Raw genomic sequence first — 219758 nt, 5'->3', positions numbered from 1 at the left:
AGCCAGCTGCGGGCCTTCTTCATCGTGTCGCAATTCTTGATCCCGTAGATGGTGATGGCCATGCCGGTTCGATCTCCCTGTTTCGGCAGGGAGATATCATGGCGGATGAGCGCTGCAAACGCCGTCTGGCGCTTATCCCTCAAGCTCTTCGATGAGCGCCGGCAGGTCGGCCACGGTCTCGATGATGTAATCGGCACCGGCGGCGATCAGCTTCTCGCCGATCCGCCTGTGCAGGTCGGCGCGTGCCTCCGGCGACAACGCATCCAGCTCTTCGGGCGTCAGGCCCGCCTCGTTGCCGGAGAGCGTCACACCGACGGTCACGCAGCCGGCAGCGGCACCTTCGGCAATGCCGGGTTCGGTATCGTCCACCTTCAGCACGGCGCAGGCCGGATAGACCATCAGGTCGAGAAAGCACTTATACATGCCGATCGGCGTCGGCCGGCCGAGCGGCAGATCGTCGGCACAGATCAGATTGTCGGGTGTATAACCCTGTTCGGCAGCGAGCGGCAGGACCCGCTCCATGATCGAGCGCGTATAGCCGGTGGTCGAGCCGATCTTCATCCGCCGTTCGCGCAGATATTCGATGGTTTTGATCGCGCCCGGCACCAGCGTGCAATAGTCGGCCACGACGGCTTCGTTCAGCGGCACGAAAAGCTCGTAGACGCGGTCGACGGCCGCCTCGTCGGCAGCTGTCCCCTGCGCGGCCTGCCAGCGGGCGGCGATATGCGGCTCGGCCAGCATCGCTGCGATATGCGCGCGCTTGGGAAGCCCCATCGGCCTGCGGGCATCGGCGATCGTCACCTCGACGCCGACCTTGCCGAAGGTTTCCACAAAGGCGCCCATCGGTGCAAAGGAACCGAAATCGATGACTGTGCCGGCCCAGTCGAAGACCACTGCCTTGAACTGCATCATGCTGCGCTCCCGTAAAGATCTTCGATGGTCTCCTCGCCGATGCCGAAGGCGGTCGAGGCGCCGCAGCCTGCGGTGACGATGACGATGCGCAGCGCGTCGGAAGGCCTGTCGGTAAACCGCCAGCGGTCCGGGGCAGACGCATAGGTGCCGACCCAGCGCTCGGTGATGAAGCGCCCCGGAAGATTGAGCACGGCGTCCATTTCGTCGAGCGTCAGCCGGTCCACCCGTTCCAGGCCGAAAGGATCGGGCGTTTCGCAGTAGTGATGGCTGTCGCCCACGATCAGCGAGCCGTCTTCCGACTGCGTGACGATCAGATGGATGCCGTTTTCCCGTTCCGGCTTGAATTCGCGGTCGAGCCGCGCCTTCAGCGCCGTCGCTTCCGGCAGTTCGGCATAACCGAGATAGCGCCCAAGCCCGAGATCGGACATGACGGCGGTGCTGAGCGAAACGCGCTGGGCCGGGACCACACGCATCATCTGCAGCTTACAGCGGGTGACGTTGTAGGCGGCGATCCGGTCCGCAAACAGGCTCTTGAAATCGTCGCCGGGGCAGACGACCATCGTCTCCGCCTCGATCACTCCGGTCGAGGTTTCCACGCGCGGCGGCTCCACGGCGCGCACGGCTGTCGAGCGGCGGAAGTCGATGCCGTATTTGACTTCGAGATAGCGGGCGAGCAGGGGAATGGCCGTGCGGGATTCGACCCGCAATTCGTGCGGACTGTAGAGCGTGAAGCGCCCCGCCTCCGGCCGCAGGGCCGGCACGAGCCGCCGCGCTTCGTCGAGCGTCAGCCTTTCGCAGCCCTCGCCCATCTCCGTGCGCAGGAAGGCATCGATCACGGCTTCGGATTCGTCGAGCCTTGCGGCCAGCAGCAGCCCGCGCTGCAGGACGTCGATGCCGGCGTCGTCGACGATTTCGGCCCAGATATCGCGGGCCTGACGCGCCTTCTCCCAGCAGTCGCCGGCCTGCTGGCCGGTCACCGTCACAAAGCCGAAATTGCGTACCGATGCACCGTTTGCCTGCGCGTCGCGGTCAACCACGACGACCCGCTTGCCGCGCTTTGCCGCCGCCAGCGCATGCGCCAGCCCGACGATCCCCGCGCCGACGATCGCAATGTCGTAATGCGGCATGAAAGCTCCTTCGCAACATGTCTGCAACGGCTTGGCGGATTTTCTTGAAGCCCGTGTGACAGTTGCGCGCAGCCTTACATCAGCATGTGGAAAAGAACGCCGCTTCAGTCTTCCAGCGTGCCGGCCTTTCGCGCTGCCTTGCTCGGCCGGTCGGCGGCAATTTTCATCAGGTCGCCACGCCGGCGCACCAGCCGGTCGGAGATGCGCGTCAGCAGCAGCCCGTCCTGCGGCGCGCGGATGTCGATGTCGCCCTCGACAAAGCCGGGCCGGGTGACGATCGTCGCCAGAAGCTCTCCTTCCTGGACGCGTTCACCGATAGTGCGATGGAACAGCACGGTGCCGCCCTCAGGCGCGCGCAGGATCTCGACATTGTCGAGCGGCACGGCCGGCCCGGAAAAGGTGGCGGCCGCGGCGGCTTCGCCGGTGACGACGCCACGCCCGATCAGGAATTGCAGCAGGCCCCGGGCATCTTTCTCGGCCGTGCCGGAATAGACATCGCGCCATCCGCGCAGCTCCACCGTGACCGAGAGCTTGCCCGGAAGCTTCGCCTTGCGCTCGCCCGGCGCCTCGTATTTCCAGGCAAAGCCGACGGCTTCCTCGAAGGCGGAGCTCTCGCCGTCCGAAAGCAGTACCGCCTGCATGTCGAGCGCGCCGGCAAGGTCCGCCGCTTCCGGCCAGAAGGCTTCGTCGATATAGGCATATTGCAGTGATTCATCGTCGCAATGCAGGTCGAGCACCAGATCGGCGCCGAGCGCCATATGGATCAGCTCCCGCTTCAGGCGATCGGTAGCCGGATACTTATCAAGTTCGTCAACCAGCTCCGGCCGGTCGAGGACGGAGATCAGCGGAAAGTCGCGGTTGAAGTTGGTCCGCGAGCCGAGATCGAACCTGCCTTGCAGCTCACCGAAATGCGACTGCGCCGCCCCGATCGGGTTGGCCTGAGGTACGAGCGTGATGTCGCCGGCGATGCGCCCCGCGCTTTCGGCCTGCCGCAGCATCCCGCAGAGGAAATGCGCCAGTGCCGTTCCCGGCAGTTCGTTGGCGTGCAGCGCCGCCTGGATATAGACCTTGGGCGCCGCAGGATCGCTTCCCTTGAAACGGATGACCGGCAACCGCCATTCGATACCGGGCGTATCGCCTGGGATGATGATCTCTGAAACGTCCACTGTCTTGCTCCGCATTGAGGCATTGGGGTCGGAGTCTTATGCGAATCTTCGCCCGCCGCGCAAGCGCAGCTCAGGCAAGCAGCGGCCAACGGCCGACCACGTTATGCTCGCCCTTTCCGTAGACGCTGTGAATCAGCAGGAATTCCCGGACGCTCCAGCTGACCGGCCGGTCGAGCTTTTCGGGCAGAACGGTCTTGCGATCGTAAAGCAGCGTCATGTGCGGCGTCAGATGACCGCCGAGATTATAGGGCAATCCCGCCTCGCACAGGCCCTCCTGTATCTGGCGGCGAAGATCCAGCAGCGCCTCGTTTTCCTGCCTGCCGCAGATGACAAAGGCCTGCGGTTCGCCTGGATGGCGGAAGCTCATGACCTCGTCGAGCACAAGTTCGAACGGTCGTGCGCGCACCGTCGCCGCCACCTGTTCGGCGCCGAACACGATATCCTGCGGCAGCCTGCGGTAAGCGCCGATACCGTTCAGCGTGACGTGCAGCAGTTCGCGCGGTCGCGAAGGTGCAGACAGTGAATGGGCGTGGCGATAGGTCTGGGCGATCTCCAGCGCTTCGGATGCCGCCTCGCTGGTTGGCCGAAGCATGAAGAACAGCCTGTCGTGACGTTTGCCGATGGGGCCGGAATTCTCTCGGGAATCTGAACCATTCGGGTCGAGCGGAAAATGAGGCATCTGAACTACGGACTACATCGTTCGCCTCCTTGTCGTACAAGGAGGAACTTATCAGGGCCATTCGTTCCGTCAAGAACAAAACGGGAACATTTGCCGCAAAAAAATCAAAGAGAAACGGCTGCCGAAAAGCAGCCGTTTGCGAATGTCGGATGAACCAGAATGCCTCAGGCGGCGTCCTTGACCGGCTCGGCCGTCTTCTTGGGCGACTTGGCGCGCGCTGCCTTCGGCGGCACGAGGCGGAGAACGTCGTCTGCCAGCAGGCGGGCATTGTCCTGCGCCTTGTCGAGATTGCTGACGCGTCCCGGGTCCATCGTATAGAGGCTGCCGCCGGAAACGAACATGTCGCGATAGGCGGCCCGTTCGACCAGTGCGGTATCGACCACATTCACCTGCTGCATTGCCAGCAGGCCCTTGACGGCAAGCAATGCGCGCGTGGTGATGATCGAGCTGATCCGGGTAAGCACAACCGAGTGCGGAATGCGGATATCGTGCTGGGCAGCAAGCTGCTTCATGATATCGAGCACCTGTGCGCCGCCGACGGCATCCATGGCGCAGCCCTGCACCGGAACCATCACGTGATCGGAAAAGCCGATGGCCTTGGCCATGAGCGGGCTCATGCCGGCCGGCAGGTCGACGATGATGTAGCCGCCGCGCTTCTTGAGGTCCTTGATCTGCTGTTCGATCGTGTCCTCGGTGACATTGGAGATGACAGCGAATTCGGCCGCGTCACCGGTCAGCTGGCGCCAGCGCGTGGCCCATTGCTGCGGGTCTGCGTCGAGAACGGAAACGCGATGGCCACGGCGAGCCAGTTCTGTGGCAAGAACGAGGGCGACCGTCGTCTTGCCGGCCCCTCCTTTCGTATTCGCAAATGTAAGTGTTGGCATCGATTACCTCGGGTTGAAGGTTGCGGCGGTCATCCCTGGGAGAGGCGCGTCTCGGGCTTTAAGGAACAGCGGCTTTCGCAGTGATGAGACGAAAAGGTCAGGCAGCAACCTTGCGTGGCGCTGTTTTATCATGCTGTCCGAGGTTGATTTTTTCTGGGGCGATCGAAGAGGGCGCGCGCCAACCGCTGCGCGCTCGCCGTCGCGCTGCCCGAATGCTGAGCCGCCGTGGCAGCCGCTCTCGATGATATGGCCCTGGCCGCCATGCCGATGAAACAGCCGGACGGCCGGCAAAGGTCGCCCGCAGCTTGCCTTCCGTGCCTCGGACGAGCCTTGTTACGCCGGCGACACGGAGTTCGTCATGACGGTGACTTGCCCGTCACTCCCACTCGATCGTGCCGGGCGGCTTGCTCGTTACGTCATAAACGACGCGGTTGATGCCGCGGACTTCGTTGATGATGCGGGTGGCGGCGCGGCCGAGGAATTCCATGTCGTAGTGATAGAAATCCGCCGTCATGCCGTCGACCGACGTGACCGCGCGCAATGCGCAGACGAACTCGTAGGTGCGGCCGTCGCCCATGACGCCGACGGTCTGGACGGGCAGCAGCACGGCGAAAGCCTGCCAGATCGCGTCGTAGAGGCCGGCCTTGCGGATTTCGTCGAGATAGATCGCATCGGCTTCGCGCAGGATCTCGAGCTTCTCGCGGGTAATGCCGCCGGGGCAGCGGATGGCAAGGCCCGGACCCGGGAAGGGGTGGCGGCCGATGAAGCTGTCGGGCAGGCCGAGCTCCTTGCCGAGCACGCGCACTTCGTCCTTGAAGAGTTCGCGCAGCGGCTCGACGAGCTGCATCTTCATGCGCTCCGGCAGGCCGCCGACATTATGGTGCGACTTGATGGTGACGGAAGGGCCGCCGGTGAAGGAGACCGACTCGATCACGTCGGGATAGAGCGTGCCCTGGCCGAGGAAATCGGCGCCGCCGAGTTTCCTGGCCTCCTCCTCGAAGGTTTCGATGAACAGGCGGCCAATGATCTTGCGCTTGGTTTCCGGGTCGGAAACGCCTTCGAGCTCGCCGATGAAGCGATCCGAGGCATCGACGTGGATCAGGTGCAGATTGTAGTGCTCGCGGAACATGGCGACGACACCGGCCGCCTCGTCCTTGCGCATCAGGCCGTGGTCGACGAGGATGCAGGTCAGCTGGTCGCCGACGGCCTCATGGATGAGCAGGGCTGCGACCGACGAATCCACGCCGCCGGACAGCGCGCAGATGACGCGCTTGTCGCCGACCTGGCGGCGAATGTCTTCAACCGCCTTCTGACGGTAGGCCGACATCGTCCAGTCGCCCTTGATGCCGGCGATATTGTGGATGAAATTTGCAATCAGCTTGGCGCCGTCGGGCGTATGCACGACCTCGGGGTGAAACTGCACGCCGTAATATTTGCGCTTTTCGTCGGCGATGAAAGCGTAGGGCGCGTTGGAGGAGGTCGCAATAACCTCGAAGCCCTCGGGCAGTTTCGTCACCCGGTCGCCATGGCTCATCCAGACCTGATGGCGCGATCCCTTGGACCACAGGCCTTCGAAGAGAGCGCAGTCCTCGTCGACCTCAAGGAAGGCGCGGCCGAATTCGCGGTGATGGCCGCTTTCCACCATGCCGCCAAGCTGCATGCACATCGTCTGCTGGCCATAACAAATGCCGAACACCGGAAGGCCGCTGTCGAAGATGATCTGCGGCGCCCGCGGCGAGCCTTCGTCGACCGTCGAAGCCGGGCTGCCGGACAGGATCACGGCTTTCGGCTGGAGGCGCTTGAAGCCCTCTTCGGCGGACTGGAAGGGAACGATCTCGCAATAGACCCCGGCTTCACGCACGCGTCGCGCGATGAGCTGGGTCACCTGGCTGCCGAAATCGACGATGAGAACGCTGTCGGGATGTGCTGTCTGGGTCATGGCGAGCCTTTAATGAAAAGCGCCTCTTCTTGCAATGCGGGAAATCGGCCGCGGCCGGGTTTTATTGTCCCGATTGTCCCTCTTTTCAGCGCCTAGAACCAGAAAACACCGTCTTCCAGGGCGGTAAACAGGCTGTCGACGGCATAGGAAAGCTTGCGGTCGACGATATGCAGATATTCGGTCCAGCCGGAAATATGCTGCAGCTCGACTGCGCCGTCCGAAATGCCGCGAAGGCCGATCAGCGGCAGTTTATAGCCCTGGCAGGCGCGCAGCACCGCATAGGTTTCCATATCCACCATGTCGGCGGCGATACTGGCATAGGCCGCACCCGAGACCACATTGCCGCCGGTCGAAAGCGTGGCTTCGGGAATGCCGGGAATGCGCAGCGGCAGCTCCAGTTCGGCCGGCAGGCCGAGGAAGGGCGTCTTGCCTTTCTCGAAGCCGAGCGGCGAGGCGTCCATGTCGCGATAGGAGACCGACGTGACCTGATAGACCTCGGTCTGCTGCAGGCGTGCCGAACCGGCCGAACCGAGCGAGACGACGAGATCGGGCAGTTCGTCGGAAGCGTCGAGACGGGAAAGCGACTTGGTGATCGCGATTGCCGCTTCGACCGGGCCGACGCCCGTCATCAGCGGCTCGATGCGCGAACGCAGGAACGGGCCATATTCCGCCTCTGCGGCCATGACGAACAGGATGGACTTGCCTGCGACGGACTTCAGTTCGAATTTCATCCCGTAATTCCCTCTCTTCCGCGAATGACCATCATCGTTCCGGTCATGGATGCGATGAGCTTGGCCGGCCCGTCGCTGATCGCATAAGCTCGCCCGTCGGCGACGATGATGTTGGAGCCGGGCTTGGTGATCTCGCCCCTGAAGAGGAAGCGCTCGCCGCGCCCCGGCGACATGAGGTTGACCTTGAACTCGATCGTCAGGATCGAGGCTTCGGCGTCGATAACGCTGTAGGCGGCAAAACCGCAGGCCGAATCGAGCGCTGCGGAAATGATGCCCGCGTGCAAAATGCCGTGCTGCTGTGTCAGTTTGACGTCGAAGGGAAGCTCGATTTCCACCATGCCGTGCTCGACGCGCGTCAACTCCGCGCCGATGGTGTGCATGGCCGCCTGTCGTGCAAAGTTCTGGCGGATCCGCTCCCGGAAATCGCCTCTGTCGGTATCGTTCATCGCAGCCCTCTCGCGACCGCGAAAGTGGCATGGCCGGCCGGATTCGACAAGGTTGCAATCCGGCTCACGATGATTTTGTCTTCACCGCCATCAGGGCGCAATCTATTCGCGATGGACCGATTCTGCCCTGTGAGCTGCGCCGATCGTTTCGCGAACGGCCTGCAGCACTTCGTCGGCCAGCGACGGGTCCGATTTGATCACGGCGCGCGAGACGGCGAGCGCGCCGATCTGCCCAACGACGGCGGCAATCGCAAGCCGCCGCCTTTCGGGCGCTGGGACGGTATCCGAAAGCGATCCCTCGAGCGTCGCGGTCATGTCCTCGAAGGCCTTCGCGAAGCTCTCGCTGACGGCGCAGCCCTGCCGGCCGACTTCGCTTGCCGATGCGGTCATCGGGCAACCCGTCTCCACCTTGTCGCGCATGTCGGGCGAGATCAGTCCCTCGACATAGTCCTGGAATGACGGGTCACGCCCGCCGGCCCACTCTCGCGTATCGGCCATGTTGCCTTCGAACCCGTACGTGAAGGCTTCGGCCGCCAAGGCGTCCTTGGAAGGGAAATGTGCGTAGAGCGCGCCGTGGGTCAGCCCGGCCTCCCTGGCGATATCGGCCACTCCGACGCCATCGATGCCGCGCTTGCGGAACAGCCGGCTGGCCGCCTGCAGCAAGGCGCCACGGTTCTCCGCCGCCTTTTCCTTGGAAACACGCATGTCTGATCTCCGGATACGGTCATGAAAATTTTTAATTGCGCTTACAATCAAAGTCAATTAAAAGCTCGCAACGTATTAATTGCGACCGAAATTAAAAAGGAACGGAAGGACACACACCATGCGTTACAAGCTTTTTGGCAAACATACGGGCCTGCGCGTCTCCGAACTGGTGCTGGGGGCCGGTAATTTCGGCACGCGCTGGGGGCATGGCGGCGAACCCGACGAAGCCCGCCGTATCTTCGATATCTACGCGGAGGCCGGCGGCAATTTCATCGACACGGCCAATGGCTATCAGTTCGGCCAGTCGGAAGAGATCCTCGGCGATTTGCTGGCCGGAAAGCGCGATGACTTCGTGCTGGCGACGAAATTCACGATGCAGACCGATCCTGGCTCCGGCATTCTGGCAACGGGCAACAGCCGCAAGTCGATGATTTCGTCCGTGGAGGCCAGCCTGAAGCGACTGAAGACCGATCGCATCGATCTCCTTTGGGCGCATATGTCCGATGGCGTGACCCCTGTCGACGAGCTCGTTCGCGGCTTTGACGATCTCGTCCGCGCCGGCAAGATCCTCTATGCGGGCCTTTCCGATTTCCCGGCATGGCGCGTGGCCCGCGCAGCAACCATCGCCGAATTGCGCGGCGTGGCCCCCATTGCCGGTATCCAGGTCGAGCACAGCCTCGTCGAACGCTCCACCGAGCAGGAACTGCTTCCGGCGGGCCAGGCGCTCGGCCTTGGCGTCGTGGCTTGGTCGCCGCTTGGCGGCGGCATGCTGACCGGCAAATACCGGCAGGGTGAAAAGGGCCGCGCGGAGGGCCTCGGCGGACGCGTATTCCAGGCGGAAAATTCTGCGCAGCGCACCGCCATCCTCGATACCCTGATCGCCGTTGCGGCGGAGGTCGAGGCCACGCCGGCGGAAATCGCCATTGCCTGGGTCGCAGCCAAGGGGTCGCTGCCGATCATCGGGCCGCGCACCGTCGAGCAGCTTAAAAACAATCTCTCGGCTGTGAACGTGAGGCTGTCGTCCGAGCAGATTTCCCGCCTCGACACGGTAAGCGCACTCCCGCCGGTCTTCCCCTACACGCTGCTGGGCAATCCTGAAAATCGGGATGGTTTCACCGGCGGCAAGCTCGACCTGTTCGACGCTCCGGCGCAAGTCGTGGCCTGATATCCCGGCCTCTGCTCACGGGCGCGGCAGCCGGATCTGTCCGGCGCGCGCCCCTCTTGAACATGCCCTGAAACTTCTTCTGGTTAAGGCTCTGCGGGACTATGATCGATCAAACCTGAGAGCGGACGGATGAAGGCATTTTCTCCATCGATGAGCAATTACGAGACCTGGCTGGCACACGAGCTGCAGGGCGAACTCGTACAGGAGGATATTGGCGAGAAGCACCGGAAGATGCGCGAGAATTCGTTCGCCTTCCTGCGGGCCACCTACTGGCGCTGGGCGGAGATCGTCTACGAGGTCAGGCCGGAGCTTGCCGGCATGCCGCAGGTGTTGTCGATCGGCGATACCCATCTGGAGAATTTCGGCACCTGGCGGGATATCGAGGGGCGGCTCGTCTGGGGCGCCAACGATTTCGACGACGCGGCGATCATGCCCTACGGGCTGGATCTCGTCCGGCTGGTGGCCAGCGCCATCCTGGCTCTGCCGGACGACGGGACTTCCGGCAGGGCGATCGCTGAGCTCGTTCTGGCCGGATATGTGCGCGGCCTTGAGCATCCGAACCCCGTCGTGCTGGAGCGCGACCATCCCTGGCTGCGCGACAAACTGCTGCTTTCGGAAGACGAGCGGAAGGAATTCTGGAAGAAATGGGAGAGCCGCAAGCCCGGCAAAAAGCCGGCTCCCGGCCGTTTTGTCGAGGCCCTGAAAAACGCCCTGCCGAAGGGCTCGGGAAACGTAACACCCGTGCCGGTGACGAAGGGGACGGGAAGTCTCGGCCGGCCGCGTTTCGCCGCCTATGTGCCGGAGTGGCGCGGCGGCCCCGTGCTGCGTGAAGCCAAGGCGCTTGTGCCCTCGGCCTGGTCACTGGCAAGGTCAGGAGATCACGTCATCAGAACCGGTATCATCGCCGCCGGGCGGATGCGCAGCCCCGATCCCCATTTTGCGGTGGTCGGCCGCATTCTCGTTCGCAGACTTTCGCCCAACAGCCGCAAGATCGAGATCAAGACCGATGCGAAGACCCTGTTGAACGGCGCAATGCTCGAGCTGATGGGTTTCGAGATCGCCAATTGCCATTCGGATGACGCGGCAAACGCTGCGACGATCCGCAGCGATCTTCGCTCCCGCGATGAGGGTTGGCTCCATGCGGCGGCCCGGGCAGCCGCCGAAGCCACCGAACGGGAGTGGAAGACCTACCGAGCCGGCGCCGGCTGAGCGATCCGCACGATATGCTGGTCCCAGGCGACATCGCTGTGAGCCGACTGGAATTCGCCATCGTAGGATGAAACGGCAAAACCGCCGGGAGCGGGCGCAATGCCGGCCGCATCCCGAACGCTGTCCTCGCGCAGCACCTTTCCCGTTTTTGCGTCGATGGTGACGGACGCACCGCCGATCGGCGACGTGACGCCGACCAGGCCTTCCTTCCGGTTGACCGCGATTGCCCCGACATAGTTGGCAAGCCGTCGCGTCGTCTCCTCGGGCAGGTCGACGAAAGCGAGATCCTCGCCCCTCGCAAAATGGCCGATGAGCGGCGGCAGGTCCTTGCGGTGGCCTTCATACTGGCAGGCAAACCAGATGCGGCCGCTGGCATCGACATCCACATGGCGTGTCGAGACGGACGACCATTGCGGCGGCAGCGTGTGTTTTTCGATCAGCGTGCCGCTTGCCGCATCGATAAGCGCCAGTGACGGCTGCATATTGCCGAGATTAAGCTTGGTGCGGCCGAAATCCGGATGGGTCTCGATACCGCCATTGGCGACGATGAGCATGCGCCCGTCGTCGGAAACCGTCATGTCGTGCGGGCCGACGCCAAAGGTTTCGTATTCGCCGATACGTGCGAAACGGTTCGTCGCATCATAGAGGCCGATCATGCCCCTGTTATTGTCGAAATCGTTCTCGCTCGCATAGAGCAGCCGCCCGTCCGGCGAGAAGGCGCCATGGCCGTAGAAATGCCGGCCCTCCGGCGAAGTGATGACGACGGGCTCGCCCTTGTTCCAGGGATCGAAGATCATCGCGAACGTGCCGGGCCGACGGGCGAAGGCCACCGTACGGCCGGTCGCAATGCTATAGGCCATGCCATGGGCGCGGGCGGGCAGCGCCACCTGGTCGACGATCTCGCCCCGTTCTGTGACGGTCGCCACCGCAAAGGACCCGTCGGCCCTGCGGATGCCGGAAGCATAGACGGCATCGGCCCGGCCAAGGGCCAGCAGCGCCTGGGGCTTCAGAGCCGCCAGAAAGCCGATGCCGGCGGCCTTGACGAAGCCGCGCCGGTCGATGGCGCCGCTGTGCCACATCGCCTCAATCCCCGTCCGAGAAGGAGAAGCCGGCCGAAAGGCCGATGGCCGCGCCATACTGGTCGCTGATCGTGGTGATGAGGTCGCGGCTTTCGGTCAGCAGCGTATCCAGCTTGGCCTTTTCCGCATCGCTGACGGCGACTTCGATATCGGGGGTCAGCTTGGAGACGCTGTCGATGATCGTCTTCAGCTTGGTGTCGATCGAATCGGCAACCGCCTTCTTCTCGGGCGGCAACAACTCGGCCATGCCGGCCTTCTGCCAGAGCGTACGGATCCCCTCGAGGTTCGCGGCCATCGATTTCCAGGTATTCTTCGAACGCCAGTAGATCGCCATGCGCGGGCGCGCGGGCGTATCCTTGCCCTTGTAGAACTGCTCCAGCCGCTGGTCCCGGACATTCTCCGCGCCGTGGACGAGAATGCCGAGCAGCGCCGTGACGGCTTCCTTGTTGTCCATGAAATCGTCGCTCTGCGGGCCGGGATGTTTCCAGCTTGCCTGCACGCCGTCAGGCTTCTCCCAGGCGGCGACGACTTCGCCGGCCTCGCGCTGGATATTGCCGGCGACCGCCTGGCCGTAGAGGCAGCGGAAGCCGCCCTTCTGCTTGATGAGATCGTCGGAACCGTTGCCGTAAAGCACATATTCCAGCGCGGTCAGGCCCTGCAGGGCGACACTCTTGCCGGCGATGGCATCAACGGTCGCGTCCTTCGGATCGGCCTTGGCGATCAGCGCCTGAACCTGCTTGAGGCCGACGCCCTTGCGGTCGGGATAAAAGAGGATGTGCTCGAAGAGATTGTCCTGGATGACAGGGCCGGTCTGCACGATCTCGATGGTCGACCAGTAGCGGATCGTATCGTCAAAGGCGGATTTGGCGCGGTCGAGCGTCTGCTGCGTGCCCGACGCGCAGAGGTCGTTCATTGCCGTGGTCAGGCGCGCGGAAGACTGCTGCATATTGCGGTAGCCGGGGCGGATAACCTCGTCGACGGCCCGCTGCATGACGGAGGGCACGGCATCCTCGTTGAGGCCCGAAGCGGGCGGTGCTGCGCTCTGGGCGGCAGCCGATGTGGCAAAGCCGGTCAAGGCGAGGCAAAGCAGGGTGTGCCAGGGGCGCATCAGAGTGACTCCAGGAATGTAATCAGGGCCTCTCTATCGTCTTTTGACAGCGAGGAGAATGCGTTACGGGCCTTTTCAGCTTCGCCGCCATGCCAGAGGATTGCTTCGGTGAGGTTTCTGGCACGGCCGTCATGCAGGAAGAAGCTGTGTCCGCTGACAGTCCGGGTCAGTCCTATACCCCATAGCGGCGGCGTGCGCCATTCACGTCCGCTTGCAAGTCCGACCTGCTGCCCGTCGGCCAGACCGTCCCCCATGTCGTGCAGCAGGAAGTCGGAATAAGGCCAGATGAGCTGGAAGGATTGCGCCTTTTCAGCGGTGTCGCGACGGGTAACGAATTTCGGGACGTGGCAGGAGATGCAGCCGGCATCGTAGAAAAGCTGCTTGCCGCGCAGCGTGGCGGCGAAGCTTGCCTTGCGGCGCGCCGGTACGGCGAGGTTCTCCGAATAGAAGGTGACGAGATCGAGCACCGGGCCGGGCGCTTCCTCGTTGCCGAGGCGCTTCTGCACGCCATCGGGCATGGCGAGGCATTTTGCCTCAGCCGCGGTGCAGTCGCCATGTGCATCGGGCGCGTCGGGCGTCGAAATGCCGATATCGTTGGAAAAGGCGTCTGCGCTCTGGTCGCGCACCGTGGCGTTCTGCGCCTTCCAGCCGAAACGGCCGAGCGCGATCCGGCCGCTGCGGTGATCGCGCACGATCGCCGCCTTTCCGGAAATGCCGTCGTGGTCGTGATCGTCAGGGTCGGCATGGGCGAGAATATCGGCCTCCGGGATCGCCTGGATCAGCCCGAGCCCGATCATCGCGGGCGCAACCCGCGCCGAGATGGTCGTACCGGGATCGAGCGGACCGTAGGCAAGATTCCTGGCGGAATAGCTCGGCCTGCGAAGGCTCGCCGTTTCGCCGCCATTGAGCGTCACCGTCTCTTCGCTGTAGGTGACGGCAACCTTGCCCTCCGCGGCAAGCCCGGGAACGGCAAGATCCTGAAGCTGATGGCCGTAGACAGGGTCGGGGAAAGTAACGATGTCGGCGTCCGCGAGCGCCTTTTCCTCCTCGGGCGTCTTCGCCGCACGGGCCAGGCGCAGGAACATCGAAGTGGCGCTCGGTCCGCCTTCCGGCGGCTTGCCGCGGCCATCGTTGAGATGGCAGCTCATGCAGGAGCGTGCGTTGAAAAGCGGCCCAAGACCGTCCGATGCCTGCGTGGAGGACGGCGCCGAAACCCAGAGCTTGCGGAACAGCGCATTGCCGAGCCGGAAGTTCTGTTCTTCCTCGAAGGGGATATTGGCGGAGATATGCGAGAAACTGTCTTCCGTGACCGGATCGATGGAGGTCGCAGCTCCCGCCTGCATGGCCTCATAGGGCTCGGCCTTGCTGAAATCATGCGTCGGCCTGACAATGTCGGTGACGCGCTTCAGGTCGGCGTCGGAAAGATCGGTCCGTCTGGTCGCAAGATCGAATGTGCCGGCAAGGGCGACAGGAAGCCCGGCCAGCAAAGCGCAGAAGGTCGCGCTGACAAGAAGACGACGGGCCGGGTTATGCGACATTTCAAGGGTCCGGGCCGCTCCGGGTTCGGAACGGCCCGCCTTTTTGCTTATTTGAAGACGGCGTTAGGATTATCCAGGCTGTCGGAACCTTCAAGCTCGACGGTGCCGAGGTCAAGTGCCGCAATAACGCGCTGGATCGACTTCGTCTGGTCGATGAGGCCGTCGATGGCGGCCTGGACGACGGCGTTGCCTTCCTTGTTGCCCTCGCCGATCATCTGGTCGTATTTCTCGACCGTTTCGCCGCGCTTGGCCATGGCGTGCATGGCGTCCAGCGTCGCGTTGAGCTTGCCGGTCATCTCGGCATCGAGCGCCTTGTCCTTGGCGGCAACGAGATCGTGCAGCGACGGGCCGGTCATCTTGGTGCCGTCGACGCGGGTATATTCGCCCGTATAGGCGGCGGCGATGCCGATCGCGTCGTTCAGATGCGAGTTGTAGGTATTGTCGGAGAAGCAATCATGCTCTTCTTCCGGATCGTGCAGCAGCAGGCCGAGCTTCATGCGCTCGCCGGCCAGTTCGCCGTAAGAGAGCGAGCCCATGCCGGTCAGGATGGCAACGAGGCCAGCCTTCGGATCGGCCTCGACATGCTTGGTCGCTTCGCCGCCCGGCGCCCAGTCGTCGGTCATTTCCTGCAGGTCGGAAACCAGCAGCGTGGAGGCGGACTTCAGATATTCGGCGCGGCGGTCGCAATTGCCGTGCGTGCAGTTCTTCAGGTCGTAGTCGCTGGCAGGGCGTTCGCCCGCGCCCGGTCCCGTGCCATGCAGGTCCTGGCCCCAGAGCAGGAATTCGATCGCGTGGTAGCCGGTCGCGACATTGGCTTCGATGCCGCCGGCCTCGGCCAGCGTGCCCGAGAGGAATTCCGGCGTCAGCTTGGACGCATCCACGTCCTTGCCGTCGATCTTGATCGTCTTGTTGGCAATGACATTGGCGACATAGAGCGAATTCTCGTCGCTTTCCGTGCCGTAGGAGGGATCGACGTAATCGATCAGGCCTTCATCGAGCGGCCATGCGTTGACCTTGCCTTCCCAGTCGTCGACGATCGGGTTGCCGAAACGGTAGACTTCCGTCTGCTGGTAGGGAACGCGTGCCTTGATCCAGGCATCCTTTGCAGCCTGCAGCGTCGCATCGTTCGGCGTCTTCAGGAAGGCGTCGATGGCTGCGTCGAGCGCCTTGGCTGTCGTCAGCGAGTCCTCGTATTTGGCATGGGCGATTTCGGCATAGTGCTTCACGACAGCGGCTGCGTCGGTTTGCGCATGTGCGGGAAGGGCGAGCAGGGCGGCGGGGGCGATCGCCAGCGCGGCTGCGCGGAACGTGCGGTTGAGCTTCATAATCCTCTCCTGTGACGGATTTCCGTCTGAATCCGGCAACCGTCTCTTCGCGCAAAAGCAAACTGGTGTCAAACACTCTAGTTTGGAATGGTTTTAAGGATGGATTTCCAAGATCAACCCTGCCGTTTAAACGGCGTTTGCCCGTAGATTCAGGATGAGCGGCTGCGTTATTTACTCGCACCGCCTGCCGCGGCGCAAGAACACTGTATAGTTCAGCCGTTCCTCTTGAGGCGGCAGAAGAAGAAGCCGTCCGTATCCGTCGAGGCCGGCGTCAGCGTGATCGTCTTGCCATCGGAGGAACGCGGGCGCGCCCCCTCTTTGCCGAACAGGCTGTCCCAGGCGGGCAGGGCGCTGACGATCTCGAAATCGCTATTGCCGGCAGCAAAGCGCCGCACCTGTTCCTCGTTCTCCTGCGGCAGCACGGAGCAGGTGACGTAGATCAGTTCGCCGCCGGGGCGCACGAAGCGGCTTGCCTGCTTCAGCGCATCCTGCTGCTGGGCCGTGCGCTCGTCGAGGTTCTTGGCGGTCAGCCGCCATTTCGTGTCGGGCCGGCGGCGCCATGTGCCGGTGCCGGTGCAGGGCGCATCGACCAGAACCTTGTCGCAGCGGTCGCGCAGGTTCGACAAGCCCCTGGCATCGTCATGGACCTGGACGTTGCGCGTGCCGGCGCGCTTCAGCCGCTCGATGATCGGCGCAAGCCGTTTGCGATCGGCGTCAAAGGCGTGAACCTGGCCCTTGTTGTGCATGGCGGCAGCCATGGCGAGTGTCTTGCCACCGCCGCCGGCACAGTAATCCAGCACCTGCTCGCCGTCCTTCGGCAGCACGAGGTCGGCAACAATCTGCGACCCCTCGTCCTGAACTTCGAACCAGCCCTTCTGGAACGAAAGCTCGGCCGTGACGTTGGGAAGGCGCGAGGCACCTTCGCCGGCGGGAATCCGGATGCCGTAGCGTGCGATTTTCGCCTCGTTCGCGCCTGCGCGTTCGAGCGCCTTGACGGCCTTTTCGCGGGTGGCCTTCAGGATGTTGGCGCGCAGGTCGAGCGTCGGACGCCCGGCAAGCGCCTGCGCCTCGGAAAGCCAGTTTTCGCCGAAAGCCTGTTCGAAGGAGGATTGCACCCATTCCGGAATATCGCCCTGCACATGCAGGGGTGCATCGGAGAGAGAGCGGCTTGAGAACGCTGCGAGCGCTTCGGCCGAAAGCGGCGTCGGCGCAAACTTGTCGTCGGCAAGTTCCGCAGCCAGCGATTGGGGTGTGAAGCCCCACTGGCGGAACATGACGGCATGGGCGATGGCGACGGCGCTGTCGTCGTCCATGAGATAGGCATGGGAGAGCCGCATGCGCAGCGCGTCGTAGACGATGTTGCCGATTGCCGCCCGGTCGCCGGAACCGGCGAAGCGGTGGGCAAGGCCCCAGTCCTTCAGCGCATCGGCGACAGGCCTTTTGCGGGTATCGATATCAGCCAGAACCGAAATCGCCCCTTCGAGGCGGCCGCCCAAACGCATTCAAACTTCTCCTGTTGCCTTGGCTGGTGAGCGATCCGCACAAAACGAGCCCCCAGAAGCCTGGCTGGCCGGGCGGATTGTTCACAAGTCTCAACCGCGTGGTACCCGCGATTGACGGCAAGAGCAAGCGCCGCATCCGGCGCAGCGATTTCGCCGAAGACGTGGCCTCAGCTGACGACTTCGTAGCAGACCTTCGCAGTGCCCGAGGACACCATGCCGATATTCTGCGCGGCAGCGCGCGACAGATCCAGCACGCGACCGCGGATAAACGGACCGCGATCGTTGATGCGGACGACGACGCTGCGGCCGTTGTTGCGGTTGGTGACCTTCACCTTGGTGCCGAATGCCAGAGAGCGGTGTGCGGCAGTATAGATGGCCGGGTTCATGCGTTCCCCGGAAGCAGTTTTGGAGCGAAGTGCGTACCACGAAGCACCGCCACATCCGTTAGCAGCAAAGCCTTCCGCCGGCAGGGTGAAAGAACAGGCTGAAATCGCTGCGACAGTGATTAGAGAACGGCAGATTTTCCTCAAAACGGATTGTCCCTCAACTATTGAACTCACGCCTTTGCGGGCGGCGGGGCTTAAATCCGGCCAAAAGTGGCGAAAAAGTGCCGAGAGAGATCACGGAATGTTACGGAGTGTAATATTTGTGATTCCGATAACATTGCGGTAGCAGGACACCGCTCTGCTGATATGTGGAAAAAACATAATGAAATCAGCTAAAATCAGAACGATTTTTTCGGGAAAACGGTAAGCATTTGATGGCCGTTTCAGATCACAAAAATTTTTTGCTCCACCTGCCATATTTGACGCCATATTTGCGCAAATTTAGAGGCCGTTAACCATAATGCGGAGCGAAAATCGGCTCGCGAAAATTAGAAAGTAGGAATTTTCTACTCTTTACGGGTTATAGCCTTCCCACCCGGACGGAGGGGTTTGTTCAACCCTTCCAGCGGCCGTTTTGCCAGAGTTGCGCGAGCGACATCGGGTAGTTGGGGAAGGCGAAACGGAAGCCCGCGGCCTTCAGTTTGGCATTCGAAACCCGCTTGTTTTCGCCATAGAAGGAACGGGCCATCGGTGTCATCTCGGCCGTCTCGAAGGCCTGTTCCGGCGGGGGCTCCACACCCATCAGCCGGGCCGCTTCGACGATGACGTCCTGCGGCGGACCGGGCTGATCGTCGGTGACGTTATAGATGCCGCCAAGCCCGTGTTCCGACAGGAAGCGCGCCGACGCGCCGATATCCTCCACGCGGATGCGGTTGAAGACCTGGTCCTTCTTGATGATGCGCCGCGCCGTCCCGCGATCCAGATTGACGAAGGCGTTACGCCCCGGACCGTAAATGCCGGAGAGACGCAATATGGCGGTCGGCACGCCGCGCGCGGCCCCCAGTGCCAGCCAGCCCTCCTCGGCTTCCAGCCGCTCCTTCGAGCGGCCGGAGACGGGCACGCAGGGCGTCTCTTCCGTCACCGAAGCGCCCTTGTGATCGCCATAGACGCCGACCGTCGAGAGATAGCCGATCCATTGCAGCTTTGGCAGAAGCGCCGCGCCATCCTGGCCAAGCAGCGCCAGCAGCGGATCGGCGTCGCGCGGCGCGATCGACTGTACGAGATGGGTGACATCCGCCATGGCTGCCCGCAGCCGATCGCTCAAGGTCGCGCCATCGAAGAGGAAGGCGTCGATCCCGGCTTTCCGCAATTCTTCGGCTTTCTCCTCGGAGCGCGTCGTGCCGGAAATGCGCGCGCCACGCTCGCCGAACGCCCTGGCGATGGCGCTACCGGAATAACCGCAGCCAAAGATCATCACATGCATCACCGAACTCCCGTCAATCGCCATTCCTTCAGGACGTCTTCGTCCGACTCACGTTCCCTTTGTGCGGCAAAGGCTTCGAATTCGCCAGCCTCCATGAGCCGCGACAGCGCCCAGACCGCCATGCCGCGAACGACGGGCGAGGCATCGGCCGCAAGCAGGCGACATCGCTCTATGAGGTTCCGTTCGCCGGAATTGCCGGCGGCGATCAGCACGTTGCGGATGAAGCGGTCCCGGCCGATCCGCTTGACCGGCGAGCCGCTGAAGAAGGTCCGGAAGGTCGGATCGTCGAGCGTCAGAAGGAAGGCGATGGAGGGCTCCTTCAGGTCCTCACGCGCCTTCAGCTTCATTTCCGAGGCTTCGCTTGCGAACTTGTTCCACGGGCAGGCGGCAAGGCAATCGTCGCAGCCATAGATGCGGTTGCCGATCAGTGGCCGGAATTCGGGATCGATCGGCCCCTTGTGCTCGATGGTCAGATAGGAAATGCAGCGGCGCGCATCGATTTGATAGGGTGCCGGAAAGGCAGCGGTCGGGCAGGCGTCGAGGCACGCCCGGCAGGAGCCGCAATGATCCGTCTCCGGCATGTCCATATTGAGATCGGCAGTCGTGAACATCGAGCCGAGGAACAGCCAGGAACCGTGCTCGCGGCTCAGGAGATTGGTATGTTTGCCCTGCCAGCCGAGGCCGGCCGCTGCTGCAAGCGGCTTTTCCATGACCGGTGCGGTATCGACGAAGACCTTCACATCGGCGCCCGCCCTGGCGGCGAAACGTGTGGCGATCTCCTTCAGCCTGCCCTTGATGAGATCGTGATAGTCGCGGTTGCGGGCATAGACGGAAATCGCCGCCTTGTCCTTCTTGTCGAGAATGCCGCGCGGATCTTCGTCCGGCCCGTAATTGAGGCCGAAGACGACGATGGAGCGCACGTCGCTCCAGAGCGTTCGCGGATCGCCGCGCCGCTCGCGCGTCTCCGCCATCCATTCCATCGTGCCGTGCCGGCCGGCATCGATGAACTGGCCGAGCCGTTCCCTGGCTTCCGGAATCGCATCCGGACGGGTGATGCGGCAGAGATCGAAACCGAGCGCGCGCGATTCCGCCTTCAGGAAGCCGGTCAAATTGTCGCGGCGCTTGCGCTCCTTCATATCGTCGGTTTTCGTGTCGGGCATGAAAAGCCCTCGTCAGAAATCCAGATCGGCGTAATGGGAAACCGGCGTCAGGCCGCGCACACGCTCGGTCAGGAGCGGGCGGAACGAGGGACGCGATTTCAGCCGCTGGTACCAGTCCTTGGCGAGCGGCGATTCCGACCAGTCGATTTCGCCGAGATAGTCGAGGATCGAGATGGAGGCAGCCGCCGCAAGGTCGGCGTAGCTCATCCGCTCGCCGGCAAGCCACTGGCGCGAACCGGCCAGCCAGGTGAGGTAACGCATATGCTGGCGGATATTGGCGCGCGCCGTGCGCAATATCTTGGAATCCGGCGCGCCGCCGCCCTGATCCGCCGTCATCTGCAGCTTGTAGACGCGTTCGCGCGCCAAGGGCTTGGTGACGTCGTTTTCCATCTTCTGCATGAACCATTCCGTCAGGCGGCGGATCTCCGCCCGCTGGAAGGGGTCTTCGGCAAGCAGCCGGCGGTCACGCTTCAAGACGCCGTGCGTCTCGTCGAGATATTCGGAAATGACGGTTGCACCGCAGAGCGCCCGCATGCTGTCGTCGACATAGACCGGCAGCGTGCCGGCCGGATTGAGCGCCAGGAAGTCGCGGCGCTTCTCCCAGGTCTGTTCCTCGATCAGTTCCGCCTGATAGCCGTATTCCGCCAGGATGAGCCTGACGAAGCGGGATGCGGACGACATGGGATGATGATAAAGCGTGGGCATCGATACTCGGTGTGTTGATTGCTGTGCATGGGCTTAAGGGCGCGCCACTTATACCGCCCTAGTCATGACTCATGAGTTGAAGCTATAGGAGCTTGGCCCCGCCAATACAAGCGAATCGGGCCACACTGCCTGACAAGGGACAAAACATGGCTGCCTGAATCATCGCAACCCCCGCTCGCCTTTTCTTGCCTCCCGCACTGGCGAATGATGATTGTGCAGTGCAATATAAGCCTGAACGCCTTTCAGTCCGACCGAACCCCAAACCGGAGACACTTTATGGACTACGTAAGCTCTATAATTCTGGGCATAATAGAAGGGATTACCGAGTTCCTGCCGATTTCGAGTACCGGCCACCTCATTATTGCCGAGCAATGGCTCGGTGCGCGTAGCGACACGTTCAACATCGTCATCCAGGCCGGCGCCATCCTGGCCGTCACGATCATTTACTGGCGTCGCCTGCTCGATCTGTTGCTCGGCTGGCGCGATCCGCAGAACCGCGATTATGCCTTCAAGCTGATCGTCGCCTTTCTGATCACGGCGATCCTTGGCCTTGTCGTCAAGAAGCTCGGGTTCGAACTGCCTGAAAACGCCACGCCTGTCGCCTGGGCGCTTATCATCGGCGGCTTCTGGATGATCTTTGCCGAATGGGCCGCTGCCCGCCGCCCGCCGAGCGCGCATATTACCTGGCTCGTCGCCATTCTGGTGGGGATTGCCCAGGTCGTTGCCGGCGTCTTTCCGGGAACCTCCCGCTCCGGCGCCACCATCTTCGTCGCCATGCTGGCCGGCACGGGCAACCGCGCTGCCGCAACCGAATTCGCCTTCCTCGTCGGCATTCCGACCATGTATGCGGCCAGCGCCTTTTCGCTTTTGGAGACCTTCAAGGACGGCGGCGCGGCAAACGAGGACTGGACTGCCCTCGGCATTGCCTTCGTCGTTTCCACGATTGTCGCTTTCGTCGCTGTCAAATGGCTGCTCGCCTATATCAGGAGCAACCGTTTCACGGTGTTTGCGATCTATCGCATCATCCTGGGTGTTGTTCTGCTCGGCATGGCAATGGCCGGCATGATTGCCTGAATCGGCGTCCCCCGCGAGCGATCGCATATGCGCCGCCCGCACCGGGATAAAAACCAAAGCCGGTTCGAAGGAACCGGCTTTGCTGTTAATGGGTAATGGAAGCTGTCGAGCAGGGATCGACGCCGTAAGCCGGCGAGCAACCGCCCTTCACCGCTGCGACGGAGCCCGGCGCAATGAAGGAGCCTGCGAGGATTACCAGTGCCGCACACGCAAAAAGAAGCGCGATTGACTTACCCATCAGAAATAGCCTTTCACAGTGATTGCCGCACGCCTGCGAGGCGCTTTGAGTCTGTCTGAAGACGCGCGGGGGTGTTTAGTCAGTGGAATGGCAAATAGCAATAAACGTTCCTGCTAAATTTGATGTTAATTCCACTAAATTTCCTATGCGTCTTTTATGCAACGTCTCACAATATGAAACGGGTCATAACACGCCAGGCTTGCGCCAGATTTGCACCTGATGGAACAAGAAAACGCCGCCCGCGAAGTGTCGCGAGCGGCGCTTGAACTGTCGGCTATCGATTGTCAGGCAGCCTTGCCGGAGCCGGTATACTGGCCGTGCGGGCGGTATTGCACGAGATAGGAGTCGAGCACCGACGTCGCCATGGTGGGCGTGATGCCAAGGCCCTTGAGTGTGCGGCCCTCGGCTTCGGCTTCCCTCGAAACGACGTTGTCCTGCTTCAGGAGCTTGACCTGATCCGGGGTGATCGGCGGCGTGACGAACGGTACGAGCGAGGCGATGCTGCCGATCAGCGATGCGATGCCGAAGGGCAGCGAAACGAGCGGATTCTTGCGGGCCGTGACCTTCAGCATGGTCTCGAGACATTCGCGGAAGGTCAGGACTTCGGGGCCGCCGAGTTCGTAGATCTTGCCCGTTTCGACCTTGCCGTCCACGGCCCGCGCAACGGCCTCGGCGATGTCTTCGACATAGACCGGCTGAAACTTCGTCTTGCCGCCGCCGACGAGCGGCAGGATCGGGAACATGCGCGCCATGTCGGCGAACTTGTTGAAGAAACTGTCTTCCGGACCGAAGACGACGGACGGGCGGAAGATCACCGCGTCCGGCTTGATCGACAGGATGGCGGCTTCCGCGCGGCCCTTGGTGCGGCCATAGCTGGACGGCGAGCTGGAATTTGCGCCGATGGCGGAGAGGTGGGTCAGCGTTGCGCCGGCGTTGCGGGCAGCTTCGGCCACTGCGCGGCCGCCGAATTCCTGCACGGCGTCGAACGTGTTGCGGCCGCTCTCGAAGAGGATGCCGACGCAGTTGATGACGTGGTCCGAACCTTCGACGGCGCGGTCGATGGAGTTGCGGTAGCGCAGGTTCGCCTGGACAAACGAGATCTGGCCGACATTGCCGAGCGGCTGCAGAAAGCCGGCGAGATCGGGGCGGCGCACCGCAACGCGGATGCGATAACCGCGCTTGGCGAGCACCCGCACGACATGTCTGCCGATGAAGCCGGACCCTCCGAACACGGTGACGAGCGGGGGCAGGTTGGCAAGGGTCATGGCAGGCTCCTCGAAAGGCTTTGGAATGCTGTGATTGTTCTCGTCTTAGCCGAATACCGCCGCGACGAAAAGGGCCATCGCGCCGCAGTTTTCACCCGTTCGAAACTGGCTCAGACGCCTTCGACCACGACCATTTCCGCATCGGCAACTTCCTGGCGGATTTTGGCGGCGGCCTGGTATTCCGGCGAATTATAGCAGTCGATGGCATGCTGCATCGAGGGAAATTCGATGACGACATTGCGGGCGCGCGCCTTGCCTTCGAGCTCGGTGATCGCGCCGCCGCGGGCGAGGAAGTTCGCGCCATATTTTTCGAAGGCGGGCTTGGCGGTTGCGACATAGTCCTTGTAGCGCTCGAGGTCGCGTACATCGACGCGGGCGATCCAATATGCCTTGGCCATTCTTGTCTCCTTCAGCGGATCTGTCAGCGGTTTGCCGGCCAGAGCGCGGCGACCATTTCATTGAGGATTGCCCGCGCCGCTTCCCGCGGCTCCGGCGCCTTGACGATCGGGCGGGCGACGACGAGATGGGTGGAGCCGGCTTTCAGCGCATCGGAAGGCGTCATCACCCGCTTCTGGTCGCCCTTCTCCGCGCCCGCCGGACGGATGCCGGGCGTGACGATGGCCATATCAGGGCCGATAATTTCGCGGACAGCGGCCGATTCCTCGGCCGAGCAGACGATGCCGCCCATGCCGGCCGCCCGCGCCTGTTCGGCCCGGCGTGCAACCAGCGTTTTCGGATCGAGCTGATAGCCGGCCTCGACAAGGTCTTCGGCATCCATCGAGGTCAGTACGGTCACGCCGAGCAGGCAGAGCCCGGAGCCCTTCGCCGCCTCGACCGCCGCCTTCATCGCTTTCGGATAGGCATGCAGCGTCAGCATAGACATGCCCATCTTGGCGATGTTCTCGACGCCGGATGCGACCGTGTTGTCGATATCGAGCAGCTTCATGTCGAGGAAGATCTTCTTGCCGCTGGCGGCAAGCTCACGGGCAAATTCCAGCCCGCCGGCAAAGACGAGCTGGTAGCCGATCTTGTAGAAGAGAATGTCGTCGCCGAGCGTGGAAACCAGTCTTTCCGCTTCGCCAATCGTTGGAACATCCAGCCCGACGATCAACCGCTCGCGTGCGTCCATCTCAAATCATCCCCGCCAGTCTTCGATGGGTGTCCAGTCGCATGATAAACGCCGGTCCGCAAGACCGAAAGCATAGAGATTGCCGCCGCCGCCCGGCTGGTCGCGATCGCGCGCGATCGGCGCGCCCATCAGATGGCACTTGAGCAAGGTCCCGACGCCGCCGTGGCCGACAAAGGCGATCGGCGCATTCCGGTCATGCGAGGAAAGGATGGTCTCGACCGCGGAGACGATGCGGGCCTGTGCGTCGGCGGCCCGCTCCCAGCCCCTGAAGCTCTCCTGCGGATGGGCGAAAAACCAGTTGGCCGCCTCTTCGAACTTGTCCGGCGGCAGGAAGCCCGTGGCGGAGCGGTCGTTCTCATGCATGCCGTGCACGATCTCGATTTTCGTGCCCGATGCCGCGGCCAGGATTTCCGCCGTCTCGATCGCCTTCGTCTCGTCGCTGCAGACGATGCGGGCAAGCCGCCTGGCCCAGTCGCCGGAAGCGGCCTTGCGGGCGCGTTCCGCGCCGAGGTCGGAAAGCCCCCATTTGGGAACGGGAACCTCAGGGTCGATCTTGACCTGAGGATGCGTAATATAAAGTCCAAACATTTATGCGCGCCTATAGATCCAGAGTTGGGCTGGAGGAATATTGCGCACGATGAAATCAAAATGATGAATGCTGTAGCGATCGGCATTGGCGACGATCGGCGAGACCGGCCCGTAGGAGATCTGCACCATCGGCCGGCCGGCCGGCATGCGGTCGAGCAGGCTTTCCAGGAGCGCGATGCGCGCCTGCATGGGGAAGTTCAGCAGCGGTATGCCTGAAATGACGCTGTCGAACTTCTGGTCCTTCAGCGATCCCAACGTTTTGTCGAGATCGAAGGCGTCGCCGTTGATGAAGGTGACGCCGGGATAAAGCTGCACCAGGTGCTGGTAAAAGTCCGTCGAATATTCGATGGCGACGAGCTTTTCCGGCTTCACGCCATGCGCAAGGATCGCCTTTGTGATTGCGCCCGTGCCGGGACCGAGTTCGAGCACCGGCAGGCCCGATTGCGGATTTGCGACACTCGCCATCTTGCGGGCGGTGATCGAGGATGTCGGAACGATGGAGCCGACGGTCTTCGGCCCCTGCATCATGCCCTTGAAGAAGCGGATCTCCTCGTCAAATTTCCTGCCGAGCCGTTCCTTGAGCCGCAATGCCATGCCATCCTCCCATGCCTGCCGTTCAACTCTCCCTTAATTGCAGGAGGATCAAACAAAAACAAGGGGAGATGTCGCGATCAGGAAAGTTTCAGGCAGGAAAACGACGCGCGTTTACACGCGCATCGGCATCAGGACATAGAGAGCGTCGTCACCGGCCGTGTCGCGCACGAGTGTCGGCGAACCGGCATCGGCAAGCAGGAAGATCGCCTCGTCGCCGGAAAGCTGCGCGGTGATGTCGAGCAGGTACTTGGCGTTGAAGCCGATTTCCATCGGATCCGTATCGTAGCCGACGGCGACTTCTTCCGTGGCGCTGCCGGAGTCCGGATTGTTGACGGTCAGCAGCAGCTGGCCGTCGGAGAGCGCGAGCTTCACGGCGCGGCCGCGCTCGGACGAAATGGTGGAGACGCGGTCGACGGCCTGGGCGAAGCTCGTGCAGTCGACGCGCATTTCCTTGTCGTTATTGGACGGGATGACGCGCTGATAATCCGGGAAGGTGCCGTCGATCAGCTTCGAGGTCATGACGATGGAGCCGATCGTAAGGCGGATCTTGGCGTCGGAGACTTCGACGGTGACGATGGCGTCAGGCGTATCAACGAGCTTCTGCAGTTCGCCGACCGTCTTGCGCGGAATGATGATGCCCGGCATGCCTTCCGAGCCCGAAGGCGCATCCACGTCGGCGCGGGCGAGGCGATGCCCGTCGGTCGCAACGGCCCGCAGCTTCAAGTCGCCCTTGCTTTCGATCGTGTGGAAGAAGATGCCGTTGAGATAGTAGCGGGTTTCTTCGGTCGAGATGGCAAACTGCGTGCGGTCGATCAGCATCTTCAGGTCGCTTGCCGTCAGTTTGAAGGAATGCGTGAAGGTACCGGCGGTCAGGTCCGGGAAATCGGATTCCGGCAGGCACTGCAGCGAGAATTTCGAGCGGCCCGACTGCACGTTCATCGAGCCGCCGTCCTGCGTAGTGGCGAGCAGCACCTCGGCGCCGTCGGGAAGCTTGCGCACGATATCGTAAAGAAGATGGGCCGGAACGGTGGTGGCGCCCGCCTGCTCGACATTGGCAGGCGTCGCTTCGGTAATTTCCAGGTCGAGGTCGGTCGCCTTCATGTCGAGGTTCTGCCCGTCGGCCTTCAGGAGCACGTTGGACAGGATCGGGATGGTGTTGCGGCGTTCGACCACGCGGTGGACGTGGTTCAGCGACTTCAAAAGGTTTGACCGCTCAATAGTAATACGCATGGGATGCTACCGCTTTCGACCTTTACTACCGGGGCGCAGGAAGCGCCGCGTCACTGCTTTCCCCTTCGGCAAAGGGGAGTGGACGGGCAAAATGGCAGAACTTTGCCAGCGAATGCAAGAGGCATGGCGGTCCAGGGGCCTGCAAATGCCGTTTTGTAATGCAATGCTCACAGAAATCGCGGCCCCTTGTCGAAGCGGCGCCGCTCGCCCATAAAGGGAAGAGGCCGGCGGGACGAAAGCGAGTGACATGACGCAAGAGACGACAGCGGAAACCGGCGCCCGGCGCGGCTTCCGTCTGCACAATATCGCGGTGCCGGCGCGCCCGCTGGAGGCGGCCCTCTATCTCGTCGCCACGCCGATCGGCAATCTCGGCGACATCACGCTTCGGGCGCTGGAAACGCTCGCCGGTGCCGACGTCCTGGCCTGCGAGGACACCCGCGTCACCCGCGTCCTGCTCGACCGCTACGGCATCCAGAACCGCCCTTTCGCCTATCATGAACACAATGCCGACGAGGCCGGTCCGCGTCTGCTGCTGGCGCTGGAGGCCGGCAAGTCGGTGGCGCTCGTTTCCGACGCCGGCACGCCGCTCGTTTCCGACCCCGGCTATCGGCTGGCGCAGCAGGCAATCGAGGCAGGGTATCGTGTCGTCCCCATTCCCGGCGCCTCCGCGCCGCTTGCCGCCCTTGTCGGTTCCGGTCTGCCGAACGACGCCTTCCTCTTTGCCGGTTTCCTGCCGACCAAGGACAAGGCGCGTCGCGACCGCCTCGCGGAATTCGCCAATGTGCCGGCCACGCTGCTCTTCTTTGAATCGCCGCATCGTATCGGCGCAACGCTTCTGGCCGCAGCCGAAGTGCTCGGCGGCCGCCAGGCGTCGGTCTGCCGGGAACTGACGAAGACCTACGAGGAATTCCGCCGCGGCACGCTTGCCGAACTCGCCGCCCATTACGAAGAGCGTGACAATGTGAAGGGCGAAATCGTGCTCGTCATCGGCCCGCCGAAGGACGAGCCGGCGAGCGAGACCGACGTCGAGGCGGTTCTCGCCGATCTTTCAAAAGCCCTGCCGACCGCCAGGGCGGCGACGGAGGCCGCCCGCCTGACCGGTCTGCCGCGCAAGGTGCTCTATCAGAAACTTCTCGACATGAAGGCCGCGGATGGCTGACGGCGAGGCCACGCTCCGCAGGAAAAAGGCGCTGCGCCGTGGCTCGGCGGCGGAATATATCGCCGCCCTTTTCCTGATGCTGAAGGGCTACCGCATCCTCGCCCTGCGCTACAGGACGAAACTCGGCGAGATCGATATCATCGCCCGCAAGGGCGATCTTGCCGTCTTCGTCGAGGTCAAGGCGCGCGCGGATGAAATGGGCGCGGTGGATGCCGTCTCCTACACGTCTCAAAATCGGATCCGGGCGGCGAGCGATCTTTGGCTCGCGCGCCAGCGTGACTATGCTCTTCTGTCGCAACGCTATGATATCATTGCGATATTGCCGGGAAAACTGCCGCGCCATTTCCCGAATGCCTTTTAGGGGTCGCGAAATTCCGCACGCGTCTGGAGGCTCGCGCGCAAGGCTTCGTTAAAATTTTAGCGTCTGCTTGAACGGGCTTTTATGACTCTTTTGTTATCCACGCCTCAGCTAGGGGTAGCAAACTGGGGGATAGAGATGGCCTGGAAGATGATGCTCGCAAGCGCTGTCGCAATGGCTGCGCGATCCGTGCCTTATGCTGCGCTGAAACCGACAGGTCAAACGTTCGTCGCGCACGCCAGCGACGACATGGTGCTGAAGTCGACGCCCATCAACCCGGACTGGATCATCAGCGGCAATCCGCAGGCGCGCACGGCAGAACATTCCCGCGGCCACGACGAGGCAGCGCTCACGGCGATCTGGGATTGCACGGCAGGCGAATTCCGCTGGCGTTTCGGCTGGGACGAGACGGTCATGATCCTCGAAGGCGAGGTGCACGTTACGACCGAGGACGGCCTTGAGCGCACGCTGCAGGCAGGCGATGTCGCCTTCTTTGCCGGCGGCACCTGGGCGAACTGGCGGGTGGACAATTACGTCCGCAAGGTTGCCTTCCTGCGCAAGCCCTTCCCGAAGCCGCTCGCCATCGCCTACCGCCTGCGCAACCTCTTGCGCAGCAACGGCAGCAACGGCAGCGCCGGCATCGCCGCCTGAAAATAGCGCCCGCGCAGATGCCGGAAGCCATTGATTGCCGTTGCGTTTGAGGCCTGACCGACCTACATCTGGGCGGCATCAGCTCAAGGGACGGAAATGGCCAAGATCAAGAACGTAGCGGTCCAGATGGACCATGTCTCCGGCATCAATATCGCGGGCGATTCGACCTTCGCCATGAGCCTCGAAGCGCAGGCGCGCGGCTACAGGCTCTTCCATTACACACCTGAGCGCCTGAGCTTTCGCGACGGCACGCTCTATGCGTCCGTGGAGCCGATGGTGCTGCGCGACGTCAAGGGCGACCATTTTGAGCTCGGCGCGCCGGAGCGCATCGACCTCTCGACGATGGATGTCGTCCTCTTGCGCCAGGACCCGCCCTTCGACATGGCCTACATCACCTCGACTCATCTTCTGGAACGCATCCATCCGAAGACGCTCGTCGTCAACGATCCGGCCTGGGTGCGCAACTCGCCGGAGAAGATCTTCGTCACCGAATTTTCCGACCTGATGCCGAAGACGCTGATCACCAAGGACCCCGGCGAAATCCGCCGCTTTCGCGACGAGATGGGCGATATCATCCTGAAACCGCTCTACGGCAACGGCGGCGCCGGCGTCTTCCATTCCACCAGGGACGACCGCAACCTGTCGTCGCTGCTCGAAATGTTCGGCCAGCTTTTCCGCGAACCTTTCATCGCCCAGCAATATTTGCCCGACGTGCGCAAGGGCGACAAGCGCATCATCCTCGTCGACGGGGAGTTTGCCGGCGCCATCAATCGCGTCCCGGCCGAGCATGACAGCCGCTCCAACATGCATGTCGGCGGCCGTGCCGAGCCGACCGAACTGACGGCGCGCGAAAAGGAAATCTGCGAGCGCATCGGTCCGGCCCTGCGTGAACGCGGCTTCCTGCTTGTCGGCATCGACGTGATCGGCGATTACATGACCGAGATCAACGTCACTTCGCCGACCGGCATCCGCGAGGTGAAGAAGTTCGGCGGCGCGGATATCGCAAGCCTGCTGTGGGATGCGATCGAGCGCAAACGCGGCTAGGACAGGTCCGGCAAGCGTCCGTAGCGCTTGGCCGAAACAGGGAGAGAGCATTTGCGCGGTCCGGGGATCGAAGAAAATGCTCAGCCTGTTCCGCCTTTGATCGCCTTCGTTCCGACTTTGCAACCGGCCGCAATTCGATTGCAGCGGAAGGCTGAATCTGTTCGCTTATCGTTCTTGTTTTATTCCGCATTCCGTGCAAGATTGTGACCGCCTTCATAGGCGGGGCATGAAGATTACGAGGCAGGGGCATGGTCGCGCGCGTCAGCACGGTTGCATTTCAGGGGATTGAAGGTGTCCCGGTGGAGGTCCAGGTCATGGTCGCCCCCGGCAAAATGGGGATGCAGATCGTCGGCCTTCCGGACAAGGCGGTTGCGGAGAGCCGCGAGCGGGTGCAGGCGGCCTTGCACGCCTCGGGGCTGGCGCTGCCTGCAAAACGTGTGACGGTCAACCTTGCGCCTGCCGACCTTCCCAAAGAGGGCAGCCACTTCGATCTTCCCATCGCGCTCGGGCTGATGGCGGCGCTCGGCGCCATTCCGGCGGATGCCCTGGCCGACTACGTCGTCGTCGGCGAACTCAATCTCGACGGCACGATCGCCGCCATCGCCGGCGCCCTGCCGGCCGCTATCGGCGCCAATGCCACCGGAAAAGGGCTGATCTGCCCGGCCGAAAGCGGCGCGGAAGCCGCCTGGGCGGGATCCGAGGTCGATATCCTGGCGCCGCGCAGCCTGATCGCGCTGGCCAATCATTTCCGTGGCACGCAGATCCTGTCGCGCCCGGAACCGTCCATCCGTCCCAACGCCGCAAACCTTCCCGATCTCGCTGAAATCAAGGGGCAGGAAAGCGCCAAACGGGCGCTGGAAGTGGCCGCTGCCGGCGGCCACAACCTGTTGATGGTCGGGCCGCCCGGTTCCGGCAAGTCGATGCTGGCATCAAGGCTGCCTTCCATCCTGCCGCCGCTCTCGGCGGCCGAACTGCTGGAAGTTTCGATGATCCATTCGATTGCCGGTCAGCTCTCGGGCGGCAAGCTCTCGGACCGCCGGCCTTTCCGCACGCCGCATCATTCGGCGACCATGGCAGCCCTCATCGGCGGCGGCCTGCGCGCCCGCCCGGGCGAAGCTTCGCTTGCCCATCACGGCGTGCTTTTTCTTGACGAGTTTCCCGAATTTACCCCGCAGGTGCTCGATGCCTTGCGCCAGCCGCTGGAAAGCGGCGAATGTGTCATCGCGCGCGCCAACCACCGGGTTTCCTATCCGGCGAGGATCCAGCTTGTCGCGGCGATGAACCCGTGCCGCTGCGGCATGGCGGGCGAACCCGGCCACACCTGCGCCCGCGGCCCGCGCTGCATGAGCGATTATCAGGCCCGCATTTCCGGACCGCTGATGGACCGCATCGATATCCGCATCGATGTGCCGGCCGTTTCCGCCGCCGACCTCATCCGGCCGACGGCGGCCGAGGCGAGCGCCGATGTCGCCCGCGCCCGTGCGATCCAGCGCGAGCGTTACGCTTCGGCAGGTGCTGCGGCTGTTTCCACCAATGCCGGATGCTCCACCTCGATGATCGAGAAATTCGCCGAGCCGGATGCGGCAGGATTGCAGTTGCTGCGCGATGCCGCAGACAAGATGAAGTTCTCGGCGCGTGGCTATCACCGCGTCCTGAAAGTCGCCCGTACGCTCGCCGATCTCGATGGCAAGGATACGGTTGGCCGTATTCATCTGGCAGAAGCGATCTCCTATCGTGTTGCCGGCGAAAGGCTGCCGGCAGCGGCGTGATATAGGCGAATAGAGAGTGGCGAATAGCGAATAGAAAAGGCTTGCCCGACACCGACGGGACATCCACCTTTCGCTATTCGCTATTCGCTATTCGCTATTCGCTATTCGCTATTCGCTATTCGCTATTCGCTATTCGCTATTCGCTATTCGCTATTCGCTATTCGCTATTCGCTATTCGCTATTCGCTATTCGCTATTCGCTTAGCTTCCCAACCCCTCAAACAACGCCGTCGAGAGATACCGTTCCGCAAAGGACGGAATAATGACGACGATGGTCTTGCCGGCATTTTCCGGGCGGCGACCCACTTCGATTGCGGCCGTCAGCGCAGCGCCAGAGGAAATGCCGACCGGCACGCCTTCGAGCCTGGCGACCAGCCGGGCCTGCTGGAAGGCCTCGTCATTGCTGACGGTGACGACCTCGTCATAGATGCTGGTGTCGAGGATCTTCGGCGCAAAGCCGGCGCCGATACCCTGGATCTTGTGCGGGCCGGGCGTGCCGCCCGACAGGACCGGCGAGTCGGCCGGCTCGACGGCAACGACCCGAATATCCGGCTTGCGGCTCTTCAGCACCTGGCCGACGCCGGTGATCGTGCCGCCCGTGCCGATGCCGGCAACGAAAATATCGACCTTGCCGTCCGTGTCGTTCCAGATTTCCTCGGCCGTCGTCTTGCGGTGGATTTCCGGATTGGCCGGGTTTTCGAACTGCTGCGGGATGACGGCGTCGGGAAGCGAGGCGGCAAGTTCTTCGGCCTTGGCGATCGCGCCCTTCATGCCCTTGGCGCCTTCCGTCAGCACCAGTTCGGCGCCGAGCAGCGCCAGCATCTTCCGGCGCTCGACGGACATCGTCTCGGGCATGGTGAGGATCAGCCTGTAGCCCTTGGCGGCAGCCGCGAAGGCAAGCGCAATGCCCGTATTGCCCGATGTCGGTTCGATCAGCACGGTCTTGCCGGGCGAGATCTTGCCCTGCGTCTCCAGGCTCTCGATCATCGCGACGCCGATACGGTCCTTCACCGAGGCGATCGGATTGAAGAACTCCAGCTTGGCGAGGATGTTGGCGACCGCGCCCTTCTCCTTGGCAAGCTTGTCGAGGCGAACGAGCGGCGTGTCGCCGATTGTATCGGTAATGGAGGAATAGATGCGGCCGCGGCCCGGTTTGTGCGACATGGTGCTCTCCCTTTGAAATCCATTCTGAAATCTGTGGAAACAATAGGGTCAAACCGGCGGTGAGACCAGAGTGGCTTCATCCGCCCACCGCTCGAGCCAGAGAAAAAATCCTTTGAAAACCGTCCGTTGCCGAATGTTTATTTCAGGCTGCGCGCGTGGCGATGAAGGCGGCCGTGCCCGCCAGGATACTGGCGGCGACCCGGTTCAGCGCCTGCAGGGCGCGCGGTTGCTTCAGCATCGTGCGGGCGCGCGAGGCAAGCAGCATATAGGGAATGAGCACGATCATCAGCACCGCGAAGGTGACGGCGAGCAGCATCAGATATTCGCGCATGCCGATGCTGTTGAGATCGATCAGCGTCGGCACCAGAGCCACGTAAAAGAGCATGGTCTTCGGATCGCCGAGCGTCACCAGCAGGCCGGACAGGAAGGACATGCCGGCACTGCCCGATTTCCTCGCGGAGATATCCTGCGGCAGCAGGCCGGCGGTCCAGAGCTTCCAGGCGATGTAACCGAGATAAAGCGCGCCGGCGATCTTGATGACGAGGAAGATCTCGGTGAAGGTCTGCGCCACGAAGGCGAGGCCCAGGATGACGGCGGTAAGGTAGGTCATGTCGCCGAGCACGAGGCCGAGGCCCATGAAGAAAGTCTCGCGGAAGTTCGAGCCGAGCGCACGCGCGACGATCGCCGTGATCCCCGGTCCGGGAATGGCGGCGGCGATGAACAGGGCGCCGGCATAGGCGATCAGGGCGGTAAGGCTCATCTTCAGTTCCAAGCGGTTGCCTGGCCTTCCTATAGGCGCTTGCCGCAGCCTGCATCAATCGCCTGACGCTGATCCGTCCATAACCATAAAGAATAGGTCGGTTGAACGATGATCTACTTGGAAAGCGATGTTGCCTTGCTATTTTCCCCTTACACGCGGCCGCAGACACGGCCCGCCGCCGCTTCCCCCAGGCCGTCGGCGCAAACGATTTTCATCACCAAGGAGAGAATGCATGTCGCCTACCTCAGCCGAAGCCCGCAGACGTTCGCCGCTCAAGACACCCTCCGACCTGCCGACCAATGCGATCACCGACATCTCGGCCGCGCTGACGGCATTGCTTGCCGATGTTTTTGCGCTCTATGTGAAGACCAAGAACTTCCACTGGCACATGTCCGGCCCGCATTTTCGCGACTACCATCTGTTGCTTGACGAGCAGGCGGAGCAGATCTTCGACATGACGGACGAGGTTGCCGAGCGTGCCCGCAAGATCGGCGGCACGACGCTGCGTTCGATCGGCCAGATCGCCCGCCAGCAGCGCATTCCGGACAATGACGCCGATTATGTCACGCCCGAGGACATGCTGTCGGAGCTGCGCGAAGACAATCTCCACCTCGTCTCCATCCTGCGCGAGGTGCATGCAGTCTGCGACGAGCACAATGACGTCGCGACCGCCAGCCTGATCGAGAACTGGATCGACCAAAGCGAACGCCGCACCTGGTTCCTGTTCGAAACGACGCGCCAGGCCAAGTAACGTTCAGCCTCTCGCCGCCGGCAGGCGCATCAGTCTTGCCGGCGACCAGCCGAGATTCATGCCGGCGGCGGCAAGCAGAATGATTGCCGCCCCGGCAATCTGCATCGGCTGCAGCGCGTGGCCGAAAGCGAGGCGATCGACCAGGATGGCGGCAACGGGGTAGATGAAGGAGAGCGCGCCCGTCAGATGCGTCGGCAGCTTCTGGATCGCGCCATAGAGCAGCACATACATCAGCCCGGTATGGATGACGCCGACGGCGATCAGGATCAGCCACGAGCCCGTATCGGCCGGAAGAGCCGTAAAATCGGTCATGGGCGCCAGCATGAGGATGCCGGTCGAAACCTGGATCAGCGCGATCAGGTGCGGTGGCGTGCCGCGCAGCCATTTGGCAGCCAGCGCGGCCAGCGCATAGAAGAAGGCGGCGCCGAGCGCCAACAGAATGCCGAGACCGTAACTGCCGGAGACGGCATCGGCCTGCGGTTTCGCCTCGACGATCGCCGCCATGCCGGCAAAGGAAAGCCCAAGCCAGAAGAGCTTTGTGCCGGTGATCTTCTCGCCGAGAAAGAGTGCGCCGAGCGCAAGCAGCATGAAAGGCTGGGTATTGTAGACGGTCGTCGCGATCGAGATCGACGCATGCGAATAGGAAGCGAACAGCAGAAGCCAGTTGGCAACAATGGCGATGCCGCCGAGGACAGCGATAGCGAGCGAACGCAGGCTGATGATACCGGGCCTGAGCAGGCCGAGCGCCGTGCAGACCACAAGCAGGGTCAGCGCGCCGAAGAAGCAGCGCCAGAAGACCACGCCGCTGACCGGCTGGCCTGACATCACGACGAACCAGCCGATCGTTCCCGAGATCAGCATTGCTGCCGTCATCTCCGCCGTGCCTCTTCTGATTTCACTCTGCATCGCGCTCTCCATCCGTTAGCGGGAAATTGTATTGCGGCAGCGCAGCAATATCTATAGAATAAGAAAGGGAACGGCTGGATAAACCTAATCTTGTTAGGAGTTTTTGCCATGTTGGCTAACGAGATGCAGGCAGTCGACGATATTGACCGCGCAATGATAGAGGCATTGGCGGGAAATTCTCGTATTTCCCTAAAAGAGCTCGCCCAGGCAGTCGGGCTTTCCTCGCCGAGCGCGGCGGAGCGTCTGCGCCGGCTCGAGGATCGCGGCGTCGTGACGCTTTTCACCATCGATCTCGATCCGGCGGCGATCGGCTACCCGCTTCAGGCGATCGTGCGGGTGCGCCCGCTGCCCGGTCAGCTCCACATCGTCGAGCGCATTATTCAGGATACGCCGGAGTTCATTGAATGCGACAAGGTCACGGGGGACGATTGTTTCATCGCCCGCCTCGTCGTTCGCTCCATGGCGGAACTGGACAACATCCTCGACAAGGTCGCCGAGAGGGCGGAGACCAATACGTCGATGATCAAGTCCTCGCCGGTCAAGCGCCGCCTGCCGCCATTGATCCGGAAAAGATAGTCTCAGAAATCCGCCCAGGCATCGGCCGCTGAAATAATCCGGTCGAAAATGAGGCCGGCCGGCTCGGTGGCGTTCATACGCCAGTCGAACCGAAGCCGCCGGCGCCGCGTTCGGTTTCGGTCGTCTCCAGGGCTTCTGTGATCCGGGCCTGAACGAAGGGCGCAATCACCATCTGCGCGATACGCATGCCGCGCGTGATGGTGAAATCCTCCTCGCCGTGATTGACGAGGATAACCTTCACTTCGCCGCGATAGTCGCAGTCGACGGTGCCGGGTGCATTGAGGCAGGTGACGCCGTTCTTGGCGGCAAGGCCGGAGCGCGGACGCACCTGGCCTTCGAAACCCTCGGGGATTTCGAAGACGAAGCCGGTCGGAACGAGCGCGCGTTTGCCGGGCGCCAGCATCAGCGGCTTGTCCGCGTCGATCGCCGCGCGCAGATCCATGCCGGCGGCACCGCGCGTTTCATAGGCGGGCAGATCGAGGCCTTCGCCGTTCGGCAGGCGGATCAGATTGAGGCTCGGGCGGGTGTCGGTGTGAATGGTCATGGCGCATTACTTCGTGCCCAAAGCCGCAAGGTCAATTGCAATGGCGCGCTTTAATCGCTAGATACGCGGCAATTCCACAGGATTCACATCATGGCCGAAAGTCTCGCCGAGGCGGTCTCCCGCCGCCGCACATTCGCTATTATCGCGCACCCGGACGCGGGTAAGACGACGCTCACCGAAAAGCTGCTGCTGTTCGGCGGCGCCATCCAGCTCGCCGGTGAAGTGAAGGCGAAGAAGGACCGCATGCAGACCCGCTCGGACTGGATGAAGATCGAGCGCGAACGCGGCATCTCGGTCGTCACCTCGGTCATGACCTTCGAATATGAAGGCAATGTCTTCAACATTCTCGACACGCCCGGTCACGAAGACTTCGCCGACGATACCTACCGCACGCTGACGGCGGTGGATGCCGCCGTCATGGTCATCGACGCCGCCAAGGGTATCGAGCCGCGCACGCTGAAATTGTTCGAAGTCTGCCGCATGCGCGACATTCCGATCATCACCTTCATCAACAAGATGGACCGCGAAAGCCGCGACCCCTTCGAAATCCTCGATGAAGTCGAGGAGAAGCTGGCGCTGGACACGGCCCCGGTCACGTGGCCGATCGGCCGCTCGAAGACCTTTTGCGGCTCCTATCACCTGAAGGAAAATACGGTTCGGGGCTCCGATACCGAAGTTGCCGTCACGCCGGTCAACGGCCCGCAGAGCGTGGCCGACCGCCTGCCGGAAAACGAGCGCGACGCCTTCATCGAAGAGGTGGAACTGGCCATCGAAGCCTGCCGTCCCTTCGATCGGGAATCGTTCCTCGAAGGCCATATGACTCCGGTTTTCTTCGGCTCTGCGCTGCGCAATTTCGGCGTTCGCGACCTCATCAATGCGCTCGGCGCCTTTGCGCCGCCGCCGCGCGACCAGGTGGCCGATGTCAGAACCGTACATGCCGCCGAAGACAAGATGACCGCCTTCGTCTTCAAGATCCAGGCGAACATGGATCCCAACCATCGCGACCGCATCGCCTTTGCCCGCATCTGCTCGGGCAAGCTGGAGCGCGGCATGAAGGCCCGCCTTGCGCGCACCGGCAAGCAGCTTGGCCTGACCGCCCCGCAGTTCTTCTTCGCCTCGCAGCGCCAGCTGGCCGATACCGCCTTTGCCGGCGACGTGGTCGGCATTCCGAACCACGGCACGCTGCGCATCGGCGATACGCTGACGGAAGGTGAAAGCCTCGTTTTCCAGGGTGTGCCGAACTTCTCGCCGGAAATCCTGCGCCGCGTGCGCCTGGAAGATGCCATGAAGGCCAAGAAGCTGAAGGAAGCCCTGCAGCAGATGGCGGAAGAAGGCGTGGTCCAGCTCTTCCAGCCGGAAGACGGTTCGCCCGCCATCGTCGGCGTCGTCGGTGCGCTGCAGCTCGACGTCCTGAAGGAGCGGTTGATGGCCGAATACGGCCTGCCCGTTTCCTTCGAAATGTCCCGCTTCTCCGTCTGCCGCTGGGTCTCCTCCGACCAGGCTGCGGAACTTGACAAGTTCCTGACCGTCAAGCGTGGCGATATCGCCCGCGATCTCGACGGCGACCCGGTCTTCCTGGCCCAGGACGGTTTCTCGCTGCGTTACGAGGCGGAGCGTTATCCGGCCATCAAGATGGCGGCGATCAAGGAATATCACGCCGCCAAGGCGGCCTGATCATCCTGCCAGCCGTTCGGCCAGAAATTCGACGACCGCGCGCACGGAAGGCAACTGCCCGCGCCGGTGCGGCATGAGGATCGTCGTGGTGACGCTGCCGGCCGTCCAGTCGGGCAGCAGCCGCACCAGCCTTCCGTCCTTCAGGGCGTCGTTGCAGACCGATGTCGGCAGAATGGTCATGCCCATGCCGGCCGCGGCCGCTTTCAGCAGAACCATCGGCTCGTCTGCCGCCGCGACGGGGCGAGGCGCCACCACGGCCTCGGCGCCGTCCTGCGAGACAAGGCGCCATCGCTCGTCGGACAGGCTCGGCATGACCGCCCTGTGGTCGGCGATATCCTCGACCCGCTCGGGCTTCCCATATTGCGCTATATAGTCCGGCGAAGCGACGAGCAGGAACGGATGAACCGCGATCCGGCGCTGCACGAGCGTCGAATCTGTAAGCGGGAAACGGTGGCTGCGCAGCGCAAGATCGAAGCCTTCCTGGACGATATCGACGAAACGGTCCGTCACATGCAGCGACACCTTGAGTTTTGGATAGCGCACTGTCAGTTCGGCCAGATGCTCGGCGAGCATGAATTGCGCCGTCGGCACGGCTGCCGTCAGCCGGACGGTGCCGCTCGGCTCTCCCAGCCGGTTGCGCACGATACTCTCGGCCATTTCCGCTTCGATGATCGAGGCCTGCGCGTGGTCGAAGACGTCCTTGCCGATCTCCGTCAGGGCAAAGCTGCGTGACGTGCGCTGGATCAGCCGCACGCCAAGCCTCTTTTCAAGTTCCGCCACCCGCTTGCTGACCGTCGATTTCGGAATGCCGAGGCGGCGGCCTGCCTCCGTGAAGCTGCCGCCTTCCACCGCCTGCACGAAGAGATGGAGGTCGTTGAGGTTGAAGACGGTCACGTTCGGCTTCCATATTTGTGGACTTTGAGGTGCATTATTGCTGTCTATCACCAGATCGTCCACGAAATCATATTGGCCGGGTCAACAAATTCTTGATGCAAGGACCCCCGACAATGTCACTCACACTCTTTTACGGCGTGCCGGAAGGCTGCTCCTTCGGTTCCATCGTCGCGCTGGAATGGTCCGGTCTGCCGTACCGTCTCTGCCGCGTTCAGATGCCCGAGGTCGTCTCCGGTGAAGATTACCGGCATATCAACGTGGTCGGCGAAACGCCGTCGTTATTGCTGCCCGATGGCCGGCTGATCAGCGAAAGCATGGCGATCCTGAACTGCATCGGCGCACGCTTGATCGACAAGGGCCTGGGCTTTGCGCAGGGCACGGCGGAGTTCGACCGTCTGAACCAGATGCTCGCCTATCTGAACACCAGCTTCTTCAATGCCTTCAGTGCGCTCTGGCATACGGCCGAGCATGAACTGGAACCCACCGAAAAGCAGGTTCTCGTGGCCTATGGCAAGGCCAAGGTGGAGAAGGCCCATCACATGCTGGAGCGTCTGCTTGCCGGCCGCAAATGGCTGCTGGGGGACGGGCCGGGCATCGCCGATGCCTATTTCACCGGTATCGCCCGCTGGAACGAATTCCACAAAGCCGTCGATATCGGGCTCTTTCCTGCCGTGAACGAACTCTATCAGCGCATGCAGCAGGAACCCGCCGTTCGCTTCGCGCATGCGATCGAACATCAGGAAAAGGCGGAAAGTATCGGGCGCTTCCTCGGCGAAATCGATCTGGATGAAGCCCTCGGCCTGCTGCGCCGGGCCGCTTGATGGTGTCGTGCCGCCCTGCCCGGTCGGGGCGGCATCTCATCCGGCGTGAAGGGGGGCGAAAACCGATGTGGCGCTCTCGACCTATCTCGATCGACCGGTCCAGGCCGAGATGACGACGGACTGGCCGGAAAACCCGCCACCGGCCTGAGAGCCGAAGCGCTGTATTCCAACTGCTATAACGTCGTGCCATAGTGCCGTTCCTGAAGGGAGAGCAGCCGATGGTGAGAGAAAACGAGATCCGCGAAAACGAGGTCGCCCTCGAAAATCCGCCCGATCACAGCGATGCCGGCCTCGTTTTCATCGGCCGCATTTTCACACCCTGGACGTCGCGCATGGAAACGCCGCGTCAGGGGCGGCATGACGGGCCGCTGTGCCGCATCGAAATCTTTGATCCCTGGGTGCCGGCCCTGCAGGGCGTTGCAGCTTTCGAGCGCCTGGAGGTGCTCTATTGGCTGCACCAGTCGCGGCGTGATCTGCTCTTGCAGAGCCCGGCCCGCAACGGCAAGACGCATGGCACCTTTTCGCTGCGCTCGCCGGTTCGGCCCAATCCGATCGGCACGTCCATCGTCAAGCTGGAAGCGGTCGAGGGCAGCGCGGTGCTGGTGCGCGGCCTGGATTGCCTCGACGGCACGCCGCTCCTCGACCTGAAACCGGACCGGGCGCTCTTCACGCCCATCGCCCCGCCGCAGCCGGGCGATTTCCAGACTGGCGATATGTCCATGCCATGAGGCTCAGTCGACGGCCACCATCACGTCGGAAGCCTTGACGACCGCATAGGCTTCGGCGCCGGCCTTGAGGCCGAGTTCGTCCACGGCCTCGTTGGTGATCGAGGCGGTGACGATGGCGCCGTTGCCGATGTCGATGCGGACATGGGCTGTCGTCGCGCCCTTCACCACATCCACGACTCTGCCCTTCAGGCGGTTGCGTGCACTGATCTTCATGGAAATCCTCCGTTTGCGTATCGGCGAGATTATCCGCCGGCGGGCGCGTCCGTCAAACCTTCAGGCGGCGAGATCGTTGAGGAAGTCGTCGCACCAGCGCGAGACGTCGTGCGCCAGAAGATGGTTCATCATCCGCCGCCAGCGCTCGCGACGCTCCTCGAGCGGCATATTGAGGCCGCGCGCCAGCGCATTGGACGTGCCGACAATGTCGTAGGGATTGACGAGCAGGGCGCCGTTCAGTTCGCGCGCCGCTCCGGCAAAGCGGGAAAGGACCAGCACGCCCGGATCATCGGGATTCTGCGCGGCGACATATTCCTTGGCGACAAGGTTCATGCCGTCGCGCAGCGGCGTCACGAGCCCCACCTTGGCGAGCCGATAGAGGCCGGCCAGCACAGGCCGGCTGACGGAGCGGTTGATATAGCGGATCGGCACCCAGTCGACCGTGCCGAGCGCGCCGTTCACGCGGCCGGCCTGTTCGGCGACCATGCGCTGCATCGCCTCGTATTCGGGAACTTCGGAACGGGATTTCGGCGTGATCTGCAGATAGGTGACTTTGCGCTGATGCGCCGGGTTGTTGGTGACGAAATGTTCGAACGCGTCGATGCGCTGGGTAATGCCCTTGGAATAGTCCAGCCGGTCGACGCCGATGATGAGGCTGCGGTTTTCGATGCTCTGCTGTGCCTTCAGCACCATGCTGTGGCTGCCGGCCCTCCGGGCGAATTCCGCAAACGCGGCCGTCTCGATGGCGATCGGATAGGCTCCGCCGCGGAACCTGCGCTCACCGGCCGTGAAACGCCCTTCGCCGGCCATGTCGCCCATCCCCTCGCGTCGCAGGCAGCCCGCGAAATTTTCCAGGTCGTGATCGGTCTGGAAGCCGACGAGATCGTAGGCGGCGAGCCCGCGCATGATCTCCTCGTGGACAGGCATGGCGAAGAGTACGTCGGCCGGCGGCCAGGGAATATGCAGGAAAAAGCCGATCCTGTTCTTCAGCCCCATCTGCCGAAGCTCGGCGGCAAGCGGGATCAGGTGATAGTCGTGCACCCAGATGATGTCGTCAGGCTTGACCAGCGGCGCCAGCCGATGGGCGAAGAAGCGGTTGACGCGGAAATAGCCGGCCATCTCCGTGCGCCCATATTCCGCAAGATCCAGCCGGTAGTGGCAGATCGGCCAGAGCATGCGGTTGGCGAAGCCGAAGTAATATTCGTCGACATCCCTGGATGTCAGGTCGGTCAGCGCATAGGTGATGTTGCCGCGTTCTTCGATCGCAAGCGGGCCGGGCTCTCCGTCGTCATCCACCTTGCCCGACCAGCCCATCCAGACGCCACCGCGCTTCTCAAGGGCTGCCTCCAGCGCCACGGCAAGCCCGCCGGCAGATGCAGCCCCTTTCTTCTCCGGAACAGGCACCCGGTTTGAAACGACGACGAGGCGGCTCATGGCAAATTCCTTTCACTGAAATAATGGCAGCAACGCAATCAGCCGGCAAAACGTGCGACGATTTCGCGGACCGCAGCCGCCGAAGACAGAAAGCCGCGCGCGGCGGTTTCGCGCGAAGGGGCGCCGACGCGGATCGAATAGCCGCCAAGCCGGTTCGCCGTGCCGAACATCGCCTCATCGGTCAGGTCGTCGCCGATGGCGATCGGGCGGCGGCCGAAAAAGGGCGGGTTTTCGAGAAAGCGTTCCAGCGCGTCCCCCTTGTTGGCTCCGGCAGGCCGGATTTCGAGAACCATCTTGCCGTGCTGCAGCGTCCATTCCGGCCCTGCGCGATCCGCCAAACGCTGCATCAGTTCGATCAGTTCCGCCTGTCGCGCCGGCGCAAGCCGGAAATGGGCGGCGACGGCTGCGTCCTTGTCCTCGATGAGAATGCCGGCCCAGCCTGCCGTTTTTGCCCGCAGCTCGGTTTTCAGCCTCTCGAACTCGCCCGTCGGCTCCACCCTGGAGATGCTGCCGTCAGGGCTGCGCCGCTCGGCCCCGTGCAGTCCGGCGGTCGGAAACTGGAAAGGCGCGAAGAGGCGGTCGGCATAGGAAAGTCCGCGCCCCGTCACCAGAGCCAGCGCGCCACCGAGCCTGCGCGAGAGCGCGTCAAGCTGTGCAGGCAGCGATGGCGGCACGATGATCTCGTCCGGCGTCGGCGCAAGATCGAGGAGCGTGCCGTCTATATCGAGGAAGAGGGCACCGTTCGGAAGATAAGAAGAGAGCGTGGAGAAGGTCTCGTCCTGTCGGGAAGCGCTGCCGGATAGCGGAGCTTCTGATAGCCGATTGCTGTTCGTCATGCCGGGGAAACTAGGTCAGCACGCTCCTCCGGCAACCCTTCGTCGCGTTCAATCCGCCGGCGTGCCGGCCGGATGCCCGGCATAAAAGGCCTTCGCATCCGCCGTGAAAGCGGCGCGCTGGCCGGCGGTCGTGTAGAACATATGCCCGCCGCGGTAGAGCTTCAGCGACACGCGATTTTCCGCAAGGGACGGCGGCAGGTGATCGACCACATAGCGGCTGACGCCGTAAGGCGTCACGAGATCGCTGTAGCCATGTGCGATCAGCAGGTGGAAGGACGGGTTGGAGGCGAGCATCTGCCTGATGTCGTCGGTGGCGCTCGCCTGGAAACGCGAACCGCCGCCACGGCCGCTGCCCCATTCCCAGCGACGGCTGACATCGTTTTCGAGCAGCGTATAGGTCATCTCCGTCTTGAACCCGAGCTCGTTGCGGGCATAGTCGGCAAAAGCGCCGCCATAGGCGCGGGTAAAGCCGTCAAGGATCGCATCGTCGCCCCGGTCGTAATCGGATTCCGGATAGGGGTCGGGCGTCGCGAAGGCGGCATCGTAAGGGCTCATCACCTTGCCCGCCTCGTTGCCGGAATGTTTGGCATAGGCATCGCCGAGAAAACCGCGATTGCGGGTGACGATATCCTGCGGGATGCCCGTCAGAGCGGAGACCTTGGCGTAGAAGGCCGTTGCCGCATCGCCCGCCGGTGCGGGGCCGGCAAGCGTCGTCAGATATTCGCCAAGTGCGAAACGCTCGGCATCGCGCTGGCCGGATTCGCTGAAGCTCTTGCGCCGGTCGGCTTCGGCGGCTGCCAATGAGGGCAATTCCAATGCGGCACCGAGGGCGAACTGGTCGGCATTGAACATCAGCTGACCTTCAAGCAGCGGCGAAAGCATGACGGTGCCGGCGATGATGATGCCCTGGCTCTGCTGCAGCGCCGAGGCGACCTTGGCGGCGCGAAAGCCGCCATAGCTTTCGCCAAGCAGGTATTTCGGCGAATTGGCGCGGTTGTTGTGGGCGACATAGAGGGCGATCGCCTTCGCCATCGTCTGTGCGTCGGAGCCGACATTGTAATAGTTCGAGGCGTCGTCCGCCTTCACGGTACGGCTCCAGCCGGTGCCGATCGGGTCGATCAGCACGAGGTCGGTAAAATCGAGCCAGCTATGCGGGTTGTCGACAAGCTTCGCATTGGCGCCGTCGCGTCCGTCCGGCCCGAAATCCAGAACTTTGGGACCGACGAGGCCGAGATGCAGAAAGGCCGAGGCAGCCCCCGGTCCGCCATTGAAAGCGAAGGTGATCGGTCGGTCCGGCCCCGCATCCCTGGCAATGTAGGCGGTATAGAAGATCGCAGCGTTCTGCCCGCCATCCTGTCCGAAGAGGTCGAGCGTGCCCGCGGTCGCCGTGTAGGCGATCCTCCGGCCCTCCGCCGTCGTCAACTCATGCGCGGTCACGGAATCTGCAGGCAGCAGCTTGAGTACCCCCTCGCGCACGGCGCTCTGCTGGGCGGGGGCGCGGCGTTCCGCGGCCTCCTGCGCGAAGGCCAGGCCCGGCGCGAGTGCGGCAGTCAGCGAAGCAATGAAAAGCAGGGATCGCAAGCGCAAGTCAATCTCCTCCGGCGGGTCGGAATGCGGCTGAGATAGGGTAGCAGCCGCCTGCCTTCGATGGAGATCAAGAGATGGTGATGCGCAAGTGAGCCCGGCTCATTCGCCCTTCTCGATGGTGCGGGCGTTCACGTACAGGGCACGGCCGGCCCGCCAGCCGTTGAAGGCCGCGCCAAGTCCGAGCGCGACGAAAAGCACCGCGCACCAGGCGAAACTGCCCGTCCAGCCGCGGATCAGGCCGACGATGAACGGGCCGATGGCGGCGAGCAGGTAGCCCACGCATTGCGCCATGCCGGAAAGATGAGCGGCGACATGCGGATCGCGCGAACGCAGCACGATGGTCGTCATCGCCGCGGCAATCAGCCCGCCCTGACCGATACCCTGCAGCACGGCCCAGAGCCAGACCGTGGAAAGGGGTGCAAAGAGCAGACCGAGAAGCGCGATGACGGCGACGGCGCAGAGCGTGGCGTTGATGAGGCGCTGATCCCTGCCGCGTACCGCGACATGCGGCACGACGAGACAGGCGGCGGCCTGCACCATGACGGAGACCGAAACGATGCCGCCGGCCACGACGCCGTCGAGACCGCGTTCGCGCAGGATCGGCACCAGCCAGCCAAAGACACAATAGGCAAGCGCCGATTGCAGGCCCATGAACAGCGTGACCTGCCAGGCGAGCCTGTCGCGCCACAGGCCCTCGACACGGAAGCCGCTGTGCCGCGCCTGTTGGCTGCTTGCAAAGACCTGCGGCAGCCAGACCAGCCCGACAACGAGGGCAGGCAGCGCCCAGACGGCGAGTGCGCCTTCCAGCGAGCCGCCGAGCGCATGTTCGATCGGCAGTGTCAGGCCGGCGGCGCCGGCAGCGCCCGCGCAGAGCGCCATCGTGTAGAGGCCGGTCATCAGAGCCGCGTTCGCGGCGAAGTCGCGCTTCACCAGTCCGGGCAGCAACACGTTGCCGACGGCGATCGCAGCACCGGCAAGCGCCGTGCCGAAAAACAGCAGCGGGATGAAGGAAAGGCCGCGCAGCGCCGTGCCGAGCGTCAAGAGCAGGAGCACGCCCAGCAGCGTCCGCTCGGAACCGATGCGCTGGGCGAGCCGCGGAGCAAGCGGCGAGAAGGCGCCGAGGCAAACGACGGGCAGGGTGGTCAGCAGACTGGCGCCGAGCGGTGACAGGCCGAGTTCGGCCCGGATCTCCGGCAGCAGGGCGGAAGCGCTGGAAAACACCGGCCGCAGGTTGAAGGCGATCAGCACGAGGCTTGCACCGAGCAGGAAGCGCGCGGCAGCGCCCTGCTTCCGCGGCGGCAGAGGTAAAGGCACGCTGTCGATTTCGGCATCGATCATCGTCTCGTCGATCGCGTCGAACGAGTGCGTGGCATCCTGTATGGGTATCGTCATGAAAGAAGCATCCGGTCGAGAGCGGAAAGGATGGGTGCCATGAAGCCGCGCACCGCAGCATCGGCCTTTTCGGGGCTGCCGGTCTCGATGGCGTCGACGATCGCCTGATGCGCCTGCATGTCAGGCTCGGGAATCGCCTTGTCGAGTGTGGCGGCAATGGTTTGTGCGATCGAGACGGAGAAGAAATCGTAGATCTCGATCATCGCCCGGTTGCCGGAGGCGGCGATGACCGCCTTGTGGAAGGCAAGGTCGCGTTCGATGAAGCCTGCCGGGTCGCCGCCTTCGTAATTGCCGCGTTCGGCAAGCAAGGCGCGAAGTTTGGCGATGGTGTCCGGCGTTTTGCGGACGGCCGCAAGCCGCGCGCCTTCGACATCGAGCGCGCAGCGCGCCTCGAACTGATCTCTGAGGCTGGCGCGGCGCGCCATGGTGAGCGGCCGGCTGCTGTCGGCGGTCGAAAGCACATAGGTGCCCGAGCCCTGCCGCGTTTCCAGCAGGCCCTGCGCGACGAGAACGCGCACGGCCTCGCGCACCGTGCCGCGGCTGACCGAGAGCATGGCCGAAAGCGTGGCCTCGTTCGGCAGCTTCTCGCCGATGGCCCAGCGCTTGGCCAGGATTTCGCTGCGGATCGCCTCGATGGCCGTGTCGGCGAGATTGGTTTTGCTGAGGGGTTGCATGGCTCTATTCATAAAGTCATCGGATGACTTTATGAATAGAGCCATTTCTGCCGATCGTCAACGCGTGAAGGCGGCATTAAAAAAGGGCCGCTCTCGCGACCCTTTCCATGAGGTTTGGCCTGTAACCGGCCGGACCGTCTGATGCGGTCCCAGGAAGGTGGGGTTTAGAGCGAGGGCTGCCTCGCTTTCATCACCACTTCCATGCCCGTTACGAGGTCCGAAAACTCATTAGACATTGGATCACCTTCCTTTCGTTACGTTGATAATGATCTAAAGGTAGGCCGTTTCCCCTGAGATGCAAGAAAAAATCGCATGGCTGTTTTTTAGCCGGCGTCTGACCAAATCGTTCAATTGCCTGGTTTTCTGCCGCGGTGATCACGCAAATCCCTATCGTTTTTGCGGAAAGTGATCTTGAGCATCGTCAAGAATTCGTCATCTTCGCCTTGCAAATCGGGTGGCTGTTAAGTCGTTATTAGCCGTAGCGTCAGACAATCGAAGACGTTTTCAGCATTCCTGCCGCAGCAGGCGGCGGGCCGGAGCAAGAGCATGTGTCGCTGGGCAGCCTATCGCGGAGAACCCCTCTACCTGGAGGAGCTGGTATCCTCGCCCGCCCATTCCCTGATCGAGCAGTCCCATTGCGCCACCCGCGCCAAGACGGCAACGAACGGCGACGGCTTCGGCATCGCCTGGTATGGCGACCGGCCGGAACCCGGCCGCTACCGCGATATTCTGCCGGCCTGGTCCGATTGCAACCTCAAGAGCTTGGCGCGACAGATCCGCTCGCCGCTCTTCCTCGCCCATGTGCGGGCCGCGACCGGCGGCGGTACGCGGCGTGACAATTGCCATCCTTTCACGCATGAAACCTGGTCCTTCATGCACAACGGACAGATTTCCGGCTTCGAGCGCCTGCGCCGGCCGATGGAGTCCATGCTCGGCGACGACCTGTTCAACGCCCGCAGCGGCACGACGGATTCCGAGCTCATGTTCCTGCTCGCCCTCCAGTTCGGCCTGCGGGACGCACCGATTGCCGCGATCGCCGAGACGATTGCCTTCGTCGAAGGTCTGGCGGAGAAAATTCTCGGTTCCGTGCTGCTGCGTTTCACGGCCGCCTTCTCGGACGGCAAGTCCCTCTATGCGATCCGCTATGCCACCGACCGCCGGGCGCCGACGCTCTATGCCTCGCCGTTGGCCAAGGGATATTGCCTCGTTTCCGAGCCGCTGAACGATGATGGCGATGCCTGGCAGGAAATCCCTGACGGCAGTGCGGTGACTGTCAGCGCCGACGGCCTCGAGATTGCCGCGTTCCAGCCGGAAAAACGTCCGGCCGCGAGGCCGGAGCCAGTTTCTATCCTCGCATAAGCTGCTCGGCGATCAGCGCCGCCAGTCGCTCGGCGACCTCGTCCTTGGAAAGATCGGGCCACTGCTCGATGCCGTCGCGGCGGATGAGCTTCACGCTGTTGCGCGTGCCCCCCATGATGCCGGTTGATGGCGAGACGTCATTGGCAACGATGAGGTCGGCGCCCTTGCGCTCCAGTTTCACCCTGGCATTGGCCTCGACGTCCTGCGTCTCCGCCGCAAAGCCGATCACCAGCGTCGGCCGCGTCGTGTGATGGCCGACGGTCTTGAGGATATCGGGGTTCTCCGTCAGCGCCAGTGTCGGGATGGATTCGCCGGGATGCTTCTTGATTTTCTGGTCGGCAGCCGAGGCGACACGCCAGTCGGCGACCGCTGCCACCATCACCGCGACATCGGCGGGAAGGGCGGCCAGTACGGCGTCGCGCATCTCTTCGGCCCGTTCGACATGCACCATCCTGACGCCGACGGGATCGGGGATCGTTACCGGACCGGACACCAGCGTCACATTGGCGCCAAGCCGCGCAAGGGCGCTCGCAATGGCGTGTCCCTGCCGGCCGGAGGAGCGGTTGGCAATGTAGCGCACCGGATCGATCGGCTCATGGGTCGGGCCTGACGTGACGATTGCCCGCTTGCCGGCAAGCGGCTTCGGGCCGTCGTCGAGCAGCGCTTCGGCCGCCGCCACAATGTCGATCGGTTCGGCCATGCGGCCGGTGCCGGCTTCGCCGCTTTCCGCCATCTCGCCGGCCATGGGGCCGATGAAGCGGATGCCATCGCGTCGCAACGTTTCGACATTGCGTTTCGTTGCCGGATGCGCCCACATTTTCGGGTTCATCGCGGGGGCGGCAAGCACCGTGCGGTCCGTGGCGAGCAGTACGGTGGAAGCCAGGTCGTCGGCAAGGCCATGCGCCATCTTCGCCATCAGGTCGGCGGTAGCCGGCGCGATCAGCACCAGATCGCAATCCCGTGCCAGCCGGATATGGCCGACATCCTGCTCGTCCTGCCGGGAGAAGAGATCCGTGAAGACGTGCTCGGCCGCAAGGGCGCCGACGGTAAGCGGAGTGACGAATTCCTGCGCCCCCTTTGTCATGACCGGGCGCACGGAAGCACCGCGTTCGCGCAGGCGGCGGATCAGATCGAGGCTCTTATAGGCCGCGATGCCGCCCGAGATGAGGAGGAGGATGCGTTTGCCGCTGAGAGCCATGGTCTTTCCCGTCGCTTCTTCTGACCGAGAAGGACCCTAAGCCTTTGGCGGAAAACATGCAATCGCCGGCATTCAGGTCGCCTTGACCCGCCTCGGCGTGAAGATCGCGATCGCCATGCCGACGCCGGCCAGCTGCAGGATCGCACCGCCGGCTTCGGGCACGGTCGGCATGCGCTGCTCGAACAGGAAGCCGTAGAAAAGGCCGAAGACGGTCTCCGCCACGATAAGCTGAGCGGCGAGCGCCAGCGGCAGAAGGCGCGCGGCAATCATCCAGGAGAGCGTGGCAAGCCAGGAGCCGGCAATACCCATCACCGCCACCCAGAGGACGAAATGAAAGGTCTCTTCGCCGGTGAAGCTGATATTTTCCCAGATCGAGGTGAAGGGCAGGAGGATGACGGCGCCGATGCCGGCGCCGATCCCCTGCAGGGCAGTCCAGTGCATGGCGCTCGGAGCCTCCGCAGACTGCATGACGGCCGCGCTGATGAGGCCGTAGACAACCCACAGCGCCAGCCCGATCAGCGCGGCGGCGATGCCGAGCAGGATGCCGGTCTGGTCGCCGGCGGGCGTGGTGGCGAAGATCGAGACATTCACCCAGCCGATGCCGGCGGCAATCAGGATCAGCGGCAGCGCCAGCGCGCTCCATCCGATCGAGCGGTCCTTGAAATTGGCGATGATGGCAAGCAGCACCGGCATCGTGCCGATGACGAGCGGCGGAATGGCCGTGCCCGCATAGCGCACGGCATAGGAAATGCTCATGAAATAACCGACATAGCCGAAGCCGCCGAGGGCGATGCCGGTCAGGAGCAGCGAGCGCCGCAAGCCCACCGGGCGGAAGCGCGGATTGACCATCAGGATCAGGCTGACGGCGGCAAAGAGCCCGTAGCGCGCGACCGTCAGATCGATCGTCGTATAGGGCACGACGACGCGCGGGGCGACGAAGCTGAGCCCCCACAGCGCGCAGGTGGCGAGACCGCAGAGGATGCCGATCAGCATGTGATGCTCCGAAGAGATGAGCCGCGCTCCGGCAGGAAGGGGATGGGAGCGGCTGCGAAAGGATGTTGCCTAGCCCGATATGCCCTATCGGCCGCCGACACAAGGGCCTCTCTGCGACATGGCCGGGGCGGCTTTGGAATAAAGAGTGCTATTGTTGCCTTGAGATCATCAATCAAGTGACCAAAGCGCACTTCAGTCAAAGATACCGCGGCGACATAGTGGGGCCGATCAACAAAGGAGTTGCCTCAATGTTTGCTGTAACCGGAGTGACGGGCCAGGTCGGCGCGGCCGTTGCCGATCATCTGCTGAAGGATGGTGCCGAGGTCCGTGCCGTCGTCAGAAATCCTGAAAAGGCCGCCGGCTGGAAAGCGCGTGGCTGCGAGATCGCCGTCGCCGACATGTTCGACGCCGCATCGCTGACCGCCGCCTTCACGGACGCGGATGCCGTCTTCCTCGTCATCCCGCCGCTTTTCGACCCGACGCCCGGCTTTCCTGAAGTGAAGGACATGCTGGCGACGCTGAAGACCGCGCTCGAGACGGCACGGCCTGGAAAACTGGTCTGCCTGTCGACGGTCGGCGCCCAGGCGAGCCAGCCGAACCTCCTGAGCCAGCTCGGCATCGTCGAGAAAGAGCTTGCCGCTCTTTCTATCCCGGTGGCTTTCCTGCGCGCCGCCTGGTTCATGGAGAACGCTGCCTGGGATGTGGCGCCGGCGCGCGAAAGCGGTGTGATACCGAGTTTCCTGCAGCCGCTCGACCGCGCCGTGCCGATGGTTGCCGTTGACGATATCGGCGCGCTCGGCGCGCAGATGCTGCGCAAGGACTGGCAGGGGGTACGCGCGGTCGAGCTGGAAGCGCCGGAGCGCATCAGTCCGGCCATGATTGCCGCCGCCTTCGCCAGGGCGCTCGGCACGGAGGTGAAAGCCGAGGTCGTGCCGCGGGAACGTTGGGAAGAGCTGTTCCGTGCCCAGGGCATGAAGAACCCGCAACCCCGCATGCGCATGCTCGACGGTTTCAACGAAGGCTGGATCGAATTCGAGGGCGGTCGCGAGAAATCGCTGAAAGGCACGACGACAATCGAGACGGCAATCCGCCGCCTCGTTGCGGGCGCGTGAATGCGAGGGCCGCGGTCAGTGAGCGGCGGCCCTACGCGCGTAGCTTCAGGTGCGCGTGATCGAAATGCCGCCGTCGACCAGTAAGGCCGTGCCCGTGACGAAGCTTGCATCGTCGGATGCGAGATAGAGCACGGAGCGCGCAAGTTCTTCCGGGGTCGCGACACGCTTCAGCGCATGCAGGTTCGTGATGAAGGCCTGCTTGTCCGGCGTGTCGTTCATTTCGCGATACATGTCCGTATCGACGGCACCCGGCAGGACGGCATTGACGCGGATGTTCTGCGGACCGTATTCGGCCGCGAGCGCTTGGGTGAGCCCGATGAGACCGGACTTGCTGGCGGCATAGGCGGCCACGCCCGGGAAGGAAAAACTGTAGCCGACAAAGGTCGAGGTGAAGATCACCGAGCCGCTGCCATGCCTGGCCATCTCGGCGATCTGATGTTTGGCGGCAAGGAAGGAGGCCGTCAGGTTGATCGCCAGCGTGTCGGCAAAACCCGTTTCCGAAACGTCCGTGCTCGGGCCAGCCTCGCCGATCGTGCCGGCATTGTTGAAGGCGATGTCGAGCTTGCCGTAATGTTCAACGGCGGCCGCGACCAGCGCCTTGTGATAGTCTTCCGAGCGGACGTCGCCGGCAACGGCAACGGCATCACCGCCGGCAGCCCTGATTTCGGCGACCAGGCTATCGAGTTCGGCCTGGCGGCGGGCGCCGACGACGACCTTGGCGCCTTCGGCGGCGAAAAGCCTGGCGGTCACGCGACCGATGCCCGAGCTTGCGCCGGTGACGATTGCGACCTTGTTGGACAGACGGTTCATTGTTTCATCTCCTCGATCTGGGTTGGATCGGCCTTGCCGGCCGGTTTCGATGAGGGGGAAGATGGCATTGTTCTTTCGTTCGGATTAGTGTCCTGATTGCGGAGCTCGAATTCGGAAAAGCCGAACGATGATGAAGCCAGGCCATGATGAAGATTGAGGGGATTGCGGCTTTCGTCGCCGTGGTGAAGGCCGGTTCGGTCAGCGAGGCCGCCCGGCGGCTGCGGCTGTCGAAATCCGTCGTCAGCGAAAGGCTGGCGGAGCTGGAAAAGACGCTGGGTGCCATGCTCGTCCATCGCACCACGCGCAAGCTTACGCTGACGGAGGATGGAGCCGCCTTTCTGGAGCGCGCCGGGCGCATCGTCCGCGAGATGGAGGATGCGCAGGCCGATATGGCCGAGCGTCGCGGCACGCTCTCCGGTCCGTTGCGTATCGCCGCTCCCGTTACCTTTGGCCGCCTGCATCTCGGCCCCGCCCTCTATCCGTTTTTGAAGGCGCATCCGCAAATCGCGCTGACGCTCGATATGGATGACCGGCGTGTCGATCCGGCCTCGGACGGTTACGATGCCATCATCCGCCATGGCGCCATTGCCGATACTCGGCTTGTTGCCTGGAAGCTTGCCCGCAGCCGGCGGCTGCTCGTGGCGTCGCCCGACTATATCGAGCGGCACGGCAAACCCGGCTCCCTGTCCGATCTCAACGGTCATCGCGGCATCTTCTATACCAATCGCGGTGTCGCCGACTGGCGCTTCCAGGCGCAGGAGGGCACGGTCATCATCCGGGCGAAGCTGGGTCTCGGTATCAACAACGGCGACATGCTGCATGACGCGGCGATCGAAGGCCTCGGCATCGCGCTTCTGCCGACCTTCATCGCCGGTCCCGCCATTCGCGACGGCCGCCTCGTCGAGATCGATGTCGGCGCCAGGCCGGAGCCCGAATTCATCTACATGGCCCATCCCGAAGGCCGAAATCCTTCCGCCAAGCTGCGCGCCATCGCCGACCATCTGAAAAAGACGTTCGGCGACCCGCCCTATTGGGATCCGGAGGGTTAGTTCAGAAGATCCATGAGATTCTCGGTCACGGGAGAGCGCTGGCTGCGCAGCACGGCAAGCGCCAGACGCGCCACCGCCGGCGGTCCCTGGATCGGCCGGTAGGCGACGCCGGCGAGCTTGATCTGCGAAATCGAGGCCGGCACGATCGAGACGCCGAGATCGGCGGCGACGAGATTGACGACCGAGGAGATCTGCGGCGCCTCCTGCGCGACCGTCAGCTCGAAGCCCGCCTCGCGGCAGGCGCGCACCACGTCGTCATAGAGGCTGAGGCCGACGAGACGCGGGAAGAGGATGAAAGGTTCCTTCGCCAGCGAGGCGAGTGGCAGCGTCTTCTGCCTTGCCAGCGCATGGCTGGCCGGAAGCGCAACCACCATCGGCTCGTCGGGCAGGCGCTTCAGCCTGATGCCATCGGGATCGTCAAGGCCGGGCCGCATGAAGGTCGCGTCCAGCTCCCCGCGCTCCAGCTTCTGCACCAGCCCGAGCGTATTCATCTCCGTCAGCGACAACAGCACATCCGGCCAGCGGGCCTGAAAGCGGCGGATCGTCGTACTGACGATCGGGTTGAAGGCGGAAGAGGCTGTAAAGCCGAGCGACAGCCGGCCGGTCTCTCCGCGATTGGCGCTCTGCGCCGCCAGCCGCGCCTTCTCCGCCGCCGCAAGCGACGCTTTCGCTTCAGGCAGGAAGGCCGCGCCGGCTGCCGTCAGCTCCGCCCCGTGCGGCACGCGATGGAAAAGCATCGCTCCGATTTCTGTCTCCAGATCACGGATCTGCTGGCTGAGCGGCGGCTGGCCGATGCCGAGGCGCGCGGCCGCCCGCGTGAAATTGCCTTCTTCGGCCACCGCCAGAAAATATCGCAGATGCCGCAGCTCCATCGCCATCTCCAAAACCTATCAGGATCGCCAGTTTCATATATTGGACAAATGGAGCCGTCCTGACTAGATCGGAGGCAGGAAGGAATTGAAAATGTCCGACTCCGCGATCCAGGACGTTGCCGGCCTGCCGGCGACCGACAAAAGACAGCCCGAAGACTATCTGACGCGCGGCAGTGGCGCCTATCGGCGCGCCAGCCTCGCCCTCTTCCTTTCAGGTTTTGCCACCTTCTCGCTGCTCTATTGCGTGCAGCCGCTCCTGCCGATCTTTTCACGGGAGTTCGCCGTCAGTCCCGCCGAAAGTTCGCTGGCTTTGTCGCTCTCTACCGGTTTTCTGGCGATCGCCATCGTCTGCGCCGCCGCCGTTTCGGAAGGGCTCGGCCGCCGCAGCCTCATGTCGATCTCGCTGGTCGGTGCGGCCGTATTGACGATTGCCACCGCCTTTGCGCCGAATTGGCATCTGCTGCTGGTCATTCGCGCGCTGCAGGGCTTCGTGCTCGGCGGCGTTCCGGCCGTCGCCATGGCCTATCTCGCGGAGGAAATCGACCCGCGCGGCCTCGGCGCCACGATGGGCCTCTATGTCGGGGGCACGGCCTTCGGCGGCATGTCAGGCCGGGTTCTGACGGGCATCTTCGCCGAATATCTCTCCTGGCGGCCGGCTTTGTTCCTGATCGGCGCCATCGGTCTTGCGGCCGCGATCGGTTTTATCGCGCTCCTGCCGCCGTCGCGCAACTTCGCCCGCCGCGCCGGCTTCGATCCGCGGTTTCACCTGAAGGCATGGATGGGGCATCTCGGCAACCCGGCGCTGCCCTTCATCTTCGCCATCGCCTTTTTTGCGATGGGCTCCTTCGTGACGATCTATAATTATGCCGGCTTCCGCCTCGTGGCGCCCCCTTACGAACTGAACCAGACCGAACTCGGCCTGATCTTCACCGTCTACCTGTTCGGCATCGGCGCTTCCTCGGTTGGCGGCCTTCTGGGAGACCGGCTCGGCCATTTCACCGTGCTCCTCGCCGGCATCGTCATCACCGCCACAGGCGGCGCGCTGACGCTCTTTGCCTCGCTGCCGCTCATCATCCTCGGTATCGTCGTGCTGACCAGCGGCTTCTTCATGACGCATTCGGTGGCAAGCGGCCTCGTCGGCAGGCTCGCGCACGGCACCAAGGGGCACGCCTCCTCGCTCTATATGCTCGCCTATTATATCGGCTCCAGCGTCATGGGCTCCGCCGGCGGCTGGTTCTGGGCGATGGAGGGGTGGTCGGCGGTGGTGATCTTCACGCTGGCCATGATGACGCTCGCTCTCCTGTCCGCGTTGACCGCGCGCCGCCTCGCCCGCCGCCCTTGACTTCTCGCCTCCGTCGATTAATTTAACCGATGAGTTAAATAAGAGCCGGAGGACCGTCGTGAAAAAGACCTACCATGGAAGCTGCCATTGCGGCGCCGTTGCCTACGAGGCCGGGCTTGATCTTTCGGCGGGCACATTCAAGTGCAACTGCTCCATCTGCCGCAAGAAACGCAGCTGGCTCGCGGTCGTCCAGCCGCAGGATTTCAGGCTGCTGTCGGGCAGGGACGGGTTGCGCGAATATCTGTTCGGCTCCGGCTCCATCCATCATCTTTTCTGCGAGAGCTGCGGCGTGGCTTCCTTTGCACGCAACGACAACGAGACGATCGGCCCCTTCATCGCCGTCGCCGTCAATTGCCTCGACGACGCCAGCGCGGAGGAGCTTGCCGCAGCTCCCGTCGCCTATTCTGACGGCATGCATGATCGGTATGACGCCGCACCTGCCGAAACGCGGCATCTGTGACGGCGGCCCTCAGCCAAGCCGGATATAGGGCACGTCCTTCTTCGCCACCTCGTCCAGCGCCTCGTCATAACCGGCGTCGGCATAACGCATGACGCCGAGCGCCGTATCGTTGGTCAGCGCATGGTCGAGCCGTTCGTCGGCGGCCTCAGAGCCATCGGCAACGACGGTGACGCCGCAGCTCGTCATGTAGCCGGCATAACCGCCGCCGCCGGAATGGACGACCACGAGATCGGCCATCGAGGAGCAGAGCATCATCGCATCGAGGAGCGGCCAGTCGGCAATGGCGTCGGAACCGTCCTTCATGCGCTCCGTCATGATGTTCGGATGCGCCATCGCGCCGGCATCGAGATGGTCGCGCGAAAAAGCGACCGGACCCTTGAGCTCGCCATTGGCGACCAGTTCGTTGACCCGCCGCGCCAGCGCCGTGCGCTCGCCATGGCCGAGCCAGGCAATGCGCGCCGGCAGCCCCTCGAAGGGAATATGCTCGCGCGCCAGCCGGATCCAGTTGGTGATGATCTTGTTGTCGGGGAACATGTCCATGAGCAGGTCGTCGATGCGGGCGATATCGCTCTCCTCGCCCGAGAGCGCCATCCACCGGAACGGGCCGATGGCGCGGGCAAAGAGCGGGCGCAGATAGGCTTCGGTGAAAATCGGAATGTCGAAGGCATTGGCAACGCCGCCCTCGCGGGCCTGGGTGCGGATGAGATTGCCGTTGTCGAAGACCTCGGAGCCCCGTTTCTGGAATTCCAGCATCGCGGTAACATGCTCGACGATCGAGGCGCGGCTGGCAGCCATCAGCTGGCCCTGGCCGTCGTCGCGCAGGCCCTTCACCTGATCGATGCTCATGCCCTTCGGCACATAGCCATAGACGAGGTCATGCGCCGAGGTCTGGTCGGTGACGACATCGGGCACGATGCCGCGCCGGACAATTTCCGGATAGACCTCGGCCGCATTGCCGACGAGACCGACGGAGAGCGCCCGCTTTTCCTTGACCGCGGCATCGATCATCGCCAATGCGCTGTCGAGGTCAGGCGCGATCTCCTGCAGGTAGCCGATCTGCTGGCGTTTGCGCGCGCGTTCCGGATCGATATCGACGCAAAGGATCGCCGCACCCGCCATCCGTCCCGCCAGCGGCTGCGCCCCACCCATGCCGCCGAGCCCCGCCGTCAGCACGAAACGGCCGGAGAGATCGCCGCCGAACCGACGCTCGGCAATGCGCATGAAGATCTCATAGGTGCCCTGGATGACACCCTGGCTGCCGATATATTGCCAGGCGCCGGCCGTCAGTCCGCCCCAGCAGATCAGGCCCTTGCGCTGCAGCTCGTAGAACACTTCGGCCTTCGCCCATTGCCCGACGATATTGCAGTTCGCCATGATGACGAGCGGTGCCTTGGCATGGGTCTTCACGAGACCGATCGGCTTGCCGGACTGGATGATGAGCGTCTGGTCCTCGTCCATTTCGGTCAACGCCGTGACGATGCCGCGATGCGCCGCCCAGTTGCGCGCCGCCTTGCCGAGGGCGGCGTAGACGACGAGATTGTCGGGGTCCTCGCCGACCGAGAGCACGTTTTCCAGAAGCCGCAGCAGCGCTTCCTGCCGCCAGCCCCTGGCGCGCAGCTCCGGCCCGCCGGGAATGGGAAATTTCGGATGGCGTGGATTGGCCTTGGGCATCTTGGGTTCCTCGTCGTTTTGTCATCGGCGCAGGCGCACCGGTTCATTCACTTGGCCGGCATCGGTCCCACATAGGCGAGTGCGGCATCGATGAGCCGCCGCCGCAGGGCATCGTCGCCATAGACATCGGCATTGGCCCGCACCCAGCCATGCATGATCCGCTCGCCCGACAGCATCTGGATCACGCCCGGCGGCGCCAGCGCCCAGCCGTCATTGCCCTTGCCGAGACGCAGCAGCATGCCGTCATGGCGTGCGCAGCAGAGCAGGTTGCCGTTGAGCATGAAGGCCCAGCCGCCGAACATGGATTTTTCGCCGAGGCCCGGCCGGTCGCCGAGTTCCTCGCGCATCAGCTCTTCCAGGCCGCGATCGCGCGCCATGGTTCAGGCCCTCGCCTCCAGTGCATAGCGTGCTATCTCGATGCCCATTGCCTTTTCGACAGGTGGATAGACGGTCGGATCGAGCACGCTGGCCGAGAGCGGTATGATCTGCTTCGGCACGTGCAGGATGAAGACATGCATGCCGCCCTTGAGCTGGCCGACGGACAGCGGCTCTCCCTCTTCGGAAAGCGTGGTGATGACGGCCGGGAAGGTCGCGACCCGCGTGCCGTCGGCATCGTCGACCGCCATATATTCGTTCATCACATGCAGGGTGACGGCCTTGTCGCCGGCGCCGACAGTGATCGTGCCGATATCGAAAGCTTCCTTGGTATAGACCACATCCTTCTTCGTGATCGTACCTTCGGCCAGGATATGGCCGCCTGTCGTCTTGCAGATCGCGTCGATAACGGCCGATCCGCCTCTTTTCTCGGCTTCGATGATCGCCTCGCCGAGCTTCAGGGCCATCGAAATGCCGCCGAGCGCGGCGTTCCTGCGGACATAGGAGGCGCGCAGCGGATTGCGGCAGCTGGCAATGAAGCCGCCGGACTGGTCGGCCGCTGCCCGCAGCACCGGCGAGATCTTCGCCGTCGCACCCTTCACGACCAGCTCGATATAGCGGTTCTCGGCGCGATTGCCGCCGACCGCCGTCTGGATCATCTGTTCCGGCGAACCGGCCATGCCGATCGAGCCCATGTCGCCGGTCGGATGGGCGCGGATATCGCCGACCGCATCGACCACCTTGGTGCCGAGGATCGCCGAAGGCAGCCAGCCGTTCAGCGTCGAGGACTTGCCGTTCTGGCCGATGATGAGGCCGGAGAGCCTGTCGCCGAGCGCCTCCTGCAGCAGCTGCACGGCCTTCACATAGTCGATGCCCTGCATTTCCCAGGGTGTGGTGGAGGCCGGCGCGCCGATCGCCGCCGCTGTCGCGATCCAGTCGTCGTCGCCAAGCTCATCGATGGAGACGAGCTCCGGCTTGCCGACATTGACGGCGGCATAGCCGAGCATACGGCCGTGATCGGCCCAGCCGCCGCCGCCGGCGGCATAGACGGAGCCGCCCTTGACGGCGGCTTCCACGTCCTTCTCAACCAGTATGCGTCCCATCGCCCTTCTCCTTCCTCTGCATGATCCCGAAAAGTGTGCAGCGCTTTTCGGAGGAGTTCATGCGGCCAACCTAAACTCTCTTGTCCATCTCGCGCACCGCCTCGAAAAGCACGGCGGCGCCGAGCGCTATGTCGTCATTCTCGGCCCATTCATCCGGCGAATGGCTGCGGCCTTCCTTGCAGGGCACGAAGATCATCGCGGCCGGCGCCACGCGGGCGATCCAGGCGGTATCGTGGCCGGCGCCGGACGCCATGAAACGGTGTTTGGCGCCGACCGCCTCGCAGGCCCGCTCCAGCGTCTGGAGCAGTCCCTTGTCGCTCGGTGTCGGGAAATTGTCGGAGATGCGGTTCAACGGCGCGATCGTCACGCCGAAGGCCAGGGCGAGCATTTCCGCGTGTCCATCCAGCCAATGGCAGAAGGCTTCCATATCGGCGCGGATTTCGGCACGTCCGTCGACCAGCAGCACGACACGCGACGGCACGACATTGGCCGCGTTCGGCTCGATGCGGAACTCGCCGACCGTGGCCGCAAAATGGCCGGGCGTCTTGGCAAGCTCGCTTGCGGCATTGCGGATATCGAGCACCAGCTGCGAAGCGGCGACCAGCGCATCGGAGCGTGAATCCATCGGTGTGGTGCCGGCATGATCGGCGCGGCCCTCGATCGTGATTTCGATACGGGTAATGCCCGATATCGCGGTGACGATGCCGATATCCTTGCGCTCGTTTTCAAGCACCGGACCCTGCTCGATATGCAGTTCCAGAAAACCGGCAATATCGGGCCTGTTATCGTGCACCAGCACACCCGGCGATCCGCCGACCTCCGATATCGCTTCGCCAAGCTCGCGGCCGTCGACGGTGCGGGAGAGCCATGCCTGCGGCAATTGTCCCGTCATGCCGCGGCTGCCGATGCAGGAAACGCCGAAAATGCTGACCTCCTCGGCCAGGAAATCGACGATTTCCAGATCGTGGTCGAGGTGGATTTCCTGTTCGCGCAGCGACCGCGCAACTTCGAGGGCCGCGGCAATGCCGGCAATGCCGTCGAAGCGTCCGCCGTCGGGCACCGTGTCGGAATGCGAGCCGAGCATGATGATGCCGCTGCCCGGTTTTGCGCCCGCGCGCCGGCCGATCAGATTGCCCGACGCATCGATGCGGGTCTCCAGGCCGATCGCCTGCATGCGCGCCTCCAGATAGGCGCGGCCTTCGAGGAAGAGCGGCGAAAACGCCCGCCGCGTCCAGGGATGGCCGGGCTCGGTAATGGCCGAGAGCGCTTCGATATCGGCGGATATCCGGCCGGGATTGACGGGCAGGTTGCGGCTCATGCCAGCACCTGTCGCGCAAGCGGGCGCACGAAGCGGCCGGCGCCGGGCGCGGCCAGCACTCGTGCCCCTTCGGTGATCTTGTCTCCGCGCAGCCAGACGGCCGAAACCGTCCAAGGCAGGCGGATGCCGTTATAGGGGCTCCAGCCGACGACATTGTTGCCGCTGGCCGAAGCGTCATAGACCGTCTCCTTCGGCTCCAGCACGACGATATCGGCATCCTTGCCGGGTGTGAGCGCGCCCTTGATATGGTCGAGGCGGAAATGCTTAGCCGGATTGTCCGCCATCAGCTTCGCCGCCCAGGTCAGCGGAATGCCACGTTCCAGGGCGCCTTTGACGAAAAGCGGCACCATGACTTCGAGACCGGGTACGCCCGATGCATTGGCCAGCATGTCCGGATTGGTCTTGCGGTTTTCCGACCAGCTGACGTGATCGGTCGAGACCAGCCAGACATTGCCTTCCGCAACCTTGCGCCACAGCGTCTCGACTTCGGCGCGCGGGCGCACCGGCGGATTGATCTTCGCCTTGCCGCCAAGGCGTTTCACATCGTTTTCCTCGTCGAGCGTCAGGTAATGGATGCAGCATTCGACGGTCGCTTCGAAGCCGTCGCGGCGGTAGGCCCGTGCGATGTCGTAGCCGCGCCCGAGCGAGCAATGCACCACATGGGACGGGCAGCCGGTATTGGCGCCGGTTTCGAAGATCGTGTGCATGGCAAGCAGTTCGGTGATCGGCGGGCGCGACAGGCCGTGGGCGCGCCAATCGGTTACGCCGCTCGCCTTCACCTGCTCCATATAGGTGCGGACCGCCTCGTCATCCTCGTTGTGCACGCCGGCCGTCAGTCCTGTCGGCGCAATCGCCGCAAAGCAGGCGTCGAGCAGGGCGGGCGGGATGCGCGGGAAGCGCTTGGGGTCGGTCCCGAAGGTCGAGAATTTGAAGGCGGCCACACCTGCCTCCACCATTTCGGCGATGCGCGCCGCGCCTTCCTGGGGATCGACGGTGCCGTAGAGCGCAAAATCGACCCGCGCCTGCGGGCCGGCATGATCGACCTTCCGCTTCACGGCTGCGGCCGAGCAGACGAGATTGCCTTCGTCATAGGGCATATCGACGATGGTGGTGACACCGCCGGCAGCGGCCGAGCGCGTGGACCAGATGAAATCCTCTTGGTCCTTCTGCGAAAGCGAATGAACCTGCGCATCGATCGCGCCCGGCAGGATCAGCGCCTTGCCGAGCAGATGCCGTTCCCTGGCCGCCGGCGGCGCACCGATGCCGATCTCCGCGATCTTTCCGTCACGAACGGCGACGTAGCCGCCTTCGACGATACGCTCCGGCAGCACCACCGTGCCCTGCAGGACGAGATCGAAATCCATGCCGCTTCTCCCTCGGTAAGTCAGAAACTCAGATGACGACGCTTTCCTGCGTCAGCCGATCCTCGACGCGCTCCAGCGAACCGAGCGCGAAGAAATCGTCGAAGGAGGCGATCGGCACCTGCTCGATCAGCCTGGAGAGAAACTCATCCGAGCCGAGTTCCTCCTCGATTGCCTCAACCTCGGCCGAAAGCGGCCGGTCGACCGTGTAGAAGGCCGCATGCTTGCGAACGACCGCATAGAGCATGCCGGCCACACCCTTCGGCGTATCGCCGATAATATCGATCGCCTGTGCCGAAAGCAGGGCCTCAAGGGCCGCCAGTCGCTTCAGCGCCCGCATCTGCCGGTCGAACCGTTCGATGACGAGCGGCAGGAAGGCCGCCTCGTCCTCAAGGCCGGCCGCAACGACCAGCGACTGCGCCGAAACCGGGTTCGACATGGAGAGCACGCGTGAGAAGATCTCGCCGGCAAGCTTGATGATCGGGCCGAAGCCGGTGGCGATGCGGCCGGGCGGCACAAGGTTGACCGGCAGATCGCGCCGCTGGCCGTTGCCGAGCAGGACGCAGCGGTTGAAGGCATTGCGTGCCGCATGCGCCATGCACAGCGCCGCCGATTCCAGCAGGATCGTCACGTCGAGGGGCAGCGAGCCGCCTGACGTCATCACGCGGCCCTCGACGACGACGGGATTGTCGTCGGAGCGGCCGGTGGCGGCCAGGATCTTGTGGCCGGTGGACAGCAGGTTCTCGATGACGGCGCCGAAGACCTGGGCGATCATGCGCAGGCTGAGCGCATCCTGAACGTGGGTGGCGACCGGCCATTCCCATTCGTCCGACGCGTTGCAGAGCCAGGAGCCGATCAGCGCTTCGCGCGCCGTACCGACATGGCGCACGGCCCGCCAGGGATCGCGCGATGCGCCAAGCGCGCCGGAGGCCATCATGCCGGTTGCCAGCAGCACGCGGATCGAGGCGGCGGCATTGCGCGTCGTCTCGGCGGCGGCGGCAAAGCTCACGGCGTTGACGCTGAGCGAGGCGAGGCTGTCGCGCGGCGCCATCTTCACCGGTTCCATGCCGGCCGCCCGGAAAGCCTCCGCCGCCTGCATCCGCTCGCCGCGATAGATCGCCTCGCCGACACCGGTCAGAACGGCGCCGATCTGGCCCATTAGGCCGATATCGGCGCAGCCGATGGAACCGGTGCGCCGCACGACCGGAATAAGATCCGCCTTCAGCATGCGCATATAGGCGTCGATCAGATCCGGCGTGCAGCCGACCTGGCCGGTCAGCGCCGTGTTGACGCGCATCGCCATCGCATTGCGCACGACATTGCAGGAAAAGGGCGTGCCGGTGCCGAAATGATGCGCACGCACGAGGCCGAGGTTGAAAGCGTCGAGATCTTCAGGCGACCATTCGACATCCTTCATGGCGCCGACACCGGTGGTCGAGCCGTAAACCGGCATGCCGGCTTCGATGGCATCTTCGACGATCGTGCGCGCGATCTTCACACGCTGCATGCCGATTTCGGAGGCTGAGATCCCGACCTTGCCGGAGCCGATCCGGACCATCTCGGCAAAGCTTAAGGGCTGGCCGCTAAGTTCGATTCCGGGACGTTCGTGCTTCATGTGCTCATCTCCATGGAGGCGAGACTAAGCGAGCCTCACGTCTGGCGGGATATCCCAAATGCCGAACACATCATGCTTTTGGTGCGTCTCGTCAGCTCACTACCCAGGCAATATAGAGAAGGGTGAGCGCGATGATCCAGAGGGCCACTTTGGCCGAGCGGTTGTGGCGTGCTTCCGACTTGCCGATCGCTTCCGCCGTCTGCTCGTCGAAGCGCAGCCCGTGTTCGCTCATATGCACAAGCTGATGGTGGAACCTCTCCGTCTGGGCGGCGATTTCGGGCGCTGCCTCGGCAAGTTTCACCGCCGCTTTCAGCCCGTCCTTGAGATCGGTGACGATGCGTTTGGGGCCGAGATTGTTCTTGATCCAGTCGCCGACGACGGGCTCGGACGCCTTCCACATGTTGAAGCGCGGATTGAGCATGCGCGAGACGCCTTCGACGACGACCATGGTCTTCTGCAGCATCACAAGCTCGGGCCGCGTCTGCATGTCGAAGAGTTCGGTCACTTCGAACAGCAGCGTCAAGAGCTTGCCCATGGAAATCGTCTCGGCCGGCTGCCCGTGGATCGGCTCGCCGATCGCCCGGATCGCCTGGGCAAAGCTCTCGGTATTGTGGTGGCCGGGCACATAACCCGCCTCGAAATGCACCTCCGCCACCCGGATATAGTCACGGGTGATGAAGCCGTAGAGGATCTCGGCAAGGAAGCGCCGTTCCTTCTTTCCAAGACGCCCGACGATGCCCATGTCGACAGCGACGATCATGCCCTCGGCGTCGACGAAGAGATTGCCCGGATGCATGTCCGCATGGAAGAAGCCGTCGCGCAGCGTGTGGCGCAGAAACGACTGTATCAGCGTATCGGCAAGCTGGTTGAGGTCGTGGCCGGCGGCGCGCAGGCCCTCGACGTCTGACATTTTGACGCCGTCGATCCACTCCATGGTGATGACGTCGCGGCCGGTGCGCTCCCAGTCCACTTTCGGCACGCGGAAGCCGGGGTCCTTTTCGGTATTCTCGGCAATCTCCGAAAGTGCCGCGGCCTCCAGGCGCAGGTCCATCTCCACCTTGGTCGTCTGCTCCAGCGTCCTCGTCACCTCGACCGGCCGCAGGCGCCGGCTCGCCGGCATGAAGCGTTCCTGCATATGGGCAACGAGATACATCGCCTCGATATCATGGGCAAAGCGCGCCCGCACACCCGGCCGCACGACCTTGACGGCAACCCTCTTGCGTCCCTGCGGCGTATCGACCTCGGCCGGATGCACCTGCGCGATGGAAGCTGCCGCAATCGGATCGCCGAAGCTTGCATAGAGATCCGTGATCGGCCGCCCGAGCGATCCCTCGATATTGGCCTTGGCGGCGGCAGCCGGAAAGAAGGCCATCCGGTCCTGAAGCTGCGACAGGTCGTCGGCGAATTCGACGCCGACGACGTCGGGGCGTGTCGCCAGGAACTGACCGATCTTCACATAGGATGGCCCCAGCCGCTCGACGGCCTTCGCCAGCCGGTCGCTGCGCTTCTGATGTTTGCTGCGATTGCGCGCAAAGATGCCGACGAAGGATTTTGCAAGACTGACGGAGGGCGGCAGCCCTTCTGAAGGCAGCGCCGAAATGACGCCTTCGCGCACCAGGATCCAGCCGACCCTCACGAGCCTGAAATATGCCCCGAAAGCACTCATGCGGATCAGAGCTTCCAGCCGGAATGCAGCGCCGCTATGCCGCCGGTATAGTTGGTGTAGCTGACGCGCGAGAAGCCGGCGGTGCGGATCATCGCCGCGAAATTCTCCTGGTTCGGGAATTTGCGGATCGATTCCACGAGATACTGGTAGGGCTCGGCATCGCCGGTGATCGCCTTGCCGAACTTCGGAATGGCGTTGAAGGACCAGGCATCGTAGACCTTGTCGAGAAGCGGCAGCTCCACTTCCGAAAATTCCAGAACGAGCAGCCGGCCGCCGCGCTTCAGCACACGGTAGGCTTCCGACAGCGCGACCTCGATCCGCGGCACGTTGCGGATGCCGAAGGCGATCGTATAGGCGTCGAAACTGCCGGCCTCGAAAGGAAGGTCCTCGGCATTCGCCTCGACGAAAGTGAGATTGTCCGAAAGCTTCTTCTTGCTGGCCCGCTCTGCGCCGACGGCGAGCATCGAGCCGTTGATATCAAGTACCGTCGCATGCGCCTGGCGGTTGGAGGCTTCGACGATGCGGAAGGCGATATCGCCCGTGCCGCCGGCAACGTCGAGCACCTTGTAGCCCGGCTCCTTGCGCGGGTTCAGTGCTGCGATCATCGCGTCTTTCCAGGCGCGGTGCATGCCCATGGACATGACGTCGTTCATGATGTCGTAGCGCTTGGCGACCTTGTGGAAGACCTCGTTGACGAGGCCCTGCTTCTCACCGGTCGGCACCTCGCGGAAGCCGTAGGACGTTTCCATGCCGCCATCGGCGGAAGTCCGGCTGTCTGACATCAAGCTACTCCGTTCACATCAAGAATTCGGCGCGGCGACCATAGCGAAAGCAAGGGCGCGGCGCTATCTGTGGACCGCGGTCCGCCCGCGGCACGTTGGCGCTATAGCGCACATCGCGGGCGGTTGAAACACGTTAGATATAGATGGGTTAAGATGCCGGAATTGCCAGAAGTCGAAACGGTGAAGCGCGGCCTGACGCCGGCAATGGAGGGCGCACGCATCGAAAGGCTGGAATTGCGCCGCGGCGACCTGCGTTTTCCTTTCCCGCAGGATTTCGAGCGCCAGGTTTCCGGCCACACCATCATCGGCCTCGGGCGGCGGGCCAAGTACCTGCTGATCGATCTGGACAGCGGCAAGACGATCATTTCCCATCTCGGCATGTCCGGCTCCTTCCGGATCGAGCAGGGAGCGCTTGCGGCCGCGCCCGGCGATTTTCACCACCAGCGGTCCAAGGACGAGAAGCACGATCACGCCGTCTTCCACCTGGACGGGGAGGGCGGCCCGCGCCGCGTCATCTACAATGACCCGCGCCGCTTCGGTTTCATGGATATTGCCGAGCGGTCCGAACTCGACGTCAACCCCTTTCTGTTCGGCCTGGGACCGGAGCCGACCGGCAACGAGCTTTCGGCCGCCTATCTGGCGGCGCGCTTCGACGGCAAGGCGCAGCCGCTGAAGAGCGCGCTGCTGGACCAGAAAAACATCGCCGGTCTCGGCAATATCTATGTCTGCGAAGCCTTGTGGCGGGCGCATCTTTCGCCCGCGCGCGCAGCCGGCACGCTGGTGACGAAGGCCGGCAGGCCGAAGGAGGCGTTGAACCTGCTTGTCACCTCGATCCGCGATGTCATCGCCGATGCGATCGCTGCCGGCGGATCGTCGCTGCGCGACCATATCCAGACCGATGGCTCGCTCGGCTACTTCCAGCATTCCTTTTCCGTCTACGATCGCGAAGGTCTAGCTTGCCGCACGCCGGGTTGCGGCGGTACGGTCTCGCGCATCGTGCAGGCTGGCCGGTCCACCTTCTATTGCGCCGCCTGCCAGAAATAGGAGAGCGCCATGGCCTATGAAACCCTTCTCGTCGAAACCCGCGGCAATGTCGGCCTCATCACGCTGAACCGGCCGCAGGCGCTGAATGCGCTGAATTCGACCGTGCTCAAGGAATTGAAGCAGGCCTATGCGGCCTTTCACGAAGATGAAGCGATCGGCGCGATCGTGCTGACCGGTTCAGAGCGCGCCTTTGCTGCCGGCGCCGACATCAAGGAAATGCAGCCGCTCGATTTCGCCGAAGTCTATAAGAGCGATTTCATCAGCGGCTGGGACGAGATCGCCAAGGCCCGCAAGCCCGTTATCGCCGCCGTCAGCGGCTTCGCGCTCGGCGGCGGATGCGAGCTTGCCATGCTCTGCGATTTCATCATCGCCTCGGAGACCGCGAAATTCGGCCAGCCGGAAATCACGCTTGGCGTCATTCCCGGCATTGGCGGCTCGCAGCGCCTGACGCGGGCGGTCGGCAAGGCCAAGGCGATGGACCTGATCCTGACCGGCCGGATGATGGATGCGGCGGAGGCCGAACGCGCGGGACTCGTTTCGCGTGTGGTGGCGCCGGACCGGCTGCTCGACGAGGCGCTGGAAGCAGCAACCAGGATTGCATCGCTGTCGCGCCCCTCGGTCCTGATGGCGAAGGAAGCGGTCAGCCGCGCCTTCGAGACGACGCTGGAGGAAGGCCTGCGTTTCGAGCGCCGGCTCTTCCAGAGCCTGTTTGCGACCGAAGACCAGAAAGAGGGCATGGCCGCCTTCATCGAGAAGCGCAAACCGGCCTTCAGGAACAGGTGAGCGGGCGGCATCCGGAAAGGGTCTTTTCCTTGAAAATGCGCGTTGACGTGGCGCGGCTTTAGCGTTATATGCCCGCCCACGGTTCGGAAAGCCGCTCAGGTTTTCCGCTAATGCTCCCGTATTGCTGAATTGAGTGGCCGCAGGGCCAGCGCGGCAATGGCGGAGTTTTGTTCGAATTCTTGAGAGAGGCATCCATGGCCAATACAACTTCGGCGAAAAAGGCGACCCGCAAGATCGCACGCCGCACCGCAGTCAACAAGGCTCGCCGTTCGCGCGTTCGTACCTACGTTCGCCAGGTCGAAGAGGCACTCGCCGCCGGCGATGCCGCCAAGGCAAAGGAAGCCTTCATCGCCGCCGAGCCGGAACTGGCACGCGCCGCAAGCAAGGGCGTCCTGCACGCCAATACGGCATCCCGCAAGGTCTCGCGCCTGGCTGCCCGTGTGAAGGCTCTTTCGGCGTCCGCCAACGCATAAATATCTCATTAACGAATTGCTCGTTATGATTAGCCCGGTAATTTTACCGGGCTTTTTCGATTCCGCCGCCTGCCCAGGATATGGTTAATCGGGCGACGTTTTCGTGTCAGAGGCATGACAGGAAAAATTGTTTTAAAACAATAGGTTACGCAAGGATCTTTTTGAAGCTTGCGACTCTGGTCACGCAGCCTGCGGCCTCAATTGAGTCAAGAAGATTTTTTCTTTTTTCTTTTTATGCGTGTCCAAAATAGCCCAGTCGGGGAATCTCCTTGATTCAAAAGCGATTCTTTTTTGACGCTGGTGTGACGCCCAAAAAGGGCCGCCGGAGTCAATGGCCGCTTCTTAATTTTGCGTAAAATTCATCGTTGATCTTGGCTTTTGATCCTGCCTAAATGGCTTCCAGCAAAGGGCGCGGACATCATCTGCAGAAGTCAGTCCAAACTGCCACGTCGGCAGGATGATGGCTCTGTGTCGTTTGTTACGGAGCGTACAGCATCCGTTTTCTCACGCACTTGACGGCATTGTACCGTGACGTGGCTGTCACGGGAAGGGACGTTTTGTGCTCTCCGAAGCCACACGTATTGCGCGAGGCCAGGAGAAGGGCAGGGGGAAGTGTAACATTGCGTTCGGGCTTGCGGGCGAAAAACGAGGATCGGCCGCCAGCCTGACATGGAGAGTTTATGACGGTAGTCGCATGAGCGCGGCCACCGCAGGCTCTTCGTGTCGGTCCCGATTGAGGGACAGCGTTTGAGTGAACCGGCATGCGGGCGGCTCATGAGGATGCCGTTGGCAGTGTGTCAAAGCGGGGAATGATCGGGCGGCTGTCAGCGAATGACCGCCCGAGGAAATGAAAGGCGGCATTATGCAGATGAATTCGATGACGACGGGTGCACTGGATAACGGGGAAGCTGCATCGCAGTCTTTCGGTTCCATTCACCTGAGCGCAACGGAAGATAAGGGCGAGATGAAGCATGGCGTTCTCTTCGATCGCGTCAGTGCGCGTCTGAAGGCACAAGTCGGTCCCGACGTCTATGCAAGCTGGTTTGCGCGGCTCAAGCTTCATTCGGTTTCTAAGAGTGTCGTTCGTCTCACCGTTCCCACGACCTTTCTGAAGTCGTGGATCAACAATCGCTATCTCGATCTCATTGTCGGCCTGTTCCAGGCGGAAGATCCCGAAATCCTGAAGGTCGAGATCCTGGTGCGCACGGCAACGCGCACCGGCGCGAAGGCACTGGACGAGGCGGTCGCCGTCGAGCCGGTCGCCCAGCCCACCCAGCTTCGCCGCCCGGCATCGGCCCAGCCGGCGGGGCAGATCGTTCAGCAGGCGGTTTCGACCGCCTCCGCGGCCCGTCCGGCGAGCGCAGGTTCGCCGCTCTTCGGCTCTCCGCTGGATTCCCGCTTCACCTTCGACACTTTCGTTGAGGGCAGCTCCAACCGCGTGGCGCTCGCCGCCGCAAAGACCATTGCGGAAGCCGGTCAGGGCGCCGTGCGCTTCAACCCTCTCTTCGTCCACGCGACCGTCGGCCTCGGCAAGACCCATTTGCTGCAGGCGATCGCGAATGCCGCCGTGCAGAACCCGCGTGGCCTGCGCGTCGTTTATCTGACGGCCGAATACTTCATGTGGCGTTTCGCGACCGCGATCCGCGACAATGATGCGCTGACGCTGAAGGACTCGCTGCGCAACATCGACCTTCTGATCATCGACGACATGCAGTTCCTGCAGGGCAAGATGATCCAGCACGAGTTCTGCCACCTGCTGAACATGCTGCTCGACAGCGCCAAGCAGGTCGTCGTCGCAGCCGACCGCGCGCCGTGGGAGCTGGAATCCCTCGACCCGCGCGTCCGTTCGCGTCTGCAGGGCGGCGTGGCGATCGAGCTTGACGCTCCCGATTACGAGATGCGTCTCGAAATCCTCAAGCGCCGTCTGGCGGCTGCCCGTCTGGAAGATCCGTCGCTGGAAATTCCGGCCGAGCTGCTGCAGCATGTCGCCCGCAACATCACGGCGAGCGGCCGCGAACTGGAAGGCGCCTTCAACCAGCTGATCTTCCGCCGTTCCTTCGAGCCGAACCTCTCGATCGAGCGCGTGGATGAGCTTCTGGCCCATCTCGTCGGCTCCGGCGAGCCGCGCCGCGTACGCATCGAGGACATCCAGCGCATCGTCGCGCGTCACTACAACGTGTCGCGCCAGGAGCTGGTTTCGAACCGCCGCACGCGCGTCATCGTCAAGCCTCGCCAGATCGCCATGTATCTGTCGAAGACGCTGACGCCGCGCTCCTTCCCGGAAATCGGCCGCCGCTTCGGCGGACGCGACCATACGACGGTCCTGCACGCTGTGCGCAAGATCGAGGAGCTGATCGCGGGAGATACAAAGCTTTCCCATGAGATCGAGCTTCTGAAGCGCCTCATCAACGAATAAGCGGTGCACAGTCACCGTGTTCCGGCAGCCGGGAGCGATCCCGGCTGTTTTCTTTTATAAGCGTTTTATTCCAGAGCCTTTCCTGGTTGGATTGCAGCATTCTGCCGGAGCAGGTTTGTGTCAGGGCAAAGGCTGACGGAGAAGGGCATACCCCAAGGTACGTCCGAGCCGATCGCCTTTGATCCTGGCGCAAAGATGCCCGGCCCCGGCTGGTCTGCAAGCAAACCACCGGGGTTGGCTGAAACGGGCCGCCTGATCGACCGGCCGGCTTGGCCGTAGATCTGGGCTACGACGCGCGCCGGCCGGTCGACCATCCGACTCCGTTTGAGCCAACAGAATGCTTCAATCCAACCAGGAAAGGCTCTATACAGCCTCCACGTGAGAAAAATGCGTCGGCGAGGAACGCCGGCGTTCGGGAGGACAGCAATGAGTTTCAAACGGATTGCCGTGATCGGCCTGGGCAAGGTCGGGCGGCTGGCGGCAACGCTTTTGCACGAGGGCGGCTTCGAGGTCGTCGGTGTCGATGCGCAACTGCCCGCGGGCGACCTGCCCTTCAAATGCCGGGCCGGCGATATCACCGACGTCAGCGTCATCGGCGAACTGCTGTCGAGCGTCGAGGCGGTCCTGTCCTGCCTGCCCTATCATCTGAATATCGAGCTGGCCCGCGCCGCGCACCTGGCCGGCATCCATTATTTCGATCTGACCGAGGATGTGCCGACCACCAATTTCATCATCGAGCTTTCCAGGACCGCCCGCGGCCTGATGGCGCCGCAATGCGGTCTCGCACCTGGCTTCGTCGGCATCGTCGGTGCCAGCCTCGCCGATGGTTTCGACCGCTGCCGCTCGATCCGCATGCGCGTCGGCGCCTTGCCGCAGAACCCGACCGGACTTCTGGGCTATGCCTTCAATTGGTCGCCGGAGGGCGTGGTCAATGAATATCTGAATGACTGCGAGGTCATCGAGGGCGGTGTGCGCAAGCTGGTCTCGCCGATGGAATGGCATGAGACGATCTATGTCGGCGGCGTCAAGCTGGAGGCCTTCACGACGTCGGGCGGCCTCGGCACCATGTGCGATACCATGCTCGGCAAGGTCGACAACCTCGACTACAAGACCATGCGTTACCCCGGCCACATGGAGCTGATGAATTTCTTCTTCCATGAGCTTCTGATGCGCGACCGCCGCCAGCTTGCCGGCGAGATCCTGACCAATGCCAAGCCGCCGGTCGACGACGATGTCGTTTATGTGCATGTCGCGGCAGAAGGCACCGTCAACGGCTCCTTGCGCCGGAAGGAGTTCGTGCGCGCCTATTATCCGATCGAAATCGCCGGCGCCCGGCGCACGGCGATCGCCTGGACCACTTCGGCATCGGTGGTTGCGGTCATAGAAATGGTCCGCGACGGTCTGCTGCCCTCGGATGGCTTCCTGCATCAGGAACACATTCCGCTGGACATGTTCCTGAAGACGCCGACGGGCAGCCTGTTCAAGGCCGGGGCCACGAGCAGGGACTGACGCGATTCCGGCGAAAGACGAAGCGGCGTTGCGTCTCAAGCCGCACAGGACAAGAGAGGCGTCAGCTTTTCGCTTCCGAAAGCAGCCAGCGCCGGAAGCCGGCGACCGCCGGCCGAGGCCAGCCAGAGCTGCCGGTCGCGCCGCCGGACGTCGTGGATGAGCCGATATCCGGCAAGCCGATCAGGCGAAGGATCGGTGCCGAGCGTCGCTGCGATCGCCGGCGCCACCAATCTGACGCTGGTGACTTTCCTGATTCCCGTCGGCGCGATCCTGCTCGGCGCCGCCGCCTCGGCGGGCAATTGCAGCTCAGGCATCTGATCGGCACGGGATTGATCGCGGTCGGAAGGCTCGTCAATTTCAGAAAAAGGTGCGCGGCCTGATCTCGCTCAGCAGGCGAGGTCTGCGACGACGGAATCGAGGATCAGCATGCCTGCCGGCGTGCAGCGCAGGCGGGAATTGCCGATCCGCTCGATGAAACCGTGCTCCAGTAAAAATTGTTCGCGCTTCGGATCGGGATCGCGGCCGGAAAGCTGCTGCCAGCGGGCCAGATCGACGCCTTCCTTCAGGCGCAGCCCCATCAGCAGCAGCTCATCGGCCTGCTCGTCGAAACCGAGGCGTTCCTGCTCGATGATACCGTGCCCGTCGCGCTCGACGAGGTCCAGCCACGTTTCCGGCTTGCGCTCCGTCGCGGTCGCGATCTTGTCTGCGCCGCGCGTCAGGCGTCCGTGCGCGCCGGGGCCGATGCCGGCATAGTCGCCATAGCGCCAGTAGGTGAGGTTGTGGCGGCTCTCCGCACCCGGCCGCGCGTGGTTGGATACTTCATAGGCTGGCAGCCCTTCGCGCCCGGTGATCTCCTGTGTCGCCTCATAGAGTGCGGCGGACTGGTCGCCGTCGGGTACGATCAGTTTTCCGGCCTTGTGGAGGCCGTAGAAGGGCGTGCCTTCCTCGATGGTGAGCTGGTAGAGCGAAAGATGGTCGACGGCATAGGAGATCGCCACCTTCAGTTCGCGCTCCCATTCTTCCACCGTCTGGTTCGGCCTGGCATAGATCAGGTCGAAGGACATGCGCGGGAAGATGTCGCGCGCCAGCCGGATCGCCTTCAGCGCGTCGGCAACGTCATGCAGCCGGCCGAGGAACTTGAGATCGCGGTCGTTCAGCGCCTGCACGCCGAGCGAGACGCGGTTGACACCGGCGGCGCGATAGCCGCGGAAGCGTTCGGCCTCGACGCTGGAGGGGTTGGCCTCCATGGTGATCTCGATACCATCGGGCACATGCCAGTGCCGCGAAATGCCGTTCATGATCGCATCGACCGTTTCCGGCTTCATCAGCGAAGGCGTGCCGCCCCCGAGGAAGATGCTGCTCACCGTCTTCGGCCCGCTCATCTGGCGGGCGTTCGCGGTCTCCTTGAGGAACGCGGCGACATAGCGCTCCTGATCGACCGGTTGATGCCGGACATGGCTGTTGAAATCGCAATAGGGACACTTCGCCGCGCAGAAAGGCCAATGCACATAGACCCCGAAACCGGGTTCGCCGGTATCGGGCAGAAGTTTTGCATCGCGCGTCAGCGCAGGCGAATTGATCATATTCAACGCGTGGCCCTATGCTTCCAGGCAGGTTTCGACAAAGAGCTTGAAGGCGCGCGCGCGGTGCGACAGGGCCTGCGGCTTGCCGATAGTCCAGCCGTGCTTCTCTTCAGCACTCATCTCGCCGAAAGTCACGTCATAACCTTCCGGCTGGAAGACCGGATCGTAACCGAAACCCTGCGTCCCGCGGGGCGGCCAGACGACCGCACCTTCCACTTCGCCGCGGAAAAGCTCGGTATGGCCATCCGGCCAGGCAAGGCAGAGCACGCTGACGAACCGGGCGGTGCGCTGCTGGGGCTTCGCCGCGCCGGCCTTCTCCAGCGCCTTCTCGACCTTTTCCATCGCCATGTTGAAATCGCGCGTGCCGTTGCCGGTTTCCGCCCAGTCGGCCGTGTAGACGCCCGGATCGCCTCCGAGGGCGTCGACGACAAGGCCGGAATCGTCGGAAAGCGCCGGCAGGCCGGAGGCCTTGGCTGAGGCGAGCGCCTTGATCGTGGCATTTTCCTCGAAGGTCGTTCCGGTTTCCTTGGGCTCGATGAAATTGAGTTCGGCGGCCGATTTTGCCGTAAAGCCGAGCGGCCCGATCAGATCCTGGATTTCGCGGATCTTGCCCTGATTGTGACTGGCGACGACGATGGTTTTGGTTTCGAGCTTACGCATAAAATATCCTTACTTCATGCCCCAGATTCTGGCTTCCGCGCATTCCAGGCTGTTGCCGTCGGGATCGCGGAAATAAATCGATCGGCCGCCCTGCGGCCAGTGAACCTCGGATTCGACGGCGATACCGGCAGCTTTCAGCTTTTGCGCCATCGCATCGAGATTGTCACCCGAAACCCTGAAGCAGGCATGGCCCTTTCCGGTCGTGCCGTGCGGCGGAACCTGCAGGCTATCAGGCGCCGGCGGCTTCACCGTTTCCTGCGGGTTGAAGATCAGGAGCACGCCCGGTCCGCAGCGGAAGAACACATGGCGGTTGCCCGAGCGCGCGATCTTCTCAAGGCCGAGCACAGCCCCATAGAAGGTTTCGGCCGCGTCGAGATCGGTTGCGTAGAGCGCCGTTTCGAGAATGCCTTCGATGGGTTGCGCCATTGCCCGCCCCTTGTCCGGCCTTGCCCCCGGAAGCAGGGACAAGGAAATTCACTGGCCAAGCCCGAATGGAAGTCTCAGGCGATCGCCTGCTTCTGCAGGTCCACCAGTTCGCCAATGCCTGCCTTGGCAAGGCCCATCAGCGAGGAGAATTCCTCCTCGGTGAACGGCGTGCCTTCCGCAGTGCCCTGGATTTCCACGATTCCGCCGGCGCCCGTCATGACGAAGTTGGCATCGGTCTCGGCCGAGGAATCCTCCAGATAGTCGAGGTCGATGACCGGCTGATTGGCGAAGATGCCGCAGGAGATCGCCGCGACATGATCCTTGAGCACGCGGTCGGCCTTGATCATGTTGCGCGTTTCCATCCAGCGCAGGCAGTCGTAAAGCGCAATCCAGCCGCCGGTGATCGAGGCCGTGCGCGTGCCGCCATCGGCCTGGATGACATCGCAGTCGAGCGTAATCTGGCGTTCGCCGAGCGCGGCAAGATCGACCACGGCGCGCAGCGAGCGGCCGATGAGGCGCTGGATTTCCTGCGTGCGGCCGCCCTGCTTGCCGGCAGCCGCCTCGCGCTTCATGCGCTCGCCCGTGGCGCGCGGCAGCATTCCGTATTCGGCCGTGACCCAGCCTTTGCCGGTGTTGCGCAGCCATGGCGGGGTCTTGTCTTCAAGGCTTGCCGTGCAGAGCACGTGCGTGTCGCCGAATTTCACCAGGCAGGAGCCTTCCGCATGCTTGGAGAAATTGCGCTCGAAGGAGACCTTGCGCATCTGGTCGGTTTTTCTGCCTGAGGGCCGCATTCTCTTCTCCTGAAACATGATGCCGAAAAGCGTGAGCGGTTTCCGGCCAATATCATGCATGTATTGTATCGTCGCCCGCTTCTACGATTGGCTGCGTGCATTTGCAAATTCCCTTTTGCCACGGGGGGCAGATTGGCTATATTTCCGGTATATCATTCAGTGCGGGTGCAAAAAGTTCATGAGCTACAGGTCGACATCAATCTCGGATGCTGTAGCTGCGCTGGATGAACGGTCGAAGGAAATCTTCCGGCGCATCGTCGAAGGCTATCTGGAGCATGGCGAGCCCCTCGGCTCCCGCAACCTGTCACGCCTCCTGCCCATGTCCCTTTCGCCCGCCTCCGTTCGCAACGTCATGAGCGATCTGGAAGAGCTCGGCCTCATCTATTCTCCGCATGTCAGCGCCGGCCGCCTGCCGACCCAGATCGGGTTGCGCTTCTTCGTCGACGCCTTCATGCAGGTCGGCGACCTCTCGGCGGAGGAACGCGCCAGCATCGATCGCCAGGTGCGGGCCGGAAGCCGCGACAATCCGGTGGAATCGATGATGAACGAGGCAAGCCGCATGCTCTCGGGCATTTCCCGCGGTGCCGGCCTCGTCATCACCTCCAAGAGCGACCCGGTTCTCAAACATGTCGAGTTCATCCGCCTGGAACCGACGAAGGCGCTGGCCGTCCTTGTCGGCGATCACGATCAGGTGGAAAACCGCATCATCGAACTGCCCGCAGGCGTCAGCTCTTCGCAGCTCACCGAGGCCGCCAATTTCCTCAATGCGCATATGGCCGGGCAGACGCTGCCGGAATTCCGCCTGCAATTGAGCCGGCTGAAGGATGAAGTTCGCCACGAGCTCGATGCGCTCTCGCGCGATCTGGTGGAGCGTGGCGTTGCCGTATGGGCCGGCAGCCCGGACGAGACCAAGCCGGCACAGCTCATCATCCGCGGCCGCGCAAACCTTCTGGAGGGCGTGGGCGGCGCCGAAGATCTCGACCGGCTGCGCCTGCTGTTCGACGACCTCGAAAAGAAGGACAGCCTGATCGAGCTCCTGAACCTGGCTGAAAGCGGACCGGGCGTGCGCATCTTCATCGGCTCGGAGAACAAGCTGTTCTCGCTGTCGGGCTCTTCGTTGATCGTCGCGCCCTATCGCGATGAGGATGACCGTATCGTTGGCGCGGTCGGCGTCATAGGCCCGACCCGGCTCAATTATTCCCGGATCGTCCCGATGGTGGATTATACCGCCCAGCTCGTTTCGCGCCTTTCGCGCAGTACCCTCTGAAATACTTCGCAAAACCGCTCGAATTTTCGCTTCTTCGTCACGCAGACTTGATTTTTTCCGGCCAAACATCGATATCGGGCGCATCTGAGAAGACACCAACCGGAGACCGTCATGACCGATGAAACGACGCAGAACGGACCTGACGCAACTGTGGCGCAAGCCGCAGCCGACGCTGCCGCAAACGTCGAAAATGAAGCCGTGAAGGAAGCTGCTGCAAGCGAGCCCGATCCGCTTGAGCTTCTGAAGGCCGAAAATGCAGAACTGCGCGACCGCTACCTGCGCCTCGCCGCCGAAATGGACAACCTGCGCCGCCGCACCGAGCGTGAGGTCAAGGACGCCAAGTCCTATTCCGTCGCCGGCTTCGCCCGCGACATGCTGGCCGTCTCGGACAATCTGCGCCGCGCGATCGATGCTATTCCGCCCGAAGCCAAGGCTGCGGCCGATGCCGGCCTGACGACGCTGATCGAAGGTGTCGAGATGACCGAGCGCTCCATGCTGTCGGCGCTCGAGCGCCACGGCGTTCGCAAGCTGGAGCCGGTCGGTCAGAAATTCGATCCGAACTTCCATCAGGCGATGTTCGAGGTGCCCAATACCGAAGTGCCGAACAACACTGTCGTCCAGGTCGTGCAGGCCGGTTTCACCATCGGCGAGCGCGTGCTGCGCCCGGCCATGGTCGGCGTCGCCAAGGGCGGCCCGAAACTCGTCGAGGCCGAGGCCAATTCGGTGCTGGACGAGAAGGACGCCTGAGACGGCACGGACGACAATGATTGAAAAAGGCCGCGGGAGCGGCCTTTTTCATGCGGTCTGCATGGTCCGGCGGATCATATCCGCGCGAAGCGCTCGATCAGCAGGTCGAAGAAGCCGTCCGCATCGACATGGCGCATCACCTTCGCATTGCGCTTGCGGTCGGTCACATGCCACCAGTCGACCACCGTCATGCCGACGGTGAGTTCGGATTTCACCTCGATCTCCACGTTGCAGTCCCGCCCCTTGAAGAGTTCGGGTTTCAAAAGATAGGCGACCGTCGTCGGGTCGTGCAGCGGACCGCCGTCCGAGCCGTATTTTTCGATGTCGAAGCGCTCGAAGAATTCCAGCATCTCCACCATCGCCTTGGCCGGCGCGGTGCCGAGATCGGCCATGCGCTTCACGCGGTCTTTCCGGGTCAGGAGCTGGTGCGTCACGTCGAGCGGCATCATGACAACGGGGACGCCCGAGCGGAACACGATATCGGCGGCTTCCGGATCGACGTAGATATTGAATTCGGCGGCCGGGGTGATGTTGCCGCCCTCGAAGAAGCCCCCGCCCATCATGACGAGTTCGCGGATGCGCGCCACGATATCGGGCGCCTTCTGGAAGGCCAGGCCGATATTGGTCAACGGTCCCAGCGTGCAGAGTGTAACCGTGCCTTCCGGCTCGCGTCGCAGCGTTTCGATGATGAAGTCGACCGAATGCTGCGCCTGCAGCGGCATCGTCGGCTCAGGAAGGGTCGGGCCATCGAGACCTGTCTTGCCATGCACATGCTCGGCAGTGACCAGCGCACGGGCGATCGGCCGGTCGGCTCCGGCAAAGATCTTCACATCGGTCCGCCCGCAAAGCTCGCAGATGATGCGCGCATTGCGGCTTGTCAGAGACAGCGGCACGTTCCCGGCGACAGTGGTGATGCCCAAGACTTCAAGCTCTTGCGGACTGCCGAAAGCCAGCATGATCGCGGCGGCATCGTCCTGGCCGGGGTCTGTATCGATAATGATCTTTCTCGGTTCTGCCATCCCGATCGTTCCATCCTCTGGTGCGCGTCGCTCTCGCATGCACCTTCTTATTGTCTTCATGCTCCCGTCGCAAATCAGCACATCGCGTCGGGGCACGTTTTGATGCGGGGCCTTGCTTCCTTTGTCAAGGAAGCTGCCTCGCCGGTGTTTACCCTAAAATGCCGGGGGGCTGTGACCGAGGACCATTGTGCCTTGCAGCAGGCAACGGTCGTCCCCATATTAGCGGTACCCGGATGCTGCATGTAAGGTCCGGAGAGGTCGCTTGCATCAAGGACTTTGGAAGATGAGCCGCATCACCCCTTTCGCCAGCCCGCTGCTTCTGGGCTTCGATGCCATGGAAAAGACGCTCGAGCGGATTTCCAAGGCGAGCGACGGTTATCCGCCCTATAATATCGAACGTATCGCCGCGGGCCACGACGCGCCCGAGCGGCTTCGCATCACGCTTGCCGTCGCCGGTTTCAGCGAAGAAGAGCTCGATGTGTCAACCGAGGAGAACCAGCTTCTCATCCGCGGCCGCCAGGTCGATCACGGCGAGCGCGACTACCTCTACCGCGGCATCGCCGCCAGACAGTTCCAGCGCACATTCGTTCTCGCCGACGGCATGCAGGTTCTGGGCGCAAGCCTCAAGAACGGCCTGCTCTCGGTTGATCTAATTCGCCCGGAACCGGCGCGCATGGTCAAGAAAATTAACATTTCGGTTTCACAGTAGCACAACGGTTTGTTGAACCGTTGGTCCCTTCTCTCGGAGGAACAGGAATGTTGATGAAAGAAGCCACGTCGCGTTTGACCAAGTCCGAACTTGCCGGAATCGGCAATGGCGAGGTCGCCTATATCCGCAAAATACGCACCGAAGAGGTTGCCAAGTGCTTCCCCGAGGCTCCGGATATCGATCCGAGCGTTGATCTCTGGGCATTGTTCGGCGCCGACGGTACGCCGATCCTGTTGACGGACAATCGCTCCAGCACCTTCTTCAAGGCCGCTGAAGACGAGCTGAAAACGGTCAGCCTGCATTGATCGAAACCGGCCTGCCGGGCACGGCCGGCCGCCGGAATGCGTGTGTGAAGATCGTAATGGGCAATGCAAGGGACTGATGTCGGTCCCTTGCCCATACGTCAGCTGCCTTGCGGCATTTCCCTATTCCCGAAAAACTCCATGCAACGGCAACCCTGTCGAAGGGTCAGACGCGCGTGAAAGTGAGATAGGCCGAGGAGCGCCCTTCGCGGCGGGCCTTGGCTTCGTAGCGGGTGCTCGGCCAGCCCTCATAGGGCGTCAGCCAGTCGGCGGCATTCTGTGCCGTCCATTCGAAGCCGCCGTGATCGCGGCACTTCAGCAGGGTCCAGTTCACATAGGTGTCGATATCGGAGGCGAAGCAGAAGAGCCCGCCCGGCTTCAGCACCCGGTGAAAACGGTCGAGATTGGTCTTGGAGACGAAGCGCCGCTTCCAGTGCTTCCGTTTCGGCCATGGATCCGGATAGAGCAGGTCGATCTGGTCGAGGCAGTGATCGGGAAGCCAGTCGAGAAGCTGCGTGGCGTCGTCATTATAGACGCGCACGTTGCGCGCACCGGTCTCGTCGACGCGTGCGAGCAGCTTCTGCATGGAATTGATGAAGGGCTCGACGCCGATAAAGCCTGTCGAAGGCGCCTCCAGCGCGCGGTGGATGAGATGCTCGCCGCCGCCGAAGCCGATCTCCAGCCGCATCTTTTCGACCGGATCGGGGAAAAGCGCCTTCAGCGGCTCCGGGGGAGCCGCCGAGAGATCGACGATGAATGCCGGAAGCAGGGTGGCGAGCCTTTCGGCCTGCTGCTCGCGCAGGGCCTTTCCCTTGCGGCGACCGAAAAAGGCTTCGGTCGCCCGGCCCCGGCGTTCCATATCCGTCATGCAGCAGCCTTGGTCTTGACGGCGTCCTTGAGCGCCTTCACGAGGTCCGTACGCTCCCAGGAGAACGAGCCGTCACGGCCTGCCTTGCGGCCGAAATGGCCGTAGGCCGAGGTCTTGGCATAGATCGGCTTGTTGAGGTCGAGGTGGCGACGGATGCCCGACGGCGACAGGTCCATGTTCTGGCGGATCGCGGCTTCGACCTGGTCCTCGGAAACACCCTTGCCGGTGCCGTGCAGGTCGACATAGATCGACAGCGGCTGGGCAACGCCGATAGCGTAGGAAAGCTGGATCGTGCAGCGGTCGGCAAGGCCGGCGGCGACGACGTTCTTGGCGAGATAGCGGGCAGCATAGGCAGCCGAACGGTCGACTTTCGTCGTGTCCTTGCCGGAGAATGCGCCGCCGCCATGCGGAGCCGCGCCGCCATAGGTATCGACGATGATCTTGCGGCCGGTAAGACCGGCGTCACCGTCCGGGCCGCCGATGACGAACTTGCCGGTGGGGTTGATGTACCACTTGCAATCGTCGGCGATCTTCAGGTCGCCGAGCGCTTCGCGGATATAGGGTTCGACGACGCTGCGAACCTTCTTCGAATCCCAGCTGTCGTCGAGATGCTGGGTGGAAAGAACGATCGAGGTGGCTTCGGCCGGCTTGCCGTCGACATAGCGGACCGTCACCTGGCTCTTGGCGTCGGGGCCGAGCTTGGCGACTTCGCCTTCGCCCCGCTTGCGGGCGGCGGCGAGCAGCTGCAGGATCTTGTGGGAATAGTAGATCGGCGCCGGCATGAGGTCAGGCGTTTCCTTGCAGGCGTAGCCGAACATGATGCCCTGGTCGCCGGCACCTTCGTCGCCCTGCTGGTCGGCGGCGCTGTCCACGCCCTGGGCGATGTCGGCCGACTGCGAATGCAGGAGCACGTCGATCTTGGCCTTCTTCCAGTGGAAGCCGTCCTGCTCGTAGCCGATATCCTTGATGGCGCGGCGAGCGGCGGCCTTGAACTTCGACGGGTTGATGACGTCCTTGCCGTCCTTGTCCTTCTTCATCAGGCTCGGCGGCAGGCGAACTTCGCCGGCAATGACGACGCGGTTGGTCGTCGCGAGGGTTTCGCAGGCAATGCGCACGCCCCACGGATTGATGCCGGTCTTTGCTGCTTCGCGGTAGACCAGATCGACGATCTCGTCGGAGATGCGGTCACACACCTTATCCGGGTGACCTTCGGCAACAGATTCACTGGTAAAGAGATAGTTCGCGCGCATTCCGGGATTCCCCTCAAAGAACAAAAGCAGCCTAGTAGGTACTCAGTTCGCGCCCGAATGACAAGCACAGAAGGACATAAATATATCTTTATATCTGCGGTGAAATGACAAATTTTGCCCCAAAAACGCAAAAAGGCGGCCTTTTGAGCCGCCTTAAGCTTTCGGAGCGTGGGGGACGCTCAGTCGGAGTCGGCTTCCGCCGCCAGTGCCTTCACCAGTTCGACGACCTTGCGGCGAACTTTGGGATCGGTGATCTTCACAAAGGCGCGGTTGAGCTGGAGTCCTTCGGAGGAAGAAAGGAAATCGACGACATAGTTCGAACTCGAGGCTTCCGACATGCCGGTCAAGGCACCGGAATGTTCGCCTGGAGCGTCTTCGAAGAAGAAGGAAACGGGGACGTTGAGGATGCTTGAAATGTTCTGGAGGCGGCTGGCTCCAACGCGGTTGGTACCCTTCTCGTATTTCTGGATCTGCTGAAAGGTGATGCCGAGGCTTTCGCCGAGCTTCTCCTGACTCATACCCAACATGGTACGGCGAAGTCGAATGCGGCTACCGACATGGATGTCGATAGGATTCGGCTTCTTCTTATTTTCAATCATGGTCGTGCCCTAGCAAAGAAAAATTCAACTCTGTTCTAACCGGCATGCCCTGACCTCATTCCGTAACGCTACGTTGCAAGTCGCGAGAACCCACGTTGAAGCATACGTTACTAACGCCGATTGCTACCACTATGCAATTTTAGGGGTTTTTGGTCAATTCAACCTGAAAATAAAACCCCTGCGTGAAATTAGCGCTATAATCACCAGCAACGTTTCAGTCAACCAGAAGTAAGCCTGGCGGGGATATGGGCTTCCTTTGCTTTTTTCAAATCCATCGAGAGTTGTATCAATAAAGCCAATTTCGTCCAATTTAAGACCTGAAACGATTTCGCCGCGCGCGTCTACAACCGCAGAAATTCCGCTATTCGCGTCGCGAATCAGCGGCAGACCGGTTTCAACCGCGCGTACGCGCGCCTGCTGAAAATGCTGGTAGGGACCCGGCGTCGAGCCGAACCAGCTGTCATTCGTGATGTTGAGGATGGCGTTTGCCTGGCCGATGTCGCCGGTCATCTCGTCCGGGAAAATGATCTCGTAGCAGACGAGCGGATAGAATTTCAGCCCGTTCGGAAGCTCGAGCAGATGACGGCTGGCGGCAGCCGAAAAGCCGCCTGGCATTTCGACCACGTTCTGGATTCCGAGCTCGTTGAGCATGTCTTCGAAGGGAAGATACTCGCCGAAGGGAACGAGATGCACCTTGTCGGAGGCGGCGACGATCTGCCCCCGCCCGTCGATCACATAGATCGAATTGTAGTAGCGGGTGGGATAGCCGGGGCCGAGTTCTTCAGCGCGCACGGCACCCGCGATCAGGATCTGGTTGTCGTCGAGCGTATCGGCAATCCGCGTCAGCGCATCCTTGTTGTCGGTGAGGATGAAGGGGATCGCGGTTTCCGGCCAGACGATGATATCGGGCTTCCTGCCGCCGTCCCTGGGAGGTTCGGTCGAAAGCTTGAGATGCGTCTCGAAGATCGCTTCGCGATCCGCATCATTGTCCATCTTGGCGGTCTGGTCGATTGACGGCTGGACGAGGCGAACCACGGGCCGTTTGTCCTCGGGCAGGGCCTCGGGCTTCGGCGCGAGATAGAGGATATAGGCGCCGTAGCCGAGATGCGCCGCAAATAGCACTGCCGCGAGGCTGATGCCGAGTTTCGCGCCCTGCCGGGTTCCGATGAGGGCAGGGGCGGCAAAGACGAAGACCGAAAGAGCCGTCACCCCCATCGTGCCGATCACATGCGCGGACTGCATCATGACAGGCACGGGCATCATGGCATAACCGATGGCGTTCCACGGAAAGCCAGTGAAGATGAAGCTGCGTGTCCACTCCAGCAGGCCGAAGCTCGCGGCAAGCGCTGCGATCCGTCCCATGCCGTCGGACCAGAAGATGCGGGCAAGCGCCGCGGCCAGGCCGTAGAATATGGCGAGGCAGGCCGGAAGCCCGAGGATCGCGAGCGGCAAAGCCCAGGCAAATTCCTCCGAATCGATCAGCAGCGCATGCCCAAGCCACCAGAGCCCGGCAACGAAATAGCCGAAGCCGAACAGCCAGCCCGTGGCAAATGCCGGCCAGAGCCTGCCGGGAAGGCTGCTTTCCGGCGAGGCGGCCGCCCCGTCGATCAGCCAGACGAGCAGCGTGAAGGAAACGAACATCGCGGCGAAGAAGCCGAAGGGTGGCAGCGCCAGGACGCCAAAGGCGCCCGCCGCGATCGCAAGCGCTACCCGTTTGAAACCCCAGACGAGGATAATCCTGTCCGCAAGCCGCTCCATGCGCACTCCCATCAAAGCCGCGAATCAATCCAATCGCAGTCTTTCAAAAAAGCGCGGGCTTGTCGTCTTGCAGCATCGGCCCGAAAATCGAAATCGACTTTTGGAAAAGCTGATGCGGCAATTCGAGAGCTGGAACGTCGTGCGCGCACGGCAGTCTCGGAAAGGTTCAGTTCGCGGTCGATTCCGCCGGCCGGTCGTCGCCTCCCTCGCCGACGGGCGGCCCGTCACCGTCCGCCTTGGCGCGGCGGCGGATTGCCTGGCGCTTGCGGGTGATGCGCAGCCGTTTGATGCGGCGCGGATCGGCGTCGAGGATATGAAACTCGAAATCCGGCAGGGCCTGGACCACTTCGCCGCGCACGGGAATACGCCCCAGTGCCGAGAAGATCAGCCCGCCCAGCGTATCGACTTCGTCGATCTGCTCGCTGATGTCGAAATCCGGGCCGATGGCTTCGGCAATTTCCTCAAGCTCGACACGGGCGTCGGCAACGAAAACGTCTTCCGAAACGCGCTTGAACATGACTTCTTCATCGTCATGCTCGTCGTCGATATCGCCGATTACCATCTCCACAATGTCTTCATGCGAAGCAAGGCCGTCCGTGCCGCCATATTCGTCGATGACCAGCGCCATCTGCGTGCGGTTCACCTGCATGCGGCGCAGAAGATCGGATGCCAGCATGGACGGCGGCACGAAGAGGATCTGCCGGATGATGCCGGTTTCGGCGAGCGTCTTCTGCAGATCGACGCGTCCGAGGTCGAAATTCGGCTTGGCCGAGCGCGGCGCCTTCTGGATATTTTCCGGAGACACCTCGATGGTCGGTGCGCCCGCGGCGGGCTTTGTGCCGCTGCGGCGCTTGTTGCGCGCCTGCTTGGCGACATAGGAAAGAAGGTCGCGGATATGCACCATGCCGCGCGGATCGTCGAGCGTTTCGGCATAGACCGGCATGCGCGAGCGGCCGCTTTCCTCGAAGAGGATCATCAGTTCGCCGATCGTGATGTTCTGGTCGACCGCCTCGATATCGGCGCGCGGCACCATCACGTCTGCAACGCGCACTTCGCGGAAGCGCAGGATGTTGTGGAGCATCGCCCGCTCGTCGGGCGAAAAGGCATCGGCTGCCGCCGGGTCGGTCATCAGCGCGTCGGCTATGTCTTCGCGCAGACGCGAGCCTTGTTGCGGTCTCAATATGCGCGCGGCGCGTGACCAGAAGGATTGCGGTCGGTGTCGACTACTGCCACCCTCGTCGGAAGAGGAGGATTGGTCGGAGTCCTTGGCGTCTGACGCCGGCTTCGTTGAAAAGTCGCTCATGGTTCCATTTTAAGGTCTTGACCCTCGTAGGGGTCAGATAGGCCGAGTACTGCCAGAATGCGAGTCTCCAGCCCCTCCATAATTTCGGCCTCGTCATTATTAATATGGTCGTAGCCGAGCAGATGCAAGAAACCATGTACCATAAGATGGGTCAGATGGTCGTCAAAGCTCTTTTCGAGCTCTTGCGCCTCGCGTTCCACCGTCTCCCTGGCGATGATGATGTCGCCGAGCATCGGGCCGGGCATTTTGCCGGGTTTGACCGGAAAGGCCGGAAAGGACAGCACGTTGGTCGGCTTGTCCTTGCCGCGCCATTCCGCGTTGATGTCCTGAATGGAGGCATCGTCGGTAAAAACCAGCGAAACTTCCGGCGGCATCTTCGGGAAGGGCTGATCTTCCTCTTCCCGCAGGTAGACGGCAGCCGCACCCAGCACGCGTTCGCCAAGGGCATGCAAGACGTCCTCGGCGGGCCAGCCCGCGTCCTCGATGCTGATCTGTATGTCGAGCTCGGCCATCAGTCCTGCCGGCTGGCCTCTTCGTCTGCCGCTGCATAGGTCGCGTCGTAAGCCTTGACGATGCGACCGACGAGCGGATGGCGCACGACGTCGACATCCTTGAAGCGCACCATCGAGATGCCCTCGACGTCGTTCAGGAGATGCAGTGCCTCGACGAGACCGGATTTGACGCCGCGCGGCAGGTCGATCTGGCTCGGGTCGCCGGTGATGATCATGCGCGAATTCTCGCCGAGGCGCGTGAGAAACATCTTCATCTGCATCGACGTGGTGTTCTGCGCCTCGTCGAGGATGACAGCGGCATTGGCAAGCGTACGGCCGCGCATGAAGGCGAGCGGCGCGATTTCGATGACGCCGGCGGTGATCGCCCGCTCGACCTTGTCGCCGGGGATCATGTCGTAGAGCGCGTCGTAAAGCGGGCGCAGGTAAGGATCGACCTTTTCCTTCATGTCGCCGGGCAGGAAGCCGAGGCGCTCCCCGGCTTCGACGGCCGGGCGCGACAGGATGATCTTCTCGACCGCGCCGCGCTCCAGAAGCTGGGCGGCGTGGGCGACGGCGAGATAGGTCTTGCCGGTACCGGCCGGGCCGACGCCGAACACCATCTCCGAGCGCTCGAGCGCCCGCATATAGGCATCCTGTGTCGGCGTACGCGCGATGATCGTCTTTTTGCGCGTTGAAATCTGCGCCATCGTCAACTTGGCTTTTTTCTCCATCGTCGGCAGCGTGAGCTGGTCGTCGGCGGCAACCGCCATGCGAATTGCGCCTTCCACGTCTGAACGCTCCACACTGCCGCCTTTCTGGAGTTTTTCATAGAGGTAATCGAGTGTGCGCCGCGCCTGGTTGGTGGCCAGCACGTCGCCGGTGATGACGACGGAGTTGCCGCGCGCACGCGCATCGATATGGAGCCGCTGTTCCAGAAGCTTCAGATTCTGATCGAACTGTCCGAAAAGTTCGCTGGCGAACCGGTTGTTCTCGAACGTCAGGACGAAGTGATTGGCGTCGCTCGCTATGCGTGGGTGGCGCGGTGAAGAAGAAACCAATTCCTGTCCGTTCAAGCGGTCGAGCTCCCTGGGTTAGACCTCAGCCTCTGCGCGTTCGGCAAACAGGCTGTTGGTTCCGGTTCCTGTGATTCGCACTTTAATAATGTCACCGATTTGCGATGCTTTTGCATCAACATTCACGGACTGGAGCCACGGCGACCGGCCGATGAGCTGGCCCGGCATGCGGCCCGGCTTTTCCAGGAGAAGATCGATTTCCTTGCCGACGCAGGACTCGTTGAATTCCTGCGTCTGCTTGAGAAGCAGCGCCTGCAGGCGTTCCAGCCGTTCTGCCTTGATGTCTTCCGGCACCTGGTCCTTCAATTCCGCACCGGGCGTGCCCGGCCGCGTCGAATATTTGAACGAGAAGGCCTGCGCGTACCGCACCTCCTCAACGAGTTTTAGTGTATCCTCAAATTCGCGGTCTGTCTCCCCCGGAAAGCCGGTAATGAAGTCGCCGGAAAGGGCGATATCGGGACGGGCCTTGCGGATGCGCTCGATCAGCGAAAGATATTCGCCGGCCGTGTGACGCCGGTTCATGGCCTTGAGGATGCGATCCGATCCGGCCTGGACCGGCAGGTGCAGATAAGGCATCAGCGTGCGAAGGTCGCGATGCGCCTCGATCAGCCGGTCGTCCATGTCGCGCGGATGGCTCGTCGTATAACGAAGCCGCGCAAGGCCGGGTATCTCGGCAAGCCGGTAGAGCAGGTCGCCAAGGCTCCACTCCTCGCCCTTCGGGCCGGCGCCGTGCCAGGCATTGACGTTCTGGCCGAGCAGCGTGATTTCGCGGACACCGGCGGCAACGAGCTTCATCGCCTCCTCGACGATCTGCGAGACGGGCCGCGAGACTTCCGAGCCGCGCGTATAGGGCACGACGCAGAACGTGCAGAACTTGTCGCAGCCTTCCTGCACGGTCAGGAACGAGGTCACGCCACGGGCACGGATCTTCGGCGCCTCGGCGATCGGCAGGTGCTCGAACTTGTCTTCGAGCGCATATTCCGTATCGACGACCCGATGGCCTTCCTTGGCGCGGCGCAGCGCATCCGGCAGGCGGTGATAGGTCTGCGGGCCGATGACGACATCGACCGCCGGCGCACGGCGCAGGATTTCCTCGCCTTCGGCCTGCGCCACGCAGCCGGTGACACCGATCATCATCTCGCGACCGTCGGCGGCTTTGCGCTTTTTCATCTCGCGCAGGCGCCCGAGCGCGGAATAGACCTTTTCGGCCGCCTTCTCGCGGATATGGCAGGTATTGAGCAGGACGAGATCGGCCTCTTCCATGTCCTCGGTCGGCTCGTAGCCGTCGCGGGCAAGAGCATCGCTCATGCGCGTCGAGTCATAGACGTTCATCTGGCAGCCATAGGTCTTGATGAAAACCTTGCGGCTGTTGGAGCCATCGCGGAGAGAAGCCTCCGGGGCCTGAAGAAGGGCGCTGTCCTGGGTCATGGCGCGCTATTTAGTGGTTTTTGGCGCCAGAGAAAAGGGACTCTCCGCTCAGCCGATATCGCGGCCGCGCAGGCTGCTGTTCAGAAGGTTGCGAATACGGGCCGAAATCGTCGAACTGACCGCCTTGCGGTTGGTCTTCTCGCCATATTCCACAGCTTCGCCGAAGGAGACTTCGGCGTCGATCGCGCCGCATTTCAGGATATCGATCAGATGCGGCAGAAGTTCGAGATCGCCGGGCCAGGCCGCAAGCGGGCGGTGGTAGCGGCCCATGGCGATGCCGTGGACCCGCGTGTAGGCGATCGCCACCGGCTGAACCATGACAGCGCCGGTCGGCGAATGCGGCACGGCCATGGCGGCCGCGCCGAAGAGCGACGATTTGACCTCCAGCAGCCGGTTGCCGTCGGACGTCGTGCCCTCGGGGAACAGGACGACGATCTCGCCGTCGGCCATGCGGCCGGCAATCTCGCTTGCCTGGTCGCCGGTGCGGCGCTTTTCCTCGCGCACCACGAACACGCTCTTCTGCAGCTTGGCGAGCGTGCCGAAGATCGGCCAGTCGCGCACCTCGATCTTGGCAATGAAGGCGACGTCGGCCACCGCCGACATGACCATGATGTCCATCCATGAGGAATGGTTGGAACAAAGCATCAGCGGCCGGCGGTTCTCGAGCCTGCCGCGCACGCGGATGCGGATGCCGAGGCAGTAGCAGATGATGCGATGCCAGTGGCGGGGCAGGGTGCGACGCAGCTTCCAGTCAAACGTGAGCGCAAGCACCTGCAGCGGCATGAGCAGGATGCTGGTGACGACGATGACGAAAAAGGCGAAGGCGATGCGCAGCCAGACGATCAAATGCGGCGCTCCCGGACTGCCATAATATCAGATTTCGTCTTTCTTCAGCGGGATGCCGTAGAGTTCGAGCCGGTGATCCACGAGCTTGAAGCCGTGCTCCCTGGCGATCCGCTCCTGCAGCGCTTCGATTTCCGGCGAACGGAACTCGATGACGACGCCGCTCTTCAGGTCGATCAGATGGTCGTGATGCTCTTCGGGCACCGTCTCGTACCGGGAGCGGCCGTCGCGGAAATCGTGCCGGGCGATAATGCCGGCATCCTCGAACAGTTTCACGGTCCGATAGACCGTCGAAATCGAGATCTTGGCGTCGACCTTGACGGAGCGGCGGTAGAGTTCCTCGACATCGGGATGGTCTTCGGAGTCCTCGAGGATACGCGCAATCACCCGGCGCTGCTCGGTCATGCGCATGCCGCGTTCAGCGCAAAGCTCCTCAAGGGTCTTGGCTACCTCAGTCATGGCTGCCTTCTCGTTATTCCTGCCGGGAAGGGAACTACCGAAGAACGCGCTTCATGACAAGCGCCGTGGAGGTAGCCCCGTTGGCATCCTTATAATAGCCCTTGCGCTCGCCGGCCTGCTCGAAGCCGAGTTTGCGGTAGAGGCCGAGGGCGGCCGTATTGCCGTTGTCGACTTCCAGGAACATGCTCTCGCCGCCGCGCAGGCGCGCTTCGCGCATGGCGGCCTGCATCAGCCGCCAGCCGAGGCCCGAGCGCGCGACCTTCGCCTGCACGGCAATCGTCAGGATTTCCGCCTCGCCGGCGACCTGACGGGCCAGGATGAAGCCCGGCAGGGTCTTTTTCAGAATAGCGTTGGTCTGGCGGGCAACGAAGCCGAAGACCGTATTCTGGGAAAGCAGGCTGTGGAATTCGCCGTCGCCCCACGGGCGCGCGAAGCGCTCTCCGTGCAGGATGGAAACGTCGAGGCAATCCTCCGGTTCCATCGCGACGATTTCAAATTCCGGTTTCAGCGTCAGATAGGCTTCCAGCATCGTCATACTCTTGCAATCGCATACCCGGCCTGCGGTTTGGCATCGGGTCCGCGCAGATAAAGGGGCTTGGGCTTTCCGGCATCCGGATTTGCGGCGGCACCGAGACGTGCCACGACGGAGATCGGGAAGGCGTTGGCGTGTTCGCCGCTCGCGGCGGGCTTCAGGATCGGCGTTGCCGAGCCGGTGATTTCGCCGTCGAAATCCGCCGCAAAAGCCTGCGCGTCGGCGGTGCTGACGGCACGCGCCTCATCCAGCGCCGTGCCGTCGGCCGCGAAAGACTGGAGGTAGATCTCGTCCCGCTTGGCATCCATCGCCGCCAGAACGGCGCGGCTAGGCGTCTTTGCGCGCTGGGCGGCCGCCATGACCTCGAGCGTGGAAATGCCGACAGCGGGAATACCGAGGGAGAGGGCAAAGCCACGCGCGGCGGCAACGCCGACGCGGATGCCGGTGAAAGAGCCGGGGCCGACGGTGACGGCAAGGCGGTCGACATCCGATAGCGTGACACCGGCCCGATCCAGCGCGCGGTCCACGATTCCCATCAGATGTTCAGCATGCCCCTTGCCGATCATGTCCGATGCCTCCCCCAGCACCGTATTCCTGCCGCTATCATAAATGGCGGCAGCGCAATCCACACCTGCCGTGTCGAGCGCCAGAACGATCATGCCATCAATTTCCGAATAAACTATTGTCGCCTATTCATAAATCCGCCCGGCCGAACGCGAGATGAACGGCCCGGCGCCGCAGAGATTCTTAAGCGGCAATCACTTCCTGCACTTCCGGAACGAAATGGCGCAGCAGGTTCTGGACGCCGTGCTTCAGCGTTGCCGTCGAAGACGGGCATCCGGAGCAGGAACCCTTCATGTTGAGGTAGACCTTGCCGTCCTTGAAGCCGCGGAAGGTAATGTCGCCGCCATCCTGGGCAACGGCCGGGCGCACGCGGGTCTCCAAAAGTTCCTTGATGGTCAGCACGATCGATTCGTCGCCTTCGTCGAAGAACTCGTCGCCGGCATCGACATCTTCCGAGAGGATCGAGGCGTCGCCCATGACCGGCTTGCCGGACATGAAATGCTCCATGATCGAGCCGAGAATAGCCGGCTTCAGATGCTGCCATTCGGCATTGTCCTTGGAGACGGAGATGAAGTCGTAACCGAAATAGACGCCGGTCACGCCGGGGATTTCAAACAGGCGGGCAGCGAGCGGCGAAGCCTGGGCTTCGTCGGCATTGCGGAATTCGGCCGTGCCGTTTTCCATCACCACCTTGCCGGGAAGGAACTTCTGCGTGGCGGGGTTCGGCGTGGCTTCGGTCTGAATGAACATCTCGCTCTCCATGCGGCGGGCGTCAGCCTCTGCCGTCTTTAGAATTCTTCAAAAGAAAATAAGCCCATTCTCCGGCCGATTCAAGAGATTGATACTCAAGAAATGGCCTAACAGAGGGCGTCGATTTCCTCATTCGTCAGCGTGTCGGGAAGCACGGTGACGGGAATCGGAAAGGCGGCCGCGCGTCCGGCAATGGAAGAAACCAGCGGTCCCGGCCCCTCCTTGGCCGAGCTTGCGGCAAGCACGAGGATGGCAACGTCCCGGTCCTCCTCGATGACGGCATTGATCTGCTCGGCCGAATTGCCTTCGCGGATGACGATCTCGGGTTCGATGCCGATCGTCTCGCGCACGATCTGGGCCGCCTTGGCGACGCTGGCTTCCGCCTCCTCGCGAGCCTCCGCCCGCATGATCTCCTCGACGCCGAGCCATTGCTGGAAATCGCCCTCGGGGATCACATAGAGAAGGATAAGTCCGCCATTGGAATTCTTCGCACGCCGCCCGGCATAGTGGACGGCGCGTTGGCATTCGGGTGTCCCGTCGATCACTGCCATGAATTTGCGGCGATGACCTTCGAGCCGTGAGAGTCGCTTCGATACCATGGCGCGGACTCTGACACCCGCAACGGAAAATTTGCAAGCCCCCGTTTTGCACGGGAGCCAAAGCCTGATGCGTCGTTTCGAGAAGATAGAGCGCCATGCGTCCATCTGGACGCGTGGCGCTCTGACCTGTCGATGGGTCTCTAGTAGAGGAAGCCGATGATCTCGCGCAGTTCGCGCATCGTCACCTCGGCCCGCGCCCTCGCGCGCTCGTTGCCGCTGCGCAGGATCGCGTCGATATGGCTCGTATCGTTCATCAGGCGGCGCATTTCGCCGGTGATCGGCGAGAGCACCTGAACGGCGAGATCGACCAGAGCCGGCTTGAAGACGGAGAACTGCTGGCCGCCGAATTCCGAGAGCACCTGCTCCTTCGTCTTGTCGGCAAGCGCCGCATAGATCGAAACGAGGTTTTCGGCCTCCGGCCGGCTTTCCAGGCCTGCCACTTCGCTCGGCAGGCCGTCGGGATCGGTCTTGGCCTTGCGGATCTTCTTGGAGATCGCGTCCTCGTCATCCATCAGGTTGATGCGCGAAAGATCCGACGGATCGGACTTCGACATCTTCTTGGTGCCGTCGCGCAGCGACATGACGCGCGGCGCCGGCCCGCCGATCAGCGGTTCGACCATCGGGAAATAGGCATGCACCGGCTCGTCGCCGACGGTGATGTCGATCCCGTAATTCGTCCTGCGGATATGCGAGGCATAATCGAGGTTGAACTTCATCGCGATGTCGCGCGTCAGCTCGAGGTGCTGCTTCTGGTCTTCGCCGACAGGCACATGCGTGGCGCGGTAGACGAGAATATCGGCAGCCATCAGGCTCGGATAGGCGTAGAGGCCGAGCGAAGCCTGCTCGCGGTCCTTGCCGGCCTTGTCCTTGAACTGCGTCATGCGGTTCATCCAGCCGATACGGGCGACACAGTTGAAGATCCAGGCGAGTTCGGCGTGCTGCGGCACGGCGGACTGATTGAAGACGATATGCTTTTCGGCATCGATGCCGGAGGCGATGAAGGCGGCGGCGATCGAGCGCGTCTGCGACAGCATGTCCTCGTGGACGAGCTGCGCCGTCAGCGCATGCAGGTCGACGACGCAGTAGATGCAGTCGTTGCCGTCCTGGAGCTGCACGAAGCGGCGGATCGCGCCAAGATAGTTGCCGAGATGCAGGTTGCCCGTCGGCTGAACGCCGGAAAATACGAGCTTCTTGAATTCGCCCATGATGTGTCCTCGATTAGGCTGGTGGAGGGCCTCAGGGCCGAAGGCCCATGTTGCTAACGCGGGCGCTTATGCACGGGCGCACGGCCGCAATCAAGAGGCCGCGGGTGCCGCATGTTGAATGAGATCGAAGGTGTTGCCGTAAGGATCCGCAAAGACCGCAACGGTGCCGTAAACTTCGCGCCGGGGCTCCTCAAGAAAACGCACGCCGGCGGCAAGCATGGCGGCATGGTCGCGCGAAAAATCGTCGGTCTTGAGAAAGAAGCCGACACGCCCGCCCGTCTGCTTGCCGATGGCAGCGCGCTGCGCCTCATTGGCCGCCTGCGCCAGCAGAAAGGCCGCCCCATCCCCGCCTCTGGGCTTGACGACGACCCAGCGCTTGCCTTCCGGCTGCACTTCGTCCTGTAGGCATTCGAAGCCGAGCGCCTCACAATAAAAGGCTTTGGCGCGGTCATAGTCGTCGACGACGAGGGTGACGAGGAACAGGGATTGCGTCATAAAACCTCCGCGAAAGCAAGTTTATTCCGGTTTACTGTGGGTGTATGCCCTATTTTACGTCAAACTGATCAGCTGGTTTAGCTAAAATTGAGTATAAAATTTCACAGAAAAGCTTTCTTTGAACTGAAAATCCTTCGACTGGCGTGACGGCCGCATTGAGCCGTCGGGTAACCGATCGGAGGGACCATGCAGAACGCCAGTTTGCTCGCTGTGGCAGGCCTTTTTGCCCTACAATCAGCAACCACCGCCGTCGGTCAAGATGGCCGACGGCAGATCAACAACCTTCCAAAACACGAGACGCGCCTTGCCTATACGGTCCAGACCGTCAGCGTTCGCGCCGGCTGCTTCCCGGCGCGATTGCGGGCGGTCCTGTCGCATATTGCGGCAAAGACCGGACGACTGCCGATGATAACATCCGGCTTCCGGCCGCATCCCCGCCGCCATGGCTCCATGCATGGAAAATGCCTGGCGGCGGATATCCGGGTTCCCGGCGTGCCGGAACGGACGATCGTTGCCGCGGCCAAGACCGCGCCCGGCATCGGCGGGATCGGCACCTATTGCAACGGCATTGTCCATGTCGATGTCGGTCCGCAGCGACGATGGGTGGATTGCTGAAACGATCCCGGCAAAATGCGCAGCGGCTTTGCGTGAAAAGGGCGTTACGCGTCCTTCGCGGGTGCCGGCTTGCGGTTGAGGTTACGACGGATCATGCCGAGATCGGCGCCGCCGATGAGGAAGGCGGTTGCGAAATAGACGACCATCGAGATCGCAATCAGCAGGCCGATCGTGCCGACCTTGGTCAGCAGCGGTGCGCCCGAGGCAAGCCAGGGCGCCCAGTGCTGCTTGAGATAGATGATGACCGCCCCCATCACCGCCGAGGCGACGACCAGCAGCGCGGCGCGTCTGGCGAGCGCCCATTCCCATGTCAGATGGCCGCGACGCAGCAGCGTGGTGAAGAGCAGCACGGTGCTGATCCAGCCGGCCGTGGCTTCCGCCACCGCAATGCCGGGCGCGCCCATATAGGGAAAGAGCGTCAGCGCGGTGGCGCAGTTGGCGGCAACCGCGATTGCCGAAAAGCGCATCGGCGTCTTGGTGTCCTCACGCGCGTAAAAGCCAGGCTGCAGCGCCTTGATCAGTACGAAAGCCGGCAGGCCGATGCCGTAAATGGCCAGGATCGAACCGACGATGACAGTGTTTTCCTGATGGAAGGCGCCGCGCTCGTAGAGCACGCGGATGATCTCGTCCGACAGGATCCAGAGCGCGAAGGCGGCGGGGATCGTCAGGAACAGCACGAACTCGATCGAGCGATTCTGCAGGAAGGCCGCCTCGCGCAATGCGCCGCCCTTGAGCGCGCGGGCAAGCTCGGGCAGCAGCACGACGCCGACGGCAACACCGACGACGCCGAGCGGCAGCTGGTAGATGCGGTCGGCATATTGCAGGGCGGCAATGGCGCCGTCGCGGGAGGAGGCGATCGCCTGGCCGATGAGCTGGTTGATCTGCGTGATGCCGCCGGTGACGGCAGCCGGAACCGCAAGGATCAGCAGCCGCTTGACGTTCGGCGTCATCTTCGGAAAGCGGAAGCCGATGCTCATGCCGGCATGAAGAACCCCGAGATAGACGACGGCAAGCTGCAGGATACCGGCGACCAGCACGCCCCAGGAAAGATACCAGGCCGTCGCCAGCGGTTCGGCGCCGGTATAAAGCGCGTAGAACAGCGCGCCGATCATCACGACGTTGAGAAAGACGGGTGCGACGGCTGCGGCGAAGAAGTGATGCAGCGAGTTCAGCATGCCGCTCATCATCGCCGTCAGCGACATGCACATGAGATAGGGGAACATCACCGCCGCCATGCGAATGGTGATGCCGAACTTCTCGGGATCGTCGGCAAAGCCCGGCGCGATGACGAAGCGCACCAAGAGCGGCATGCTGAATTCCATCACGATGGTGATGAGCAGCAAGACGGAAAACAGAACGCCGAACACTTCCTCCGAAAAGCGCTTGGCGCCGTCTGTGCCGTTCGCCTCGATCTCCTTGGCAAAAAGCGGCACGAAGGCGGCGTTGAAGGCGCCTTCGGCAAAGAGCCGGCGGAAGAGGTTCGGGAAACGGAAGGCGGCATAGAAGACGTCGGCCATCGGTCCGGTGCCGAGTGCCGCAGCCATCAGCGTTTCGCGGGCAAAACCGAAGATGCGGCTTCCAAGCGTGGCGCCGCCGACCGTGGCGAATTTCTTGACGAGGCTCATACGGGGGAACCGGCTTTCCTTTCGGCTGATGTCGCAGCAGGGGCGATGATGCCCGACGGCATGCGCTCGCGCAGTTCGTCCTGCTCTTCCGCCATGACCGCCTTCATGCGGGCGGTGATATTGGCACGCTTGCTGTCGCCGGAAATCTTCTGGCCGACGAGATCGGTGACATAGAACGTATCGATGACCTTCTCACCGAAGGTGGTGATGCGGGCGGACTGAATGTCGAGCGACAGGTCGGAAAGCACCGCCGTCATTTCGGAGAGCAGACCCGGCCGGTCGAGGCATTCCACCTCGATGACCGTGAACTTGTTCGACAGGCTGTTGGTGATCGTGACCGACGGCGGAATGATGAAGGCCTTGCTCTTCTTGCGGTTCTTCGCGCGGGTCGCGATCACCTCGGGCAGCCGCTTGCGGCCGGACAGCACGTCCTCGATCATCCTGCCGATCGTGGCGGCGCGACGAAGCTCGTCCTCGTCGTTCGGAAATTCACGGCTGACATGGATCGTATCGAGCGCGCGGCCATCCGACGTCGTGAAGATCTGTGCATCGACGATGTTGGCGCCGGCCGCCGCACATGCGCCGGCAATGACGGCGAGAAGGCGAGGGTGGTCGGGCGACAGGACGGTGATTTCGGTAATGGCGTGAAAGCTGTCGGTGCGCACCGAGGTTGCCAGCGCCTGGCCGGCCTTGTCCGCCTGCCGGATGAAATGCGCGTGGCGGACCTGGTCTTCCAGCGGCACGGAAAGCAGGTAAGGCTGGTAGTGCAGCTTCGTGTAGGTGCGCCGGTCCTTCTGCGGCCAGTCGGAGAGTGCTGCATACAGCGCCTCGGCGGCAGCCTGGGCGCGCTCCTTGCGCGACACTTCGGAGAAGCCGCCGGCAAGCAGCAGTTCCGTCTCGTAATAAAGTGTGCGCAGCAACTGGCCCTTCCAGCCGTTCCAGACGCCCGGCCCGACGGCGCGGATGTCGCAGATCGTCAGGATCAGCAGCATCTTCAGCCGGTCGAGCGATTGAACGCGGTCGGCAAAGTCGGTGATCGTCTTGCGGTCCGTCAGGTCGCGGGTCTGGGCGACCATCGACATGGTCAGGTGCTCCTCGATCAGCCAGACGACGATTTCGGTCTGTTTTTGCGACAGGCCGAAACGGGCGCAGAGCTTGCGGGCGACGCGTGCGCCGGCGATCGAATGGTCTTCCTGCCGGCCCTTGGCGATATCGTGCAGCAATACCGCGACATAGAGAGCCTCGCGGTCCTCGATATGCGGCATCAGCTTGTTGGAAAGCGGATGCAGTTCCTCCGCCTTGCCCTTGTCGATTTCCGAGAGAACGTCGATGGCGCGGATCAGATGCTCGTCGACCGTATAGTGATGATACATGTTGAACTGCATCATCGCGACGATCTTGCCGAATTCGGGAATGAAGCGGCCAAGCACGCCGGCTTCGTTCATGCGCCGCAGGATCAGCGCCGGGTCGCGCTTGGAGGTCAGGATCGACAGGAAAAGCCGGTTGGCTTCGTCATTGTCGCGCAGGTCGTTGTTGATGAGGCCGAGCGAGCGCGTCACCCGCTTCAGCGCGTCGGGATGGAATTCCAGCCCGTTGATGTCGGCCACATGAAACAGCCTGATAATGCTGACCGGATCGCGCTTGAAGACATCGGGATTGGCGAGCGCGATACGGCCGCGATCTTCGACGAATTCGACGCTGCCGGGGATCTTGCGGCTGCGATGCGTGAAACGGCTGATGACGCCCGTCAGGCCGGGAATCGATTTCGCCTGCTGGTCCTCCAGTGCGGCGCAGAGGATGCGGGTGAGATCGCCGACATCCTTGGCGACCAGGAAATAGTGCTTCATGAAGCGTTCGACGGCCGAAAGGCCTGGGCGCGAATGGTAGCCGAGCGCCTCGGCGATCTCGCGCTGGATATCGAAGGAAAGGCGCTCCTCGGCCTTCCCGGTCAGGAAATGCATGTGGCAGCGCACGGCCCAGAGAAAGTCGTCGGCCTTTTCGAGAAGCCGGTATTCCTGCTTCGACAGCACGCCGAGCGGCACCAGATCGGCCGGGTCGCGGACGTGATAGTAATATTTCGAAATCCAGAAGAGCGTATGCAGGTCGCGAAGACCGCCCTTGCCTTCCTTGACGTTCGGTTCGACAAGGTAACGCGTGTCGCCGGCCTTGCGGTGGCGCTCGTCGCGTTCGGCAAGCTTGGCCGCGATGAATTCCGGCCCGGTGCCGGTGACGATTTCCTTGTCGAAGCGGGCTTCCAGCTCCGTTTCCAAAGATTTCAGGCCGCAGATGTAGCGCATTTCCAGGATGGCGGTGCGGATCGTCATGTCGGATTTGGAAAGCGCGATGCATTCCTCGACGGTCCGCGTCGCGTGACCGACCTTGAAGCCCATGTCCCACAGCATATAGAGCATGAACTCGACGGCCTTGTGAGCCTCTTCCGTCGGCCTCGGCAGGAAAAGGAAGAGCAGGTCGATATCGGAGCCCGGCGCCAGCGTGTCGCGCCCGTAGCCCCCGACGGCAGTGACGGCGAACCTGTCCTTCTGCTTCGGGAAGACGTGGGCGGTGGCGAAACGATAGAGAACGGCGATGATCTGGTCCTGAAGCCAGGAAATGCGGTGCGCGCAGTCAAGCCCGCCGCCTTGCGCGTCCAGCAGGTCGCGCGCTTTCCGGCGGCCTTCGACGCTTGCCTTCTTCAGAACGGCCAGAAGATCGCCGCGCAGCACGTCGGGGCGATTGCGGTTGGCTTCGGCGATGGCGTCGCACTGCCCCTGCAGCAGTTCCACATCGAGGATTTCGGAGAAATCGATGCCGTGTGTCGCCATCGGCTGGCCTGTTTCCTGTCCGGACCGGGCCGCCTGCTCGTGGCGCACCTCTGTTTTCATCTGCATGCGCTATAGCCTCTTTGCCCGCCTGATGACCCAGGCGTTCATATTGCATGAACCTTTAAATTTGGCGAAATGGTGTTGGCAAGCCGCTCGCGAGAGACGCTTTGCCGCAAGTTCTCAGGCAGAGGCCTGCGTCAGAAGCGTATCGAGGACCTGCCGCGTCTCGCTCATGATCCCGTTCAGCGTCGCCCTGTCGCATTCGCGGTATCCGGCGTCAATGATAGCACCGCTGAGCTCTCCGATCTTCAGGCACGAGCCGGTAATCTTGGCCATGCCGATCGGCGTATTCCAGCCGCGCGCCTCCAGATTGCCGTCCGACTGTTTCATGATCTCGAGCATCGAGACGATGACGGAGAGGCGTTGCGTTTCCTGAAGCAGTTTTTCCATGAACACGGGGTTGCTGCTCCTACTTCATCTTCTTCTTGAGATCGTAAAGCGCATCAAGCGCCTCGCGCGGCGTCATATCGTCGAGGCTCATCGCCTTCAGGGCTTCCTCGACCTTGGACGGCCCGCGGGATGTTTCTTCGCGGCGCACCGCGACCTGGAACAGCGGCAGATCGTCGATCAGCTGGCTTGCCGGGTTCTTGCGATCGGCGTCTTCAAGGCGCGTGAGCACATCGCGGGCGCGGGCCACCACCGAGGCCGGCAGGCCGGCAAGCCGCGCCACCTGGATGCCGTAGGACCGGTCGGCGGCGCCGGGTCCGACCTCGTGCAGGAAAATGACGTCCCCGTCCCATTCCTTCACCCGCATCGTCGCATTCGATAGCCGCGCAAGTTTTTCCGAAAGCACGGTCAGCTCGTGGAAATGTGTCGCGAAGAGCCCGCGGCAGCGGTTGGCCTCGTGCAGGTGCTCGACGGCCGCCCAGGCGATGGAAAGACCGTCGAACGTCGCCGTGCCACGACCGATCTCGTCCAGGATGACGAGGGAACGATCGGTCGCCTGATTGAGGATCGCTGCGGTTTCGACCATCTCCACCATGAAGGTGGACCGCCCGCGTGCCAGATCGTCCGATGCGCCGACGCGCGAGAACAGCCGGTCGACGATGCCGATATGCGCCGATGTTGCCGGCACGAAGGAGCCCATCTGGGCAAGGATGGCGATCAGCGCGTTCTGGCGCAGGAAAGTCGATTTGCCGCCCATATTGGGGCCGGTCAGCAGCCAGATCGCCCCGTCCTTGCCGTCGGAGACGGGCGAAAGGTCGCAATTGTTGGCGACGAAGGGACCGATGGACTGGCGTCGCAGCGCCTGCTCGACGACAGGGTGGCGTCCGCCCTCGATCGCAAACATCTTCGACCCGTCGACCAGCGGCCGGCAATAGGCCTGCTCTTCGGCAAGACGTGCCAGGCCTGCCGCCACGTCGATGACGGCGAGCGCGCGCGCGCCGGCCTTGATGGCCTCGGCCTCGGCAACGATCGCTTCCCTCATCCGGTCAAAGGCTTCGAGCTCGATCTGCAGCGCCCGGTCGGCGGCGTTGGCGATCCGGCTTTCGAGGTCGGCAAGCTCCGTCGTGGTGAAACGCATTGCATTTGCCATCGTCTGGCGATGGATGAAGCGGGCCTTGGCCTCGGCCGTATCGGTCATCGGCCCCGCATTGCCGGCGGTGACTTCGATGAAGTAGCCGAGGATATTGTTGTGCTTGATCTTCAGCGACTTGATGCCGGTCTCTTCGGCATATTGCAGCTGCAGGCCGGCAATGACGCGGCGCGACTGGTCGCGCAGTGCGCGCACCTCGTCGAGGTCGGCATTGGCTCCGTCGCGCAGGAAACCGCCATCGCGTTTCAGGAGCGGCAATTCCTCGGCAAGGTTTTCCGCAAGCAGGGCTTCGAGTTCGGAAGGGAGCGCCTGCAGCCCCGTGCGTGCCTGTTCCAGCTCCGCCGGCAGCATCGCGCCCGCCAGAAGATCCGCCATATGCGCGGCAGCGCCAAGTCCCTGGCGGATCGCCCAGAGGTCGCGCGGGCCGCCGCGGTCAAGCGCCAGGCGGGAGAGCGCCCGCGGCATGTCCGGCACATGTTTCAGCACGTCGCGCAACTCGCCGCAGAGCGACGGCTCCTGCATCAGGAAGCCGATCGAATCCAACCGCTCGTTGACGCGGGCGGGATCGGTGAGCGGCGACATCAGCCGCTCGGCAAGCAGCCGCGCCCCGCCGCCGGTGGTCGTCCGGTCGATCGCCCTCAAAAGAGCGCCGTTGCGATCGCCGGACAGCGTGCGCACGAGTTCCAGATTGGCGCGTGTCGCCGGATCGATGAACAGCGTGGAGGCGCCGCTCTCCCGTTCCGGCCGGCCAAGCGGCGGCCGCTCGGCAATCTGCGTCTTCTCCACATAGGCGATGGCCGCCGCCGCTGCCGCCAGCTCGGCGCGCGAAAAACTTCCGAAACCGTCGAGCGTGGAAACGTCGAAATAGCGGGCGATGCGGGTTTCTGCGGTCGCGCTGTCGAAAAGTACAGCCGGCTGTGGAACGGCGGTGCGGCCGAGCACGTCGAAGACCGGTTTCAACTCGCCGTCATAAAACAGCGTATCCGGCACGATGAGTTCGCGCGGATCGATGCGCAGGATATCGGCAAGCAGCCGCGAGGCGTCGGTTTCCGCCAGCCGGAAGACGCCGGTGGAAATATCGATCCAGGCGAGCGCCAGCGCCGGTTCCGAAGAGCCGCGGATGCGCGAAAGCGTCATCAGGTAGTTCGATTCCGAAGGCGAAAGCAGCTTCTCCTCGGTAATGGTGCCCGGCGTGACGAGGCGAATGACGTCGCGCTTGACGACGGATTTCGATCCGCGTTTCTTGGCTTCCGCCGGGTCTTCCACCTGTTCGCAGACGGCAACGCGATAGCCGAGCGCGATCAGCTTCTGCAGGTAATCGTCGGCCGCGTGAACAGGCACGCCGCACATGGCAATATCCTGTCCCATATGCTGGCCGCGCCTGGTGAGCGTGATGCCGAGCGCGCGCGAAGCCTCAAGCGCATCCTCGAAGAACAGCTCGTAAAAATCGCCCATGCGATAGAAGAGCAGCGAATCCGGATTGTTCGCCTTGATCTCGATATATTGTTCCATCATCGGCGTTGCCGAGGCGCGGCTTTCCTCAGTCGCGAGCTCGGCTGCCGAGAAGGCTTCGTTTCTGCTGTCTATTCGTGCGTTCACGGAGGTGCAGTTTTTCCCAAAAAAACAGGTGCCAACCCTATCCGCGCGCCGCTATAGATGACAACAGCAATTGGGGAAGAGGAAAACGTCACCCACAGACGTTTGGAGGAGGCATGTCCCGCATGGAGAAGAAAGAACGGCCGGCGACGTCTGTTACCGATACGGAAGCGCTCGAATTTCACGCGATGGGTCGGCCCGGCAAGCTGGAGATCAACCCGACCAAGCCGATGGCGACCCAGCGCGACCTCTCGCTGGCCTATTCGCCGGGTGTCGCGGTGCCGGTCAAGGCCATCGCCACCGATCCGGCCACGGCCTACGACTATACGACCCGGGGCAACATGGTTGCCGTCATCTCCAACGGCACGGCCATTCTCGGTCTCGGCAATCTCGGCGCGCTGGCCTCCAAGCCGGTCATGGAGGGCAAGTCGGTCCTCTTCAAGCGTTTCGCCGATGTCGATTCCATCGACCTTGAAGTCGATACGGAAAATGTCGACGAGTTCATCAACTGCGTGCGCTTCCTTGGCCCGTCCTTCGGCGGCATCAATCTGGAAGACATCAAGGCGCCGGACTGTTTCGTCATCGAAAGCCGCCTGCGCGAGCTGATGGATATCCCGGTCTTCCATGACGACCAGCACGGGACCGCGATCATCGCCGCCGCCGGCCTCATCAACGCGCTGGAACTGACCGGCCGCGATCTCAAGACCACCAAGCTCGTCTGCAACGGCGCGGGTGCGGCCGCCATCGCCTGCGTCGAGCTTATCAAGTCGATGGGTTTTGCGCCCGAAAACATCATCCTCTGCGATACCAAGGGCGTCATCTACCAGGGCCGCACCGAGGGCATGAACCAGTGGAAATCGGCCCATGCGGCAAAGACCGATACGCGTACGCTGGAAGAGGCCATGAAGGGGGCCGACGTCGTTTTCGGCCTGTCGCAGAAGGGCGCCTTCTCCGAGGAGATGATCCGTTCCATGGCCGAGCGGCCGATCATCTTCGCCATGGCCAATCCCGATCCGGAAATCACGCCCGAAGAAGTGGCCCGCATCCGGGACGATGCCATCATGGCGACCGGCCGTTCGGACTATCCGAACCAGGTCAACAACGTGCTCGGCTTTCCCTATATTTTCCGCGGCGCGCTCGACGTCCGCGCCACGACCATCAACGACGCGATGAAGATCGCCGCCGTCAAGGCGCTGGCAAGCCTGGCGCGCGAAGACGTGCCTGACGATGTCGCGGCCGCCTACCAGGGCAACCGTCCGCGTTTCGGCGCCCAATATATCATTCCGGTTCCCTTCGATCCGCGCCTGATCTCCGCCATTCCCGCCGCCGTCGCCGAAGCGGCGATCGAAAGCGGCGTCGCCCGCAAGATCATCACCGACATGGCCGGCTACAAGCGCGAACTGTCGGCCCGCCGCGATCCGATCGCCTCCACGCTTGCGAGCCTCTACGAGCGCGTGCGCCGTCATCCGAAACGCGTCGTCTTCGCCGAGGCCGAAGAGGAACAGGTGCTGCGCGCCGCCATGTCCTACGCCAACCAGCAGCTCGGCACCGCCGTCCTGCTCGGCCGCGAGGATCTGATCCGCGCAACGGCGGAGCGCGCCGGCATCGACCTCAACCGTCCGGGCCTCGAAATCGTCAACGCGCGTATCTCCAATCGCGTCGATGCCTATATCGACTATCTCTATGCGCGCCTGCAGCGCAAAGGCTACCTGCACCGCGACGTGCAGCGCCTGATCCATAACGACCGCAACCATTTCGCGGCCACCATGGTGGCGCTCGGCGATGCCGACGGCATGGTGACAGGCATTACCCGCAACTATTCGACCGCGCTCGAGGACGTGCGCCGCTGCATCGACGAAAAGCCCGGCCATCGCGTCATCGGCGTGTCGATTGCGCTTTGCCGTGGCCGCACGGTCTTTGTTGCCGATACGGCCGTTCACGATATGCCGACGGCCGAGGAGCTTGCCGATATTGCCGAGGAGGCGGCCGGCCTTGCGCGCCGCATGGGCTATCAGCCGCGCGTTGCGATGCTTGCCTATTCCACCTTCGGCCATCCCTCCGGCGAGCGCTCCGAGCGTGTCCGCGAAGCCGTAAAAATCCTCGACAAGCGCCGCGTCGATTTCGAATATGACGGCGAAATGGCTGCCGACGTCGCCCTGAACCGCAAGGCGATGGAGCAATATCCCTTCTGCCGCCTGTCCGGCCCGGCAAACGTCCTCGTCATGCCGGCATTCCACTCGGCATCGATCTCGACCAAGATGTTGCAGGAACTCGGCGGCTCCACGGTCATCGGCCCCATCCTCGTCGGTCTCGACAAGGCGGTGCAGATCACCTCGATGGGCGCCAAGGACAGCGATATCGTCAATATGGCTGCGATTGCGGCCTATTCTGCCGGTTCCTGATCGATAAATGAGGGGGCGGACCGAGATGTGGTCCGCCTCCTAAATCTCCAAATCGGATTGCTGGCTATTCGACGTCCTCGCGCATGAGGCGTCAGCCATATCAGCTTGCGAACCGTCCTGCGTCCGCACCGTAGTAGTTGAGGTAACGGTCGGAAATGCTCGATATCGGCAGCACGATCAGCACGTCGGTCGTGTTGAAAGCCTGGTCGACGACGGCGCTGGAGCCGACCATCGCGCCGAGGCGCAGATAGCCCTTGATGAGCGGCGGCAAGGCCATCAGCGCCTTCTTCGGATTGACGCCTTCGGCCGGCATCAGGTCCATGTCGCGCGCCAGATGCGGCAGGGCGCCGACGGCCCATTCGTCCTTGGCGAGCACGCTGTGATAGAGGAAGGAAAGTGCCAGCGCATGGCTTTCCGGCTGAACGCCGGGGAAGGAGGCGCAGCCGAACATCGCGCTCATGCCGTGCTTCAGCGCATAGGCCCAATTGCCCTGCCAGAGCAGTTCGACGATGCGTTTGGTGCGGTATTCCGGCAGCACGCAGGAGCGGCCGAGTTCCATGAAGCGTTTGTCGGGATGGCGGGCGATCAGGTCGTCGATTGCAAATTCAGAAGCCGAGTAAAAACCGCCATTGGCCATGGCCACGTCCTGGCGGAGCAGGCGATAGGTGCCGACGATCTGGTCTTCCGCATCGCCTTCGATCGAGCGGTCGAGAACGAGAAGATGGTCGCAGAAGGCGTCATAGGCATCGAAGTCCCGCTCGCGGCGCATGGCGTCCGCCGGCAGCTGAGCCTTCATTTCCTCGACGAAAACGCGGTAGCGCACGGCCTGCGCGGCGTCGATCTCACGCGCGCTGCGGGCAAGGCGAGTTTCCAGATTGCCGATGCGGCCGAGAACGTCGCCTTCCTTCGGCGCGGCAGCCGTCGATGGCCGAGCGGCCTCGGCAGCGGCGTCACAATTGAGGATGTCAACAGACATGGCGATTCTCCCGTCTCCGGCCTATCACACGCCATAAAACACTTATGTACGACAGGAAAGTGACATAGCAAATTTGTGCACGCAAGAAACGTGCCGATTTTTCCAGCTTCAGCGTGCCTGAGCCCGGCGGGCTGAAAGAGCAACAACCGCCTGTACTTCGGTGAGCAGCCTGACCGGATCCACCGGTTTCACCATGACGCGATTGGCGCCGTTGAGCAAGACCTGTCGCCGCGATTCGTCGCTCTTGTCCGCGGTCAGAACGATGACCGGGACCGGCTGAAGATCGAGCCGTCGTTCGTGTCCGCGAAGGCGTCCGAGCATGTCGCTGCCGTTGCCGCCGGGCATGGACAGGTCGCTGATGATGATGTCAGGCCGGTCGTCGCCGAGCGCGCTGTCGAGCAGAGATTCGAAATCCTCGACATGCCGGACCGAATGACCGCCCTTTTCCAGCATGACGCGCACCAGCATGGCATTGATGGGGTCGTCCTCGCCGAGCAGGATGGAGAGCCCGTCGCCTGTCGCGGCGCGTTCCGCAACCGAAAGGCCGATACCCGGCTGATTGTCGTTCAGCGCGTCGCGCTTTTCCATGCCGCGCATGCGCCCGCGCAGCACGTCGATCAGCGACTGCTCGCGCAGCGGCCGGATCAGCCACGCATCGAAGAGATCGAGCGAATAGGAGTTGCGCTCTTCCGGGTTGACGAGCAGCACCTTGCGCAGCCCGAGTGCGGCGATCTCCGTGCGGTCGGCGATGTGCAGCGAGAATTCCTCGGACATGCGGTGATCGACGATGATATCGGTCGGCCGGTCGCCGCTGCGGGCGAGCGACAGCAGGCTTTCGCGGGCCGCCTCGCCGGTGGCGACGAGATGGCAGCGCCCGCCGAGCGTGGTGATCGTCTCGGCAATCGCCGTGCGTGCCGCGCCTGCCGGAGCGAGCAGCACGATGCTGTTGCCGGCCAGCAAGGCGTTGCGCGTGGCCGTATCCTCTTCGGCAAATTCGACGGGGAAGCGGATGGTGAACTGGCTGCCCTTGCCTTTCTCGCTGGCAACGCTCAGCGAGCCGCCGAATTCACGCATGATGCGCGCCGAAATCGCCAGGCCGAGGCCGGTACCGTTGCTCTTCTGGGCAAGCGAGCCGCCCTGTTCGAATTCTCCGAATATGCGCGCCTGCTCCTCCGCCGTCATGCCAGGCCCGGTATCGGTCACTGATATCAAAAGTTCGCCTGCGGCTCTGGAGATGCGGATGAAGACGCCGCCGACCTGCGTGAACTTGACGGCATTGCCGATGACGTTGAAAAGCACCTGCCGCAGCCGTGCCGGATCGAAGCTCATCAGCTCCGGCACGTCGCAGGATACCGTCGCGCCGATCTCGATGCCCTTCTCGTGAGCGCGATGAGCCAGCATTTCCACGACGCTCTCGACGAGCTTGCGCAAGGATTCCGAGCGCGGCCGCAGCTGGAAGCGGCCGACCTCGATGGTCGAGAAATCGAGCAGATCCTCCACCAGCTGCGTCAGCGCATGGCCGGATTGACGGATGCTGGTCAGATAGTTCTGCTGCTCCTGCGTCAGCTTCGTTTCCGAGATCAGATGCGCCATGCCGAGAATCCCGGACAGAGGCGTGCGGATTTCATGGCTGACCGTGGCGAGCAGCCGCGACTTGGCAGCGCTGTTATATTCGGCCTTCTGCCGGGCTTCCTCCCGGCTTTCGGCGGCAAGCCGCTCTTCGGTCACATCGCGCGCAATGCTCTGCAGCAGCAAACGCCCGTTTGCCGGATCGCGGGTCACGACGTCGTGCCAGAGGAAGATGCGCTGTCCGGCCGGTGTCGAAATCTCCACGTCGTAACGGTGCGGCTGCGGGCCGGGGCGGAAAGCAAGGCCGATCTCCTCGCAGGTCTGGCCTTCGGGCTTGGCGCGTCCGGTCAGCTGGCGGAAGGTCTCGTTGGCGCCGATGATGCGCCGGTCCATCATGCGGGTGACGACGATATCCCCGAGCACGTCATGGACCGTGCCGAGCAGCCCGGTCGCATCGACACGTTCGGGCGTTCGGGGACCGCGCCCGCCGGCCCTGCTTGCGCCGCGGAAAACAACGCCGACAAGACCTGCGATGGCCGCGATCAGGATGAGGCCGAGGCCGGTCATCAGCGGACCGCCCCAATAGGAAAGCAGCAGCAGCAGGATCGCCGCAAGAAGGCCCGATCCGCCGAGCCAGTGGAAGAGCGGGGGATGCTGGAAACGAAAGGCTGCCGGTGACGACAGTTCACCCGCCGCCCGGCCGCGATAGGCCCTGACGGCGGCGCCGCCGAATGCGGCGGACAATCGTTCCTGCAACTGCGCCAAACTTTGCATGCAGTTCAGCTAACATATTGCCCGTTCCGAATGTTTTCAGGAATCCGCTAAAAGTTTAGCGATCCGGCTTTTTCGGCTTCTGCAGCATCTCGTCGAGAATGACGCAGCCGGCGCCGACAGTGATGAAACTGTCGGCCAGATTGAAGACGGCGAATGACCAGGTTTCCGTATGGAAGAGGATATAGTCGATCACATGCCCGTAGGCGAAACGGTCGATCAGGTTGCCGATCGCGCCGGCAATGATCAGCGCGTAGCCGAGATGCGCCAGCCACCGGTCCTTGGCCGTGCGGTGCCAGAGATAAAGTACGAAGGCGACGATGATCAGTCGCATGCCGACGATGAACCAGCCGTCCATGCCCGACAGCATCGAGAAAGCCACGCCGAGATTGTAGGTGCGGTAGAGCGCCAGCATCGGAACGACGGGAACGGCTTCCTGCAGCGGCAGGTAGCGATCGACGGCGATCTTGACGATCTGGTCGAGGATAACGGCGATCAGGATGAAGATCAGGATCGGCAGGGGTCGCGAGAAGAGCGCCGGGCGTGCGGTCGTCTGGTCGGTCATTTGCCCTCGGAAAGTGAGAGGAGATGGCGGCGTGCCTCGAAAAGCATGACGGCGGTGGCGACGGCGAGATTGAGGGAATCGGCGCGCCCCTGCTGGGGAATACGGGCAAGCGCATCCGCCTCCTTCGCCAGCTGCTCCGGCAGGCCGGACTGTTCGTTGCCCATCAGAAGCACGATAGGCTTCTTCCTGTAGTCGATCGTGCGATAGTCGACGGAACCGGCAAGATGGGTGGCAACGAGCGAAACGCCGGCCTGTTTCTTCCAGGCGATGAATTCCTCCGCTGTCGCGTGGGCAACAGGAACGGCAAAAACCGATCCCATGGTGGCCCGCACCGTTTCCAGCGAAAAGGGATCCGTCGTCTCGCCGACCAGGATGACGCCGGAGGCGCCGGCGGCATCGGCGGTGCGGATGATCGTGCCGAGATTGCCGGGATCGCGCACGCGGTCGAGCGCCACCCAGGTCTCGCCCTCCTTCGGCCTGACATCCCGGAGCTTCGCCCAGCGCGTTTCGAAAATGCCGACCACCATCTGCGGATTGTCGCGCCGGGTGATGGAAGAAATCACCTTCTCGCTGACTTCGAGCACGAGGCCGCCGGAGGCCACGGTCTTTGCCGCCATCTGTTCGACCAGCGGCTTGCCCTTGGCGGCCTTGGCGTAGACGAGCGTGCGGATCGTCCAGCCGAGCTCGATCGCATCGATGACGAGCTTCAGGCCCTCGGCCATGAAGGTGCCGCTCTCCTCGCGCGACTTCTTGTTGGTCAGCGCCTTGATGTCTTTGATGATCGGGTTGGCAAGCGAGGTGACTTCCTTCACCTGCCCGACCCTGCGCGGGCCGCGATCGTGGAATTCGTTCATTTCGGCACCCAGCGGGAAAAGAGGGAAGTGGAGAGCGCCCGGCCCGGTGTCTTGCCGTCGAGGCCAGCCTCGCGGATGACGAGTTCGCCGGATTCGACCACGCCGCCGGCCCCGCGCATCGTCTCGCGCATCAGCTCGTGAATGGAATAGAAACTCGCCCGGATCGAATAGGCCGTCAGCACGAGGCCGACCGCCTTCGGCGACAGGATCTCGCGGCAGATGTCCAGCATCAGCGGCAGGTGCTCGAAAAGGTGCCAGACCTCGCCGTTCGGCCCCCGGCCGAATTTCGGCGGGTCGGTCAGGATGATGTCGTATTGGCTGCCGCGGCGTTCCTCGCGCAGGATGAACTTCATCGCATCCTCGCAGATCCAGCGGATCGGCAGTTTTTCCATGCGGCCGAGCGCCTGGTTTTCGCGTGCCCAGCCGATCGCCTTCTTCGAGGCGTCCACATGCGTGACCTCGGCGCCGGCGGCTGCCGCCACCAGCGAGGCGACGCCCGTATAGCCGAAGAGGTTCAGCACCTTCAGCGGCCGGCCGGCGCTTTCCACCTGGTCCTTCATCCAGCTCCAGTGGACGATCTGCTCCGGGAAGACGCCGACATGGCGAAAGGAGGTGAAGCGGCCGAAGAAATCGACGCCGAGCAGGTTGAGCGGCCAGGTTTCGCCATGCGCTTCCTTGGGAAAACGCCAGCGGCCGGTGCCTTCTTCATCCGTATCGCCGGTAAATACCGCATCGACCTTTTCCCAGGCATGGGCGGGCAGTGAGGGCTGCCACAGCGCCTGCCCCTCGGGACGCACGATGCGATAGGGGCCATATTGTTCGAGCTTCTGGCCGTTGCCGCTGTCGATCAGATGGAAATCGCCCGCACCCGTCGATTCCAGGATGACAGGCACGCGTTCGGCCGGCCGCTCGCCGCTGCGCACCGTGAGCGGGCGCTCGATTGCGGCGGGAACCGCCGCCGGCGGGCGCGCTTCCCGCGCGGGGGCAGGTTTGGCGGCCGTCTTTTCCGGCCTTGCCGGCCGCGCATCGGCGCGGCGTCCGCCCGAAGGGCCTGCCGCCATCTTCGCGCCGGGCCGGCGTTCTCTCTGTTTCAACGTGGTCTTCCGCGTCTTGAATTCGGTTGAGCCAGTGCAAATAGCATCCCGTCCGACCTTGGCAAAGCGCTTTCCCATCATGATATGGTCGGGCTATGGAAATGGGAAACTGCGGATGGACCTGATCGGGGAGGAACGCATCGCCGCGCCGCGCGATGTCGTCTGGGCTGCCATGAACGATCCCGATATTATCAGGCAATGCATTCCCGGTTGCCAGAGCGTCGAAAAGCTGTCGTCCACGCAGTTCCTGGCAACCGTCAAAGTCGGTTTCGGCCTGTTTTCGGTGACGTTCGAAGGCGAGATCAGGCTTTCGAATGTCGATGCGCCCCGTAGCTACACGATCGCTGCCGAAGGGCGGGGCGGCATTGCCGGCTTTGCCAGGGGCGAGGCCGATGTCACCCTGGTGGATGAGGGCCTTCACACGCTGCTGCGGTATGAGGCCGACGGCGATACCGGCGGCCGGCTTGCCGAGATCGGCGGCAGATTGATCCGCGCCACGCTGGAGAAACTCGCCCGCCGCTTCTGGGGAAATTTCAATGCCGCCGTTGTTGGAAAGGCCGCAGGCTAGGCACCATGCACAATTCCTTTCACGCGACGTCCATGGACTGGAAGATCCGGCCGAGCCGCCCTGAAGATGCGATGGCGCTTGCGGAAATCTATCTGTCCGTCCGGCAGCAGACCTTCACCTGGGTCGATCCCGGCAAATTTCATCGGGAGGATTTTGCCGCCCACACCAATGGCGAAGTCGTCTCCGTCTGCGAGGCGCCTGACGGGAAGATAGCCGGCTTTCTCTCGATCTGGGAGGCGGATGACTTCATCCACATGCTCTATATCCTGCCCGAATTTCAGGGCAAAGGGGCAGGGAGCGCTTTGCTGCGATCGCTGCCCGGCTGGCCGCTTCACGCCTATCGGCTGAAATGCCTGGTCAACAATCGCCTCGCCAAAGCCTTCTATCTGGCGCACGGCTTCCACGTCATCGGCAGAGGCACGTCGAGCGAAGGCGACTATGAAGAGCTGAGTTTTCCGTCCGCCACCGCACGATAGCGGCAATCACCGCGAGGGCAGCTGTCCGGCGATTTCTTCGGCGCGCGTCTTGTGGCGGTCCGCCTCGCTCTGCCAGCGGATCGCTTCCCGGGCTTCCACGCGGGCGCGTTTGCGGTGTTTGCCCTGGTTGAACCAGGTCACGGCCGAGCCCACCAGCATGCCGATGATGAAGGCAATCAGCAGGAAGACGAAGAAGGGTGCGGCCAGCGAAAGAACCTGGTCCTCGGGCCGGAACGGATTGAAGGCAAGTGTCACGCTCTGCCGGTTGGCAACGCAGAAGATGATCAGGATGACGCCAAGCGGCAGCAAAATCAAAAGGTTGACGATCTTCTTGGCCATTTCGTTCTCCGCGCCGGTTTGGCGAAGGCAAGCTTCATGGACGCCAGAATAGAGGTGCGGCGGCGAAGTTCAAGTGCGGCTTGATGCCCGTTTGAGAGGATCAATCCTCTTCGTCGGCCTGTCCGGGGTTCAGGCGCTCGCGCAGTTCCTTGCCGGTCTTGAAGAAGGGAACCCACTTCTCCTCGACGAAGACGGTGTCGCCCGTGCGCGGGTTGCGGCCGGAACGGGAGGGACGGTTCTTGACCGAAAATGCGCCGAAGCCGCGCAGCTCGACGCGGTTGCCGGCGGCAAGCGCATCGGTGATCTCGTCGAGGACCGCGTTGACGATATTTTCCACATCGCGGTGGTAGAGATGCGGATTGCGTGCCGCAACAATCTGCACCAGTTCGGACTTGATCACGGTCGCCCCCTTAAATTATTGATTTCTTATTCAATCCTGGCCAACCTGCCAAACTGAAAGCAACCCGTCAAGGAGCAACTTTGGGGGTAGGATGCCGTTCAGATCCTGGCCTTTGACAAGATCACCATAACCGAGGATCGTAATCAACCGCGAAACAGCTCCTGCGAGCAGGAAGGACGTGTTGCGCTTCTTGTCCCAATCGACCATGGGCAGCTTGTCGCCGACGTTTCGCGACGTCAGGTAGGCGCGGATTTCCGGTTCTCCGCCGATCGCGTCGATAAGTTTGACCTTCAGCGCCTGCCGGCCCGTGTAAATCGTGCCGTCGGCAAGCTTCAGCACCTCGTCGTGCGGCAATTTGCGTCTGTCGGCGACGAGGTTGACGAACCAGTCGTAGCTGTCGAGAACCATGTTGCGGATCATGGCCTTGGCTTCCTCGCTCGTGTTGTGGAACGGCGAGGGCTCGGCCTTGAGCGGGGAGGATTTGATCTCCTGCAGCGAGACGCCCAGCTTGTCGAGCAGCGGCTGGACCTGCGGATACTGGAAGATGACGCCGATCGAGCCGGTGATCGAGCTTTCGCCGGCGATGATCGTATCGCCCGCCGTCGCGATCATGTAGCCGGCGGATGCCGCAAGCGTCCTGACATCGGAGACGACGGGTTTCTTTTCCGCGATCGCCCGGATCGCCTTGAAGATCTTTTCGCCGCCATAGGTCGTTCCGCCGGGCGAGGAGATCGAAATGACGACCGCCTTGACCTGGTCGTTGTCCTTGATCTTTTCCAGCCGCTCGAGCAACTCGTCGTCGTCGGTGATCAGCCCCGATATCGTCACATGGGCGATATGGGGGCGCGCGGTGCTGCTTCCGTCGAAGGCAAAATTGTAAAGCGCAAAGCCGAGCGCAACGAGCAGAACGACCGCGACAAGGCGCCAGAAGCCCAGCCTGCGGCGCAGCAGCCGACGGTCTGCGATGATCGAGCTGTCCATTCCAACCTCCAGAAACGAAGCCCGGCGGCGGTATTCCGCCGCTGGGAGATAAGGCGCAAGCTCCTTCCGGAAAATGCCCGGAAACCTGCTATTTTCGGTTTAGTTGCTTGTTGCAGAAAAAAATCCATATTGGCAAGCCAATGTAATAATGCGAAACGAACTGTGATTGGCGCCCGGCATTGCTATATAAGCGGCACGATCATCACACACGGACCAGGCATATGCTCGATACGATCAGGAACAACGGGAAGCCCGCATATGCTGGGCCAAAGGACAGCGCCTATGGCCTTGCCCGGTTCCATTCCGCGCGTGTTCGCCGCCTGAAGTTTTTGCTGCCGGTCGCAGCCCTGATTATTTCCCTCATCTTCATTGCGGTCTCGGTGATCCGCACCTACCTGCCGGAAACCATCAAGATCGAAGGCGCCAAGATCGAGAACGGCAAGGTCGTGATGGAAAAGCCGGCGATCGCCGGCCGCAACTCCGATGGCATCAACTATTCGATGCTCGCCGAACGCGCGCTGCAGGATATCCGCAATCCCGACTTCATCACGCTGGAGACGATCAAGGCTGCCGTGCCGATGAATGACGGCCTGATCGCGCGCGTCACGGCGGCGACGGCGGACTTCAATCGCGCCACCGACAAGTTGCACATGACCGCGCCCTTCACGCTCGTCTTGAGCAGCGGCCTCGTTGCGAATTTTCAGTCCGCCCATCTCGATATCAAGGGCGGAAACATGTCGACGGACGATCCCGTCAGAATTACCAAGGACAATGCTTCGATTGTTGCGCAGACCCTCAATATAACGGATAAGGGGCGCGTGATCACATTCGAGGGGAATGTTCGCATGAATGTTGATTCATCCACCATCCATAAACAGGGCACCTAAAGAGCCGGGTCACATGACAAAAGATTGTCGCATTTCAACTCGCAAGAACGGCGTAGCTTTCATTACCGGCGCGCTTGCCTTCGTCCTGTCGGTCGCGGGGGCGGCCGCCCAGTCGACGACGATGCCTGGCATGAAGCTTTCCAGCGATCAGCCGATCCAGATTGAAAGCAACAAGCTGGAAATCCACGACCAGGAACATACCGCGCTCTTTACCGGCGACGTCAAGGTCGTTCAGGGCACGACCACCCTGCAGGCCGGCAAGATGACGGTCTATTACAAGGACAAGGCAAAGCAGCCGCAAGCGGCCGGCGGCGCGACACCTGCCGCCCAGCCGGCGGCCGAGCAATCGAACTCGCTCGCCTCCGGCAGCGCCGATATCGACAAGATCCTGGTGACGGACAAGGTCTACCTGACCTCCGGCACCCAGACGGCAACGGCCGATGACGGCAATTTCGATATGACCTCGCAGGTCTTTATCCTCACGGGCAAGAAGGTCGTGCTGACCGATGGCCCCAACGTCTTCACCGGCTGCCAGCTCACGGTTCACATGGCGACCGGCCAGGCAGAGCTTGAAAGCTGCGGTGGTCGTGTCCAGATTCAGCTCGATCCGAAATCGCAGCCGAGTCAGCAGCCAAAGCAGAACTGAGAAGTCGGCCTTTCACGTGAAATTATTCTCCTTATCAACCAAGTCCGGCGGGGCCGCGACGGAAGCCGCGGCCGCTCCCGTCGACAAGGCCCGTTATCAGGGAACGCTGATTGCCCGCGGTCTGACCAAGACCTATGCGACGCGTCGTGTCGTCAACGGCGTTTCGCTCGTCGTGCGGCGCGGTGAGGCGGTCGGCCTGCTGGGACCGAACGGCGCCGGCAAGACGACCTGTTTCTACATGATCACCGGCCTCGTGCCTGTTGACGAGGGAACGATCGAAATCGACGGCAACGACGTGACGACGATGCCCATGTATCGTCGCTCCCGCCTCGGCGTCGGCTACCTGCCGCAGGAAGCCTCGATTTTTCGCGGCCTGACGGTCGAGGAGAATATCCGCGCCGTCCTCGAGGTTCACGAAAAGGACAGGGCAACGCGCGAGCGCAAGCTCGACGAACTGCTTGAGGAATTCCACATCGCCAAGCTGCGCAAGAGCGCGGCCGTGGCTCTCTCCGGTGGCGAGCGCCGCCGCCTGGAAATCGCTCGCGCGCTGGCGACCGACCCGACCTTCATGCTGCTCGACGAGCCCTTTGCCGGTGTCGATCCGATCTCGGTTGCCGATATTCAGAACCTCGTGCATCATTTGACGGCACGTGGCATCGGCGTTCTGGTCACCGATCACAACGTGCGCGAGACGCTGGGGCTGATCGACCGGGCCTATATTATCCATGCCGGCGAAGTGCTGACCCATGGACGTGCGAACGATATCGTCAACAATCCGGAAGTGCGCCGGCTCTATCTGGGCGACAATTTCAGTCTCTGAACCAGTCCCGGACGACAGAAAATTACTGTCGCGGCATAGGTTCCGCTTGACCAAATAGGATAAAAAAGCAATTTTTGGGCCAACTCGGATTTCCGTGGCCTGAAGCCTTGCTCGGACGCGGTCTCCTGGAGGAATCGAGGGAGTTTCGCGTCCGCCATGGCCCTGTCTGCCAATCTTTTCCTGCGACAGAACCAGTCCCTGGTGATGACACCGCAACTGATGCAATCCATTCAGTTGCTGCAGATGACGCATGTCGAGCTCGCCCAGTTCATTGCCCAGGAAGTGGAGAAGAACCCTCTTCTGGAATTTCCGTCGGGCGAGGGCGAGGCCGGCGAGCGTGGCGAGCCTGCGGAAGAACCGTATTCACAGCAGGCGGACGAGGCGGGCGAGGGCGAATACGAGGGTCGTGGCGAAACGCTGACCGGCGACTGGTACGACAATGGCAGCCCGAGCCGGCTGAGCGACGAACTCGACGCCAACTACACCAATGTCTTCCCCGATGACGGCGCGCCGCAGCGCCTGGATGCGCCGGAGCTCGTCAGCCAGTGGAAATCGATGCCGGGCAGCGCTGAAGGCGCCGACAATTACGATCTCGATGATTTCGTCGCCGGCCAGATCTCGCTGCGCGATCATCTTGCCCAGCAGATACCCTTTATATTGCCTGACATGGCCGACCGCCTGATTGCCCAGAATCTGGTCGATCAGCTCGACGATGCCGGCTATCTGCAGGCCGATGTCGCCGAGGCCGGCGAACGTCTCGGCACCGATGCCGAGGATGTCGAGCGCGTGCTCTCGGCGCTGCAGACCCTCGATCCGCCTGGCGTCTTTGCCCGCAGCCTTGCCGAATGCCTGGCGATCCAGCTTCGCCAGAAGGATCGTTTCGATCCCGCCATGCGGGCACTGGTGGAAAATCTCGAATTGCTGGCGCGGCGAGACTTCGTCACCCTGAAGCGCCTCTGCGGTGTCGATGAGGAAGACCTTCTCGACATGCTCGCCGAAATCCGGCAGCTCAATCCGAAGCCGGGCAGCGGTTTCGAGGCCGGCGTTTCCGAGGCGATCATGCCCGACGTCGTGGTCCGCCCTTCATCGGACGGGGCCTGGCTGGTCGAACTCAATCCGGATACGCTGCCGCGGGTGCTCGTCAACCAGTCCTATTTTTCGCGCGTGGCGAAGAACGGCGAGGATCACGCCTTCCTCTCCGAGTGCCTGCAGAGCGCCAACTGGCTGACGCGCAGCCTGGACCAGCGGGCCAAGACCATCATGAAGGTCGCAAGCGAGATCGTGCGCCAGCAGGATGCCTTTCTCGTGCACGGCGTCGATCATCTGCGGCCGCTGAACCTGAAGACGGTGGCCGAAGCGATCAAGATGCATGAATCGACCGTCAGCCGTGTCACCTCGAACAAATATATGCTGACGCCGCGCGGCCTTTTCGAGCTGAAATATTTCTTCACGGTTTCGATCAGCGCCGTCGAGGGTGGCGACAGTCACTCCGCCGAAGCCGTTCGCCACAAGATCCGCACGCTCATCCTGCAGGAGAGCCCCGATGCGGTGCTTTCCGACGACGACATCGTCGATATGCTCAAGCAGGGCGGGATCGACCTCGCCCGTCGCACCGTCGCCAAATACCGGGAGGCGATGAACATCGCCTCTTCCGTCCAGCGCCGCAGGGAAAAGCGTGCGCTGGCCAAGGTCGCCGGTTTCTGAGGCGCAACGCAGGCGCGAATCGTCGGCCGGTGCCTTGAGTTGCGGGTCGCTTAAACATCCCAATTTATGGGGATTTTCATTGCACGTTTTCCGCGTATGCTTGTCGTCGCCTCGCCGGGCTCTTGACTTTCCGGGGTGCTGTCGCTAGAAGCCCGCCGCAATCGGAGCGGCGAAGGGCGTCCGGACATTATCCCCATCATCCTCAGGGCACCAGGGACGCGCGGACTTCAGCCGATCTTGCTTGAGATTGCGCGAAGTGCTTGGATGAGGTTGAGGCTTGGCGTAAACTGATACTCGCAAACTACATAAGAAGGGAAACTCCATGAGTGTGCGTGTATCCGGTAAACATATGGAAATTGGTGACTCCTTCCGTCAAAAGATCGAGGACCAAATCGGTTTGGCCGTCACGAAATACTTCGACGGGGGATATTCCGGTCAGGTGATCGTGGAAAAGTCGAGTTCTCGCTTTTCTGCCGATTGCAAGCTTCATCTCGACAGCGGCGTCGTGCTGCATGCGGCAGGCGAGGCCATGGACCCGCAGCTTGCCTTCGATGCGGCATCCGAGCGGATCGAGAAGCGCCTGCGCCGCTATAAGCGGAAGCTCAAGGATCACCACGCCGGAAATCACCTGAACGGTAACGGCTTCGCGGAAGTCGCCTACACCGTCATGGACGCGGTTCCCGATCACGAAGACGAGGTCCCGGACGATTTCGCTCCGGCCATCGTTGCCGAAAGCACCAAGCAGCTCAAGACGATGTCCGTCGCAACCGCAGTCATGGCGCTCGACATGACCGACGAGCCGCTCCTCCTGTTCCGCAGCCCCGGCAAGGAACAGCTCAACATCGTTTACCGTCGTCACGACGGAAATATTGGCTGGATCGATTCGGCCAATATCAAAGGCTGAAGTCAGAACGGGGAGGCGGCGCAACCGCCGCTTCCTCCGCTGCCTGAATTCGGCGACAGAAGGAAAAAGAAATGGCATTGGCAGATTTGCTGCACCAGGATGCGATCATTCCCGCCCTCAGGGTAAATTCCAAGAAACAGTTGCTTCAGGAATTGGCAGCAAAAGCCTCCAGGATCACGGGGCTTTCCGAGCGGGAAATCTTCGACGTCATCCTGCAGCGCGAGCGCCTGGGTTCGACCGGCGTCGGCAACGGCATCGCCATACCCCACGGCAAGCTCACCAATATTCACTCCATCGTCGGCATCTTCGCCCGGCTGGAACAGCCGGTCGATTTCGAAGCGCTGGACGATCAGCCGGTCGATCTGGTCTTCCTGCTTCTGGCGCCGGAAGGTGCCGGCGCCGATCACCTGAAGGCGCTTTCGCGCATCGCCCGCGTGCTGCGCGACCACGATCTGGTCGCCAAGCTGCGCGCGACCGAGTCCGCCTCGGCGATCTACGCCTTCCTCAACGAGGAGCAGACGTCGAACGCCGCTTGAGGCTTGGCGGCTGTCCGCAATGCAAAAAAGGCGCCTGGGGGATCAGGCGCCTTTGTCATGTCATGCGACCGGCAATCAGAACTCTTCCCAATTGTCCTGAGCGACGGCGGCCGAGCCGCGCGACTGGGCAACGGCCCGGCGCGGTGCGGGCGCGGCGGGCCGCGCCGCCGGAGCGGCTGCCGGTGCGCGCATCTGCTGCGCGGTGGAGCGCAGCGCAGCGGCACTGCCCTGGCCGGAGACGCGGAAGCGGGCGACCAGCGCCTTCAGCGTCTGGGCCTCGTCATTCAGCGTGACGCTGGCTGCGGTGGCTTCTTCCACCATCGCCGCGTTCTGCTGCGTGACCTGATCCATCTGGTTCATGGCCTGGTTGATTTCCTTCAGCCCGACGGCCTGTTCGCTGGCCGATGCCGAGATCTGGCGGATGAGGCCGTTGATGCTCATCACCTGCTTGGCGATCTTGTGCAGCGTATCGCCGGCGCGACCGACGAGATCGACGCCTTCCTTGACCTGCACGGCCGAGGTATTGATGAGCGTCTTGATCTCCTTGGCGGCGTTGGCCGAACGCTGGGCGAGTTCGCGCACTTCCTGGGCGACGACCGCAAAGCCCTTGCCGGCTTCACCGGCACGCGCGGCCTCGACACCGGCATTGAGCGCCAAAAGGTTGGTCTGGAAGGCGATCTCGTCGATGACGCCGATGATGCGCGACACTTCGGTCGAGGATTGTTCTATGCCGTGCATGGAGGCGATCGCCTTCTTGACGACCTCGCCCGACTTCTCGGCGTCCTCGCAGGCAAGATTGACGTTATCGGCCGCCGTGCGGGCGTTCTCGGCGCTGGAATTGACCTGTGCGGTCAGCTCGTTGAGCGCCGCCGCGGTTTCTTCCAGGCTCGCCGCCTGCTGCTCGGTCCGCTTGGCGAGGTCGGAGGCGCTGTTGCTGATTTCGCCCGTGCCGGAGCCGATATTGGCGACGCTGAGGTTCATTGTGTTGATCGTTTCCTCAAGGCTCGCGAGCGCGGCGTTGAAGTCCTGCTTCAGCTTGCCGTATTCGCCGGGGAAATCCTCGGTGATGCGGTGGCCGAGATTGCCCTGCGACAGTTCCGAGAGGCCGGCGCCGACGATCGAGACGATGTGGCGCTGCAGGCTGACCGACTGCTGGCGCTCCGATTCAGAACGGCCGCGTTCGGCTTCGGCGGCAAGGCGCTGGTTGTCGGCTTCGGCTTCGAGGCGCTGCGTATCGGCCAGCGCGAAGCGGAAGCCTTCGAGCGCCTTGGCGACCGAGCCGATTTCGTCGGCGCGGTTCTGGCCGGCGACCGCTTCGTCATATTTGCCGTCGCTGAGCGCCTTGACGCTGGAAACGAGGCCGCCGAGCGGGCGCTGAACCAGCGAACGGACGGCGAAGTAGAGGGCGAGCAGCACGGCGCCGAGCACGATGATGCCGTTGACGATCATCATCGCGGTCTGGTCCTGAACCGGCGCGTTCATCGCCGCGTGCGGGACGTCGACGAGCACGACCCAGGTGGCGTTCAGGCCGGGAACCGAGAAGGGATAGATGACGCGGTCGAACGGATCGAGCCCGTCGAAGCTGAGGTTCTTGACGAGGCCGATCTGCTTGGAAGAAAGCGCAGCCTTCACGTCCGCGGCACCGGGGCTGTCGCCATAGGGCTTCGACATCAGGTCCGGAAGCGGAGCGACGATCCAGTTGCCGTTCTGGGCGATCAGCGTCACCCGGCCCGTACCGAAGGGGCGCAGCGCCTGAACCTTGTCGGTCAGCGATTTCAGCGAAATGTCGACGCCTTCCACACCGATCATCTTGCCGCCCGACATGACCGGGTAGGCGATCGAGGTCAACAGCGTCGGCACATCGGTGCCTTCGGCGAGATAAGGCGCGGTGATGGCGCCCTTGCCGCTGTCGGCGGCGAGCTTCCACCATTCGGCGGTATAGTCGTTGTCGAAGGTCGAGAACTGGATGTCGCCGGTCTTGGTCTTCGACCAGTAGGGCGTGAAGGCGCCGACCTTGTTGGTGCCCTCGTCGTTGTTGTTGGCGATCTCGGTGGTCTTGCCGTCGAAGGCGCCAAGCTGCTCGCAGAACCAGCTGCCGAAGGCGAAGGCGTTCTGTTCGAGATTGGCCTTCAGAATGTTGATGATGCCCTTGCGGTCGAGCAGCTTGCTCTCATGTCCTCGTCCGACGACACCCGACATGGTGCGGGCTGCGCTCGCAAGCTCGCCCACATTGGCAGCGATCTCGTTGGCGATCGACTTGGCTTCCGAATTGGCCTGGTCCAGCGTGAGGGTCTGAACGCGGCTGCGGGTCTGGTCGATGAGGAAAAGGTTCGAAACAACAAGCACCAGCGCGATGGCGGCACCGGTAATGACAATCAGTTTCGCCGCAAGCGATTTCATTCTGAAAATGAACATGTGTTCCTCGGGCAGGGACGCGCCGAAGGGCCATTCTTCGGCACAGCGGGTAAGACACGTTCCGTCATGGAACAGCCACGGGTTGAGGCGCCTCGAAGATGGACGAGGGCGATCTCAAGAATGATCGCCGGAAATCTCTTAAATTTGAATGAAATTTGCTATGTTTCGGCAGCAAAACCGGCACACCACCCCAAAACTAAGGGTGGTGTTTCATGGACTGCTCGCGGTTAGACTGGATTATATTCTGTCTGCGACTTCGGCGGCGAGCGGGATAGACGGTTGCGCGCCCGGTTTCAGGCAGGCAAGCGAGCCGGCGACGGCGGCGCGGCGCAGGGCCGAGCCGAAATCCAGTCCCTCGTCGAGGCTCGCGGCGAAGTAACCGCAAAACGTATCGCCGGCGCCGACAGTATCGACAGGTTCGATGACAAGGCCCTGTGCGCGGGATATCTGGCCGTCGCGGATCGCGATGACACCGTCGCCGCCGAGCGTGACGATCAAGGTCTGGCCTGTCTGCGCGTGCAGCCGCTCCAGTGCCGCTTCGCGATCGCCGGCGCTCATGTTCTCCTGTCCTGCCAGCCGCTCGAATTCGGTCTCGTTGGCAATCACGATATCGGCCAGCCGCCCGAGGCGCGGTGCGTCCGGGATAAGCGGAGCGAGATTGAGAATGCTGGTAATGCCCCTGGCGCGGGAGGCGGCCAGCGCGCGCTCGACCGCTTCGACGGGAACCTCGAGTTGCAGCATGAGAATATCGCCTTGGTCCATGGCGTTGACGGCTGCCTCGGCATTGTCGCCGCTGACCTTGCCGTTCGCGCCCGGAATGACGGCGATCATGTTCTCGCCGTCGCCGCCCACCAGAATGAGAGCCGTGCCTGTCGGCCCCTCGACATGGCTGACACGGGAAAGATCGGTGCCGGCCGCGTCAAGAAGCTCGAGCGCGCCTTCGGCAAAGGCATCCTTGCCGACAGCACCCGCCATGTGGACGTAGCGGCCTGCCCGCCGCGCGGCGAGCGCCTGATTGGCGCCCTTGCCGCCGGCCGCCGTTGCAAAGCTGTTGCCGGCAACCGTTTCGCCCGGTTTCGGCAGGCGTTCGGTGGTCGCGATGAGGTCCATGTTGATGGAGCCGAAAACTGTAATCATGGAATGTCGTCCCTTGCTTCGGGCCGCGACACTGCCGAAGCGATCACTCCTCGTCAACCACCCTGAGCTTCAGCAGCCCGGTCCGGCTTTCGACGGATTTAGGCGGGGCCTCGTTCTCGCGGGCCGGCCTGCCGTCGCCACCCTCGAATTCCAGCGCCTCGATTTTCGCGCCGCGCTTGGTCAGCTTGTCCGCCGAAGTGATGATCTGGTCCACGTCGCGCTGCGTCTGCGAGAAATGGCCCTGCAGTTTGCGCACGCGCTCGTCGAGCCGGCCAAGGTCGTCCATCAGAAGGGCGACCTCGCCCTGAATGACATGCGCCTGCGCCCGCATGCGCTGGTCCTTCAATACGGCCTGGATCACCTGGATCGACAGCATCAGCAGCGAAGGCGAAACGATGACGACGCGCGCGCGGTGCGCCTTCTGCACGATCGCTTCGAAATTCTCGTGGATTTCCGCGAAGATCGATTCCGAGGGAACGAAGAGGAAGGCCGTGTCCTGCGTTTCGCCCTGGATGAGGTATTTGTCGGAAATGTCCTTGATGTGGATGTCCATGTCGCGGCGGAATTGCTGGGCGGCAAGCTTGCCGGCATCGGCGCTGCCGGCGTCGCGGATCGCATTCCAGGCCTCCAGCGGAAATTTGGCGTCGATCACCAGCGGCGGAGCGCCGTTCGGCATCCGGATCGTGCAGTCCGGCCGCGAGCCGTTGGAAAGCGTCTGCTGGAAGGCATAGGCGCCCATCGGCAATCCGTCGGCGACGATCGTTTCCATGCGGGACTGGCCGAAGGCGCCGCGCGTCTGTTTGTTGGAAAGGATCGCCTGCAGCCCGACGACATCCTTGGCGAGCGTCTGAATATTGCTTTGGGCCGCATCGATGACGGCCAGGCGCTCCTGCAGCTTCTGCAGGTTGTCATGCGTCGATTTCGTCTGCTCGGTCAATGTCGAACTCATGCGCTGCGACATGCCGTCGAGCCGCTGGTTGATCGCCTGGTTGAGCTCGGCCTGCCGCGCGCCGAAAACCTCCGCCATCGTCGAAATGCGCCCCTGCATCTCCGCCTGGATTTTCAGAAGCTCGGCCATGCGTGCGTCGCTTTCGGCCGCGCGCAGATTGGCCTCTTCCGCCTCCTCGCGGCGAATGCCGGCATTGCGCAGCGCAAACACGATCGTCGCGAGAATGATGACGGCGAGTGCTCCGCCGGCGAGCGCAAGCACGCCCGGGCTCAGCATGGGCAGGGAAATGGTGAGTGAGTCGGCTGTCGTGGTCATGCCGCACCATAACAAAAACTGCGCGGATATCCAGATCAAACCGTGAACAATCCACCGTGGCCTGTTGCCGGTCGTCGCGCTACCTCGCTGTAACGGAAGAAAAATTAGCGGCCGCACTTAACGATTGCTAAACCATATTCGCCAAATCTGGCGTGGTAATTTCCCTCCGCATTCGCGCCAGACAAGAGATCCCCATGACTTCCCAGCAGACCGATAACGCCCTCAGGCAGCGCCTTGACTTCATTGAGCTTGACGATGAGGCACGCAAGAACCTGCGGGAGTTGCGGCCGGCGATCTCGGAACTGCTCGGAGGCGCCCTGGACAAGTTCTACGGCAAGCTTGCCAAGACGCCGGCCGTCGCGGGCTTCTTTTCCGACAAGGCCCATATGAGCCACGCCAAGAAGCGCCAGCAGGAACATTGGGGCAATCTGTCTGGCGGCAATTTCGACCAGAGCTATGTGAACGGCGTCACGGCCGTCGGCCGCACCCATGCCCGCATCGGCCTGGAGCCGCGCTGGTATATCGGCGGTTATGCGCTCGTCATGTCCGAGCTTGTCCGCGGCCTGATGGAGAAGCAGTGGCCCTCGCTCTTCGCGCGCCAGCACGGAAAGGCGCTCGCCGAAAAGCTGACCGCCGTCATCAAGGCGGCGATGCTCGACATGGACTATTCGATCTCGGTCTCTCTCGATGCGCTCGAGGAAAAGCGCCGCGTACTGGAAGAGGAGCGCGCCCGCGCGGCAGCCGATCAGGCGTTGGCGCTGGAACATCTGCGCCGCGGTCTCGAAGCCCTGTCGCGCGGCGATCTCGAAGCCACGCTTCCCTCCGACCTGCCCGGCGACTTCAAGGCGATGGCCGAGGATTACAACAGGGCCGTGGGCGCGCTGCGCGATTCCTTCACCTCCGTGCGCACCACGTCCAGCCACATTCTCGGCGGCGCCGATGTGATCTCCAAGGCCAGCGACGATCTCGCCCTGCGCACCGCCCAGCAGGCCGCCGGCGTCGAGGAAAGCTCGGCCGCCCTGCAGCAGCTCTCCGTCAGCGTCAGCCAGACCGCCGCCAATGCCGAGAAGGCCTCCGGCGCCGTGCGCGAAACGCAGGAGAAGGCCAAGAATTCCGGCGAACTCGTCACCAGCGCCGTTTCGGCGATGGCCGGCATCGAGAAGTCCTCCACCGAGATCGCCAAGATCATCGGCGTCATCGATGAGATCGCCTTCCAGACCAACCTGCTGGCGCTCAATGCCGGCGTCGAGGCGGCACGCGCCGGTGATGCCGGCAAGGGCTTTGCCGTCGTCGCGCAGGAAGTCCGCCAGCTGGCCCAGCGCACGGCAGATGCGGCCAAGGAGATCAAGAACCTGATTTCCGAAAGCTCGACGCAGGTGAACGAAGGCGTCAACATCGTCAGCAGCACCGGCGAGGCGCTGAGCGACATGATCAGCCGCATCGATATCATCAACAGCTTCGTTGCCGATATCGCCGCCGCCGCCCGCGATCAGGCGACCGGCGTGAACGAAGTCAGCGTCGCGATCCGCAACATGGACACCATCACCCAGCAGAATTCCGGCATGGTGGAGCGCACGTCGGCAGAAACCCGCAGGCTGAAGGACGAGGTGGAGAACCTCATCGAACTGCTGCAGCGTTTCCGTGCCCGCGCCGAAAGCCGGCCCGCCACCGGTGCGGCTCGCCGCGCGGCGTGAACAATCCTCCCAAAATCCCCGGGCAGGCTGCAAAAAACCGCAATCCCTGCCCGGCGGATGATTCCCTAGTGTGAAAAGATGCGTTATGGGAACGCCATGACCATCAAGCCACTCATCATTCTTCCCGATCCCGTCCTCCGCCAGGTTTCCAAGCCGATCGAGCGGGTCGATGCCGATCTCCAGCGCCTGTCCGACGACATGCTGGAGACGATGTATGACGCACCGGGCATCGGCCTTGCCGCGATCCAGATCGGCGTTGCCCGCCGCATGCTCGTCATCGATCTTTCGAAGGAAGGCGAGGAGAAGCAGCCGCTCGTCTTCATCAATCCGGAGATCGTCAGCTCCTCCGACGAACGTTCCGTCTACGAGGAAGGCTGCCTGTCCATTCCCGACTATTATGCGGAGGTCGAACGCCCCGCCAAAGTCACGGTCAACTATCTGGACCGCGACGGCAAGGAACAGAGCGTCGAGGCCGACGGACTTCTTGCGACCTGTCTCCAGCACGAGATCGATCACCTGAACGGCGTGCTCTTCATCGATCATATCTCGCGGCTGAAGCGTGAGATGGTGATCAAGAAGTTCACCAAGGCGGCCAAATCCAAGGCGCTCTGAACGGGCCGACGGCAGCGCTGCGGAAGAATTCGAGGGGCTTGATCTCAGGCTCGTAAACCCGTTTGAAGACGGCTGATCCTCAATTGGCGAGATAGAATGTCTCTTCGTATCGTGTTCATGGGAACGCCCGACTTTTCCGTCCCGACGCTGCGCCTGCTCGTCGAGGCCGGCCATCGGATCGTCGCCGTCTATACCCAGCCGCCACGGCCGGGCGGGCGGCGCGGCCTCGACCTGCAGAAGTCTCCCGTGCATCAGGCGGCCGAACTGCTTGGCCTGCCGGTCTTTACCCCGGTCAATTTCAAGGATCCGGATGAGCGTGAGCGGTTCCGGGCGCTCGGCGCCGATGTCGGCGTCGTCGTCGCCTACGGGCTGCTGCTGCCCGAGGCTATCCTGACCGGCACGCGTTACGGCTGTTATAACGGCCACGCCTCGCTGCTGCCGCGCTGGCGCGGCGCGGCCCCCATCCAGCGGGCGATCATGGCCGGCGACGAAAAGACCGGCATGATGGTGATGAAAATGGACAAGGGCCTCGATACCGGCGATGTGGCGCTGACCCGCGAAGTCGAGATCGGCCCGAACATGACGGCAGGCGAATTGCACGACCGCCTGATGCATGTGGGCGCCAAGGCGATGGCCGAGGCCATGGTCAAGCTGGAAATGGGCGATCTGCCGCTGACGCCGCAGCCGGCGGAAGGCGTGCTCTATGCCGCCAAGATCGACAAGGCCGAAACCCGCATCGATTTCAGCCGCAACGCCAGGGACGTCCACAATCATATTCGCGGTCTGGCACCCTTCCCCGGCGCCTGGTTCGAGCTCGACAGCAACGGCAAGGCGGAGCGCGTCAAGGTGCTCGGCTGCGAGCCTGCGCCGGGCGAGGGCGCCGCCGGCACGCTTCTGTCGGACGATCTCGTCGTTGCCTGCGGCGCCGGTGCCGTTCGCCTCACCAGGCTTCAGAAGGCTGGCGGCAAGCCGCTTGCATCGGCCGACTTCCTGCGCGGCACGCCGCTTGCCGCGGGCACGAGGCTCGCCTGATGCCGCGATACCGCATGATCGTCGAATATGACGGCGGCCCCTATGTCGGCTGGCAGCGGCAGGACAACGGGCCTTCGGTACAGGGCGCGATCGAACAGGCGATCTTTTCGGCATCGGGCGATACCGTTTCCATCCGCGGTGCCGGACGCACCGATTCCGGCGTTCATGCCATGGGTCAGGTCATCCATGCCGACCTTTCGAAGGACTGGCTGCCCTTCAAGTTGCAGAATGCGCTGAACGCCCATCTGAAGCTTGCCGGTGAAAAGGTGGCGATCCTCGATGTCGACGTGGCGAGCGAGTTCTTCGACGCCCGCTTTTCGGCGCTGCGCCGGCACTATCTCTACCGCATTGTCAGCCGCCGCGCGCCACTGGCGCTGGAAGCGGGCAAGGCCTGGTGGGTGCCGAAGGCGCTGGATCACGAGATCATGCATGCCGCCGCCCAGACGCTTGTCGGCAAGCACGATTTTTCGACCTTCCGTTCGGCCCATTGTCAGGCCAACAGCCCGGTGCGCACGCTCGACCGGCTGGACGTGACCCGCAACGGCGAGCTCATCGAGATCCGTGCGACGGCCCAGAGCTTCCTGCACAACCAGATCCGCTCCTTTGCCGGAACGTTGAAACTGGCAGGCGAGGGCAAGTGGACGCCCGCCGATGTGCGCGCGGCACTCGATGCGCGCGACCGCAAGGCCTGCGGCCCCGTGGCGCCGCCGGACGGGCTCTATTTCATGCAGGTCGATTATCCCGAGGTAATCACCGATCGCCGCAGGCCTGCCGACGACGAGGACGATTTTTCCTGATTCATGCGGGATAGATGCCGAGAAAATTCTGCAGGTATTCCGACAGCATCATCGAGGGCACCAGCAGCACCAGCGTCAGGGCGCCGACCATCAGGGCATGGCCGTGGCAGATCATCCGGAGAATGCGCGCCAGCACGAAGACCTGCGCCAGCATGAAGACCAGCAGCAGCAGCGATACGATGCCGACGGAGCCCGGCAGGAAAAAGGCGAGCGCCAGCAGCAGCCCGTTGATATAGGCAAGCGGCACGCCCAGCCAGTTGACGCTGACGACAACAGGCGCGAAGCGCTCGCCCATGCGGAAGGCGAGCAGCAAGAGCCCTGCAAAGACGAGCGGCACGAACCAGTTCGCAAGCTCGACGAGCCCAAGCCGGAAATAGAACGGAAACCCGACATTCGTCTCCGGCGGCATCGAGCGGAGGAAGGCATTGCGCCACGACAGCCAGTAAATACCGGTCGGCGGCAGGCACCAGACGATCGCCCAGAAGGAACGGTTGACGCCACGATCGGATATATCGAGGAAGCGGAAGCCGCGCGGATCGAGTTTGATCAGCAGCCAGATGCCGGCGAGATAATATTGAACCTCTCTGAAGCCCGGCATTCTCAAACCCCGGTACTCTCAAACCATCGTTCGATGAAAGTCTCGTAGATCGCCGTCAGCGTTTCCAGATCCGCAACGGCAACCCGCTCGTCGACCATGTGCATGGTCTGGCCGACAAGGCCGAATTCCACGACCGGGCAATAATCCTTGATGAAACGCGCGTCCGAGGTGCCGCCGGTGGTCGATAGCGCCGGCGCTGCGCCCGTGACGCTCTCGACCGCCGAGGACAGGGAGGCGATCAGCGCATTGTTGCGCGTCAGGAAGACGTGGCTTGGCCGGTCGGCCCAGACGATCTCGTATCTGACCGGCGCGCGGCCCGGCCGCAAGGTGCCGCCGGCAGCGGCGGCATCGAGGCGCCTGACGATCTCGGCCCGCAGCGTGTCGGCCGTCCAGGTATCGTTGAAGCGGATGTTGAAGCTTGCCGAAGCCCTGGCCGGAATGACGTTCGTTGCCGGGTTGCCGACATCGATCGTCGTCACTTCGAGATTGGACGGCTGGAAATTGTCGGTGCCGGCATCGAAGGGCGGGTCCATGAGCGCCTGGGTCAGTTGCAGCATGCCGCGCACGGGATTGTCGGCAAGATGCGGATAGGCCGCATGGCCCTGCACGCCGTGTACGACGATCTTTCCCGAGAGCGAACCGCGCCGGCCGATCTTGATCATGTCGCCGAGCCTGTTCGGATTGGTCGGCTCGCCGACGACGCAGGCATCCCAGGTCTCGCCGCGTCCGGCAGCCCATTGCAGGAGCTTGATCGTGCCGTTGATGGACGGGCCTTCCTCGTCGCCGGTGATCAGGAAGGAGATCGACCCTTTCGGCGGCCCGTGTTTTTCGACATGGCGGGCAACGGCTGCGGCAAAACAGGCAATGCCGCCCTTCATGTCGACTGCGCCGCGGCCGAACAGCTCGCCACCGGCGATCTCGGCGGCAAAGGGCGGATGCGTCCAGGCCGCTTCGTCGCCGACGGGCACGACATCGGTATGGCCGGCAAACATCAGGTGCGGCCCTTCGGTGCCGAGCCGGGCATAGAGATTTTCCACGTCGGGCGTGCCGGCTTCTGTCGCCACCATCCGCTCGACCGTGAAACCGAGCGGCGAAAGCATGGCTTCCAGCGCGGAAAGCGCGCCGCCTTCCGCCGGCGTCACGGACGGGCAACGGATCAGGGTCTGAAGGTTGGCGACAGGATTCGTAGCGGTCATGACGGTGGAATTATCCGGTGGGAATGGCAAAGGCGTGGCAAGGCGCAGGGCCGCCTCGCCCAAAAGACGCCGCTTGTTTACCGAATCAAATTCGGGCTGTCATCAATCTCTGAGCAGCTCGTTGATGCCCGTCTTGGAACGGGTCTGCTCGTCGACGCGCTTGACGATCACGGCGCAATAGAGGTTCGGCGCGGCCAGGCCGTTTGCCATCGTCTTGTCCGATGGCAGCGAGCCTGCCACGACGACGGAATAGGGCGGTACTTCGCCATAGGTGATCTCACCGGTGGCGCGGTCGACGATCTTGGTCGACTTGCCGATGAAGACGCCCATGCCGAGCACCGAGCCTTCGCGGATGATGCAGCCTTCGACGACTTCGGAACGCGCGCCGATGAAGCAATTGTCCTCGATGATCGTCGGGCCGGCCTGCATCGGCTCCAGAACGCCGCCGATGCCGACGCCGCCGGAAAGATGCACGTGCTTGCCGATCTGCGCGCAGGAGCCGACCGTCGCCCAGGTATCGACCATCGTGCCTTCGCCGACATAGGCGCCGAGATTGACGAAGGACGGCATCAGGATGGCGTTCGGAGCGATATAGGCCGAGCGGCGCACCACCGCGTTCGGCACGGCGCGGAAGCCGGCGGCGCGGAACTGGCTCTCGCCCCAGCCTTCGAATTTCGAGGGAACCTTGTCCCACCACGTCGACTGGCCGGGACCGCCCTTGACCACTTCCATGTCGTTGAGACGGAAGGAGAGCAATACGGCCTTCTTCAGCCACTGATTGACCTTCCAGGCGCCGTCGGCGCCGCGTTCGGCCACGCGCGCCTTGCCTGCGTCCAGCAGATTGAGCGCTGCCTCGACCGCATCGCGCACTTCGCCCTTCGTCGACATGTTCACATTGTCGCGATTGTCGAAGGCGGTTTCGATGGTCTTTTCGAGGGATGCGAGGTCGGTGGCGCTCATGAGAATTCCTTAAACTTCGATCTTTATCGTGGAGACGGCGGAGTCTCCGGAATTGCGGTTGGCGGGTCGTCACCCGATCTACAGCATGCGCCCGTAAAATGGAATGATTTTTCGGACAAGATCATATCTGGATTCAAGGCGTTATAGCGACATATCCGGTCACTTGTGGCCGGTGATACTGAAAGGCATTTCGACATGGCAAAGGCAAGAAACGGCGGCGCGCGGCGCAAGGACGGTGTCTGGGACCCGTTGAAGAGCAGTTCGAGCGACAGGCAGCGCGCGGAAGCGGTTCCAAAGACGCCGCAGACGCTCTCGCCGGCCTATCGTCTTGCCTATGTGGACGAGGATTTCCTCTGCCGTGAGGAACTGCGCCCGATCCGCCTGCAGCTCGAACTCTTGAAAGTCGAGATGATGATGGCCGAGCGCGGCATCAAGTCGACGGTCGTCATGTTCGGCGGGGCTCGCATTCCCGCCCCCGGCCAGAGCGCCTGGGCCGCCCGCAACGAGACACAGCGCGCGAACCTGGAAGCCGCATCGGTCTATTACGACGAGGCCCGCAAGTTTGCCCGCCTGTGCTCGCGTTATGCCGCCGGCTTCGATTTCCACGAATATGTCGTCGTCACCGGCGGCGGTCCGGGCGTGATGGAGGCGGGAAACCGGGGGGCAGCGGATGAGGGCGCGCCCTCGATCGGCCTCAATATCGTGCTGCCGCACGAGCAGGCGCCGAATGCCTATGTGACGCCCGAGCTCAGCTTCAACTTCCACTATTTCGCAATCCGCAAGATGCATTTCATGGTGCGCGCCAAGGCGGTTGCTGTCTTCCCCGGCGGCTTCGGCACGCTGGACGAATTCTTCGAATGCCTGACGCTGATCCAGACCGGCCGCATGGAGCGCATCCCGCTGCTGCTCTTCGGCTCGAAATTCTGGCGCAGCATCATCAATTTCGATGCGCTTGCCGAATTCGGAACGATCGCGCCCGAAGACGTCAACCTGATCAGCTTTGTCGATACCGCCGACGAGGCCTGGAAGATCGTCCAGGACTTTTACGAGCACCGCGAATAAATCTGTTCCGGCAAAGCTGCGGCCCCGCAGCGAAAAACCCTCTGCCCGCGGGCGGGAAGAGGGTTCCGGGTGAGGGGCAAACCCCTCGCGATATCGAAGGTGAAGCCGGACGGTCCTTAGAGGAAGGGTCGGTCCGGCATGTCGTCGATCGAGATCACGCCGTCCTTGTTGCGGTCCATCCGGTCGAAGAACTTGTTGAAGGCGGTTTCCGCCTCCTGCTTGCTGATCTGGCCGTTCTCGTCGGTGTCGATGCGATGCATCATCAGCGAAGCGCCCATGATGCGCATGCGCATTCCATGACGGCCGTGGCGGCCGTGATCCCTGTCGTCGGCGGTCGCCGCGGCGGCGTTCTCATCGGCATCGCCCTTTTGGGCCGAGACGGCTTCGCGGCGGGCCTTGAACTGGGCCTGGCGGTAATCGCGGATTTCGCCCGGAGTGAGGGAACCGTCATGGTTGGTGTCGATAGCGGCAAAGATCTTCTCCATGCCGTCGGTCGCCTCCTGCTTGGAAACCTGTCCGTCCTTGTTGGCATCGAACTGTTTCAGCATGCGCACAAAGGCGATTTCGCGGAAGGCGGCGCCGCGCGGTCCGCCCATCATGCCATGCTCCATCCTGCCGTGGTGCCCCGGACGGTCGGGCCGGTCGCCGGGGGCGGCGAAGCTCGCGCCGGCGGCTGCGCCGAGCAGGAGAACAGAGGAAAGCGCCGTCAGGATAAGCTTGTTGCGGTACATGTCAGTGCGTCCTTTCGTAGGATGTCCCTCGCTACGAAAGGTAGGGCCGAACCGCGCCACGGCCCAGTTAAACATCTGTAAGATGGATGAAACTTTAGTAAGCTAGGCGGTAATCTTCTTCAGGAAATCAGCGAGATCGTCGGTGACGAAGTCGATGTGATCGTCCTCGCCGCTCGTCTTCTCCCACCATTCGACGACCGTTTCCTCCAGGTTGCGCGGCACCAGCAGAACGGTCTGCATGCCGAGCGCCTTCGGCACCGTGAGGTTGCGCGGCAGATCCTCGAACATGGCGGCCTTGTCGGTCTCGACCTTCTTCAGCGCCGTGAACTTGTCATAAGTTGCCTGCGCCGGCTTCGGCAGGTAATCGGCCGCGACGATATCGAAAATATCGTCGAAATTGTCGAGAATGCCGAGCGCGCCGGCCGTTGCCTGCGCATGCTGGACGCTGCCGTTGGTGAAGATGAACTTGCGCCCCGGCAGCGCCTTGATGGCTTCGGCGAGCTCCGGCTGCGGGGTCAGCGCCGAATAGTCGATCGCATGCGCCTTTTCGAGGAAGTCGTTGGGATCGATCCCGTGATGGATCATCAGGCCCTGCAGCGTCGTCCCATGTTCGAGATAATATTGCTTCTGCAGCTTGCGCGCCTCGTCGTGCTCCATCTGCAGCAGCGCCGCGACATAGGCCGTCATGTTCTTGTCGATCTGCGCGAAGAGATTGATGTGATGCGGGTAGAGCGTGTTGTCGAGGTCGAAGACCCATTCGGTCACATGCTCGAAATCATTCTTGCTGGGCGTGCGGTCGATCTTTGTCATGGCCGACCTTATGGCACGGCTGCAGCGCCAAGAAAATCGCGAAGAGAAAATAGACGCCCGATTTTCGGCGGACGACCGAAGCGCGGAGTGCTAGAAAGCGCACATGCTTTTCGAACGCCCCGACGATGATACGCTCTACGATGCCCTGATCGCCCGCAGCGCCGATTACGAGGGCCAGGCCTATGTCTGCGTGAAGACGACAGGTATCTTCTGCCGCCTGACCTGCCCGGCGCGCAAGCCGAAGCGGGAAAACACCATCTTCTTCGATACGATCGCCGCCTGCATGCATTCCGGCTTCCGTCCCTGCCAGCGCTGCAGGCCGCTGGAGCAGCCGGGCCGCGAGCCGATCGTCGACGAACTCCTGGCAAGGCTCGACGGCGAGCCGGATATGCGCTGGACCGAGGACGAACTGGTGCGCCGCGGCTACGATCCCTCGACCGTGCGTCGCGCCTTCAAGCGGGCGCTCGGCATGACCTTCCGCGATATCGTCCGCTACCGCCGGCTCGGTGAGGCTGCCCGGCAACTGGCCGACGGCGCGCGCGTCATCGATGCGCAGATCGACGCAGGCTATGGTTCCCCGAGCGGCTTCCGGGCGGCCTTCCAGCGCCTTGTCGGCAAGGCGCCGGCGCTCTCGCAGAACCGCGAACTGCTCTTTGCCGACTGGTTCGACACGCCGCTCGGCCCGATGATCGCGGTCGCCGACAGGACCCATCTGCATCTCCTCGAATTCCACGACCGCAAGGCCCTGCCGACCGAACTCGAAGCCCTGCAGAAGCGCGTCCGCTCCTCGGTCGCGATCGGCCGCACGCCGGCGATCGATCAGGTCGAGGCGGAAATCCGGGATTATTTCGAGGGGCGGCTGACCACTTTCAGGACGCCGCTGGCGCTTGGCGGCACGCCCTTCGAAAGGCATGTCTGGGCAAAGCTCATCGAAATCCCCGCCGGCCAGACGCGCGCCTATGGCGATCTCGCAAGGGAGATGCAAAGGCCCGAGGTCGTGCGTGCCGTCGGCCGGGCCAACGGCGCCAACCAACTCGCCATTATCGTGCCCTGCCATCGCATCCTCGGCGCGGACGGATCGCTGACCGGTTATGGCGGCGGGCTCTGGCGCAAGCAATGGCTGCTTCGGCACGAGGAAAAGATCATGGCGCAGAAGATGGAGAGGACAGCATGAACCAGAACGAGAAGGCCGAGCTTTTCGGCACGCTGCACCGAAAGGGAGCGCCCGTCATTCTATACAATATCTGGGATGCCGGAACGGCCAGGGCGGTGACGGAAGCCGGTGCCAGGGCGCTTGCGACCGGAAGCTGGTCCGTTGCCGCCGCCAATGGTTATGGCGACGGCCAGAAGCTGCCGATGGAGGTGCTGATCGAGACGGCCCGCTCGATCACCGCCGCCAACGAGCTGCCGCTTTCGGTCGATTTCGAAGGCGGTTATTCGACGGAGCCGGCCGGTGCGGCGGCCAATGTCGCAAAGCTCATCGAGGTCGGCGCCGTAGGCATCAATTTCGAGGACCAGCGCGTCGGCGAAACCGGCCTTCATCCTGTCGAAGCGCAGGCGGCGCGCATCCGCGCCATCCGCGAAATGGCCAGGGCGCGCGGCATCGATTTCTTCATCAACGCCCGCACCGATCTCTTCCTTCAGGAAGGAGACGGCTCCAGGCATGCCGGATTGGTGGATGAGGCGATCGAGCGCGGCAGGGCCTATGCGGCGGCCGGCGCCAGCGGCTTCTTCGTGCCGGGCCTGATCGAACCGGCATTGATCGAAAGGATCTGCGCCGCATCCGCGCTGCCGGTCAACATCATGATGAAGGCCGGCGCGCCCGATCCGGCTGCGCTTGCACGGCTCGGCGTTTCGCGCATCAGCTATGGCCCCGGCCCCTACCGGGCCATGATGGAAAAGCTGAAGGAAGCCGCCGCGGCGATCTATTCGGCCAACTGATCGTTGCCGGCCAAGCTTTTCTGCGTGGCGAAAGCCTGCGCCAGGAAATTGCGCACGATGGGAGAGCGCTCGTCACGTCTTGTGGCGAGCGCCAGCCGCGCTGTCGGCGCTTCGCCTGAAATTGTGATGTAGCGAACGCCGGGCACCTTGATCTCCGCCATGTCCTTCGGCACGACCGAGACGCCGAGGCCGACGGCGACCAGGCTGGCGATGGCGGTGATCTGCGGCGCCGACTGGCCGAGCACGGGGTCAAATCCGGCCCGTCGGCACGCGGCGATGATGTCGTCGAAAAAGCCGGCGCCGGCCTCGCGCGGAAAGAGCACGAACCGCTCTCCGGCCAGTTCGTCAAGGCGCAATGTCTGCGCCTCCGACAGCCGATGCCTTGCCGGCAGCACGATGACCATGGGCTCCTCGGCCAGAAGCTGGCACCGGACCTGCGGTTCGTCGCCGCTGCCGGGGCGGATAAAGACGGCGTCGAGTTCTTCCCCTTCGAGCCTCTCCAGCAATCGTGCGGTGGGCGCTTCCTCGAGGCCGAATTGAACGGCCGCATATTTTTCGCGGAAGGCGTTGACGATGGCAGGTACGACCGGATTGAACACCGCCGAACTGGTGAAGCCGACCCGCAGGCGCCCGCTCTGGCCGCGTGCCGCGCGCATGGCGGATTGTTTGGCCTGTTCGGCCCGAGCCAGGATCGCCCGGGCTTCCGGCAGGAAGGCCTCGCCTGCCGCCGTCAGTTCCGCACCGTTCGACAGGCGCCGGAAGAGGGCGGCGCCGATCTCGTTTTCAAGATCGCGTATCTGATTGCTGAGCGGCGGCTGGCCGATGCCGACCTTGCGTGCTGCGCGCGTGAAATTGAGCTCTTCTGCGACGGCAAGGAAATAGCGAAGATGACGAAGCTCCATGCAATACTTTTAGGATATCGCATTCGCCTGCGCAATATATTGGAAATAGCGCTCCCGTCCTGCCACATGACGGGCCGGGCCGCCTGTCTGTCGCGGCCGCATCAGGACAGGAGTGCACGATGCGTTCAACCGAAAAGCAGTTTCTCATTACCGGTGTCAGCTCGGGCTTTGGCCGTGCCTTTGCGCAGGCCGCGCTGGAGAAGGGCCACCGCGTGGCGGGAACGGTGAGGAACGAGGAAGCCGCCGCCGCGTTCGAGAGCCTGGCGCCGGCGCGGGCAACGGCGGTTCGCCTGGACGTCGCCGATATCGGGGCGATCGAACCGGCCGTTGCCGGCATCGAGAAGACGGTCGGGCCGGTGGACGTTCTCATCAACAATGCCGGCTATGGGCATGAAGGAACCCTGGAGGAATCGCCGATCGAGGAAATGCGCCGGCAATTCGAGGTCAATGTCTTCGGCGCCGTCGCCATGATGAAGGCCGTCCTGCCGTTCATGCGCCGGCGGCGGGCAGGCCGCATCATCAACATCACCTCGATGGGCGGCTTCATCACCATGCCGGGCATTGCCTATTACTGCGGCAGCAAGTTTGCGCTGGAAGGCATCAGCGAGGTCCTGGCGAAGGAAGTCAAGGATTTTGGCATCGCGGTGACGGCGGTCGCTCCCGGCTCGTTCCGCACGGACTGGGCCGGCCGCTCGATGATCCGCACCGGCAGGAGCATTGCCGATTACGATGCGCTCTTTGATCCCATCCGCAGGGCGCGCGAGGAAAAGAGCGGCCGGCAGACCGGCGATCCCCGCAAGGCCGCCGCTGCCGTGATGGCGCTTGTCGAGGCCGAAAACCCGCCGGTCCACCTGCTGCTCGGCGCCGACGCGCTGGCCCTTGTCCGCGACAAGCTGAGGGGCTTGAGCGCTGAAATCGACGCCTGGGAAAGTCTGACGCTTTCGACCGGTTTTGCCGAGGCATAAAAAGGCGCCGGAGGGCGCCTTTTCGTCAGGGAACGATCAGCGTGCCGACGCCGTGCTCGGTGAAGATTTCGAGCAGCACGGAATGGGCCGTCTTGCCGTTCAGGATGACGACGCCCTGCACGCCCGCCTTGATGGCGTCGATGCAGGTTTCCACCTTCGGGATCATGCCGCCGGAAATCGTGCCGTCGGCAATCAGCGCATGGGCTTCGGCGACGGACAGTTCCTTGATGAGTTTGCCCTGCTTGTCGAGCACGCCGGGCACATCCGTCAGGAACAGGAGGCGGGTGGCGTTCAGCGCGCCGGCAATGGCGCCGGCAAACGTGTCGGCGTTGATATTGTAGGTCGCGCCGTCGCGGCCCGGGGCAACCGGTGCGATGACCGGGATCATCTCGGAACGGGCGAGAAGGTCGAGCAGCGTGCGGTCGACTTCGACCACTTCGCCGACGAAGCCGAGATCGAGCACGCGCTCGATGTTGGAATCGGGGTCCTTGACGGTCTTGCGAGCCTTTTCGGCAAAGACCATGTTGCCGTCCTTGCCGCAGAGGCCGATCGCCCATTCGCCGGTCTGGTTGATCAGCGCGACGATTTCCTTGTTGATCGAGCCGGCAAGCACCATTTCGACGATCTCGACCGTCTTCTGGTCGGTGACGCGCAACCCGCCCTCGAACTTGGATTCGATACCCATCTTCGTCAGCATCGCGCCGATCTGCGGGCCGCCGCCATGCACGACGATCGGATTGACGCCCGACTGCTTGAGCAGCGCGATATCGCTCGCAAAAGCCTTGCCGAGTTCGGGATTGCCCATGGCATGGCCGCCGTATTTCACGACGATGGTCTTGTTTTCGTAGCGCTGCATGAAGGGCAGCGCCTGTGCGAGAAGACGTGCCTGGATTTCGCTTTCGGACTCGTTCATGGGGGACCCCGCGGAATTGATCGCGGCCTTTTATCTCAAGTTTTTGACAGAGGGAATAATCCGGGACGCAATAGTTTTTCGTATCTAAGGCCGACCTGGGAACCTGCCAGCTCACATTGAAACTATCGAACCGGAAATCGTTCATTCGAGGGCGACATGACTGGGGATTTTGCAGATCTGATCGGCCGCGTGGCGCTTGGCGACCGCAAGGCCTTTGCCGCGCTCTATAACCAGACCAGTCCGAAACTTCTGGCGATCTGCCTGCGTATCCTTGGAAACAGGAACGAGGCGGAAGAAGTGTTGCAGGAGGTCTACATCAAGATATGGCAGCGTGCCGGTGCCTTCACCGCCGGTTCCGCGACATCGGCCGCCTGGCTTGCGGCCATTGCCCGCAATCAGGCGATCGATGCGTTGCGGGCGCGCAAGCCGGTCGCCGACGAAATCGACGAAGCGCTCGGCCTTGCCGATGCCGCTCCCGACCCCGAAGCACAAGTCGTGATTAAGGATGAAGGAAGGCGGATTGACACCTGCATGGAAGAGTTGGAAGCTGATCGTGCGGTCGCGGTGAAACGAGCTTATGTCGAAGGGCTGAGCTATCAGGAACTGGCCGGTCAGTTTGGTGTCCCGCTGAATACGATGCGGACATGGCTAAGACGCAGCCTGCTGAAACTGAGAGAGTGCATGGAACGATGACATCGCCCGACAAAAGCAAGGGAGACCGCTCCCGCGACGAGGTTCTGGCCGGCGAATATGTGCTGGGCGTCCTCTCTCTCCAGGATCGCAGGATCGTCGAGGAGCGCATGCGCCGCGATCGGCAGTTTGCCGCCATCGTCAGCCGCTGGGAGGTCAACCTCTCCAGCTTCAACGACGAATATGGCACGGCTCAGCCAAGCCGCGAGACTTTCAAGCAGATCGAGGCGCGCCTCTTCGCCGATGCGGAAACTGCGCCGCGTTTTTCGCATGGGCTCTGGAATTCTGCCGGCTTCTGGCGCTCGCTGACATTTGCCTCGCTTGCCGTCACCCTGGGCGTCATCGCCTTTGCCTCCGGTCTTGTGCCCCAGCCTCCGGCATCGCCGCCGCTGGTCGCCGAGCTCTCGGGACCGAACAATCAGGTCAATCTTGCGGCCTCCTACGAGATGCAGAGCGGCCGGTTGAAGATCGTGCCGGTCGCAGCCGGCAAGCCGGAGGAGAAATCCCTGGAACTCTGGCTCGTGCCGGGCAGCGGCACGCCCCGCTCGCTCGGGGTTTTCCAGCCGGGCATGAATGGCGAACTGCTGATACCGGGCGACATGCGCGGCCAGATTTCCGATGGCGCGACGCTGGCCGTCAGCCTGGAGCCCTTCGGCGGCTCGCCCACGCATCAGCCGAGCGGCCCCGTCATCGCCAGCGGCTCCATCCACCGGCCATAAAACAAACCATCCTTCTGAAACTCTTCTGCAGCCTTTTCCGTAGTTGCTGATATCCGGGCGGCGCAGGGCATAAAGCCGGCGGCTGCGACCGGGTGCAGAGGAGAAGATCATGATCAAGTCCGCATTGCGCGCAGCCGCGCTCACCGCCGCCCTTTCCGCAATCGCCTTCGCCGCTCAGGCAAAGAACCCGATGGTCGGCGGTGCCGCGATGTATGCGAACAGGAACATCGTGGAAAATGCCGTCAATTCCAAGGATCACACCACGCTGGTTGCCGCCGTGAAGGCCGCCGGCCTGGTCGGCACGCTGGAAGGCAAGGGGCCGTTCACTGTCTTTGCCCCGACCAACGAAGCCTTCGCCGCCCTGCCGGAAGGCACTGTCGACACGCTCCTGAAGCCGGAAAACAAGGACAAGCTCGTCAAGATCCTGACCTGCCATGTCGTTGCCGCCGACGCCATGTCGAAGACCGTCGCCAGGATGATCAAGGAGGACGGCGGCGAGCACGATATCAAGACGGTCGGCGGCTGCGTGCTCAAAGCGAAGGAAAGCATGGGCAAGATCACGCTGACGGATGAAAACGGCGGCGTTGCCCATGTCACCATTGCCGACGTCAAACAGTCGAACGGCGTCATCCACGTCGTCGACGAGGTGTTGCTGCCCAGGATGTAGGTTCGGGAGCGTCTAAAGCAATTCCAGCAAAAGCGCGAACCGGTTCTGCGTCCGGAATTGCGGAGAAAACAATGAGCCGGAGCATTGAAGGCGCTCCGTTTTCGCCGGAAATGCTCTGGGAGGCGTCCTTGCGGGCGCCTCTCTTATTTCCAGTTGGCTATTCCGACCGTTTCGGCAATCGCCTGCCGCAGGTCGTCCAGTCCCTCGTTCTTTTCCGAGGAGGTGGAAAGCACGGCCGGATAGGCGGCCGGCCGCTTGCGGATCTTCTCCAATGTTTCGGCAACGAGCTTCGGCACGGCCGGGGCTTTGATCTTGTCCGTCTTGGTCAGCACGATCTGATAGGAGACGGCCGCCTTGTCGAGCAGCGTCAGCACCTCTTCGTCGTTCTTCTTGATACCGTGACGGCTGTCGATCAGCACATAGACGCGCTTCAGCGTCGCGCGGCCGCGCAGATAGTCGAAGACGAGCTTCGTCCAGTTGTCCACCTGCTCCTTGGGCGCCTGCGCATAGCCGTAGCCCGGCATGTCGACCAGCGCCATCGGCGGCAGGTCGCTGCCTTCGCCGGAATAACCGTCCGGAACGAAATAGTTGAGCTCCTGCGTGCGTCCGGGCGTATTGGAGGTGCGCGCCAGGCCCTTCTGACCGACCAGCGCGTTGATCAGCGACGATTTGCCGACATTCGAGCGGCCGGCAAACGCCACTTCCAGCGGCCCTTCCGGCGGAAGGAACTTCAGGGAAGGCACGCCGCGGATGAAGATCCAGGGGTGGCCGAAGAGCGGCTTTGCGATTTCAGTCATATGAATTCTGCGATCTCCGGGTTCGGGATGAAACCGGCTTCATGTTTTTGGGATGTAATGTCAAGGTTTGCGCGCCTGCGCGTTTGCGCGGCCCGAAACAAAAAGCCCCGCCGAAGCAGGGCTTTTCGACTATTTCGATGGCGCCGGTTTTCGTTTGAACAGGCCCTTCAGATTGTCGAAGAGCTCGATCTTCACGCCGTGGCGCTTCATGATCACCGATTGCTGGATCACCGACAGCGTGTTGTTCCAGGCCCAGTAGATCACGAGGCCGGCCGGGAAGCTCGCCAGCATGAAGGTGAAGACCAGCGGCATCCAGTTGAAGATCATCGCCTGCGTCGGGTCGGGCGGGGTCGGGTTCATGCGCATCTGCACGAACATGGTGATGCCCATGATGAGCGGCCAGACGCCGAGATGCAGCAGGGTCGGCGCCTCGAAGGGCAGCAGGCCGAACAGGTTGACGATCGTCGTCGGATCGGGCGCGGAAAGGTCCTTGATCCAGCCGAAGAAGGGTGCGTGGCGCATCTCGATGGTGATGTAGATCACCTTGTAGAGCGAGAAGAAGATCGGGATCTGCAGCGCCACCGGCCAGCAGCCGGCGATCGGGTTTATCTTCTCTTCCTTGTAGAGCTGCATCATCGCCTGCTGCAGCCCCATGCGGTCGTCGCCGAACTTGGCCTTCAGCTCTTCCATCTTCGGCTGCACGCGCTTCATGTTCGCCATCGAAGCGTACTGCTTGCTGGCGAGCGGGAAGAACAGCGCCTTGACGACGATGGTCGTGCACAGGATCGCCACGCCGAAATTGCCGAAGTAGCGGAAGAAGAAGTCCATCAGCTTGAACATCGGCTTGGTGATGAAATAGAACCAGCCCCAGTCGATCAGGCGGTCGAAGCGCGGAATATTGTAGCTCGCCTCGTAGCCGTCGATGACGGGAACTTCCTTGGCGCCGGCAAACACCATGTTCTTCACTTCGACGGACTGGCCGGGCGCCACCGTGAATGCGTCGTTCTTGTAGTCGGCCTGGTAGCGCGGCTGGCCGTCGGTAAAGTGCGAGAAACGTGCCTCATAGGCGGCCTGCTGCGGCGGGATGATCGTCGCCGCCCAGTATTTGTCGGTAATGCCGAGCCAGCCGCCGGTGGACTTCGCCGGAGTGACCGCTTCCTTCTCGACGGCGGTATATTTGCTTTCGATCAGGCCGTCGTCGCCGATCACGCCGATGAAGCCTTCATGCAGAACGTAGACGGAGGGCGTCGTCGGCTTGTTGTAACGCGTCACGCGGCCGTAGGAGGAGAGCGAGACAGGCGCCTGGCCGGCATTCTCGATCTTGTCCGTGACCGTGAACATGTAGTGTTCGTCGACGGAGATCGTGCGGGCGAAGGTGACGCCCTTGTCGTTGGTATAGGTCAGGGTGACAGGGGTCTTTTCGGTGAGCTTTGCGCCTTCCGGGGCGGTCCAGACGGTGGACGGGCCGGGAACGGCGCCGGTCGTGTCGCTGCCGATGTAACCGAGCTCGGTAAAATAGCCGTCCTTGGTCTCAGCCGGCGAGAAGAGCGTGATGATCGGGCTCGAGTCGTCGACGGTCTCGTGATAGGCCTTGAGCTTCAGGTCGTCGAGGCGGGCGCCGGCAAGGTTGATGGAGCCGGAAAGCGCGGCCGTGTCGATGGCAACGCGCGGCGTCTTCGCAAGTGCTTCTTCGAGAGTGGCGGTCGCCGCGGCCTGACCTGTCGGGGCAGCACCGCTCGTCTGGGCGCCCTGGCTGCCGGCTGCCGGCTGCTGCGTCTGCTCGGTCTGCTGCTGTGCCTTCTGGGCTTCCTGAGCCTTGCGCTGGGCCTCGATGCGCGGGTTCATGTAGAGGAACTGCCAGCCAAGGACGATCAGCACCGAGAGAGCGATCGCAATGAAGTAATTGCGGTTGTTTTCCATCATACGTTCCTGGGGCGCTCGTCTTTCGGGCGCCGGTGTTTCGGCCTGGTTTCCACGCGGGCTTTCAGTTCCGCGGCCAGTTCTTCGAAGGACGCCGTCAATACGTCCCTGCGGGCGACAACCACATAGTCGTGTCCGGGCTGCATTGCAAACCCTGCATGAAGCCGCACCGCCTCTTTCAGACGCCGCCGCATGCGGTTTCTTTCGACCGAGTTGCCATGTTTTTTGGTAACGGTGAAGCCGACCCGGGCTTCGCTGTCCTCTTGCCTGCGGTTCAGGACCTCGAGAAGGAAGAGGGGGCCGCGGCGCTTTTCGCCTTCGCGGACTGCAAGAAATTGCGGGCGGCTCTTCAGCCGCCCGACAATCTTTTTGTCTTCTTTGGTCTTCAAGCCGCCCGTCATATTCTATCGGGCAATTCCGGCCTTAGGCCGAAAGACGCTTGCGGCCGCGTGCGCGGCGGGCAACGATGACCTTACGGCCGCCCTTGGTGGCCATACGCGCACGGAAACCGTGGCGGCGCTTGCGGACAAGCTTCGAGGGCTGATAGGTACGCTTCATTTATTTAAACACCGCGGAGTGCGGCCCTTCTTGAGTTTGCATGATGCAAGGAGCGTTGTTTTTCGAACGGGCGAGGTCGCAAAAGACCTTGAATGACCGGACGTGCGGCGGCTTATACGGATGAAGCTTTCCAAAGTCAATTAACGTAGCCAGATTCCATGATTCGCAGCGGCGGAGGGCAAGATTTCGCACTCCGGTGTTAACGAATGCGCCTTCTCCCTATCTGGTTGTATAGTTCGCCCCGCGGTTTGCAAAAGCTTTCAGCCGCAACTTTTATTCCTTGAAGATGCTCGGTCACTGGCGAAAAGGGTCGGCGGCTACAGTAAATATGGGTAATTTTTTGTAGTCGCTATTGTTAATATTCGAAATACAACATTAACGAATTTACCCGATCTTCTGCCTGTCGGCTGGGAATTTGCTTTCCGGCCCCGTGCAAAGCGAGGGAGCGTGCGTTGAAAATTCGCGGCAAGATCAATCTTCTGGTTTCCGTCATGGGCGGCGTCGCGCTTCTGATCGGCGCCACCGCGCTCTCTGCGATGCGCGAATACAATGAAAACCTGACGGCATACGAACATGCCGCCGCCCGCGCCTATGCCGGCGAGCGCCTCAACCGCTTCGTCACGGCCGTCGTCATGGAATCGCGCGGCATCTATGCGGCAAAGACGATCGAGGATACGCCGGCCTTCGCCAAGGGCCTGATGGCCAATCTGGACGAGATCGACAAGGTCATCGCCGGCTGGGCGCCGCTGGTGCCCGACAGCCAGAAGGCGTCCTTCGTCAAACTCGTGGACCGCGCCAAGGAGTTCCGCACCTTCCGCACCGAGACGGCCCGCCTCGGCACGCAGGTCGGTCCCCAGGCCGCCAACGAACAGGGCAACAACGACGCCAACCGCGCCAACCGCAAGGCCTTCCAGGCCGAGATCGACGCGATCGTCACCACCGACAAGGCCGAACTGACGGCGGTCAACGACGAGATCGAGGATTTCCGCAGCTGGATCCTGATGCTGGTGCTCAGCATCACCGGCATCGGCATCGCAGCCGGCGTCGGCATGGGCTTCTATATCGGCACCGCCCATCTCAGCCGGCCGATCAAGAAGGTGACGCACGCCATCAAGGAAGTCGCGGACGGCAATTTCCAGGTCGAGGTTCCCTATGCCGGCCGCAAGGACGAAATCGGCGAAATGGCCGCCGCCGTTGCCGTCTTCAAGGAGAACGGCCTTGCCATCCAGCGCATGAACGCCCAGGAAGCGGCAATGCGCGCCAAGAGCGACGACCTGCAGTCCAGCATGTCCGTCGTCGTCGCCGCCGCAGCCGCCGGCGATTTCAGTCATCGCATCAACAAGGATTATGAGGACGAAAGCCTCAATCAGTTCGCCGGCAACATCAACACGCTTCTGTCGAGCGTCGATGCCGGCGTCGACGAAACCCGCCGCGTCATCGCAAGCCTTGCCGAGGGCGACCTGACGCAGACCATGCGCGGCGAGTTCCAGGGCGCCTTCGCCGAACTGCAGAAAAACGTCAACAGCACCTTCGTCACGCTGCAGACGACCATGCGCGAGGTGCGCGAGACGACCGAAGCGATCAACGGCAATACCAACGAACTGCGCAACGCCAGCGACGATCTCTCCAAACGCACGGAACAGCAGGCCGCCGCGCTCGAGCAGACCTCCGCCGCGCTCGACGAGATCACGGCCGTCGTCCACAATTCGACCGAACGCGCCCAGGAAGCGACCGTCATGGTTTCCGAGGCGAAGGAAAATGCCGGCCGCTCCGGCGTCGTGGTCCGCAACGCCGTCGATGCCATGGGCCGCATCGAGCAGGCCTCGCGCGAAATCAGCCAGATCATCAACGTCATCGACGAAATCGCCTTCCAGACCAACCTTCTGGCGCTGAACGCCGGCGTCGAGGCGGCCCGCGCCGGCGAGGCCGGCAAGGGCTTTGCCGTCGTCGCCCAGGAAGTGCGCGAGCTTGCCCAGCGCTCGGCGACCGCCGCCAAGGACATCAAGGCGCTGATTACCAAGTCCGGCGATGAAGTGCAGGTCGGCGTCAAGCTGGTGCAGGCGACGGGCGAGGCGCTTGCCGAGATCGAGACGCGGGTCATCGCCATCAACGACCATATCCATTCGATCGCGACGGCCGCAAAGGAACAGTCGACCGGCCTCAAGGAAGTCAACACCGCCGTCAACCAGATGGACCAGGTGACCCAGCAGAACGCAGCGATGGTCGAAGAAACCTCGGCTGCCACCCACAAGCTCTCGGCCGAAGCCGATGGCCTCGTGCGCCTCATCGCCCGCTTCAGGCTTTCCAACGAGGCGCCCGTTGCCGTTGCCCGCCAGCAGCATCACCAGCCGGTCGCCTCTCCGGCGCGCCGCGCGATCGGCCGCGTCGCCCGCGCCTTCGGCGGCAACGCCGCAGTTGCGGAGCAGAGCTGGGAAGAATTCTGACAGCCGTCATGAACGCATCCGGAACGCCGCCTGCGGGCGGCGTTTTCGTTTGTGACGACTTGCCGCTCCTCGCAAAGATTTGAAAGCGGGGCATTGTGGTCTAATATAAGAGCTTATTCTGATGGCGGCCTTTCGCCGCACGGACAAGACGAGATGCCGGTTCAAGACCAGGGCGAGACTTCCAAAGCGGAAAATATCGCGGCCGGTGAGGCTGCCAGGGCTTCTTATCCGCGTGCCGGCATGTTCAGCCGCCTGTCCGGCAAGCTGCTCTGGCTCACCGTCTTCTTCATCATGCTGGCGGAAATCCTGATCTTCTTCCCCTCGATCGCCAGCATGCGCGTGCGCTGGCTCGAGGACCGGCTGAATACGGCCGCGGCTGCCGCAATCGTCATCGATGGCCTGCAGCCGGTGGAACTGCCGCGCGCCCTGCAGAAGGAGACGCTGGAGGCAACCGGCACCAAGGCGATCGTGCTGCGCAAGGACGGCACCTCCCGCCTGCTTGCCATGAGCGAAATGCCGACCTCGGTCGACGATTCCTACGATCTCGGCAATATCCCGCCGCTGACGGCGATGCGCGATGCGCTGGACACGATGATCTTCGGCGGCAACCGCATGATCCGCGTCTATGGGGCGGTGGGCGAGACCAGGACCGGCGTCGAGGTGGTGATGAAGGACCGGCCCCTGCGCAAGGCGATGTTCGTCTATGCCCGCAACGTGCTGCTTCTGTCGGTGCTGATCTCGCTCTTTACCGCGACGCTGATCTTCTTCTCCATCAACCGCATTCTCATCCGCCCGATCCGCAGGCTGACGGGCAGCATGCAGCAGTTTGCCTCCGATCCGGAAAACCCGCTGAACGTCTATGTCGGCGATGGCGGCCGTGACGAACTGGCCGTTGCCGGCCGCAATCTCACCTCCATGCAGCTGGAGCTGCAGAAGACGCTGAAGCAGCAGAAGAATCTTGCGGCTCTCGGCCTCGCGGTCTCCAAGATCAACCACGACATGCGCAATATCCTGGCCTCCGCCCAGCTGATGTCCGACCGCCTCGTCGATGTCGACGATCCCATGGTCAAGAGCTTCGCGCCGAAGCTCCTGCGCACCATCGACCGCGCCGTGGGCTATACGACCGAAGTCCTCTCCTACGGCAAGGCAACCGAATCGCCGCCGCGCCGCCGCCGCATCCGCCTCTATGAGCTGATCCAGGAGGTGAAGGAGATCCTCGCCATCGACCCGCAGACCGGCGTCGAGTTCGTCGAGCAGATGGCGCCGGAGCTGGAAGTCGATGCCGACGGCGAACAGCTGTTCAGGATCATCCACAACCTCTGCCGCAACGCCCTGCAGGCGCTCACCTCGCCGGGCGAGCAGGGGGCCGGCATCGTCAGGCGCATCACCGTATCAGCCCAGCGTGTCGGCAGCGTGGTCAGCATCACGATAGACGATACGGGCCCCGGCATGCCGCTGAAGGCGCGCCAGAACCTGTTTGCCGCCTTCCGCGGCTCGGCCCGCTCCGGCGGCACCGGCCTTGGCCTCACCATCGCCCGCGAGCTGGTGCTGGCGCATGGCGGCACGATCGCGCTTGTGGAAAAGCCGTCGGTCGGCACCCAGTTCCGCATCGAAATTCCCGATCGCCCGGTTTCGCTGGAAGATTACCGCAGTCGTTCCCACGCCGAAAAGTGATGCAATTTCCGCAAGGGAGCTTTGCTGGACCAAAGTCGCGATTTTTTTCAGATTGCTCTTGCATTGTCCGAAAGGACCCTTTAGAGAACCGCCCACGCAAGCGGCACGGCCGCTTCTGCAAGCGCACCCGTAGCTCAGCTGGATAGAGCACCAGACTACGAATCTGGGGGTCAGGAGTTCGAATCTCTTCGGGTGCGCCATTTTCTTCTTGAAAGCGCTGTAAAACCAATGACTTGGTGTATTTGTCACCTGTCATTCCCACATTTGTCCCCACCTTTGAGCGCGGAAGAAACCGGAACTTATCGGGTTTTCTCAGAACTGATTTGGTGCGAAGGGTAAGGCGTCGAGCAAGCAGGAATTCGGGTCGGCCTGCAGATCTAGCGGCTTCTCCTCTTCGCGATCTTGGTGGTATCGGAAAAACGAATCATCGGCGCCATCTTCCACGGCGTTCCGGCAGCCAGCTCGGCTTTCATCTCAGCGTGAAGTTTAATTTTCAGTTCGTTGATGCGAGCTCGTACGAATTCAACCATCAAAGGAATGTGGGCTTGCGCTTCCTGGATCTTCGATGCGGTCAACCCGATGGTAGATAGGGTTGTGACACCTACCCCGCTCGAATTGCCTTCACGTTGTAAGCCCGGATACGTCACGATGACTCCAACTGCGTCACAGCGTTCGAAATCGTTCACAGAATGGGCGACGTGACGATTTCTAAGCTCGAAGAGAAAGGTGTGAAGGGCCTTATTGTTATCATTCCAGATACCGTCGAACATCTCAGGGGTGAGCTTCACGCGTACGCCAGAGGAAAACGGGCGCGCGTAAGCCATCACAGCAGAAAAGATCAAGGCCTTCGCTAAAACGTTTGCGGGGTCGGGTATGCCGAACTTGCTGGCTTCGGCAAAGCATTGCAGTGAATGCTCAAAATCATCTGCAATGAGATGCAAATCCCCATATTCTTCCGCAGAAGGACACGCTTTCAATTCGATCGGAACAATCTTTCGATCGCGTCCTATCGGCTCGATATCCATAAATTCAAATGTCCAACTCGGATGAAACAGCTGATCACCGTATTCAATTGGTTCATCGCTCATTGCTTGCCTCCGGCATGACCAACTCCAGATCGGCCAATTCGCCAAGCTCCATCAGCCAACTGGTAGGTTCATATCCCGCAACTCCACCGTAGCCCGTATACAGCGACAAAAGGCCATATCGAGTAACGCAGCTTGCCAAGGGGGCAATGTCGTCCTCTGAGTAACCCGCATTGAGCATGCCGGTTAAAATGTGCACCCAAACCCCTGTCTCTTCAGTTCGGGGGTCGTTCTGATGTGCCTTGAACGTCTTGTATGCGATGCCGATAGTGACCAACTCGTCGCGGGTCATCTGCTCGAGAACACCGGCCCACCGCATGAACGTGTCCGCTGTGAGCGCCTTGTTCTTCTTTAAGCCTGCGATTACCTGCGCTAGCAGGCGAAGGTTTTCATGGGCGGTACCCATTTCCATCGCCTTTGCGAAGCGAAGGGTCACAGCGATGAAGGACTCTATATCATCGGCTTCGAAATCAACAGGGCCGTGCCGACCTGCGGTGATTTCTTCCAGCAAAACTTCGTGAGCCTCGGCGCGTTTCCGCTCTTGATAGGCGTCAACATATTTGGTCAGCAGGTTGCCGCCTGGAATTTGAATGGCCGATAAAATTTCAGCCCCAAGCGCTGCTCCCCAGGGCAAGCCCGAGCGCGTGGCGACGCTCTTATTCTTATCCTTCATGTTGGCCCATCCATTGCAACTTTCGCGACAAGACGCTTAGCTCGCATATCATCACAGAATCAATGCGCCGGCGACTGCCGGTTTTATCAAGAGAACAAGCAGGGCTGAGATCGCGATGGTTCAGCGAAAGAGTAAAGTCACTTGGATATTGGTTGCGTCCACGGCGGCTTACGCTGTGGCATTCTATTTTCTCGCTATTCAAACAAAAGCTTGCAACCCGGATGAAGTGCTGATTTCGCCCAACTGGTTTCACGGCTTTTGGGATAAATTTCTGGCTTGCCGGCAAATCAATGAGCTTGGCGACACGCTAGGCGGCGCCTTCGCTCCAATTGCTTTCTTGTGGCTTGCCGGAACGGTTTTTATTCAATCGCAGGAGCTTGCCGCGCAGCGGCAGGAACTGGATGAAACCCAATTCGTCATGCGCGAGCAGTTAGAGGTTGCCCGCCAACAGGTTGAAGAGACTAGGGCTTCTACGGCGCTCTTTCAGAAGCAGACGGAGATCTTGGAAAGAGAACAAGCCCAACGAGAAGAAAACCAAGCAGATGAAGAGTTCGACCAGATGCTTGAGAATTTTAAGATCGCCCTCGGCCGCGCTGGAGAAATAAGAGCTTTGATAACAGGATTCGTCCCGGCTGCTGGCGCGGTCGGTGAAGCCGGCGGCCTTTCGATCTACGAGAGTGAAAAAGACGTTCTGATCTTCGATGTCGATTACCGCGAGCTTGAGCGCTATGACTTGGCGACGCTTGTTAGTTCGATGATAAGGAGTATCGATGAAGTGCTGGCGACAGGTCGGTCCGAAGGTGGTGAGATCGCGATAAGTCCAGCGCACCTTCTGAAGATCGAGCGACATCAGGATAGCATCCGAGAGATGTTGAATTCGAGCTCGGGAATTTCAAAGAAGCATTTTTTGAAACTCGATGGATTAGGATTGAATTATCTCTCCACTCCCCACTCTCACAATGCTTGTGTGCACACATTAGATAGTGATGAGGATATCGCGCCCCGAACAACCGGCGCCTTGGAGTATGGCTTGGAAATTCTAATAGCAGCGATGGGGCGGGAAATGCTTCGCTTTATTGTGCTGGAGATTTGGGCCTACTGGCGCAAGCGGCGGCGCGAGCGCAAGTATGAGGCCGACATAGCCGCTTTCAGGGCTGGCAAGGACAATCTGTCGCGGCAACCCTCGCCGGAAATGCTTTACCTGCCGCGCCGCATCGACGATGCGAGGTAGCCCAGGGCGAGCGTCATGGCGGCGAGCGCAATTCCAGAGCTGATCACGCCCGCCGGCGTTGTTCTGAAACTGGCGTGCAAGGCGATGCTCTTCCCCACGCGCAGGTCGAATATCGACTTGATTTCCTCGGATGGGTGGGGACCTCGGTCGAAGGCTCTTCTTGCTGAACAGCTGTCATTGCGAAGCTCCGGTGCAAATGTGCCGCGGCCGGCCGTCCGCGCTAAGGCCGGCCTGCCGGGCAAGACGATAACATGGCCTCGTGTCCCCGTGCCTAGTTTCGCGCAACCTTCGGCGTCTATCTGCGGAAGCGATGGATGTGTAAGGCGGGAAGCCGGAGGATTGCATGAAGACGGGAATGATGGGTGCGGCAGGTCTCGTTGTCATGATGGCGGCCCTTGCCGGCTGTATCGACCGTGCCAATGCGCCGGTGCTGGTAGCGGTCGCCTCTCCCGTCAATCCGCCCGACATCGCCCACGGCCTCTGCGTGTCCGATGCCAACGCCATGTATAACGAGTCCAACAAGCAGTATGACCTGCGCGCGCAGCTGACCGGCCACCGCGATGCCGTGGAGCGGGAGACGAATGCGAGCGGCGCCGCCCACCGCCAATATCTCTCCTGCATCGCAGGCCAGGGATACCGTCCTTTGTACGCCAATTGAGAACGGTGAATTCGCACATCTGCCGAATTGTCGCAGCCTCGCCCTCTGCGGCTTGAGCAGAAATCGCAAGTTTTGATTTTTTGTGTCTTTCGGTCACGCCGGATCGCCTGCAATCACGAGTGTAGGATATCGCGTGTGATCGTGGAACTTCGCGCGCATAGAACGCATTTTTCATACGTAAATCCAGTAAGGAGGGTTTATCATGAAAATGCTTAATCTAGCCCCGTCCGCCTTTGCGCTCAGCGCTCTTCTCGCCCTCTCGTCTACCGTTCCCGCGCTGGCGGCGCCCGTTCAGCAGGTCCGGATCCCGGTCCCGCCGAACGTGGAAATGGTGCAATATAAGGCACATGCCGGCTATTGGCATGGCTATCATGGCTTCCGCACGGAACGTCCCGGAACCCGCCGCCACTCCGACGGCTATTGGTATCCGCTTGCCGCGTTCGGCGTCGAGGCCGGCACCACGGGCTCGATTGTCCGCCAACCCGTGAACCGGCCGGAGCCCCAGTCTATGTGCAACCCTACGTTTAGCGGTTCGATCGGCCCCGGCAGCATGCCCTGCGATAACGGCTATTGAGCCGGCAAAGAAAAAGGCGGTCAAAAGCCGCCTTTTCCTTGTGCGCAACCCAAACTCACGTATTCGTGAGTGCTGTTGCAGCGCGGTGGAATATGACAGATCCGCTTCCTAGCTCCTTGGCGTAAATTCCAACCATCCTCCCAAGGAGACAAGAAATGAAGAATATCGTGAAGAATGGCCTCGTGGCCGTCGCCTTTGGCGCAATCGTCAGCGTTTCGGCTTTCGCAACCGCCAACGCAGCCCCGGCGCAGCAGCAGGTCGTCAAGCAGCAGAAGAGCACGAACGCCCGCAACGAACCGCGCACCACGGGCTCGGTCGATGGCGCCTCCGCCCGCTCCGAATCCTACCAGTATAGCCGCAAGAAGCCGCTCAACATGGATTGCGGCCTGCGCTTCAATCCGACCAGCAGCTCGAGCTGCAACTACTGAGCCGACATGCAGGCATAGGCGAGGGGACGGGCGTCCCTACCGAGAAAGAGGGCAGCCGTGATGGCTGCCTTTTCGTTCCGGCGTGTTTCTGTGTGGCCGCAAGCGGCAGGCCCGTCGCATCTGCCGGGCCTGCCGCAGCTTGCGCAGGCAGCCCTGCCCTTTGCGGCTGGAACGGCCTTGCGAACGGCGCAGCCTTTAATGGAACATACATTGCACTAAATGCAAAAATGCATTAGATACAAAAATGCACGAAATCCATGTGGAGAAAACGATGCGCAGAGACGGCGGATTGACGGGTCTGCCTTGGAATTGCCATGCTGCGGGCGATCGTCGCATCAATAGTCAATTGCATTTCAGACAGGTGGGATAATCATGATCGCAAAGACCGCATGCTCCGATTTCCTGCATTTTTTCCGCTCCTGGCTGAACAATCCACTGAGGGTTGCCGCCATTGCACCCTCAGGCGATTCGCTCGCCCGGATCATGACAAGCGAGATCGCGGCGCTCGACGGTCCGATCATCGAGCTCGGCCCGGGCACCGGCGTCTTCACGCGTGCGCTGCTGGCGCGCGGCATCAGCGAGCGCGATCTGACCCTTATCGAATACGGTCCCGAATTCATCGGCTCGCTGCAGAAGCGTTTCCCCGATGCGCGCGTCCTGCAGATGGATGCCGCCCATCTGGCGCAGGCCGATATTTTCGAGGGCGAACCTGTCGGTGCCGTCATCAGCGGCCTGCCGCTGCTGTCCATGTCGCCGCGCAAGATCGCCTCGATCCTTGCCGGAGCCTTCGTCTATATGCGGGCCGGCGGCGCCTTCTACCAGTTCACCTATGGCCCGCGCTGTCCTGTGCCGCGTCCGATCCTCGACCGTCTTGGCCTGAAGGCGACGCGCATCGGCGGCACGGTCCGCAACCTGCCGCCGGCCTCCGTCTACCGGATTTCGCGGCGCAAGCCGCTGGAACTCTCGCGCGAGCGCTTCAAATATCGCGCCAGCGCAATGGATATGGAGATCGCCGCTTTCTCCGAAGCGGATGACTGAATGACACCTGATGGAAATGACCGGGAAGCCACAGCCTGAAGCCGCCGAGGGCAGGCGCGAGCGCAAGCGTCGCCAGACCCGCGAGCGCATCGAGCAGGCGGCCATGGGCCTCTTCCTGGAGCGCGGCTTCGAGGCGACCACCATCGAGGACATTACCGAGGCGGCAGACGTCTCGAAGCGCAGCTTCTTCGATTATTTCCCGTCGAAAGAAGAAGTGGTCTTCGCCTGGCAGGATTCTTTCGCCGACCGCCTGATGGCGGCCATTGCCGCTCGGCCGTCAGGTGAATCCTCCGTCAGGGCGGTCGAGGAAGCCTTGATCGCCACCGCAGCCGCGTCTGCCGACGAGCGGGCGATGGCGCTTGCCGAGCTCATCCATCGCACGCCGGCCCTCAAGGCCCGAGACCAGCTCAAATATGCCAAGCTGGAGCAGAAACTGACCGAGGCCCTGATCGCCCGCAAGGGCGGCGACCCGCAGGTGCGCACGCACATGCGCCTGCTTGCGGCCGTCGTCATCGGCGCGCTGCGCCTTGGCGGCGAACTCTGGCAGGAGCGCGCGCGAACCGTTTCGATGGAGGGCGTTTCCATGGAAGCCTTCGCCCGCGAGATCTTCGGCGAACTCTGGAAGATGCTGGCCGAATTCGGCGAAGAGGCGAAGGCCCGCCGCTAGCCGGTCGCGCCCTGGTCGCCGGCGTCAGTCCGCGGTGAATGTTTTCGCAGCCGCAGCTGTCACGCAGGCGGCGATGCCCTATATGCGCAGGGGCCGCAGCACCCATAGTCCCGATGCCGCCTCGACGGGCGGCGACACCATCAAAAGACGGCCGCGGCCATGCATGAGCTCATTGCATCCGGCAACCCGCCTGCCCATCTTCTGTCCGGGCGTGGTCCGGTCTGCCTCGTTCGCGAGAAGCCCTGCTCTTCGCAGACCGAATGCGACGCCCGGGAGCGGGTCCCCAGCTCCACCGATTTTGAGTGATTTTATTGACCAAGAGAGGAAAAGACGATGACCGACTACAATGCAGCGAAATCCGGTACTTTCAAGATTGGTGGCGATATGGAGGTCAACCGTCTCGGTTTCGGCGCCATGCGCGTCACCGGCGACGGCATCTGGGGCAATCCGGCCGATCACGCCGAATCGATCAAAACGCTGAAGCGCCTCCCGGAACTCGGCATCAACTTCATCGATACGGCCGATTCCTACGGTCCCGACGTTTCCGAATGGCTGATCAAGGAAGCGCTCCATCCCTATAAGAAGGGCCTTGTCGTCGCCACCAAGGGCGGCCTCACGCGCCACGGCCCGAATATCTGGCTGCCGCTCGGCCGTCCGGAATATCTGATCCAGCAGGTGCACAAGAGCCTGCGCAACCTCGGCGTCGAACAGATCGATCTCTGGCAGCTGCACCGCATCGACCCGAAGGTTCCGGCCAAGGAACAGTTCGACACGATCAAGTCGCTGCTCGATTCCGGCCTGATCCGCCATGCGGGCCTCAGCGAAGTCTCGGTCGCCGATATCGAGGCCGCCTCCAAGGTCTTCAAGGTCGCCACCGTCCAGAACCGCTACAACCTCGTCGACCGCACCAGCGAGGATGTGCTCGACTATTGCGCCAAGCACAATATCGGCTTCATCCCCTGGTATCCGCTGGCCGCCGGCGATCTCGCCAAGCCGGGCTCGCTGCTCGACACGATCGCCAAGAAACATAACGCGGCGCCCAGCCAGATCGCGCTCGACTGGGTGCTGAAGCGCAGCCCCGTCATGCTGCCGATCCCCGGCACGTCCAAGGTCAAGCATCTGGAAGAAAACGTCGCGGCCGTGAACATCACCCTGTCGGACGATGAGTTCAAAGCCCTCGATGCCGAAGGCAAGAAGCTCTTCAAGGCCGCCTGATCGCCAGAGCCTGAGACAGGCAGACGGCCGCAGCTCAGCTGCGGCCGTTTTCCTTTCGCGTCATTTCCCGCGCAAGGTCCAGAAAGGCGCGCAGTGTCGGCGGCACGTGCCGGTGGCCGGAATAATAGAGACAAAGCCCCGGAAAGGGCGGCGTCCAGTCTTCCAGCACGGTGACGAGGCGGCCGGCGGCGAGCTCCGCCTGCACGTTCTGTCGCGTCATATAGGCAAGCCCGGCGCCGCCGACGGCCGCTTCCAGCATCAGGTCCATGCTCTGCAGCGTCATCGGACCCTTCACGTCGAGGCGGATTTCCTGCCCATGCCGCTCGAATTCCCACCGATAGACCGCGCCGCTCGGCAGCCGCAGCCGCAGGCAGGCGTGATGGAGAAGGTCGTGCGGCGTCTGCGGCTTCCCGTGCCCTGCGAAATAGGAGGGAGCGCCGACGACGAAGAAGCGTTCTTCGGCCCTGAGCGGCACGGCAATCATGTCCTGCGGCACGGTCTCGATCAGCCTTATGCCGACATCGAAACTGTCGGCGACGATATCGACCATGCGTCCCTCGCTGACGATATCGACATGCACGTCGGGAAAGCGCCTGACATATTCCAGCACGATCGGCATCAGGATCTGCCGCGCGCCGCCCTCCGACGTATTGATGCGCAGTGTGCCGGCCGGTGTCGCGCGCGCCTGTGTTGCCGCCTCCATCGCCGCCGAAATATCTTTCAGCGCGGGGCCGATCCTTCCCAGAAATTGTTCACCCGCCTCGGTCAGTGAAACGCTGCGGGTGGTGCGGTTGAAGAGCCGCACGCCGATCCGGCTCTCCAGCGCTGCCACCGCATGGCTGAGCGCGGAGGTCGATATGCCGAGTTCGCTCGCTGCTGCCCGAAAATTCCGGGCCGCCGCAACCGCGACCACAGCGTTGAGTTCCATCAGGCCGGCTTTCTGCATTGTCCCAAATCCTGCAATAGGTCATCCTCAAATATGCGGATTATAAGGACAATGGTCCGCAACTATCTAGCCTCCGGGACCAATATCAACCCGAGGCACATCATGAAAAAGACAGTTCTCATCACCGGCGCGTCGTCAGGCATCGGCAAGGCGGCGTCCAGGCTCTTCCATGCCAATGGCTGGAATGTCATCGCCACCATGCGCAGCCCTGAAAAAGAAACCGAGCTGACGGCGCTTGCCGATCTCCTCGTCGTCAGGCTCGACGTCCAGGATCGCGACAGCATCGACAGCGCGATCAAGGCCGGCATCGACAGGTTCGGGCGCATCGATCTGCTCGTCAACAATGCCGGTTACGGCCAGAGCGGCATCTTCGAGGCGACGTCACGCGAAAAGATCCAGCAACAATTCGACGTCAACGTCTTCGGCGTCATGGACGTGACCCGAGCGATCCTGTGGCATTTCCGGGCAAACAAGGCCGGTCTCGTCATCAATGTCAGCTCCGGCGCCGGCCTCTTCACACTGCCGACCCTGTCGATCTACTGCGCCTCCAAATTCGCGCTGGAGGGCTTCACCGAGGCTCTCTCCTACGAACTTCTGGCGCTTGGCATCGGCGTGAAGTCGGTGATCCCGCACGGCGGCGTCGCGCAGACCGGTTTCCAGGAGCGCGCCGGCGCCGACTTCGCGGTCGATCCGGCAGGCCTTCCCGATTACAACGAGTTCCTGCAGCGCGCCCAGCGGTCCTTCGGCGCAATGATCGCCGCAAGGATGATGACATCCTCCGACGTCGCCGGGGTGATCTACGAGGCCGCGACCGACGGCAGGGACCAGCTGCGTTATCTTGTCGGCGACGACGCGCGCGGCTTCGTGAAGGCGCGCCGCAGCATGGACGACCAGGCCTATGTCGATTTCATGCGCGGGCAATTTGCGGGATAAATTTGATCAATTGATCAAAGATGCCGCAAAATGAGGCGCGTGCGTGACGGCAGCGAGGCAAGCATTGCGCCCAATGCATTGCTGCATTGCGGTAATTTCGCTATTCTCCATCAAATGAATTGGCTATTAATAATCACGAAGGCAGCGCACTCCTCCTCCCAGCGCTCCCTTTCATCGGACTGACAACACTCCTCCTCCCAGTTGTCAGTCAGGATCAAGAGCCCGACGCACCTCCTCCCGCGTCGGGCTCTTTTCTTTTCCGGGGCATATTTCTCCTGAAACCTTCGTGAAATTGACTCGTTCCGCAGGCCTGTCCTATCTGGAGAGGCGTGGTTGGCGCATATCGGTGGCTTGGCGCGAGGCGCCTGAACCTGCGGAGATGTCATGAGCGGCGGATACGGCGTTTCGCGCAAGGCCCTTGCGACCCTGCTCGTCCTGTGTGTCGGCTTGGCTGCCTGCGGGCGGCCGATCGGCGTCATGCAGGCCGCCGGCACGGTTCCGCCGGGGACGTCGCGCGTCGACCTCCTGGTGGCGACCACCCGCGCCGCAGACGAAAATCCGGCCGTGCTGTTCTCCGGCGAGCGCGGCACCGGCCTGATGGTCGACGCCGTCGATGTCTCCATTCCGCCGGACGCCAACCGCAAGGTCGGCCAGGTGCAATGGCCCCGCCGCCTGCCTGCCGATCCCCTCAAGGATTTCGTCACCGTCGCCGTCGATCCGCTGGAGGGGGAGAAGGCCGGCGAGAGCTGGCTGAAAACGCATATGCCGAAGAGCCGGCGCGTCCTCATCTTCGTGCATGGCTTCAACAATCGCTACGAGGATGCCGTCTACCGTTTCGCGCAGATCGTCCATGATTCCCATGCCGATGTCGCGCCGGTCGTCTTCACCTGGCCCTCGCGCGCCAGCATCTTCGACTATAACTACGACAAGGAAAGCACCAACTATTCGCGCGACGCGCTGGAGGAGCTTCTGCGTCGCACGGCCAACAATCCGGCCGTCGGCGATATCACCGTCATGGCCCATTCCATGGGCACCTGGCTGACGGTCGAGGCCCTGCGCCAGATGGCGATCCGCGATGGCCACGTCGCCTCCAAGATCAACAATGTCATCCTTGCCTCTCCGGATCTCGATGTCGACGTCTTCGGCCGCCAGTTTCAGAGCCTCGGCAAGGACAAGCCGCATTTCACCATCTTCGTCTCGCAGGACGACCGGGCGCTGGCGCTTTCGCGCCGCATATCCGGCAATGTCGATCGCCTCGGCCAGATCGATCCCTCCGCCGAGCCCTATCGCAGCAAGCTGGAAGCCGCCGGCATCACCGTGCTCGACCTCACCAAGCTGAAGACCGGCGACCGCCTGAACCACGGCAAGTTTGCCGAAAGCCCCGAAGTGGTGAAGCTCATCGGCGACCGGCTGATTGCCGGCCAGACCATTACCGATTCCGAAGTCGGGCTCGGCGAAGCGGTCGGCGCCGTTGCCATGGGGGCGGCCCAGACGGCCGGCAGCGCCGTCAGCCTCGCCGTCAGCACGCCGATTGCCGTCTTCGATCCCCGCACCCGCCGCAACTACGACAGCCAGGTTCGCCGCCTCGGCCAGTCGATGAACAATACCGTCGGTTCCATGGGCGACAGCGTCGGCGCCGGATTGCCGCAAGACACGCAGTAAAAAATCATAGGCATTCGTCCCGTTGTGATATATCACATCGTCAACGGCGATCGACTCTGCCGTGCGGTGGGCAAGACATGGCGAATGAAACGAATGGGACGGTGGCCGTTGTCGGCGCCGGTGTGGTCGGTGCTTCGATTGCTTTCGAGTTGCAGCGGCGCGGTTTTCAGGTAACGCTGATCGACAAGGGCGAGCCGGGCAGGGGAACGTCCTACGGCAATATGGCGAGCATCGCGCTCGATTTCGCGGCCGGTTCCGGTCCGTCGACCTGGAGGAAGCTGCCGCGCTGGCTGATCGATCCGGAAGGCCCGGTCTGGCTGCGCCCGTCCTACGCGCCGAAGATCCTGCCCTGGTTCCTGCGTTTCCTCGCCGCCGGCCGCCCCGCGCGCCTGCGGGAAATCGAGGATGCGGGCATGAGCCTTTCCAAAATCGCGCTTGCCGATTTCCGCGCGATGCTCGATGCCGCCGGCGCGCCCGAAATGATGACCGAAGAGGGCTGCCTGGCGATCTACGAGACCGAGGCCGAGTTCGACGCCGATCGCGGCCATCTCGAACTGATGCGGCGCTACGGCATGGAATTCGAAGTGCTGAGCAACGGCGCGATCCAGCATTACGAGCCGACGCTGTCGCCGAAAATCGCCAGGGCGGTGCTGTTGCCGGACAACAAGTCGATCCGCGATCCCTACAGGCTTGTCGTCAAACTTGCCGATGCCGCCAGGGCTGCCGGTGCGACCTTCGTTTCCGGTCAGGTCAAGACGGTGGAACGCAAGGCTGACGGCAAGACATCGGTCCTTCTCGAAAATGGCGGCCGCGTCGAGGCGGACAATATCGTCCTCGCCGCCGGCGTTCACACGCGCTTTCTCGCAGAAAGCCTCGGCGAGCCGATCCCGCTCGAAACCGAGCGCGGGTATCATACGCAGATCATGCAGCCCGGCATTTCCATGCGTTATTCGGTCATCTGGCCGCATCGCGCCTTCATGGTCACGCCGACGGCGGGCGGCATCCGTGTCGGCGGCAATGTCGAGCTTGCCGGCCTGACCGCCGCCCCCGATTTCCGCCGCCCGCGCGTGCTCGTGCGCCATGCCCAGCGCATCCTTCCCGGTCTCAAGGTTCAGGACACCAGCGAATGGATGGGCCATCGCCCGGCGCTGCCCGATACGATCCCGATCATCTCGCCTTCGTCGAAAATGCCCGGCGTCTTCTATGCCACCGGCCACGGCCACCTTGGCCTGACCTATTCGGCAACGACAGCGCGGCTGATCGCGCATATGGTGGCGGGCGACAGGACACCGGTTGATATCAAGCCGTTCCGCATCGACAGATTCTAGGGCGCCGATGTCCGGGTGCCCTGTCCCTTTCGCGTGTCACGTCCGATTTTGGAGTTTGAAAGATGAGATGGAAGCGTACGATCCAGCTTCTGGATGTTCATGCCGAGGGTGAAATCGGCAAGGTGGCGATCGGCGGCGTGCCGAAGATCCCCGGCGAGACGGTCGCCGCCCAGCTTCACTGGCTGAACACCGACCCCAAGGGCCAGGAGCTTCGCCGCTTCCTCTGCCTCGAGCCGCGCGGCGCGCCGATCGGCTCGGTCAACCTGCTCCTGCCGCCGAAACATCCCGATGCCGACGCCGCCTTCATCATCCTGCAGCCCGATCAAGCGCATGCAAGCTCCGGCTCCAACTCGATCTGTGTGACGACCGCTCTCCTGGAATCCGGCATCGTCGAGATGAAGGAACCGGAAACCGTCGTCACGCTGGAAACGGCCGCCGGCCTCGTCAAGGCGACGGCCACCTGCCGCGACGGCCGCTGCGAGAAGGTCAGGCTCACCATGGTGCCGTCCTTCGTCCACGAACTGGACGTCGAGATCGACACGCCGCGCTGGGGCAAGATCAAGGCCGACATCTGCTATGGCGGCATCTTCTACGCGCTGGTCGATGTCGGCCAGATCGGCCTGACGATCGAGAAGGCCAATGCCGCAGCCCTCGTGCAGGCCGGCATGGTGCTGAAGGAACTCATCAACCGCGGCATTCCCGTCGTCCATCCCGAAATTCCGGCGATATCGGGGGTCGCCTACGTCATGTTCCGCGATATCGAGGCCGACGGCACCGTGCGCACCTGCACCACCATGTGGCCCGGCCGCGCCGACCGTTCGCCCTGCGGCACCGGCAATTCGGCCAACCTTGCGACGCTCCATGCCCGCGGAAAAGCCAGGGTCGGCGATGTCTTCAAGTCGAAATCGATCATCGGCTCGGAATTCGAGGTCGGCCTGCAGGCGGTAACGGAAGTGGCCGGCCGGCCCGCCGTCATCCCGACGATCACGGGCCGCGGCTTCACCTTCGGCCTGTCGCAGGTCGCCCTCGACCCCTTCGATCCGCATCCCCTCGGCTTTGCCCTGACGGATGTCTGGGGGCCGTCGGCCGGCGAGATCTGACGACGGGCTTCAGTAGACGAAGGGATCGACTTCGGCCTTGGCGGGCTCGTCTGCAGCCGTAGGATAGATCACGCCCTTGCGCAGGATGATATTGGCGTAAAGCCGCGGCTCGCCGGTCTGGATGACCGCATGGGCCGCGCGCACCCGGCCGTAGAAATCCTGCCCGACAAGCGGGAAGACCTCCCGCTCCGGCTCGTGCCTGGCGCAGCAGGCGATCATTTCCTCGTGCACCGGGTCGAGCCGGTCGCGCTCTGCCCTCACGGTCGAGCGGAAGATCGCCTCGTTCACGAAGTCGTCGATCGGCAGCACGCTGAGCACGGCATCGAGAACCGGGATGAGATGGTGTCCGTCGAGCCGGATCAGCCGGCGCGCATGTTCGACGCCCGGATAATTGCCGTCGACGATGGCGATCTCGTCGCCATGGCCCATGCCGCGCAAGGTTGCCAGCAGTTCGGGGCCGAGCAGCGGGTCAAGCCCTTTCAGCATTGTCGATCTCCTTGAAAAGCACATTCTGGTCGGTGAGATAACGCGCGAAGATCGGCAGGCTGGCGCCGCCGATGGCGCGGGCCTGCGCGCCGACCGCGCCCTCGACGATATCGGGCATGACGACGCCCTGCAGGTCGAGCTTTTCGGCCTCGTGGATCGTTGCCTGCACGATGCGCCGGCGCACCCAGTCCGGGAAACCGCCGTCGATCACGGCGGCGCTGAAGTCGATGATCGAGGCGGCCGCCACGATCGCCTGCGCCAGCGCCCTGGCCGTATCCTGGATCCAGGCCTCCATCGGCTCGCCGAAATCCACCCAGTCGTCGGCCGAATACCACAGCGGCTGCGGGTCGATGCCGCGCTCGCGCAGCATGTTCTCCAGCACGAAGATCGAGGCGATCTCCAGAAGCTGCAGCGTCTCGCCGTTCTTGCCGCGCACCGGCAAGGGGCCGATTGCGCCGGCCGTGCCGGTCTTGCCGGAAAAGATCGACGAATTCAGCACGATGCCGCCGCCGATGAAGGAGCCGATGAAGAAATAGACGAAATCCGGATAGGACGGGCCGATGCCGAAGACCAGTTCCGCCCCGCAGGCGCTGGTCGCGTCGTTCTGCAGGAAGACCTGGTAGGAGACCTGCGCGGCGATCTCCGCCTGCAGGTCGAAATCGCGCCAGACCTCCATGGCCCCTTCCGGCGCGCCCACCTCGTCGGCCCAGTTCCACAGTTCGAAGGGGGCGGCGATGCCGAGGCCGGCAATGCGGCTGCGCTGGCGCTCGTCGAGTTTTCCCTCCAGTTCCCAGATCGCCTCGGTCACGAAGGACAGGATCTCGTGGGGCAGCGGATAGGCGTAGGTGCGGTGCAGCTGCAGCCGGATGCGGCCGACGAAATCCATCAGCACGAGGTCGGCGCTTCGCCGGCCGATCTTCACGCCGAAGGAATAGACGGCATCCGGGTTGAGCCGCATCGGAATGGACGGCTGGCCGACGCGGCCGCGGATCGGCTCGCCGCGCGACAGCAGGCCCTCCTTTTCCAGCGCCCGCATGATGACGGAGACCGTCTGGGCCGAAAGCCCGCTGCGGCGCGCGATATCGGCCTTCGACAGCGCGCCGTAAAGGCGCACCAGCGACAGCACGAGCCGTTCGTTATAGGCGCGCACCCTGATCTGGTTCGCACCTCCCGACGGATTCAGAATTGGCGGTGGGGCCGGCATGGAACCCGGACCTTCCAAGGACGACATTGGCCACTCCTCCCAATCAACGGCCTATGCCCGATTTTGTCTCAGCATGCCATATCGAATTAATAATTCAATTGGATTTATTTATTGACAAGCCGTTTTCTTTCGCTCTTAATTGCCGGCGTCAACGGCACGGGACGGCTTCGGGAGGAGGCTGAACGCACATCCTGAAGTCCCGCCGTGCGTGAATTCCGGTGCCGCCTGGGGGCGGGCCGGCCAATCTCTGGGAGGAGTTCATGAAGAAATCAGTTCTCGCTTTCGGCGCTCTCGCGCTTGGTGTCGCCTTTTCCGCTCCGGCGATGGCGGCTGACGTTTCCGCCTGCCTGATCACCAAGACCGATACCAACCCCTTCTTCGTGAAGATGAAGGAAGGCGCGACCGCCAAGGCCAAGGAACTCGGCGTGACGCTGAAGTCCTATGCCGGCAAGATCGACGGTGACAGCGAAAGCCAGGTTGCCGCAATCGAAACCTGCATCGCCGATGGCGCCAAGGGCATCCTGATTGCCGCTTCCGACACGAAGGGCATCGTCCCGAACATCAAGAAGGCGCGTGATGCCGGCCTGCTCGTCATCGCTCTCGACACCCCGCTCGAGCCGATCGACGCAGCCGACATGACCTTTGCGACCGACAACCTTCTCGCCGGCAAGCTGATCGGCCAGTGGGCCAAGGAAACGCTCGGCGACAAGGCGGCAGACGCCAGGGTTGCCTTCCTCGACCTGACGCCGTCGCAGCCTTCCGTCGACGTGCTGCGCGACCAGGGCTTCATGATGGGCTTCGGCATCGACCCGAAGGACCCGAACAAGATCGGTGACGAAGACGACAAGCGCGTCGTCGGCCATGACGTCACCAACGGCAACGAAGAGGGCGGCCGCACCGCGATGGAAAACCTTCTCCAGAAGGACCCGACCATCAACGTCGTCCACACCATCAACGAGCCGGCTGCTGCCGGCGCCTATGAAGCGCTCAAGGCCGTCGGCCGCGAGAAGGACGTTCTGATCGTATCGGTCGACGGCGGTTGCCCGGGCGTCAAGAACGTTGCGGACGGCGTCATCGGCGCGACCTCGCAGCAATATCCGCTGCAGATGGCCGCCCTCGGCATCGAAGCGATCAAGAAGTTCGCCGACAGCGGCGAAAAGCCGAAGCCGACCGAAGGCAAGAACTTCTTCGACACCGGCGTCACCCTCGTCACCGACAAGCCGGTTTCCGGCGTGAAGTCGATCGACACCAAGGACGGTCTCGCCAAGTGCTGGGGCTGATGCCCCGCATTTCCTGACAACAAGGGCGGGGACGCATGTCGTCCTCGCCACCCTGCCGGTCTTTGACACTGCGCCCGATTGGGTGCAGCTTAATCCTGTCCGCCCGCGAAGAAGGCGGGCACCCATCGGGAGTGGGGATACGCGGAGGAGTTTCCATGAGCGAGCCAACAGCCGCACCGCATCAAGAATTCGAAAAGGTCCTCAAGGACAGTTCCACGGAAGTCGCTTCGTTCGATACGGATGAAAAGAGTGTCGTCCAGCGCTTCCGGCATTTCCTGCATTCGAGCCCCTCGGCCGTATCGCTGATCGTGCTCCTGCTTTCGCTCATCATCTTCGGCGTGCTGCTCGGGACCAAATTTTTCTCTGCCTTCTCGCTGACGCTCATTCTGCAGCAGGTGGCGATTACCGGCATCGTCGGCGCCGCCCAGACGCTGGTCATCATGACGGCCGGTATCGACCTTTCGGTCGGCGCCATCATGGTCCTGTCGTCGGTCGTCATGGGCCAGTTCGTCTTCCGTTACGGCTTTCCGGCGGAGCTTGCCATCCTTTGCGGCTTCGCCGTCGGCGCGCTCTGCGGCTATATCAACGGCTGGCTGATCGCCCGCATGAAGCTGCCGCCCTTCATCGTCACGCTCGGCATGTGGCAGATCGTTCTGGCAACCAATTTCCTCTATTCGGCCAACGAGACGATCCGTGCCCAGGACATCGAGACGACGGCGCCGCTGCTGCAGTTCTTCGGCAATACGTTCCGCATCGGCGGCGCGGTCTTCACCTACGGCGTCATCGCCATGGTGCTGCTGGTCGCGCTGCTCTGGTACGTGCTGAACCACACCGCCTGGGGTCGCCATCTCTATGCGGTCGGCGACGATCCGGACGCTGCCGAGCTTTCGGGCGTCAACGTCAAGCGCATGCTGAAGTCGGTCTATGTGCTTTCCGGCCTCATCTGCGCTCTGGCAGGCTGGGCGCTGATCGGCCGCATCGGTTCGGTCTCTCCGACCGCCGGCCAGTTCGCCAATATCGAATCCATCACCGCGGTGGTGATCGGCGGCATATCGCTGTTCGGCGGCCGCGGCTCCATCCTCGGCATGATGTTCGGCGCGCTCATCGTCGGTGTCTTCTCGCTCGGGCTTCGCCTGCTCGGCACGGACGTGCAGTGGACCTATCTCTTGATCGGCGTCCTCATCATCGCCGCCGTCGCAATCGACCAGTGGATCAGAAAGGCAGCAGGCTGATGGCTACCGAACCTCTTCTCATGGCGCGTGGTATCGTCAAGCGTTACGGCCGCGTCACCGCCCTCGATCACGCCGATTTCGACCTCTATCCCGGCGAGATCCTGGCCGTCATCGGCGATAACGGCGCCGGCAAGTCCTCGCTGATCAAGGCGATCTCGGGCGCCATCCGGCCGGACGAAGGCGAGATCAGGCTGGAAGGCCAGCCGGTCCACTTCCACTCGCCGATGGAGGCCCGCAAGGCCGGCATCGAAACGGTCTACCAGAACCTCGCCCTGTCGCCGGCGCTCTCGATCGCCGACAACATGTTCCTCGGCCGCGAGATCCGCAAACAGGGCTTCATGGGCAAGTTCTTCCGCAAGCTCGACCATGGCGCCATGGAAAAGATCGCCCGCCAGAAGCTCTCGGACCTCGGCCTGATGACCATCCAGAACATCAACCAGGCGGTGGAAACGCTGTCCGGCGGCCAGCGCCAGGGCGTGGCCGTCGCGCGTGCGGCGGCGTTCGGTTCCAAGGTCATCATCCTCGACGAGCCGACGGCGGCCCTTGGCGTCAAGGAAAGCCGCCGCGTGCTCGAACTCATCCTCGACGTGCGTGCCCGCGGCATTCCGATCGTGCTGATCTCGCACAATATGCCGCATGTTTTCGAAGTGGCCGACCGCATCCACATTCACCGCCTTGGGCGCCGCTTGACGGTCATCAATCCCAAGGAATACACCATGTCCGATGCGGTCGCCTTCATGACCGGTGCCAAGGCGGCCCCTGCGGAGCCCGTTGCTGCATGAATGCAAGGATAGACGATATTGTCGGCGAGGTCCTGAACCGCGCCGGCAACTCCAGCCGCTTCCTGATCGCGATCGCCGGCCCGCCCGGCGCCGGCAAGTCCACCATGGCCGAAAACGTCGCCAATGCCCTGAAGGCGCAGGGAGAGAGCGCCGCCGTGCTGCCCATGGACGGTTTCCATATGGACAACGCGATCCTCATCGAACGCGGGTTGCTCGCCCGCAAGGGCATTCCGGAAACCTTCGACGTGCGCGGCTTTCTCGATATCGTCAGGGCCGTGCGACCGGCCGATCAGGAAGTGCTCGTCCCCGTCTTCGACCGCTCGCGCGAGCTGGCCATCGCGTCTGCCCGGCCGATCGATCCCAACGACCGCTTCATCATCATCGAAGGCAACTATCTGCTGTTCACCCAGGGCAAATGGGCCGAACTCGACGGCATCTTCGATTACACGATCATGCTCGCCCCGCCGATGGAGGTGCTGGAAGAGCGCCTCTGGGACCGCTGGCGCGGCTACAAGCTCACCGAGGAAGAGGCGAGCGCCAAGGTCTACGGCAACGACCTGCCGAACGGCCGCCTGATCCTCGAAAACCGCCGCCCCGCCGACATGACCTTGGAAATCGCGCTCGCCTGAACAGTTGTTTCCGGGCGGCTCTTGGTGCTATCGAGGCGCAACCGCATCGCTTCGGAGGCCCCCATGCAATCGATCACCATCCGCCGTCCCGACGACTGGCATCTGCATCTGCGCGACGGCGCCATGCTGGAAGGCGTGATCGGCGATACGAGCCGCACCTTCGCGCGCGCCATCATCATGCCGAACCTCGTGCCGCCGGTCGTCACGACGGCGGACGCAGCCGCCTATCGCGACCGCATCCTGAAGGCGCTGCCGTCGGGCCACCGCTTCCAGCCGCTGATGACGCTCTATCTCACCGAGCATACGAGCGCCGACGATGTGGAAGAGGGCAGCAGGAGCGGCCTCATCACCGCCGTAAAACTCTATCCGGCCGGCGCCACCACCAATTCCCACGGCGGCGTGCGCGACATGGAAAAGGCCATGCCGGTGCTGGAGCGCATGGCAAGGATCGGCCTGCCGCTCTGCGTTCACGGCGAGGTGACGACGCCCGATGTCGATATTTTCGACCGCGAGGCCGTCTTCATCGAAACCGTGCTCGATCCCTTGCGCAGGCGCCTGCCGGAGCTGAAGGTGACGATGGAACATGTCACGACGGCTGACGGCATCGACTATATCAGGTCGGCCAAGTCCAATCTCGCCGGCTCCATCACCACCCATCACCTGATCATCAACCGCAACGCCATCCTCGTCGGCGGCATCCGCCCGCATTATTATTGCCTGCCGGTCGCCAAGCGCGAAAACCACCGGCTGGCGCTGCGCGCTGCGGCGACAAGCGGCGATGCCAGGTTCTTCCTCGGCACGGATTCCGCCCCGCATGTCGATCCGCTGAAGGAATGCGCCTGCGGCTGCGCCGGCATTTATACTTCGATCAATACGATGAGCTGCCTTGCCCATGTCTTCGAGCAGGACGGCGCGCTCGACAGGCTGGAAGCCTTCGCCTCCCTGAACGGCCCGGCCTGGTACGGGCTGCAGCCGAACGAGGAGCGCATCACGCTGGACCGGCAGGACGCACCTGTCGTTTTCCCCGCCAGAATCGAAACCGGCGCCGGCCCGGTCACGGTCTTCGATCCCATGTTCCCGCTGCATTGGCAGGTCAGGGACTAAGGCATGTCGCGCAAAACTGCCGAGCGGTTTTGCGATGAGGACATGCCTGATCGGGAAGAGACGTTGCGGATTTGAAGATTATACTGCTTCTAGTTGCTGCCCGGATGTCGGTTTTGTAACGTCCGGGTGCGCAATCGATGATTTTTTAACGGAATGCGTAAGACATTCGTCAGCACTGACAAGATAGATTTCAGAACGTTGCCGGCGCGGCAGAAGCCGCGGAGATTTTGAAGCATGATGCTTGATTACAATTCCCTGCTGCTGGCGCTCGGCGTTTCAGCGACATGCCTTACCTTAACGGCCCTGGGGAGCTGGCTCGCCCGGCGGGCCGAGACATTTCTTCTCACCTGCACGGTCGGCCTCGTTCTCGTCGTCAGCGGCATCTTCACCTATGTCTTCTATGTCGAACAGCCGGGGCGCCTGCTCGGCGCGGCCAATTTCGTGCTGCTGCATGGCGGTTTTGCCACCATCTGGGGCGCGGGCTACCAGTTCCGCACCAACCGCCTGCCGCTCTGGGGCATCGTCATCCGCGCACTTCTCGCCATGGCCTCGGCCGTCCCGTCGATGATCGTCGGGCTGGATGGCCTCGCCTTCATGGCCGATAACCTCGCCATCGCCTTCCTGCTCTTTGCCACCGCACGGCAATATTGGCTCGGCCGGGCAGAGGCGCCGGCGCCCCTGACCGGCATCACCGCGCTCTACACGCTGACGGCGATTTCCTTCGTGCTCTGCGCCGCCGTACTGATCTCCGACGGCAAGCTGGTGCTGGGTGCCGCGCCCAAGAACTGGGCGGAGGATCTGAGCCTTGCCATGTGCATTGCCGGCATGACCGGTATCGGCGCCCTGTCGCTGGCGCTGCATCAGTGGCGGCTTGCCGCGCGCCATCGCATCGATGCCATCACCGATCCGCTGACCGGGCTTCTCAACCGCCGTGCCCTGTTCGATCGGCACGGCACCCGCGCCATGGGCGCCTCCACCGCCGTCATCGTCTTCGACATCGACCATTTCAAGTCCGTCAACGACCGCTACGGCCACGCCGCCGGCGACCATGTCCTGAAGGTCTTCGCCGGCGAACTCTCGGCCAATTGCCGCAACGGCGATACCGCCGCCCGCCTCGGCGGCGAGGAATTCGCGCTGGTGCTGAAGGAAATCATGCCGGGCCGCGCCGAACTTGCTGCCGAGCGCATCCGCAAGGCCTTCGAGGATCGCGACATCTATATCGAGGACGAGGTGCTGAAATGCACCGTCAGCGTCGGCGTCGCCCCCGGCCGCTCCAAGCCGCTCGATTTCGATGCCATGCTGAACGAGGCCGACAAGGCGCTCTATGTCGCCAAACGCGGCGGCCGCAACCGCGTCGAGCTCGCCAGCCACCTTCACTCCGTGCCGGCGGGCGTCGTGCGCTCGGCCTCTTGATCCCCCTGCCGAGCTTTCGTAAGCTGGTATCCGGCCGGATGCGGCCAGCCGCCCCGCGATGCGCAAGCATGATGGTGAATGCATCCAAATCCAGTTTCACATCCTTGCTTCTGGCAATCGATGGCGAACGGGTCAGCAGACGCGGGCACTGATCTTCCTGTTTGCCGCCAACGGAAGGATGAACCATGCGCGATTTTCGCGATGCCAAGCTTATGGCAAAAACCCTGCGGCAGGCGCTTGCCGACCGCGATATTTCCCTGACCCACAGCCAGACCCTGGAGATCGTCGCCCGGCAATTCGGCCTGGAACAGTGGAATATTCTCTCGGCCAAGCTGGATGAGGCCGAAGGCGCAAGCTCCGCAATCGGCATAGAACCGCCGGTACCGATCTTCCGCATCTTCTCGGTCGAGAAAGCGATGGAATTCTACTGCGGCTTCCTCGGCTTCACGCTCGATTGGGAACATCGGTTCGGCGAGAATTTCCCGCTTTATTGCCAGGTCTCCCGCGACAGGATGCAGCTGCATCTCAGCGAACATTCCGGCGACGCCAGCCCCGGCGCCCGCGCCTTCGTGCGGGTGAAGGATGTCAGGGCCTATCAGGCCGAACTCGCCGCGAAGGACTACCGCTACATGAAGCCGGGCGTCGAAGAGGCGCCCTGGGGCCTCGAAATGGGCGTGATCGACCCGTTCAACAACCGCATCACCTTCTGCCAGCAGGGCTGAAGCGATTCCCGCAAAAGTCCGACGCGGTTTTGCGTCCGGAATTGCGTGAAAAAGCGACGGGCGGAGGCATTCCCTCCGCCCTTTTTAAACCAGCATCAGCGCCCGCACGAATGCGACCGAGGCCAGCAGCGAGGCGATCGTGCGCACATGGTTCCACCATGTCCAGTCCCGCAGATAGGACGTCCAGAGCTGGACCGCCTCCGGCCCGTTGCCGCCCGCTTTCGCCAGCGCATCGTTCATCGGCACGTTGAAGACGATGGTGGAGAGGAAGGAGGCGACGAGATAGAGCGCCGCCCCGGCCAGCATCGTCGCGGAGGCGCCGCCGCGCCAGTTCATGAAAGCCAGCACGGATATCGCCATGCAGAGGATCGCCACCGGCACGAAGAGCAGCATGAAGGGCGAGCGCACGATGGTGATGTTGATGGAATTCATCGCCGCAATGCCCTGTTCGGCCGGGATGCGCGAAAAGGCGGTCATGATGAAGGTGGAGAAGGCAAAGAAGATGCCGGCGACAAGGCCGCTGCCGATGGCCGCGGCAACGAGGCATATGACGAGAACGAACTGCATGTCGAAACTCCTCCTCGAGAAAACAAGAGAAATTCTCTCATTTGCAAAATGAGATAAACTCTCTTATTTTCTCTGTCAATGGCGAGGCAGGGCGGGACGATGGCGCAAGAGACGGTTGCAAGGCACAGGCGCCGGCAGGTGGCGGCCGGCCAGCCGCGCCGCATTCCCAGCCAGCAGCGCGGCCGCGAGCGCTTCGAAAAAATTCTGTCGGTCGCCGCCGATCTCATCGAAAGGAACGGCAGCGATGCGCTGAAGATGAGCGAGATCGTTGAAAAGGCGGAACTTTCCTTCGGTGCCCTCTACCAGTATTTCCCGGACAAGGCCTCCATCATCCGCACCCTCGCCGAACGTTTCAACGAGCAGGGCCGGCAATGCGTGGCCGACGAGCTGGCCAAGGTGACGGACGAAGACAGCCTGCGCACGGCTCTCGGCGCCATTGCCGACGAATATTACGCCTTCTTCCGCCGCGAGCCCGTCATGCGCGATATCTGGCACGCGACCCATACGGACAAGCTGCTGCAGCAGGTCGATGCCGAAGACATGGAATTCCATGCCCAGGCGCTGTTTTCGGTGCTAAGAAAGCTCTGGCCGGATCGCGGCGAGGCCGCGCTTCTGGCGATTGCCCGGCTGACGATGCAGCTTCTGGCGGCCGCCGTCCGTTATGCGGTTTCGCTGGATGAGGAGGAGGGCGCCCGCGCAATCGCGCTCTTCCGCAGGATGCAGCTTGCCGATATCGGCCGCCTGCTCGGCTGACGGCACTCTTCAGTCTGGAAACCGGCCGCTCTAGCTGCTATTGCCGCTGGAACGTCAGCCGAAGGAGAGAGCCCGCATGATCCAGACCACGTTTCCCGACCGCGCCGTCATGGCAGAGCTGCTGGCAAAGATGCTCTGGGAGATCAAGGCGGTGCATTTCAACGCCGAGAGCCCCTATAAATATGCCTCCGGCATCATGAGCCCGGTCTATATCGACTGCCGCAAGCTGCTCTCCTTCCCGCGCGTGCGCTCCGCGGTGATGGATTTTGCCGCCAGCACCCTGCTGCGCGATGCCGGCTTCGAGCAGTTCGATTGCATCGCCGGCGGCGAGACGGCGGGCATTCCCTTTGCCGCTCTGCTTGCCGATCGTCTCGGCCTGCCGATGATCTATGTCCGCAAGAAGCCGAAGGGCCATGGCCGCAATGCGCAGATCGAAGGCGACATGAAGGAAGGCGCGCGTGTGCTGGTCATCGAGGACCTGACGACGGCCGGCGGCAGCATGTTCACCTTCATCGATGCCATCCGGGCCGCCGGCGGCATCGTCGATCACGGCATGGCGCTGTTCTTCTACGGCATCTTCCCGGAGGCGCATCAGCGCTTTGCCAATGGCAAGCTCCAGTTCCATCATATCGCCACCTGGCGCGAGGTTCTGGCGATCGCCAAGGAGAAGAAGCTGTTCGACGACAAGACGCTGCAGGAAGTCGAGGCTTTCCTCGAAGCGCCGCTCGCCTGGTCGGCGCGAAATGGTGGCGTAAGTGAGCTTTCGCTCTAGCCATTTGACAAAAGCTCGCTTAATCGATTGAAGAACGCGCAAGTCCTGTTGGGAGGAATTCGATGATTTTGTGCTGCGGCGAAGCTCTGATCGACATGCTGCCGAGGGAGACGACATCAGGCGAAAAGGGCTTCGCGCCCTATGCCGGCGGCGCGATCTTCAACACCGCGATCGCGCTCGGGCGTCTCGGCATCCCGACGGCCTTCTTCACCGGCGTTGCCGATGACATGATGGGCGAGATCCTGCTCGATACGCTGAAGGCGAGCAATGTCGATTACAGCCCCTGCGCCATCACGCAGCGCCCCTCGACGATCGCCTTCGTCAAGCTGGTCAACGGTCAGGCGACCTATGCTTTCTACGACGAAGGCACCGCCGGCCGCATGATCACCACCGATGACCTTCCCGTCCTTGGCGACGATTGCGAGGCCCTGCATTTCGGCGCCATCAGCCTGATCCCGAGCCCCTGCGGCGAAACCTACGAAGCCCTGCTCGACCGCGAAGCCGCAAGGCGCGTCATCTCGCTCGACCCGAACATCCGCCCCGGCTTCATCAAGGACAAGGCCCGGCATATGGCCCGCATCGAGCGCATGGCCGCCAAGTCCGACATCGTGAAATTCTCCGACGAGGATCTCGAATGGTTCGGCCTGGAGGGCGATCATGACGCGCTGGCCGCCCACTGGCTGAAACACGGCGCCAAGCTCGTCGTCATCACCAAGGGTGCGCAAGGTGCGACCGGCTATACCAGCGCCCGCAAGGTCACGGTCCCGAGCGAGCGCGTCACCGTCGTCGATACGGTCGGCGCCGGCGACACATTCGACGCCGGCGTGCTGGCCTCGCTGAAGATGGACAATCTGCTGACCAAAGCCCAGGTCGCCAATCTCGACGAACAGGCGCTGCGCAACGCGCTCGCGCTCGGCGCCAAGGCGGCCGCCGTCACCGTCTCCCGTGCCGGCGCCAATCCGCCCTGGGCGAAAGAGATCGGCCTCTGAGCCCTATTCGATCCGCTTGAGAAAGGCCCGGACCGCGCGGTTGAAGAGGTCCGGTTGCTGCAGCGGCGCGAAATGGCTGACACCCGGCAGGGACACGAATTCCGCCTCCGGGATCGTCCTTGCCAGATAATCGGCATGGTCGGGCAAGATGAATTCGTCATGCTCGCCAAGCGCGATGGTGACAGGCACCTTGATGCCGGCCAGCTGTTCGGCCGTATAATTCGGTTCCGTCGCCATCATCTTCGAAACGTCGGTGACGAAGGCCTCGAACTGGTCAGGCGTCGCCGACAGCGCCTGATAATCCTTCCTGTGGCGGCTGAAGCAGCGGTCGATGACCGGCGTCGCCTTGAATTCCCGGGTGCCGCTTGGGTCCATGTTGCAGGCGAAGAAGAACACGCCGCAGACGCGCTCCGGCTGCTGGTCGGCAAGCACCAGCGACGTGCAGGCGCCGTCGCTCCAGCCGACCAGGGCCGCTTCCCCGATCCCGGCATGATCCATCACGGCCTGCACGTCGGAAGCCATGAGGTGATAGCTGTAGGGGCGGGCGTCACGCGTGCTGCGCCCGTGCCCGCGGCTGTCGATGACAACGACCCGGTGGCCGGCCTCGACGAGGTCGGGAACCTGATAGCCCCAGTTGCCGCTATTGCCGAGCCCGCCATGCAGCAGGATGACGGCAGGACCGCCGCCATAGCTCGCATACCAGATGCGCGCGCCTTCGTTCTCGACGAAGCCCTGCTCGTCTGGGGCCGGCAGGGGCAGCGCCCCCTCGGCTTCGAATGTCACCAGTTCGTCATCCTTGGCAGTCATCGGCTCCTCCGCTGTCACTCTCTCTGTAGACGACGACATGCGCTGCGATTCGACAGGGTCGAACAAAAAAGCCCACCCGCAGGACGGATGGGCTTCGACAGCGGCGTGACCGCCGGAATTACCTGGCGAGTTTCGCCAGCGCCGCGACCAGCCCTTGCGTCGAGGAATCGTGGCCGGCAGCGCTTTCCTTGCCTTCGACGACCGGCAGCAGGCCGGTTGCCAGTTCCTTGCCGAGTTCCACGCCCCACTGGTCGAACGAATTGATGCGGAAGAGCACGCCTTCGACGAAGACGCGGTGCTCGTAAAGCGCGATCAGGCGGCCGAGCGCATAGGGCGTCAGCTTGTCGTAGACGAAGGTGATCGACGGGCGGTTGCCGGTGAAGACGCGGTGCGGGGCGATGAAATCGGCCTGCTTGTCGTCCATGCCCTTGTCGGTCAGCTGCTTCTTGGCTTCGGCGAAGGTGCGGCCCTTCATCAGCGCTTCCGACTGGGCGAGAACGTTGGACATCAAGAGCTGGTGCTGATGACGCAGCTCCGGCTCGAAACCGTTGGCGGCGATCATGAATTCGGCCGGGATGATGCTCGTGCCCTGGTGGATCAGCTGGTAGAAGGCGTGCTGGCCGTTGGTGCCGGGTTCGCCCCAGGCAACCGGGCCGGAATTGCCCTCGACCGGCGTGCCGTCGATCGTCACGCCCTTGCCGTTCGATTCCATGTCGAGCTGCTGCAGGTAGGCCGGGAAGCGCGACAGGCGCTGGTCATAGGGCAGGATGGCGCGCGTCGGGTAACCCAGCACATTGCGGTGGTAGAAGCCGATCAGGCCGAGCAGCATCGGCAGGTTTTCGGTGATCGGCGCCTTGCGGAAATGGTTGTCGACGGCATGGGCGCCATCGAGGAACTTGCCGAAATTCTCCGGTCCGACGGCGATCATCAGCGGCAGGCCGATCGCCGACCAGATCGAGTAGCGGCCGCCGACCCAGTCCCAGAAGCCGAAGACGCGTTCGCTTTCGATGCCGAAGGCGGCAACCTTGTCGAGCGCCGTCGAAACGGCGGCGAAGTGGTGCTGGACGGCCGCTTCGCCCAGCGCGCCGGCAATGAACTTGCGCGCCGTCTGCGCGTTGGTCATCGTCTCGACGGTAGTAAAGGTCTTGGAGGCGACGATGAAGAGCGTCGTTTCCGGCTTTACCAGCTTCAGGATATCGGCGATGTGGGCGCCGTCGATATTGGAGACGAAATGGGCGCGCGGGCCGTCATGCAAAGGTGCCAGCGCCAGTGTCGCCATGACCGGGCCGAGATCCGAGCCGCCGATGCCGATATTGATGACATCGGTGATCGTCTTGCCGGTGGCGCCCTTCAGCGCGCCCGAGCGCACACCGTCGGCAAACTTGCCCATGGCGGCGAGAACGGCGTTCACGTCAGGCATCACGTCCTTGCCGTCGACCAGCACAGGCGTGTTGGAACGGTTGCGCAGCGCCGTGTGCAGCACGGCGCGGTTTTCGGTAAAATTGATCGCCTTGCCGGCGAACATCTCCTCGCGCTTCTTTTCGACGCCGCCTTCTTCGGCAAGCTTCACCAGAAGCTTCAGGATTTCGTCGTTCACGGCCGTCTTGGAATAATCCATCAAAAGGTCGTCAAGCGATACGGAAAAGCGCGAGAAGCGCTGCGGATCGGCTGCGAAGGCGGCACGCAGATCGGTGGCCTTGGTGGCAGCCGCGGTGCTCTTCAGTTGTTCGACGATGGCATTCATGGAAGGCTCCTTTGGAGGCGCAGAGGGTTGCGGAAACTATTCTCTTTCCGGCAGTCAAATCAAGTTCAGCCCCCTGTCCAGATATGAAAAAAGCCACCCGCGACAAGCGGATGGCCCTCAATTTCACGAGACCGTCAAATTCAGCCGCGCAGATCCTTGCGCAGGATCTTGCCGACGGGGGTCTTCGGCAGTTCGGTGCGGAATTCGATGAAGCGCGGCCGTTTGTAATTGGTAAGATTGGCCGCGCAATGGGCCTTCACGTCGGCTTCGGTCAGGGCCGGGTCCTTGCGCACGACGAAGAGCTTCACCGCCTCGCCGGAATGCCCGTCCGGCACGCCGATCGCTGCCGCTTCGAGAATGCCGGGATGCATGGCGGCCACTTCCTCGATCTCGTTCGGATAGACGTTGAAGCCGGAAACGAGGATCATGTCCTTCTTGCGGTCGACGATCTTGGTGTAGCCGCGCTCGTCCATGAAGCCCATGTCGCCGCTGCGGAAATAACCGTCCGATGTCATCGCCTGCGCCGTCTCCGCCGGCTTGTTCCAGTAGCCGGCCATGACCTGCGGGCCGCGGATGCAGATTTCGCCGATCTCGCCCAGCGGCAGCGAATTGCCGGCCTCGTCGCGGATGTCGAGTTCCGTCGAGGGAAGGGGAAGGCCGATCGAGCCGGTGAATTCGGGCGAATCGAAACGGTTGGCGGTGGCAACGGGCGATGTCTCCGACAGCCCGTAGCCTTCGGTAATGTGCGAGCCCGTCACCTTCAGCCAGCGCTCGGCCACCGGCCTCTGCACGGCCATGCCGCCGCCGAGCGACATGACCAGCGAGGAGAAATCGGTCTTGGCGAAATCGGCATTGTTGAGCAGCGCGTTGAACAGCGTGTTGAGGCCGGGGAAAATATGGATATCGGACTTCTGGAATTCCTTCACCAGTCCCGGAATGTCGCGCGGGTTGGCGATCAGCACGTTATGGGCGCCGAGCGACATGCCCATCAGCGAATTCACCGTCAGCGCGAAAATGTGGTAGAGCGGCAGCGCGCAGAGGAAGTTCAGGACCTCGGGCTGCTTCCTCTTGTCGAAGCAGGATTTCAGCCAGAGCTGCAGCTGCATCTTGTTGGCAAGCAGGTTCTGGTGCGTCAGCACCGCGCCCTTGGCGACCCCCGTCGTGCCGCCCGTATATTGCAGGAAGGCGATGTCGCTGCCGGCAAGCGGCACCGGCGCAAGCACGTTGCCCGCCCCTTCGGCCAGCACCTGCCGGAAGCTCCTGTGCTGCGGGATCGACCAGGAGGGAACGAGCTTCTTCACCCGCCGGACGATGAAATTGACGAGATGCCCCTTGAGCCCGAGCATTTCCCCGAGAGAGGTGACGACGACATGGCGCAGGTCCGTCCTGTTGATGACCTGCTCGACCGTGCGTGCGAAATTTTCCAGGACGAAGATCGCCTTGGCGCCGGAATCGTTGATCTGGTGCTCAAGCTCGCGCGGCGTATAGAGCGGGTTGACGTTCACCACCACGAGCCCGGCGCGCAGGATGCCGTAGACCGCGACCGGGTTCTGCAGCACGTTCGGCATCATCACGGCGACACGGTCGCCCTTCTGCAACCCGAGGCTCTGCAGCCAGGCGGCGACCTTGCGGGTCTGGCTTTCGAGCTCGCGGTAGGTCATGGATTTGCCCATGCTGGAAAAGGCTTTCCGCTCGGCAAAGCGCGCGCAGTTCTTTTCGAGAAGTTCCGGCAGCGACGCATATTCCAGTGGGGGAATTTCGGCCGGAACGACGTCCGGATAGGTGGCAAGCCATGGTTTTTCCGATGTCGCACCGCCAGGGTGGACGGAAATGCTGTTCATATTCTCTCTCCCATTCGGCCGCCGCGCCGGGTCGCACCGGCATCGATCGGAAGATTCCTCCATCCCCCGTCAGGGCAACTTATGCCATTGCTTGATCGGTTCAAGCGGATTGAGGCTACAATAACCTTGACGTAAACGTCAATATCGCCGCCGCCGCGTGAAGCCGGCAGGAAGAAGGGAACTTTGAAGCATAGGGCACGTTGTCTTCACGTGGATGAACCCACGAGGAAACAATAAAAGGAGGTGCACAATGCTCGATCAGGATACTGACGCCACCCGCCGTGACCCGAATGTGAAGGATACGCCGACGCTGATCGCCAGCGACCGCGTTGAAGGCACCCGCGTCTACGGCGCTGATGGCAAGCATATCGGCTCCATCGAACGCCTCATCCTCGGCAAGCAGGACGGCCGCGTCGCTTATGCGGTCCTGAGCTTCGGCGGCTTCCTCGGCATCGGCCACGACCACTATCCGCTGCCTTGGGCAACGCTGCATTACGATACCCAGCTGGACGGCTACCGCATCGATCTCACCAGAGAGCAGATCGAGGGCGCGCCGAGCTACGCGGATGACGACGACACCTGGTACAACGACAATGGCCGCCGGGTCCATGACTATTACGGCGTGCCGCCCTACTGGATGTAACGTCCTCCGCTAGGATGAGCCGGAAGAGGCCCCGCGAGAGCGGGGCCTTTCAGGTTGAGCCGACGAGGTCGTTGGCGCAGCGCCCGGCCGCCACCTGCCGCGTGATGAATATTGACAATATGTGCCACCCAACCCACAGTATGAGACGAACGAAGGGTATATGCCAATGGCATCCGGCAGCATTCACGTGAAGGTCAGCGGGCAACTCCAGGACCATGTTCAACAGCAGATCGGAGACGACGGGCTGTATGAAAACGCCAGCGAGTATATTCGCGCCCTGATCCGCAACGACTTGCAGACGCGGGATGAGGCATGGGAGTCCCTGCAAAAGGAGCTTGGCCCCGCCATGCGTGCCGATGACAGCGAATTTGTCGCCGTGTCGGCCGAGGACGTTATTCGCCGCAACAAACGCCGCTGAGCATGGTGGGCTATCGGTTCTATCCGCGCGCCGACGCAGCGCAGGATAAGATATGGCAGGATACCAGCAGCGCATGGAGTGAGGCGCAGGCTGACACCTACATTCTTGGCCTCCATGCTCACCTGGAGCGGCTTTGCGGCAATCGCCTCCTCTGGCGGCGTTTGCCGCAGAGGCTTGCTGCTCCGCCGGATATCAGGCGCGAAGCCTATTTCAGCCGTTACGAACGCCATTACATCTTCTTTCGCGAGTTGGATGACGGCGATCTTGGTATCATGAGCATTCTTCACGAGCGCATGGATTTGCCGGTGCGGTTGAAGCAGGACCTGGCCGCGCTGATGGCCAGGCAGGAAAGGGCCGACGAGACCTGAAGGGGCGCATATCTGAATTCCGCCAGAGGCCCCGCCCGAGCGGGGCCTTTCAGTTTGTGCCGACGAGATCGTTGGCGCAGCGCAGCACCGTTCCAACCACGATATCCTCGACCGAAAGCTGCTTCTCCGTCGTCACGCGGAAAACATGGCTTTCGCCCGGCAGCAGCGTCACCAGCATGGAATCCACCGCCGCCGCAGGGTCCAGCCGGTCCGCCATCAGGCAGAGATCCTTGAGGAAACTCTTTGCGCTGACGGTCACGTCATAGCCGCCGGCCGATTTCGCCAGCGAAATGTCGAGCGACGGGGCGGGAAGCTTCAGCTCGATATCCTCGACGAAATAGTGAAAGGCGCGCTTGTCGAGCATCTGCACGACGACGACCTCTTCATTCGCCACGCCGGCCGTCGCGATATCCTCCGGCAGCGGGAATTCCTTCGCCTCGAACCGGTCGCAGAGCAGCCGCCAGAATTCGAATTCCGAAAGCACCGTGCCGTCGAGCCGCATCCGCCTGCCGCTGATCTTCGAGCGCCAGAACAGCGTCTGCTCGTTGACCGCCACCGCCGCAAGCCCGTCGCCGCGCGGCTGGATCGTCAGCAGGCGCGGGTGGAAGGCCTGCTGCATCGCATACCAGAGCGGCTTGCGCCGGCCGGCGGAATCGAGCGCGGCCCAGGAGGTAACAGGCCAGCAATCGTTGAACTGCCAGACGACGGCGCCCTTGCAGATGGCGCGATGCGAGCGCATGTGCTCGACGGCGAAGCGGATGGCGCGGGCCTGGTTGAGCTGGGTGGCGAAATGCCAGTCGTCCATCGTCCGCGGCACGGGCAGGTGGCCGGCAAGCCCCTTGATCAGCTTGTCGTTGCCCTGCGTCGCCTTCTGGTGATGGAAGACGCCGCGCGATTCCGGCGTCAGCGGTTCGTCATGCACGCTTTCCTGCAGCGTCGCCCATGCCGGCGGCGCCTGCCAGCCGAATTCGGAGCAGAAGCGCGGGATATAGTTGCGGTAGACCTTATAGCCGACCTCGTTCCACACGTCCCAGATATGTTTGCAGCCGTGCCGGTCGTCGTTCGGCTCGATCTGCATCGAGCCGGAATAGGGGCTGCCGGGATAATAGGGCCGGTCGGGATCGAGCTCGGCGCAGAGCTTCGGCAGCACATCGAGATAATAGCCGAGCCCCCAGCTGACGCCCGCCTTGATGATCGGCCGCCAGCCCCATTCGTCGAAGCCCCAGATATTCTCGTTATTGCCGTTCCAGATGATGAGCGACGGGTGCGGCATCAGCCTGATGACATTGTCGCGCACCTCGGCGACGATCTCGCTGCGCAGCGGCTCCTCTTCCGGATAGGCGGCGCAGGCAAAGAGGAAATCCTGCCAGACGAGCATGCCGGCCCGGTCGCAGGTCTGGTAGAATTCGTCGCGCTCGAAAATGCCGCCGCCCCAGACGCGCAGCAGGTTGATATTGGCAGCCTTCGCCTCGTCGATCCGCGCCGCATAACGCTCCTCCGTCACCCGCGAGGGGAAGCAGTCGTCCGGGATCCAGTTGGCGCCGCAGGCGAAGATCGGCACGTCGTTGATGACGAAGGTGAAGGCCGAGCCATGCTCGTCCGGCGAAGTATCGAGCCGCAGCGAGCGGAAGCCGATCTCTCTCGCATAGCGGTCGAGAACATCGCCGCTCTCGTCCTCCAGCCGGATCTCCAGCGGATAAAGCGGCTGGGCGCCGAGATGATGCGGCCACCAGAGCTGCGGCGAGGGCACGCGGACCTCGAACGAAACCTCCTGTGCATCCGCGTCGACCGTGACCGTGCGCGTCACGCCGCCGATCTCGGCCGTGATTCTTGTCGGCACGGCCTCACCGTGTCTTGCCAGCCGCGCCCGCACCCTGACGAGCCCGTCGCCGCCGGCAAGTGTCGCCGAAACACGGGTCTCGGCCAGCCGCGCCCGGTCCCAGCTTTCCAGCCGCACCGGCTTCCACAGCCCCGCCGTCACCAGCGTCGGACCCCAGTCCCAGCCGAAATTGCAGGCCATCTTGCGCATCAGGTTGCCCGGCCCCGGATAGTTGTTGGGCCGGTAGCCATAGTGTTTTTCCATCTCCGCACCGTAGGCATAGGCCGAGTGGAAGGTGACGCTGAGCTCGTTTGCGCCTGCCCGCAGCAGCGCCGAGACATCGAAGCGATAAGTGCGGTGCATGTTGAAGCTGCGGCCGATCTCCTCGCCGTTCAGGCGGATCGTGGCGACCGTGTCGATCCCGTCGAAGACCAGTTCCTGCATTTTGCCGGCATCGGGGCCAGCATCGGGGAGGGCATCTGGCCCGGCCTCGAAATCCAGCCGGTAGACCCATTCCGTCCTGCCGATCCAGTCATTGGTGATCTCGTTGATATCGAGATAGGGATCGGGGATCAGCCGGTTTGCCAGCAGGTCCAGATGCACGCAGCCGGGCACCGTTGCCGGAATGGAAGCCGGCAGGTTGTCTCTTCCTGTATCGTTACAGGCAAGCGTCCAGCCGTTGTGAAGGTCTCTCCTCCCAATCATCTCAGCCTCTTGTGTTTATTGGAAACGACCGTGGCGCTGCAGCACTTCGATCTTGTAACCGTCGGGATCGGTGATGAAGAAGAACAGCCCGAAGAGTTTGCCGTCGCGGTTGAGTTCCACGAGCTTGCCGGGGTTGAGGCCGAGATCGGTCAGCCTCTTGTGCTCGACATGCACTTCCTGAACGGAAACGGCCAGATGCCCGTAGGCGTCGCCGAGATTGTAGGGCTCGATCCGGCCCTTGTTGACCGTCAGTTCCAGCTCGAAACCGCTCTCCTCGTTGCTCATGTAGATCAGCGTGAAGGTCTCGAAATCCACCCGGTCGGCAACCTTGAGCCCGAACACCTTGCCGTAGAAATCGACCGAGCGCGCCTCGTCCAGCACGCGGATCATGGAATGGATCATCTTGGCCAAGGCGGTCTCCCGTTGTTTCTCCCGCTGCCTTGGTAGCCGCCCTCTCAAGCCGGACGCAAGCCCATTCTGCGCGTGATCGCGCCTTCGAGCATGCCGACGACATCGTAGATCAGCACCGCCATCAGGCCGACGATCAGCCCGCCCTGCAGGATGAAGGCGGTATTGTCGGAAATCAGGCCGGCAATGATGACCTCGCCGAGACCCTTTGCCGCAACCGTGGAGCCGATCGTCGCCGTGCCGATATTGATGACGGTCGCCACCTTCAGCCCTTCGAGGATCAGCGGCAATGCCAGCGGCAGTTCCACCTGGAAGAGGCGTTGCCTGCCGTTCATGCCCATGCCGTCGGCCGCGTCCAGCACCTGCGGCGATACCTGTTTCAGGCCCGCGACCGTATTTTCGAAGATCGGCAGCAGCCCGTAGAGGAAGAGCGCGATCAGCGTCGGTGCGGCGCCGAAGCCGGTGGCGGGAACGGCAAGCGCCAGCACCGCGACCGGCGGAAAGGTCTGCCCGGCATTGGCAATGGCGCGCGACAGCGGCAGGAAGTCCGCCCCGCTCGGCCGGGTGACGAAGATGCCGCCGAGCACGGCAAGCACCGCGCTGCCGACGATCGAGACGAAGACCAGTTCCAGATGGCCGAGCGCCAGCGACGCCAGGCTGTTCTGCGTATAGACCGGCGGGGCGTTGTTGTTGGTCAGAGGCACCAGCATGAAGGAGAGCCACTCGGTCCTGAAGATCAGGACGAGCAGCGCCGTGAGCGCCAGCGCGCGAAACAGGTTGGCGAGCAGAAACTTCATGCCTTGCGGCCCAGTTCGATCAGCCGCTCCATCGAGATCGAGCCGACCGGTGCCTTGTCGGCATCCTGCACCGCCGCCTCATTGACGCCCTGCCAGATCATTTCGGCAAGCGCGTCGCGCAGGCTGAGCGACTGCGCCAGCGCATAGGGCAGGCCCGGCTTGGCGGGCTGCATACTGTCCTTCAGCGGCGTCAGCGACATCAGTTTCAGCGCCCGGTCGGATGTGCCGGTCAATTGCTGCACGAAGGGATCGGCCGGCTCCGTCAGGATTTTTTCCGGCGTCGAGCACTGCAACAGCTTGCCGCCGCTCATCACCGCGATCTGGTTGCCGAGATGGAAGGCCTCGTCCATGTCGTGCGTGACGAGGATGACGGTGGTGCCGAACTGTTTCTGGATCGCCAGGAGGTCGTCCTGCGCCTTGCCGCGGATGACGGGATCGAGCGCGCCGAAAGGCTCGTCCATCAAAAGCAGTTCCGGTTCGGCCGCCAGCGCCCGGGCGACGCCGACGCGCTGCTGCTGGCCGCCAGAAAGCTGGTGCGGATATTTCTCCGCGAAAGTCGCCGGGTCGAGGTTGAAGAGGCCGAGCAGTTCCCTCACGCGTCTGTCGGTCCGGGCTGCGTCCCAGCCGAGCAGCTGCGGCACCGTGGCGATATTCTGCGCCACCGTGCGGTGCGGAAAGAGGCCGTGGCCCTGGATGGCGTAGCCGATCTTGCGGCGAAGCTCCGTCGCCGGCACGTCCATGATGTCCTGCCCGTTGACGAAGATCTGCCCCTCGGTGATCGGCACCAGCCGGTTGATCATCCGCATCAGCGTCGATTTGCCCGAACCCGACGTGCCGACGATGACGGTGATCGAGCCCTTCTCGACGCGCATCGAGACATTGTCGACGACGGTGGCCGGGCCGTAGCGCTTGGTGACGTTCCTGATCTCGATCATGCTCATGCGGCTGGTCCCTGGATGCTTTCGATGACCGCATCGAGGATGACGGCCGAGGAGAAGGCGAAGAAAACGGTCGGCACGGCGCCGAGAAGCACGAGGTCCATGGCCGTCTGGCCGAGCCCCTGGAAGATGAAGATGCCGAAGCCGCCGCCGCCGATCAGCGCGGCGATCGTCACCATGCCGATCGCCTGCACCAGCACGATGCGGATGCCGGTGAGGATGACCGGGAAGGCGAGCGGCAGGTCGATGCCGGTCAGCACCTGCCGGCGCGTCAGCCCCATGCCGGCCGCCGCATCGCGCACCGAAGGATCGACGCCCTCAAGCCCGACGACCGTGTTGGCGACGATCGGCAGCAGCGAATAGAGCACGAGCGCAATCAGCGCCGGCGCCGTGCCGATGCCGCGAATGCCGATATCGGCCGCCAGCGGCACGTTCGCGGCGAGATAGCCGAGCGGCAGCATCAATATGCCGAAGAGCGCCAGACTCGGAATGGTCTGGATCAGGCTCAGCGTCTGCAGCACGATGGCGCGCAGCTTCGGCACCCAGAAACAGAGGATGCCGAGCGGCAGGCCGAGAACGATGGCGATGGCAAGCGAGCCGAAGGCCAGCAGCAGGTGCGACGCCGCCTCGGTCCAGAACTGCGCCGAGCGGGTGGAAAATTCCCGCAGGATCGACAGGCTGTCGAGCAGGCCGGAGGAAAGGCAGAGGCCGAGCAGGCCCGTATAGGCCGCGAGCACGCCAACCCGCATCCACGGCGTCAGCCGGATCTTCACCAGCGCGTCCGAAATGATGAGGCCGATGACGCCGAACAGAACCCAGAAACTGCCGCCGGGCGTCATGCGCGCCACGGTGCTGCCGGCAGGTGTCGCGGCGGTCGCCGTGAGCCCGATGGCCGCAATCAGCGCGGCAAGGCTGAGCGTGCCGAGCGCGAGCCGGACGAGGGCGCTGCGCAGGAAGAGCGTCGCCAGCGCCGTGACGGCCAGAAGAACCAGCAGGACGAGAACGGAAGGCTGCGGAAGAAGCTGCGTCAGCAGCATCGGCTTGCCGGCGGCGATACGGTTTGCCTTGACATAGATGAAGGGCAGAAGCGCCGTTGCCGCAATCCCGCCTGCCACCAGTACCACGCCGAGCCGGTCCAGCCTGCGGACCGCTAAGGTTTCTTCCATCGATCCAACCCTGTGGGAGAAAGCCCCGCCCGTGAAGCGGGCGGGGGATCAGGTCCTTACTTCAGGAAGCCCTTTTCCTTGAGATAGGCTTCGGCAACCGATTTCGCCGGCTCGCCGTCCACCTGGATCTTGGCGTTGAGCTTGCGCAGCTCGTCGGCCGTCAGGCTCTGGAAGATCGGCGCCAGGATTTCCTGGATCTTCGGGTTTGCCTGCAGCACCGCCTCGCGGATGATCGGCGTCGGCGCATAGACCTGCTGCACGCTCTTGTCGTCTTCGAGAACCGTCAGTTCGGCCGCTTCGATGGCGCCGTCCGTGCCGTAGACCATGGCGGTGTTGACGCCGTTGGTCTGGTCGGCCGCAGCCTTGATCGTGGCCGCCGTATCGCCGCCCGACAGCACGACTTCCTGATCCGGCTTCAGCGTGAAGCCGTAGGTCGTCTGGAAGGCGGGCAGGGCGCCGGCGGAATTGACGAATTCGGCCGAGGCCGCAAGCTTGGCGGCACCGCCGCCCGAAACCCACTTGCCGAAATCGGACATGGTTTTCAGCTTGTTCGGGCCGGCAACGTCGTTGCGCACCGCAAGCGCCCAGGTGTTGTTGGCGGGCGAGGGCGTCAGCCAGACGATCTTGTTGGCGTCATAGTCCAGCTTCTTGGCCATCTCGTAGCCCTGGTCGAGGTTCTTCCAGGCGGCGTCGTCGGCCTTGTTGAAGAAGAAGCCGGCATTGCCGGTATATTCCGGATAGATGTCGATTTCGCCTGCGGTGATCGCCTTGCGCACGACGGGTGTGGCGCCGAGCGCGATCCGGTCCTGCGTCTTGATGCCGTTGGCTTCGAGCGCGAGCGCGATGACATTGCCGAGCAGCGTGCCTTCGGTATCGATCTTCGACGAAACGACGACGTCCGCGGCGTGCGCGGCGCCGGCCGCAAAGACGGCAAGCGAGGCGGCAAGTGCGAGTTTCTTAAGCATGATTATCCCCTTGGTTGAACACCGATAAACGTCGCGAAAGCCCCGGACGCGAAGCCTGCGCGCATGAAAACATGGCCGGCAGGTCGGCGTCGGGCCATCATGCCGGAAATACGTGCGTCATGGAAATAGTGTGCGTACCCGAAAATTCGATGCCCGAAAATCGAAGCAGCCCCCTCCAGTATTCGCTGTCGCGGCGCGATTATGGCTGTGGATGCAGACCGTTGCGCGGAATTGCATTCCCTTTTCCAAGGCCGGCGCGATTTGTTTTTGTCCCCTTGCGTGTTTCCACGGTGTTCCGGTTGCTTATTCTCGGTTCTTTCGCCGTCCGGATTTCTTGGGTGACCGGACGATAGCCTGCACCCGCGCGGACAGGGATATCTTTTTTCGCGAACACGTCATATCCTGCGCCTTTTCAATCCTTTCCGGAGAAAGACTTGCATCTCGGCGCCCTCTTCATCGCAAGCCATGTCCTCTCTTCAGGCTCCATGCGCCAGACGGCGCGCCGCTTCGACATCTCCGTCTCGACCGTATCGGCGGCAATCGACAACCTGGAGACGGAGCTTGCCCTGAAACTCGTCGAGCGCTCCTCCGGCGAACTGGTCGTCCTGCTGGCCGGCGGCAGGGTGGAGGAGGGGCTGGCGCCGATCCTGGCTGCGACGCAGCAGCTCGCCAGCAGGCTTGGCTATCATGAAGCGGAGGCTTACGGACGATGGGCCGCGCGCATCCCCGTCAAGCTGGTGACGATGGAGCGCTATCTGGAAGTCGCCGACCAGGGCAGCATCAACAGGGCGGCCCGCCGCCTGCGCCTCGGTCAGCCGCAGCTTTCGCTGCAGATCGCCAATCTTGAGAAATTCCTGCGCCACCGCCTCTTCGAGCGCCAGGCGCAGGGCTCGGCGCTGACGGAGGAGGGCCGCTTCGCCTACACGGTCTTTTCGACCATCAGCCTTGCCTGGAACGAGCTGAAATCCGCCGCCGACGAGCGCTACCAGCGCACCGCGCGCTCGCTGCGCATCGGCGCCATCATCCCGACAGGCTCGGAAAGCTGGGTGGCGCGCTGCCTCGGCAGCCTTGTCGCCGAATGGAATACCGGCCGCAACAAGAACGCCTTGTCGCTGGTCTCCATGACCGCCGACGACCTGCGCGAGGCGCTGAAATCTGGCCGCATCGACGTCGCCATCCTCGATTCCGTCTTCGGCCTGGAAAGCTTCCGCCACCGCGAATTGCTGCGCACCGATATGGTGGCGATCGCCCCGCCCGGCAGCACGGAGGAGACCGCCGCCGATCTGATCGCCGGCCATCCGATCTGCACGCCGAGCCCGCGCACCGGCATCGGCCATGCCGCCATGGCCTTCGGTTACGACCGCACCCTGCACCGCCGCTTCCGCGACCGGGACATTACCGCGGCGGATTCGCTGCCCGTCATCGTCGATCTTGTCGCCAATCACGGTTACGTCTCCTTCCTCGGCCGCGTCAGCGCCATGCCGCTCGCCGACCGGGTGCGCATCGTCGAACTCACGGAACCGATGCCCATGTCCTACCACGTCGCCTTCAACCATCGGAAAGCCGCCGCTGACGCTTGCGACCTGCTGATCGCGACCGTTGCGAAAATAGTCCCGGCCCCTGTCGCGCAAAGCTCCGCCTTCGCTTAAACAGGCGGAGAAACGGGAAGGATTCGGACATGACGGTTTTGCTGGAAGTATGCGTCGACAGCGCCCAGGGCCTTGCGGCGGCAATCGAGGGCGGTGCCGGCCGTATCGAGCTTTGCTCGGCGCTGGAGCTTGGCGGGCTGACCCCGCTGCCCGGCCTGATGCGGATCGCGGCTGCAGCGCCGATCCCCGTCTATGCGATGATCCGCCCCCATGCCGGCCCCTTCATCTTCGACGCGACGGACGAGAAGGCGATGCTGGCCGATATCGATGCGGTGCGCGCGGCCGGTCTCGCCGGCGTCGTCATCGGCGCCAACCGGCCGGATGGTGCGCTCGACATGCCGCTGATGCGGCGTCTCAAGGCCCATGCCGCCGGCCTTGGCTCGACCCTGCACCGCGCCTTCGATCTGGTGCCGGACCCGGATGCCGCGCTGGAACAGGCGGTCGAACTCGGCTGCGAGCGCATCCTGACCTCCGGCTGCGTGCCGAAGGCGATCGACGGGCTGGAAACGCTGAAGCGCATCTCCGCCAAGGCCGCCGGCCGCATCTCCATCATGCCCGGCAGCGGCGTGCGCCCCGCCAATGCCGCCGAAATCCTGCGCGCAACAGGCGCGCGCGAGATCCACGGCTCCTGCAGTTCGCCCGTCGCCAGCGCCGACCCGCGCGCCGTCGCCTTCGGCTTCGACGTGCCGACTGCGAACCGCACCGATGTCGCGGTCGTCAGGCAGATGCGGGCGGCAATTGACAAGCTTTAGCCGGCAACCCTGATCACGGCCTTGATGAGGCCGCTCTTCTCATGCGCCCAGCGGGCGAGATCGCGCGGCGCGTCGGCAAGCGTGGTGCGATGGGTAATCAGCTGATCGACCGGCACGAGGCCCCTGGCGATCGAATCCGCCACATGCTCGAAATCGGCCCGCGTCGCGTTGCGGCTGCCGATCACCATCATTTCGCGCTTGTGGAATTCCGGATCGGAAAAGCGGATATCGTCCTTCACGACGCTGACCAGCACCAGCGCGCCGCCATGGGCGACGTAGAGAAAGGCCTTTTCCATCGAGGGGCCGTAGCCGGTCGCGTCGAAGACGGCATCGAAACCGTCGCCGTCCGTCTTCGCCTTCACCGCCTCCGCAGTGCCCTCGCTGGCGATGATGCCGGAGGTGAAGCCGAAGCGCGCCGAGGCCATTTCCAGCCGCTCCGCGCTGGTGTCGAGCAGCGTCACCTCATGGCCGGCAATGCGCGAGAAGATGGCAGCACCGAGCCCGATCGGGCCTGCGCCGATCACGAGCGAGCGTGACCCGGCAGGCGCCATCGAGCGGCGCACGGCATGCGCCCCGATCGCCAGGAACTCCACGGTCGCTGCGGCTTCGAGGCTGAGGCCCCTGGCGGCATAGAGATTGCCGGCCGGCACCGCGATTTCCTCGCAGAAGGCGCCGTCCGTATGCACGCCGAGAACCTTGATATTGGTGCAGCAATTGGCCTTGCCCTGCCGGCAGGCCACACAGGTGCCGCAGGAAAGGTAGGGATTGACGATGACGGGCGTGCCGGCAGCCAGCGCCACGCCCTCGCCGGCCTCCAGCACGGTCGCCGAGATCTCGTGGCCCATGACGCGCGGATATTCGAGGAAAGGATGCTTGCCCTCGAAGATATGGTAGTCCGTGCCGCAGATGCCGACATGGCTGACGGCAAGCCGCACCCAGCCGGGCGCCGGTTTTTCGGGGGAGGGGCGCTCGACGAGATCGAGGACGCCGGGTTGGCGGCAAAGCACTGCTTTCATGATGGGTCTCGCATGGCTGAAATGAAGAAAGCCGGCCTCGGGCCGGCTTCGTTGTCGCGTCTGCCTCAGCCCGTCCGGCGCCGGCGCAGCTGGTCGAAATAGACGATCACGATGATCAGCAGGCCGGTGATGATGCGCTGCCAGAAGGAATTGACGTTCATCAGGTTGGCGCCGTTGTTGATGGTCGCCAGGATGAAGGCGCCGATCAGCGGCCCGTGCACGGAGCCGACCGCGCCGAAGAGCGAGGTGCCGCCGATGACCGAAGAGGCGATCGCCTGCAGCTCCCAGCCGTCGGCCTGTGTGGCGTTGCCGATGGCGATACGCGAGGCGAGCAGCACGCCGACGAAGGCCGCAAACGAGGCCGACAGGATATAGGCGAGATAGATCATGCCCTTGACGTTGACGCCGGAAAGGCGCGCCGCCTCCGCATTCGAGCCGACCGCGAAGAGATAGCGGCCCCAGCGGCTCAGATGCAGGAAGACGAAGGAGGGGATCGCCACCAGGATGACCATCCAGAACAGGCTGGGAATGCCGAGAAAATCGGCGCGGGCGAAATTGCTGAAGCTCTCGTCGGTGATGCTGATCGTCGAGCCGTTGGTAATCAGGAGGCCGATGCCGCGCAGCGAGGTCAGCGTCGCCAGCGTGATGATGAAGGGCGGCAGGCCCATATGCACGATGCCGAAGCCGTGGAAGGCGCCGATCGCGACGCCGATGGCAAGCGTCAGCGCGATCGCCGCCCAGAGCGGCACGCCCGCCTGCAACAGCCAGGCGATGATGACGGTGCAGAAGCCGACGATGGCGCCGACCGAAAGGTCGATGCCGGCGGTGATGATCACGAAGGTCTGGCCGAGCGCCAGGATCGCCGTCATCGCCCCCTGGCGCAGCAGGTTGGAAATGTTGAGCGGCGTCCAGAAGCTGGCCGTCGACAGGCCGAGCAGGACCCAGAGGAAGACCAGCAGGCCGATCAGCGTCAGGCCGAACAGGATGTTCATTTTCCGGCGCGGCGGCGGCGCGACGATTTCGGTGGGGGTGACAGTCATGAGTTTTCTCCCTCTTATTCTTCTGGCTCAGACGCCGATCGCTTCGCTGAGCACTTCTTCATGCGTCGCCGCGTGGAAATCGTGGCTTGCGACCAGCCTGCCGCCACGGAAGACATGCAGCCGGTCGGCCAGTTCGTAGACCTCCGGCAGGTAGGAGGAGATGAGGATGATGCCTGCCCCCTCCTTCAGAAGCTTGGCGAAGAGCCGGTAGATTTCCGCCTTGGTGCCGACGTCGACGCCGACGGTCGGCTCGTCGAAGATGAAAAGCCGCGCCCCGTGGGAGAGCCACTTGCCGATGACGATCTTCTGCTGGTTGCCGCCCGACATGCTGGAGGCGGCAACGCGCCGGCTCGGCGTCTTGATGCTGAGATCGCGGATCTGCTTGTCGGCATTGCCCGATTCGCGCGTGTGGTTGATGACCGGGCCGTGGCTCAGCCGGCCGAACACCGGCAGGTTGATGTTGAGGCCGATCGGCAGGTTGAGGCAGAGCCCCTGGTCGCGCCGGCTTTCGGGCGCCAGCGCAATGCCGAGTTCCATCGCGGTGCGTTCGTTCCTGATGTCGACGCGCTTGCCCATCCAGTGGATTTCGCCCGCACTTGTCGGCTGGCGCCCGTAAAGCCCGAGCGCGAATTCGCTGCGCCCGGCGCCGATCAGCCCGTAGAGCCCGACGATCTGCCCTGCCTTGACGGTGAGCGACACGTCCTCGAAGCCGGGGCCGGAAAGGCCGCGCACGTCGAGGATCGTCTCGCCGGGCGCAATCTCTTCCTTGTGGTAGATCTGCTCGATCGAGCGGTTGATCATCAGCGCGATCAGTTCGGCCTCGTTGGTCTCGCCGATCAGCCGCGTGCCGACATGCGTGCCGTCGCGCAGGACCGAGACGCGGTCGGCCAGCTCGAACACTTCTTCCATGCGGTGGCTGATATAGACGATGGTGACGCCTTCGCCCTGCAGGCGGCGGATCAGCTTGAAGAGCTGCGCCGATTCCTGGCGCGTCAGATAGGCCGTCGGCTCGTCGAAGATCAGGAATTGCGTGCCGCGCATGGCCGCGCGCGCGGTGGCCACAAGCTGCTGCTGGCCGATCGTCAGCGAACTCAGGAGCGCGCCGGCCGGCAGGCCGAAGCCGAGATCGTCGAGCACGGCCTGCGCCATCTTCTCCATCTGCTTGCGGCGCATCAGCCCGTAGCGGTTGACCTCGTCGCCGAGGAAGAGGTTGGCGGCAACCGTCAGGTGCCGGCAGAGCACGACCTCCTGGTGTACGGCGTTGATGCCGCGGGCGATCGCCTCGTTCGGCGTCGACAGGCCCACCGGATGGCCGCACCACAGGACCTCGCCGGCCGTGCGGGTGATGACGCCGGTGAGCAATTTGATAAGGGTGGATTTGCCGGCGCCGTTTTCGCCGACGATGGCGTGGATTTCGCCGGCAAGGAAGGTCATCGTCGCCGGTTTCAGCGCCTGCACGTGACCGTAGTTCTTCTGCAGGCCTTTCAGTTCGAGGATGGGCGATCCGGCCGCAATTCGATTGGCTTCTTTCAGCGTGGCGCTGTCATCGTGGCGATGACTGACCTCTTCCAGTCCGACCATGGACCTCTCCTCCTCTTGTCACGTCCGTTCCATCCCCGGCAAACCATACCATCGGATGGAAAAGGCCGCGCCGGTTTTTGCAGCCGGCGCGGCCCGTCTGTCGCCTTACTTGATCTTCGGGTTCAGAAGCGCGTCGATCTTCGGATCGGCCATGTTCGCCTTGGTGACGAGGTTGGCGCCGGTATCGACGTTTTCGGCCACCTTCTCGCCCTTGGAGACGGCAAGCGCGGTCTTCACGCCGTCATAACCCATGCGGTAGGGGTCCTGGACGACGAGGCCGGCAATGGCGCCGTCCTTGAGGAAGCCGACGGTCTTGTCGTCGCTGTCGAAGCCGATGACCTTGATCTTGTCGCCGAGCTTGTTTTCGGCGATCGCCTGGCCCACGCCCTGCGCCATGATGAGGTTGGAGGCGAAGACGCCGACGAGGTTCGGGTTGGCCGTGATCAGGTCGGTCATCATGTTGAGGCCGGTCGTGGCCTGGCCGTCGCCATACTTGTCGGCGATGACCTTCAGGCCCGGATGCTTGGTCTTGATCTGGTCAAGGAAGCCTTCGCGGCGCTGTTCCAGCGAGCCGACGCCCGGCAGGTTGGTGAGAAGCACGACGTCGCCTTCTTCCTTGCCCGTCATCTCCTTGATGGCGGCGGCAAGGCCGTCAGCGGCGATGCGCCCGCCCTGGACGTTGTCGGTCGTCAGGAACGACTTGAACGACTTGGAATCGGCAGCCGAGTCGATGCCGATGATCGGAACGGACTTGGCGGCCTCGTCGATCGGCTTGCCGAGCGCCTTAAACTCGGTCGGCGAGATGACGATGGCGGCAGGCTTGCCGGCAACGGCGTTCTCGAGAATGCTGATCTGGCCGTTGATGTCGGATTCGGCCTGCGCGCCGAGTTCCGGCACGTTGACGCCGAGATCCTTGCCGGCCTTGCGCGCGCCGGCCAGAACGATCTGCCAGTAGAAGGACGTCGTGTCCTTGACGATGATCGGGATCGTCACGTCGGCGGCAAAGGACGCGGCCGGCATCGCCGTCGCGATGACGGCAGCGCCTGCAAGCGCCGTAAAGGCACGGCGCGACAGAAGGGATTTCACGATGCTCATAAAGGTTCTCCTCTCAGGGTGCGTTCTCCTCCAATGAAACCGGACCGCTGAACGCAGGCGGACGATTTTTATCGATAAAAAACATTTGCGTTGAGAAGCTAGCCGAGGCGCAAACAAATTGCAAGTGCGCTGATTTCGCCTTCGCGGCCTGCTGAATTTCTTCCCAAGTAATTGTTTTTATTTCAAATATATAAAGACCTGAAATAAGGTCCTCAGTCGAACTGCACCTCGTGCGGATGCACGACGCCCTTCTTCAAAATCAGGTTGCCGTACAGCCGGAACTCCGTCGTCGCGACGATATAGGCGGCCTTGCGGGCCATCTCGTAAAAGGCGAACCGTTCGACGGAGGCGATGGAAAAATCGCCGGCGCGGCGGGTGACGATCGCCTGGAATTCGGCGCAGACCTCCGGCACCGCCTTCGGGTCGCCCACCACTTCCATGCGCCATGCCGATTGCGGCACGAACGTATCGAGCGGCATGTGGGTGAGGATCGCCTCGGCCATGGCGGTGGCGCTCACGCCATCGGCGCGGATGACGTCAGGCCCCATGCTGCTTGCCGGGAAATTGGCGTCGGCAATGACGATATCGTCGCCGTGCCCCATGCTTTTGAGCGCATGGAGCAGGTCGGGGCCGAGAAGCGGGTGAATACCTTTCAGCATGGCGGTTCCTCAGACGCGGACGGCTTCTTCGCCGAGCGGGGCGGCGGTGAGCGTGTAGGGTTCGAATTCGGGATAGAGGCCGGCCGGCAGCTGCGGCTCGAAATTCTCCATGTTGCGCGCAAGGCTGGCGGGCTTCGCCGTGCCGATCAGCACCGAGGAGACGACCGGGTCGCGCAGCGGAAACTGCAGGGCAGGGGCGGCAAGCGGCAGGCCGTGGCGCCTGGCCACCTCTTCCATCGCGCCCACTTTGGCAAGCACGTCCTCGCTCGCCGGCATATAGTCGAAATGCGAGCCCGGCACCGGCCCGGTTGCCAGGATGCCGGAATTGAACACGCCGCCGACGACGAGCGAGGTGCCCTTTTGCCGGCAGAGCGGAATGAGTTCGGCAGCGGCCGAGCGGTCGAGCAGCGTATAGCGGCCGGCAAGCAGGATCGTGTCGATATCGGCGTTGCGCATCACGTCCAGGCAGACCGGAACCTCGTTGACGCCAAGGCCGAAAGCCTTGATCGCGCCCGAGGATTTCAGCTGTTCCAGCGCCTTGACGCCGCTGTCGAGGAAGTTCTTCAGATGCACGGCGTTTTTGGCCGCGCCATGCGTATAGGCGCCGATATCGTGCACGAAGAGGATATCGATGCGGTTCAGCCCGAGACGCGCATAGGAAAAATCGACCGAGCGCATGATGCCGTCATAGGAATAGTCGTAATCGGCATCGAAGGAGAGCGGCTCGACATAGCTGTAATCGGGAACCGTGCCCGTCGGCACCGGGCGCAGCAGGCGGCCGACCTTGGTGGAGAGCACATAGTCGTTCTCCGGCTTGTCGCGCAGGAAATCGCCGACCCGCCGTTCGCCGAGCCCGAGCCCGTACCAGGGCGCCACGTCGAAATAGCGGATGCCGTGGCTCCAGGCCGCCTCCAGCGTTTCCATCGCCTGCTCGCGCGGGCAGGCGCGGTAAAGGCCGCCAAGCGCTGCGGCGCCGAAGCTGATTTCGGTCACTTCGAGCGCCGTCTTGCCGATCCTCCTCGTCTTCATCATTCCTCCTCGTGAAGACCTGAAATCCGTTCAATATTATCTAGAGCGTGGCGCCGAGATGCCACGGCACAAATTCGTTATCGCCATAGCCGAAAATTTCACTTTTCGTTTTCTTGCCGGAGGCGGTGTCGACGATCAGGTCGAAGATCTCGCGGCCCTTGGCGCTGATCGTCGCGTCGCCGGTGACGATCGTGCCGCAATCGATATCCATGTCCTCTTCCATCGAGGCATAGAGGGCCGAATTGCTGGCGAGCTTCAGCGACGGCGCCGGGCGACAGCCGAAGCAGGAGCCGCGGCCGGTGGTGAAGGCGATCATGTTCGCCCCGCCGGCAACCTGGCCGGTGGCCGAGACCGGGTCGTAGCCGGGCGTATCCATGAAGACGAGGCCGGGGGCGGTGACGCGCTCGGCATAACCGTAGACCGCCGTCAGCGGCGAGCGGCCGCCCTTGGCAACGGCGCCGAGCGACTTTTCGAGAATGGTCGTCAGCCCCCCGCGCTTGTTGCCCGGCGACGGGTTGTTGTCGAGCGAGGCGCCGTGCAGGGCGACGTAATCCTCCCACCAGGCGATCTTCTCGTCGAGCTTCCTGGCGACCTCTTCGCTGACGGCGCGGCTGCGCAGCAGGTGTTCGGCGCCGTAGATCTCGGAGGTTTCCGAAAGGATCGCCGTGCCGCCGGCAGCGGCCAGCAGGTCGGCCGCCACACCGAGCGCCGGATTGGCGGTAATGCCCGAAAAACCGTCCGAGCCGCCGCATTGCAACCCGATGATGATCTCGCTGATCGACATCGGCACGCGCTTTTCCCGGCCGACATCGGCGGCGATCTCGCGCAGCACGCCCATGGCGCGCTCGACCGCCCGGCGCGAACCGCCGGCGTCCTGGATGTTGAAATGCCGCTTGGAGGCGCCGGCCCCGCTCTGGCCGTACAGCGTCAGCTGGTTGACCTCGCAGCCGAGCCCGATCATCAGCACGCCGCCGAAATTCACATGCCGGGTGTAACCGGCAAGGGTCCGGTGCAGCACGTTCATGCCGTCGCCGGTCGAGCTCATGCCGCAGCCCTGGTCGTGCACGATCGGCACGAAACCGTCGATCCCGTCATAATGCGGCAGGATGGTGCGGTTGGCCTCGTCGGCAATCGCCCGGCAGACCGTGGTGGAACAGTTCACGCTGGCGATGATGCCGATATAGTTGCGCGTGGCTGCCCGCCCGTCGGCGCGGCGATAGCCCATGAAGGTGCGCGCCTTGTCTGCCGCGCTCGCCTCTTCCGGGGCGGAATTGGCCGATGCCGCCAGACGGTCGTTTTCGAAATGCAGGTTGTGGCTGTGAACATGGTCGCCGGCCTTCACGTCGGCCGTCGTGCGGCCGATCGCCTGGCCGTATTTGACGACCGGCGTGCCGAGCGGGATATCGGTAATGGCGACCTTGTGGCCGGCGTCGATCTTCTGCCGCACCGTCACGCCGGCAACGGGCGATCCCTCGGCGATCGGGGCCGTCGCGACCGCGACATTGTCTCCGGCCGACAGGATAATCCAGTTCTGTCTGTCCAATCTCTTCTCCCATGGCAACGCCGGCCGCATCGGTGCCCGTTGCCTCGACAAATGCGCATTGATTTTGTTTTTTATCTACAATAAACATTTTCAAGTCAACGGGAATATTGATCCTGTGGACGAGGGAGGCAAACAGCCGCAGGCGAGCGAAAATAAGATAAAACTCGCTTGAAGAGGCTTCTGGTCCGGCTATGCCCGTTCCTGTGGCGGGTATCATCGCCGTGTCGCTCGGGCGGAAAGCGGGGGTCTGATGGCAAGGCAGAATACGGTCTTCAAGGAAGCCTATAACCGGTATGCGGCGGCATTGCGCATGGATACCGCGCTGCCCTCCGAGCCGGAGATCGCCGCCCAGCTCGGCGTCAGCCGCAGCACGGCGCGCGCCATCCTCACCCGCCTCAGCGACGAGGGCATCATCCGCTGGAACAAGCGCCAGAAGATCGTCCTCCGCCAGCCGACCGACCGCGATCTCTTCCCCTCCGAAGAAACCGACAGCCTGCACGACATCATCGAGCGCAGCTTCATGCAGCGCATCCTCTCCGACGAAGCCGCCCCCGGCATGCAGATCAACGAGCTGGAGCTCGCCCGCGAGATCGGCACCGGCACGACCAGCGTGCGCGAATTCCTCATCCGCTTCTCCCGCTTCGGCCTGATCGAAAAACGCCCGAACAGCCATTGGACGCTGAAGGGCTTTACCCGCGAATTCGCGCTGGAACTGGCCGACGTGCGCGAAATGTTCGAACTGCACTCGGCCGCCGAATTCGGCAAGCTGCCGGCCGACCATCAGGCCTGGGCCGATCTGGCGGCCATCAGGGAGGAGCATGTCTCGGTGCTCTCGGACATCAACAACCGCTTCAAGGAATTCTCCGCCCTCGACGAGCGCTTCCACCTTCTGATCCACCGCGCCTCGAAGAACCGCTTCATCGCCGATTTCTACGACGCCATCGCCATCATCTTCCACTATCACTACCAGTGGAACAAGGCGGCCGCCCGCGAACGCAACGAGCGCGCCATCCACGAACATCTCGATTATATCGCCGCCCTCGAAGCCCGCGACCAGGCAAGGATCGAGGCCGCCTGCCGCATCCACCTCCGCTCGGCCCGCCAGACCCTGCTGCAGTCGATCCCGCAGAGTGCCGCCGAAAGCGCCTGAGCGCAGACGTCGGCTTCAAAAAAAGATGATCGCGAAGGGTGTGCCGTGCGGCCCCCTCATCCGGCCCTGCGGGCCACCTTCTCCCCGCTGGGTAGAAGGGGGAGCCCGCTGCACGGTTTGCAACGGGATGAGACGCTTCGATCGGGCGGGACGTTGCCGCCCCCCTTCGCCCCATCGGGGAGAAGGTGCCCGAAGGGCGGATGAGGGGGCCACACCGCACCACGCCAACCGATCAGCCTGTCTCTAATGCGACGCCGCCTCGCTCGCAGCGCCCCCCGTACCGCCAGCCTTCACGCCGCGCCCGACCGGAATGAGCCAGGTCGTCGCAAAGGTCAGCACCGCCACCACCACGACGCCCCAGAAACTCCAGTGCAGCGCCGCGTCGAAAATACCGCGCACCGCCGGATCGCCGGCAAGCTCCGAAAGCCCGGTCGGCTCGTTCAGCACCCTGTGCAGCCCGTCGGCCGCCTCACCCGTCGCGTAATGGTCGATCCCGGCATTGAGGACGGCGCCGAGCACGGTGGCGCCCAGCGTATTGCCGAGGCTGCGGGCAAAGATGATCGAGGCCGTGGCACTGCCGCGCATCGACCATTCCACGCTGTCCTGCACCAGCGCGATGCTGGTGAGGTTGATGAGCCCCATGCCGAAACCCATGAAGAAGGAGCCGGCGCCGGCAACGGCCGGGTGGCTCTCCGGCGTCAGGAACAGCAGGAAGAAGGCGCCGAAGGGAAACAGGAAACTGCCGACCCGCAGCGTGTTCCGGATGCCGAAGGCCTTGAAGAACCGGCTCGACAGCATCACCGACAGCGGCCAGCCGACCACCAGCATGGTGAGCGTGAAACCGGCAACGACAGGCGAGCGGCCGAGCACGCCCTGCACATAGATCGGCAGGATGGTCGAAAGGCCGATCAGCGCCATGCCGGCCAGCAGCATGCAGGCATTGCTGGTGGCGACAAGCCGCCGGCTCCACAGCGCGATGGAAATGATCGGCTCCGGCGTGCGCCTTTCCTGCAGCACGAAGAGGATGCCGATGACGACGAAGACGGCTGCCAGCGAGAGGAGAACCCAGGCCGGCGCGTCCGTCTCCGTCAGGATCGTCAGGAGCGCCACGATGGAAACCGAAAACAGGATGGCGCCGAGATAGTCGATCTTCGCTTGCCTGTGCGCCACGTCCTCCTTGAGGAAGATCAGGAAGGCGATGATCGAGAAGATGCCGATCGGCAGGTTGATCCAGAAGATCCAGGCCCAGGAGATCGTATCGACGATGATGCCGCCGGCAAGCGGCCCGACGACGGCCGACGTCGCCCAGACGGTCGCCATCACGCCCTGCACCTTGCCGCGCTCCTCCAGCTTGAAGAGGTCGCCGATGATCGTCATCGTCACCGGCTGGATCGCGCCGGCGCCGAGCCCCTGCATGAGCCGGAAGACGATGAGCGAGGCCATCGACCAGGCAAGCCCGCAGAAGAGCGAGCCGGCAAGGAAGACGAGGATGCCGCCGATCAGCACCGGCTTGCGGCCGAAAATATCCGAAAGCTTGCCGTAGATGACGGTCGTCGTCGACTGCGCCAGCAGGAAGGCGGAAAACACCCAGCTGTAATAGGTGAATCCGCCGAGCTGGCCGACGATGCGCGGCATGGCGGTCGCCACGATGGTCGCCTCGATCGCCACCATGAAGGTCGCGAGCATGATCGTGGCGACGACGAGCGTGCGGTTGGAGTGCTGGGCGGTGGCGGACATGGCGGACCTTTCGGAGCTTTCTCCGTGACGGGAAAACTGCTCTCGGTGGCGGGGCAGGTGCAACGTGTGATACCGGCAGTCTTTTATGCTCCTGCCGGTAGCAGGTAAAGCGCAAGTGATGCGCTTTTCTTCGGCCGCAGCGGTTTATACTGCTTCCGGCCCCGGCAAATTTCCAATACAAAGCAGTCTGCAATGGACGTTGCGGCGGGCTCAGCCGCAGCGAGGAGACCCGGCAGGCTGGGCCGCTCCGCTATCTGGATGGCGTTTGCGCCGGTTGCCCCAGTCAGGGTCCGATACATGCCCGCGAAGCCTTCGGCTCCGGGCACGGAAACGACAGGATATGATGACGGATGTTCTGGCTGCGAGCGGCGGCGTCAAACAGGTAATTTGCATCAACTGGGGCACGCGATACGGGCCGATCTTCATCAATCGGCTCTATGCGATGGTGGCGCGCAACATCACGCCGCCCTTCACCTTCACCTGTTTCACCGATTGCCGGGACAATCTGCACCCCGCCATCCTGTGCGAGGACCTGCCGCCGCTGGATGTGGAAATGCCGGTCAATTCGCGCGGCATCTGGCCGAAGGCCAGGCTCTGGGGGGAAAAGCTCGGCAGCCTCGCCGGCCCCGTCCTCTATCTCGACCTCGATCTCGTCATCGTCGCCTCCCTCGACGGTTTCTTCCGGATCGGCGGGCCTGACGATGTCGTCATGGCCCGTAACCAGACGACGCCCTTCGAAAGGCTCGGCCAGAGCTCGCTCTTCCGTTTCCCGGTCGGCAAGCTTCTGCCGCTGCAGGAAAAGTTCCGGGCCGATCCGCAGAAAGTGGCCGACGAATACGAATACGAGCAGCGTTTCGTCACCCGCAACGCGCCGGGCGGGGTAAAGTTCTTCCCGCGAAACTGGGTCCTGCATTTCCGCCAGGACTGTCACTGGCCCTTTCCGCTGAACTATTTCCTGACGCCGCGCCTGCCGGCCGGCGCCCGCGTCGTGCTCTTCCCGCGCGGCTTCCACCCGCAGAACGCCATCGACGGCAAGTTCGGCCCGCGCGGCCGCGGCGAAACGCGGCTCAAACATATCAGCGGCGTCTTCGACGCTACCCGACGCGACGGCAAGCAGCCCTTCCGCTACCTGCGCCACTATATATTGCCCACCCCCTGGGTGGCCGATCACTGGCGCGAATAGGAAAGCGGCAGGCGCGGCGGAACAATTTCCCGCCTCGCAAGTTTTCCGCTTCAGGAAAACCCCAGGGTGCTCCCATGCGTCTTCCTTTGTTTGCAGCATTGCTCTCCTTCACGGGCCTTGCCGCCGGCGCCAATGCGTCCGACGCCGAGTTCCTCAATTCGCTGGCGGGCGACTGGAGCGGCAGCGGCATGATCCTGACCAGGATCGGCGGCATGAAGGTCAACGTCTCCTGCAGCCTGAAATCCGACGCGAGCCCGACGACGGTCGCCATGAACGGCAATTGCCGCGCGCTTGCCGCCATCACCAGAAGCTTTTCGGCAAAGGTGAAGGCCGCCGGCCAGGGCTATACCGGCAACTATACCGGCCCCTCCGGCCGCCCCTCCAAACTCGTCGGCAGCCGCAAGGGCGATGCCCTCAACTTCGCCGTCACCTGGGCGCACGTGACCAATGGCGACCGCAGCGCCAGCATGATGATCGAAAAGGTCGGCCAGAACGGCCTGCGCCTGCAGACGGTCGACCGCGACCCCGCATCCGGCCGCGCGGTGGTCACAAGCCGCATCGACCTGCAGCGGCAGTGAGGGCGGGCGGCGAAGGCGCTTACGTTTGCTTACGTTTGCTTACGCAAACTTCGTAAGCGGGATCGGCAAACAATTTCAATATCTTGTCGGAGCGCTTACGGACTTACGAAGAATATTGCAAAACTTGGCTGGATGAACGCCCCCCATAATAAGAGTCGGGAATAGCTCCAATTTCGTAAGTTCGTAAGCGCAACTGCCAAGATGCTGAATTCATTGAGATAAGTCGCTTACGAAGTTTGAGAAAAACGCACTCCGCTTACAAACTTTGCCAGGCGCACCCCGGCCCGGATGGATCTGGCCGGACGCCGCGCTCTCCATCAATGCCGGGTAATGCTCGGCAGAGCGACGTTTGCAAAGGCTGGCTTGGTGATGAACTGCGCCTGAAAACAAATCAAGGAGAAGGGAAAATGGTGCCGCTTACGTGACTCGAACACGTGACCCCATCATTACGAATGATGTGCTCTACCGACTGAGCTAAAGCGGCAATCCGGCGGGAGAAGCTTGTCGCCCGCGATTTGCATGGGGCTGATACAGGCATTGCCGGAAGATTTCAAGCGCCCTCTTATGGCTTTGGCAAAAAAGCTGAAGCCTGTGGAAAGAGCATGTCGCGCAAAAGTGTGCAGCGGTTTTGCGGTAACGACATGCGTCAGACAAAAACCCGAAGCGCCGCCCGCTTCAAAGCGCCAGCCGCGCGCGCGCCGCCCGGTATTCGGCTTCCAGCCGGTCGACCAGCCTTGCCACCGGTTCCACGGCCTTGATCGCGCCGATGCCCTGGCCGCTGCCCCAGATGTCCTTCCAGGCCTTGGCGCCGCCGGTTGCCTGTTCGAAATCCATCTTCGAGGGGTCGGCTTCGGGCAGGTGGTCCGGGTCGAGGCCGGCGGCGCGGATGGAGGTTTTGAGGTAATTGCCGTGAACGCCGGTGAAATAGTTGGAATAGACGATGTCGGCGGCCGCACCCTCGACGATCGCCTGCTTGTAGGCGTCAGTGGCGCGCGCCTCCTCGGTCGCGATGAAGGGCGTGCCGATATAGGCCATGTCGGCGCCCATGGCCTCTGCCGCCAGGATCGCGCCGCCGGTGGCGATCGCGCCGGCAAGCAGCAGCGGGCCGTCGAACCATGCGCGGATCTCCTGCACCAGCGCGAAGGGCGAGAGCGTGCCGGCATGGCCGCCGGCACCGGCGGCCACCGCGATCAGCCCGTCCGCACCCTTGCGGATCGCCGAATGGGCGTGGCGGTTGTTGATGACGTCGTGCAGCACGATGCCGCCATAGGAATGCACCGCCGCGTTCACCTCCGGCACCGCGCCAAGCGAGGAAATGACCACGGGCACCTTGTATTTGACGCAGAGCATGAGGTCGTGCTCCAGCCGCCGGTTCGACATGTGGACGATCTGGTTGACGGCGAAGGGGGCGGCCGGCCGATCCGGATGCGCCGCATTATAATGGGCAAGCTCCTCGGTGATCATCGCCAGCCACTCGTCGAGCTGGCTTTCCGGCCGCGCGTTCAATGCCGGGAAGGCGCCGATCACGCCGGCCTTGCATTGCGCCAGCGTCAGCGCCGGATGCGAGACGATGAACAGCGGCGAGCCGACCACCGGCAGCCGGAGATTGTCCTTGAGGATTGCGGGCAGGGCCATGTCTCACCGCTTTGACGTTTACGAAAACGTCAATTGATTAGCAGAGCCGGCGCCCGGCGAAAAGGGCTGGAAGGCAAAGTGCCCGCGCTTTTCCGTAATCCTGTCCACTTTCGGAATATCTAATGGAGCTTCGCAGCCCTGCGCGGTGCGGCTTTTCCCCGGCCGATGCGGTTGCGCAAGGGCTGCAAGGCTTGCGGTTTGCCGCACTTGCCGCTACCGAATTTTGACGGGCATTCAATCCCTGAAGCATGTCGCGCAAAAGCGTGCGGCGGTTTTGCGGTAACGACATGCGAAAACAGGAGCCTGAAGCGTGGCAGGCGATCTGAAAAGGTCGCGACACGTTTTAGGGGGGGGCGATGCCGGCACCAAATGTGAAGGGCCTGACGTGAGCGGATTAGAAACGGCTATCAGAACTGCGCTCGACAATTCCGACCGCGACAATGCGGAGGTTCGCGCGCGCATCTACCAGTCGGCCCGCCAGGCGCTGGAAGCCGGCCTGCGCAAGCAGGATATTACCGATGCCGATGTGGTGGCCCATCACCGCCATCGTCTCGAAACCACGATCCACACGATCGAGAGCGAGGAGCGCGCCCGCCTCCACCCGCGCCAGGGGCCGCCGGAAGTGCCGGTCCCGCCGGTCGTGGAAATGCCCGAGCCCGCCCCGCACGCGCCGGAGCCTGCCTATCCTGCGGCCGAACCCGCCTATCGCGAGGGCGAGGACGACCACCTTGCCGTCGTCGGCGAAACGCGCGGCCACAGTGCCGCCGGGCGCCGGGACGATCCGGGCCTCGACGATGCCAGCCTGGACGACGTTCACGCCGGCCGCGCCGGCCAGCTCGGCGCCGCCCCCGAGAGTGAGATGCTGGGCGAGATGCGCGGCGAGAGGCGCGCGGCGGAAGACAGGCGCGCCGGCATGGATTTCCGCCCCGAACGGGCCGCCGTGCGCCGCAAGCCGCGCAAGTTCTTCTCGCGCCTGCTCGTCTGGTGTGTGGTTCTCGCCTTCATCGGCACGGGCGGCTGGTGGGCCTATACGTCGGGCCTGCTGAAGACCGCCGCCGAGCGCGACACCAGCGTCGCCAATCCGCCCGCCAGCACGCAGCCGGAAGATTTCGACGGCGGGGAGGCTGCTGCCGGCGGCACGCCCGCCCATGTCGACGAACCCGTGACGATCGACCCGCAGAACGGCTTTTCGGCGGACTGGATCGAGGTCTTCAAGCCGGCCGATGCCGGTAAGATCGAGAACGGCCCGCGCGCGCGCACCGAAAACGTCACCGAAACCGAAGGCCCGGCCGTGCGCCTGACGTCGCAGAGCGGCAATACGGACGGCAACATTGCCATCAGCGTTCCCGCCAGCGTGCTGCAGCAGCTTGCCGGCAAGTCCTCCACCATCGCGCTGACCCTGCAGTCGACCACCGACGAGCCGACGCAGATCACCGTCGAATGCGATTTCCAGTCGCTCGGCAGTTGCGCCCGTCACCGTTTCAGCGTCACGCGCGAAAAGTCCGACGCGCTGCTGCAGGTGCGTTTCGACCGCTCGCTGGCGCCCAGTTCGCCCGGCCGGCTGATGATCAACAGCGATGTCGACGGCAAGGCGCGCGGCATCAATCTCTTTGCCGTGCGCATCCTGCCGGGCCAGTAAGGGCGCGCGGTCGCCCCGGCGGGCCTATTTCAGAAAGCCGGGGCCGGAGCCGATGATCTTGTCGTCCAGCGCGCCGATCGCTTGCTTGTCCTTGCCGTCGTAATCCATCGTCTTCAGCATGTGGCGGATGAGGTTCAGCCGCGCCCGGCGCTTGTCGTTGGCGTGGATCACGGTCCAGGGCGCAAATTCCGTGTGCGTCTCCTTCAGCATCCGGTCGCGCTTCTGGCTATAGTCGTCCCATTTGCGCAGCGCCGCGATATCCATCGAGGAGAGCTTCCACACGGCGAGCGGGTCGTGGCGCCGGTCGTGGAAACGCTTGATCTGCATTTCCCGGCCGATATCGAGATAGAATTTGAAGAAATAGATGCCCTCGTGGGCGATCACCTTCTCCACGTACGGCGCCTGGTTGAGGAAATCCTCGTATTGTTTCGGCGTGCAGAAGCCCATGACCGGCTCCACGCCCGCCCGGTTGTACCAGGAGCGGTCGAACAGCACGAATTCGCCCGAGGTCGGAAACTGGGCGATATAGCGCTGGAAATACCATTGGCCCTGTTCGCGCTCGGTCGGCTTGGCAAGCGCCACCACGCGGGCAAGGCGCGGGTTCATATGCGCCGAGGAGGCCTGGATCGCGCCGCCCTTGCCGGCCGCGTCGCGCCCCTCGAACAGCGCCATCACCCGTTTGCCCGTCGCCTGCAGCCAGAACTGCACCTTGACGAGCTCGACCTGCAGCTTCTGCAGCTCCTCGTTATATTCGTCTTCCTCGAGCTTTTTCTTGTAGGGATAGTCGCCCGATTCCAGCGCGTGTTCGTCCACCCAGTCGGGCAGGGCGGGATCGTCTATGTCGAAGACGCGCCTCTTGCCCCTGATCTCCAGCTCCACGGCTCTGCTTTCGACGTCCTCGGCCATCGTCTCCTCCTGCGCCAGATGAATTGGCTTTTGTCAGGCGAACATATTTACCGTTGAAAATCAAATCCGTTGCGGCGGCAGGGCGCAATCGGCCCTGGCGCGCTGCGGCTTTTCGAACAAGTTTTCCAAACGGAAAACTTCTGTCATGAAAGGCGGCTATCAGGCAGAGTTTGAATGTAAAGAAAAACGAATCGATGCCGCGAGGGGCGCTTTGGAAGACGAGAGGTCGTGGACGAAAAACCTGTTGGCGCGCATCCGGCGCGAACGCCCGGTTTTGCTGGCGACGCTGCTGAGCGCGCTGGTGGCGCTGGCCGCGGGCATGAACAAGTGGATCGTGCTCGCCCTGCTGCTCGTCATGGTCCTGACCGCGCTTTTCAACGAGGCGCCGGTCATCAAGCCCGATGTCGCCGAGCCGGCCGAGCCCGAGCCCGAACTGCCGCCGAGCCGCCTGCCGGAAGTCTCCGCCACGCTTGCCAGCCTCGATATTCCCGTCATGGTGCTCTCGCAGGATGCCTCCGTGCTCTTCCAGAACCGGGCGGCCGAAAAGGCCTTCGGCGAGGTGACGCTCGGCTCCCACATCTCGGCGCGGCTGCGCTCGCCCGGCGTGCTCGACATGGTGCGCGAGACGATCGCCACCAACGCCCCGAACCAGATCGAGCATTCCGAGCGGTTGCCCTCGGAGCGCGTCTATATCGTGCGCAGCGCCCCCGTCGAGTTCAAGGACGACGACGGCCGCAACGAGCGCTATTACATCCTCTCCTTCCGCGACATTTCCGAGGTGCGCCGCATCGACCGCATGCGCTCGGATTTCGTCGCCAATGCCAGCCACGAGCTGCGCACGCCGCTCGCCTCGCTGCGCGGCTTCATCGAAACCATCCAGGGGCCGGCCAAGAACGACCAGAAGGCGCAGGCCCGTTTCCTCGGCATCATGCTCGACCAGACGACGCGCATGAGCCGGCTGGTCGACGATCTCCTGTCGCTCTCCAGGCTGGAGCTGAAATCCCATCTGGCGCCGGACGAGAAGGTGGATCTCGTGCCGCTTCTCGGCCATGTGCGGGATTCGCTGCTGCCGCTCGCCAGGGATGTCGGCGTCTCGATCAACCTGCATCTGCCGGAAGGCAAGGTCGAAGTGCTGGGCGATCGCGACGAGCTCGTGCAGGTCTTTGAAAACCTGATGGAAAACGCCTGCAAATACGGCCAGGAAGGCGAGGTCGTCGATGTCTGGCTGAAAAACGGACCCGGCCAGCCGGTGGAGGTCAGCGTCGTCGACAAGGGGCCGGGCATCCCGGCCGAACACGTGCCGCGCCTGACGGAGCGTTTCTACCGCGTCTCCATCGAGGACAGCCGCTCCAAGAAGGGCACGGGCCTGGGGCTTGCCATCGTCAAGCATATCCTGACGCGCCACCGTGCACGGCTGGTCGTCAAATCCGAGGTCGGCAAGGGCACGGACTTTACCGTGCGTTTCTGACGCAATATGTCGCACACAAATTGGCGGCATCATGTTTTTACATTAAATATCAATAATTTAAGCTGTCATAAATGTTTCACCGATTTGACATAAAAGGGCGGGGCTTAAGGCGCTAAGAGAGTCCTGCCGATGAAAAAAGGCAATGCGAGGGCCTCTTCGAGGCCGCACTCACACAAGCCCAAATGCCGGGAGATTCAAATGAACACCTTTAAACTTACTGTTGCCGCGCTCGCTGCAACCGCCGCTTTCGCTGGCGTTGCCGTCGCCCGCGACCAGATCCAGGTTGCCGGTTCGTCCACCGTCCTGCCTTACGCAAAGATCGTTGCCGAGTCCTTCGGCGAGACCTTCACCAACTTCAAGACGCCGGTCGTCGAATCCGGCGGCACGGGCGCTGGCCTGAAGGAATTCTGCAAGGGCGTCGGTGAAGACACGATCGACGTTGCCAACGCTTCGCGCCCGATCAACAAGAACGAAATGGAAGCCTGCAAGGCTGCCGGCGTAACGGACATCCAGGAAGTCAAGATCGGTTATGACGGCATCGTCTTCGCAACCGATGCTTCCAACCCGGACGTCGCCTACGTTCCCCAGGACATCTACAAGGCCCTCGCCGCCCAGGTCGTCGTTGACGGCAAGCTCGTCGCCAACCCCTACAAGAAGTGGTCCGAAGTCAACCCGAAGCTTCCGGCTGTTGATATCGCTGCCTATATCCCCGGCGAAAAGCACGGCACCCGCGAAGTCTTCGAACTGAACGTTCTCGCTACTGGCTGCAAGGCTTCCGGCGCCCAGGACGTCATCGCCAAGGAAATCGCCGACAAGGCCGCCCAGGCCAAGGCTTGCGTCGCAGTCCGCAAGGACGGCGCTGCTGTCGACATCGACGGCGACTATCCGGAAACGCTGGCACGCATCGCCGCCAACAAGACCGGCGTCGGCGTCTTCGGCCTCTCCTTCTACGAAAACAACGCCGACAAGCTCAAGGTCGCTTCCATGAGCGGCATCGTTCCCTCCACGGAAACGATCGCCAACGGCACCTATCCGGTTTCCCGCCCGCTGTTCTTCTATGTCAAGAAGGCACATCTGGGCGCCGTTCCCGGCCTGAAGGAATATGTCAACTTCTTCGTATCCGACCAGATGATCGGCCCTGACGGCCCGCTCGTCGAATACGGCCTCGTTGCCGCTCCGGACGCAGAGCGCGACGCGATCCGCAAGGACGTGGAAGCCGGCAAGACCATGTAATGAACTTTGCCGGCGCGACGCTTGGGGGTGTCGCGCCGGCATTGCTTTTCCGTCCGGCGCATGAGGCGGCGGGCGGGCGAACTTCTTCTCCATGATATTGAAGCCGATGGCATGCTCCTGGAGCTGCCGGGCTCTTTGGGGGCTGTGGGCCTGGGGACGTAAAGAATGAGCACATCCATCCTACTCTTGTGCCTGGTGGTGATCGGCGCCGTTGCCTATGTGGCTGCGCGCAGCCGCGCGACCGCGCTTTCCGGCGGCAGGTCTTCCGCCCTGCATTCGCGGCCGGCCTATTACGGCTCCTATGCCGCGATCTGGGCCATGCTGCCTTCCCTGATCGTCCTGTGCGTCTGGCTGGCCGCCAGCCCGGGCATCATCTCCTCTTCCGTCCGCGGCAGCTTTCCGGCCGACGTGAAGGCCCAGCCGGCCGTCCAGCAGGACCTGGCCTACAGCATGGTCGTCACCGTCGCCCGCGGCCTCAACATGCTGACGTCTGACGAGGCTTCCGCCCTCTCGGCCGATCCGGCCGGCCTGCAGGCAAAGCTCAGCGAAAAGGGCGTGCCGCTCGCCGGCGAGCCGCAACCCTACATGATCGACGCCGCCAAGGCGCTGAACGCCGAGAGCGCGACGAGCCGCCTGTTCATGACGGCGATCGTGCTGCTGCTTTCGGTTGCCGGCGCCTTCTACGCGCTGCGCTCCATCGCCCCGCGCTTCCGCGCCCGCAACCGGGTCGAGCGCGTCATGCTGTGGGCGCTGCTCCTCGCCTCCTCCATCGCCATCCTGACGACGATCGGCATCGTGCTGTCGATGCTGACGGAAGCCGGCCGCTTCTTTGCGGTCGTTCCCTTCGCCGACTTCTTCTTCGGCACCGTCTGGGATCCGCGTTTTGCCGGCGCCGGCGGCTCCTCCTTCGGCCAGTTCGGCCTCATCCCGCTGCTGCTCGGCACGCTCTATATCGGCCTCGTCGCCATGCTGGTCGCCGTACCGGTCGGGCTTTTCGCCGCCATCTACATGGCCGAATACGCCTCGCCCAAGGTGCGCTCGCTCGCCAAGCCGCTGCTGGAAGTGCTGGCCGGCATCCCGACGATCGTCTACGGCTTCTTCGCGCTTGTCACCGTCGGACCCTTCCTGCGCGATTTCTCGGCTCAGATCAGCGGCCTTCTCTCCGGCAGCTACACCAACTTCATCCAGGCGCAGAGCGTTCTGACGGCCGGCATCGTCATGGGCATCATGCTGATCCCCTACGTGTCCTCGCTGTCGGACGATATCATCACCGCCGTGCCGCGCGCCCTGCGCGACGGCTCGCTCGGCCTCGGCGCCACGCGTTCGGAAACCATCAAGAAGGTAGTGCTGCCGGCCGCCCTGCCGGGCATCGTCGGCGCGCTGCTGATGACCGCCTCGCGCGCCATCGGCGAAACCATGATCGTCGTTCTGGCCGCCGGTGTCGCCGCCCGCATCCAGATCAACCCCTTCGAGCCGATGACGACCGTGACCGTCAAGATCGTCAACCAGTTGACCGGCGACCTTGAGTTCACCTCGCCGCAGACGCTGGTTGCCTTCGCGCTCGGCATCACGCTGTTCTGCATCACGCTTTGCCTCAACATCTACGCACTCTATATCGTGCGCAAATACCGGGAGCAGTACGAATGACGAATATTGTTTCTCCCGTCGCCGGCGTCACCGTTTCCAAGGCCCCCGCGCGCCGCGACATCGGCATCAAGCGCCGCTATGCCGCAGAACGTCGCTTCCAGGCCTATGGCATCGCCGCCATCGCCTTCGGCCTCGTCTTTCTCTTCATCCTGCTGTGGACGGTCATCAGCAACGGCTATACCGCCTTCCAGCAGACGGCCATCACCCTGCCGATCGAGTTTGCCGAGAAGACCATCGACCCGGACAACAAGCGCGCGCGCGATCCTTCGGTGCTGATTGCCGCCAACTATCCGGTCCTGCTGCGCGACGCGATCGTCAAGCAGCTCGGCATCAACCCGTCGAGCCGCCCCGACGTGCGCGACGCGGCCAACATGATCTCGAAGGGCGCGCCGATCCAGCTGCGTGACATGGTGGTCGCCGACCCGTCGATCATCGGCAAGACCGTCAACGTCACGGTTCTCGCCGAAGCCAATATCGACAGCGCCAACAAGGGCCAGATCGATCTTTCGGTCGAGGAGAAGAACCGCAAGGTCAACGACAAGCAGGTCGGCTGGATGAACCAGCTGAAGGCGAGCGGTGCGCTCCAGAAGGAGTTCAACACCGGCCTCTTCGTCAACGGCAATTCCAGCCGCCCGGAAGCCGCAGGCCTCGGCGTCGCCCTCATCGGCTCGCTCTACCTGATGCTGATCGTTCTCGTCCTTGCGCTGCCGATCGGTGTGGCCGCCTCGATCTATCTCGAGGAATTCGCGCCGAAGAACAGGCTGACGGACCTGATCGAGGTCAATATCAACAACCTCGCCGCCGTCCCCTCCATCGTCTACGGCCTGCTCGGCCTGTCGGTCTTCATCAACTTCGCCGGCCTGCCGCGTTCGGCCTCGCTGGTCGGCGGCCTGGTGCTGACGCTGATGACGCTGCCGACGATCATCATCGCCACGCGTGCCGCACTGCGCGCCGTGCCGCCCTCGATCCGCTCCGCCGCCCTCGGCCTCGGCGCCTCGAAGATGCAGATGGTGTTCCACCATGTGCTGCCGCTTGCCATGCCCGGCATCCTGACCGGCACGATCATCGGCCTTGCCCACGCACTCGGCGAAACCGCGCCGCTCTTGCTCATCGGCATGGTCGCCTTCGTCGCCCAGGCGCCGACCACGCCGCTCGATCCCTCCACCGCACTTCCGGTTCAGGTCTACATGTGGGCCAACGAAGCCGAGCGCGCCTTCGTGGAAAGAACCTCGGGTGCCATCATCGTCCTGCTCCTGTTCCTCATCGTCATGAACATCGGAGCTATCCTCTTGCGTCGTCGCTTTGAGCGCCGCTGGTAAACGGAGTAGAGATCATGAACATGTTGACGGAAGCCGCAGTTGAGAAGGCGCTGGACCAGAAAATGAGCAACGTCCCGTATAAGATGATCGGTCAGGATGTCTCCGTTTATTACGGCGAGAAGCGCGCGCTTTTCGACGTCAATCTGAACATCCGCGAAAACACCGTGACCGCGCTGATCGGCCCGTCGGGCTGCGGCAAGTCCACCTTCCTGCGTTCGCTGAACCGCATGAACGACACGATCGACGGTTGCCGCGTCACCGGCAAGATTTCGCTCGACGGCGACGATATCTACGATCCGGATATCGATGTCGTCGAACTGCGCGCCCGCGTCGGCATGGTGTTCCAGAAGCCGAACCCGTTCCCGAAGTCGATCTACGAAAACGTCTCCTACGGCCCGCGCATCCACGGCCTTGCCAAGTCCAAGGCCGATCTCGACCAGATCGTCGAGTCGAGCCTGCAGCGCGCCGGCCTCTGGAACGAGGTCAAGGACCGCGTGCATGAATCCGGCACCGGCCTGTCCGGCGGCCAGCAGCAGCGCCTGTGCATCGCGCGCGCCGTCGCCGTCAGCCCGGAAGTCATCCTGATGGACGAGCCCTGCTCGGCGCTCGACCCGATCGCGACCGCCAAGGTCGAGGAGCTGATCCACGAGCTGCGCGAAAACTACACGATCGTCATCGTGACGCATTCCATGCAGCAGGCCGCTCGCGTATCACAGCGCACGGCCATGTTCCACCTCGGCAACCTGGTCGAGGAGAACGATACCGACAAGATGTTCACCAACCCGGACGACCCGCGCACCCAGGACTATATCATGGGCCGGTTCGGCTGATTTTGGCGATGTGAAGCCTTCCCGATTTTCGAGGACAAAGCCCAATGGCATCGACACATATTTTTTCCGCCTACGACGACGATCTGAAGTTCCTGTCCCGGCGCATTTCCGAGATGGGCGGCCTTGCCGAACAGATGGGCGCCGAAGCCGTCCGCGCGCTCGTCAACGGTGACACGGCGCTCGCCCAGAAGGTCATTTCCGACGACGTGATCCTCGATCACGCCGAGCGCGAAATCAACGACAAGGCGATCGTCACCATCGCCCGCCGCCAGCCGATGGCCTCCGACCTGCGCGAGATCATCGGTTCGATCCGGATCGCCGCCGATCTCGAGCGCGTCGGCGATCTCGGCAAGAACACCGCCAAGCGCGTCATCGCCGTGCAGAGCACCGGCGTCCCGCGCAAGCTCGCCCGCGGCCTCGAACACCTCTCCGAACTGGCGCTCGTCCAGCTCAAGGAAGTGCTCGACGTCTACACGACGCGTTCGGCCGACAAGGCCAAGTCCATCCGCGAGCGCGACGACGAGATCGACGCGATGTACACCTCGCTGTTCCGCGAACTGCTGACCTACATGATGGAAGATCCGCGCAACATCACGAGCTGCACGCATCTTCTCTTCTGCGCCAAGAACATCGAGCGCATCGGCGACCACGCGACCAACATCGCCGAGACGATCTACTATATGGCAACCGGTGCCCAGCCGGAGGGCGAGCGTCCGAAGGACGACAGCTCCAACACCGTCGGCGCCGTCACGGAGTAATCCCGGCCGCCGATTGCACGCGCGCCCCGCCCCGGGGGCGCGCGAGGGTGCAGCCAATTCCGACTTTCTGCATGATCCCTTGCTTAAATCACCCCCGGTTTAAGGATCGTGCATTAGGAGACTGACACGCATGATCCCAAGAGTTGCAGTTGTTGAAGATGAAGAGGCGCTGAGCGTGCTGCTGCGCTACAACCTCGAGGCCGAAGGTTTCGAGGTGGATACGATCCTCCGTGGCGACGAGGCCGAGATCCGGCTTCAGGAGCGCACGCCCGACCTGCTCATCCTGGACTGGATGCTGCCGGGCGTTTCCGGCATCGAGCTCTGCCGGCGGCTGCGCATGCGGCCGGAGACCGAGCGCCTGCCGATCATCATGCTGACGGCGCGCGGCGAAGAGAGCGAGCGTGTGCGCGGCCTTTCGACCGGCGCGGACGATTATGTCGTCAAGCCCTTCTCCACGCCGGAACTGGTTGCCCGCGTCAAGGCCATGCTGCGCCGCGCCCGCCCGGAGGTTCTCTCCACCGTTCTCAAATGCGGCGATATCGAGCTTGACCGTGAAACCCACCGCGTCCACCGCAAGAGCCGCGAAGTCCGCCTCGGCCCGACCGAATTCCGCCTGCTGGAATTTTTGATGTCGTCGCCGGGCCGCGTCTTCTCCCGCTCGCAGCTGCTCGACGGCGTCTGGGGCCACGATATCTACGTGGACGAACGCACCGTCGACGTCCATGTCGGCCGCCTGCGCAAGGCGCTGAACTTCTCCAACATGCAGGATGTCATCCGCACCGTGCGCGGCGCGGGATATTCGATGGAAGCCTGATCCGAGCAATCGGAGGTCACGAACGGGTCGCTCGCTTGCCGGGCGGCCCGTTTGTTTGTTCTGGCCCCCCGAACTCCTTATGAAAGCCGACACCAGGCGCCGAAAGCAAACGTCGAGAGACCCGGCGCCTTACAGGCGGACACGCGCAAGAATTCGATCAAGCGCCCTTTGCAGGGCCGCAGTGCCGCCAAACGCGCGAAAGTCTTCGAGCACCTGTTCATTCAATCCGCCCCTGGTCGAATGCTCGCCGATGAGTTCGTCAAAACGCGCGACAGGTTTTGCGCTAGCAGTATGGGCGAGACCGGAAAACAACTGGCGGAGGTAGGCGTCGCCAGCCGTTCCCGAAAGCCCCTGGCTCTGCAGCCAGGTCGAGGTCGCGTCCAGGATGCCGAAATAGGTGGCCATCAGGCAGCTCGCCACCGCGAGAAGTTCGAACTCCGCCTTGTTTTCGACCTGGATCGCTGTTCCGAGCGCCGAAAAGAGGGCGTGGGAAACCTCGTCGGGCGGGTAGATTGCAGTCGCGCCCTGAAGATCTGCGACGAACGGAAGGGGAATTGCCAGGCTTAGGCGAACCGGCTGGTCGATCCATGCCAGCAGCTGATCCATTGGTGTGACCGCGACAAAGCTGATGACATGGTGGTCCGGCCGAAATCGCAGCGAGCGGACGACCTCCTCGACAATTTGCGGCCTCACCGCCACGAATACGAGATCGGATCGGTCGAGAACATCCTGGTTGCCCAAAGCGATCGACACATTCCGGTTTGCCGCCGCGAGGCGGGCGGCGACGCCTGCGTTACGGGGTGACAGCATGACCGGTGTGTCGCAAAACGCTGTCTTCCCCAGACCGGTGACGACGGCCTCGGTAATCGTGCCCGTCCCGACGAACCCGATTGTCATGCGCTTTGGATCGATCTCCATTGGCACCCCTGAGCGACTGTGTGCGTCGCGCTGCTCGACGAGAATACCGCATCTGTATCAGAAAATCGCGCTACAGCGCCGCGACCACCGTTCCATGCCGGCCTGGGGCTGAAACACAGCCTTGCGGCACCCGCTCCCGGACTGCCTGCGAGGAAGGAATCCACATGAACGGTTGAATGCGCGACGATTGTCTGGCCATCACATCGCGGACGGCATTGTCGTTGGTCAGCGTGGTCTGCTTGACATGCCTAGGTCGCCCAATCCTCAACGCGTAGGCCAGGAACGCGGTCGAATTCGCGCCTGTTATTCGTGACCAGGATCAGCCCTCGCGAGCGCGCGTGACCGGCAATCAATTGATCGTAAGGCCCGATGGGAGTCCCGCCGCGCGCAAGTTCGGCGCGCAGCTGGCCCGTATGGGCAGCGGCTATTTCGTCATACGCGAGTACCTCAAGCCGAGCAGCAAAGCCTTCGACGACAGACAAATTCCTTTCCGGAGCAGCCGATTTTTCCGCACCATAGATCAGTTCCATCAAGCTGATGGAACTCATGCAGAGTTGGCCATGATGACGATTGAAAGCCTCTCGCACATGCTGCGGCCGATTTTTCACGGTGAAAATGCAGATGTTCGTATCCAGCATGTACTTCAGCATCAAAACGCTTCGCGCTCCTGCGCGGCCGGCTGATCGCGTTCGTTCATGAAATCCGATGTCGCTGCTTCGCCCTCGAACCAGCTATCCCAGACTTCACCGGCAGGCGAGATGATCCGCGTGCGTCCGACAGCAACGATATCCACCCGCTTTACGTCATCTGGCAAAGCCACAGCCTTGGGCAGCCTCACGGCCTGGCTGCGATTGCTCTGAAACACTGAACCCTGCTCCATCCTCGATCTCCGGCCATGTACGAATGCCATATCCATGTAGAACGACGATTGGGATATGTCAAAGGGATATACATTGCTGCTGTTGGAGCTGCGCAAAAATGTGCTGCGGGCGGCAATTCACCGACGCAAAAAAATTCGCCCCCCTGCGCGTCAGCGAAGAGGGGCGACGGATGCTGCGTCATTTGAAAGGCGTGGATCAGCCGACCCGCACAGCCTTGCGGCGCTCGCTCACCGGCTGGTAGGCGAGGCGCTGGTGGTAGTTGCAATAGGGCGACGAATCCGGGGAGTCGCAGCCGCAGAAGTAGAAATCGTCCTTCAGCGGGTCGCCGACCGGCCACTTGCAGGTGCGCTCGGTCAGCTCCGTCAGGCCGAGGCGGCGCGAGATCGGCACGACCACGTTGGCGGCCGGCACATAGTCCATTTCCTCCACCGTTTCGATCTCGATCTCTTCCTTCAGCATCGTGGCGCCCTGCTGGCGGGTCACGGTGCGGGTGGCGATGCGGGAGGCATAGTTCGGGGCGCGCGGGGCCGAGGTGTTGCGCTTGGGCGCACGCGCTGCGGTTGCCGTGCCGCCGGCCTTGGCGCGGCCGGGAAGACTGAGCCGGTGAACCTTGCCGATAACGGCGTTTCTACTCACCCCGCCAAGCTGCGCAGCGATCTGGCTGGCACTCAGCCCCTCCGACCAAAGCTTCTTGAGCTTCTCGACACGCTCGTCTGTCCAGTTCATGCCCTGTCTCCGCCTTTTGCGTTGGTGATGGCAGAATCCCTCACCGCTGCCTCGGAAGATTCCGAGGCAAGAAACGCCAGATCAATTTTGGTGACTAGTTCCGCCGCATGCAGTCTAGTAATTGAACTTTAACCTAGTGTGAGCCTGACTCTGTGACAAGAGTCGCAGGAATCCGATGAATCCGAATTCGTAGTTTTCCCCAACTTGCTTCCCCGGAGAGTCATTTCTGCAACATTAGCTGTTGATAGACCTGTAAAGCCGGTTGCCAGCTTGACGCATGCGCTAAATCCGCAGTTTTGTTGACATTGCAGTGCGAAAAGTAAATAGTGATCCATGCCGCCGAAAGGCGGCATTTTTGATTTTTCGGGCCTGGTTTTCTTAGCCGGAGTCCGGTGCCTCATAACCTGTTGCAGGAGTTCGCGCCATGGCTGAAGCCTCGCCGCTATATGATACCTATTCTCGTGCCCCGCTGCGGTTCGAGCGAGGTGAAGGCGTGTGGCTGATTACCGAAACCGGCGAGCGATATCTGGATTTCGGCGCAGGCGTGGCCGTCACCTCCGTCGGCCACGGCAATCCGCATATCGTGGCAGCGCTCAAGGATCAGGCCGACAAGGTCTGGCACCTGTCGAACGTCTACGAGATCCCCGGCCAGGAGAAGCTGGCCAATCGCCTGACGGAAGCCACCTTCGCCGACAAGGTGTTCTTCACCAATTCCGGCGCCGAGGCGCTCGAATGCGCCATCAAGACGGCGCGCCGCTACCAGTTCTCCAAGGGCCATCCCGAGCGCTTCCATATCATCACCTTCGAAGGCGCCTTTCACGGCCGCACGCTGGCGACCATCGCCGCCGGCGGCCAGGAGAAATATCTGGAAGGTTTCGGCCCCAAGACCCCCGGTTTCGATCAGGTTCCCTTCGGCGATATCGAGGCCGTGCGCGCCGCGATCTCCGACAAGACGGCCGGCATCCTCATCGAGCCCGTGCAGGGCGAGGGCGGCGTGCGCCCGGTTACACCTGAATTCATGAAGGCGCTGCGCCAGCTCTGCGACGAGCACGGCCTGCTTCTCATCCTCGACGAGGTCCAGACCGGTGTCGGCCGCACCGGCAAGCTCTTCGCCTACGAATGGTCGGGCGTGACGCCTGACATCATGGCCGTCGCCAAGGGCATCGGCGGCGGTTTCCCGCTCGGCGCCTGCCTTGCGACGGCGGAAGCCGCCTCGGGCATGAAGGCCGGCACGCACGGTTCCACCTATGGCGGCAACCCGCTCGCCATGGCCGTCGGCAACGCGGTCCTCGATCTGATCCTCGCCGATGGGTTCCTTGAGCACGTGCGCGATGTCGCCCTCGTCTTCCGCCAGGGCCTTGCCTCGCTCAAGGACCGTTATCCCGACGTGATCGAGGACATCCGGGGCGAAGGCCTGCTGCTCGGCGTCAAGGCCGCCGTGCCCTCGGCCGAGCTGCTGCAGGAAATCCGCGCCGCACACCTTCTGGCGATCCCGGCCGGCGACAACGTCATCCGCCTGCTGCCGCCGCTGGTCGTCACCGCAGAGGAGGCGCGCGAGGGTCTGTCCCGTCTCGAACGTGCCGCCGAAAGCATCCGCGCCGCCAAGGTCAAGAAGACCGCTTGAAAGAACATCGCCCCGCCCGCCGGCGGGCGTAGCAGGTAACGAACGATGGCTTCCCCCAAACATTTCCTCGATCTCTCCGCAGTCACCGCATCCGACCTCAGAACCATCATGGACGATGCCAAGCTGCGAAAGCAGGCCTTCAAGGCCGGCACCGCCGACAAGCCGCTTGCCGGCAAGATGCTTGCCATGATCTTCGAGAAGCCCTCCACCCGAACCCGCGTCTCCTTCGATGTCGGCATGCGCCAGCTCGGCGGCGAAACGCTGTTCCTGTCGGGCACGGAAATGCAGCTCGGCCGCGCCGAGACGATCGGCGACACCGCCAAGGTTCTCTCGCGCTACGTCGATGCGATCATGATCCGCACGACCGAGCACAGCCGGATGCTGGAGCTTGCCGAACACGCGACCGTTCCCGTCATCAACGCGCTGACGGACGATACCCACCCCTGCCAGATCATGGCCGATATCATGACCTTCGAGGAGCATCGCGGCCCCATCAAGGGCAAGACGATCGCCTGGACCGGCGACGGCAACAACGTGCTGCATTCGCTGGTGGAAGGGGCCGCCCGCTTCGGCTACCGCATGAACATGGCCGTCCCCCTTGGTTCCGAGCCGAAGGATCACTATCTGAACTGGGCTCGCAATGAGGGCGCCGAAATCATGCTCTGCCATGATGCCGACCGTGCGGTCGCCGGCGTCGATTGCGTAGTGACCGATACCTGGGTCTCCATGAATCAGGAACATCGGGCCAGAGGTCACAATGTCTTCCAGCCTTATCAGGTCAACGCGCATTTGATGGCGCAGGCCGGCAAAGACGCATTGTTCATGCACTGCCTTCCCGCGCATCGCGGTGAGGAGGTGACGGACGAGGTGATCGACGGCCCGCAATCCGTGGTCTTCGATGAGGCGGAAAACCGCCTTCATGCGCAGAAGTCGATTCTTGCTTGGTGCCTGGGCGCGATCTGAACCATAATCGGATGTCGCGAGTTGAACACTCGCGGCTGCGCGAGCGGCCGGTGCGCTGGCCGGCTGCTCTGACAGAACAGGAGTGAAAGCCATGGCAGAAGCTGCCGCCGCCCTCGGCGAGTTCGATTTCGCCGGCGATGACCATGTCGTCCCCTTCCAGGTGGAAGGGCTTGATGTGCGCGGTCGCGCCGTCCAGCTCGGCCCGATGCTGGATGCCATCCTCGAACGCCACCGTTATCCCGCCCCCGTCGCCCGTCTTCTGGCGGAAGTGGTGGTGCTGACCGTGCTGCTCGGCACCTCGCTGAAATTCGAGGGCAAGTTCACCGTGCAGACCAAGAGCGACGGCCCCGTCGATCTTCTCGTCTGCGATTTCTCGACGCCGGAAAACGTCCGCGCCTATGCGCGTTTCGATCAGGCCCTGCTCGACAAGGCGATTGCGGCGGGCGAAACGGAGCCGGAACAGCTGCTCGGCAAGGGCATCCTCGCCTTCACCATCGACCAGGGCAGGTTCAGCCAGCCCTATCAGGGCATCGTGGCGCTGGACGGCACCTCGCTCGAAGACATTGCCGGCGTCTATTTCCGCCAGTCGGAACAGATCCCGACGCGCGTGCGCCTGGCCGCCGCCGAACTTTTCGACCGCGACGAGAACGGCAAGCCGCGTCACCGCTGGCGGGCCGGCGGCCTCGTCGCCCAGTTCCTGCCGGAAGCGCCCGAACGGATGCGCCAGCCCGACCTTCACGGCGGCGACGGCGATACCGGCGCGCGCGCCCATGTCGAGGACGATGCCTGGACGGAAGCCCGCTCGCTGGTCGAAACGGTGGATGCCGACGAACTCACCGACCCGCAGGTCGGCACCGAGCGGCTTCTGTTCCGCCTCTTCCACGAGCGCGGCGTGCGCGTCTACGATCCGCGCGCCGTCTTCGACCGCTGCAGCTGTTCGCGCGAAAAGATCGGCGGCGTGCTGAAGGGTTTTAGCGCCAAGGAAATCGAGGCGAGCCAGGAAAACGGCGAGATCTCCGTGACCTGCGAATTCTGCTCGACCACCTACCGCTTCCCCGTGGATGAGATTGCCTCCCAGCTTACCTGAAGTGCCGTGCGTCCCTGCGCACGCACAGGGGACGCCCCGGCTCCTTCTGTGCGTCGGCCCGAAGACCGTTCCGGTTTTCGGGCCGATGCCGTAGCGCTCCCGGACGGAGGCGAAAACAGGCAACAAAAACAGGCGATGATGCAACACGGCGACTCGACTTTTGGTAGTCGCTGTGCGCCTATTGCCATTCATTGGTTCGGGCTGTGAAAGCGGGGTGGGGTGCCGATGAAGGTCTTGTGTCTGGTGTTCGCGCTCCTGGCTGCGGTGCCGCAAATTGCCGTTGCCGATGACGACACGATGGTGTGGAAAGAAGTCGGCGGCTGGACTGTCGCTGTCGACAGGACTTTGGGCGGTGCCTGTTTCGTCATGACGGCCTTCGAAGACGGCACGGTTTTCCGTCTCGGCTTCAATTTCGCCGACAAGGACAATCCTTTTTATATGCTGATCGCCAATGCGAACTGGAAGTCGCTGGAAGAGGGCAAGCAGTATCCGATCGAATTCTATCTGGATCGGTCCAAGTGGAACGCCGACGCGACGGCCCTGGATTTCAACGGTATCAAGGCGCTCTGGATCAATTTCAAGGACACGAACCTGGTTGCCGATTTCGCACTCAGGCTGAGTTTTCGCGCCAATTTCAACGGCAAGCAGATCGTCTCCCTCAGCCTGAAGAATTCCGTCAAGGCGACCGAT

217 protein-coding genes, 2 tRNA genes and 1 pseudogene (2 of these 220 only partly in view) are annotated in these 219758 nt (G+C 62.9%); 93 read left to right on the top strand and 127 right to left on the bottom strand.

Annotated features, from left to right (window positions below; all coding sequences use genetic code 11):
• The 10 genes from ACFPWW_RS25160 to ACFPWW_RS25115 form a co-directional block, all read right to left on the bottom strand.
• Window positions 1-62, bottom strand: partial view of an ArsC family reductase gene (locus ACFPWW_RS25160; RefSeq protein WP_112565180.1) — the 5' portion only. 289 nt of this gene lie to the left of the window's left edge; 62 of the gene's 351 nt are visible here — the first part of the coding sequence; the start codon lies at window positions 60-62; its stop codon lies off the left edge, out of view.
• A gap of 70 nt (window positions 63-132) precedes the next feature.
• Window positions 133-912 carry a phosphonoacetaldehyde hydrolase gene (gene phnX / locus ACFPWW_RS25155; protein ID WP_377313701.1) on the bottom strand — a complete coding sequence of 260 codons (780 nt, stop codon included), beginning with the start codon at window positions 910-912 and terminating at the stop codon, window positions 133-135.
• A complete protein-coding gene (locus tag ACFPWW_RS25150; RefSeq protein WP_377313699.1) occupies window positions 909-2039 on the bottom strand; it encodes a TIGR03364 family FAD-dependent oxidoreductase in 1131 nt (376 codons plus the stop codon). Before ACFPWW_RS25150 ends, phnX begins: the two co-directional genes overlap by 4 nt.
• A gap of 104 nt (window positions 2040-2143) precedes the next feature.
• Window positions 2144-3205 (bottom strand): succinylglutamate desuccinylase/aspartoacylase family protein, encoded by a 1062-nt coding sequence (locus ACFPWW_RS25145; RefSeq protein WP_377313697.1) that lies wholly within the window; start codon window positions 3203-3205, stop codon window positions 2144-2146.
• 70 nt (window positions 3206-3275) lie between these two features.
• On the bottom strand, window positions 3276-3797 hold the full coding sequence (locus tag ACFPWW_RS25140) for a 2'-5' RNA ligase family protein (RefSeq protein WP_377313695.1): 522 nt from the start codon (window positions 3795-3797) through the stop codon (window positions 3276-3278).
• 251 nt (window positions 3798-4048) lie between these two features.
• Window positions 4049-4768 carry an AAA family ATPase gene (locus ACFPWW_RS25135; RefSeq protein ID WP_377313693.1) on the bottom strand — a complete coding sequence of 240 codons (720 nt, stop codon included), beginning with the start codon at window positions 4766-4768 and terminating at the stop codon, window positions 4049-4051.
• A gap of 376 nt (window positions 4769-5144) precedes the next feature.
• The gene (guaA, locus tag ACFPWW_RS25130) at window positions 5145-6707 is read right to left on the bottom strand and encodes a glutamine-hydrolyzing GMP synthase (RefSeq protein ID WP_112565190.1); all 1563 of its coding nucleotides are present in this window, start codon (window positions 6705-6707) and stop codon (window positions 5145-5147) included.
• A 92-nt stretch (window positions 6708-6799) separates the two neighbouring features.
• Window positions 6800-7438, bottom strand: a complete 639-nt coding sequence (locus ACFPWW_RS25125; protein ID WP_377313691.1) for a 5'-methylthioadenosine/S-adenosylhomocysteine nucleosidase — start codon at window positions 7436-7438, stop codon at window positions 6800-6802.
• A complete protein-coding gene (locus ACFPWW_RS25120) occupies window positions 7435-7884 on the bottom strand; it encodes a PaaI family thioesterase (protein ID WP_112565194.1) in 450 nt (149 codons plus the stop codon). Before ACFPWW_RS25120 ends, ACFPWW_RS25125 begins: the two co-directional genes overlap by 4 nt.
• 102 nt (window positions 7885-7986) lie before the next feature.
• A complete protein-coding gene (locus ACFPWW_RS25115) occupies window positions 7987-8589 on the bottom strand; it encodes a TetR/AcrR family transcriptional regulator (RefSeq protein WP_377313689.1) in 603 nt (200 codons plus the stop codon).
• A 118-nt stretch (window positions 8590-8707) separates the two neighbouring features.
• Between ACFPWW_RS25115 and ACFPWW_RS25110 the strand changes: the two genes are divergently transcribed.
• A complete protein-coding gene (locus tag ACFPWW_RS25110) occupies window positions 8708-9754 on the top strand; it encodes an aldo/keto reductase (protein ID WP_377313687.1) in 1047 nt (348 codons plus the stop codon).
• A gap of 129 nt (window positions 9755-9883) precedes the next feature.
• Window positions 9884-10963 carry a DUF2252 family protein gene (locus ACFPWW_RS25105; RefSeq protein WP_377313685.1) on the top strand — a complete coding sequence of 360 codons (1080 nt, stop codon included), beginning with the start codon at window positions 9884-9886 and terminating at the stop codon, window positions 10961-10963.
• On the opposite strand, the gene ACFPWW_RS25100 is transcribed toward ACFPWW_RS25105, so the two are convergent.
• The 9 genes from ACFPWW_RS25100 to ACFPWW_RS25060 all read right to left on the bottom strand — a co-directional run bounded on the left by ACFPWW_RS25100 (window position 10942) and on the right by ACFPWW_RS25060 (window position 21189).
• On the bottom strand, window positions 10942-12042 hold the full coding sequence (locus ACFPWW_RS25100) for a DUF1513 domain-containing protein (RefSeq protein WP_377313683.1): 1101 nt from the start codon (window positions 12040-12042) through the stop codon (window positions 10942-10944). The two genes, ACFPWW_RS25105 and ACFPWW_RS25100, sit on opposite strands and share 22 nt — an antisense overlap.
• Window positions 12043-12046: 4 nt before the next feature.
• Window positions 12047-13150, bottom strand: coding sequence for an imelysin family protein (locus ACFPWW_RS25095; RefSeq protein WP_377313681.1), 1104 nt, complete (start codon window positions 13148-13150; stop codon window positions 12047-12049).
• Window positions 13150-14688 (bottom strand): di-heme oxidoredictase family protein, encoded by a 1539-nt coding sequence (locus tag ACFPWW_RS25090; RefSeq protein WP_377313679.1) that lies wholly within the window; start codon window positions 14686-14688, stop codon window positions 13150-13152. Before ACFPWW_RS25090 ends, ACFPWW_RS25095 begins: the two co-directional genes overlap by 1 nt.
• Before the next feature lie 47 nt (window positions 14689-14735).
• Complete coding sequence (locus ACFPWW_RS25085; RefSeq protein WP_112565207.1) at window positions 14736-16013, bottom strand: imelysin family protein; 1278 nt, start codon at window positions 16011-16013, stop codon at window positions 14736-14738.
• 212 nt (window positions 16014-16225) lie between these two features.
• The gene (locus ACFPWW_RS25080; RefSeq protein ID WP_377313677.1) at window positions 16226-17515 is read right to left on the bottom strand and encodes an RsmB/NOP family class I SAM-dependent RNA methyltransferase; all 1290 of its coding nucleotides are present in this window, start codon (window positions 17513-17515) and stop codon (window positions 16226-16228) included.
• A 167-nt stretch (window positions 17516-17682) separates the two neighbouring features.
• Entirely contained in the window at window positions 17683-18045 is a 363-nt protein-coding gene (locus ACFPWW_RS25075; RefSeq protein ID WP_112565211.1) for a septal ring lytic transglycosylase RlpA family protein, read from the bottom strand.
• 409 nt (window positions 18046-18454) lie between these two features.
• Complete coding sequence (locus tag ACFPWW_RS25070) at window positions 18455-19324, bottom strand: SDR family oxidoreductase (protein WP_112565213.1); 870 nt, start codon at window positions 19322-19324, stop codon at window positions 18455-18457.
• Window positions 19324-20484 (bottom strand): tRNA epoxyqueuosine(34) reductase QueG, encoded by a 1161-nt coding sequence (gene queG / locus ACFPWW_RS25065; protein WP_112565215.1) that lies wholly within the window; start codon window positions 20482-20484, stop codon window positions 19324-19326. Before queG ends, ACFPWW_RS25070 begins: the two co-directional genes overlap by 1 nt.
• Before the next feature lie 12 nt (window positions 20485-20496).
• Window positions 20497-21189: a glutathione S-transferase family protein gene (locus ACFPWW_RS25060; protein ID WP_112565217.1), complete on the bottom strand. Its 693-nt coding sequence runs from the start codon at window positions 21187-21189 to the stop codon at window positions 20497-20499.
• A 276-nt stretch (window positions 21190-21465) separates the two neighbouring features.
• Between ACFPWW_RS25060 and ACFPWW_RS25055 the strand changes: the two genes are divergently transcribed.
• The gene (locus ACFPWW_RS25055) at window positions 21466-22263 is read left to right on the top strand and encodes an undecaprenyl-diphosphate phosphatase (RefSeq protein ID WP_112565219.1); all 798 of its coding nucleotides are present in this window, start codon (window positions 21466-21468) and stop codon (window positions 22261-22263) included.
• A gap of 85 nt (window positions 22264-22348) precedes the next feature.
• Here ACFPWW_RS25055 and ACFPWW_RS25050 read toward each other — a convergent pair whose 3' ends face one another.
• The 7 genes from ACFPWW_RS25050 to dnaN all read right to left on the bottom strand — a co-directional run bounded on the left by ACFPWW_RS25050 (window position 22349) and on the right by dnaN (window position 27307).
• Entirely contained in the window at window positions 22349-22501 is a 153-nt protein-coding gene (locus tag ACFPWW_RS25050; protein ID WP_165911864.1) for a hypothetical protein, read from the bottom strand.
• Window positions 22502-22785: 284 nt separating this feature from the next.
• Complete coding sequence (locus ACFPWW_RS25045; protein ID WP_112754014.1) at window positions 22786-23766, bottom strand: complex I NDUFA9 subunit family protein; 981 nt, start codon at window positions 23764-23766, stop codon at window positions 22786-22788.
• A gap of 110 nt (window positions 23767-23876) precedes the next feature.
• Window positions 23877-24164, bottom strand: coding sequence for a DUF1330 domain-containing protein (locus ACFPWW_RS25040; protein WP_113498982.1), 288 nt, complete (start codon window positions 24162-24164; stop codon window positions 23877-23879).
• Between the two features lie 23 nt (window positions 24165-24187).
• The gene (gene pyrF, locus ACFPWW_RS25035; RefSeq protein WP_112565223.1) at window positions 24188-24895 is read right to left on the bottom strand and encodes an orotidine-5'-phosphate decarboxylase; all 708 of its coding nucleotides are present in this window, start codon (window positions 24893-24895) and stop codon (window positions 24188-24190) included.
• 6 nt (window positions 24896-24901) lie between these two features.
• On the bottom strand, window positions 24902-25483 hold the full coding sequence (locus ACFPWW_RS25030; RefSeq protein WP_112755342.1) for a histidine phosphatase family protein: 582 nt from the start codon (window positions 25481-25483) through the stop codon (window positions 24902-24904).
• Window positions 25484-26077 carry a phospholipid N-methyltransferase PmtA gene (gene pmtA / locus ACFPWW_RS25025; protein WP_112565227.1) on the bottom strand — a complete coding sequence of 198 codons (594 nt, stop codon included), beginning with the start codon at window positions 26075-26077 and terminating at the stop codon, window positions 25484-25486.
• A 111-nt stretch (window positions 26078-26188) separates the two neighbouring features.
• On the bottom strand, window positions 26189-27307 hold the full coding sequence (gene dnaN / locus ACFPWW_RS25020) for a DNA polymerase III subunit beta (RefSeq protein ID WP_112565229.1): 1119 nt from the start codon (window positions 27305-27307) through the stop codon (window positions 26189-26191).
• 247 nt (window positions 27308-27554) lie between these two features.
• Between dnaN and rsmI the strand changes: the two genes are divergently transcribed.
• From rsmI to ACFPWW_RS24995, 5 genes are all read left to right on the top strand, one after another.
• The gene (rsmI, locus tag ACFPWW_RS25015) at window positions 27555-28466 is read left to right on the top strand and encodes a 16S rRNA (cytidine(1402)-2'-O)-methyltransferase (protein WP_377313672.1); all 912 of its coding nucleotides are present in this window, start codon (window positions 27555-27557) and stop codon (window positions 28464-28466) included.
• Window positions 28459-28827, top strand: a complete 369-nt coding sequence (locus ACFPWW_RS25010) for a YraN family protein (protein WP_112754003.1) — start codon at window positions 28459-28461, stop codon at window positions 28825-28827. The genes rsmI and ACFPWW_RS25010 overlap by 8 nt, the downstream gene beginning before the upstream one ends.
• A 135-nt stretch (window positions 28828-28962) precedes the next feature.
• Window positions 28963-29475 (top strand): cupin domain-containing protein, encoded by a 513-nt coding sequence (locus tag ACFPWW_RS25005; protein ID WP_377313670.1) that lies wholly within the window; start codon window positions 28963-28965, stop codon window positions 29473-29475.
• Window positions 29476-29571: 96 nt separating this feature from the next.
• Complete coding sequence (gshB, locus tag ACFPWW_RS25000) at window positions 29572-30519, top strand: glutathione synthase (protein WP_112565237.1); 948 nt, start codon at window positions 29572-29574, stop codon at window positions 30517-30519.
• Between the two features lie 248 nt (window positions 30520-30767).
• Window positions 30768-32288 (top strand): YifB family Mg chelatase-like AAA ATPase, encoded by a 1521-nt coding sequence (locus ACFPWW_RS24995; RefSeq protein ID WP_377313668.1) that lies wholly within the window; start codon window positions 30768-30770, stop codon window positions 32286-32288.
• 200 nt (window positions 32289-32488) lie between these two features.
• Here the strand turns inward: ACFPWW_RS24995 and cysK are convergent, their stop codons facing one another.
• Together cysK and ACFPWW_RS24985 are read right to left on the bottom strand one after the other, a co-directional pair.
• Entirely contained in the window at window positions 32489-33451 is a 963-nt protein-coding gene (gene cysK, locus ACFPWW_RS24990; protein ID WP_112565240.1) for a cysteine synthase A, read from the bottom strand.
• Window positions 33452-33593: 142 nt separating this feature from the next.
• Window positions 33594-34211 carry a LysE family translocator gene (locus tag ACFPWW_RS24985; protein ID WP_377313666.1) on the bottom strand — a complete coding sequence of 206 codons (618 nt, stop codon included), beginning with the start codon at window positions 34209-34211 and terminating at the stop codon, window positions 33594-33596.
• A gap of 232 nt (window positions 34212-34443) precedes the next feature.
• Here ACFPWW_RS24985 and ACFPWW_RS24980 point away from each other — a divergent pair, with 232 nt between their 5' ends.
• On the top strand, window positions 34444-34962 hold the full coding sequence (locus ACFPWW_RS24980; RefSeq protein WP_112565243.1) for a Dps family protein: 519 nt from the start codon (window positions 34444-34446) through the stop codon (window positions 34960-34962).
• A 3-nt stretch (window positions 34963-34965) separates the two neighbouring features.
• On the opposite strand, the gene ACFPWW_RS24975 is transcribed toward ACFPWW_RS24980, so the two are convergent.
• Entirely contained in the window at window positions 34966-35880 is a 915-nt protein-coding gene (locus ACFPWW_RS24975) for a DMT family transporter (protein WP_377313664.1), read from the bottom strand.
• Between the two features lie 111 nt (window positions 35881-35991).
• Between ACFPWW_RS24975 and ACFPWW_RS24970 the strand changes: the two genes are divergently transcribed.
• Window positions 35992-36444 (top strand): Lrp/AsnC family transcriptional regulator, encoded by a 453-nt coding sequence (locus tag ACFPWW_RS24970; protein WP_377313662.1) that lies wholly within the window; start codon window positions 35992-35994, stop codon window positions 36442-36444.
• A 73-nt stretch (window positions 36445-36517) separates the two neighbouring features.
• Here the strand turns inward: ACFPWW_RS24970 and dut are convergent, their stop codons facing one another.
• Window positions 36518-36988, bottom strand: coding sequence for a dUTP diphosphatase (gene dut, locus ACFPWW_RS24965; RefSeq protein WP_112705123.1), 471 nt, complete (start codon window positions 36986-36988; stop codon window positions 36518-36520).
• Window positions 36989-37078: 90 nt separating this feature from the next.
• Between dut and ACFPWW_RS24960 the strand changes: the two genes are divergently transcribed.
• Window positions 37079-38662 carry a peptide chain release factor 3 gene (locus ACFPWW_RS24960; protein WP_112565250.1) on the top strand — a complete coding sequence of 528 codons (1584 nt, stop codon included), beginning with the start codon at window positions 37079-37081 and terminating at the stop codon, window positions 38660-38662.
• On the opposite strand, the gene ACFPWW_RS24955 is transcribed toward ACFPWW_RS24960, so the two are convergent.
• Entirely contained in the window at window positions 38663-39556 is an 894-nt protein-coding gene (locus ACFPWW_RS24955) for a LysR substrate-binding domain-containing protein (RefSeq protein WP_377313660.1), read from the bottom strand. It lies immediately after the preceding gene.
• Between the two features lie 113 nt (window positions 39557-39669).
• On the opposite strand from ACFPWW_RS24955, the gene ACFPWW_RS24950 reads away from it, so the two are divergent.
• The gene (locus ACFPWW_RS24950; RefSeq protein WP_377313658.1) at window positions 39670-40377 is read left to right on the top strand and encodes a glutathione S-transferase family protein; all 708 of its coding nucleotides are present in this window, start codon (window positions 39670-39672) and stop codon (window positions 40375-40377) included.
• Between the two features lie 218 nt (window positions 40378-40595).
• Entirely contained in the window at window positions 40596-41105 is a 510-nt protein-coding gene (tsaA, locus tag ACFPWW_RS24945; RefSeq protein WP_112565256.1) for a tRNA (N6-threonylcarbamoyladenosine(37)-N6)-methyltransferase TrmO, read from the top strand.
• Window positions 41106-41108: 3 nt separating this feature from the next.
• Here the strand turns inward: tsaA and ACFPWW_RS24940 are convergent, their stop codons facing one another.
• From ACFPWW_RS24940 to ACFPWW_RS24915, 6 genes are all read right to left on the bottom strand, one after another.
• Window positions 41109-41318 (bottom strand): TOBE domain-containing protein, encoded by a 210-nt coding sequence (locus ACFPWW_RS24940; RefSeq protein WP_112565258.1) that lies wholly within the window; start codon window positions 41316-41318, stop codon window positions 41109-41111.
• 60 nt (window positions 41319-41378) lie between these two features.
• Entirely contained in the window at window positions 41379-42752 is a 1374-nt protein-coding gene (otsA, locus tag ACFPWW_RS24935) for an alpha,alpha-trehalose-phosphate synthase (UDP-forming) (RefSeq protein WP_112565260.1), read from the bottom strand.
• A gap of 38 nt (window positions 42753-42790) precedes the next feature.
• The gene (gene otsB, locus ACFPWW_RS24930) at window positions 42791-43588 is read right to left on the bottom strand and encodes a trehalose-phosphatase (protein ID WP_377313656.1); all 798 of its coding nucleotides are present in this window, start codon (window positions 43586-43588) and stop codon (window positions 42791-42793) included.
• 48 nt (window positions 43589-43636) lie between these two features.
• Window positions 43637-45175, bottom strand: a complete 1539-nt coding sequence (locus ACFPWW_RS24925; protein WP_377313654.1) for a S10 family peptidase — start codon at window positions 45173-45175, stop codon at window positions 43637-43639.
• 99 nt (window positions 45176-45274) lie between these two features.
• Complete coding sequence (locus tag ACFPWW_RS24920; protein ID WP_112705117.1) at window positions 45275-46567, bottom strand: CynX/NimT family MFS transporter; 1293 nt, start codon at window positions 46565-46567, stop codon at window positions 45275-45277.
• The gene (locus ACFPWW_RS24915; protein ID WP_112565268.1) at window positions 46564-47241 is read right to left on the bottom strand and encodes a FadR/GntR family transcriptional regulator; all 678 of its coding nucleotides are present in this window, start codon (window positions 47239-47241) and stop codon (window positions 46564-46566) included. The genes ACFPWW_RS24920 and ACFPWW_RS24915 overlap by 4 nt, the downstream gene beginning before the upstream one ends.
• A 546-nt stretch (window positions 47242-47787) precedes the next feature.
• On the opposite strand from ACFPWW_RS24915, the gene ACFPWW_RS24910 reads away from it, so the two are divergent.
• Window positions 47788-48600, top strand: a complete 813-nt coding sequence (locus ACFPWW_RS24910) for a class II glutamine amidotransferase (protein ID WP_112565270.1) — start codon at window positions 47788-47790, stop codon at window positions 48598-48600.
• Here ACFPWW_RS24910 and coaBC read toward each other — a convergent pair.
• Both coaBC and ACFPWW_RS24900 read right to left on the bottom strand, forming a co-directional pair.
• Window positions 48587-49798, bottom strand: coding sequence for a bifunctional phosphopantothenoylcysteine decarboxylase/phosphopantothenate--cysteine ligase CoaBC (gene coaBC, locus ACFPWW_RS24905; protein WP_377313651.1), 1212 nt, complete (start codon window positions 49796-49798; stop codon window positions 48587-48589). The genes ACFPWW_RS24910 and coaBC overlap by 14 nt on opposite strands.
• A gap of 72 nt (window positions 49799-49870) precedes the next feature.
• Complete coding sequence (locus tag ACFPWW_RS24900; protein WP_113412552.1) at window positions 49871-50791, bottom strand: DMT family transporter; 921 nt, start codon at window positions 50789-50791, stop codon at window positions 49871-49873.
• A gap of 248 nt (window positions 50792-51039) precedes the next feature.
• Here ACFPWW_RS24900 and ACFPWW_RS24895 point away from each other — a divergent pair, with 248 nt between their 5' ends.
• Window positions 51040-51903: an NmrA family NAD(P)-binding protein gene (locus ACFPWW_RS24895; protein WP_377313649.1), complete on the top strand. Its 864-nt coding sequence runs from the start codon at window positions 51040-51042 to the stop codon at window positions 51901-51903.
• Window positions 51904-51948: 45 nt separating this feature from the next.
• On the opposite strand, the gene ACFPWW_RS24890 is transcribed toward ACFPWW_RS24895, so the two are convergent.
• Window positions 51949-52713, bottom strand: a complete 765-nt coding sequence (locus ACFPWW_RS24890; protein WP_112753979.1) for an SDR family oxidoreductase — start codon at window positions 52711-52713, stop codon at window positions 51949-51951.
• A 143-nt stretch (window positions 52714-52856) separates the two neighbouring features.
• On the opposite strand from ACFPWW_RS24890, the gene ACFPWW_RS24885 reads away from it, so the two are divergent.
• Window positions 52857-53762, top strand: coding sequence for a LysR family transcriptional regulator (locus ACFPWW_RS24885; protein ID WP_377313647.1), 906 nt, complete (start codon window positions 52857-52859; stop codon window positions 53760-53762).
• Here the strand turns inward: ACFPWW_RS24885 and ACFPWW_RS24880 are convergent.
• Window positions 53759-54634, bottom strand: coding sequence for a LysR family transcriptional regulator (locus ACFPWW_RS24880; protein ID WP_112755369.1), 876 nt, complete (start codon window positions 54632-54634; stop codon window positions 53759-53761). The genes ACFPWW_RS24885 and ACFPWW_RS24880 overlap by 4 nt on opposite strands.
• 91 nt (window positions 54635-54725) lie before the next feature.
• On the opposite strand from ACFPWW_RS24880, the gene ACFPWW_RS24875 reads away from it, so the two are divergent.
• A complete protein-coding gene (locus ACFPWW_RS24875) occupies window positions 54726-55976 on the top strand; it encodes an MFS transporter (RefSeq protein WP_377313645.1) in 1251 nt (416 codons plus the stop codon).
• Between the two features lie 58 nt (window positions 55977-56034).
• Window positions 56035-56436 (top strand): GFA family protein, encoded by a 402-nt coding sequence (locus ACFPWW_RS24870; protein WP_377313643.1) that lies wholly within the window; start codon window positions 56035-56037, stop codon window positions 56434-56436.
• A gap of 9 nt (window positions 56437-56445) precedes the next feature.
• On the opposite strand, the gene ACFPWW_RS24865 is transcribed toward ACFPWW_RS24870, so the two are convergent.
• The 8 genes from ACFPWW_RS24865 to ubiE form a co-directional block, all read right to left on the bottom strand.
• Window positions 56446-58107, bottom strand: a complete 1662-nt coding sequence (locus tag ACFPWW_RS24865; protein WP_377313641.1) for a urocanate hydratase — start codon at window positions 58105-58107, stop codon at window positions 56446-56448.
• Between the two features lie 47 nt (window positions 58108-58154).
• On the bottom strand, window positions 58155-58484 hold the full coding sequence (locus tag ACFPWW_RS24860) for a TfoX/Sxy family protein (RefSeq protein WP_377313639.1): 330 nt from the start codon (window positions 58482-58484) through the stop codon (window positions 58155-58157).
• Window positions 58485-58487: 3 nt separating this feature from the next.
• On the bottom strand, window positions 58488-59585 hold the full coding sequence (locus ACFPWW_RS24855) for a DUF917 domain-containing protein (protein WP_377313637.1): 1098 nt from the start codon (window positions 59583-59585) through the stop codon (window positions 58488-58490).
• A 70-nt stretch (window positions 59586-59655) separates the two neighbouring features.
• Window positions 59656-60903 (bottom strand): Zn-dependent hydrolase, encoded by a 1248-nt coding sequence (locus ACFPWW_RS24850; RefSeq protein WP_377313635.1) that lies wholly within the window; start codon window positions 60901-60903, stop codon window positions 59656-59658.
• Window positions 60900-62267 (bottom strand): dihydroorotase, encoded by a 1368-nt coding sequence (locus ACFPWW_RS24845; RefSeq protein ID WP_377313633.1) that lies wholly within the window; start codon window positions 62265-62267, stop codon window positions 60900-60902. Before ACFPWW_RS24845 ends, ACFPWW_RS24850 begins: the two co-directional genes overlap by 4 nt.
• Before the next feature lie 28 nt (window positions 62268-62295).
• A complete protein-coding gene (locus ACFPWW_RS24840) occupies window positions 62296-63879 on the bottom strand; it encodes an aromatic amino acid lyase (RefSeq protein ID WP_112565295.1) in 1584 nt (527 codons plus the stop codon).
• A 91-nt stretch (window positions 63880-63970) separates the two neighbouring features.
• Entirely contained in the window at window positions 63971-65545 is a 1575-nt protein-coding gene (gene ubiB, locus ACFPWW_RS24835; RefSeq protein WP_112705106.1) for a 2-polyprenylphenol 6-hydroxylase, read from the bottom strand.
• 5 nt (window positions 65546-65550) lie between these two features.
• Window positions 65551-66327, bottom strand: coding sequence for a bifunctional demethylmenaquinone methyltransferase/2-methoxy-6-polyprenyl-1,4-benzoquinol methylase UbiE (gene ubiE, locus ACFPWW_RS24830; protein WP_113412544.1), 777 nt, complete (start codon window positions 66325-66327; stop codon window positions 65551-65553).
• Between the two features lie 153 nt (window positions 66328-66480).
• On the opposite strand from ubiE, the gene mutM reads away from it, so the two are divergent.
• The 4 genes from mutM to dnaA all read left to right on the top strand — a co-directional run bounded on the left by mutM (window position 66481) and on the right by dnaA (window position 71043).
• The gene (gene mutM, locus ACFPWW_RS24825) at window positions 66481-67371 is read left to right on the top strand and encodes a bifunctional DNA-formamidopyrimidine glycosylase/DNA-(apurinic or apyrimidinic site) lyase (RefSeq protein WP_377313630.1); all 891 of its coding nucleotides are present in this window, start codon (window positions 66481-66483) and stop codon (window positions 67369-67371) included.
• Window positions 67372-67380: 9 nt separating this feature from the next.
• A complete protein-coding gene (locus tag ACFPWW_RS24820; protein ID WP_113412542.1) occupies window positions 67381-68154 on the top strand; it encodes an enoyl-CoA hydratase in 774 nt (257 codons plus the stop codon).
• Between the two features lie 194 nt (window positions 68155-68348).
• The gene (rpsT, locus tag ACFPWW_RS24815) at window positions 68349-68627 is read left to right on the top strand and encodes a 30S ribosomal protein S20 (protein WP_007814867.1); all 279 of its coding nucleotides are present in this window, start codon (window positions 68349-68351) and stop codon (window positions 68625-68627) included.
• A gap of 862 nt (window positions 68628-69489) precedes the next feature.
• Window positions 69490-71043, top strand: coding sequence for a chromosomal replication initiator protein DnaA (gene dnaA / locus ACFPWW_RS24810; RefSeq protein WP_377313627.1), 1554 nt, complete (start codon window positions 69490-69492; stop codon window positions 71041-71043).
• Window positions 71044-71108: 65 nt separating this feature from the next.
• Here the strand turns inward: dnaA and ACFPWW_RS24805 are convergent, their stop codons facing one another.
• Window positions 71109-71357 (bottom strand): hypothetical protein, encoded by a 249-nt coding sequence (locus tag ACFPWW_RS24805; protein ID WP_377313625.1) that lies wholly within the window; start codon window positions 71355-71357, stop codon window positions 71109-71111.
• A gap of 112 nt (window positions 71358-71469) precedes the next feature.
• Here ACFPWW_RS24805 and ACFPWW_RS24800 point away from each other — a divergent pair, with 112 nt between their 5' ends.
• Together ACFPWW_RS24800 and ACFPWW_RS24795 are read left to right on the top strand one after the other, a co-directional pair.
• Window positions 71470-72552, top strand: a complete 1083-nt coding sequence (locus tag ACFPWW_RS24800; RefSeq protein ID WP_112565306.1) for a saccharopine dehydrogenase C-terminal domain-containing protein — start codon at window positions 71470-71472, stop codon at window positions 72550-72552.
• A gap of 204 nt (window positions 72553-72756) precedes the next feature.
• Window positions 72757-72932, top strand: a pseudogene (locus ACFPWW_RS24795) (EamA family transporter); the annotation flags it as partial.
• Window positions 72933-72938: 6 nt separating this feature from the next.
• Here ACFPWW_RS24795 and hemW read toward each other — a convergent pair.
• The 4 genes from hemW to rph all read right to left on the bottom strand — a co-directional run bounded on the left by hemW (window position 72939) and on the right by rph (window position 76012).
• The gene (gene hemW, locus ACFPWW_RS24790) at window positions 72939-74135 is read right to left on the bottom strand and encodes a radical SAM family heme chaperone HemW (protein WP_377313623.1); all 1197 of its coding nucleotides are present in this window, start codon (window positions 74133-74135) and stop codon (window positions 72939-72941) included.
• Between the two features lie 15 nt (window positions 74136-74150).
• A complete protein-coding gene (gene rdgB / locus ACFPWW_RS24785; RefSeq protein ID WP_112758259.1) occupies window positions 74151-74795 on the bottom strand; it encodes an RdgB/HAM1 family non-canonical purine NTP pyrophosphatase in 645 nt (214 codons plus the stop codon).
• Window positions 74796-74804: 9 nt separating this feature from the next.
• Entirely contained in the window at window positions 74805-75221 is a 417-nt protein-coding gene (locus ACFPWW_RS24780) for a VOC family protein (protein ID WP_112565312.1), read from the bottom strand.
• Between the two features lie 74 nt (window positions 75222-75295).
• Window positions 75296-76012, bottom strand: coding sequence for a ribonuclease PH (gene rph, locus ACFPWW_RS24775; protein ID WP_112565706.1), 717 nt, complete (start codon window positions 76010-76012; stop codon window positions 75296-75298).
• 178 nt (window positions 76013-76190) lie between these two features.
• Between rph and hrcA the strand changes: the two genes are divergently transcribed.
• Entirely contained in the window at window positions 76191-77279 is a 1089-nt protein-coding gene (gene hrcA, locus ACFPWW_RS24770) for a heat-inducible transcriptional repressor HrcA (protein WP_112565314.1), read from the top strand.
• Between the two features lie 111 nt (window positions 77280-77390).
• Window positions 77391-78026 (top strand): nucleotide exchange factor GrpE, encoded by a 636-nt coding sequence (gene grpE / locus ACFPWW_RS24765; protein WP_112565316.1) that lies wholly within the window; start codon window positions 77391-77393, stop codon window positions 78024-78026.
• Window positions 78027-78100: 74 nt separating this feature from the next.
• On the opposite strand, the gene ACFPWW_RS24760 is transcribed toward grpE, so the two are convergent.
• Window positions 78101-79045, bottom strand: a complete 945-nt coding sequence (locus ACFPWW_RS24760) for a nucleoside hydrolase (RefSeq protein WP_377313619.1) — start codon at window positions 79043-79045, stop codon at window positions 78101-78103.
• A gap of 283 nt (window positions 79046-79328) precedes the next feature.
• On the opposite strand from ACFPWW_RS24760, the gene ACFPWW_RS24755 reads away from it, so the two are divergent.
• Window positions 79329-79754 (top strand): Hsp20 family protein, encoded by a 426-nt coding sequence (locus ACFPWW_RS24755; RefSeq protein ID WP_113412539.1) that lies wholly within the window; start codon window positions 79329-79331, stop codon window positions 79752-79754.
• Between the two features lie 47 nt (window positions 79755-79801).
• Entirely contained in the window at window positions 79802-80059 is a 258-nt protein-coding gene (locus tag ACFPWW_RS24750; protein ID WP_112565322.1) for a DUF1150 family protein, read from the top strand.
• 163 nt (window positions 80060-80222) lie between these two features.
• On the opposite strand, the gene trmB is transcribed toward ACFPWW_RS24750, so the two are convergent.
• The 16 genes from trmB to ACFPWW_RS24670 form a co-directional block, all read right to left on the bottom strand.
• Window positions 80223-80924: a tRNA (guanine(46)-N(7))-methyltransferase TrmB gene (gene trmB / locus ACFPWW_RS24745; protein WP_112565324.1), complete on the bottom strand. Its 702-nt coding sequence runs from the start codon at window positions 80922-80924 to the stop codon at window positions 80223-80225.
• Complete coding sequence (gene metK, locus ACFPWW_RS24740) at window positions 80921-82174, bottom strand: methionine adenosyltransferase (protein WP_112565326.1); 1254 nt, start codon at window positions 82172-82174, stop codon at window positions 80921-80923. Before metK ends, trmB begins: the two co-directional genes overlap by 4 nt.
• Window positions 82175-82353: 179 nt before the next feature.
• Window positions 82354-82773: a helix-turn-helix domain-containing protein gene (locus ACFPWW_RS24735; protein ID WP_007814904.1), complete on the bottom strand. Its 420-nt coding sequence runs from the start codon at window positions 82771-82773 to the stop codon at window positions 82354-82356.
• A gap of 153 nt (window positions 82774-82926) precedes the next feature.
• On the bottom strand, window positions 82927-84531 hold the full coding sequence (lnt, locus tag ACFPWW_RS24730; RefSeq protein ID WP_112565708.1) for an apolipoprotein N-acyltransferase: 1605 nt from the start codon (window positions 84529-84531) through the stop codon (window positions 82927-82929).
• Between the two features lie 166 nt (window positions 84532-84697).
• Complete coding sequence (locus ACFPWW_RS24725; RefSeq protein WP_112565328.1) at window positions 84698-85834, bottom strand: hemolysin family protein; 1137 nt, start codon at window positions 85832-85834, stop codon at window positions 84698-84700.
• Window positions 85831-86346, bottom strand: coding sequence for an rRNA maturation RNase YbeY (gene ybeY, locus ACFPWW_RS24720; protein WP_112565330.1), 516 nt, complete (start codon window positions 86344-86346; stop codon window positions 85831-85833). The genes ACFPWW_RS24725 and ybeY overlap by 4 nt, the downstream gene beginning before the upstream one ends.
• Complete coding sequence (locus ACFPWW_RS24715) at window positions 86346-87398, bottom strand: PhoH family protein (protein WP_112565331.1); 1053 nt, start codon at window positions 87396-87398, stop codon at window positions 86346-86348. The genes ybeY and ACFPWW_RS24715 overlap by 1 nt, the downstream gene beginning before the upstream one ends.
• A gap of 18 nt (window positions 87399-87416) precedes the next feature.
• On the bottom strand, window positions 87417-88826 hold the full coding sequence (gene miaB, locus ACFPWW_RS24710; RefSeq protein WP_377313614.1) for a tRNA (N6-isopentenyl adenosine(37)-C2)-methylthiotransferase MiaB: 1410 nt from the start codon (window positions 88824-88826) through the stop codon (window positions 87417-87419).
• 48 nt (window positions 88827-88874) lie between these two features.
• Entirely contained in the window at window positions 88875-89672 is a 798-nt protein-coding gene (locus ACFPWW_RS24705; protein ID WP_112565335.1) for a lysophospholipid acyltransferase family protein, read from the bottom strand.
• 27 nt (window positions 89673-89699) lie between these two features.
• Complete coding sequence (locus ACFPWW_RS24700) at window positions 89700-90128, bottom strand: Fur family transcriptional regulator (RefSeq protein ID WP_112565337.1); 429 nt, start codon at window positions 90126-90128, stop codon at window positions 89700-89702.
• A 34-nt stretch (window positions 90129-90162) separates the two neighbouring features.
• Window positions 90163-90663, bottom strand: a complete 501-nt coding sequence (locus tag ACFPWW_RS24695) for a GNAT family N-acetyltransferase (RefSeq protein WP_377313612.1) — start codon at window positions 90661-90663, stop codon at window positions 90163-90165.
• Entirely contained in the window at window positions 90660-91319 is a 660-nt protein-coding gene (gene tsaB, locus ACFPWW_RS24690; protein WP_377313610.1) for a tRNA (adenosine(37)-N6)-threonylcarbamoyltransferase complex dimerization subunit type 1 TsaB, read from the bottom strand. Before tsaB ends, ACFPWW_RS24695 begins: the two co-directional genes overlap by 4 nt.
• Window positions 91320-91407: 88 nt before the next feature.
• A complete protein-coding gene (locus tag ACFPWW_RS24685; protein ID WP_112541816.1) occupies window positions 91408-91974 on the bottom strand; it encodes a NifU family protein in 567 nt (188 codons plus the stop codon).
• 107 nt (window positions 91975-92081) lie between these two features.
• Complete coding sequence (locus ACFPWW_RS24680; RefSeq protein ID WP_112565341.1) at window positions 92082-92573, bottom strand: universal stress protein; 492 nt, start codon at window positions 92571-92573, stop codon at window positions 92082-92084.
• A 140-nt stretch (window positions 92574-92713) separates the two neighbouring features.
• On the bottom strand, window positions 92714-93778 hold the full coding sequence (gene trpS, locus ACFPWW_RS24675) for a tryptophan--tRNA ligase (protein WP_112565343.1): 1065 nt from the start codon (window positions 93776-93778) through the stop codon (window positions 92714-92716).
• Window positions 93779-93868: 90 nt separating this feature from the next.
• The gene (locus tag ACFPWW_RS24670) at window positions 93869-94273 is read right to left on the bottom strand and encodes a VOC family protein (RefSeq protein WP_113500301.1); all 405 of its coding nucleotides are present in this window, start codon (window positions 94271-94273) and stop codon (window positions 93869-93871) included.
• 186 nt (window positions 94274-94459) lie between these two features.
• Between ACFPWW_RS24670 and ACFPWW_RS24665 the strand changes: the two genes are divergently transcribed.
• Window positions 94460-94888 (top strand): YcbK family protein, encoded by a 429-nt coding sequence (locus tag ACFPWW_RS24665; protein ID WP_112565347.1) that lies wholly within the window; start codon window positions 94460-94462, stop codon window positions 94886-94888.
• A 44-nt stretch (window positions 94889-94932) separates the two neighbouring features.
• Here ACFPWW_RS24665 and murJ read toward each other — a convergent pair whose 3' ends face one another.
• The 4 genes from murJ to mutS form a co-directional block, all read right to left on the bottom strand.
• Window positions 94933-96513, bottom strand: a complete 1581-nt coding sequence (murJ, locus tag ACFPWW_RS24660; protein ID WP_112565349.1) for a murein biosynthesis integral membrane protein MurJ — start codon at window positions 96511-96513, stop codon at window positions 94933-94935.
• On the bottom strand, window positions 96510-99401 hold the full coding sequence (locus tag ACFPWW_RS24655; protein WP_377313606.1) for a [protein-PII] uridylyltransferase: 2892 nt from the start codon (window positions 99399-99401) through the stop codon (window positions 96510-96512). Before ACFPWW_RS24655 ends, murJ begins: the two co-directional genes overlap by 4 nt.
• A gap of 114 nt (window positions 99402-99515) precedes the next feature.
• A complete protein-coding gene (locus tag ACFPWW_RS24650; RefSeq protein WP_112565353.1) occupies window positions 99516-99791 on the bottom strand; it encodes a hypothetical protein in 276 nt (91 codons plus the stop codon).
• Between the two features lie 13 nt (window positions 99792-99804).
• Window positions 99805-102531 (bottom strand): DNA mismatch repair protein MutS, encoded by a 2727-nt coding sequence (mutS, locus tag ACFPWW_RS24645; RefSeq protein ID WP_377313604.1) that lies wholly within the window; start codon window positions 102529-102531, stop codon window positions 99805-99807.
• A 113-nt stretch (window positions 102532-102644) separates the two neighbouring features.
• Between mutS and ACFPWW_RS24640 the strand changes: the two genes are divergently transcribed.
• Window positions 102645-104930 carry an NADP-dependent malic enzyme gene (locus ACFPWW_RS24640; RefSeq protein ID WP_112565357.1) on the top strand — a complete coding sequence of 762 codons (2286 nt, stop codon included), beginning with the start codon at window positions 102645-102647 and terminating at the stop codon, window positions 104928-104930.
• A 100-nt stretch (window positions 104931-105030) separates the two neighbouring features.
• Here the strand turns inward: ACFPWW_RS24640 and ACFPWW_RS24635 are convergent, their stop codons facing one another.
• The 5 genes from ACFPWW_RS24635 to ACFPWW_RS24615 all read right to left on the bottom strand — a co-directional run bounded on the left by ACFPWW_RS24635 (window position 105031) and on the right by ACFPWW_RS24615 (window position 110759).
• Window positions 105031-105906, bottom strand: coding sequence for a GNAT family N-acetyltransferase (locus ACFPWW_RS24635; RefSeq protein WP_112565359.1), 876 nt, complete (start codon window positions 105904-105906; stop codon window positions 105031-105033).
• A gap of 108 nt (window positions 105907-106014) precedes the next feature.
• Complete coding sequence (locus tag ACFPWW_RS24630) at window positions 106015-108042, bottom strand: hybrid sensor histidine kinase/response regulator (protein WP_377313847.1); 2028 nt, start codon at window positions 108040-108042, stop codon at window positions 106015-106017.
• Between the two features lie 262 nt (window positions 108043-108304).
• Window positions 108305-108811: a signal peptidase II gene (gene lspA, locus ACFPWW_RS24625; RefSeq protein ID WP_112565363.1), complete on the bottom strand. Its 507-nt coding sequence runs from the start codon at window positions 108809-108811 to the stop codon at window positions 108305-108307.
• Window positions 108808-109665: a TrmH family RNA methyltransferase gene (locus tag ACFPWW_RS24620; protein ID WP_113500304.1), complete on the bottom strand. Its 858-nt coding sequence runs from the start codon at window positions 109663-109665 to the stop codon at window positions 108808-108810. The genes lspA and ACFPWW_RS24620 overlap by 4 nt, the downstream gene beginning before the upstream one ends.
• A complete protein-coding gene (locus ACFPWW_RS24615) occupies window positions 109662-110759 on the bottom strand; it encodes a class I SAM-dependent methyltransferase (RefSeq protein ID WP_112758126.1) in 1098 nt (365 codons plus the stop codon). Before ACFPWW_RS24615 ends, ACFPWW_RS24620 begins: the two co-directional genes overlap by 4 nt.
• Window positions 110760-110874: 115 nt before the next feature.
• On the opposite strand from ACFPWW_RS24615, the gene ACFPWW_RS24610 reads away from it, so the two are divergent.
• Entirely contained in the window at window positions 110875-111327 is a 453-nt protein-coding gene (locus ACFPWW_RS24610; protein ID WP_112565369.1) for a CoxG family protein, read from the top strand.
• 32 nt (window positions 111328-111359) lie between these two features.
• Window positions 111360-111803: a GNAT family N-acetyltransferase gene (locus ACFPWW_RS24605; protein WP_377313845.1), complete on the top strand. Its 444-nt coding sequence runs from the start codon at window positions 111360-111362 to the stop codon at window positions 111801-111803.
• A gap of 6 nt (window positions 111804-111809) precedes the next feature.
• Here the strand turns inward: ACFPWW_RS24605 and ACFPWW_RS24600 are convergent, their stop codons facing one another.
• The 3 genes from ACFPWW_RS24600 to sppA form a co-directional block, all read right to left on the bottom strand.
• Window positions 111810-112142, bottom strand: coding sequence for a LapA family protein (locus ACFPWW_RS24600; protein WP_112565371.1), 333 nt, complete (start codon window positions 112140-112142; stop codon window positions 111810-111812).
• 100 nt (window positions 112143-112242) lie between these two features.
• The gene (locus ACFPWW_RS24595; protein WP_003544934.1) at window positions 112243-112542 is read right to left on the bottom strand and encodes an integration host factor subunit beta; all 300 of its coding nucleotides are present in this window, start codon (window positions 112540-112542) and stop codon (window positions 112243-112245) included.
• 30 nt (window positions 112543-112572) lie between these two features.
• Window positions 112573-113523, bottom strand: a complete 951-nt coding sequence (gene sppA, locus ACFPWW_RS24590; protein WP_112705081.1) for a signal peptide peptidase SppA — start codon at window positions 113521-113523, stop codon at window positions 112573-112575.
• 221 nt (window positions 113524-113744) lie between these two features.
• Between sppA and lptC the strand changes: the two genes are divergently transcribed.
• From lptC to ptsN, 6 genes are all read left to right on the top strand, one after another.
• On the top strand, window positions 113745-114410 hold the full coding sequence (gene lptC / locus ACFPWW_RS24585) for an LPS export ABC transporter periplasmic protein LptC (protein WP_112565375.1): 666 nt from the start codon (window positions 113745-113747) through the stop codon (window positions 114408-114410).
• 13 nt (window positions 114411-114423) lie between these two features.
• Window positions 114424-115056, top strand: a complete 633-nt coding sequence (locus ACFPWW_RS24580; RefSeq protein WP_112565377.1) for an LptA/OstA family protein — start codon at window positions 114424-114426, stop codon at window positions 115054-115056.
• A gap of 16 nt (window positions 115057-115072) precedes the next feature.
• Entirely contained in the window at window positions 115073-115876 is an 804-nt protein-coding gene (gene lptB / locus ACFPWW_RS24575) for an LPS export ABC transporter ATP-binding protein (protein WP_112705079.1), read from the top strand.
• Window positions 115877-116032: 156 nt separating this feature from the next.
• Window positions 116033-117580 (top strand): RNA polymerase factor sigma-54, encoded by a 1548-nt coding sequence (gene rpoN / locus ACFPWW_RS24570; RefSeq protein WP_112753941.1) that lies wholly within the window; start codon window positions 116033-116035, stop codon window positions 117578-117580.
• Window positions 117581-117902: 322 nt separating this feature from the next.
• Window positions 117903-118484 carry a ribosome hibernation-promoting factor, HPF/YfiA family gene (hpf, locus tag ACFPWW_RS24565; RefSeq protein WP_112565383.1) on the top strand — a complete coding sequence of 194 codons (582 nt, stop codon included), beginning with the start codon at window positions 117903-117905 and terminating at the stop codon, window positions 118482-118484.
• 71 nt (window positions 118485-118555) lie between these two features.
• Entirely contained in the window at window positions 118556-119020 is a 465-nt protein-coding gene (gene ptsN / locus ACFPWW_RS24560; protein ID WP_112565385.1) for a PTS IIA-like nitrogen regulatory protein PtsN, read from the top strand.
• Window positions 119021-119095: 75 nt separating this feature from the next.
• Here ptsN and ACFPWW_RS24555 read toward each other — a convergent pair whose 3' ends face one another.
• From ACFPWW_RS24555 to ACFPWW_RS24545, 3 genes are all read right to left on the bottom strand, one after another.
• Entirely contained in the window at window positions 119096-121435 is a 2340-nt protein-coding gene (locus tag ACFPWW_RS24555; RefSeq protein ID WP_377313594.1) for a methyl-accepting chemotaxis protein, read from the bottom strand.
• 237 nt (window positions 121436-121672) lie between these two features.
• The gene (locus tag ACFPWW_RS24550) at window positions 121673-122572 is read right to left on the bottom strand and encodes a ribokinase (RefSeq protein WP_377313592.1); all 900 of its coding nucleotides are present in this window, start codon (window positions 122570-122572) and stop codon (window positions 121673-121675) included.
• Window positions 122573-122615: 43 nt separating this feature from the next.
• On the bottom strand, window positions 122616-123836 hold the full coding sequence (locus ACFPWW_RS24545; RefSeq protein WP_112565391.1) for a DNA recombination protein RmuC: 1221 nt from the start codon (window positions 123834-123836) through the stop codon (window positions 122616-122618).
• Window positions 123837-124030: 194 nt separating this feature from the next.
• Between ACFPWW_RS24545 and ACFPWW_RS24540 the strand changes: the two genes are divergently transcribed.
• From ACFPWW_RS24540 to truA, 4 genes are all read left to right on the top strand, one after another.
• Window positions 124031-125530: a methyl-accepting chemotaxis protein gene (locus tag ACFPWW_RS24540; protein ID WP_377313590.1), complete on the top strand. Its 1500-nt coding sequence runs from the start codon at window positions 124031-124033 to the stop codon at window positions 125528-125530.
• Window positions 125531-125626: 96 nt separating this feature from the next.
• Window positions 125627-126142, top strand: coding sequence for a peptide deformylase (gene def, locus ACFPWW_RS24535; protein WP_112565395.1), 516 nt, complete (start codon window positions 125627-125629; stop codon window positions 126140-126142).
• 96 nt (window positions 126143-126238) lie between these two features.
• On the top strand, window positions 126239-127174 hold the full coding sequence (gene fmt, locus ACFPWW_RS24530) for a methionyl-tRNA formyltransferase (protein ID WP_377313588.1): 936 nt from the start codon (window positions 126239-126241) through the stop codon (window positions 127172-127174).
• Complete coding sequence (gene truA / locus ACFPWW_RS24525; protein ID WP_377313586.1) at window positions 127174-127971, top strand: tRNA pseudouridine(38-40) synthase TruA; 798 nt, start codon at window positions 127174-127176, stop codon at window positions 127969-127971. Before fmt ends, truA begins: the two co-directional genes overlap by 1 nt.
• Window position 127972: 1 nt before the next feature.
• Here the strand turns inward: truA and ACFPWW_RS24520 are convergent, their stop codons facing one another.
• The 3 genes from ACFPWW_RS24520 to dapD all read right to left on the bottom strand — a co-directional run bounded on the left by ACFPWW_RS24520 (window position 127973) and on the right by dapD (window position 130725).
• Window positions 127973-128569 (bottom strand): hypothetical protein, encoded by a 597-nt coding sequence (locus ACFPWW_RS24520; RefSeq protein ID WP_112565401.1) that lies wholly within the window; start codon window positions 128567-128569, stop codon window positions 127973-127975.
• 2 nt (window positions 128570-128571) lie between these two features.
• The gene (gene dapE / locus ACFPWW_RS24515) at window positions 128572-129765 is read right to left on the bottom strand and encodes a succinyl-diaminopimelate desuccinylase (RefSeq protein ID WP_112565403.1); all 1194 of its coding nucleotides are present in this window, start codon (window positions 129763-129765) and stop codon (window positions 128572-128574) included.
• A gap of 102 nt (window positions 129766-129867) precedes the next feature.
• Window positions 129868-130725 (bottom strand): 2,3,4,5-tetrahydropyridine-2,6-dicarboxylate N-succinyltransferase, encoded by an 858-nt coding sequence (dapD, locus tag ACFPWW_RS24510; RefSeq protein WP_112565405.1) that lies wholly within the window; start codon window positions 130723-130725, stop codon window positions 129868-129870.
• Window positions 130726-130920: 195 nt separating this feature from the next.
• Here dapD and ACFPWW_RS24505 point away from each other — a divergent pair, with 195 nt between their 5' ends.
• On the top strand, window positions 130921-131787 hold the full coding sequence (locus ACFPWW_RS24505) for an LOG family protein (protein WP_112565407.1): 867 nt from the start codon (window positions 130921-130923) through the stop codon (window positions 131785-131787).
• A gap of 116 nt (window positions 131788-131903) precedes the next feature.
• Here ACFPWW_RS24505 and ACFPWW_RS24500 read toward each other — a convergent pair whose 3' ends face one another.
• Both ACFPWW_RS24500 and ACFPWW_RS24495 read right to left on the bottom strand, forming a co-directional pair.
• The gene (locus ACFPWW_RS24500) at window positions 131904-132518 is read right to left on the bottom strand and encodes an EF-hand domain-containing protein (RefSeq protein WP_112565409.1); all 615 of its coding nucleotides are present in this window, start codon (window positions 132516-132518) and stop codon (window positions 131904-131906) included.
• A 102-nt stretch (window positions 132519-132620) separates the two neighbouring features.
• Window positions 132621-133328 (bottom strand): pyrimidine 5'-nucleotidase, encoded by a 708-nt coding sequence (locus tag ACFPWW_RS24495; protein ID WP_112565411.1) that lies wholly within the window; start codon window positions 133326-133328, stop codon window positions 132621-132623.
• 103 nt (window positions 133329-133431) lie between these two features.
• Between ACFPWW_RS24495 and ACFPWW_RS24490 the strand changes: the two genes are divergently transcribed.
• Both ACFPWW_RS24490 and ACFPWW_RS24485 read left to right on the top strand, forming a co-directional pair.
• A complete protein-coding gene (locus ACFPWW_RS24490) occupies window positions 133432-134502 on the top strand; it encodes a bifunctional transcriptional activator/DNA repair enzyme AdaA (protein WP_377313582.1) in 1071 nt (356 codons plus the stop codon).
• Window positions 134499-135269 (top strand): isocitrate lyase/PEP mutase family protein, encoded by a 771-nt coding sequence (locus tag ACFPWW_RS24485; protein WP_377313580.1) that lies wholly within the window; start codon window positions 134499-134501, stop codon window positions 135267-135269. Before ACFPWW_RS24490 ends, ACFPWW_RS24485 begins: the two co-directional genes overlap by 4 nt.
• Here the strand turns inward: ACFPWW_RS24485 and ACFPWW_RS24480 are convergent.
• On the bottom strand, window positions 135254-136171 hold the full coding sequence (locus tag ACFPWW_RS24480; protein ID WP_377313578.1) for a LysR family transcriptional regulator: 918 nt from the start codon (window positions 136169-136171) through the stop codon (window positions 135254-135256). The two genes, ACFPWW_RS24485 and ACFPWW_RS24480, sit on opposite strands and share 16 nt — an antisense overlap.
• A 119-nt stretch (window positions 136172-136290) precedes the next feature.
• Between ACFPWW_RS24480 and ACFPWW_RS24475 the strand changes: the two genes are divergently transcribed.
• Window positions 136291-137136: an oxidoreductase gene (locus tag ACFPWW_RS24475; RefSeq protein ID WP_377313576.1), complete on the top strand. Its 846-nt coding sequence runs from the start codon at window positions 136291-136293 to the stop codon at window positions 137134-137136.
• 25 nt (window positions 137137-137161) lie between these two features.
• Here ACFPWW_RS24475 and argB read toward each other — a convergent pair whose 3' ends face one another.
• Window positions 137162-138049, bottom strand: coding sequence for an acetylglutamate kinase (argB, locus tag ACFPWW_RS24470; protein ID WP_037100983.1), 888 nt, complete (start codon window positions 138047-138049; stop codon window positions 137162-137164).
• Window positions 138050-138205: 156 nt separating this feature from the next.
• Between argB and ACFPWW_RS24465 the strand changes: the two genes are divergently transcribed.
• The 3 genes from ACFPWW_RS24465 to ACFPWW_RS24455 all read left to right on the top strand — a co-directional run bounded on the left by ACFPWW_RS24465 (window position 138206) and on the right by ACFPWW_RS24455 (window position 140125).
• Window positions 138206-138742, top strand: coding sequence for a sigma-70 family RNA polymerase sigma factor (locus tag ACFPWW_RS24465; RefSeq protein ID WP_112758101.1), 537 nt, complete (start codon window positions 138206-138208; stop codon window positions 138740-138742).
• On the top strand, window positions 138739-139458 hold the full coding sequence (locus ACFPWW_RS24460; protein ID WP_377313573.1) for an anti-sigma factor: 720 nt from the start codon (window positions 138739-138741) through the stop codon (window positions 139456-139458). Before ACFPWW_RS24465 ends, ACFPWW_RS24460 begins: the two co-directional genes overlap by 4 nt.
• A gap of 109 nt (window positions 139459-139567) precedes the next feature.
• On the top strand, window positions 139568-140125 hold the full coding sequence (locus tag ACFPWW_RS24455) for a fasciclin domain-containing protein (RefSeq protein ID WP_377313571.1): 558 nt from the start codon (window positions 139568-139570) through the stop codon (window positions 140123-140125).
• 143 nt (window positions 140126-140268) lie between these two features.
• Here the strand turns inward: ACFPWW_RS24455 and yihA are convergent, their stop codons facing one another.
• The 4 genes from yihA to rpmH all read right to left on the bottom strand — a co-directional run bounded on the left by yihA (window position 140269) and on the right by rpmH (window position 143400).
• Entirely contained in the window at window positions 140269-140922 is a 654-nt protein-coding gene (yihA, locus tag ACFPWW_RS24450; protein ID WP_112565427.1) for a ribosome biogenesis GTP-binding protein YihA/YsxC, read from the bottom strand.
• Between the two features lie 129 nt (window positions 140923-141051).
• Complete coding sequence (gene yidC, locus ACFPWW_RS24445) at window positions 141052-142842, bottom strand: membrane protein insertase YidC (RefSeq protein WP_377313843.1); 1791 nt, start codon at window positions 142840-142842, stop codon at window positions 141052-141054.
• A complete protein-coding gene (rnpA, locus tag ACFPWW_RS24440; RefSeq protein ID WP_112705064.1) occupies window positions 142842-143243 on the bottom strand; it encodes a ribonuclease P protein component in 402 nt (133 codons plus the stop codon). Before rnpA ends, yidC begins: the two co-directional genes overlap by 1 nt.
• Before the next feature lie 22 nt (window positions 143244-143265).
• Window positions 143266-143400: a 50S ribosomal protein L34 gene (gene rpmH, locus ACFPWW_RS24435; RefSeq protein WP_016552555.1), complete on the bottom strand. Its 135-nt coding sequence runs from the start codon at window positions 143398-143400 to the stop codon at window positions 143266-143268.
• Between the two features lie 452 nt (window positions 143401-143852).
• Between rpmH and ACFPWW_RS24430 the strand changes: the two genes are divergently transcribed.
• The 3 genes from ACFPWW_RS24430 to ACFPWW_RS24420 all read left to right on the top strand — a co-directional run bounded on the left by ACFPWW_RS24430 (window position 143853) and on the right by ACFPWW_RS24420 (window position 147718).
• Window positions 143853-145844 carry a methyl-accepting chemotaxis protein gene (locus ACFPWW_RS24430; protein WP_377313568.1) on the top strand — a complete coding sequence of 664 codons (1992 nt, stop codon included), beginning with the start codon at window positions 143853-143855 and terminating at the stop codon, window positions 145842-145844.
• Between the two features lie 153 nt (window positions 145845-145997).
• A complete protein-coding gene (locus ACFPWW_RS24425; protein WP_377313566.1) occupies window positions 145998-147518 on the top strand; it encodes an ATP-binding protein in 1521 nt (506 codons plus the stop codon).
• A 123-nt stretch (window positions 147519-147641) separates the two neighbouring features.
• Window positions 147642-147718: transfer RNA gene (locus tag ACFPWW_RS24420), tRNA-Arg, on the top strand.
• 177 nt (window positions 147719-147895) lie between these two features.
• On the opposite strand, the gene ACFPWW_RS24415 is transcribed toward ACFPWW_RS24420, so the two are convergent.
• Complete coding sequence (locus ACFPWW_RS24415; protein WP_377313564.1) at window positions 147896-148606, bottom strand: hypothetical protein; 711 nt, start codon at window positions 148604-148606, stop codon at window positions 147896-147898.
• A complete protein-coding gene (locus ACFPWW_RS24410; RefSeq protein ID WP_112758094.1) occupies window positions 148596-149276 on the bottom strand; it encodes a hypothetical protein in 681 nt (226 codons plus the stop codon). Before ACFPWW_RS24410 ends, ACFPWW_RS24415 begins: the two co-directional genes overlap by 11 nt.
• A gap of 115 nt (window positions 149277-149391) precedes the next feature.
• On the opposite strand from ACFPWW_RS24410, the gene ACFPWW_RS24405 reads away from it, so the two are divergent.
• The 7 genes from ACFPWW_RS24405 to ACFPWW_RS24375 all read left to right on the top strand — a co-directional run bounded on the left by ACFPWW_RS24405 (window position 149392) and on the right by ACFPWW_RS24375 (window position 155087).
• Window positions 149392-150507, top strand: coding sequence for a hypothetical protein (locus ACFPWW_RS24405; RefSeq protein WP_377313562.1), 1116 nt, complete (start codon window positions 149392-149394; stop codon window positions 150505-150507).
• 343 nt (window positions 150508-150850) lie between these two features.
• Window positions 150851-151165 carry a hypothetical protein gene (locus ACFPWW_RS24400; RefSeq protein WP_112565445.1) on the top strand — a complete coding sequence of 105 codons (315 nt, stop codon included), beginning with the start codon at window positions 150851-150853 and terminating at the stop codon, window positions 151163-151165.
• Between the two features lie 202 nt (window positions 151166-151367).
• Entirely contained in the window at window positions 151368-151739 is a 372-nt protein-coding gene (locus ACFPWW_RS24395; RefSeq protein WP_377313560.1) for a cell surface protein, read from the top strand.
• A gap of 155 nt (window positions 151740-151894) precedes the next feature.
• Window positions 151895-152167: a hypothetical protein gene (locus ACFPWW_RS24390; RefSeq protein WP_113500323.1), complete on the top strand. Its 273-nt coding sequence runs from the start codon at window positions 151895-151897 to the stop codon at window positions 152165-152167.
• Window positions 152168-152539: 372 nt separating this feature from the next.
• Window positions 152540-153205 (top strand): class I SAM-dependent methyltransferase, encoded by a 666-nt coding sequence (locus ACFPWW_RS24385; RefSeq protein ID WP_377313558.1) that lies wholly within the window; start codon window positions 152540-152542, stop codon window positions 153203-153205.
• 16 nt (window positions 153206-153221) lie between these two features.
• Window positions 153222-153872: a TetR family transcriptional regulator gene (locus tag ACFPWW_RS24380; RefSeq protein WP_377313841.1), complete on the top strand. Its 651-nt coding sequence runs from the start codon at window positions 153222-153224 to the stop codon at window positions 153870-153872.
• Between the two features lie 333 nt (window positions 153873-154205).
• Window positions 154206-155087: an aldo/keto reductase gene (locus tag ACFPWW_RS24375; RefSeq protein WP_112706411.1), complete on the top strand. Its 882-nt coding sequence runs from the start codon at window positions 154206-154208 to the stop codon at window positions 155085-155087.
• A 34-nt stretch (window positions 155088-155121) separates the two neighbouring features.
• On the opposite strand, the gene ACFPWW_RS24370 is transcribed toward ACFPWW_RS24375, so the two are convergent.
• The gene (locus ACFPWW_RS24370) at window positions 155122-156033 is read right to left on the bottom strand and encodes a LysR family transcriptional regulator (protein ID WP_112754590.1); all 912 of its coding nucleotides are present in this window, start codon (window positions 156031-156033) and stop codon (window positions 155122-155124) included.
• A gap of 102 nt (window positions 156034-156135) precedes the next feature.
• Here ACFPWW_RS24370 and ACFPWW_RS24365 point away from each other — a divergent pair, with 102 nt between their 5' ends.
• From ACFPWW_RS24365 to ACFPWW_RS24350, 4 genes are all read left to right on the top strand, one after another.
• Window positions 156136-156966, top strand: coding sequence for an SDR family oxidoreductase (locus ACFPWW_RS24365; RefSeq protein WP_377313556.1), 831 nt, complete (start codon window positions 156136-156138; stop codon window positions 156964-156966).
• Between the two features lie 384 nt (window positions 156967-157350).
• The gene (locus ACFPWW_RS24360; RefSeq protein ID WP_377313554.1) at window positions 157351-158628 is read left to right on the top strand and encodes an alpha/beta hydrolase; all 1278 of its coding nucleotides are present in this window, start codon (window positions 157351-157353) and stop codon (window positions 158626-158628) included.
• A gap of 77 nt (window positions 158629-158705) precedes the next feature.
• Window positions 158706-159956 (top strand): NAD(P)/FAD-dependent oxidoreductase, encoded by a 1251-nt coding sequence (locus ACFPWW_RS24355; RefSeq protein WP_377313552.1) that lies wholly within the window; start codon window positions 158706-158708, stop codon window positions 159954-159956.
• 62 nt (window positions 159957-160018) lie between these two features.
• Window positions 160019-161056, top strand: a complete 1038-nt coding sequence (locus ACFPWW_RS24350) for a 4-hydroxyproline epimerase (protein ID WP_377313550.1) — start codon at window positions 160019-160021, stop codon at window positions 161054-161056.
• Between the two features lie 9 nt (window positions 161057-161065).
• Here the strand turns inward: ACFPWW_RS24350 and ACFPWW_RS24345 are convergent, their stop codons facing one another.
• On the bottom strand, window positions 161066-161542 hold the full coding sequence (locus ACFPWW_RS24345) for an RbsD/FucU family protein (protein ID WP_377313548.1): 477 nt from the start codon (window positions 161540-161542) through the stop codon (window positions 161066-161068).
• On the bottom strand, window positions 161526-162773 hold the full coding sequence (locus ACFPWW_RS24340; protein WP_377313546.1) for an ROK family transcriptional regulator: 1248 nt from the start codon (window positions 162771-162773) through the stop codon (window positions 161526-161528). The genes ACFPWW_RS24345 and ACFPWW_RS24340 overlap by 17 nt, the downstream gene beginning before the upstream one ends.
• A gap of 233 nt (window positions 162774-163006) precedes the next feature.
• Between ACFPWW_RS24340 and ACFPWW_RS24335 the strand changes: the two genes are divergently transcribed.
• From ACFPWW_RS24335 to ACFPWW_RS24305, 7 genes are all read left to right on the top strand, one after another.
• On the top strand, window positions 163007-164026 hold the full coding sequence (locus ACFPWW_RS24335) for a sugar ABC transporter substrate-binding protein (protein WP_112565480.1): 1020 nt from the start codon (window positions 163007-163009) through the stop codon (window positions 164024-164026).
• Between the two features lie 155 nt (window positions 164027-164181).
• Entirely contained in the window at window positions 164182-165258 is a 1077-nt protein-coding gene (locus ACFPWW_RS24330; RefSeq protein WP_112565483.1) for an ABC transporter permease, read from the top strand.
• Window positions 165258-166040 carry an ATP-binding cassette domain-containing protein gene (locus ACFPWW_RS24325; protein WP_112565486.1) on the top strand — a complete coding sequence of 261 codons (783 nt, stop codon included), beginning with the start codon at window positions 165258-165260 and terminating at the stop codon, window positions 166038-166040. Before ACFPWW_RS24330 ends, ACFPWW_RS24325 begins: the two co-directional genes overlap by 1 nt.
• Window positions 166037-166669, top strand: a complete 633-nt coding sequence (locus ACFPWW_RS24320; RefSeq protein ID WP_112565489.1) for a nucleoside triphosphate hydrolase — start codon at window positions 166037-166039, stop codon at window positions 166667-166669. The genes ACFPWW_RS24325 and ACFPWW_RS24320 overlap by 4 nt, the downstream gene beginning before the upstream one ends.
• Before the next feature lie 63 nt (window positions 166670-166732).
• Window positions 166733-167773, top strand: a complete 1041-nt coding sequence (gene pyrC, locus ACFPWW_RS24315; protein ID WP_112565492.1) for a dihydroorotase — start codon at window positions 166733-166735, stop codon at window positions 167771-167773.
• 234 nt (window positions 167774-168007) lie between these two features.
• Window positions 168008-169186 (top strand): sensor domain-containing diguanylate cyclase, encoded by a 1179-nt coding sequence (locus ACFPWW_RS24310; protein ID WP_112706405.1) that lies wholly within the window; start codon window positions 168008-168010, stop codon window positions 169184-169186.
• Between the two features lie 185 nt (window positions 169187-169371).
• Window positions 169372-169908 carry a glyoxalase superfamily protein gene (locus ACFPWW_RS24305; protein WP_112565497.1) on the top strand — a complete coding sequence of 179 codons (537 nt, stop codon included), beginning with the start codon at window positions 169372-169374 and terminating at the stop codon, window positions 169906-169908.
• 84 nt (window positions 169909-169992) lie between these two features.
• On the opposite strand, the gene ACFPWW_RS24300 is transcribed toward ACFPWW_RS24305, so the two are convergent.
• On the bottom strand, window positions 169993-170475 hold the full coding sequence (locus ACFPWW_RS24300; RefSeq protein ID WP_377313543.1) for a DUF1772 domain-containing protein: 483 nt from the start codon (window positions 170473-170475) through the stop codon (window positions 169993-169995).
• A 99-nt stretch (window positions 170476-170574) separates the two neighbouring features.
• On the opposite strand from ACFPWW_RS24300, the gene ACFPWW_RS24295 reads away from it, so the two are divergent.
• The 3 genes from ACFPWW_RS24295 to ACFPWW_RS24285 all read left to right on the top strand — a co-directional run bounded on the left by ACFPWW_RS24295 (window position 170575) and on the right by ACFPWW_RS24285 (window position 172989).
• Window positions 170575-171228 carry a TetR/AcrR family transcriptional regulator gene (locus tag ACFPWW_RS24295; RefSeq protein ID WP_112754220.1) on the top strand — a complete coding sequence of 218 codons (654 nt, stop codon included), beginning with the start codon at window positions 170575-170577 and terminating at the stop codon, window positions 171226-171228.
• Window positions 171229-171304: 76 nt separating this feature from the next.
• Window positions 171305-172000, top strand: a complete 696-nt coding sequence (locus tag ACFPWW_RS24290; protein WP_112753887.1) for an orotate phosphoribosyltransferase — start codon at window positions 171305-171307, stop codon at window positions 171998-172000.
• A gap of 62 nt (window positions 172001-172062) precedes the next feature.
• The gene (locus ACFPWW_RS24285; RefSeq protein ID WP_377313541.1) at window positions 172063-172989 is read left to right on the top strand and encodes a carbohydrate kinase family protein; all 927 of its coding nucleotides are present in this window, start codon (window positions 172063-172065) and stop codon (window positions 172987-172989) included.
• A gap of 3 nt (window positions 172990-172992) precedes the next feature.
• Here ACFPWW_RS24285 and ACFPWW_RS24280 read toward each other — a convergent pair whose 3' ends face one another.
• From ACFPWW_RS24280 to ACFPWW_RS24270, 3 genes are all read right to left on the bottom strand, one after another.
• A complete protein-coding gene (locus ACFPWW_RS24280; protein WP_377313539.1) occupies window positions 172993-173796 on the bottom strand; it encodes an alpha/beta fold hydrolase in 804 nt (267 codons plus the stop codon).
• A 118-nt stretch (window positions 173797-173914) separates the two neighbouring features.
• On the bottom strand, window positions 173915-175540 hold the full coding sequence (gene pgi, locus ACFPWW_RS24275) for a glucose-6-phosphate isomerase (protein WP_377313537.1): 1626 nt from the start codon (window positions 175538-175540) through the stop codon (window positions 173915-173917).
• 140 nt (window positions 175541-175680) lie between these two features.
• On the bottom strand, window positions 175681-177381 hold the full coding sequence (locus ACFPWW_RS24270; protein WP_377313535.1) for a long-chain fatty acid--CoA ligase: 1701 nt from the start codon (window positions 177379-177381) through the stop codon (window positions 175681-175683).
• Between the two features lie 250 nt (window positions 177382-177631).
• Here ACFPWW_RS24270 and ACFPWW_RS24265 point away from each other — a divergent pair, with 250 nt between their 5' ends.
• The 3 genes from ACFPWW_RS24265 to ACFPWW_RS24255 all read left to right on the top strand — a co-directional run bounded on the left by ACFPWW_RS24265 (window position 177632) and on the right by ACFPWW_RS24255 (window position 178810).
• Window positions 177632-178024: a PRC-barrel domain-containing protein gene (locus tag ACFPWW_RS24265; protein WP_377313533.1), complete on the top strand. Its 393-nt coding sequence runs from the start codon at window positions 177632-177634 to the stop codon at window positions 178022-178024.
• 166 nt (window positions 178025-178190) lie between these two features.
• On the top strand, window positions 178191-178442 hold the full coding sequence (locus ACFPWW_RS24260) for a ribbon-helix-helix domain-containing protein (protein WP_377313531.1): 252 nt from the start codon (window positions 178191-178193) through the stop codon (window positions 178440-178442).
• A gap of 2 nt (window positions 178443-178444) precedes the next feature.
• The gene (locus ACFPWW_RS24255; protein ID WP_377313529.1) at window positions 178445-178810 is read left to right on the top strand and encodes a type II toxin-antitoxin system RelE/ParE family toxin; all 366 of its coding nucleotides are present in this window, start codon (window positions 178445-178447) and stop codon (window positions 178808-178810) included.
• Window positions 178811-178859: 49 nt separating this feature from the next.
• Here the strand turns inward: ACFPWW_RS24255 and ACFPWW_RS24250 are convergent, their stop codons facing one another.
• From ACFPWW_RS24250 to ACFPWW_RS24225, 6 genes are read right to left on the bottom strand one after another with little or no spacing between them, the layout of a single operon-like run.
• The gene (locus ACFPWW_RS24250; RefSeq protein ID WP_377313527.1) at window positions 178860-181334 is read right to left on the bottom strand and encodes a glycoside hydrolase family 2 protein; all 2475 of its coding nucleotides are present in this window, start codon (window positions 181332-181334) and stop codon (window positions 178860-178862) included.
• A gap of 15 nt (window positions 181335-181349) precedes the next feature.
• The gene (locus tag ACFPWW_RS24245; protein ID WP_377313525.1) at window positions 181350-181745 is read right to left on the bottom strand and encodes a VOC family protein; all 396 of its coding nucleotides are present in this window, start codon (window positions 181743-181745) and stop codon (window positions 181350-181352) included.
• A 44-nt stretch (window positions 181746-181789) separates the two neighbouring features.
• Window positions 181790-182539 (bottom strand): ABC transporter permease, encoded by a 750-nt coding sequence (locus tag ACFPWW_RS24240; RefSeq protein ID WP_113500333.1) that lies wholly within the window; start codon window positions 182537-182539, stop codon window positions 181790-181792.
• Window positions 182536-183480 (bottom strand): ABC transporter ATP-binding protein, encoded by a 945-nt coding sequence (locus ACFPWW_RS24235; protein WP_377313523.1) that lies wholly within the window; start codon window positions 183478-183480, stop codon window positions 182536-182538. The genes ACFPWW_RS24240 and ACFPWW_RS24235 overlap by 4 nt, the downstream gene beginning before the upstream one ends.
• Entirely contained in the window at window positions 183477-184643 is a 1167-nt protein-coding gene (locus tag ACFPWW_RS24230) for an ABC transporter permease (RefSeq protein WP_377313521.1), read from the bottom strand. Before ACFPWW_RS24230 ends, ACFPWW_RS24235 begins: the two co-directional genes overlap by 4 nt.
• Window positions 184644-184699: 56 nt before the next feature.
• Window positions 184700-185608, bottom strand: a complete 909-nt coding sequence (locus ACFPWW_RS24225) for an ABC transporter substrate-binding protein (protein ID WP_377313519.1) — start codon at window positions 185606-185608, stop codon at window positions 184700-184702.
• 434 nt (window positions 185609-186042) lie between these two features.
• Here ACFPWW_RS24225 and ACFPWW_RS24220 point away from each other — a divergent pair, with 434 nt between their 5' ends.
• Both ACFPWW_RS24220 and ACFPWW_RS24215 read left to right on the top strand, forming a co-directional pair.
• Window positions 186043-187257 carry a LysR family transcriptional regulator gene (locus tag ACFPWW_RS24220; protein ID WP_112705868.1) on the top strand — a complete coding sequence of 405 codons (1215 nt, stop codon included), beginning with the start codon at window positions 186043-186045 and terminating at the stop codon, window positions 187255-187257.
• 29 nt (window positions 187258-187286) lie between these two features.
• The gene (locus tag ACFPWW_RS24215) at window positions 187287-188009 is read left to right on the top strand and encodes a copper homeostasis protein CutC (RefSeq protein ID WP_113500335.1); all 723 of its coding nucleotides are present in this window, start codon (window positions 187287-187289) and stop codon (window positions 188007-188009) included.
• Here the strand turns inward: ACFPWW_RS24215 and ACFPWW_RS24210 are convergent.
• The 7 genes from ACFPWW_RS24210 to ACFPWW_RS24180 form a co-directional block, all read right to left on the bottom strand.
• The gene (locus ACFPWW_RS24210) at window positions 188006-189025 is read right to left on the bottom strand and encodes a zinc-binding alcohol dehydrogenase family protein (RefSeq protein ID WP_377313517.1); all 1020 of its coding nucleotides are present in this window, start codon (window positions 189023-189025) and stop codon (window positions 188006-188008) included. The two genes, ACFPWW_RS24215 and ACFPWW_RS24210, sit on opposite strands and share 4 nt — an antisense overlap.
• A 65-nt stretch (window positions 189026-189090) precedes the next feature.
• Window positions 189091-190065: an ABC transporter permease gene (locus ACFPWW_RS24205; protein WP_112565549.1), complete on the bottom strand. Its 975-nt coding sequence runs from the start codon at window positions 190063-190065 to the stop codon at window positions 189091-189093.
• A gap of 27 nt (window positions 190066-190092) precedes the next feature.
• Entirely contained in the window at window positions 190093-191646 is a 1554-nt protein-coding gene (locus ACFPWW_RS24200) for a sugar ABC transporter ATP-binding protein (protein WP_112565552.1), read from the bottom strand.
• A 105-nt stretch (window positions 191647-191751) separates the two neighbouring features.
• Entirely contained in the window at window positions 191752-192741 is a 990-nt protein-coding gene (locus ACFPWW_RS24195; RefSeq protein WP_112565554.1) for an ABC transporter substrate-binding protein, read from the bottom strand.
• Window positions 192742-192953: 212 nt separating this feature from the next.
• Window positions 192954-193400, bottom strand: coding sequence for an RbsD/FucU family protein (locus tag ACFPWW_RS24190; protein WP_112565556.1), 447 nt, complete (start codon window positions 193398-193400; stop codon window positions 192954-192956).
• A gap of 9 nt (window positions 193401-193409) precedes the next feature.
• Window positions 193410-194429, bottom strand: coding sequence for an aldo/keto reductase (locus tag ACFPWW_RS24185; RefSeq protein WP_377313839.1), 1020 nt, complete (start codon window positions 194427-194429; stop codon window positions 193410-193412).
• A 40-nt stretch (window positions 194430-194469) separates the two neighbouring features.
• The gene (locus tag ACFPWW_RS24180) at window positions 194470-195972 is read right to left on the bottom strand and encodes a UxaA family hydrolase (RefSeq protein ID WP_112565562.1); all 1503 of its coding nucleotides are present in this window, start codon (window positions 195970-195972) and stop codon (window positions 194470-194472) included.
• Between the two features lie 250 nt (window positions 195973-196222).
• Here ACFPWW_RS24180 and ACFPWW_RS24175 point away from each other — a divergent pair, with 250 nt between their 5' ends.
• Window positions 196223-197122, top strand: coding sequence for a GntR family transcriptional regulator (locus tag ACFPWW_RS24175; RefSeq protein ID WP_112565565.1), 900 nt, complete (start codon window positions 196223-196225; stop codon window positions 197120-197122).
• 243 nt (window positions 197123-197365) lie between these two features.
• On the opposite strand, the gene ACFPWW_RS24170 is transcribed toward ACFPWW_RS24175, so the two are convergent.
• The gene (locus ACFPWW_RS24170) at window positions 197366-198859 is read right to left on the bottom strand and encodes an MDR family MFS transporter (RefSeq protein ID WP_377313514.1); all 1494 of its coding nucleotides are present in this window, start codon (window positions 198857-198859) and stop codon (window positions 197366-197368) included.
• A 340-nt stretch (window positions 198860-199199) separates the two neighbouring features.
• Between ACFPWW_RS24170 and ACFPWW_RS24165 the strand changes: the two genes are divergently transcribed.
• Window positions 199200-200042, top strand: coding sequence for a glycosyl transferase (locus ACFPWW_RS24165; protein ID WP_377313512.1), 843 nt, complete (start codon window positions 199200-199202; stop codon window positions 200040-200042).
• A 74-nt stretch (window positions 200043-200116) separates the two neighbouring features.
• The gene (locus ACFPWW_RS24160) at window positions 200117-200620 is read left to right on the top strand and encodes a hypothetical protein (RefSeq protein ID WP_377313510.1); all 504 of its coding nucleotides are present in this window, start codon (window positions 200117-200119) and stop codon (window positions 200618-200620) included.
• Between the two features lie 408 nt (window positions 200621-201028).
• Here the strand turns inward: ACFPWW_RS24160 and ACFPWW_RS24155 are convergent.
• Together ACFPWW_RS24155 and ACFPWW_RS24150 are read right to left on the bottom strand one after the other, a co-directional pair.
• Window positions 201029-201104, bottom strand: a tRNA-Thr gene (locus ACFPWW_RS24155).
• Between the two features lie 191 nt (window positions 201105-201295).
• A complete protein-coding gene (locus ACFPWW_RS24150) occupies window positions 201296-202255 on the bottom strand; it encodes an NAD(P)H-dependent flavin oxidoreductase (RefSeq protein WP_112753855.1) in 960 nt (319 codons plus the stop codon).
• Window positions 202256-202640: 385 nt separating this feature from the next.
• Here ACFPWW_RS24150 and ACFPWW_RS24145 point away from each other — a divergent pair, with 385 nt between their 5' ends.
• Entirely contained in the window at window positions 202641-203894 is a 1254-nt protein-coding gene (locus ACFPWW_RS24145; RefSeq protein WP_377313508.1) for a hypothetical protein, read from the top strand.
• Between the two features lie 24 nt (window positions 203895-203918).
• Here ACFPWW_RS24145 and ppk2 read toward each other — a convergent pair whose 3' ends face one another.
• Window positions 203919-204800 carry a polyphosphate kinase 2 gene (gene ppk2, locus ACFPWW_RS24140; RefSeq protein ID WP_113413015.1) on the bottom strand — a complete coding sequence of 294 codons (882 nt, stop codon included), beginning with the start codon at window positions 204798-204800 and terminating at the stop codon, window positions 203919-203921.
• 244 nt (window positions 204801-205044) lie between these two features.
• On the opposite strand from ppk2, the gene phoR reads away from it, so the two are divergent.
• From phoR to phoB, 7 genes are all read left to right on the top strand, one after another.
• On the top strand, window positions 205045-206268 hold the full coding sequence (gene phoR / locus ACFPWW_RS24135; protein ID WP_377313506.1) for a phosphate regulon sensor histidine kinase PhoR: 1224 nt from the start codon (window positions 205045-205047) through the stop codon (window positions 206266-206268).
• Window positions 206269-206466: 198 nt separating this feature from the next.
• Window positions 206467-207501, top strand: a complete 1035-nt coding sequence (locus ACFPWW_RS24130) for a substrate-binding domain-containing protein (RefSeq protein ID WP_377313504.1) — start codon at window positions 206467-206469, stop codon at window positions 207499-207501.
• 165 nt (window positions 207502-207666) lie between these two features.
• Window positions 207667-209148, top strand: a complete 1482-nt coding sequence (gene pstC / locus ACFPWW_RS24125; RefSeq protein ID WP_112705880.1) for a phosphate ABC transporter permease subunit PstC — start codon at window positions 207667-207669, stop codon at window positions 209146-209148.
• The gene (gene pstA, locus ACFPWW_RS24120; RefSeq protein ID WP_377313502.1) at window positions 209145-210467 is read left to right on the top strand and encodes a phosphate ABC transporter permease PstA; all 1323 of its coding nucleotides are present in this window, start codon (window positions 209145-209147) and stop codon (window positions 210465-210467) included. The genes pstC and pstA overlap by 4 nt, the downstream gene beginning before the upstream one ends.
• 14 nt (window positions 210468-210481) lie before the next feature.
• Window positions 210482-211297 (top strand): phosphate ABC transporter ATP-binding protein PstB, encoded by an 816-nt coding sequence (pstB, locus tag ACFPWW_RS24115; RefSeq protein ID WP_112705881.1) that lies wholly within the window; start codon window positions 210482-210484, stop codon window positions 211295-211297.
• 44 nt (window positions 211298-211341) lie between these two features.
• Window positions 211342-212055 (top strand): phosphate signaling complex protein PhoU, encoded by a 714-nt coding sequence (gene phoU, locus ACFPWW_RS24110; RefSeq protein ID WP_112705882.1) that lies wholly within the window; start codon window positions 211342-211344, stop codon window positions 212053-212055.
• A gap of 130 nt (window positions 212056-212185) precedes the next feature.
• A complete protein-coding gene (phoB, locus tag ACFPWW_RS24105; protein ID WP_003570612.1) occupies window positions 212186-212869 on the top strand; it encodes a phosphate regulon transcriptional regulator PhoB in 684 nt (227 codons plus the stop codon).
• Window positions 212870-212998: 129 nt separating this feature from the next.
• On the opposite strand, the gene ACFPWW_RS24100 is transcribed toward phoB, so the two are convergent.
• The 4 genes from ACFPWW_RS24100 to ACFPWW_RS24085 form a co-directional block, all read right to left on the bottom strand.
• On the bottom strand, window positions 212999-213787 hold the full coding sequence (locus tag ACFPWW_RS24100) for a pyrroline-5-carboxylate reductase (RefSeq protein ID WP_377313499.1): 789 nt from the start codon (window positions 213785-213787) through the stop codon (window positions 212999-213001).
• Between the two features lie 248 nt (window positions 213788-214035).
• Entirely contained in the window at window positions 214036-214437 is a 402-nt protein-coding gene (vapC, locus tag ACFPWW_RS24095; RefSeq protein WP_112754621.1) for a type II toxin-antitoxin system tRNA(fMet)-specific endonuclease VapC, read from the bottom strand.
• The gene (vapB, locus tag ACFPWW_RS24090; RefSeq protein ID WP_377313497.1) at window positions 214437-214667 is read right to left on the bottom strand and encodes a type II toxin-antitoxin system VapB family antitoxin; all 231 of its coding nucleotides are present in this window, start codon (window positions 214665-214667) and stop codon (window positions 214437-214439) included. Before vapB ends, vapC begins: the two co-directional genes overlap by 1 nt.
• A gap of 196 nt (window positions 214668-214863) precedes the next feature.
• Window positions 214864-215394, bottom strand: a complete 531-nt coding sequence (locus tag ACFPWW_RS24085) for a GcrA family cell cycle regulator (protein WP_112573313.1) — start codon at window positions 215392-215394, stop codon at window positions 214864-214866.
• Between the two features lie 424 nt (window positions 215395-215818).
• Here ACFPWW_RS24085 and ACFPWW_RS24080 point away from each other — a divergent pair, with 424 nt between their 5' ends.
• The 4 genes from ACFPWW_RS24080 to ACFPWW_RS24065 all read left to right on the top strand — a co-directional run.
• Window positions 215819-217018, top strand: coding sequence for an aspartate aminotransferase family protein (locus ACFPWW_RS24080; protein WP_377313495.1), 1200 nt, complete (start codon window positions 215819-215821; stop codon window positions 217016-217018).
• 45 nt (window positions 217019-217063) lie between these two features.
• Window positions 217064-217981 carry an ornithine carbamoyltransferase gene (argF, locus tag ACFPWW_RS24075; protein ID WP_112753845.1) on the top strand — a complete coding sequence of 306 codons (918 nt, stop codon included), beginning with the start codon at window positions 217064-217066 and terminating at the stop codon, window positions 217979-217981.
• Between the two features lie 91 nt (window positions 217982-218072).
• Entirely contained in the window at window positions 218073-219068 is a 996-nt protein-coding gene (locus ACFPWW_RS24070) for an Hsp33 family molecular chaperone (protein ID WP_377313493.1), read from the top strand.
• Window positions 219069-219293: 225 nt separating this feature from the next.
• On the top strand, window positions 219294-219758 hold the 5' portion of the coding sequence (locus ACFPWW_RS24065) for a hypothetical protein (protein WP_112573657.1). Its footprint extends 126 nt past the window's final position; 465 of the gene's 591 nt are visible here — the first part of the coding sequence; its start codon is at window positions 219294-219296; the stop codon falls past the right edge of the window.

Origin of the sequence: Rhizobium sp. GCM10022189, from assembly GCF_042656325.1 — a bacterium.
GTDB lineage: Bacteria > Pseudomonadota > Alphaproteobacteria > Rhizobiales > Rhizobiaceae > Rhizobium.
Note: the sequence above shows the minus strand (reverse complement) of the source record. Positions and strands in the feature narration are given on the sequence as shown.

What these genes read in the sequence shown, in the direction of transcription:
- phnX (WP_377313701.1), bottom strand. Translation starts at nt 912, where the DNA reads ATGATGCAGTTCAAGGCAGTGGTCTTCGACTGGGCCGGCACAGTCATC.
- ACFPWW_RS25150 (WP_377313699.1), bottom strand. Translation starts at nt 2,039, where the DNA reads ATGCCGCATTACGACATTGCGATCGTCGGCGCGGGGATCGTCGGGCTG.
- ACFPWW_RS25140 (WP_377313695.1), bottom strand. Translation starts at nt 3,797, where the DNA reads ATGCTTCGGCCAACCAGCGAGGCGGCATCCGAAGCGCTGGAGATCGCC.
- ACFPWW_RS25135 (WP_377313693.1), bottom strand. Translation starts at nt 4,768, where the DNA reads ATGCCAACACTTACATTTGCGAATACGAAAGGAGGGGCCGGCAAGACG.
- guaA (WP_112565190.1), bottom strand. Translation starts at nt 6,707, where the DNA reads ATGACCCAGACAGCACATCCCGACAGCGTTCTCATCGTCGATTTCGGC.
- ACFPWW_RS25125 (WP_377313691.1), bottom strand. Translation starts at nt 7,438, where the DNA reads ATGAAATTCGAACTGAAGTCCGTCGCAGGCAAGTCCATCCTGTTCGTC.
- ACFPWW_RS25120 (WP_112565194.1), bottom strand. Translation starts at nt 7,884, where the DNA reads ATGAACGATACCGACAGAGGCGATTTCCGGGAGCGGATCCGCCAGAAC.
- ACFPWW_RS25115 (WP_377313689.1), bottom strand. Translation starts at nt 8,589, where the DNA reads ATGCGTGTTTCCAAGGAAAAGGCGGCGGAGAACCGTGGCGCCTTGCTG.
- ACFPWW_RS25110 (WP_377313687.1), top strand. Translation starts at nt 8,708, where the DNA reads ATGCGTTACAAGCTTTTTGGCAAACATACGGGCCTGCGCGTCTCCGAA.
- ACFPWW_RS25105 (WP_377313685.1), top strand. Translation starts at nt 9,884, where the DNA reads ATGAAGGCATTTTCTCCATCGATGAGCAATTACGAGACCTGGCTGGCA.
- ACFPWW_RS25100 (WP_377313683.1), bottom strand. Translation starts at nt 12,042, where the DNA reads ATGTGGCACAGCGGCGCCATCGACCGGCGCGGCTTCGTCAAGGCCGCC.
- ACFPWW_RS25095 (WP_377313681.1), bottom strand. Translation starts at nt 13,150, where the DNA reads ATGCGCCCCTGGCACACCCTGCTTTGCCTCGCCTTGACCGGCTTTGCC.
- ACFPWW_RS25090 (WP_377313679.1), bottom strand. Translation starts at nt 14,688, where the DNA reads ATGTCGCATAACCCGGCCCGTCGTCTTCTTGTCAGCGCGACCTTCTGC.
- ACFPWW_RS25085 (WP_112565207.1), bottom strand. Translation starts at nt 16,013, where the DNA reads ATGAAGCTCAACCGCACGTTCCGCGCAGCCGCGCTGGCGATCGCCCCC.
- ACFPWW_RS25080 (WP_377313677.1), bottom strand. Translation starts at nt 17,515, where the DNA reads ATGCGTTTGGGCGGCCGCCTCGAAGGGGCGATTTCGGTTCTGGCTGAT.
- ACFPWW_RS25070 (WP_112565213.1), bottom strand. Translation starts at nt 19,324, where the DNA reads ATGCATGTGATGATCTTTGGCTGCGGTTATTCCGGTAGCGCCATCGCC.
- queG (WP_112565215.1), bottom strand. Translation starts at nt 20,484, where the DNA reads ATGCCCGACACGAAAACCGACGATATGAAGGAGCGCAAGCGCCGCGAC.
- ACFPWW_RS25060 (WP_112565217.1), bottom strand. Translation starts at nt 21,189, where the DNA reads ATGCCCACGCTTTATCATCATCCCATGTCGTCCGCATCCCGCTTCGTC.
- ACFPWW_RS25055 (WP_112565219.1), top strand. Translation starts at nt 21,466, where the DNA reads ATGGACTACGTAAGCTCTATAATTCTGGGCATAATAGAAGGGATTACC.
- ACFPWW_RS25050 (WP_165911864.1), bottom strand. Translation starts at nt 22,501, where the DNA reads ATGGGTAAGTCAATCGCGCTTCTTTTTGCGTGTGCGGCACTGGTAATC.
- ACFPWW_RS25045 (WP_112754014.1), bottom strand. Translation starts at nt 23,766, where the DNA reads ATGACCCTTGCCAACCTGCCCCCGCTCGTCACCGTGTTCGGAGGGTCC.
- ACFPWW_RS25040 (WP_113498982.1), bottom strand. Translation starts at nt 24,164, where the DNA reads ATGGCCAAGGCATATTGGATCGCCCGCGTCGATGTACGCGACCTCGAG.
- pyrF (WP_112565223.1), bottom strand. Translation starts at nt 24,895, where the DNA reads ATGGACGCACGCGAGCGGTTGATCGTCGGGCTGGATGTTCCAACGATT.
- ACFPWW_RS25030 (WP_112755342.1), bottom strand. Translation starts at nt 25,483, where the DNA reads ATGTTTGGACTTTATATTACGCATCCTCAGGTCAAGATCGACCCTGAG.
- pmtA (WP_112565227.1), bottom strand. Translation starts at nt 26,077, where the DNA reads ATGGCATTGCGGCTCAAGGAACGGCTCGGCAGGAAATTTGACGAGGAG.
- dnaN (WP_112565229.1), bottom strand. Translation starts at nt 27,307, where the DNA reads ATGCGTATTACTATTGAGCGGTCAAACCTTTTGAAGTCGCTGAACCAC.
- rsmI (WP_377313672.1), top strand. Translation starts at nt 27,555, where the DNA reads ATGACGCAAGAGACGACAGCGGAAACCGGCGCCCGGCGCGGCTTCCGT.
- ACFPWW_RS25010 (WP_112754003.1), top strand. Translation starts at nt 28,459, where the DNA reads ATGGCTGACGGCGAGGCCACGCTCCGCAGGAAAAAGGCGCTGCGCCGT.
- ACFPWW_RS25005 (WP_377313670.1), top strand. Translation starts at nt 28,963, where the DNA reads ATGGCCTGGAAGATGATGCTCGCAAGCGCTGTCGCAATGGCTGCGCGA.
- gshB (WP_112565237.1), top strand. Translation starts at nt 29,572, where the DNA reads ATGGCCAAGATCAAGAACGTAGCGGTCCAGATGGACCATGTCTCCGGC.
- ACFPWW_RS24995 (WP_377313668.1), top strand. Translation starts at nt 30,768, where the DNA reads ATGGTCGCGCGCGTCAGCACGGTTGCATTTCAGGGGATTGAAGGTGTC.
- cysK (WP_112565240.1), bottom strand. Translation starts at nt 33,451, where the DNA reads ATGTCGCACAAACCGGGCCGCGGCCGCATCTATTCCTCCATTACCGAT.
- ACFPWW_RS24985 (WP_377313666.1), bottom strand. Translation starts at nt 34,211, where the DNA reads ATGAGCCTTACCGCCCTGATCGCCTATGCCGGCGCCCTGTTCATCGCC.
- ACFPWW_RS24980 (WP_112565243.1), top strand. Translation starts at nt 34,444, where the DNA reads ATGTCGCCTACCTCAGCCGAAGCCCGCAGACGTTCGCCGCTCAAGACA.
- ACFPWW_RS24975 (WP_377313664.1), bottom strand. Translation starts at nt 35,880, where the DNA reads ATGGAGAGCGCGATGCAGAGTGAAATCAGAAGAGGCACGGCGGAGATG.
- ACFPWW_RS24970 (WP_377313662.1), top strand. Translation starts at nt 35,992, where the DNA reads ATGCAGGCAGTCGACGATATTGACCGCGCAATGATAGAGGCATTGGCG.
- dut (WP_112705123.1), bottom strand. Translation starts at nt 36,988, where the DNA reads ATGACCATTCACACCGACACCCGCCCGAGCCTCAATCTGATCCGCCTG.
- ACFPWW_RS24960 (WP_112565250.1), top strand. Translation starts at nt 37,079, where the DNA reads ATGGCCGAAAGTCTCGCCGAGGCGGTCTCCCGCCGCCGCACATTCGCT.
- ACFPWW_RS24950 (WP_377313658.1), top strand. Translation starts at nt 39,670, where the DNA reads ATGTCACTCACACTCTTTTACGGCGTGCCGGAAGGCTGCTCCTTCGGT.
- tsaA (WP_112565256.1), top strand. Translation starts at nt 40,596, where the DNA reads ATGGTGAGAGAAAACGAGATCCGCGAAAACGAGGTCGCCCTCGAAAAT.
- ACFPWW_RS24940 (WP_112565258.1), bottom strand. Translation starts at nt 41,318, where the DNA reads ATGAAGATCAGTGCACGCAACCGCCTGAAGGGCAGAGTCGTGGATGTG.
- otsA (WP_112565260.1), bottom strand. Translation starts at nt 42,752, where the DNA reads ATGAGCCGCCTCGTCGTCGTTTCAAACCGGGTGCCTGTTCCGGAGAAG.
- otsB (WP_377313656.1), bottom strand. Translation starts at nt 43,588, where the DNA reads ATGACGAACAGCAATCGGCTATCAGAAGCTCCGCTATCCGGCAGCGCT.
- ACFPWW_RS24920 (WP_112705117.1), bottom strand. Translation starts at nt 46,567, where the DNA reads ATGACGATACCCATACAGGATGCCACGCACTCGTTCGACGCGATCGAC.
- ACFPWW_RS24915 (WP_112565268.1), bottom strand. Translation starts at nt 47,241, where the DNA reads ATGCAACCCCTCAGCAAAACCAATCTCGCCGACACGGCCATCGAGGCG.
- ACFPWW_RS24910 (WP_112565270.1), top strand. Translation starts at nt 47,788, where the DNA reads ATGTGTCGCTGGGCAGCCTATCGCGGAGAACCCCTCTACCTGGAGGAG.
- coaBC (WP_377313651.1), bottom strand. Translation starts at nt 49,798, where the DNA reads ATGGCTCTCAGCGGCAAACGCATCCTCCTCCTCATCTCGGGCGGCATC.
- ACFPWW_RS24900 (WP_113412552.1), bottom strand. Translation starts at nt 50,791, where the DNA reads ATGCTGATCGGCATCCTCTGCGGTCTCGCCACCTGCGCGCTGTGGGGG.
- ACFPWW_RS24895 (WP_377313649.1), top strand. Translation starts at nt 51,040, where the DNA reads ATGTTTGCTGTAACCGGAGTGACGGGCCAGGTCGGCGCGGCCGTTGCC.
- ACFPWW_RS24890 (WP_112753979.1), bottom strand. Translation starts at nt 52,713, where the DNA reads ATGAACCGTCTGTCCAACAAGGTCGCAATCGTCACCGGCGCAAGCTCG.
- ACFPWW_RS24885 (WP_377313647.1), top strand. Translation starts at nt 52,857, where the DNA reads ATGATGAAGATTGAGGGGATTGCGGCTTTCGTCGCCGTGGTGAAGGCC.
- ACFPWW_RS24880 (WP_112755369.1), bottom strand. Translation starts at nt 54,634, where the DNA reads ATGGAGCTGCGGCATCTGCGATATTTTCTGGCGGTGGCCGAAGAAGGC.
- ACFPWW_RS24875 (WP_377313645.1), top strand. Translation starts at nt 54,726, where the DNA reads ATGTCCGACTCCGCGATCCAGGACGTTGCCGGCCTGCCGGCGACCGAC.
- ACFPWW_RS24865 (WP_377313641.1), bottom strand. Translation starts at nt 58,107, where the DNA reads ATGCCCAAGGCCAATCCACGCCATCCGAAATTTCCCATTCCCGGCGGG.
- ACFPWW_RS24860 (WP_377313639.1), bottom strand. Translation starts at nt 58,484, where the DNA reads ATGGCGCGCGATCGCGGCCTGGAAGAGCTGATGCGCGAGGAACTCGGC.
- ACFPWW_RS24855 (WP_377313637.1), bottom strand. Translation starts at nt 59,585, where the DNA reads ATGGGACGCATACTGGTTGAGAAGGACGTGGAAGCCGCCGTCAAGGGC.
- ACFPWW_RS24850 (WP_377313635.1), bottom strand. Translation starts at nt 60,903, where the DNA reads ATGAGCCGCAACCTGCCCGTCAATCCCGGCCGGATATCCGCCGATATC.
- ACFPWW_RS24845 (WP_377313633.1), bottom strand. Translation starts at nt 62,267, where the DNA reads ATGGATTTCGATCTCGTCCTGCAGGGCACGGTGGTGCTGCCGGAGCGT.
- ACFPWW_RS24840 (WP_112565295.1), bottom strand. Translation starts at nt 63,879, where the DNA reads ATGAAGCACGAACGTCCCGGAATCGAACTTAGCGGCCAGCCCTTAAGC.
- ubiB (WP_112705106.1), bottom strand. Translation starts at nt 65,545, where the DNA reads ATGAGTGCTTTCGGGGCATATTTCAGGCTCGTGAGGGTCGGCTGGATC.
- ubiE (WP_113412544.1), bottom strand. Translation starts at nt 66,327, where the DNA reads ATGTCAGACAGCCGGACTTCCGCCGATGGCGGCATGGAAACGTCCTAC.
- mutM (WP_377313630.1), top strand. Translation starts at nt 66,481, where the DNA reads ATGCCGGAATTGCCAGAAGTCGAAACGGTGAAGCGCGGCCTGACGCCG.
- ACFPWW_RS24820 (WP_113412542.1), top strand. Translation starts at nt 67,381, where the DNA reads ATGGCCTATGAAACCCTTCTCGTCGAAACCCGCGGCAATGTCGGCCTC.
- rpsT (WP_007814867.1), top strand. Translation starts at nt 68,349, where the DNA reads ATGGCCAATACAACTTCGGCGAAAAAGGCGACCCGCAAGATCGCACGC.
- dnaA (WP_377313627.1), top strand. Translation starts at nt 69,490, where the DNA reads ATGCAGATGAATTCGATGACGACGGGTGCACTGGATAACGGGGAAGCT.
- ACFPWW_RS24805 (WP_377313625.1), bottom strand. Translation starts at nt 71,357, where the DNA reads ATGGTCGACCGGCCGGCGCGCGTCGTAGCCCAGATCTACGGCCAAGCC.
- ACFPWW_RS24800 (WP_112565306.1), top strand. Translation starts at nt 71,470, where the DNA reads ATGAGTTTCAAACGGATTGCCGTGATCGGCCTGGGCAAGGTCGGGCGG.
- hemW (WP_377313623.1), bottom strand. Translation starts at nt 74,135, where the DNA reads ATGATCAATTCGCCTGCGCTGACGCGCGATGCAAAACTTCTGCCCGAT.
- rdgB (WP_112758259.1), bottom strand. Translation starts at nt 74,795, where the DNA reads ATGCGTAAGCTCGAAACCAAAACCATCGTCGTCGCCAGTCACAATCAG.
- ACFPWW_RS24780 (WP_112565312.1), bottom strand. Translation starts at nt 75,221, where the DNA reads ATGGCGCAACCCATCGAAGGCATTCTCGAAACGGCGCTCTACGCAACC.
- rph (WP_112565706.1), bottom strand. Translation starts at nt 76,012, where the DNA reads ATGCGGCCCTCAGGCAGAAAAACCGACCAGATGCGCAAGGTCTCCTTC.
- hrcA (WP_112565314.1), top strand. Translation starts at nt 76,191, where the DNA reads ATGAGCTACAGGTCGACATCAATCTCGGATGCTGTAGCTGCGCTGGAT.
- grpE (WP_112565316.1), top strand. Translation starts at nt 77,391, where the DNA reads ATGACCGATGAAACGACGCAGAACGGACCTGACGCAACTGTGGCGCAA.
- ACFPWW_RS24760 (WP_377313619.1), bottom strand. Translation starts at nt 79,045, where the DNA reads ATGGCAGAACCGAGAAAGATCATTATCGATACAGACCCCGGCCAGGAC.
- ACFPWW_RS24755 (WP_113412539.1), top strand. Translation starts at nt 79,329, where the DNA reads ATGAGCCGCATCACCCCTTTCGCCAGCCCGCTGCTTCTGGGCTTCGAT.
- ACFPWW_RS24750 (WP_112565322.1), top strand. Translation starts at nt 79,802, where the DNA reads ATGTTGATGAAAGAAGCCACGTCGCGTTTGACCAAGTCCGAACTTGCC.
- trmB (WP_112565324.1), bottom strand. Translation starts at nt 80,924, where the DNA reads ATGACGGATATGGAACGCCGGGGCCGGGCGACCGAAGCCTTTTTCGGT.
- metK (WP_112565326.1), bottom strand. Translation starts at nt 82,174, where the DNA reads ATGCGCGCGAACTATCTCTTTACCAGTGAATCTGTTGCCGAAGGTCAC.
- ACFPWW_RS24735 (WP_007814904.1), bottom strand. Translation starts at nt 82,773, where the DNA reads ATGATTGAAAATAAGAAGAAGCCGAATCCTATCGACATCCATGTCGGT.
- lnt (WP_112565708.1), bottom strand. Translation starts at nt 84,531, where the DNA reads ATGGAGCGGCTTGCGGACAGGATTATCCTCGTCTGGGGTTTCAAACGG.
- ACFPWW_RS24725 (WP_112565328.1), bottom strand. Translation starts at nt 85,834, where the DNA reads ATGAGCGACTTTTCAACGAAGCCGGCGTCAGACGCCAAGGACTCCGAC.
- ybeY (WP_112565330.1), bottom strand. Translation starts at nt 86,346, where the DNA reads ATGGCCGAGCTCGACATACAGATCAGCATCGAGGACGCGGGCTGGCCC.
- miaB (WP_377313614.1), bottom strand. Translation starts at nt 88,826, where the DNA reads ATGACCCAGGACAGCGCCCTTCTTCAGGCCCCGGAGGCTTCTCTCCGC.
- ACFPWW_RS24700 (WP_112565337.1), bottom strand. Translation starts at nt 90,128, where the DNA reads ATGACTGAGGTAGCCAAGACCCTTGAGGAGCTTTGCGCTGAACGCGGC.
- ACFPWW_RS24695 (WP_377313612.1), bottom strand. Translation starts at nt 90,663, where the DNA reads ATGACGATGCTGGAAGCCTATCTGACGCTGAAACCGGAATTTGAAATC.
- tsaB (WP_377313610.1), bottom strand. Translation starts at nt 91,319, where the DNA reads ATGATCGTTCTGGCGCTCGACACGGCAGGTGTGGATTGCGCTGCCGCC.
- ACFPWW_RS24685 (WP_112541816.1), bottom strand. Translation starts at nt 91,974, where the DNA reads ATGTTCATTCAGACCGAAGCCACGCCGAACCCCGCCACGCAGAAGTTC.
- ACFPWW_RS24680 (WP_112565341.1), bottom strand. Translation starts at nt 92,573, where the DNA reads ATGGTATCGAAGCGACTCTCACGGCTCGAAGGTCATCGCCGCAAATTC.
- trpS (WP_112565343.1), bottom strand. Translation starts at nt 93,778, where the DNA reads ATGGGCGAATTCAAGAAGCTCGTATTTTCCGGCGTTCAGCCGACGGGC.
- ACFPWW_RS24670 (WP_113500301.1), bottom strand. Translation starts at nt 94,273, where the DNA reads ATGACGCAATCCCTGTTCCTCGTCACCCTCGTCGTCGACGACTATGAC.
- ACFPWW_RS24665 (WP_112565347.1), top strand. Translation starts at nt 94,460, where the DNA reads ATGCAGAACGCCAGTTTGCTCGCTGTGGCAGGCCTTTTTGCCCTACAA.
- murJ (WP_112565349.1), bottom strand. Translation starts at nt 96,513, where the DNA reads ATGAGCCTCGTCAAGAAATTCGCCACGGTCGGCGGCGCCACGCTTGGA.
- ACFPWW_RS24655 (WP_377313606.1), bottom strand. Translation starts at nt 99,401, where the DNA reads ATGCAGATGAAAACAGAGGTGCGCCACGAGCAGGCGGCCCGGTCCGGA.
- ACFPWW_RS24640 (WP_112565357.1), top strand. Translation starts at nt 102,645, where the DNA reads ATGTCCCGCATGGAGAAGAAAGAACGGCCGGCGACGTCTGTTACCGAT.
- ACFPWW_RS24635 (WP_112565359.1), bottom strand. Translation starts at nt 105,906, where the DNA reads ATGTCTGTTGACATCCTCAATTGTGACGCCGCTGCCGAGGCCGCTCGG.
- ACFPWW_RS24630 (WP_377313847.1), bottom strand. Translation starts at nt 108,042, where the DNA reads ATGACCGGCCTCGGCCTCATCCTGATCGCGGCCATCGCAGGTCTTGTC.
- lspA (WP_112565363.1), bottom strand. Translation starts at nt 108,811, where the DNA reads ATGACCGACCAGACGACCGCACGCCCGGCGCTCTTCTCGCGACCCCTG.
- ACFPWW_RS24620 (WP_113500304.1), bottom strand. Translation starts at nt 109,665, where the DNA reads ATGAACGAATTCCACGATCGCGGCCCGCGCAGGGTCGGGCAGGTGAAG.
- ACFPWW_RS24610 (WP_112565369.1), top strand. Translation starts at nt 110,875, where the DNA reads ATGGACCTGATCGGGGAGGAACGCATCGCCGCGCCGCGCGATGTCGTC.
- ACFPWW_RS24605 (WP_377313845.1), top strand. Translation starts at nt 111,360, where the DNA reads ATGGACTGGAAGATCCGGCCGAGCCGCCCTGAAGATGCGATGGCGCTT.
- ACFPWW_RS24600 (WP_112565371.1), bottom strand. Translation starts at nt 112,142, where the DNA reads ATGGCCAAGAAGATCGTCAACCTTTTGATTTTGCTGCCGCTTGGCGTC.
- sppA (WP_112705081.1), bottom strand. Translation starts at nt 113,523, where the DNA reads ATGGACAGCTCGATCATCGCAGACCGTCGGCTGCTGCGCCGCAGGCTG.
- lptC (WP_112565375.1), top strand. Translation starts at nt 113,745, where the DNA reads ATGCTCGATACGATCAGGAACAACGGGAAGCCCGCATATGCTGGGCCA.
- ACFPWW_RS24580 (WP_112565377.1), top strand. Translation starts at nt 114,424, where the DNA reads ATGACAAAAGATTGTCGCATTTCAACTCGCAAGAACGGCGTAGCTTTC.
- rpoN (WP_112753941.1), top strand. Translation starts at nt 116,033, where the DNA reads ATGGCCCTGTCTGCCAATCTTTTCCTGCGACAGAACCAGTCCCTGGTG.
- hpf (WP_112565383.1), top strand. Translation starts at nt 117,903, where the DNA reads ATGAGTGTGCGTGTATCCGGTAAACATATGGAAATTGGTGACTCCTTC.
- ptsN (WP_112565385.1), top strand. Translation starts at nt 118,556, where the DNA reads ATGGCATTGGCAGATTTGCTGCACCAGGATGCGATCATTCCCGCCCTC.
- ACFPWW_RS24555 (WP_377313594.1), bottom strand. Translation starts at nt 121,435, where the DNA reads ATGTTCATTTTCAGAATGAAATCGCTTGCGGCGAAACTGATTGTCATT.
- ACFPWW_RS24550 (WP_377313592.1), bottom strand. Translation starts at nt 122,572, where the DNA reads ATGATTACAGTTTTCGGCTCCATCAACATGGACCTCATCGCGACCACC.
- ACFPWW_RS24545 (WP_112565391.1), bottom strand. Translation starts at nt 123,836, where the DNA reads ATGACCACGACAGCCGACTCACTCACCATTTCCCTGCCCATGCTGAGC.
- ACFPWW_RS24540 (WP_377313590.1), top strand. Translation starts at nt 124,031, where the DNA reads ATGACTTCCCAGCAGACCGATAACGCCCTCAGGCAGCGCCTTGACTTC.
- def (WP_112565395.1), top strand. Translation starts at nt 125,627, where the DNA reads ATGACCATCAAGCCACTCATCATTCTTCCCGATCCCGTCCTCCGCCAG.
- fmt (WP_377313588.1), top strand. Translation starts at nt 126,239, where the DNA reads ATGTCTCTTCGTATCGTGTTCATGGGAACGCCCGACTTTTCCGTCCCG.
- truA (WP_377313586.1), top strand. Translation starts at nt 127,174, where the DNA reads ATGCCGCGATACCGCATGATCGTCGAATATGACGGCGGCCCCTATGTC.
- ACFPWW_RS24520 (WP_112565401.1), bottom strand. Translation starts at nt 128,569, where the DNA reads ATGCCGGGCTTCAGAGAGGTTCAATATTATCTCGCCGGCATCTGGCTG.
- dapE (WP_112565403.1), bottom strand. Translation starts at nt 129,765, where the DNA reads ATGACCGCTACGAATCCTGTCGCCAACCTTCAGACCCTGATCCGTTGC.
- dapD (WP_112565405.1), bottom strand. Translation starts at nt 130,725, where the DNA reads ATGAGCGCCACCGACCTCGCATCCCTCGAAAAGACCATCGAAACCGCC.
- ACFPWW_RS24505 (WP_112565407.1), top strand. Translation starts at nt 130,921, where the DNA reads ATGGCAAAGGCAAGAAACGGCGGCGCGCGGCGCAAGGACGGTGTCTGG.
- ACFPWW_RS24500 (WP_112565409.1), bottom strand. Translation starts at nt 132,518, where the DNA reads ATGTACCGCAACAAGCTTATCCTGACGGCGCTTTCCTCTGTTCTCCTG.
- ACFPWW_RS24495 (WP_112565411.1), bottom strand. Translation starts at nt 133,328, where the DNA reads ATGACAAAGATCGACCGCACGCCCAGCAAGAATGATTTCGAGCATGTG.
- ACFPWW_RS24490 (WP_377313582.1), top strand. Translation starts at nt 133,432, where the DNA reads ATGCTTTTCGAACGCCCCGACGATGATACGCTCTACGATGCCCTGATC.
- ACFPWW_RS24485 (WP_377313580.1), top strand. Translation starts at nt 134,499, where the DNA reads ATGAACCAGAACGAGAAGGCCGAGCTTTTCGGCACGCTGCACCGAAAG.
- ACFPWW_RS24480 (WP_377313578.1), bottom strand. Translation starts at nt 136,171, where the DNA reads ATGGAGCTTCGTCATCTTCGCTATTTCCTTGCCGTCGCAGAAGAGCTC.
- ACFPWW_RS24475 (WP_377313576.1), top strand. Translation starts at nt 136,291, where the DNA reads ATGCGTTCAACCGAAAAGCAGTTTCTCATTACCGGTGTCAGCTCGGGC.
- argB (WP_037100983.1), bottom strand. Translation starts at nt 138,049, where the DNA reads ATGAACGAGTCCGAAAGCGAAATCCAGGCACGTCTTCTCGCACAGGCG.
- ACFPWW_RS24465 (WP_112758101.1), top strand. Translation starts at nt 138,206, where the DNA reads ATGACTGGGGATTTTGCAGATCTGATCGGCCGCGTGGCGCTTGGCGAC.
- ACFPWW_RS24460 (WP_377313573.1), top strand. Translation starts at nt 138,739, where the DNA reads ATGACATCGCCCGACAAAAGCAAGGGAGACCGCTCCCGCGACGAGGTT.
- ACFPWW_RS24455 (WP_377313571.1), top strand. Translation starts at nt 139,568, where the DNA reads ATGATCAAGTCCGCATTGCGCGCAGCCGCGCTCACCGCCGCCCTTTCC.
- yihA (WP_112565427.1), bottom strand. Translation starts at nt 140,922, where the DNA reads ATGACTGAAATCGCAAAGCCGCTCTTCGGCCACCCCTGGATCTTCATC.
- yidC (WP_377313843.1), bottom strand. Translation starts at nt 142,842, where the DNA reads ATGGAAAACAACCGCAATTACTTCATTGCGATCGCTCTCTCGGTGCTG.
- rnpA (WP_112705064.1), bottom strand. Translation starts at nt 143,243, where the DNA reads ATGACGGGCGGCTTGAAGACCAAAGAAGACAAAAAGATTGTCGGGCGG.
- rpmH (WP_016552555.1), bottom strand. Translation starts at nt 143,400, where the DNA reads ATGAAGCGTACCTATCAGCCCTCGAAGCTTGTCCGCAAGCGCCGCCAC.
- ACFPWW_RS24425 (WP_377313566.1), top strand. Translation starts at nt 145,998, where the DNA reads ATGCCGGTTCAAGACCAGGGCGAGACTTCCAAAGCGGAAAATATCGCG.
- ACFPWW_RS24415 (WP_377313564.1), bottom strand. Translation starts at nt 148,606, where the DNA reads ATGAGCGATGAACCAATTGAATACGGTGATCAGCTGTTTCATCCGAGT.
- ACFPWW_RS24410 (WP_112758094.1), bottom strand. Translation starts at nt 149,276, where the DNA reads ATGAAGGATAAGAATAAGAGCGTCGCCACGCGCTCGGGCTTGCCCTGG.
- ACFPWW_RS24405 (WP_377313562.1), top strand. Translation starts at nt 149,392, where the DNA reads ATGGTTCAGCGAAAGAGTAAAGTCACTTGGATATTGGTTGCGTCCACG.
- ACFPWW_RS24400 (WP_112565445.1), top strand. Translation starts at nt 150,851, where the DNA reads ATGAAGACGGGAATGATGGGTGCGGCAGGTCTCGTTGTCATGATGGCG.
- ACFPWW_RS24395 (WP_377313560.1), top strand. Translation starts at nt 151,368, where the DNA reads ATGAAAATGCTTAATCTAGCCCCGTCCGCCTTTGCGCTCAGCGCTCTT.
- ACFPWW_RS24390 (WP_113500323.1), top strand. Translation starts at nt 151,895, where the DNA reads ATGAAGAATATCGTGAAGAATGGCCTCGTGGCCGTCGCCTTTGGCGCA.
- ACFPWW_RS24385 (WP_377313558.1), top strand. Translation starts at nt 152,540, where the DNA reads ATGATCGCAAAGACCGCATGCTCCGATTTCCTGCATTTTTTCCGCTCC.
- ACFPWW_RS24380 (WP_377313841.1), top strand. Translation starts at nt 153,222, where the DNA reads ATGACCGGGAAGCCACAGCCTGAAGCCGCCGAGGGCAGGCGCGAGCGC.
- ACFPWW_RS24375 (WP_112706411.1), top strand. Translation starts at nt 154,206, where the DNA reads ATGACCGACTACAATGCAGCGAAATCCGGTACTTTCAAGATTGGTGGC.
- ACFPWW_RS24370 (WP_112754590.1), bottom strand. Translation starts at nt 156,033, where the DNA reads ATGCAGAAAGCCGGCCTGATGGAACTCAACGCTGTGGTCGCGGTTGCG.
- ACFPWW_RS24365 (WP_377313556.1), top strand. Translation starts at nt 156,136, where the DNA reads ATGAAAAAGACAGTTCTCATCACCGGCGCGTCGTCAGGCATCGGCAAG.
- ACFPWW_RS24360 (WP_377313554.1), top strand. Translation starts at nt 157,351, where the DNA reads ATGAGCGGCGGATACGGCGTTTCGCGCAAGGCCCTTGCGACCCTGCTC.
- ACFPWW_RS24355 (WP_377313552.1), top strand. Translation starts at nt 158,706, where the DNA reads ATGGCGAATGAAACGAATGGGACGGTGGCCGTTGTCGGCGCCGGTGTG.
- ACFPWW_RS24350 (WP_377313550.1), top strand. Translation starts at nt 160,019, where the DNA reads ATGAGATGGAAGCGTACGATCCAGCTTCTGGATGTTCATGCCGAGGGT.
- ACFPWW_RS24345 (WP_377313548.1), bottom strand. Translation starts at nt 161,542, where the DNA reads ATGCTGAAAGGGCTTGACCCGCTGCTCGGCCCCGAACTGCTGGCAACC.
- ACFPWW_RS24340 (WP_377313546.1), bottom strand. Translation starts at nt 162,773, where the DNA reads ATGTCGTCCTTGGAAGGTCCGGGTTCCATGCCGGCCCCACCGCCAATT.
- ACFPWW_RS24335 (WP_112565480.1), top strand. Translation starts at nt 163,007, where the DNA reads ATGAAGAAATCAGTTCTCGCTTTCGGCGCTCTCGCGCTTGGTGTCGCC.
- ACFPWW_RS24330 (WP_112565483.1), top strand. Translation starts at nt 164,182, where the DNA reads ATGAGCGAGCCAACAGCCGCACCGCATCAAGAATTCGAAAAGGTCCTC.
- ACFPWW_RS24325 (WP_112565486.1), top strand. Translation starts at nt 165,258, where the DNA reads ATGGCTACCGAACCTCTTCTCATGGCGCGTGGTATCGTCAAGCGTTAC.
- ACFPWW_RS24320 (WP_112565489.1), top strand. Translation starts at nt 166,037, where the DNA reads ATGAATGCAAGGATAGACGATATTGTCGGCGAGGTCCTGAACCGCGCC.
- pyrC (WP_112565492.1), top strand. Translation starts at nt 166,733, where the DNA reads ATGCAATCGATCACCATCCGCCGTCCCGACGACTGGCATCTGCATCTG.
- ACFPWW_RS24310 (WP_112706405.1), top strand. Translation starts at nt 168,008, where the DNA reads ATGATGCTTGATTACAATTCCCTGCTGCTGGCGCTCGGCGTTTCAGCG.
- ACFPWW_RS24305 (WP_112565497.1), top strand. Translation starts at nt 169,372, where the DNA reads ATGCGCGATTTTCGCGATGCCAAGCTTATGGCAAAAACCCTGCGGCAG.
- ACFPWW_RS24300 (WP_377313543.1), bottom strand. Translation starts at nt 170,475, where the DNA reads ATGCAGTTCGTTCTCGTCATATGCCTCGTTGCCGCGGCCATCGGCAGC.
- ACFPWW_RS24295 (WP_112754220.1), top strand. Translation starts at nt 170,575, where the DNA reads ATGGCGCAAGAGACGGTTGCAAGGCACAGGCGCCGGCAGGTGGCGGCC.
- ACFPWW_RS24290 (WP_112753887.1), top strand. Translation starts at nt 171,305, where the DNA reads ATGATCCAGACCACGTTTCCCGACCGCGCCGTCATGGCAGAGCTGCTG.
- ACFPWW_RS24285 (WP_377313541.1), top strand. Translation starts at nt 172,063, where the DNA reads ATGATTTTGTGCTGCGGCGAAGCTCTGATCGACATGCTGCCGAGGGAG.
- ACFPWW_RS24280 (WP_377313539.1), bottom strand. Translation starts at nt 173,796, where the DNA reads ATGACTGCCAAGGATGACGAACTGGTGACATTCGAAGCCGAGGGGGCG.
- pgi (WP_377313537.1), bottom strand. Translation starts at nt 175,540, where the DNA reads ATGAATGCCATCGTCGAACAACTGAAGAGCACCGCGGCTGCCACCAAG.
- ACFPWW_RS24270 (WP_377313535.1), bottom strand. Translation starts at nt 177,381, where the DNA reads ATGAACAGCATTTCCGTCCACCCTGGCGGTGCGACATCGGAAAAACCA.
- ACFPWW_RS24265 (WP_377313533.1), top strand. Translation starts at nt 177,632, where the DNA reads ATGCTCGATCAGGATACTGACGCCACCCGCCGTGACCCGAATGTGAAG.
- ACFPWW_RS24260 (WP_377313531.1), top strand. Translation starts at nt 178,191, where the DNA reads ATGGCATCCGGCAGCATTCACGTGAAGGTCAGCGGGCAACTCCAGGAC.
- ACFPWW_RS24255 (WP_377313529.1), top strand. Translation starts at nt 178,445, where the DNA reads ATGGTGGGCTATCGGTTCTATCCGCGCGCCGACGCAGCGCAGGATAAG.
- ACFPWW_RS24250 (WP_377313527.1), bottom strand. Translation starts at nt 181,334, where the DNA reads ATGATTGGGAGGAGAGACCTTCACAACGGCTGGACGCTTGCCTGTAAC.
- ACFPWW_RS24240 (WP_113500333.1), bottom strand. Translation starts at nt 182,539, where the DNA reads ATGAAGTTTCTGCTCGCCAACCTGTTTCGCGCGCTGGCGCTCACGGCG.
- ACFPWW_RS24235 (WP_377313523.1), bottom strand. Translation starts at nt 183,480, where the DNA reads ATGAGCATGATCGAGATCAGGAACGTCACCAAGCGCTACGGCCCGGCC.
- ACFPWW_RS24230 (WP_377313521.1), bottom strand. Translation starts at nt 184,643, where the DNA reads ATGGAAGAAACCTTAGCGGTCCGCAGGCTGGACCGGCTCGGCGTGGTA.
- ACFPWW_RS24225 (WP_377313519.1), bottom strand. Translation starts at nt 185,608, where the DNA reads ATGCTTAAGAAACTCGCACTTGCCGCCTCGCTTGCCGTCTTTGCGGCC.
- ACFPWW_RS24215 (WP_113500335.1), top strand. Translation starts at nt 187,287, where the DNA reads ATGACGGTTTTGCTGGAAGTATGCGTCGACAGCGCCCAGGGCCTTGCG.
- ACFPWW_RS24210 (WP_377313517.1), bottom strand. Translation starts at nt 189,025, where the DNA reads ATGAAAGCAGTGCTTTGCCGCCAACCCGGCGTCCTCGATCTCGTCGAG.
- ACFPWW_RS24205 (WP_112565549.1), bottom strand. Translation starts at nt 190,065, where the DNA reads ATGACTGTCACCCCCACCGAAATCGTCGCGCCGCCGCCGCGCCGGAAA.
- ACFPWW_RS24200 (WP_112565552.1), bottom strand. Translation starts at nt 191,646, where the DNA reads ATGGTCGGACTGGAAGAGGTCAGTCATCGCCACGATGACAGCGCCACG.
- ACFPWW_RS24195 (WP_112565554.1), bottom strand. Translation starts at nt 192,741, where the DNA reads ATGAGCATCGTGAAATCCCTTCTGTCGCGCCGTGCCTTTACGGCGCTT.
- ACFPWW_RS24190 (WP_112565556.1), bottom strand. Translation starts at nt 193,400, where the DNA reads ATGCTGAAAGGTATTCACCCGCTTCTCGGCCCCGACCTGCTCCATGCG.
- ACFPWW_RS24185 (WP_377313839.1), bottom strand. Translation starts at nt 194,429, where the DNA reads ATGAAGACGAGGAGGATCGGCAAGACGGCGCTCGAAGTGACCGAAATC.
- ACFPWW_RS24175 (WP_112565565.1), top strand. Translation starts at nt 196,223, where the DNA reads ATGGCAAGGCAGAATACGGTCTTCAAGGAAGCCTATAACCGGTATGCG.
- ACFPWW_RS24170 (WP_377313514.1), bottom strand. Translation starts at nt 198,859, where the DNA reads ATGTCCGCCACCGCCCAGCACTCCAACCGCACGCTCGTCGTCGCCACG.
- ACFPWW_RS24165 (WP_377313512.1), top strand. Translation starts at nt 199,200, where the DNA reads ATGATGACGGATGTTCTGGCTGCGAGCGGCGGCGTCAAACAGGTAATT.
- ACFPWW_RS24160 (WP_377313510.1), top strand. Translation starts at nt 200,117, where the DNA reads ATGCGTCTTCCTTTGTTTGCAGCATTGCTCTCCTTCACGGGCCTTGCC.
- ACFPWW_RS24150 (WP_112753855.1), bottom strand. Translation starts at nt 202,255, where the DNA reads ATGGCCCTGCCCGCAATCCTCAAGGACAATCTCCGGCTGCCGGTGGTC.
- ppk2 (WP_113413015.1), bottom strand. Translation starts at nt 204,800, where the DNA reads ATGGCCGAGGACGTCGAAAGCAGAGCCGTGGAGCTGGAGATCAGGGGC.
- ACFPWW_RS24130 (WP_377313504.1), top strand. Translation starts at nt 206,467, where the DNA reads ATGAACACCTTTAAACTTACTGTTGCCGCGCTCGCTGCAACCGCCGCT.
- pstC (WP_112705880.1), top strand. Translation starts at nt 207,667, where the DNA reads ATGAGCACATCCATCCTACTCTTGTGCCTGGTGGTGATCGGCGCCGTT.
- pstA (WP_377313502.1), top strand. Translation starts at nt 209,145, where the DNA reads ATGACGAATATTGTTTCTCCCGTCGCCGGCGTCACCGTTTCCAAGGCC.
- pstB (WP_112705881.1), top strand. Translation starts at nt 210,482, where the DNA reads ATGAACATGTTGACGGAAGCCGCAGTTGAGAAGGCGCTGGACCAGAAA.
- phoU (WP_112705882.1), top strand. Translation starts at nt 211,342, where the DNA reads ATGGCATCGACACATATTTTTTCCGCCTACGACGACGATCTGAAGTTC.
- phoB (WP_003570612.1), top strand. Translation starts at nt 212,186, where the DNA reads ATGATCCCAAGAGTTGCAGTTGTTGAAGATGAAGAGGCGCTGAGCGTG.
- ACFPWW_RS24100 (WP_377313499.1), bottom strand. Translation starts at nt 213,787, where the DNA reads ATGGAGATCGATCCAAAGCGCATGACAATCGGGTTCGTCGGGACGGGC.
- vapC (WP_112754621.1), bottom strand. Translation starts at nt 214,437, where the DNA reads ATGCTGAAGTACATGCTGGATACGAACATCTGCATTTTCACCGTGAAA.
- vapB (WP_377313497.1), bottom strand. Translation starts at nt 214,667, where the DNA reads ATGGAGCAGGGTTCAGTGTTTCAGAGCAATCGCAGCCAGGCCGTGAGG.
- ACFPWW_RS24085 (WP_112573313.1), bottom strand. Translation starts at nt 215,394, where the DNA reads ATGAACTGGACAGACGAGCGTGTCGAGAAGCTCAAGAAGCTTTGGTCG.
- ACFPWW_RS24080 (WP_377313495.1), top strand. Translation starts at nt 215,819, where the DNA reads ATGGCTGAAGCCTCGCCGCTATATGATACCTATTCTCGTGCCCCGCTG.
- argF (WP_112753845.1), top strand. Translation starts at nt 217,064, where the DNA reads ATGGCTTCCCCCAAACATTTCCTCGATCTCTCCGCAGTCACCGCATCC.
- ACFPWW_RS24070 (WP_377313493.1), top strand. Translation starts at nt 218,073, where the DNA reads ATGGCAGAAGCTGCCGCCGCCCTCGGCGAGTTCGATTTCGCCGGCGAT.